At 72.9% G+C, this 224281-nt stretch carries 198 protein-coding genes and 1 tRNA gene (2 of these 199 only partly in view); 74 read left to right on the plus strand and 125 right to left on the minus strand.

All coding sequences use genetic code 11. The features are described from left to right. The 7 genes from pheT to infC all read right to left on the minus strand — a co-directional run. Positions 1–2380, minus strand: the 5' portion of a protein-coding gene (gene pheT, locus AC4BDD_RS04745; protein ID WP_490689700.1) for a phenylalanine--tRNA ligase subunit beta. The gene continues 134 nt to the left of window position 1, outside the view; only the first 2380 of its 2514 coding nucleotides appear in the window; it begins with the start codon at positions 2378–2380; the stop codon falls past the left edge of the window. Next, positions 2380–3501: a phenylalanine--tRNA ligase subunit alpha gene (pheS, locus tag AC4BDD_RS04750; protein WP_490689701.1), complete on the minus strand. Its 1122-nt coding sequence runs from the start codon at positions 3499–3501 to the stop codon at positions 2380–2382. Before pheS ends, pheT begins: the two co-directional genes overlap by 1 nt. 181 nt (positions 3502–3682) lie before the next feature. Next, positions 3683–4831, minus strand: a complete 1149-nt coding sequence (locus AC4BDD_RS04755; RefSeq protein ID WP_490691658.1) for a sensor histidine kinase — start codon at positions 4829–4831, stop codon at positions 3683–3685. Between the two features lie 65 nt (positions 4832–4896). Further along, complete coding sequence (locus AC4BDD_RS04760) at positions 4897–5730, minus strand: TrmH family RNA methyltransferase (RefSeq protein WP_490689702.1); 834 nt, start codon at positions 5728–5730, stop codon at positions 4897–4899. Between the two features lie 140 nt (positions 5731–5870). Then, positions 5871–6263, minus strand: coding sequence for a 50S ribosomal protein L20 (gene rplT / locus AC4BDD_RS04765; RefSeq protein ID WP_490689703.1), 393 nt, complete (start codon positions 6261–6263; stop codon positions 5871–5873). A gap of 100 nt (positions 6264–6363) precedes the next feature. Continuing rightward, on the minus strand, positions 6364–6558 hold the full coding sequence (gene rpmI / locus AC4BDD_RS04770; protein WP_197991099.1) for a 50S ribosomal protein L35: 195 nt from the start codon (positions 6556–6558) through the stop codon (positions 6364–6366). A gap of 135 nt (positions 6559–6693) precedes the next feature. Then, positions 6694–7326 carry a translation initiation factor IF-3 gene (gene infC, locus AC4BDD_RS04775; RefSeq protein WP_490689704.1) on the minus strand — a complete coding sequence of 211 codons (633 nt, stop codon included), beginning with the start codon at positions 7324–7326 and terminating at the stop codon, positions 6694–6696. A gap of 366 nt (positions 7327–7692) precedes the next feature. Between infC and AC4BDD_RS04780 the strand changes: the two genes are divergently transcribed. After that, positions 7693–8067, plus strand: a complete 375-nt coding sequence (locus AC4BDD_RS04780) for a DUF1844 domain-containing protein (RefSeq protein ID WP_490689705.1) — start codon at positions 7693–7695, stop codon at positions 8065–8067. Positions 8068–8093: 26 nt separating this feature from the next. On the opposite strand, the gene AC4BDD_RS04785 is transcribed toward AC4BDD_RS04780, so the two are convergent. The 4 genes from AC4BDD_RS04785 to AC4BDD_RS04800 form a co-directional block, all read right to left on the minus strand. Further along, on the minus strand, positions 8094–8954 hold the full coding sequence (locus AC4BDD_RS04785) for an MIP family channel protein (RefSeq protein ID WP_490691659.1): 861 nt from the start codon (positions 8952–8954) through the stop codon (positions 8094–8096). Positions 8955–9069: 115 nt separating this feature from the next. Then, the gene (locus AC4BDD_RS04790) at positions 9070–9804 is read right to left on the minus strand and encodes an SseB family protein (protein ID WP_490689706.1); all 735 of its coding nucleotides are present in this window, start codon (positions 9802–9804) and stop codon (positions 9070–9072) included. A 96-nt stretch (positions 9805–9900) separates the two neighbouring features. After that, a complete protein-coding gene (gene mycP / locus AC4BDD_RS04795) occupies positions 9901–11076 on the minus strand; it encodes a type VII secretion-associated serine protease mycosin (protein ID WP_490691660.1) in 1176 nt (391 codons plus the stop codon). A gap of 197 nt (positions 11077–11273) precedes the next feature. Next, positions 11274–12533, minus strand: coding sequence for a hypothetical protein (locus AC4BDD_RS04800; RefSeq protein WP_490689707.1), 1260 nt, complete (start codon positions 12531–12533; stop codon positions 11274–11276). Between the two features lie 413 nt (positions 12534–12946). Here AC4BDD_RS04800 and AC4BDD_RS04805 point away from each other — a divergent pair, with 413 nt between their 5' ends. Beyond that, positions 12947–14146: an amino acid deaminase/aldolase gene (locus AC4BDD_RS04805; protein WP_490689708.1), complete on the plus strand. Its 1200-nt coding sequence runs from the start codon at positions 12947–12949 to the stop codon at positions 14144–14146. A gap of 73 nt (positions 14147–14219) precedes the next feature. Here the strand turns inward: AC4BDD_RS04805 and AC4BDD_RS04810 are convergent, their stop codons facing one another. From AC4BDD_RS04810 to AC4BDD_RS04825, 4 genes are all read right to left on the minus strand, one after another. Further along, on the minus strand, positions 14220–15272 hold the full coding sequence (locus AC4BDD_RS04810) for a DUF2510 domain-containing protein (RefSeq protein ID WP_490691661.1): 1053 nt from the start codon (positions 15270–15272) through the stop codon (positions 14220–14222). A gap of 182 nt (positions 15273–15454) precedes the next feature. Then, on the minus strand, positions 15455–16240 hold the full coding sequence (locus tag AC4BDD_RS04815; RefSeq protein WP_490689709.1) for a 3-oxoacyl-ACP reductase: 786 nt from the start codon (positions 16238–16240) through the stop codon (positions 15455–15457). After that, on the minus strand, positions 16237–17604 hold the full coding sequence (locus tag AC4BDD_RS04820) for an aldehyde dehydrogenase family protein (RefSeq protein ID WP_490689710.1): 1368 nt from the start codon (positions 17602–17604) through the stop codon (positions 16237–16239). The genes AC4BDD_RS04815 and AC4BDD_RS04820 overlap by 4 nt, the downstream gene beginning before the upstream one ends. Before the next feature lie 157 nt (positions 17605–17761). Then, entirely contained in the window at positions 17762–19129 is a 1368-nt protein-coding gene (locus AC4BDD_RS04825; protein ID WP_490689711.1) for a glutamine synthetase family protein, read from the minus strand. 82 nt (positions 19130–19211) lie between these two features. On the opposite strand from AC4BDD_RS04825, the gene AC4BDD_RS04830 reads away from it, so the two are divergent. The 3 genes from AC4BDD_RS04830 to AC4BDD_RS04840 all read left to right on the plus strand — a co-directional run bounded on the left by AC4BDD_RS04830 (position 19212) and on the right by AC4BDD_RS04840 (position 22388). Continuing rightward, complete coding sequence (locus tag AC4BDD_RS04830) at positions 19212–19952, plus strand: FadR/GntR family transcriptional regulator (RefSeq protein ID WP_490689712.1); 741 nt, start codon at positions 19212–19214, stop codon at positions 19950–19952. 181 nt (positions 19953–20133) lie between these two features. After that, on the plus strand, positions 20134–21585 hold the full coding sequence (gene eat / locus AC4BDD_RS04835) for an ethanolamine permease (protein WP_490689713.1): 1452 nt from the start codon (positions 20134–20136) through the stop codon (positions 21583–21585). A 119-nt stretch (positions 21586–21704) separates the two neighbouring features. Further along, on the plus strand, positions 21705–22388 hold the full coding sequence (locus AC4BDD_RS04840) for a gamma-glutamyl-gamma-aminobutyrate hydrolase family protein (protein ID WP_490689714.1): 684 nt from the start codon (positions 21705–21707) through the stop codon (positions 22386–22388). A gap of 106 nt (positions 22389–22494) precedes the next feature. On the opposite strand, the gene AC4BDD_RS04845 is transcribed toward AC4BDD_RS04840, so the two are convergent. The 5 genes from AC4BDD_RS04845 to AC4BDD_RS04865 form a co-directional block, all read right to left on the minus strand. Then, positions 22495–23361: a chitosanase gene (locus AC4BDD_RS04845; RefSeq protein WP_490689715.1), complete on the minus strand. Its 867-nt coding sequence runs from the start codon at positions 23359–23361 to the stop codon at positions 22495–22497. A gap of 115 nt (positions 23362–23476) precedes the next feature. Then, positions 23477–24670: an MBL fold metallo-hydrolase gene (locus AC4BDD_RS04850; protein ID WP_490691662.1), complete on the minus strand. Its 1194-nt coding sequence runs from the start codon at positions 24668–24670 to the stop codon at positions 23477–23479. Positions 24671–24819: 149 nt separating this feature from the next. Beyond that, complete coding sequence (locus AC4BDD_RS04855) at positions 24820–25626, minus strand: SAM-dependent methyltransferase (protein WP_490689716.1); 807 nt, start codon at positions 25624–25626, stop codon at positions 24820–24822. Between the two features lie 33 nt (positions 25627–25659). Further along, positions 25660–25917: a DUF397 domain-containing protein gene (locus AC4BDD_RS04860; RefSeq protein ID WP_490689717.1), complete on the minus strand. Its 258-nt coding sequence runs from the start codon at positions 25915–25917 to the stop codon at positions 25660–25662. A 3-nt stretch (positions 25918–25920) separates the two neighbouring features. Further along, positions 25921–26787, minus strand: coding sequence for a Sco1979 family transcriptional regulator (locus AC4BDD_RS04865; protein ID WP_490689718.1), 867 nt, complete (start codon positions 26785–26787; stop codon positions 25921–25923). A 138-nt stretch (positions 26788–26925) separates the two neighbouring features. Between AC4BDD_RS04865 and AC4BDD_RS04870 the strand changes: the two genes are divergently transcribed. Next, entirely contained in the window at positions 26926–27366 is a 441-nt protein-coding gene (locus AC4BDD_RS04870; RefSeq protein ID WP_490689719.1) for an ATP-binding protein, read from the plus strand. A gap of 98 nt (positions 27367–27464) precedes the next feature. On the opposite strand, the gene AC4BDD_RS04875 is transcribed toward AC4BDD_RS04870, so the two are convergent. Beyond that, entirely contained in the window at positions 27465–28322 is an 858-nt protein-coding gene (locus AC4BDD_RS04875) for an SGNH/GDSL hydrolase family protein (protein WP_490689720.1), read from the minus strand. Between the two features lie 215 nt (positions 28323–28537). Between AC4BDD_RS04875 and AC4BDD_RS04880 the strand changes: the two genes are divergently transcribed. After that, positions 28538–29347, plus strand: coding sequence for a tyrosine-protein phosphatase (locus AC4BDD_RS04880; RefSeq protein WP_490689721.1), 810 nt, complete (start codon positions 28538–28540; stop codon positions 29345–29347). 72 nt (positions 29348–29419) lie between these two features. Here AC4BDD_RS04880 and AC4BDD_RS04885 read toward each other — a convergent pair whose 3' ends face one another. The 17 genes from AC4BDD_RS04885 to AC4BDD_RS04965 form a co-directional block, all read right to left on the minus strand. Further along, positions 29420–30820: an aspartate aminotransferase family protein gene (locus tag AC4BDD_RS04885; protein ID WP_490689722.1), complete on the minus strand. Its 1401-nt coding sequence runs from the start codon at positions 30818–30820 to the stop codon at positions 29420–29422. Next, on the minus strand, positions 30817–32781 hold the full coding sequence (dxs, locus tag AC4BDD_RS04890; RefSeq protein WP_490689723.1) for a 1-deoxy-D-xylulose-5-phosphate synthase: 1965 nt from the start codon (positions 32779–32781) through the stop codon (positions 30817–30819). Before dxs ends, AC4BDD_RS04885 begins: the two co-directional genes overlap by 4 nt. A 24-nt stretch (positions 32782–32805) precedes the next feature. Beyond that, positions 32806–33972, minus strand: coding sequence for a flavodoxin-dependent (E)-4-hydroxy-3-methylbut-2-enyl-diphosphate synthase (ispG, locus tag AC4BDD_RS04895; protein ID WP_490689724.1), 1167 nt, complete (start codon positions 33970–33972; stop codon positions 32806–32808). A 4-nt stretch (positions 33973–33976) separates the two neighbouring features. Then, positions 33977–35002, minus strand: a complete 1026-nt coding sequence (gene hpnH, locus AC4BDD_RS04900) for an adenosyl-hopene transferase HpnH (protein ID WP_490689725.1) — start codon at positions 35000–35002, stop codon at positions 33977–33979. Between the two features lie 5 nt (positions 35003–35007). Beyond that, entirely contained in the window at positions 35008–35691 is a 684-nt protein-coding gene (locus tag AC4BDD_RS04905) for a phosphorylase family protein (RefSeq protein ID WP_490689726.1), read from the minus strand. After that, entirely contained in the window at positions 35691–37676 is a 1986-nt protein-coding gene (shc, locus tag AC4BDD_RS04910; RefSeq protein WP_490689727.1) for a squalene--hopene cyclase, read from the minus strand. Before shc ends, AC4BDD_RS04905 begins: the two co-directional genes overlap by 1 nt. 125 nt (positions 37677–37801) lie before the next feature. Continuing rightward, the gene (locus tag AC4BDD_RS04915; protein WP_490689728.1) at positions 37802–38899 is read right to left on the minus strand and encodes a polyprenyl synthetase family protein; all 1098 of its coding nucleotides are present in this window, start codon (positions 38897–38899) and stop codon (positions 37802–37804) included. Beyond that, positions 38896–40389, minus strand: a complete 1494-nt coding sequence (gene hpnE, locus AC4BDD_RS04920) for a hydroxysqualene dehydroxylase HpnE (protein ID WP_490689729.1) — start codon at positions 40387–40389, stop codon at positions 38896–38898. The genes AC4BDD_RS04915 and hpnE overlap by 4 nt, the downstream gene beginning before the upstream one ends. Before the next feature lie 76 nt (positions 40390–40465). Beyond that, positions 40466–41419: a presqualene diphosphate synthase HpnD gene (gene hpnD / locus AC4BDD_RS04925; RefSeq protein WP_490689730.1), complete on the minus strand. Its 954-nt coding sequence runs from the start codon at positions 41417–41419 to the stop codon at positions 40466–40468. Then, entirely contained in the window at positions 41416–42282 is an 867-nt protein-coding gene (gene hpnC, locus AC4BDD_RS04930; RefSeq protein WP_490689731.1) for a squalene synthase HpnC, read from the minus strand. The genes hpnD and hpnC overlap by 4 nt, the downstream gene beginning before the upstream one ends. Positions 42283–42775: 493 nt before the next feature. Continuing rightward, positions 42776–43582 carry an ABC transporter ATP-binding protein gene (locus AC4BDD_RS04935; RefSeq protein WP_490689732.1) on the minus strand — a complete coding sequence of 269 codons (807 nt, stop codon included), beginning with the start codon at positions 43580–43582 and terminating at the stop codon, positions 42776–42778. Then, a complete protein-coding gene (locus AC4BDD_RS04940; protein ID WP_490689733.1) occupies positions 43575–44507 on the minus strand; it encodes an ABC transporter permease in 933 nt (310 codons plus the stop codon). Before AC4BDD_RS04940 ends, AC4BDD_RS04935 begins: the two co-directional genes overlap by 8 nt. Before the next feature lie 78 nt (positions 44508–44585). After that, entirely contained in the window at positions 44586–45440 is an 855-nt protein-coding gene (locus tag AC4BDD_RS04945; protein ID WP_490691663.1) for a glycosyltransferase family 2 protein, read from the minus strand. A 38-nt stretch (positions 45441–45478) separates the two neighbouring features. Further along, a complete protein-coding gene (locus tag AC4BDD_RS04950) occupies positions 45479–46270 on the minus strand; it encodes a CDP-alcohol phosphatidyltransferase family protein (RefSeq protein WP_490689734.1) in 792 nt (263 codons plus the stop codon). Continuing rightward, positions 46236–47309, minus strand: coding sequence for an iron-containing alcohol dehydrogenase family protein (locus tag AC4BDD_RS04955; protein ID WP_490689735.1), 1074 nt, complete (start codon positions 47307–47309; stop codon positions 46236–46238). The genes AC4BDD_RS04950 and AC4BDD_RS04955 overlap by 35 nt, the downstream gene beginning before the upstream one ends. Beyond that, on the minus strand, positions 47297–48049 hold the full coding sequence (locus AC4BDD_RS04960; RefSeq protein ID WP_490689736.1) for a phosphocholine cytidylyltransferase family protein: 753 nt from the start codon (positions 48047–48049) through the stop codon (positions 47297–47299). The genes AC4BDD_RS04955 and AC4BDD_RS04960 overlap by 13 nt, the downstream gene beginning before the upstream one ends. Then, positions 48046–49953 carry a DUF5941 domain-containing protein gene (locus AC4BDD_RS04965; RefSeq protein ID WP_490691664.1) on the minus strand — a complete coding sequence of 636 codons (1908 nt, stop codon included), beginning with the start codon at positions 49951–49953 and terminating at the stop codon, positions 48046–48048. The genes AC4BDD_RS04960 and AC4BDD_RS04965 overlap by 4 nt, the downstream gene beginning before the upstream one ends. Positions 49954–50219: 266 nt before the next feature. Between AC4BDD_RS04965 and galE the strand changes: the two genes are divergently transcribed. From galE to idi, 3 genes are all read left to right on the plus strand, one after another. Beyond that, positions 50220–51206 (plus strand): UDP-glucose 4-epimerase GalE, encoded by a 987-nt coding sequence (gene galE, locus AC4BDD_RS04970; RefSeq protein WP_490689737.1) that lies wholly within the window; start codon positions 50220–50222, stop codon positions 51204–51206. A 57-nt stretch (positions 51207–51263) separates the two neighbouring features. Next, positions 51264–52181 carry a cation diffusion facilitator family transporter gene (locus AC4BDD_RS04975; RefSeq protein WP_490689738.1) on the plus strand — a complete coding sequence of 306 codons (918 nt, stop codon included), beginning with the start codon at positions 51264–51266 and terminating at the stop codon, positions 52179–52181. A gap of 101 nt (positions 52182–52282) precedes the next feature. Beyond that, positions 52283–52900 carry an isopentenyl-diphosphate Delta-isomerase gene (gene idi, locus AC4BDD_RS04980; RefSeq protein ID WP_490689739.1) on the plus strand — a complete coding sequence of 206 codons (618 nt, stop codon included), beginning with the start codon at positions 52283–52285 and terminating at the stop codon, positions 52898–52900. Here the strand turns inward: idi and AC4BDD_RS04985 are convergent. Continuing rightward, complete coding sequence (locus AC4BDD_RS04985; protein WP_490689740.1) at positions 52875–53495, minus strand: ATP-binding protein; 621 nt, start codon at positions 53493–53495, stop codon at positions 52875–52877. The two genes, idi and AC4BDD_RS04985, sit on opposite strands and share 26 nt — an antisense overlap. 324 nt (positions 53496–53819) lie before the next feature. On the opposite strand from AC4BDD_RS04985, the gene AC4BDD_RS04990 reads away from it, so the two are divergent. The 4 genes from AC4BDD_RS04990 (at position 53820) to AC4BDD_RS05005 (ending at position 58240) form a co-directional block, all read left to right on the plus strand. Beyond that, positions 53820–54575, plus strand: a complete 756-nt coding sequence (locus tag AC4BDD_RS04990) for an enoyl-CoA hydratase/isomerase family protein (protein WP_490691665.1) — start codon at positions 53820–53822, stop codon at positions 54573–54575. 69 nt (positions 54576–54644) lie between these two features. Next, the gene (locus AC4BDD_RS04995; RefSeq protein ID WP_490689741.1) at positions 54645–55508 is read left to right on the plus strand and encodes an SCO6745 family protein; all 864 of its coding nucleotides are present in this window, start codon (positions 54645–54647) and stop codon (positions 55506–55508) included. 117 nt (positions 55509–55625) lie between these two features. After that, on the plus strand, positions 55626–55766 hold the full coding sequence (locus AC4BDD_RS05000) for an LPFR motif small protein (protein WP_490689742.1): 141 nt from the start codon (positions 55626–55628) through the stop codon (positions 55764–55766). Between the two features lie 83 nt (positions 55767–55849). Then, the gene (locus AC4BDD_RS05005; protein ID WP_490691666.1) at positions 55850–58240 is read left to right on the plus strand and encodes a Tex family protein; all 2391 of its coding nucleotides are present in this window, start codon (positions 55850–55852) and stop codon (positions 58238–58240) included. Positions 58241–58399: 159 nt separating this feature from the next. On the opposite strand, the gene AC4BDD_RS05010 is transcribed toward AC4BDD_RS05005, so the two are convergent. From AC4BDD_RS05010 to AC4BDD_RS05020, 3 genes are all read right to left on the minus strand, one after another. Continuing rightward, positions 58400–60040: an ABC-F family ATP-binding cassette domain-containing protein gene (locus AC4BDD_RS05010; protein WP_490689743.1), complete on the minus strand. Its 1641-nt coding sequence runs from the start codon at positions 60038–60040 to the stop codon at positions 58400–58402. A 115-nt stretch (positions 60041–60155) separates the two neighbouring features. Further along, positions 60156–61817: a BCCT family transporter gene (locus AC4BDD_RS05015; RefSeq protein ID WP_490691667.1), complete on the minus strand. Its 1662-nt coding sequence runs from the start codon at positions 61815–61817 to the stop codon at positions 60156–60158. Between the two features lie 155 nt (positions 61818–61972). Next, positions 61973–63259 (minus strand): M14 family metallopeptidase, encoded by a 1287-nt coding sequence (locus AC4BDD_RS05020; RefSeq protein WP_490691668.1) that lies wholly within the window; start codon positions 63257–63259, stop codon positions 61973–61975. Positions 63260–63520: 261 nt separating this feature from the next. On the opposite strand from AC4BDD_RS05020, the gene AC4BDD_RS05025 reads away from it, so the two are divergent. Then, on the plus strand, positions 63521–65020 hold the full coding sequence (locus AC4BDD_RS05025; protein WP_490689744.1) for a M1 family metallopeptidase: 1500 nt from the start codon (positions 63521–63523) through the stop codon (positions 65018–65020). A gap of 194 nt (positions 65021–65214) precedes the next feature. Here AC4BDD_RS05025 and AC4BDD_RS05030 read toward each other — a convergent pair whose 3' ends face one another. After that, entirely contained in the window at positions 65215–66084 is an 870-nt protein-coding gene (locus AC4BDD_RS05030; protein ID WP_490689745.1) for an oxygenase MpaB family protein, read from the minus strand. Between the two features lie 108 nt (positions 66085–66192). Here AC4BDD_RS05030 and AC4BDD_RS05035 point away from each other — a divergent pair, with 108 nt between their 5' ends. Continuing rightward, positions 66193–66912: a MerR family transcriptional regulator gene (locus AC4BDD_RS05035; RefSeq protein WP_490689746.1), complete on the plus strand. Its 720-nt coding sequence runs from the start codon at positions 66193–66195 to the stop codon at positions 66910–66912. A gap of 61 nt (positions 66913–66973) precedes the next feature. Here the strand turns inward: AC4BDD_RS05035 and AC4BDD_RS05040 are convergent, their stop codons facing one another. The 7 genes from AC4BDD_RS05040 to AC4BDD_RS05070 form a co-directional block, all read right to left on the minus strand. Then, positions 66974–69166: a 3-hydroxyacyl-CoA dehydrogenase NAD-binding domain-containing protein gene (locus AC4BDD_RS05040; protein WP_490689747.1), complete on the minus strand. Its 2193-nt coding sequence runs from the start codon at positions 69164–69166 to the stop codon at positions 66974–66976. A gap of 118 nt (positions 69167–69284) precedes the next feature. After that, complete coding sequence (locus tag AC4BDD_RS05045; RefSeq protein ID WP_490689748.1) at positions 69285–70499, minus strand: acetyl-CoA C-acetyltransferase; 1215 nt, start codon at positions 70497–70499, stop codon at positions 69285–69287. A gap of 17 nt (positions 70500–70516) precedes the next feature. Beyond that, positions 70517–71659, minus strand: a complete 1143-nt coding sequence (locus AC4BDD_RS05050) for an acyl-CoA dehydrogenase family protein (RefSeq protein ID WP_490689749.1) — start codon at positions 71657–71659, stop codon at positions 70517–70519. Further along, the gene (locus tag AC4BDD_RS05055) at positions 71656–72840 is read right to left on the minus strand and encodes a CaiB/BaiF CoA transferase family protein (protein WP_490689750.1); all 1185 of its coding nucleotides are present in this window, start codon (positions 72838–72840) and stop codon (positions 71656–71658) included. The genes AC4BDD_RS05050 and AC4BDD_RS05055 overlap by 4 nt, the downstream gene beginning before the upstream one ends. A 164-nt stretch (positions 72841–73004) precedes the next feature. Continuing rightward, positions 73005–73382 (minus strand): MmcQ/YjbR family DNA-binding protein, encoded by a 378-nt coding sequence (locus AC4BDD_RS05060; protein ID WP_490689751.1) that lies wholly within the window; start codon positions 73380–73382, stop codon positions 73005–73007. A 29-nt stretch (positions 73383–73411) separates the two neighbouring features. After that, positions 73412–74950, minus strand: coding sequence for a sialate:H+ symport family MFS transporter (locus AC4BDD_RS05065; protein WP_490689752.1), 1539 nt, complete (start codon positions 74948–74950; stop codon positions 73412–73414). Continuing rightward, positions 74947–75885 (minus strand): dihydrodipicolinate synthase family protein, encoded by a 939-nt coding sequence (locus AC4BDD_RS05070; protein ID WP_490689753.1) that lies wholly within the window; start codon positions 75883–75885, stop codon positions 74947–74949. The genes AC4BDD_RS05065 and AC4BDD_RS05070 overlap by 4 nt, the downstream gene beginning before the upstream one ends. A 179-nt stretch (positions 75886–76064) precedes the next feature. Between AC4BDD_RS05070 and AC4BDD_RS05075 the strand changes: the two genes are divergently transcribed. After that, the gene (locus AC4BDD_RS05075) at positions 76065–77285 is read left to right on the plus strand and encodes a saccharopine dehydrogenase family protein (RefSeq protein WP_490689754.1); all 1221 of its coding nucleotides are present in this window, start codon (positions 76065–76067) and stop codon (positions 77283–77285) included. A 43-nt stretch (positions 77286–77328) separates the two neighbouring features. On the opposite strand, the gene AC4BDD_RS05080 is transcribed toward AC4BDD_RS05075, so the two are convergent. Next, a complete protein-coding gene (locus tag AC4BDD_RS05080; protein ID WP_490689755.1) occupies positions 77329–78036 on the minus strand; it encodes an endonuclease V in 708 nt (235 codons plus the stop codon). 44 nt (positions 78037–78080) lie between these two features. On the opposite strand from AC4BDD_RS05080, the gene AC4BDD_RS05085 reads away from it, so the two are divergent. Next, positions 78081–78380, plus strand: coding sequence for a YciI family protein (locus tag AC4BDD_RS05085; protein ID WP_490689756.1), 300 nt, complete (start codon positions 78081–78083; stop codon positions 78378–78380). Between the two features lie 64 nt (positions 78381–78444). Here AC4BDD_RS05085 and AC4BDD_RS05090 read toward each other — a convergent pair whose 3' ends face one another. Continuing rightward, positions 78445–79590 (minus strand): WD40/YVTN/BNR-like repeat-containing protein, encoded by a 1146-nt coding sequence (locus AC4BDD_RS05090; protein ID WP_490689757.1) that lies wholly within the window; start codon positions 79588–79590, stop codon positions 78445–78447. A gap of 134 nt (positions 79591–79724) precedes the next feature. Here AC4BDD_RS05090 and AC4BDD_RS05095 point away from each other — a divergent pair, with 134 nt between their 5' ends. After that, a complete protein-coding gene (locus tag AC4BDD_RS05095) occupies positions 79725–80027 on the plus strand; it encodes a GNAT family N-acetyltransferase (protein WP_490689758.1) in 303 nt (100 codons plus the stop codon). Between the two features lie 47 nt (positions 80028–80074). On the opposite strand, the gene AC4BDD_RS05100 is transcribed toward AC4BDD_RS05095, so the two are convergent. Further along, positions 80075–81679 (minus strand): RNA polymerase sigma factor, encoded by a 1605-nt coding sequence (locus AC4BDD_RS05100; RefSeq protein WP_490689759.1) that lies wholly within the window; start codon positions 81677–81679, stop codon positions 80075–80077. A gap of 174 nt (positions 81680–81853) precedes the next feature. On the opposite strand from AC4BDD_RS05100, the gene ssgD reads away from it, so the two are divergent. Continuing rightward, complete coding sequence (gene ssgD, locus AC4BDD_RS05105) at positions 81854–82267, plus strand: spore wall synthesis regulator SsgD (RefSeq protein WP_490689760.1); 414 nt, start codon at positions 81854–81856, stop codon at positions 82265–82267. A gap of 104 nt (positions 82268–82371) precedes the next feature. Here the strand turns inward: ssgD and AC4BDD_RS05110 are convergent, their stop codons facing one another. Together AC4BDD_RS05110 and AC4BDD_RS05115 are read right to left on the minus strand one after the other, a co-directional pair. Continuing rightward, positions 82372–83115 (minus strand): GOLPH3/VPS74 family protein, encoded by a 744-nt coding sequence (locus AC4BDD_RS05110; protein WP_490689761.1) that lies wholly within the window; start codon positions 83113–83115, stop codon positions 82372–82374. A gap of 164 nt (positions 83116–83279) precedes the next feature. Beyond that, positions 83280–85196, minus strand: a complete 1917-nt coding sequence (locus AC4BDD_RS05115; protein ID WP_490689762.1) for a protein-arginine deiminase domain-containing protein — start codon at positions 85194–85196, stop codon at positions 83280–83282. Between the two features lie 342 nt (positions 85197–85538). On the opposite strand from AC4BDD_RS05115, the gene AC4BDD_RS05120 reads away from it, so the two are divergent. Further along, complete coding sequence (locus AC4BDD_RS05120) at positions 85539–87008, plus strand: aldehyde dehydrogenase family protein (RefSeq protein ID WP_490689763.1); 1470 nt, start codon at positions 85539–85541, stop codon at positions 87006–87008. 16 nt (positions 87009–87024) lie between these two features. On the opposite strand, the gene AC4BDD_RS05125 is transcribed toward AC4BDD_RS05120, so the two are convergent. From AC4BDD_RS05125 to AC4BDD_RS05155, 7 genes are all read right to left on the minus strand, one after another. Next, positions 87025–89115: a transglycosylase domain-containing protein gene (locus tag AC4BDD_RS05125; protein ID WP_490689764.1), complete on the minus strand. Its 2091-nt coding sequence runs from the start codon at positions 89113–89115 to the stop codon at positions 87025–87027. Positions 89116–89207: 92 nt separating this feature from the next. Beyond that, entirely contained in the window at positions 89208–90473 is a 1266-nt protein-coding gene (locus AC4BDD_RS05130; protein WP_490689765.1) for a sensor histidine kinase, read from the minus strand. Between the two features lie 2 nt (positions 90474–90475). Beyond that, the gene (gene cseB / locus AC4BDD_RS05135; RefSeq protein WP_490689766.1) at positions 90476–91243 is read right to left on the minus strand and encodes a two-component system response regulator CseB; all 768 of its coding nucleotides are present in this window, start codon (positions 91241–91243) and stop codon (positions 90476–90478) included. Beyond that, positions 91240–91959, minus strand: coding sequence for a hypothetical protein (locus tag AC4BDD_RS05140; protein WP_490689767.1), 720 nt, complete (start codon positions 91957–91959; stop codon positions 91240–91242). The genes cseB and AC4BDD_RS05140 overlap by 4 nt, the downstream gene beginning before the upstream one ends. A gap of 48 nt (positions 91960–92007) precedes the next feature. After that, complete coding sequence (locus tag AC4BDD_RS05145) at positions 92008–92508, minus strand: peptidylprolyl isomerase (RefSeq protein ID WP_490689768.1); 501 nt, start codon at positions 92506–92508, stop codon at positions 92008–92010. A 120-nt stretch (positions 92509–92628) separates the two neighbouring features. Then, a tRNA-Leu gene (locus AC4BDD_RS05150) sits at positions 92629–92716 on the minus strand. Positions 92717–92875: 159 nt separating this feature from the next. Beyond that, on the minus strand, positions 92876–94420 hold the full coding sequence (locus AC4BDD_RS05155) for an aldehyde dehydrogenase family protein (protein ID WP_490689769.1): 1545 nt from the start codon (positions 94418–94420) through the stop codon (positions 92876–92878). A gap of 239 nt (positions 94421–94659) precedes the next feature. Between AC4BDD_RS05155 and fdhD the strand changes: the two genes are divergently transcribed. Next, the gene (gene fdhD, locus AC4BDD_RS05160) at positions 94660–95502 is read left to right on the plus strand and encodes a formate dehydrogenase accessory sulfurtransferase FdhD (protein WP_490689770.1); all 843 of its coding nucleotides are present in this window, start codon (positions 94660–94662) and stop codon (positions 95500–95502) included. 104 nt (positions 95503–95606) lie between these two features. Then, positions 95607–95972 (plus strand): MerR family transcriptional regulator, encoded by a 366-nt coding sequence (locus tag AC4BDD_RS05165; protein WP_490689771.1) that lies wholly within the window; start codon positions 95607–95609, stop codon positions 95970–95972. Positions 95973–96058: 86 nt separating this feature from the next. Here AC4BDD_RS05165 and AC4BDD_RS05170 read toward each other — a convergent pair whose 3' ends face one another. Next, a complete protein-coding gene (locus AC4BDD_RS05170; protein ID WP_490689772.1) occupies positions 96059–96538 on the minus strand; it encodes a MarR family winged helix-turn-helix transcriptional regulator in 480 nt (159 codons plus the stop codon). Between the two features lie 109 nt (positions 96539–96647). Between AC4BDD_RS05170 and AC4BDD_RS05175 the strand changes: the two genes are divergently transcribed. Then, positions 96648–97577, plus strand: a complete 930-nt coding sequence (locus tag AC4BDD_RS05175) for a quinone oxidoreductase family protein (protein WP_490689773.1) — start codon at positions 96648–96650, stop codon at positions 97575–97577. A gap of 181 nt (positions 97578–97758) precedes the next feature. Beyond that, positions 97759–99699, plus strand: coding sequence for an exo-alpha-sialidase (locus AC4BDD_RS05180; protein ID WP_490689774.1), 1941 nt, complete (start codon positions 97759–97761; stop codon positions 99697–99699). Here the strand turns inward: AC4BDD_RS05180 and AC4BDD_RS05185 are convergent. Then, entirely contained in the window at positions 99681–100817 is a 1137-nt protein-coding gene (locus AC4BDD_RS05185; RefSeq protein ID WP_490689775.1) for a bile acid:sodium symporter family protein, read from the minus strand. The two genes, AC4BDD_RS05180 and AC4BDD_RS05185, sit on opposite strands and share 19 nt — an antisense overlap. A gap of 93 nt (positions 100818–100910) precedes the next feature. On the opposite strand from AC4BDD_RS05185, the gene AC4BDD_RS05190 reads away from it, so the two are divergent. The 3 genes from AC4BDD_RS05190 to AC4BDD_RS05200 all read left to right on the plus strand — a co-directional run bounded on the left by AC4BDD_RS05190 (position 100911) and on the right by AC4BDD_RS05200 (position 105043). Further along, a complete protein-coding gene (locus AC4BDD_RS05190; protein ID WP_490689776.1) occupies positions 100911–101792 on the plus strand; it encodes a LysR substrate-binding domain-containing protein in 882 nt (293 codons plus the stop codon). Between the two features lie 314 nt (positions 101793–102106). Continuing rightward, positions 102107–103933 (plus strand): AMP-dependent synthetase/ligase, encoded by a 1827-nt coding sequence (locus AC4BDD_RS05195; RefSeq protein ID WP_490689777.1) that lies wholly within the window; start codon positions 102107–102109, stop codon positions 103931–103933. 129 nt (positions 103934–104062) lie between these two features. After that, positions 104063–105043, plus strand: a complete 981-nt coding sequence (locus AC4BDD_RS05200) for a LysR family transcriptional regulator (RefSeq protein ID WP_490689778.1) — start codon at positions 104063–104065, stop codon at positions 105041–105043. A 304-nt stretch (positions 105044–105347) separates the two neighbouring features. Here AC4BDD_RS05200 and AC4BDD_RS05205 read toward each other — a convergent pair whose 3' ends face one another. Then, on the minus strand, positions 105348–105659 hold the full coding sequence (locus tag AC4BDD_RS05205; RefSeq protein ID WP_490689779.1) for a 4a-hydroxytetrahydrobiopterin dehydratase: 312 nt from the start codon (positions 105657–105659) through the stop codon (positions 105348–105350). Between the two features lie 146 nt (positions 105660–105805). On the opposite strand from AC4BDD_RS05205, the gene AC4BDD_RS05210 reads away from it, so the two are divergent. Then, on the plus strand, positions 105806–106672 hold the full coding sequence (locus AC4BDD_RS05210) for a helix-turn-helix domain-containing protein (protein WP_490689780.1): 867 nt from the start codon (positions 105806–105808) through the stop codon (positions 106670–106672). Here AC4BDD_RS05210 and AC4BDD_RS05215 read toward each other — a convergent pair. From AC4BDD_RS05215 to AC4BDD_RS05225, 3 genes are all read right to left on the minus strand, one after another. Continuing rightward, a complete protein-coding gene (locus tag AC4BDD_RS05215; RefSeq protein WP_490689781.1) occupies positions 106605–106982 on the minus strand; it encodes a nuclear transport factor 2 family protein in 378 nt (125 codons plus the stop codon). The genes AC4BDD_RS05210 and AC4BDD_RS05215 overlap by 68 nt on opposite strands. 161 nt (positions 106983–107143) lie before the next feature. Beyond that, positions 107144–108574 carry an amino acid permease gene (locus AC4BDD_RS05220; protein ID WP_490689782.1) on the minus strand — a complete coding sequence of 477 codons (1431 nt, stop codon included), beginning with the start codon at positions 108572–108574 and terminating at the stop codon, positions 107144–107146. A gap of 94 nt (positions 108575–108668) precedes the next feature. Continuing rightward, complete coding sequence (locus AC4BDD_RS05225) at positions 108669–110780, minus strand: phage holin family protein (RefSeq protein WP_490689783.1); 2112 nt, start codon at positions 110778–110780, stop codon at positions 108669–108671. A gap of 268 nt (positions 110781–111048) precedes the next feature. On the opposite strand from AC4BDD_RS05225, the gene AC4BDD_RS05230 reads away from it, so the two are divergent. Continuing rightward, positions 111049–111831: an MBL fold metallo-hydrolase gene (locus AC4BDD_RS05230; RefSeq protein ID WP_490689784.1), complete on the plus strand. Its 783-nt coding sequence runs from the start codon at positions 111049–111051 to the stop codon at positions 111829–111831. Then, positions 111828–112451, plus strand: a complete 624-nt coding sequence (locus tag AC4BDD_RS05235; protein WP_490689785.1) for a DedA family protein — start codon at positions 111828–111830, stop codon at positions 112449–112451. Before AC4BDD_RS05230 ends, AC4BDD_RS05235 begins: the two co-directional genes overlap by 4 nt. Positions 112452–112587: 136 nt before the next feature. Here AC4BDD_RS05235 and AC4BDD_RS05240 read toward each other — a convergent pair whose 3' ends face one another. Further along, positions 112588–114324 (minus strand): FAD-dependent oxidoreductase, encoded by a 1737-nt coding sequence (locus tag AC4BDD_RS05240; RefSeq protein ID WP_490689786.1) that lies wholly within the window; start codon positions 114322–114324, stop codon positions 112588–112590. Between the two features lie 167 nt (positions 114325–114491). On the opposite strand from AC4BDD_RS05240, the gene AC4BDD_RS05245 reads away from it, so the two are divergent. From AC4BDD_RS05245 to AC4BDD_RS05285, 9 genes are all read left to right on the plus strand, one after another. Then, positions 114492–115649, plus strand: a complete 1158-nt coding sequence (locus AC4BDD_RS05245; RefSeq protein ID WP_490689787.1) for a SchA/CurD-like domain-containing protein — start codon at positions 114492–114494, stop codon at positions 115647–115649. A gap of 104 nt (positions 115650–115753) precedes the next feature. Beyond that, a complete protein-coding gene (locus tag AC4BDD_RS05250) occupies positions 115754–116188 on the plus strand; it encodes a cupin domain-containing protein (RefSeq protein ID WP_490689788.1) in 435 nt (144 codons plus the stop codon). Beyond that, positions 116185–117453 (plus strand): beta-ketoacyl-[acyl-carrier-protein] synthase family protein, encoded by a 1269-nt coding sequence (locus tag AC4BDD_RS05255; protein ID WP_490689789.1) that lies wholly within the window; start codon positions 116185–116187, stop codon positions 117451–117453. The genes AC4BDD_RS05250 and AC4BDD_RS05255 overlap by 4 nt, the downstream gene beginning before the upstream one ends. After that, a complete protein-coding gene (locus AC4BDD_RS05260) occupies positions 117450–118691 on the plus strand; it encodes a beta-ketoacyl synthase N-terminal-like domain-containing protein (protein WP_490689790.1) in 1242 nt (413 codons plus the stop codon). The genes AC4BDD_RS05255 and AC4BDD_RS05260 overlap by 4 nt, the downstream gene beginning before the upstream one ends. Beyond that, the gene (locus AC4BDD_RS05265) at positions 118691–118939 is read left to right on the plus strand and encodes an acyl carrier protein (protein ID WP_490689791.1); all 249 of its coding nucleotides are present in this window, start codon (positions 118691–118693) and stop codon (positions 118937–118939) included. The genes AC4BDD_RS05260 and AC4BDD_RS05265 overlap by 1 nt, the downstream gene beginning before the upstream one ends. Before the next feature lie 91 nt (positions 118940–119030). Continuing rightward, positions 119031–119495, plus strand: a complete 465-nt coding sequence (locus AC4BDD_RS05270; protein ID WP_490689792.1) for an SRPBCC family protein — start codon at positions 119031–119033, stop codon at positions 119493–119495. A 1-nt stretch (position 119496) separates the two neighbouring features. After that, complete coding sequence (locus AC4BDD_RS05275) at positions 119497–119820, plus strand: TcmI family type II polyketide cyclase (RefSeq protein ID WP_490689793.1); 324 nt, start codon at positions 119497–119499, stop codon at positions 119818–119820. Positions 119821–120239: 419 nt separating this feature from the next. Then, a complete protein-coding gene (locus AC4BDD_RS05280) occupies positions 120240–120788 on the plus strand; it encodes a hypothetical protein (protein WP_490689794.1) in 549 nt (182 codons plus the stop codon). Positions 120789–120906: 118 nt separating this feature from the next. After that, complete coding sequence (locus AC4BDD_RS05285) at positions 120907–121587, plus strand: class F sortase (RefSeq protein WP_490689795.1); 681 nt, start codon at positions 120907–120909, stop codon at positions 121585–121587. A gap of 104 nt (positions 121588–121691) precedes the next feature. Here AC4BDD_RS05285 and AC4BDD_RS05290 read toward each other — a convergent pair whose 3' ends face one another. Genes AC4BDD_RS05290 through AC4BDD_RS05300 form a run of 3 tightly spaced genes read right to left on the minus strand, consistent with a single transcriptional unit; the run spans position 121692 to position 125211 of the window. Continuing rightward, entirely contained in the window at positions 121692–122681 is a 990-nt protein-coding gene (locus AC4BDD_RS05290; protein WP_490691669.1) for a methyltransferase, read from the minus strand. Positions 122682–122730: 49 nt separating this feature from the next. Further along, a complete protein-coding gene (locus tag AC4BDD_RS05295) occupies positions 122731–123954 on the minus strand; it encodes a right-handed parallel beta-helix repeat-containing protein (protein WP_490689796.1) in 1224 nt (407 codons plus the stop codon). A 36-nt stretch (positions 123955–123990) separates the two neighbouring features. Then, entirely contained in the window at positions 123991–125211 is a 1221-nt protein-coding gene (locus tag AC4BDD_RS05300; protein WP_490689797.1) for an aminotransferase class I/II-fold pyridoxal phosphate-dependent enzyme, read from the minus strand. Between the two features lie 274 nt (positions 125212–125485). Here AC4BDD_RS05300 and AC4BDD_RS05305 point away from each other — a divergent pair, with 274 nt between their 5' ends. Further along, positions 125486–126046: a type 1 glutamine amidotransferase domain-containing protein gene (locus tag AC4BDD_RS05305; protein WP_490691670.1), complete on the plus strand. Its 561-nt coding sequence runs from the start codon at positions 125486–125488 to the stop codon at positions 126044–126046. A 111-nt stretch (positions 126047–126157) separates the two neighbouring features. Here AC4BDD_RS05305 and AC4BDD_RS05310 read toward each other — a convergent pair whose 3' ends face one another. Continuing rightward, positions 126158–126742 carry a TIGR03086 family metal-binding protein gene (locus AC4BDD_RS05310; protein ID WP_490689798.1) on the minus strand — a complete coding sequence of 195 codons (585 nt, stop codon included), beginning with the start codon at positions 126740–126742 and terminating at the stop codon, positions 126158–126160. 152 nt (positions 126743–126894) lie between these two features. Here AC4BDD_RS05310 and AC4BDD_RS05315 point away from each other — a divergent pair, with 152 nt between their 5' ends. The 3 genes from AC4BDD_RS05315 (at position 126895) to AC4BDD_RS05325 (ending at position 128746) form a co-directional block, all read left to right on the plus strand. Continuing rightward, positions 126895–127275 (plus strand): DUF2795 domain-containing protein, encoded by a 381-nt coding sequence (locus tag AC4BDD_RS05315; protein WP_490689799.1) that lies wholly within the window; start codon positions 126895–126897, stop codon positions 127273–127275. A 190-nt stretch (positions 127276–127465) separates the two neighbouring features. After that, positions 127466–128338 carry a class I SAM-dependent methyltransferase gene (locus tag AC4BDD_RS05320; RefSeq protein WP_490689800.1) on the plus strand — a complete coding sequence of 291 codons (873 nt, stop codon included), beginning with the start codon at positions 127466–127468 and terminating at the stop codon, positions 128336–128338. Positions 128339–128395: 57 nt separating this feature from the next. Then, positions 128396–128746 (plus strand): VOC family protein, encoded by a 351-nt coding sequence (locus AC4BDD_RS05325; protein ID WP_490689801.1) that lies wholly within the window; start codon positions 128396–128398, stop codon positions 128744–128746. A gap of 159 nt (positions 128747–128905) precedes the next feature. Here AC4BDD_RS05325 and AC4BDD_RS05330 read toward each other — a convergent pair whose 3' ends face one another. From AC4BDD_RS05330 to AC4BDD_RS05370, 9 genes are all read right to left on the minus strand, one after another. Beyond that, entirely contained in the window at positions 128906–131062 is a 2157-nt protein-coding gene (locus AC4BDD_RS05330) for a DUF5107 domain-containing protein (protein WP_490689802.1), read from the minus strand. 125 nt (positions 131063–131187) lie between these two features. Beyond that, the gene (locus tag AC4BDD_RS05335; protein ID WP_490689803.1) at positions 131188–131742 is read right to left on the minus strand and encodes a GNAT family N-acetyltransferase; all 555 of its coding nucleotides are present in this window, start codon (positions 131740–131742) and stop codon (positions 131188–131190) included. A gap of 22 nt (positions 131743–131764) precedes the next feature. Next, on the minus strand, positions 131765–132010 hold the full coding sequence (locus AC4BDD_RS05340; protein ID WP_490689804.1) for a LapA family protein: 246 nt from the start codon (positions 132008–132010) through the stop codon (positions 131765–131767). A 116-nt stretch (positions 132011–132126) separates the two neighbouring features. Then, positions 132127–132846, minus strand: a complete 720-nt coding sequence (locus AC4BDD_RS05345; RefSeq protein WP_490689805.1) for a 4'-phosphopantetheinyl transferase family protein — start codon at positions 132844–132846, stop codon at positions 132127–132129. Between the two features lie 155 nt (positions 132847–133001). Then, a complete protein-coding gene (locus AC4BDD_RS05350) occupies positions 133002–135032 on the minus strand; it encodes a S9 family peptidase (protein ID WP_490689806.1) in 2031 nt (676 codons plus the stop codon). A 3-nt stretch (positions 135033–135035) separates the two neighbouring features. Then, a complete protein-coding gene (locus AC4BDD_RS05355) occupies positions 135036–136370 on the minus strand; it encodes a M20/M25/M40 family metallo-hydrolase (RefSeq protein ID WP_490689807.1) in 1335 nt (444 codons plus the stop codon). Then, entirely contained in the window at positions 136363–137196 is an 834-nt protein-coding gene (locus tag AC4BDD_RS05360) for a M55 family metallopeptidase (RefSeq protein ID WP_490689808.1), read from the minus strand. The genes AC4BDD_RS05355 and AC4BDD_RS05360 overlap by 8 nt, the downstream gene beginning before the upstream one ends. Before the next feature lie 273 nt (positions 137197–137469). Beyond that, positions 137470–140310 (minus strand): MFS transporter, encoded by a 2841-nt coding sequence (locus AC4BDD_RS05365; protein ID WP_490691671.1) that lies wholly within the window; start codon positions 140308–140310, stop codon positions 137470–137472. Between the two features lie 402 nt (positions 140311–140712). After that, positions 140713–141156 carry an SRPBCC family protein gene (locus tag AC4BDD_RS05370; protein ID WP_490689809.1) on the minus strand — a complete coding sequence of 148 codons (444 nt, stop codon included), beginning with the start codon at positions 141154–141156 and terminating at the stop codon, positions 140713–140715. A 177-nt stretch (positions 141157–141333) separates the two neighbouring features. On the opposite strand from AC4BDD_RS05370, the gene AC4BDD_RS05375 reads away from it, so the two are divergent. After that, a complete protein-coding gene (locus AC4BDD_RS05375) occupies positions 141334–142374 on the plus strand; it encodes an Rv2578c family radical SAM protein (protein WP_490689810.1) in 1041 nt (346 codons plus the stop codon). 161 nt (positions 142375–142535) lie between these two features. Here the strand turns inward: AC4BDD_RS05375 and AC4BDD_RS05380 are convergent, their stop codons facing one another. Further along, on the minus strand, positions 142536–143255 hold the full coding sequence (locus tag AC4BDD_RS05380) for a HEAT repeat domain-containing protein (RefSeq protein WP_490689811.1): 720 nt from the start codon (positions 143253–143255) through the stop codon (positions 142536–142538). Between the two features lie 464 nt (positions 143256–143719). On the opposite strand from AC4BDD_RS05380, the gene AC4BDD_RS05385 reads away from it, so the two are divergent. From AC4BDD_RS05385 to pssA, 9 genes are all read left to right on the plus strand, one after another. Next, positions 143720–145456, plus strand: coding sequence for a 3-hydroxyacyl-CoA dehydrogenase family protein (locus AC4BDD_RS05385; protein ID WP_490691672.1), 1737 nt, complete (start codon positions 143720–143722; stop codon positions 145454–145456). Positions 145457–145541: 85 nt separating this feature from the next. Then, positions 145542–146351, plus strand: a complete 810-nt coding sequence (locus AC4BDD_RS05390) for a TetR family transcriptional regulator (RefSeq protein ID WP_490689812.1) — start codon at positions 145542–145544, stop codon at positions 146349–146351. A 368-nt stretch (positions 146352–146719) separates the two neighbouring features. Beyond that, complete coding sequence (gene ccrA, locus AC4BDD_RS05395) at positions 146720–148057, plus strand: crotonyl-CoA carboxylase/reductase (protein WP_490689813.1); 1338 nt, start codon at positions 146720–146722, stop codon at positions 148055–148057. Positions 148058–148077: 20 nt separating this feature from the next. Continuing rightward, a complete protein-coding gene (locus AC4BDD_RS05400; protein ID WP_490689814.1) occupies positions 148078–150090 on the plus strand; it encodes a protein meaA in 2013 nt (670 codons plus the stop codon). After that, the gene (locus AC4BDD_RS05405; protein WP_490689815.1) at positions 150087–151064 is read left to right on the plus strand and encodes an HpcH/HpaI aldolase/citrate lyase family protein; all 978 of its coding nucleotides are present in this window, start codon (positions 150087–150089) and stop codon (positions 151062–151064) included. The genes AC4BDD_RS05400 and AC4BDD_RS05405 overlap by 4 nt, the downstream gene beginning before the upstream one ends. 88 nt (positions 151065–151152) lie before the next feature. Next, complete coding sequence (locus AC4BDD_RS05410; protein WP_490689816.1) at positions 151153–151665, plus strand: MaoC family dehydratase; 513 nt, start codon at positions 151153–151155, stop codon at positions 151663–151665. A gap of 1 nt (position 151666) precedes the next feature. Then, positions 151667–152881 (plus strand): acyl-CoA dehydrogenase family protein, encoded by a 1215-nt coding sequence (locus AC4BDD_RS05415; protein WP_490689817.1) that lies wholly within the window; start codon positions 151667–151669, stop codon positions 152879–152881. Between the two features lie 168 nt (positions 152882–153049). After that, positions 153050–153712 (plus strand): phosphatidylserine decarboxylase, encoded by a 663-nt coding sequence (locus AC4BDD_RS05420; RefSeq protein WP_490691673.1) that lies wholly within the window; start codon positions 153050–153052, stop codon positions 153710–153712. After that, entirely contained in the window at positions 153699–154559 is an 861-nt protein-coding gene (gene pssA / locus AC4BDD_RS05425) for a CDP-diacylglycerol--serine O-phosphatidyltransferase (RefSeq protein ID WP_490689818.1), read from the plus strand. Before AC4BDD_RS05420 ends, pssA begins: the two co-directional genes overlap by 14 nt. A gap of 123 nt (positions 154560–154682) precedes the next feature. Here pssA and AC4BDD_RS05430 read toward each other — a convergent pair whose 3' ends face one another. The 3 genes from AC4BDD_RS05430 to AC4BDD_RS05440 all read right to left on the minus strand — a co-directional run bounded on the left by AC4BDD_RS05430 (position 154683) and on the right by AC4BDD_RS05440 (position 158046). Further along, positions 154683–155807: a glycerate kinase family protein gene (locus AC4BDD_RS05430; protein WP_490691674.1), complete on the minus strand. Its 1125-nt coding sequence runs from the start codon at positions 155805–155807 to the stop codon at positions 154683–154685. A 104-nt stretch (positions 155808–155911) separates the two neighbouring features. Further along, positions 155912–156412: a methylated-DNA--[protein]-cysteine S-methyltransferase gene (locus AC4BDD_RS05435; RefSeq protein WP_490689819.1), complete on the minus strand. Its 501-nt coding sequence runs from the start codon at positions 156410–156412 to the stop codon at positions 155912–155914. An 89-nt stretch (positions 156413–156501) separates the two neighbouring features. Further along, positions 156502–158046: an AlkA N-terminal domain-containing protein gene (locus AC4BDD_RS05440; protein ID WP_490689820.1), complete on the minus strand. Its 1545-nt coding sequence runs from the start codon at positions 158044–158046 to the stop codon at positions 156502–156504. Between the two features lie 184 nt (positions 158047–158230). Between AC4BDD_RS05440 and hemC the strand changes: the two genes are divergently transcribed. Next, positions 158231–159181 carry a hydroxymethylbilane synthase gene (gene hemC, locus AC4BDD_RS05445; protein ID WP_490689821.1) on the plus strand — a complete coding sequence of 317 codons (951 nt, stop codon included), beginning with the start codon at positions 158231–158233 and terminating at the stop codon, positions 159179–159181. A gap of 42 nt (positions 159182–159223) precedes the next feature. Here hemC and AC4BDD_RS05450 read toward each other — a convergent pair whose 3' ends face one another. Both AC4BDD_RS05450 and AC4BDD_RS05455 read right to left on the minus strand, forming a co-directional pair. Next, on the minus strand, positions 159224–160642 hold the full coding sequence (locus AC4BDD_RS05450; protein WP_490689822.1) for a phytoene desaturase family protein: 1419 nt from the start codon (positions 160640–160642) through the stop codon (positions 159224–159226). Between the two features lie 56 nt (positions 160643–160698). Next, positions 160699–161526 (minus strand): inositol monophosphatase family protein, encoded by an 828-nt coding sequence (locus AC4BDD_RS05455; protein ID WP_490689823.1) that lies wholly within the window; start codon positions 161524–161526, stop codon positions 160699–160701. A 220-nt stretch (positions 161527–161746) separates the two neighbouring features. Here AC4BDD_RS05455 and AC4BDD_RS05460 point away from each other — a divergent pair, with 220 nt between their 5' ends. Both AC4BDD_RS05460 and AC4BDD_RS05465 read left to right on the plus strand, forming a co-directional pair. Then, on the plus strand, positions 161747–162565 hold the full coding sequence (locus tag AC4BDD_RS05460; RefSeq protein ID WP_490691675.1) for a PP2C family protein-serine/threonine phosphatase: 819 nt from the start codon (positions 161747–161749) through the stop codon (positions 162563–162565). A gap of 12 nt (positions 162566–162577) precedes the next feature. Continuing rightward, complete coding sequence (locus tag AC4BDD_RS05465; RefSeq protein WP_490691676.1) at positions 162578–163594, plus strand: MASE1 domain-containing protein; 1017 nt, start codon at positions 162578–162580, stop codon at positions 163592–163594. Here AC4BDD_RS05465 and AC4BDD_RS05470 read toward each other — a convergent pair. The 6 genes from AC4BDD_RS05470 to ggt all read right to left on the minus strand — a co-directional run bounded on the left by AC4BDD_RS05470 (position 163515) and on the right by ggt (position 172319). Beyond that, positions 163515–164573 carry a TIGR03842 family LLM class F420-dependent oxidoreductase gene (locus AC4BDD_RS05470; RefSeq protein WP_490689824.1) on the minus strand — a complete coding sequence of 353 codons (1059 nt, stop codon included), beginning with the start codon at positions 164571–164573 and terminating at the stop codon, positions 163515–163517. The genes AC4BDD_RS05465 and AC4BDD_RS05470 overlap by 80 nt on opposite strands. A gap of 14 nt (positions 164574–164587) precedes the next feature. Further along, complete coding sequence (hydA, locus tag AC4BDD_RS05475; protein ID WP_490689825.1) at positions 164588–165988, minus strand: dihydropyrimidinase; 1401 nt, start codon at positions 165986–165988, stop codon at positions 164588–164590. Beyond that, the gene (locus AC4BDD_RS05480; protein ID WP_490689826.1) at positions 165988–167343 is read right to left on the minus strand and encodes an aspartate aminotransferase family protein; all 1356 of its coding nucleotides are present in this window, start codon (positions 167341–167343) and stop codon (positions 165988–165990) included. Before AC4BDD_RS05480 ends, hydA begins: the two co-directional genes overlap by 1 nt. A 103-nt stretch (positions 167344–167446) precedes the next feature. Continuing rightward, on the minus strand, positions 167447–168289 hold the full coding sequence (locus tag AC4BDD_RS05485; RefSeq protein ID WP_490689827.1) for a nitrilase-related carbon-nitrogen hydrolase: 843 nt from the start codon (positions 168287–168289) through the stop codon (positions 167447–167449). A gap of 194 nt (positions 168290–168483) precedes the next feature. Further along, the gene (locus tag AC4BDD_RS05490; protein ID WP_490689828.1) at positions 168484–170184 is read right to left on the minus strand and encodes a hypothetical protein; all 1701 of its coding nucleotides are present in this window, start codon (positions 170182–170184) and stop codon (positions 168484–168486) included. 212 nt (positions 170185–170396) lie between these two features. Beyond that, positions 170397–172319: a gamma-glutamyltransferase gene (ggt, locus tag AC4BDD_RS05495; RefSeq protein WP_490689829.1), complete on the minus strand. Its 1923-nt coding sequence runs from the start codon at positions 172317–172319 to the stop codon at positions 170397–170399. Between the two features lie 142 nt (positions 172320–172461). Between ggt and AC4BDD_RS05500 the strand changes: the two genes are divergently transcribed. Continuing rightward, positions 172462–173229: a hypothetical protein gene (locus tag AC4BDD_RS05500; RefSeq protein ID WP_490689830.1), complete on the plus strand. Its 768-nt coding sequence runs from the start codon at positions 172462–172464 to the stop codon at positions 173227–173229. Between the two features lie 194 nt (positions 173230–173423). Next, positions 173424–175040 (plus strand): CocE/NonD family hydrolase, encoded by a 1617-nt coding sequence (locus tag AC4BDD_RS05505; protein WP_490689831.1) that lies wholly within the window; start codon positions 173424–173426, stop codon positions 175038–175040. Between the two features lie 8 nt (positions 175041–175048). Here AC4BDD_RS05505 and AC4BDD_RS05510 read toward each other — a convergent pair whose 3' ends face one another. The 5 genes from AC4BDD_RS05510 to AC4BDD_RS05530 form a co-directional block, all read right to left on the minus strand. After that, positions 175049–175915 (minus strand): amino acid ABC transporter permease, encoded by an 867-nt coding sequence (locus AC4BDD_RS05510; protein WP_490689832.1) that lies wholly within the window; start codon positions 175913–175915, stop codon positions 175049–175051. Next, on the minus strand, positions 175912–176556 hold the full coding sequence (locus AC4BDD_RS05515) for an amino acid ABC transporter permease (protein ID WP_490689833.1): 645 nt from the start codon (positions 176554–176556) through the stop codon (positions 175912–175914). The genes AC4BDD_RS05510 and AC4BDD_RS05515 overlap by 4 nt, the downstream gene beginning before the upstream one ends. Before the next feature lie 17 nt (positions 176557–176573). Then, entirely contained in the window at positions 176574–177488 is a 915-nt protein-coding gene (locus tag AC4BDD_RS05520) for a glutamate ABC transporter substrate-binding protein (protein WP_490691677.1), read from the minus strand. A 16-nt stretch (positions 177489–177504) separates the two neighbouring features. Next, positions 177505–178248: an amino acid ABC transporter ATP-binding protein gene (locus tag AC4BDD_RS05525; RefSeq protein ID WP_490689834.1), complete on the minus strand. Its 744-nt coding sequence runs from the start codon at positions 178246–178248 to the stop codon at positions 177505–177507. Between the two features lie 179 nt (positions 178249–178427). After that, positions 178428–178868 carry a DUF6278 family protein gene (locus tag AC4BDD_RS05530; RefSeq protein WP_490689835.1) on the minus strand — a complete coding sequence of 147 codons (441 nt, stop codon included), beginning with the start codon at positions 178866–178868 and terminating at the stop codon, positions 178428–178430. Between the two features lie 203 nt (positions 178869–179071). Here AC4BDD_RS05530 and AC4BDD_RS05535 point away from each other — a divergent pair, with 203 nt between their 5' ends. Further along, a complete protein-coding gene (locus tag AC4BDD_RS05535; RefSeq protein ID WP_490689836.1) occupies positions 179072–180868 on the plus strand; it encodes an SGNH/GDSL hydrolase family protein in 1797 nt (598 codons plus the stop codon). Between the two features lie 43 nt (positions 180869–180911). Here the strand turns inward: AC4BDD_RS05535 and AC4BDD_RS05540 are convergent, their stop codons facing one another. The 10 genes from AC4BDD_RS05540 to AC4BDD_RS05585 all read right to left on the minus strand — a co-directional run bounded on the left by AC4BDD_RS05540 (position 180912) and on the right by AC4BDD_RS05585 (position 190342). Next, positions 180912–181706: an exodeoxyribonuclease III gene (locus tag AC4BDD_RS05540; protein WP_490689837.1), complete on the minus strand. Its 795-nt coding sequence runs from the start codon at positions 181704–181706 to the stop codon at positions 180912–180914. Between the two features lie 36 nt (positions 181707–181742). Continuing rightward, the gene (locus AC4BDD_RS05545; RefSeq protein ID WP_490689838.1) at positions 181743–182381 is read right to left on the minus strand and encodes an MBL fold metallo-hydrolase; all 639 of its coding nucleotides are present in this window, start codon (positions 182379–182381) and stop codon (positions 181743–181745) included. 64 nt (positions 182382–182445) lie between these two features. Further along, a complete protein-coding gene (pcaDC, locus tag AC4BDD_RS05550) occupies positions 182446–183720 on the minus strand; it encodes a bifunctional 3-oxoadipate enol-lactonase/4-carboxymuconolactone decarboxylase PcaDC (RefSeq protein ID WP_490691678.1) in 1275 nt (424 codons plus the stop codon). A 60-nt stretch (positions 183721–183780) separates the two neighbouring features. Continuing rightward, positions 183781–184344, minus strand: coding sequence for a hypothetical protein (locus AC4BDD_RS05555; protein ID WP_490689839.1), 564 nt, complete (start codon positions 184342–184344; stop codon positions 183781–183783). Next, entirely contained in the window at positions 184344–185489 is a 1146-nt protein-coding gene (locus AC4BDD_RS05560) for an ROK family glucokinase (RefSeq protein WP_490689840.1), read from the minus strand. Before AC4BDD_RS05560 ends, AC4BDD_RS05555 begins: the two co-directional genes overlap by 1 nt. A 326-nt stretch (positions 185490–185815) precedes the next feature. Further along, positions 185816–186577 (minus strand): ATP-binding cassette domain-containing protein, encoded by a 762-nt coding sequence (locus tag AC4BDD_RS05565; RefSeq protein WP_490691679.1) that lies wholly within the window; start codon positions 186575–186577, stop codon positions 185816–185818. A gap of 107 nt (positions 186578–186684) precedes the next feature. Continuing rightward, on the minus strand, positions 186685–187743 hold the full coding sequence (locus tag AC4BDD_RS05570; protein WP_490689841.1) for an ABC transporter permease: 1059 nt from the start codon (positions 187741–187743) through the stop codon (positions 186685–186687). After that, positions 187740–188720, minus strand: coding sequence for a sugar ABC transporter substrate-binding protein (locus AC4BDD_RS05575; protein WP_490689842.1), 981 nt, complete (start codon positions 188718–188720; stop codon positions 187740–187742). The genes AC4BDD_RS05570 and AC4BDD_RS05575 overlap by 4 nt, the downstream gene beginning before the upstream one ends. A gap of 220 nt (positions 188721–188940) precedes the next feature. Beyond that, positions 188941–189660 carry a GntR family transcriptional regulator gene (locus AC4BDD_RS05580; RefSeq protein ID WP_490691680.1) on the minus strand — a complete coding sequence of 240 codons (720 nt, stop codon included), beginning with the start codon at positions 189658–189660 and terminating at the stop codon, positions 188941–188943. A 244-nt stretch (positions 189661–189904) separates the two neighbouring features. Further along, entirely contained in the window at positions 189905–190342 is a 438-nt protein-coding gene (locus AC4BDD_RS05585) for a guanyl-specific ribonuclease (RefSeq protein ID WP_490689843.1), read from the minus strand. A gap of 176 nt (positions 190343–190518) precedes the next feature. On the opposite strand from AC4BDD_RS05585, the gene AC4BDD_RS05590 reads away from it, so the two are divergent. Further along, on the plus strand, positions 190519–191379 hold the full coding sequence (locus AC4BDD_RS05590; RefSeq protein WP_490689844.1) for an SCO6745 family protein: 861 nt from the start codon (positions 190519–190521) through the stop codon (positions 191377–191379). 365 nt (positions 191380–191744) lie between these two features. Here the strand turns inward: AC4BDD_RS05590 and alc are convergent, their stop codons facing one another. Both alc and allB read right to left on the minus strand, forming a co-directional pair. Further along, on the minus strand, positions 191745–192890 hold the full coding sequence (gene alc / locus AC4BDD_RS05595; RefSeq protein WP_490689845.1) for an allantoicase: 1146 nt from the start codon (positions 192888–192890) through the stop codon (positions 191745–191747). Then, positions 192887–194230: an allantoinase AllB gene (gene allB, locus AC4BDD_RS05600; protein ID WP_490691681.1), complete on the minus strand. Its 1344-nt coding sequence runs from the start codon at positions 194228–194230 to the stop codon at positions 192887–192889. The genes alc and allB overlap by 4 nt, the downstream gene beginning before the upstream one ends. Positions 194231–194512: 282 nt before the next feature. Between allB and AC4BDD_RS05605 the strand changes: the two genes are divergently transcribed. Next, positions 194513–195301 (plus strand): IclR family transcriptional regulator, encoded by a 789-nt coding sequence (locus AC4BDD_RS05605; RefSeq protein WP_490689846.1) that lies wholly within the window; start codon positions 194513–194515, stop codon positions 195299–195301. Between the two features lie 46 nt (positions 195302–195347). Here the strand turns inward: AC4BDD_RS05605 and AC4BDD_RS05610 are convergent, their stop codons facing one another. After that, positions 195348–195707 carry a DUF5955 family protein gene (locus AC4BDD_RS05610; protein ID WP_490691682.1) on the minus strand — a complete coding sequence of 120 codons (360 nt, stop codon included), beginning with the start codon at positions 195705–195707 and terminating at the stop codon, positions 195348–195350. Positions 195708–195956: 249 nt separating this feature from the next. On the opposite strand from AC4BDD_RS05610, the gene AC4BDD_RS05615 reads away from it, so the two are divergent. Together AC4BDD_RS05615 and aceB are read left to right on the plus strand one after the other, a co-directional pair. Then, positions 195957–196619: a nucleotidyltransferase family protein gene (locus tag AC4BDD_RS05615; protein ID WP_490689847.1), complete on the plus strand. Its 663-nt coding sequence runs from the start codon at positions 195957–195959 to the stop codon at positions 196617–196619. A gap of 194 nt (positions 196620–196813) precedes the next feature. Further along, the gene (aceB, locus tag AC4BDD_RS05620) at positions 196814–198439 is read left to right on the plus strand and encodes a malate synthase A (protein ID WP_490689848.1); all 1626 of its coding nucleotides are present in this window, start codon (positions 196814–196816) and stop codon (positions 198437–198439) included. 59 nt (positions 198440–198498) lie between these two features. Here aceB and AC4BDD_RS05625 read toward each other — a convergent pair whose 3' ends face one another. From AC4BDD_RS05625 to AC4BDD_RS05655, 7 genes are all read right to left on the minus strand, one after another. Beyond that, entirely contained in the window at positions 198499–199896 is a 1398-nt protein-coding gene (locus AC4BDD_RS05625) for a nucleobase:cation symporter-2 family protein (RefSeq protein ID WP_490689849.1), read from the minus strand. Between the two features lie 291 nt (positions 199897–200187). Next, positions 200188–201564, minus strand: a complete 1377-nt coding sequence (locus tag AC4BDD_RS05630) for an 8-oxoguanine deaminase (RefSeq protein WP_490689850.1) — start codon at positions 201562–201564, stop codon at positions 200188–200190. 174 nt (positions 201565–201738) lie between these two features. Next, a complete protein-coding gene (gene pucL, locus AC4BDD_RS05635) occupies positions 201739–202662 on the minus strand; it encodes a factor-independent urate hydroxylase (RefSeq protein WP_490689851.1) in 924 nt (307 codons plus the stop codon). A gap of 5 nt (positions 202663–202667) precedes the next feature. Further along, positions 202668–203057, minus strand: a complete 390-nt coding sequence (gene uraH / locus AC4BDD_RS05640; RefSeq protein ID WP_490689852.1) for a hydroxyisourate hydrolase — start codon at positions 203055–203057, stop codon at positions 202668–202670. Then, positions 203054–203557, minus strand: coding sequence for a 2-oxo-4-hydroxy-4-carboxy-5-ureidoimidazoline decarboxylase (uraD, locus tag AC4BDD_RS05645; protein ID WP_490689853.1), 504 nt, complete (start codon positions 203555–203557; stop codon positions 203054–203056). Before uraD ends, uraH begins: the two co-directional genes overlap by 4 nt. A gap of 93 nt (positions 203558–203650) precedes the next feature. Continuing rightward, on the minus strand, positions 203651–204055 hold the full coding sequence (locus AC4BDD_RS05650; protein WP_490689854.1) for a helix-turn-helix domain-containing protein: 405 nt from the start codon (positions 204053–204055) through the stop codon (positions 203651–203653). Beyond that, positions 204052–204303 (minus strand): YkoF family thiamine-binding protein, encoded by a 252-nt coding sequence (locus tag AC4BDD_RS05655; RefSeq protein ID WP_490689855.1) that lies wholly within the window; start codon positions 204301–204303, stop codon positions 204052–204054. The genes AC4BDD_RS05650 and AC4BDD_RS05655 overlap by 4 nt, the downstream gene beginning before the upstream one ends. 119 nt (positions 204304–204422) lie before the next feature. On the opposite strand from AC4BDD_RS05655, the gene AC4BDD_RS05660 reads away from it, so the two are divergent. The 9 genes from AC4BDD_RS05660 (at position 204423) to AC4BDD_RS05700 (ending at position 217584) form a co-directional block, all read left to right on the plus strand. After that, a complete protein-coding gene (locus tag AC4BDD_RS05660; RefSeq protein ID WP_490689856.1) occupies positions 204423–205238 on the plus strand; it encodes a TIM barrel protein in 816 nt (271 codons plus the stop codon). Between the two features lie 13 nt (positions 205239–205251). Then, positions 205252–206181, plus strand: coding sequence for a 2-hydroxy-3-oxopropionate reductase (locus AC4BDD_RS05665; protein WP_490689857.1), 930 nt, complete (start codon positions 205252–205254; stop codon positions 206179–206181). 3 nt (positions 206182–206184) lie between these two features. After that, positions 206185–207906, plus strand: coding sequence for a glyoxylate carboligase (gene gcl, locus AC4BDD_RS05670; protein ID WP_490689858.1), 1722 nt, complete (start codon positions 206185–206187; stop codon positions 207904–207906). 271 nt (positions 207907–208177) lie between these two features. Continuing rightward, on the plus strand, positions 208178–209635 hold the full coding sequence (locus tag AC4BDD_RS05675) for a catalase (protein WP_490689859.1): 1458 nt from the start codon (positions 208178–208180) through the stop codon (positions 209633–209635). A gap of 273 nt (positions 209636–209908) precedes the next feature. Continuing rightward, positions 209909–210655: a hypothetical protein gene (locus AC4BDD_RS05680; RefSeq protein ID WP_490689860.1), complete on the plus strand. Its 747-nt coding sequence runs from the start codon at positions 209909–209911 to the stop codon at positions 210653–210655. 126 nt (positions 210656–210781) lie between these two features. After that, on the plus strand, positions 210782–211528 hold the full coding sequence (locus tag AC4BDD_RS05685) for a neutral zinc metallopeptidase (RefSeq protein ID WP_490689861.1): 747 nt from the start codon (positions 210782–210784) through the stop codon (positions 211526–211528). A gap of 79 nt (positions 211529–211607) precedes the next feature. After that, positions 211608–216602, plus strand: a complete 4995-nt coding sequence (locus AC4BDD_RS05690) for an HD domain-containing protein (RefSeq protein ID WP_490689862.1) — start codon at positions 211608–211610, stop codon at positions 216600–216602. Continuing rightward, positions 216599–216976, plus strand: a complete 378-nt coding sequence (locus AC4BDD_RS05695; protein ID WP_490689863.1) for a hypothetical protein — start codon at positions 216599–216601, stop codon at positions 216974–216976. The genes AC4BDD_RS05690 and AC4BDD_RS05695 overlap by 4 nt, the downstream gene beginning before the upstream one ends. After that, positions 216973–217584, plus strand: coding sequence for a hypothetical protein (locus tag AC4BDD_RS05700; protein WP_490689864.1), 612 nt, complete (start codon positions 216973–216975; stop codon positions 217582–217584). The genes AC4BDD_RS05695 and AC4BDD_RS05700 overlap by 4 nt, the downstream gene beginning before the upstream one ends. 55 nt (positions 217585–217639) lie before the next feature. Here the strand turns inward: AC4BDD_RS05700 and AC4BDD_RS05705 are convergent, their stop codons facing one another. Together AC4BDD_RS05705 and AC4BDD_RS05710 are read right to left on the minus strand one after the other, a co-directional pair. After that, positions 217640–219292, minus strand: a complete 1653-nt coding sequence (locus AC4BDD_RS05705) for an AMP-binding protein (protein ID WP_490689865.1) — start codon at positions 219290–219292, stop codon at positions 217640–217642. Continuing rightward, the gene (locus AC4BDD_RS05710) at positions 219289–220959 is read right to left on the minus strand and encodes an AMP-binding protein (RefSeq protein WP_490689866.1); all 1671 of its coding nucleotides are present in this window, start codon (positions 220957–220959) and stop codon (positions 219289–219291) included. Before AC4BDD_RS05710 ends, AC4BDD_RS05705 begins: the two co-directional genes overlap by 4 nt. 101 nt (positions 220960–221060) lie before the next feature. Here AC4BDD_RS05710 and AC4BDD_RS05715 point away from each other — a divergent pair, with 101 nt between their 5' ends. Beyond that, the gene (locus tag AC4BDD_RS05715) at positions 221061–221909 is read left to right on the plus strand and encodes a helix-turn-helix transcriptional regulator (RefSeq protein WP_490689867.1); all 849 of its coding nucleotides are present in this window, start codon (positions 221061–221063) and stop codon (positions 221907–221909) included. 99 nt (positions 221910–222008) lie between these two features. On the opposite strand, the gene AC4BDD_RS05720 is transcribed toward AC4BDD_RS05715, so the two are convergent. From AC4BDD_RS05720 to AC4BDD_RS05735, 4 genes are all read right to left on the minus strand, one after another. Next, positions 222009–223118: a winged helix DNA-binding domain-containing protein gene (locus AC4BDD_RS05720; protein WP_490689868.1), complete on the minus strand. Its 1110-nt coding sequence runs from the start codon at positions 223116–223118 to the stop codon at positions 222009–222011. Between the two features lie 20 nt (positions 223119–223138). Continuing rightward, the gene (locus AC4BDD_RS05725) at positions 223139–223465 is read right to left on the minus strand and encodes a nuclear transport factor 2 family protein (protein ID WP_490689869.1); all 327 of its coding nucleotides are present in this window, start codon (positions 223463–223465) and stop codon (positions 223139–223141) included. 89 nt (positions 223466–223554) lie between these two features. Beyond that, positions 223555–223824 carry a hypothetical protein gene (locus AC4BDD_RS05730; protein WP_490689870.1) on the minus strand — a complete coding sequence of 90 codons (270 nt, stop codon included), beginning with the start codon at positions 223822–223824 and terminating at the stop codon, positions 223555–223557. Further along, positions 223821–224281: the 3' end of a glycoside hydrolase family 6 protein gene (locus tag AC4BDD_RS05735; RefSeq protein ID WP_490689871.1), read on the minus strand. The gene runs 1597 nt beyond the window's last position; 461 of the gene's 2058 nt are visible here — the last part of the coding sequence; its start codon lies beyond the right edge, outside the window — the gene reads right to left on this strand; the stop codon is at positions 223821–223823. Before AC4BDD_RS05735 ends, AC4BDD_RS05730 begins: the two co-directional genes overlap by 4 nt.

The following is a 224281-nucleotide window of genomic DNA, read 5'->3' on the forward strand; positions in this document are numbered from 1 at the left end:
TGCCCTCGCCGAGCTGCTCGCCGGTGAAGACGTCGAACAGGCGCAGCGATTCGAGGAGTTCACCGGCGCCGGCGCGCAGCGCCGCCTCGACGTCGCCCGCGGCGACCGAGGTGTCGACGACGAGCGCGACGTCCTGGGTGGCCACCGGGAAGGAGGAGACGTGCGGTGCCTGGACGACCCCGGTGCCGGCCCGCTCCAGGCGGTCCAGCTCGATCTCCATGGCGCAGGTGCGCTCCGGCAGGCCGAGGGCCTTGATGACCCGCGGGTGGAGTTCACCGGCGTTGCCGACGAGGATCTCCTCGCCGTCGGCGACGGCGAGGAGCGCGGCGCACCGTCCCGGGTGGAGCGGCGCGTGCTGGTCCTGGCGGACGATCAGCTCCAGGCCTGCCTCGCGGGCCACGGTGCGGCCCGCCTCGATGACGTCGGCCCAGGTCGCGGCGCGGCCCTCGCCCCACCAGCCGTCCTGCTCCCGGGCGCCGGCGAGCACCACCGCGACGCGGCGCGGCTGCTGCGGCAGCGCGGCGTTGAGCGAGGCGATCTCCTCGTCGCTGGGGCGGCGGTCGACGGGCAGCCGCACGGCGGCGGTCTCGCCGCCGGTGGAGCGGAAGACCAGGCCGGTCTCGAAGAGGGCGAGGTTGTGCTCGCCGCGGCCGTGGTTGCGGCGCAGCGCGCCGAGCAGCCCGGGCAGCAGCGTGGTGCGCAGCGCGGGCTCGGTGTCGGAGAGCGGGTTGACCAGGTGCACCAGGCAGCGGCGCGGGTCGTCGGGCTCCAGGCCGAACTGGTCGAGGATCTCCTCGCCGATGAACGGGTAGTTCAGCGCCTCGACGTAGCCGGCGCCGGCGAGGGCGCGGCCGACCCGGCGGTGCAGGCGCTGCCGGGCGGTGAGGCCGCGGCCGGCGGGCGGCTGCGGGAGGGTGGCGGGGAGGTTCTCGTAGCCCTCCAGGCGGATGACCTCTTCGGCGAGGTCGTTGGGGTCGGTCAGGTCGGGCCGCCAGCTGGGCACGGTGACCGTGAGGTCGTCGGATCCGTAGACGTCGCAGCCGATCTCCTGGAGGCGGCGTACGACGGTCTCGCGGCCGTAGGCGACACCGGCCACGCGGTCGGGGTGGTCGGCGCGGATGGTGATGGTGCGCGGGCCGCGCGGGGAGACGATCTCGGTGACCCCGGCCTCCGCGGTGCCGCCGGCGAGCAGTACCAGCAGGTCGACGGTGCGCTGGGCGGCCGCCGAGGTGGCGCCCGGGTCGACGCCGCGCTCGAAGCGCCGGGACGCCTCGGAGGAGAGCTTGTGGCGGCGGGCGGTGCGGGCGATGGCGACCGGGTCGAAGTGCGCGGCCTCGATGACGACCTCGGTGGTGCCGGCCTCGCCCGCGGCGACGTCGGCGATCTCACTGTTGGCGCCGCCCATCACACCGGCCAGCCCGATGGGGCCGGCGTTGTCGGTGATGACGAGGTCCTCGGCGTCGAGTGCGCGGTGGGCGCCGTCGAGGGTGGTGAACTTCTCGCCGGGGATGGCGCGGCGCACGCCGATCGGCCCGTCGATGCGGGTCCGGTCGTAGGCGTGCAGCGGCTGGCCCAGTTCGAGCATCACGTAGTTGGTGACGTCGACGGTGAGCGAGACGGGCCGCATGCCGGCCTTCTGGAGGCGGCGGCGCAGCCAGATCGGGGAGACGGCGTGCGGGTCGAGGCCGGTCACGGTGCGGGCGGTGAAGCGGTCGCAGCCGATCGGGTCGGCGACGGTCACGGCGTGCCCGTAGGAGTTGGGCGCGGGGACGTCGAGCAGGGCGGGGTCGCGCAGCGGCAGCCCGTAGGCGGTGGCGAGCTCGCGGGCGACACCGCGCATCGACAGGCAGTAGCCGCGGTCGGGGGTGACCGCGATGTCCAGCACCTCGTCGAGGAGTTCGAGCAGCTCGATGGCGTCGGTGCCGGGCTCGTACTGCGGGGGCAGCACGATGATGCCGCCACTGCCGTCGTCGCCCATGCCGAGCTCGTCGCCGGAGCAGATCATGCCGTGCGAGACCCTGCCGTAGGTCTTGCGCGCGGCGATCTTGAAGTCGCCGGGGAGCACGGCGCCGGGCAGCACCACGACGACCTTGTCGCCGACGGTGAAGTTGCGGGCGCCGCAGACGATCTCCTGCGGTTCGCCGGTGCCGTTGGCCTGGCCGACGTCGACGGTGCAGAAGCGGATGGGCTTCTTGAAGCCCTCCAGCTCCTCGATGGTGAGGACCTGGCCGACGACCAGGGGGCCGGAAAGGCCGGCGCCGAGCTGCTCGACGGTCTCGACCTCAAGACCGGCGCTGATGAGTTTGGCCTGGACGTCGCGGCCGGTCTCACCGGCCGGCAGGTCGACGTATTCCCGCAGCCACGAAAGCGGGACCCGCATCAGATCTCCATCCCGAACGGCCGGGTGAAGCGCACGTCACCCTCGACCATGTCTCGCATGTCTTCCACGTTGTGCCGGAACATCAGCATCCGTTCGATGCCGAAGCCGAAGGCGAAGCCGCTGTACTTCTGCGGGTCCACGCCGCAGGCGGTCAGCACCCGGGGGTTGACCATGCCGCAGCCGCCCAGCTCGATCCAGCCCTCGCTGGAGCAGGTACGACAGGGGCGGGCGGGGTTGCCGACCGACTCGCCACGGCAGGCGAAGCAGAGCATGTCCATCTCGGCGGACGGCTCGGTGAACGGGAAGTAGTTCGGCCGCAGCCGGGTGGTCATGTCCTCGCCGAACAGGGCGCGCACCATGTGGTCCAGCGTGCCCTTGAGGTCGGCCATGGTCAGGCCCTCGTCGACGGCGAGCAGCTCGACCTGGTGGAAGACCGGGGTGTGGGTGGCGTCCAGCTCGTCGGTGCGGAACGTCCGGCCCGGGCAGATCACGTAGATGGGCGGCTCGCGGTCGATCATCGAGCGGATCTGCACCGGCGAGGTGTGGGTGCGCAGGACGACGCCGGATTCGGCGCCTTCCTTGCGGCCCTGGACGAAGAAGGTGTCCTGCATCTCCCGGGCCGGGTGGTCCGGGGGGAAGTTCAGGGCGTCGAAGTTGAACCACTCGGCCTCGACCTCGGGGCCCTCGGCGACCTCGTAGCCCATGGCGACGAAGACGTCCTCGATGCGCTCGGAGAGCGTGGTGATCGGGTGCCGGGCGCCGGCGGGCACGCGGTCGTAGGGCAGTGAGACGTCCACCGCCTCCTCGACCAGCACGCGGGCGTCGCGCTCGGCCTCCAGCTCCTCCTGCCGGGCCTTGAGTGCCTGGTTCACCGCGCCGCGGGCCTGGCCGACGCGCTTGCCGGCGTCCGCCTTGGCGTGCGGCGGCAGGGCGCCGATCTCGCGGTTGGCCAGCGCGAGCGGCGAGGCGGGGCCGGTGTGCGCGACCTTCGCCTCGTGCAGCGCCTCGAGGTCGGCGGCCGCGGCGATGGCGGCGGCCGCCTCGTCGCGCATCCGCTCGATCTCTTCCGGTTTCAGTGCCTCGACCTCGACAGGGTCGTACGACTTATTGGGTGCCGACATCTCTTCCCGTGCTTCCGATAGCTGGCTGCTGCGTCTTTCCCCGGGCCTCGTCCCGCATCGGCGCGGCCATGGGCCCGGACCCCCGCGGGCCCCGCCCGACGACAAGGACGCAAAGGTGCCAAAGGTCGAGTCTACGGGGCGGCGGGGTGCTGAAGAGCCCGCGGGGCGCTCGTCCCGGTACCTACTTCAGGTAAGCCGGCGTGCCCACGGGCAGGGTAAATCGGAACCTGGCGCCGCCGCCGCGGGCCCGGTCGACGGTGATCGCCCCGCCGTGCGCCTCGACGATGCCCTTGACGATGTACAGGCCCAGGCCGGTGCCGCCGCGCTTGCTGCCCCGCCAGAAGCGGGTGAAGACGCGGGCCATCGACTCCTCCGGGATGCCGGGGCCCTCATCGCTCACGGTGACGGCCGTTCCTTCCGCGTGGTTCTTGGTGGGGGCGGGTGCCACCTCGATGGTGACGGTTCCCTCGCCGTGGCGCACCGCGTTTTCCAGCAGGTTGCCCAGCACCTGGTCGATCTTGTCCGGGTCGGCCCACAGGCCGGGCAGCGGCTCCCGTACCCGGATGTGGAAGCGCTCCGGGCGCTGGCCGGCGGCGGTGTGGGCCTGGACGTGCCGGCGGATGGCGGCGGTGAGGTCGACCGGCTGGCGGCGCACCTCCAGCCGGCCGGAGTCGATCCGGGAGATGTCCAGCAGTTCGGCGATGAGGCGGGTGACGCGGTTGGCGTCGGCGTCGACGGTCTCCAGCATCAGCCGCTTCTGGTCGTCGGTGAACCGCTCCCATTTGGCGAGCAGGGTCGCGGTGAAGCCCTTGACCGAGGTGAGCGGCGAGCGCAGCTCATGGGCGACGGTGGCGATCAGCTCGGCGTGGCTGAGCTCGGTGCGGCGCCGGGCCTCGGTGCCGCGCAGTGAGACGACCAGGCGGCGGACCGGCCCGGTGGGGTGTTCGCGGACGTAGCGGGCGGAGACGAGGACCTCGCGGCCGCCGGGCAGGAGCAGGTTCCGCTCCGGCTGGCCCGCGCGGATGGCGAGGCCGCCGTAGGGGTCGGTGAGGGTCCACCAGCGGCGTCCTTCGAGGTCCTCCAGCGGGAGGGCGCGCTCCACCGGCAGACCGATGGCGTCGGCGGGGCGGATCGCGGTGAGCCGGGCGGCGGCGGCGTTGAAGCAGGTGACGCGGCCGGTCTCGTCGGCGACCACCAGGCCGTCGGGCAGGTCGTCGGGGTCCAGCCCGAGGCCGGTCAGGCCGGATTCCCAGGGGCCGTACGGTATGGCGGGCGGCGTCTGCGGCCGGCCCGCGGCGGCCGGGCGCGTGCCGGACGCGCGGGTGTCCATGCCGGTGTGGGAGGTCGTGATGTCCACCCCGCACCCCCTCTCAGGCCCCGAGGGTGGCAACCCTACTAGCTGGACGTCACGGAGCGGCACCCTCCGGGCGCGCGCTGCGCACGAGCGGAGGCGTACAGGCACACGGCGGCGGCGGTCGCCAGGTTGAGGCTCTCGGCCTTGCCGTGGATGGGGACGCGTACCACCGCGTCGGCCAGCGCCCGGGTCTCCTCGGGCAGGCCCCATGCCTCGTTGCCGAAGATCCAGGCGGTGGGGCCGCCCATGCGGGCCCCGTCCAGCTCGGCGTCCAGGTCGCGGTCGCCCGCGCCGTCGGCGGCCAGCAGCCGCAGCCCCGCGCCGCGCAGCGCGCGCGCCGCCTCCTCGACGGGTACGCCGACGGCGACCGGGAGGTGGAACAGGGAGCCGACCGAGGCGCGCACCGCCTTGGGGTTGTACAGGTCGACGGAGGCGTCGGTGAGGACCACCGCGTCGGCGCCGGCCGCGTCGGCGCAGCGCAGCACGGTGCCGGCGTTGCCGGGGTCGCGGACGTTCGCCAGGACGGCGACCAGCCGGGGACGGGCGGCGACGATCTCCTCGAAGGGGGAGTCCAGGAAGCGGCAGAGGCCGACGATGCCCTGCGGGGTGACGGTGTCGGACATGGCGGCGATGACCTCGTCCGTCGCGGTGAGCACCGGCACCCGGGCGGCGTGTACCAGCTCCACGATGTCCTGGTGGCGCTCGGCGGCCTCGGGGGTGAGGTACACCTCGACCAGGTGGGCGACCGCCTCGCGCACGGCCTGGGGGCCTTCGGCGAGGAAGCGGCGCTCCTTGCCGCGGAAGCTGCGCTTGGCCAGGCGGCGGGCGGCGACCACACGCGGCGATCGCAGGGAGGTCAGCTCGGGGGCCGCCATGTTCGGTGCACTCGCTTCCGTGGGTGGGGGTTTTGGGGCGGGGTTTTGGGGCGGGACGCGCGCGGACCCGCAGGCGAGCAGTTCGCCTGCGGGTCCGGCGTTGTCCGGTGATCCGGTCGACGCTAGTGCGGTGACGGCCGTCAGGCCGCTTCCGCCGCCTTGGGGGCGTTGACGTCGGTCGGCAGAGCCTTCTGGGCCACCTCGACCAGCGCGGCGAACGCGCCCGCGTCGTTGACCGCGAGGTCGGCAAGGATCTTGCGGTCGACCTCGACGTTGGCGGCCTTCAGACCCTGGATGAAGCGGTTGTAGGTCATGCCGTTGGCGCGGGCAGCGGCGTTGATGCGCTGGATCCACAGCTGACGGAAGTCGCCCTTGCGCTTCTTGCGGTCGTTGTAGTTGTAGACCAGGGAGTGGGTGACCTGCTCCTTGGCCTTGCGGTACAGGCGGGAGCGCTGGCCCCGGTAGCCGCTGGCCTGCTCCAGGATCGCCCGGCGCTTCTTGTGGGCGTTGACTGCGCGCTTGACGCGTGCCACTTGTTAACTCCTTGTACGGGGCCGTGGGTTATTCACACGACCCGGAAACGATTGAGGTCCCGATCGGAAGTCGCCACCCGCCGGAGCGGGGGCGGGGGCGTCACTTGCCGAGAAGCTTCTTGATCTTCTTGGCGTCGGCCGGGGCCATCTCGGCGGTGCCGCTGAGGCGACGCGTCAGGGTCGACGGCTTGTGCTCGAGCAGGTGGCGCTTGCCGGCGCGCTGCCGCAGCACCTTACCGGAGCCGGTGATCTTGAAGCGCTTGCTGGCACCGCTGTGCGTCTTGTTCTTCGGCATGGCGCCGTACTCTCCTCGTCGGTGGCGCTCCCGGTACGAACATGCCGGCTGAGCCGGCATGCGGAAGCGTCATCTGTTTCGGTGGTCTCCCGGGGCGCTGAGCGCCCCGGGCTGTCGGGACTCAGCGCCCCGAAGTCACGCCTCGGCGGTCTCCTCGGCGGGGGCACTGCCCTGCTGGCGCTCGGCCTTGCGGGCGGCCTGCGCCTCGCGGGCTTCGGCCATCGCCTCGGTCTTCTTCTTGTGCGGACCGAGAACCATGATCATGTTCCGGCCGTCCTGCTTCGGGTTCGACTCGACGAAACCGAGGTCCTGGACGTCCTCCGCGAGCCGCTGCAGCAGCCGGTAGCCGAGCTCCGGACGGGACTGCTCACGGCCACGGAACATGATCGTGATCTTGACCTTGTCGCCCTGCTTGAGGAACCGGACGACGTGACCCTTTTTGGTGTCGTAGTCGTGCGGGTCGATCTTCGGCCGGAGCTTCATCTCCTTGATGACCGTGTGCGCCTGGTTCTTGCGCGCCTCACGGGCCTTCATGGCCGACTCGTACTTGAACTTTCCGTAGTCCATGAGCTTGCAGACCGGCGGACGGGCGTTCGCCGCCACCTCGACGAGGTCGAGGTCGTACTCCTGCGCAAGCTCCAGGGCCTTGGCAAGCGGCACAATGCCGACCTGCTCGCCACTGGGACCGACGAGTCGCACCTCGGGGACGCGAATCCGGTCGTTGATGCGGGGCTCGGCGCTGATGGATCCTCCTCGGTTGCACCACACGACCGCCTGGGGGACAGCCGCGCAACGTCTGTTCGTTGACCGCCTGCCCTGAGACGCACAAAGCGCCCCGGACGGGACACAGGCGGGGCTCCATACAACCGGGAGCACCACCGCGTCTATTCCGCGGGGCGCGACAGGACCGGTGACCCGCCGACCCGAGGGTCGACTGGGTGGGAGATCGGAGCCTCCACTTGCGGGCTGGGCACATGGGACCAGCCGGTCGGACTCCAGGTTACACCACTTTCGGCCGCGGGCCCGCCCGGAGCACGCGCGGGAGCCGGGCCCCGGGGTCGCGGCGCGCCGGTATCAGCCGGTACTAGGCTGAGGGCCGCACGGACCAGAGCATCGCACGACAGATCGAGAGCCATGAGCGACTCCACCCCCCAGCAGCCGGCGCCCGACTCCCCCGACTTCGAATCGCTCACCCGCGACATCGCGGATGTGCCCGCCGTCGAGGTGATCACCACGGTCGCGGTCCATCTGATGAGCGCGGCCGCGGTGAACCTGGGCCTGGCCGAGGACGGCGGGGAGCACAAGGACCTGGACGAGGCGCGGAAGCTGATCAACGCGCTGGCCGGTCTGGTGACGGCGAGCGCCACCGAGATCAGCTCCTTCCACGCGGCGCCGCTGCGGGATGGCCTGAAGTCGCTCCAGCTGGCCTTCCGCGAGGCGTCGGTGGTTCCGGACGAGCCGGGGCAGGGGCCGGGCGAGAAGTACACCGGCCCGGTGTTCGGCGGCTGACGGACGCGGATCCCGTAGGGGTCGGGTCAGGTACCGGGCTCGGTCGGCCTTTCGGGCCGGTCGGGCCCGTTCTGCTTCCCGGCGCCCCCGCCGGTGGCGCGGGCCGGTCCGGCGGCCCCGCCCGCCCCTTCGGCGCCGTTCCCCCACGGGTGCGGGGCGGCCTCCAGCAGACGGGCGTGGGTGAACCGGTGCACCACGGCGGCGAGCGCGCCGCCGACCAGTGGGGCCACCAGGAACAGCCAGTACTGCTCCATCGCGTCGCCGCCCGCGAAGACGCCGGGGCCCAGGCTGCGCGCCGGGTTCACCGACGCGCCGGTGAGCGGCACTCCGACCAGGGTCACCACGGTCAGGGTGAGGCCGATGGGGAGCGGCTCGAGGCCGCCCACGGCCAGCGTGCGGGTCACCGACAGGTAGACGTACACCAGCAGGAAGGTGAGCATCACCTCGGCGAGGAACGCGCCGCCCGCCTCCATCTGGACCGCCGACCGGTCCCCGTAGCCGTTGCTGGCGAAGGCCCCGGTCGTCTTCAGGCCGGGCACCTGGTCGGCGAGGAGCAGCAGGAGGGCGCCGCCTGCGATGGCGCCGACGAGCTGGGCGACCCAGTACTCCAGGGCGTTGCGCAGCTCCATCCGCCCGGCCAGCAGCACACCGAGGGTGACCGCCGGGTTGACATGGCATCCGGAGACCGGGCCCAGCGCGTAGGTCAGCGCGATCAGCGTGAAGCCGAAGGCGAGGGCGATGCCGACGGTGCCGATGTACTCGGCGCCCAGGACGGCGGAGCCGACGGCGAAGAACACCAGCAGGAAGGTGCCGACGAACTCGGACACCACCGTGGAGGTCTCGACCCTGGTGTCGACCGTGGGGTTCCCGACCGGCGTTGTGCTCATCATGGCTCTCCTCGACCGGGTCGCGAGTTGTACCTGCATTCTGGGACAACCCGGGAGGTTTCGCCTGCCGAAGATCGCGATGGGGGCGGAGCGGTCCGGCGGCTGCCGGAGCGGTTCAGCGACTGAAGAGGGGCTCGGAGCGCACGGCGGCCCCGGGCGGCAGGAGTGCCAGGTTCAGCCCGCGCACCAGCCGGGCGCGCAGCACCTCGTGGGTGGCGAGCGCGCCCGCCACCCGCTGTGCCGTCTCGCGCGCGTCGGTGCCGGGGGCCAGGGCCAGCGCCAGGGTGCCGTCGGAGTCGGGGGCCGCGGCCAGGTAGCCGCGCAGCACTCCGGGTTCGGCGGCCAGCACTCCGCGCAGCGCCTCCGCGACGGCCGGGTCGGCGAGCGGGTCGGTACTGGTCCGGCCTTCGGCGAGGGCCAGCAGCGCGGGTCCGGTCAGCTGGTACGTCACCGGCCCGGCGAGGTCCAGGACGAGGGTGTCGGCCTGCTCGTGCGCCACGGCCTGAAGTGCCTGGCCCAGCGGCACCGCCACCGGCCGGGCGTCCGGTCGCCACCGGGCCAGCGCGTCGGTCGAGGTGAAGGCGGGCAGGGCCCGGCGGCCCCCGGGTGCCTGGAGGGTCGGCACCGCCATGTCGCTGGTCTTCTCGCGGCGCAGACCGTCCGGCCCTTCCTCGACCTCGCCGAGTACGGCGACCACCGGGACCAGCAGTCGTGCCCCGGGGAGGGCTGCCAGTACCTCGGGCTCGGCCGACCGATCGGCCGCCCAGGCGGCCAGCGCCGCGGTCAGCCGGGGGTCGGCGGAGCCGTCGTCGTCGGAGAAGCCGGGGTCGGGAATGTTCTTGAGCGCCACCCGACGAGGGTATCCGGCGGCTGCCCGGGCCGAGCCGAGGGGCTGCCCGACCGGGCGGCGGCATCGGGGTGCGGGACGGCGGCCCGGTGCGCGGGTTCAGCGGGCTGTGGGGCGCCCGGCCTTGGGCCGGCGCGGGGGTCCGGCGCCTCGCCAGACGGCCACCGCGGCGGCCAGCAGACCGGCTCCGGCCACCCCGGCGATGAGGGCCAGGTGGTTCGGTCCGCCGTCGTCCTCGGGATCGCGGCCGTGGGCCGGGCCGGGGCCGAAGTAGCGCTGGGCGTAGGCGGCCGCGGCGGGCCGCTGCGGCTGCGCCTTCAGCTTCGCCCCGGCCTTGATGGCCGCGGCGGGGTCCACCAGGCCGGCGCCCAGTGCGTCGCTGTGCCCGCCCTCCGGGGTGTCCTGCGCGGTCTGCGCCAGCAGGCGCTTGATCTGGGCCGGGCTCAGTCCGGGGTGGGCGGAGCGGACCAGCGCGGCGGCACCGGAGACGAACGCGGCGGCGGCGCTGGTCCCCCAGCCCTGGTAGTAGCGCCGGTCGGGGTCGGCGATGACGACGTTGACACCGGGGGCGCAGACCGTGGCGTACCAGCGGCGGGTGGAGAAGGCGGCGCGGCCTCCGTACCGGTCGACCGCGGTCACCGCGATCACTCCGGGGTAGGCGGCCGGGTAGGAGACGTGGTCGCCCTTCTCGCCCGCGTTGCCCGCCGAGGCGACCACGACCACGCCCTTGGCCAGCGCGTACTGCACGGCCGCGTCCTCGGCGGCTTCCGGGCGGGCGGACTCGCTGTCGTCGCCCAGGGACAGGTTGATCACGTCGGCGCCGTGGTCGGCGGCCCACCGGATGCCCTTGGCCAGCGCACCGCCGCGGACGCCGCTGGCCCGCTTGCGGGCCGGGTCGGCGTCCTCCAGGATCACCCGCACCGGAAGGATCTTCGCCTCGGGCGCGACGCCGAGCACGCCGGCGTCGTTCCCTGCTCCGTGGCCCCGGCCGGCGATGATGCCGGCCATCGCCGTGCCGTGCCGGGCCCAGGCCCGGTCGCCGCGCCCCGCGCCGAAGCCGATCAGGTCGGTGCCCTCCAGAACCTGGCCCTTGAGGTCCGGGTGCCGGTCGTCGACGCCGGTGTCGAGCACCGCGACGGTGACGCCCTCGCCTTTGGTGGTCTGCCAGGCGTCCCGGGCGTGGATGGCGTCGAGGGCCCATTCCTGGGCGCGTATGCCGTCCGCGTGCGCGGGGGTCGCGGGAGCCGGGGGCAGCACCAGCAGACCGGTGGCCATGGCCAGTGCGGCGAGGGCGCGGGCGCCGCCCCGGCGGCCGGGGCGGCGGAGGCCGCGCCGGGGGCGGGCCGCCGCCCTGCCCCGTGGTGTCGTCCGGCCCTGCGGCATCGTCCGGCCGTGCGTTGTCGATTGCTCTCGCGACGTCGATTGGCCTTGGGTCGTCGATCGGCCGTGCGGTGTCGATGGGGGTTGGGGCGTCATGAGGGGTCCTCCCGCACGGCGTCCGAGACGGCGGCCCGGAAGGCTCGGGTGACGCCGGCGGCCACGCCCCGCGCGTCGTAGGCGAGACCGGACAGCTCGGCCGCGCCGGTGGCGTCGCTCGCCGTCGTGCCGCCCGCGGGCCGCGGTTCGGTGGCCTGCCGCCCGTCGGCGAAGCCGGTCACCGAGTAGACGACGGCGGGGGCGTCGGTCAGCACCTGGATCCGCCAGGTGACGCGCTGCTCGTCGCCGAACTCCGCGGCCTCGGTGTCCTTCGCGGGATAGGGGCGGGGCATCAGGTCGGCGCGCCGGTCCAGCTTCTCGCCGGTGAACCGCTTGTTCAGGGCGCGCATACCGGCCGGGTCCGCCTTGGTCACCAGGACGCCGACGGTGGTCACGCTGGTGCGCGTCGCGTCGGTGTAGGTGGCACGCAGCAGCCGCTTGCAGCCCACCGGGGAGAGCGCCTTGTCGAGCAGCGGGTCGAAGGCGCCCCCGCAGCTGCTGTCCGGGGCGACCGCGATCCGGGTCCAGGTGCGGTCGGCGCCGCCCGGGCCCGCGCCGGTGCCGCGCAGGGTGCGCGGGAAGAGGTCGTCGACCGGGGCGCTGCGCCAGATGCCCCGCGCTTGGGCGTAACGGGCCTCGGGCGACGGCGGTTCGTCGGAGTCCCCGGTGAGCCAGGCTCCGGCGGCGGCGCCGCCGAGCAGGCCGACGCCGAGGACCAGGCAGGCCCCGGCGGTGGCGATCCGGGCGGCACTGCGCCGGAGCCGTTGAGGGCCGGGTGTGCCGGACGGACGAGGCGGGTGAGCCGGGGGCGGCCCGGCGGGGCCCGCCGGGGCCTCGGCCACCGCGGCGGACTGGTACCAGGGCATCGTGTCGGGCTCCCCGGATCCGGCCGGGGATCCGGGCCGGGTGCTGTCGGACCGGGTGCCGTCGAGCTGGGCCGCGCTGGACCGGGCGGCGTCGGGCCGGGCGGCGTCGAGTGGGGCCCCGCCGGACCTCGCATCCACCTGCGGCGCCGGGGCGGCGGTGGGTGGCGGGGGTATGGACCGGCCCGGCGCGATGCCAGGAGCCGGGGGCGCGGTCGGGGCCGAGGTCCGGGCCGCTGGTTCCGCGGGTTCCGGCCGTCCGGCGGCCGTCTGTCCGTCGCGAGCCTTGGGCCCGGTGGATGCCGCGGCGCCGCCGGGGCGGTCGGTGGACGTGGTGCGGGGCCGGGTGGCGCGGCGGGGCAGGATCGGGGTGGGGTCGTCGGCGACCGGCACGCTCCGACGGGTCTGGGCAGCCGGCGCGGGAGGTACGCGGGGCGAGTGGGCGGGGGCCGGGTGCGGCGGGTGGGCGGGAGCCGGGTGCGACGGGTGGGCTGGGGCCGGGTGCGGCGGATGAGTGGGAGCCGGCTGGGGCGGGAGTGGCGTGGGGCGGGGCGCGTTGGCGTACTCCGCGTCGGTGCTCACCTGCACCCCTCTCGCACCTTCCGGACCCTCCAGTGATGCCGCGCCGCGCGGTTCGCCGTTCCTCCCCCGTTGCCGGGCGGCTTCCAGGCAATTCGCGGCGCATGCGGACATCACGCCGCTGACCTGCCGGTCGCGGCGTGCGCGACACTCTACGGGGCGGTGGCCGCCGCGTGCACCGGACCTTCCCCTACCCCCGGGTCACCACCTTCTGACAAGCTGCCGTCATGTCCGCCGCCGCAGCTGCCGACCGGGTCCGTTACAACCGGGCCACCGCCCACCTCGACGCCCCGCTGGCCATCGTCGACCTGCGGGCGTTCGACGCCAACGCACGCGATCTGGCGCGCCGCGCCGGGGGCAAGCCGCTGCGGGTCGCGAGCAAGTCGGTGCGCTGCCGGGCGCTGTTGGAGCGCGCGCTGTCGCTGGACGGGTTCACCGGGGTGATGGCCTTCACCCTGGCCGAGTCGCTGTGGCTGGCGGAGGCGGGCTTCTCGGACGTGCTGCTGGCGTATCCGTCCACCGACCGGGAGGGATTCGCCCGGCTGACCGCCGATCCCAAGCTCGCGTCCGCGGTGACCGTGATGGTCGACGACCCGGCGCAGCTGGGGCTGATCGACGCCGCGCGGGGTGGCGGGGAGGAGGTCCGGGTCTGCCTGGAGCTGGACACCTCGCTGCGGCTGCTGGGCGGCCGGGTGCGGATCGGCGCGCTGCGTTCACCGCTGCGCGAGCCGGCGCAGCTGGTGGAGCTGGCCCGGGCGATCGGCCGCCGTCCGGGTTTCCGGCTGGTCGGGCTGATGGCGTACGAGGGGCATGTGGCGGGTGTCGGCGACGCGCCGGCCGGGCAGCCGGTGCGGGCGCGGGCGATACGGCTGATGCAGGCCGCGGCGCGGCGGGAGCTGGCGGCACGGCGGGCCGAGGCGGTGCGCGCGGTCCGTGCGGTGGCGGAGCTGGAGTTCGTCAACGGCGGCGGCACGGGGAGTGTGCAGCACACCGCGGCGGAGGACTCGGTCACCGAGGTCGCCGCGGGCTCGGGGTTCTTCCAGCCGCGGCTGTTCGACGACTACACCTCGTTCCAGGGCCGTCCGGCCGCGCTCTTCGCGCAGCCGGTGGTGCGCAAGCCGGGTGCCGGAGTGGTCACGGTGCTGGGCGGCGGATACCCGGCGTCCGGGGCGGCGGGCCAGGACCGGCTGCCGGTGCCCTATCTGCCGCGGGGGCTGCGCTACGACCGGATGGAGGGGCCCGGCGAAGTGCAGACGCCGCTGCTCGGGGCGCCCGCCGAGGACCTGCTGGTCGGCGACAAGGTGTGGTTCCGGCATGCGAAGGCCGGTGAGCTGTGCGAGCGCTTCGACGAGTTGCACCTGGTGGACGGCGACCGGGTGGTGGGGGCGGTCCCGACGTACCGGGGCGAGGGCCGCACCTTCCTGTAGCCGGGACCTTCCTGTAGCCGGGACCTTCCTGCGGCCGTAGGCCTTGCGTCCCCTGGCCGGTCCCGGCCCGGTGTCACACCGTTTCGCTGTCCTCGGATCCGCCGAGCGGCTTGATGCCCTTGACGATCTTGTCCATGTCCGCGAGGCTCGGCGCCTTGTCGCTCACGTCGAAGCCGAACCGCACCACGACCATCGCCTCGGACACGATGGGCGACGGGAAGGCGAGGGACTGGACGTAGCCGTCGTCGCCCTTCTTGGTGGCGACCTTCCAGCGGACCAGGTAGCCCTTCTGCCCGGCGACGGTGACCGCCTGCGCCTTGAGCTGCTTGTGCGAGGTGATCCCGCCGTAGGGCTTCTGCTTGGTGCGGGAGTCCGTGCCGTAGGCGTTCTCGGCGTTCTCGGCGATGTCCTCCTTGGCTATCCCCTCGGCGGTGCTCGCCTTGTAACCGGTCGCGGTGTAGGAGAAGGCGCCGCCGCGTACGCAGTTGATCTCGGGCGCGCCGGGGCAGGGGTAGGAGCTCGTGACGACGCTGGCGCCGCCGGTGCTGTTGCTCCCCGCCCGCCAGCCGTCGAGCACCGGCAGGCTGATGCCGCTGACGATGTCCTCGGCGGCGCGCGGATCGTCGGTGGGCGGAATGCCGGGAGGCGTGGTGGGAGGAACGCTGGGCGGGGTGGTCGGGCTCGCGCCGCCGGTGCCGCCGTCGCCCCGCCCGCCGCCGTCGTCCTGGCCGGTGCTCGGGCCGGGCGCCGGCACGGTGGCCGATGTCTTCGGCTTGGCCTCTCCCTTGTCGTCGTCATCGTCCTGGAGCAGGACGAAGCCGCCGACGATGGCCGCGACGAGGACGCCGGCCGCGACGACGAGCGCGGCGATCTTCGGCCCGCGGCCGCGCGGGGCGTCGCCCGAGCCCGGCGGATAGGTCGGGAAACCGCCGGGCAGGTGGCCGGGCGGCGGCGGGGAGAAGGAGGGGTCGGCCGGCCCGGGCGCGCCGAACGGGGGCGCCGGCTGCTGCCCGGCCGACGCATCCCGGCGGTAGTCGGTCCAGGCGGCTCCGTCCCACCAGCGTTCCGGCGCGGGACCGGGGCCCTGGTGAGTCGGATCGGGGTACCAGCCGGGCGGCGTCGTCATGCTCACGGCGACAGACTATGGCCCGGGACCGGGCGCGTACACACCTGGTCCCGGGCCTGTCTCACGGCTCTGCCTCACCGGGTCTGGCTCACCGGCCCCGGCCGCCCCGGCGCCCGTACGGCTCGCCGGTTCGCGGCGCCCGCCTGGCGGCCCGGCGCCCCGACGGCCTGGCGCCCCGGTGCCTACAGGGGCGTGACGTACGCGCCCGCGATGCCGCCGTCGACGAGGAATTCCGCGGCGTTCACGAACGAGGAGTCGTCGCTGGCCAGGAAGGCGACCGCGGCGGCGATCTCCTCGGGCTCGGCGAAGCGGCCCACCGGCACGTGGACCAGCCGGCGCGCGGCGCGCTCCGGGTCCTTGGCGAACAGCTCCTTGAGCAGCGGCGTGTTGACCGGTCCGGGGCACAGGGCGTTGACCCGGATGCCCTCACGGGCGAACTGCACGCCCAGCTCGCGGGACATGGCGAGCACGCCGCCCTTGGAGGCGGTGTAGCTGATCTGCGAGGTGGCGGCACCCATCTTGGCCACGAAGGAGGCGGTGTTGATGATGGAGCCCTTGCCCTGCCGCTGCATGTAGGGGATGGCGGCCTTGCAGCACAGGTAGACGGAGGTCAGATTGACCTCCTGGACGCGCTTCCAGGCGTCCAGGCCGGTGGTGAGGATGGAGTCGTCGTCGGGGGGCGAGATGCCCGCGTTGTTGAAGGCGATGTCGACCGAGCCGTAGGTGTCGTACGCGGTCTGGAAGAGCGCCTCGACCTGCTCGGCGTCGGTGACGTCCACCTGGACGAAGATCCCGCCGACCTCCTCGGCGGCGGCCTTGCCCGCGGTCTCGTCGATGTCGGCGCAGACGACGCGGGCGCCCTCGGAGGCCATCCGGCGGGCGGTGGCCAGGCCGATGCCGCTGCCCGCTCCGGTGATGACGGCGGTGCGGTCCACGAGGCGACGGCACACTGCGGTCTGGTCGGTCACTTGCTCTCCTCCGTGCTGATGAAGACGTTCTTGGTTTCGGTGAAGGCGGTGAGTGCGTCCGGACCGAGCTCCCGGCCGAGGCCGGACTGCTTGAAGCCGCCGAAGGGGGTCCAGTAGCGGACGCTGCTGTGCGAGTTGACGGAGAGGTTTCCGGCGGCGACGGCCCGGGAGACGCGGATGGCGCGGCCGACGTCGCGGGTCCAGATGGACCCGGACAGGCCGTACTCGGTGGCGTTGGCGATCCGGACGGCGTCCGCCTCGTCGGTGAAGGGGATGACGACGGCGACCGGCCCGAAGATCTCCTCGACGGCGGTGCGGTCCTCGGGCCGGCCCTCCAGGACGGTGGCCGGGTACCAGAAGCCCTTGCCGGCGGGGGCCTCGCCGCGGATGGCGGCGGGGGCGGACTCGGGCACGAAGGACCGTACGCGCTCCCGCTGGGCGGCGGAGATCAGCGGGCCCATCTGGGTGGCGGGGTCGGCCGGGTCGCCGACGGTGAAGGAGCGCACGGCCGGCTCCAGGAGTTCGAGGAAACGGTCGTACACCGACGCCTGGACCAGGATGCGGCTGCGGGCGCAGCAGTCCTGGCCGGTGTTGTCGAGGAAGGAGCCGGGTGCGGCGGCCGCGGCGGCCTCGACGTCGGCGTCGGCGAAGACGATGTTGGGGCTCTTGCCGCCGAGTTCGAGGGTCACCCGCTTCACGCCGTCCGCGCACTTGGCCATGATCTGCTTGCCGACCGCGGTGGAGCCGGTGAAGACGACCTTGGCCACGCCGGGGTGCTCCACCAGGGCGTTGCCCGCGACCGGGCCCTCGCCGGGCAGGACCTGGAAGAGCCCTTCCGGGAGCCCGGCCTCCAGGGCGAGTTCGGCCAGCCGCAGCGCGGTGAGCGGGGTGGTCTCGGCGGGTTTGAGGACGACGGCGTTGCCCGCGGCGAGGGCGGGGGCGGTGCCCCAGGCGGCGATCGGCATGGGGAAGTTCCACGGGGCGATGACCGCGACCACGCCGAGCGGCTCATGGAAGGTGATGTTCAGGCCGCCGGGGACGGGGATCTGGTGGCCTGCCAGCCGCTCCACTCCCCCGGCGGCGTAGTCGAGCAGGTCGCGGGCGTTGCCCGCCTCCCAGCGGGCGTTGCCGATCGGGTGACCGGCCTCGCGGACCTCCAGTTCGGCGAGTTCGTCCAGGTGGGTGTCGATGGTGGCGGCGAAGCGGCGGAGGTGGCGGGCGCGGTCGCCGGGCGGCAGGGCCGCCCATGCGGTTTGCGCCTTGGCGGCGCGGGCCACCGCGTTCTCGACGTCCTGCGGCGTCGCCGCCGGGACGGTGGCGATGACCTCCTCGGTCGCCGGGTTGAGGACATGAAGCTCTTGCAAGGTCTCTCCCTGCGGGGGTTGCCGTTTCGTACGTGGCTGCACGCCGGTGGTCGGTTGTGGCCACCCTCCCCCGAGCTCTCGGCTGCGCTCGAGCAGGGGACCCCCATCGCCTGCGGAACGAATGCCCACAACAGGGGGCAGGATGACCACAACGTGGCTACATGCGCTCGAAGGAGCGGTAGCGCTCCCAGTCGGTGATGGCGGTGTCGAAGGCCTCCTGCTCGACGCGCGCCATGTTGAGGTAGTGCTCGACGACCTCGTCCCCGAAGGCGGCGCGCGCTATCGGGCTGTCGGCCCACAGTCCGGCGGCGTCGCGCAGGGTGGTGGGGACGTGCTGGGCGTCGCCGGCGTAGGCGTTGCCGGTGCACGGGTCGGGGAGTTCGAGCTGCTGCTCGATGCCGTGGAGGCCGGCGGCGATCATGCCGGCGACGGCGAGGTAGGGGTTGACGTCGCCGCCGGGCAGCCGGTTCTCCAGCCGGTGGGCGTGGCCGTGGCCGATGACGCGCAGCGCGCAGGTGCGGTTGTCCGGCCCCCAGGCGACGGCGGTCGGGGCGAAGGATCCGGGCCGGAACCGCTTGTAGGAGTTGATGTTGGGCGCGTAGAGGAGGGTGAAGTCGCGCATCGCGGCGAGCTGACCGGCCAGGAAGTGCCGCATCAGCTTCGACATGCCGTACTCGCCGGTGTCGTCGGCGAGCACCGGGTGGCCGTCCTCGTCACGCAGCGAGAGGTGGATGTGACAGGAGTTGCCCTCGCGCTGGTCGTACTTGGCCATGAAGGTGAGCGCCATGCCCTCCTGGGCGGCGATCTCCTTGGCGCCGGTCTTGTAGATGGCGTGCTGGTCGCAGGTGGTGAGGGCGTCGTCGTAGCGGAAGGCGATCTCGTGCTGGCCGAGGTTGCACTCGCCCTTGGCGGACTCCACGGTCATCCCGGCGGCGCCCATCTCGTTGCGGATGCGGCGCAGCAGCGGCTCGACGCGGCCGGTGCCGAGGACGGAGTAGTCGACGTTGTACTGGTTGGCGGGGTTCATGTCCCGGTAGCCGCGCGACCAGGCGTCCTCGTAGCTGTCCTTGAAGACCATGAACTCCAGCTCGGTGCCCGCGTACGCGGTCCAGCCGTGTTCGGCCAGCCGGTCCAGCTGGCGGCGCAGGATCTGGCGGGGGGAGGCGAGGACGGGTGAGCCGTCGTGCCAGGCCAGATCCGCGGTGATCATGGCGGTGCCGGGGTTCCAGGGGGTGAGGCGCAAGGTGGCGGCGTCGCCGTGCATGGCGAAGTCGCCGTAGCCGCGTTCCCAGGAGGACATGGCGTAGCCGTCGACGGTGTTCATGTCCGCGTCCACGGCGAGCAGGTAGTTGCACCCTTCGGTGCCGTGCTCCAGGACGTCGTCGAGGAAGAAGCGGGCGGCGAACCGCTTGCCCGCCAGCCTGCCCTGCATGTCGGTGAAGGCGAGGACGACGGTGTCGATCTCTCCGGAGTCGACGAGCCTTCTCAACTCCCCTACGGAGAGCGGGGACGTGCGGTCTGACACGGTGATGCCTCCCTGTGGCCCTGAGCGGAGTCATAAGGTAGGCACAGAGACCATTGATTGGGAAGTAGTGACGGAGGGATTCATGAACGACGAGGCGGTCGGGGATCTCGCCGACGACCGGCTGGCACCGGTGCTGCGCCCGGTGCGCGCGGGCAACGGTTTCGAGGAGGCGCTGGAGCAGATACTCCAGATCGTCCGGCTGGGGCTGGTCCCGGTCGGCGAGCGGCTGCCGGCCGAGCGGGAGCTGGCCGACCGGCTGCAGATCAGCCGGGTCACGCTGCGCGAGGTGCTGAAGGTGCTCCAGGACCAGGGCCTGGTGGTCAGCCGGCGCGGCCGGTACGGCGGCACCTTCGTACTGCCCCGCCCGGAGCCGGCGCACGCCGAGGACGAGCTGCGCCGCCGGGTGGCCGCCGTGGACGTGGAGGACGTGCTGCGCTTCCGCGAGGTGCTGGAGGTGGGCGCGGCCGGGCTGTGCGCGACGCACGGCCTCGACCGGCGGCAGGCGGCGCGGTTGCGGGCCGCGCTGGAGGCGACCGGGGAGGCGCCGCTGCCGGAGTACCGCCGCCAGGACACGCTGCTCCATCTGACGCTGGCCGAGCTGTCCGGCTCGGCCACTCTGGCGGCCCAGTACGCCGCGGTGCGGGCCACCGTGAACGACCTGCTGGACTGCATCCCGTTGCTGGTGCGGAATCTGGAGCACTCGCAAGCCCAGCACGCCGCGCTGGTCGAGGCGGTACTGGAGGGCGATCCGGACGGCGCGCGCGAGGTGATGCGCGAGCACTGCGCGGGCACCGCGGCGCTGCTGCGCGGCTTCCTGAGCTGACGCGGCCGGCTCGCGCCGGACGGGAGGCTGTGAGGTCCGCGTTACCTCGGTTTTACGCAAGGGTCTTGCGCGGCGACACCAGGGAAGGCAAAGGTATGGCCCCGCACCATTGCCGCGCTTGCCGCACCTTGCCACCCCCCTCTCGTCCCCTTTTCGCCTCGCGTTCAGCCAGGAGCACCGCATGGCAGACGGAACCCTTCCCCGAACGGACCCCTCCCCCGGCGCGGGGGACGACTATCTGGAACGGCGCACGCTCCGCCGCGGCAGCGCCGGGCCGCTGCTGCTGACCGGACTGGGGGTGGCCTATGTCGTCTCCGGTGACTTCTCCGGCTGGGACGCCGGCCTGACCGAGGGCGGCTTCGGCGGACTGGCCATCGCCGCCGTCCTGATGGGCCTGATGTACACCTGTCTGGTCTTCGCGCTGGCCGAGCTCTCGGCCATCCTGCCGACGGCCGGCGGCGGTTACGGCTTCGCGCGCCGCGCGCTGGGCACCTGGGGCGGCTTCCTCACCGGCACCGCCATCCTCATCGAGTACGTCCTGGCGCCCGCCGCGATCTCGCTCTTCATCGGGGAGTACGTCGAATCCCTGAACCTCTTCGGGCTGGAGTCGGGCTGGCCGGTCTACCTCGCCTGCTTCGCGCTCTTCATCGGCATCCACCTGTGGGGGGTCGGCGAGGCGCTGCGCTTCAGCCTGGTGGTGACCGCCGTCGCCGTCGTCGCGCTGGTCATCTTCGCCTTCGCCGCGCTCACCGAGTTCGACGGCGGCTCGCTCAACGACATCCCCGTCGACCGGGACGCGCTCGGCGCCAACTCCTGGCTGCCGTTCGGGATCCTGGGCATCTGGGCCGCCTTCCCGTTCGGCATGTGGTTCTTCCTGGGCGTCGAGGGGGTGCCGCTGGCGGCCGAGGAGACCCGCGACCCGGCCCGTACGCTGCCTCGGGCCATGGCCGCGGCGATGGGCATCCTGCTGTTGCTCGCGCTGGTCACCTTCGTCGCGGCCTGCGGGGCGCGCGGCTCGGCCGCGGTCGCCTCGACGGGCGATCCGCTGGTGGAGGCGCTGCAGCCGAACGGCAAGGCGACTGTCTTGTCCCGCATCGTGAACTACGCGGGGCTGGCCGGACTGGTCGCCTCCTTCTTCTCCCTCATCTACGCCGGATCGCGCCAGCTCTTCGCGCTCTCCCGCGCCGGGTACCTGCCCCGCTTCCTCTCCCTGACCAGCCGCCGCAAGGCTCCCTACCTGGGCCTGCTGGTGCCCGGCGCGCTCGGTTTCGGGCTGGCCGCCTGGTCCGGCGACGGTCCCCGGATGCTGAACGTCGCCGTCTTCGGCGCCACCATCTCCTATGCCCTGATGGCGCTCTCGCACATCGTGCTGCGCCGCCGCGAGCCGGGGCTGGACCGCCCGTACCGCACCCCTGGCGGCGTGCTGACCTCCTCGATCGCCTTCGTGCTGGCCTGCTCGGCGCTGGTGGCCACCTTCCTGGTCGACAAGGACGCGGCGTTCATCGCGCTGGGCGTCTACGCCGTGGCGCTGGCCTACTTCGCCTTCTACAGCCGTCACCGGCTGGTCGCCGCCGCGCCCGAGGAGGAGTTCGCGGCGCTGGCGGCGGCCGAGGCGGAGCTCTCCCGGGACTGACCCGTCACGGCACTCCAGCGACGACTTCACCCACGACCTCACCCACGACTTCACCACGACTGACGTCCCCCGGGCACACTCCCGGACGTCACGTCCGCACAGCGAGACCGGAGCATCTGTTGTCCACACCTCTGATCGGCATCAGCACCTATCTGGAGTCCTCGGCCCGGTGGGGCGTCTGGGATCTGCCGGCCGCGCTGCTGCCCGCCGGATACCACCGCATGGTGCAGGGCGCGGGCGGGCTGGCGGCGCAGCTGCCGCCGGACGATCCGGACCGGGCGGCCGCGGTCGTCGCCCGGCTGGACGGGCTGGTGATCGCGGGCGGTCCGGACGTGGAGCCGGTGCGGTACGGCGCCCGGCCGCATCCCCGCACCGGCCCGCCCGCCCGGGAGCGGGACGCCTGGGAGCTGGCGCTGATCGACGCGGCGCTGGCAGCCGGGGTGCCGCTGCTCGGCGTCTGCCGGGGCATGCAGCTGCTGAACATCGCCCTGGGCGGCACCCTCGTCCAGCATCTGGAGGCGCACGGCGGCCCGCCGGGGGTCTTCGCCGAGCACGAGATCAAGCCGCTGCCGGGGACGCTGCTGGCCCGGGTGCTGCCGGAGCCGGTCAGCGTCCCCACCTACCACCACCAGGCGGTGGACCGGATCGGCGACGGCCTGGTCGGCAGTGCCGTCGCCGACGACGGGACAGTGGAGGCTCTGGAGCTGCCCGGCGCGGCGGGGTTCGTGCTGGGGGTGCAGTGGCACCCCGAGGCCGGGGACGATCCGCGGGTCATGACGGCGCTGGTGGCGGCCGCGCGCTGACCGGGGCGTCCCGGTCGCGGCCGCTCGCTGACCGGGGCGCCCGCCACGGCAGCCGTCGCGGCCCGGCAGGTGCGGGGCCCCCAGCAGCCGTCGCGGCCGGGGCGAGCTAGGAGAGGATCTCGTACGGGTCGCCGTAGACCTTCCAGCGCAGCGGGGGTTCCAGGCCGAGATTGCCCTCGTTCAGGAACTTCCGCTGCGCGGTGTCGACGCGGCTGGTGTCGCTGTGCGCCTCCTCGCTCCGCATCGCCTTCTTGCGCGCGTCCAGGAAGGCGTTGAGGTAGGTCTTCTCACTGCCGCCCTGCGCCGGGGGCCTGGCCTGGGCCAGGGCGGCGCCGCGGATGCCGCCGAAGCTGTCCGGGCCGCTGCCGGGGCCGTGCATCACGATGGCGTCGTAGTAGACGAACTGGCCGAGCGCGCCGAGGCCGTCCTGCTTGGCCCGCTTGACGGCGGGGTCGAAGTAGACGCGGTCCCGCTCGTGCTCCTGGGCGTCCCGGAACGCCGTGTCCCGGGCAGCCTTCTTCCAGTCGCGCTCGAAGGGCGCGCCGAGGCCGTCGTGCGAGTCGGTGCCGTCGACCGCGCGCAGCGCGGGGAGGTACTTCGCCAGGACGTTGTCCGGCTTCTGCCGGGTGTAGTACTCGACGAGGTCGAGCATGTCGCCGGTCCCGGAGCAGAAGCCGATGATTCCCGCCGTGTAGCCGCGACCGTCCTCGATGTCCTCGATGTAGGCGAACTGGGCGCGCCAGTCCAGCGAGGAGTTCTCGGCACTGGACACCAGCCGCATGGCGATGTCCTTCTTGTGCGGGTCGTCCAGGTCGCCGGCGGCCGCCGCCCGCCGCGCGGCAGCGGCCGGCCGGGACTCCTCGCCGGACGCCTGCCCGGACGGCTGTCCGACGACGGTGACGATGAGCGTGGCCGGCAGGGCGACGGCCAGGGCTGCCAGGCCGATCCTCGTGGTGCGCCGGGTCGCGGGCATGGGGGTCTCCGCTTCTGTGGGCGAGGAGGCTTTCCGTCAGGAAGCTTTCCTGTTCATTGAAGCGAGCATGCCACCGCCGCCGCAATCCCCCCGACGTGCCGTCGGGCCGCGGTCGCTACACCTGTGCCTGTGCCTTCTTCCGGGGGACGGCGACGGCCGCGGCCCGGACACCGGCGCCCAGCGCCGCCTCGGTGGTGCCATGCTGCGGACGCGCGGCGACCTCCCGCCACCAGGTCTCCAGCGGGAGTCCCGCAGCCGGCTCGAAGGGCTGCCCGGGCCGCGGCATCGCCACCTGCGCGCCGGCTGCCGCGGCGGCGGTGACCGTGCCCTCGGCGGGCTCCTCCCAGGCGTGCGGGGCCAGGTTGAAGGTGCCCCAGTGAATGGGCAGCATCAGCCCGCCGGGGGTGCCGCCCTGGAGGTCCACATGGGCCCGCAGCCCCTCCTGCGGCGTCATGTGGATGTCCGGCCACAGCTCGCTGTACGCCCCGATCTGGATCATCGTCGCGTCGAACGGCCCGTGCTCGGCGCCGATCTCGGCGAAGCCGGGGAAGTAGCCGGTGTCGCCGCTGTGGAAGATCCGGTGCTGCGGCCCGGCCACCACCCAGGAGGCCCACAGGGTGTGCTGGGCGTTGCGCAGCCGTCGTCCGCAGAAGTGCCGGGCGGGGGTGGCGGTGAGGGTCACCCCGGCGACCTTGGCGGACTCCTGCCAGTCCAGCTCGGTCACCCGGTCGGCGGGCACCCCCCAGTGCTCCAGATGGGCGCCCACGCCGAGCGGGACGACGAACTCCGCGCCGGTGCGCAGGAGCGCGCGGATGCTCGGCATGTCCAGGTGGTCGTAGTGGTCGTGCGAGATCACCACGGCGTCCAGCGGGCCCAGCTCGGCCAGCGGCGCCGGCACCGGATGGAGGCGCTTGGGTCCGACGAAGGTGAAGGGCGAGCAGCGCTCCCCCCACACCGGGTCGAAGAGCACCCGGTTCCCGTCGATCTCCGCCAGCACGCTGGAATGGCCCATCCAGGTCAGCCGCAGCCCGGACGAGGGCGGCGCGGACAGGTCGGCGATGGTGGTCGGGTGGACGGGCACCGGGCCGGCCGGCGCCCGGCGGACCCGGTCCTCCTTGCGGAAGTACGTGGACAGGAACGTGAGTATGGAGCCGGACGGGGTGATCCGGGCGGCCATCGGATTGACGAATGCGCCGTTCGCGAAGTGCGGCGATCGCCGGATGCGCTCCAGCCGCTCCCCGGCCGGGTCCGCCCCGAAGGCCGCGGGGCGCAGCCCGGCGAGTCGCGAGCGCTGCGTCCTGCGGCTGATCTGCGGCGACGACGCTGGTGATCCGGTCACGGCACCTCCAGGTGAGCGGCGGGTCATCTCATTATCCGATGCTTCAACTCGCACGGCTGCTGATCTTGTTCCCGCCGGCCGCCGGCTCCGGGGGCGGCCCTGCGTGCCGGCCCACCGTTTCAGTCCTTGCGGCCCACTCCCCCGTAGAAGCCGATCCGGGCCAGCTCGGCGGCGTCCGGAAGCTCGCCGTCCGGGCGCCACAGCGGCAGCTGGACGACGCCGGGGTCGAGCAGGCGGAAGCCGTCGAAGAGCCGGACGAGCTCGGCGTGCGGGCGTACGTTCATGGTGGCCGTCGCGGTCCGGTAGGTCCGCACGGTGTCCGGGAAGCCTCCGGGGTGGAAGTCGGCCGTGGCGTGCGAGAGGACCAGCAGGCTGCCGCTGGGCAGGGCGTCCCGCAGCGTGGCGACGATGGCGCGCGGGTCCTCCTCGTCGGTGACGAAGTGCAGCACGGCGACGAGCAGCAGGGCGACCGGCTGGTCGAAGTCGATCATCTCCCGGATCACCGGGTTGTCCAGGAGTTCCTTGGGCTGCCGCACGTCGCCCAGCGCGAAGCCGGTGTTCGGGGCGCTGGTCAGGCGCGCTCCGGCGTGGGCGGCGACAATGGGGTCGTTGTCGACGTAGGCGACCCGCACCGCCGGGTCCTGCTGGTGCGCCACCTCGTGGGTGTTGGGCGAGGTGGGGATGCCGGTGCCGATGTCGATGATCTGGCGGATGCCGCCGCGCACCGCGTGGCGGATGGCCCGGCCGAGAAAGGCCCGGTTGGCTCTGGCGGTGGGGCGTATGTCGGGCACTTCGGCGAGCACCCGCTCGGCGGCCGCCCGGTCGACTTCGTAGTTGTCCCGGCCGCCGAGGTAGTAGTCGTACATGCGGGCCGGGTGGGCCTTGCTGGTGTCGATCTCCTGTGGGGAGAAGCTCTGGTCGGTCACACCGTTCTCCTCGTTCTGCTGTGGGGGGTGCTCTCAGGCGAGCAGGAAGTCGGCTTCGCCGGCCTTGGCGCCCTGGATGAAGCTCTGCATCTCGTGACGCGTGTAGATCAAGGCGGGCCCGTCCGGGTCGGTCGACTGGCGCAGCGCCACCCTGCCGTCCCCGAGCTTCATGGCCTCGACGCAACTTCCCCCGTTGCCGCCGCTCCACGGCTTCTGCCAGCCCTCGTTGCCGAGTTCCCTGGCGGGCATGCCGTTGTAGATGCGTTTGCGGTTCCTGCGTATGCGATCCATGGTTCAGATCTCCTTGCGAATGCCACCCAGAACGGCCTGGGTGGTCTGCGCAGGCGCTGCCTGCGCGCACATCCGGTCCAGGGCCTCCAGGAACACGGACACGTCATCGCGTTGGTCGATGTACACGGCGCCGACGAGGCTCTCCGAGTACGCGATGTCCGGGAGTTCCGGGATCGGGAACCGGAAGATATGGAACGGGCCGTACATCGCGGGGTGTGGCCCTGCGGCGAACGGCATGATCTGCAGCCTGACGTTGGCCTGCTCGGTGGCCTCGGCGAGCCGGTCGATCTGACCGCGCATGATCTCCGGCCCGCCGATGGGCCGGCGCAGCACGGTCTCGTCCATCACGACCCACAGCAGCGGCGCGTCCGGGCGGGTGAGCAGACCCTGCCGCTCGATACGGAGCGCGACCAGCCGGTCGATCTCGGCGGCCGCGGCGTGCGGCATGCCGGCCCGCAGCACGGCGCGGGCGTACTCCTCGGTCTGCAGCAGTCCGGGCACATAGTGCGGTTCGTAGGCGCGGATGATGCTGGCCGCGCCCTCCAGGCTGACGAACGCGCTGAACCACTCGGGCAGCACATCGCGGAACCGGTGCCACCAGCCGCGCTGGTTGGCCTCGCGCGCCAGGGTGACGAAGGTCTCGATCTCGCCGTGGTCGGTGACGCCGTAGACGGACAGCAACTTCTCGACGTACGGGATCTTCAGGCCGACCTCGGCCTTCTCCATCCGCCGTATCGTGGCATGGGTGACGTCCAGGGCGGCGCCGGCCTGTTCGTAGGAGAGCCCGGCCTTCTCCCGGAGATCCTGCAGCCGCTTGCCGAGTACGACCCGCAGGACGGTCGGGGCCCCGCCCGGCCGGATGTCCGCCACTACCGCTCCCTCCAACTCGCCTTGTCGCAGAGCAGTCTGGCATGCGTTCAGTTTCACCGGAACAGACTGTGACTTGCGATTCTGTAATTTACAGATTGATCCTTGCCATCAGTAAGCGACGCGGAGCATAGTGTCGACGTGGCTCCTTCCTATGAGGCTCTCCGGTTAGGGCGCTCGGGCAGTTCCCTCGCCCAGCGCCTCCAGGACGCGTTTCATCTCCCGGCGCTGAGCACGTCCGCCGCGGAGGCCAGACGGCTCGTCCTGGCCCGGCTGCGTGAGTGGGGAGTCGACGAAGAGATCCGCGACAACGCGGAGTTGGTCGTCTCGGAGCTGTTCACCAACGCGGTGCGGCACACCTCCAGCGAGGACGTCCGCTGCGAACTGCGCCTGGTGGGCTCGCGGCTGCGGATCGAGGTCGCGGACCAGGGCTGCGCCCGCACCGAGCCGCAGGCCCGGGTGGTCGACGCCGACCAGGAGGGCGGGCGCGGACTGATGCTGGTCGAGGCGCTGTCCCAGGCATGGGGTGTGCGGCCGAACGACAGCGGCCGCGGCCGCACCGTGTGGGCCTATCTGACCTGAGCGCCCGAGCGCGAGACGGACCCGCCCGGACCGGCCCCCGCCTTCGAGGCGGGCGGGCCGGCGCGGGCGGGTCCGTCGTTCGCGGGCCCGGGGCGGGCCTAGCGCAGGGGCAGCAGGTCGGGCCGCTTTGGCTCGACGTGGTCTCCGGAGGACTCGCCGCGCAGCCGTCGCCCGATCCAGGGCACCAGGTGCTCGCGCGCCCAGTGGATGTTGTCCCGGCGCACCTCGGCGGGGGTCCGCGTGCCCTCCTGCGGCCATGGCTGGTCGGGGTCGGCCGGCACCGACAGGCCCAGCACCTGGGCGGCGCGCAGGGCGACCCGGGTGTGGCCGTCCGGCGACAGGTGCAGCCGGTCGTCGCTCCAGGCTCGCCGGTCCTGCACGGACCGCAGCGACCACAGGTCCAGGACCGGGCAGCCGTGCCGGTCGGCGATGGCCCGCACATGCGCCGTGTAGGTGGCGATCTTGCCGCGCAGATGGCGGAGTACGGGGACGCCGCGGGTGTCGAAGCCGGTGCACACCAGCACCGTGCCCACGGACGCGGCGAGGTCGGCCACCGCCGCCTCGTAGCGCTCGGCGATGGCGTCGGGGTCGCTGCCCGGGCGCAGGATGTCGTTGCCGCCCGCGCAGAAGCTCACCAGATCGGGGGCGAGTTCCTTCGCGCGGGGCACCTGCTCCGCGACGATCTGGTCGAGCAGCCGTCCCCGCACGGCCAGGTTGGCGTAGCGGAAGTCGACGGCGGCCGGCTGGTGACCGGAGCCGCCGGCGGGGTCGGGGGTCGGGTGGGTCGCTGTCTCGGAGTCGGAGCACCGGTCGGAGAGGAGCACGGCGAGCCGGTCCGCCCAGCCGACGAACAGGCCGTCGGGACCGGGATCGCCGACGCCTTCGGTGAAGCTGTCCCCGACGGCTGCGTACGACCCGATCGCGTCTGTGATGAATCTCTTCGAATCGTCTGCCACGTCGGCACATCCTCCTCTCTCGGAAGTGACTTACGCCACCGTAACCGGGGGTTGACGAGGGGTGATCTATCCCACCCAGCCGATTTCACGAAGACGGAATACAGCACCTTCCGCAGGCCGCGTCCACCATCCGGACCTGCGGCGGAAGGTGTCGTATGGTCGACACAGCCGTGCTCGTCGGCGGCCGCGCCGACGAACGACCCCGAGGAGCGCTCGTGACGCAGCAGATACCGCAGGTCCCGTCGGTCGAGCCAGAGCTGGCCGGCGTCCGCAACTTCCGGGACGTGGGCGGTCTGCCCACCGTCGACGGACAGCGGGTGCGGCCCGGGGTGCTGTTCCGCAGCGGTCATCTGGCGCACGCCACCGAGCAGGACGCGGCGTTCCTCGACACCCTCGGCCTGCACACGATCTTCGATTTCCGCAATGCCGCGGACATCAAGCTCGAGGGGCCGGACGTGGCCCTCACCGGCGTGCGGAACGTGAACATCCCGCTGAGCGACCCGGCCGACGGCGCGGGCTTTTGGACCATGGTCCGCGAGGGAGACCTGAACACCCTCCGCGATCTGCTGGGGGACGGGAAGGCCGCGGGCCGCATGATCGCCGCGTACCGCGAGATCATCCGCACCCGCACCCCGGAGCACCGCCGGATGCTCCAGGAGCTGGCGGACGACAGCTCCCCCGCCCTGCTGCACTGTTCGGCGGGGAAGGACCGAGCCGGTCTGTCCATCGCGGTCATCCTGCTCGCGCTCGGCGTCGAGCGGGAGGCCATCGAGGCCGACTACCTGGAATCGGCCGCCGCGCACCGCCGCTACAAGGTGTGGCGTACCTCCGACTCCGCGGACGCCATGTCGCCGGAGGTGATGGAGCTGCTCAGCCCGCTCTTCGACGCCAGGGTGGAGTACCTGGCCGCGGCGTACGCGGCGATCGAGGAGTTCTGGGGCGGCACCGAGAGCTACCTCGCCGAGGGGCTCGGCCTGGACGCCGCCAAGCGTGAGCGGATCCGGGCCCGGCTGCTCGCCGGCTGATCCGCACGGCCGGGCCCTGACCGGGCCCGGCCCACCGGAGTCGGCCCGCCGGAGCCGTCCCGCCGCCCGCGGTCAGCGGCCGCTCACCGCCTGCTTGACCAGCGTGCGGCCGAACTCCCACATCAGGCCGCCGCCCGCGTGCGCGTCGTCCATCACCGCGGTGAACGCCTCGACGAAGCGGTCCACTTCCGGCTCGCCGATGATCAGCGGCGGAAGCAGCTTGATCACCTCCAGGTGGTCGCCGGAGACCTGGGTGAGGATGCGGTGCCGCTGGAAGAGCGGCACCACCACCATCTGCGCGAACAGGCCCTTGCGCGCCGCCTGGAGCATCGTCCAGCGGCTGCGCAGCCCCAGCGACCGTGGCCTGCCGAACTCGATGCCGATCATCAGCCCGCGCCCGCGCACCTCGTGCAGCAGCTCGTACCGGTCCACCAGGGCGGCCAGCCGGGTGCGCAGGCGCTCGCCGGTCCGCCAGGCGTTGGCGATGATCCGCTCGTCCTCCATCACCGCCAGGACCGCCAGACCGGCGGCCATGGCCTGCGCGTTGGAGCCGAAGCTCGCGGAGTGCACCAGCACCCGGTCCATCGAGGAGTACACCGACCGGAAGATCCAGTCCTTGCCGAGGGTGGCGCCGACCGGGATGTACCCGCCGGAGAGGGCCTTGGCGACACAGACCAGGTCGGGCTCGACGTCGTCGTGCTGATAGGCGAAGAAGGTGCCGGTGCGGCCCATGCCGGTCTGCACCTCGTCGGCGATGAGCAGCGCCTTGTGGCGGTGGAGCAGCTCCTGGGCGGCGCGCAGGAAGCCCGGCGGGGCGCAGTGCACCCCCTTGCCCTGGATCGGCTCGACGATGAGCGCCGCCACATCGCCGCGCTTCAGCTCCCGCTCCAGGGCCGCCAGATCGCCCAGGGCGATGGGGGTGTCGGGGAGCAGCGGGGCGAAGCCGTCGCGGAATCCCTCCTCGCCGTTGACCGAGAGCGAGCCGGTGGTCAGGCCGTGGAAGGCGTGCGAGCAGTACAGCACGCGGGGCCGCCCGGTGGCGCGGCGGGCGAACTTCAGCGCGGTCTCCACCGCCTCGGTGCCGCTGTTTCCGAAGAAGACCCGGTCCAGGTGGGGCGCGTGCCGCAGCAGCCGCTCGGCGAGGAGGCCGGGCAGCGGCGGGCAGTCGAAGCGGGTGAGGTCCGGGAGCGAGGCGTCCAGGACGTCGTGGAGCGCCTGCCGTACGACGGGGTGGTGCCGGCCCAGGCCCATCACCCCGAAGCCGGCCAGCATGTCGAGGTAGTCCTGGCCGTCGGTGTCCCAGAAGTACGCGCCCTCGGCCCGCTCGTAGACCTTGTCGAAGCCGATGGTGTGCAGCATACGCGGGAGTTGGTGGTTGAGGTGGCGGGCGTGCAGCTCGTACCGCTCCGCTCCGCGCTCCGCGAGGAGTTTGCCGAGGTCGAACCCGGAGCCCGGCTGCCCGGCGGATGTCATGGGCGCATCTCCTTCGTGGCCAGGGTGGCGCTGATCCGGCCCGCGATCTCCGCGGGGGTCAGCCCGATGTCGGCGAGGACCTCATCGCGCTTGGCGTGGGCGAGGAACTGCTCGGGGATGCCGAAGGTCCGCAGCGGCCGGTCGACCTCGGCGTCGCGCAGCGCCTGGCCGATCGCCGAACCGACGCCTGAGCTGCGGACGTTGTCCTCGATCACGGCCACCATGCGGTGGGCGGCGGCCAGTGGGGGCAGGGCCGGGTCGACCGGCTTGACCCAGCGCGGGTCGACGACGGTGCAGCCGATGCCGCGCTCGGCCAGCAGCGCCGCCGCGGCGAGCGCGACGGTGGCCATCACTCCGACCGCGACCAGCAGCACATCGCCGGTGTGCGGCGTGCCGGGCCGGTCGCCGCGGGCGCCGTCACCGTCGCGGTCGCCGTTCTCACCGGCCCCCATCTCGCGGTCGCCGTCGGCGCGGCGCAGGATGTCCATGCCGCCGACCCGGTCCACCGCCGGCAGCGGATCGCCGACCGAGTCCTTGGGGAAGCGGATGACCGTCGGCGCGTCGTCCACGTCGACGGCCTCGCGCAGCTGGAGGCGGAGTTGGCCGGCGTCGCGCGGGGCGGCGATCCGCAGGCCGGGGACGACCTGGAGGATGGACATGTCCCACATGCCGTTGTGCGAGGCGCCGTCGGTGCCGGTGATCCCGGCCCGATCGAGGACGAAGGTCACGCCGCACTTGTGCAGGGCCACGTCCATCAGCACCTGGTCGAAGGCGCGGTTGAGGAAAGTGGCGTACACGGCGACGACCGGATGCAGCCCGCCGCTGGCCAGCCCGGCGGCGGAGACGGCGGCGTGCTGCTCGGCGATGCCCACGTCCCAGACCCGGTCCGGGAACTTCTCGGCGAATCCGGTGAGCCCGACCGGCTGCAGCATCGCTGCGGCGATCGCGACCACCTCCGGCCGCTCGTCCCCGATGCGGATCATCTCCTCGCCGAAGACGGAGGTCCAGGACCGGGCCGCGGAGGGCTTGAGCGGCTCGCAGGTGACCGGGTCCATCGCACCCACCGCGTGGAAGTGGTCGGCCTCGTCCTCCAGCGCCGGCGGGTAGCCGCGTCCCTTGGCGGTGATGCAGTGGACGAGCACCGGCCCGCGGAAACGCCTGGCGCGCACCAGGGCGGCCTCGACGGCCGCGGTGTCATGGCCGTCGATCGGGCCGAGGTACTTCAGCCCCAGGTCCTCGAACATCCCCTGGGGGGCGAAGGCGTCCTTGAAGCCCTTCTTGGCTCCGTGCAGCGATTCGTACAGCGGCTGTCCGACCATCGGGGTGCGCCGCAGGACGTCCTTGCCCCAGGCGAGGAAGCGCTCGTAGCCGTCGGTGGTGCGCAGGGTGGCGAGGTGGTTGGCGAGGCCGCCGATGGTCGGGGCGTAGGAGCGTTCGTTGTCGTTGACCACGATGATCAGCGGGCGTTCCCGGGCGGCGGCGATGTTGTTCAGCGCCTCCCAGGCCATGCCGCCGGTCAGCGCGCCGTCCCCGATGACCGCCACCACATGGCGGCCGGTGCGGCCGAGCAGTTCGTTGGCCTTGGCCAGGCCGTCGGCCCAGCCCAGCACCGTGGAGGCGTGGCTGTTCTCGATGACGTCGTGCTCGGACTCGGCGCGGCTGGGGTAGCCCGACAGGCCGCCCTTGCCGCGCAGCTTGGAGAAGTCCTGACGCCCGGTCAGCAGCTTGTGGACGTAGGACTGGTGGCCGGTGTCCCACAGGATGCGGTCGGCGGGCGAGTCGAAGACCCGGTGGAGGGCGATCGACAGCTCGACGACACCGAGGTTGGGGCCCAGGTGGCCGCCGGTTCTGGCGACGGCGTGGATGAGGAAGTCGCGGATCTCCTCGGCGAGTTGATCCAACTGTTCTTCGGGCAGCGCTTTGAGGTCGCGCGGGCCGCGGACGTTCTCCAGGATCGACATGCTTGAAGTCCCCCTCTGGGCGGCTCAGCTCACGGTGACATCCGGTGTCCCAGACCGGACTCCTTCCTCCGCCATCCGTTCGGCGATCTTCAGGGCCTCCTCGATGAGGGTCTCGACGATCTTCGACTCCGGAACCGTCTTGATCACCTCACCCTTCACGAAGATCTGCCCCTTGCCGTTACCCGAAGCGACACCGAGATCCGCCTCGCGGGCCTCGCCGGGACCGTTGACCACACAGCCCATCACCGCCACCCGCAGCGGCACCTCCATACCCTCCAGACCGGCCGTCACCTGATCCGCGAGCTTGTACACATCCACCTGCGCACGACCACACGACGGACACGAGACGATCTCCAGCCGACGCTGGCGCAGGTTCAGCGACTCCAGAATCTGGATACCGACCTTCACCTCCTCCGCCGGCGGCGCCGAGAGCGAAACCCGGATGGTGTCGCCGATGCCCTCACTGAGCAGCGCGCCGAACGCCACGGCCGACTTGATCGTGCCCTGGAACGCCGGCCCCGCCTCCGTCACCCCCAGGTGCAGCGGGTAGTCACATTGCGCGGCCAGCTGCCGGTACGCCTGGACCATCACCACCGGATCGTTGTGCTTCACCGAGATCTTGATGTCCCGGAACCCGTGCTCCTCGAACAGCGAGCACTCCCACAACGCCGACTCCACCAGCGCCTCGGGCGTGGCCTTGCCGTACTTCTCCAGCAGCCGCTTGTCCAGCGACCCGGCGTTCACCCCGATCCGGATCGGCACCCCCGCGTCCGAGGCCGCCTTCGCGATCTCCTTGACCTTGTCATCGAACTGCCGGATGTTCCCCGGGTTCACCCGCACCGCCGCACACCCAGCGTCGATCGCCGCGAACACGTACTTCGGCTGGAAGTGGATATCGGCGATCACCGGAATCTGCGACTTCTTCGCGATGACCGGCAGCGCCTCGGCATCGTCCTGGGAAGGGCACGCCACCCGCACGATCTGGCAGCCCGACGCCGTCAGCTCCGCGATCTGCTGCAACGTCGCACCGACATCCGCCGTCACCGTCGTCGTCATCGACTGCACCGACACCGGCGCGTCCCCACCCACCGCGACCGACCCCACCTGGATCCTCCGGCTCACCCGGCGTTCGGCCACCGGCCGCGGCGCGCGTCCGGGGATGCCCAGATCGACCGGCTTCACTGCGCTCATCGGGTCACCCGTCGTTTCCGCGGATGGTCTCCCGGGCCGCGCGCAGCGACTCCTTGAGCGAGCCCATGGTGGCCAGCACGGCGGTCGGCTCGTATCCGCAGTGCGCCATGCAGTTGTCGCACCGGGGGTCCTTGCCGCGCCCGTACTTGTCCCAGTCGGTCTCCTCGACCAGCTGGCGGTAGGTGGGGACATAGCCGTCGGCCATCAGATAGCAGGGGCGCTGCCAGCCGAACAGCGAGTAATTGGGGATTCCCCAGGCCGTGCACGGAAAATCTGTCTTGCCCTCCAGGAAGTCCAGGAAGAGCGGGCTGTGATTGAGCCGCCAGCGTCGGCGGTTGCCACCGGCGAAGGACTTGCGGAACAGCTCGCGGGTCTGCTCGACGCCGAGGAAGTGGTCCTGGTCGGGCGCCTTCTCATAGGCATAGGCGGGCGAGATCATCATCTCGTCGACGCGAAGGTCGTCATTGAGGAAATTGAGCACTTCGATGACGGTCTGCGGTGTGTCGGTGTTGAAGAAGGTCGAGTTGGTGGTGACCCGGAAACCACGCCGCTTGGCCTCCTTGATCGCGGCCACCGCCTCGTCGAACACTCCCTCCTTCGCGACCGACTCGTCGTGCCGCTCCCGCAGGCCGTCGATGTGCACGGCGAAAGCGAAATAGGGAGAGGGGGTGAACCGGTCGATCTTCTTCCGCAGCTGCATGGCGTTGGTGCACAGGAAGACGTAGCGCCGCCTGGCCACCAGCTGCCGTACGATCTCGTCGATCTGGGGGTGCATCAGTGGCTCGCCACCGGCGATGGAGACCATCGGGGCACCGGATTCGAGCACCGCGCCGACCGCCTGGGCGACCGGCATACGCTGCTTGAGCACGCCTGCCGGGTGCTGGATCTTGCCGCATCCCTCACATTTCAGATTGCAGGCGAAGAGGGGTTCGAGCTCCACGATGAGGGGGAACTTCTCGCGCCGCCGCAGCACCTTCTGCTCGAAGAGATACGTCGCGACCCTGATGGACTGACGAAGTGGCATGGCCATCTTGCTCACCTCCGGGGGAGCGGCAGAGAACGCTGCCATTCAAAGAACGCCGGGAACACTGTGCGTAGTACGCGGAAAGCCGATATTCCACCGCGCAAGGTGCCGATACGGACGAGTTCATGTTCTGGAGCGTCCACGACCACTCGGACGGCCGCAACCGGACGCGGGCCGTGGCGGGTCGCGGTGCGCAGGGTCGCGGCGGACTCCATGTCCACCGCGATGGCCCCGGTCGCTCGCAGCTCGGCGCGCTCCGCGCCGCGCACCACATGCCCGGAGCCGACCACCGGCCCGGTGTGGACGGTGCGCCGGGGGCCGGGGCCGGCACCCTCGGGCACGGTGGACAAGGCGGTCAGCGCCGCCACCAGGGTGTCACCGCCGATGCAGGGGGTGCGGCCATAGGCGTCGCGGGTCTCGTCCGCGACGACCAGATCCCCCGGGTGCATTCCGGGGGCCAGGCCAGCGCAGAAGCCGGTGGCGATCACCGCCGCCCCGGAGCCGGCCGCACCGTCGCCGAGCGCGCGGATCAGCGCCCGCTCGGCCGCCTGCGGACCCATGCCGGTGCGGAGCAGCGCGGCGGCGCCGGGCGGGGCTGCCCGGTGGCCCGCGCGCAGCGCGAGCCGTTCGATGGACAGCGCGCAGGCGATCAGCAGCGGGACGGCGGCGGCCGGCGGGGCTGGGTCCGAGGACATCAGGATCTCCGCGGCCCGCTGGGGCCGGGCTCGCCATGCAGGTAGCGGCCGAGCGCGGTGACCGGGAAGACCAGGCGGTAGAGGTGGTAGTTGATGGAGAAGTCCCAGGGGAAGCCGGTGCCGGTGAACTGCGGCTCGTCCCAGGTGCCGTCCTCGGTCTGGGTGTCCGCCAGCCAGGTCACCGCCCGCTCGACGGCCTTGCTCTCCCGCTCGCCGGCCGACAGCAGGGCCAGCAGCGCCCAGGCCGTCTGGGAGGCGGTGGAGGCGCCGCGGCCGCGCCAGCCGACCGGGTCCTGGTAGGAGCGCTGGTCCTCGCCCCAGCCGCCGTCGTCGTTCTGCACCCGCTCCAGCCAGGCCACGGCCCGCCGCACGGCGGGGTGCGAGGCTGGAAGGCCGGCGGCGACCAGGGCCGGGACGACGGATCCGGTGCCGTAGACGTAGTTGGTGCCCCAACGCCCGAACCAGGAACCGTCGCTCTCCTGTTCGGCGAGCAGCCATGCGATACCGCGGCGGGTACGCGGGTCCTGGGCCAGCCCCTCCCACGCCAGCATCTCCACGACATGGGCGGTGACGTCCGCCGACGGCGGGTCGATGACCTCCCCGAAGTCGCAGAACGGCAACCGGTTGGGGAACGGGCTGGTGTTGTCCACGTCGAACGCGCCCCAGGCGCCGTTCCGTGACTGCATGCCCAGGTTCCACCGGGTGGCCCGCCGGATGGCGTCCTCGACCCGCTGGGGGTCGGGGTGCTGGACCCGGCGCAGCGCCAGCACCACCTCGGCGGTGTCGTCGATGTCGGGGTAGGCGTCGTTGTGGAATTCGAAGGCCCAGCCGCCGGAGGGCAGCTCCGGACGCCGCACCGCCCAGTCGCCCGGCCGGGTGATCTGCTCCTCCAGCATCCAGTCGGCGGCCCTGACCAGCGCCGGGTGGTCGGCGGGGACGCCCGCGTCGGCGAGCGCGATGGTGGCCAGGCAGGTGTCCCACACCGGGGACTGGCATGCCTCGATCATGCGGACCGGGACGCGCTCGCCCTGGCCGTCCGGCCCGTCGGCCGGCTCCTCGCGCCAGACCGCGAAGCGGTCCAGCGACTCCAGTCCGGCGCGGAGCACCGGGTGGTCGAGGTCGTAGCCCATCAGGTGGAGGGCGATGACGGAGTAGACGGCGGGCGGCTGGATGCCGCCCCAACAGCCGTCGTTCTCCTGGCGCTCGATGATCCAGCGGGTCGCCGAGCGCAGCGCCGCCCGGCGCAATGGGCGGATGGCGACCTTGTGGTAGGCGTGCAGCGCCCGGTCCAGCCGCTGGAAGAAGCCCTCCCAGCTGGTGGCGGCGGCGCGGGGGCGCGGCGGCACGGGCCGCCCGGCGTCCGCGTGCAGCTCGTCGAGGGGGAACGGCGCCGGGCGCACCGGTCGCTTCGCGGAGACGATGGTGAGCGGCACGATGGTCTGCCGGGCCCAGCAGCCGAAGTCGTAGATGTTGAGCGGGACCCAGGGGGGCAAGTAGATGAGCTCGGGCGGGAGTTCGGGCAGGTCCTCCCAGCGCCACCAGCCGAAGAGCGCCAGCCAGACGCGGGTGAAGACCCGGCTGCCGGCGATGCCCCCGGACTCGCGCACCCAGGCGGAGGCGGCGGTCATGTGGGGGGCGTCGGGCGGGTCCCCGGCAAGCCGCAGGGCCACATACGCCTCGATGGTGGCGGAGAGCTCTCCGGGGCCGCCGTGGAAGGTGGCCCACGGGCCGTCCGGGCGCTGCCGGGAGCGGATGTGCCGGGCGGCGGCGTCCAGGGTCGCGCGGTCCTGGATGCCGAGGAACTGGCGGAGCATCAGGTCTTCGGCGTCCATGGTGACGTTGGTCTCCAGGTCGCCCTTCCACCACCCTGCCCGGTCCTGGCGCGCCAGCAGATGCTTGACGGCGCGGGCCGTGGCGTCCCGGGCGGCGGTGAGCGCCGCGGGCTCGGACGGTGTCTCGGAGGGTTCGACGGTGGTCGCTGTCATGGCATCCCCTTGCAGGTGAGGTCTCTGCTGTGCTGGGGCTTCCGTCGGCCGGCACCCGGGCTCCGTGCGGAGCGCCTCGGGCGGGTGCCGGCCGGCGACTGCGAGCTATATGCGGTTGATGGCGATCATCTCTCCCGTACGACGACGAAGTCGGCGAGCGCGGTGAGCTGCGCCCGGACCGTGGCGGGCAGTTCCACTTCATCCAGGGCCGCGACAGCGGTGGCGTGCTGCCTGCGGGCCTCCTGGGAGGTCCAGTCGCGTCCGCCCGCCTGCTCGATCAGCGCCGCGCGGGTGGCGAACTCCTCCTCGTCGAAGTCCGTGAACTCCGCGTCGGACTTCTTGGCGTCGGCGGCCAGCAGGTCGGCCAGTCGCTGGGAGGCGGAGCCGCCGGCCGCCAGAGCGGCCACCACCGGCAGCGACTTCTTGCGCTGGCGCAGGTCGCTCCAGGTCTGCTTGCCGGTGGTGACCGGGTCGCCCCAGATGCCGAGCAGGTCGTCGATCGCCTGGAAGGCCAGCCCCAGGTGGAGGCCGTACCGCTCCAGGGTGTCGGCGGTGCGGTCGTCCGCCCCGCCGAGCACCGCGCCGATGGAGGCGGCGCAGGCCAGCAGCGCGCCGGTCTTGTTGCCCTCCATCTCCAGGCACTCCTCCACCGAGACCCGCTCCCGGTGCTCGTAGGAGATGTCCTGCGCCTGGCCGTCGATGAGCTTGCGGGTCGCGGTGGTCAGCCGACGGGTGGCCCGGCCGGCCTCCGCGGTGCCCAGTTCCAGCAGTATCTCGTTGGCCAGGGCGAAGAGCGCGTCCCCGACCAGGATGGCCTGCGCCGGTCCGTGCACCTTCCACACGGTGTCCCGGTGGCGCCGCTGCTCGTCGCCGTCCATCAGGTCGTCGTGGAGCAGCGAGAAGTTGTGCACGAGCTCGACGGCGACCGCGCCGGGGATGCCGGCCTCGGCGGGGGCGCCGGCTCCCTCCGCGGAGATCAGCGCGAGCGCGGGGCGCACCGCCTTGCCGCTGTCGCCCTCGGCCGGATGGCCGTCGATGTCGATCCATCCGAAGTGATAGGCGGCGACGGCGTCCATGGGCGGCGCGAGCCGGGCCACAGCGGCGCGCAACACCGGCGTGGCGAGCGTGCGTCCGCGCTCCAGCAGCGCGGCGACGCCCGCGGTGTCGACAGCTGGGGTCACCGGGGTCACGGGCTCTCCTCTGTTCTCTGTGATGGTGCTCATACCGCCTCCTGCGGAGTCCGTCCGCCGACGGGGGGCGGAGGGTCGGGGTGCGGGCGGCCGAGATCGGCAAGGGCCGTGCGGGCGGCCTCCAGGCCGCTGCGGACAGCGCTTTCCATGGTCGCCGGCCAGCCGGTGGCGGTCCACGCGCCGGCCAGGTGGAGGCCGGGCGCGTTGGTGGCGGCGTGCGGCCGCAGCCGTCCCACGCCGGGAGCGGGGGCGAACGTGGCGGTGCGTTCGCGGGTGACGAAGAAGTCGCGGACGACGGCCTGCCGGGCGGCCGGCAGCAGCCGCGCCAGCTCGGGCAGGTAGCGCTCGCGCAGCTCGCCGACCGGGCGGTCGATGTCATCCTGCGCGGCCGACTGGGAGATGGCCAGGTACTGGCTGTCCGCGCCGCCGGGCAGCCGGCTGAGCCCGGAGGAGTCGGTGCGGTCGAAGACCCACTGGACGGGGCTGCCGACGGCCGCGAAGAAGGGGCGGCGCAGCACCTTGCGGTCGTAGACGACGTGCAGGTTGAGGATGGGGGCGGTGCCGATGCGCAGCAGCCGGCCGGGGTCGTCGAGGGCGCCGTCCGGCAGCAGCCCGTGGGCCTCCCGCGGGGGCACGGCGAGCACCACGGCGTCGGCTGCCGGCAGCGCGCCGCCGCGCGGGCCCCTCCCGGTGCTGACGCACCAGCGTCCTTCGTCGGTGCGGGTGATGGCGGTGACCCGGGTGCGCAGCTCGACCCGGACGCCGGCGGCGTCGAGGGCGGCGCGGGCCAGGGTGTCGTGCAGCTCGCCGAGCGGGGCGTGCGCCCAGCCGATGTCGGCGGCGCCGACCGCGCTGAGCAGGCCGGTCTTGAAGACCATCGCGGCCAGCGCCAGGGAGGCGTCCGCGGCGGTGGCGTTGAGCGTGGCGACGCCGACCAGGTCCCACAACGCCTCGATGGCGCGCGGCGATTGGCCGTACCGGCGCAGCCAGCCGGCGAAGTCCAGGTCGTCCAGGGCCGGGTCCAGGGGGTCGAGCCCCTTGAGGGCGAGGGCGGCGCGGCCTGCCTTGAGGCGCTCGACGGGCGACAGGTGAGGGTAGGAGGCGAGGCTGGCGGCCAGGTGCAGCGGCACTGGCAGCCCGGTGCGCCGGATGCGCCCGAGCCGCGGTTTCCCGCGGTGGCTCGGGTCGAGTACGGGGACGTCCAACGCGCCCTGGAGCGGGGCGAGTCGGGCCGCGCCGATCCGCTCGAGGAATCCCTGGTAGGCGGTGCAGCAGCGCAGGTAGACGTGCTGGCCGTTGTCGACGGTCAGCTCGCCGGCCGGGGAGGGGCGGCGGAAGGAGAAGGCGAGGCCGCCGAGCCGGGGCCGGCTCTCCAGCAGGGTGACGAAGATCCCGGCGTCGGCCAGCGCGAGCGCCGTGGCGGTGCCGGCCAGTCCGCCGCCGACAACCACGGCGGCCGCCCCGCCGGGGCGGCCTGCCGGGTGCGTGCCGCACCGGTCCCGCTGGGGGCTGCGGGACGTCATGCGCTCACCTCCTGGAGGGCGGTCCGGACGGCCTGGCCGGGTCCGCCGGCGTGCCGCTCGCTCATGTATGCCCGGATCATCGCGGCTGTCCCCTCCCATTGCGCCGGGCGACGCTCCGGGCATCCAGTCCGGCCAGACCGCGCAGCGCGACATAGCCCTTCTCGTGGACGGGCAGCGCGACGCGCCCGCGCAGCACGGCCGCCGGATCGCGGTCGATGCGCCGAAGCAGTCTGCGGTAGATGCCGGCCATCGCGGCGACGCAGGCGCCGCTGCGCCGGTCGAGCATCGGCAGCAACTGCATCCCCTCGCTGAACAGGGCTTTCGCCCGCCTCACCTCGAACTGCACCAGCCCGGTGAAGTCGGCCTCGGGTGGGGCGGTGGCGGTGGAGAGGATCGGCGGACAGCCGAACTTGGCGAGGTCCTCGGCGGGCAGATAGGTGCGGCCGTTCCTGGCGTCCTCGCGAACGTCCCTGAGAATATTGGTGAGTTGGAGAGCGAGGCCGAGGGTATCGGCGTACTCGGGGGCGCGAACGGCATCCCTCGCGCTCCCCTTGGTACCGAACACGCCGAGCGAGAGCCGCCCGATGGCGCCGGCCACGCACCGGCAGTAGACCGAGAGGTCCTCCCAGGTCTCGTAGGTCTGGCCGGCGACGTCCATCAGCACCCCGTCGATCAGCTCGTCGAGGCCGTTCAGCGGGATCGGGAAGCGGCGGGAGGAGTGCGCGAGCGCGACGGCGACCGGGTCGGTGTGGTCCTCGGCGACGGAGCCGTCCCGGATCCGGCCGAGCAGCGCGCGCGTCTCGGCGAGCCGGTCGATCTTGGCGTCCAGCGGCAGCTCGCCGTCGCCGATGTCGTCGACCCGGCGGGAGAAGGCGTACAGCGCGGACATGGCGAACCGTTTCTCGGTCGGGAGCAGCCTGATGCCGTAGGCGAAGTTGCGGGCTTGCTGTCCGGTCACGGCTTCGCAGTAACGGTACGCCGCCAGCACCGGCGGAGACGCGTACCCAGATCCGTCCACGGTCCGGTTCACCCCTCTCTTCGCAGTGTGGCCCCCACCTCGCGCAGCAGGCTGAGCTTGGTGGGCTTGGGCGGTCCTGGGAGGACGTCGTGTCCCGCGGCCGCGATCGCGCCCAGCGCGGCCCGCCCGCCGGCCACGAATCCGGCGAGCAGCAGCCTGAGCCTGCCGTGGACGCTTCCGACCAGCGCGGCCCCTTCGTCCAGCAGGGCTCCCGCGCGCTCCGCCTCGAAGGCGATCAGCGCGCGGACACCGGGTGCGGCGGTCCGCGCGGCCAGGTCGCTTGTCGTGACGCCGAAGCGCTTGAGGTCCTCGGCGGGCAGGTAGATCCGGTCCCGCCGGAGGTCCTCGGCGACGTCCTGCAGATGCTCGACGATCTGCAGCGCCGTGCAGATCCGGTCCGAGTGGCGCACCCGCTCGGGGCTGACGGATCCGGTGACGGCCAGGACCAGCCGGCCCACCGGGTTGGCGGACAGCTCGCAGTAGTCGAGGAGGTCGGCGTATCCGGCGTAGCGGCGGACCCGCTGGTCCTGCCGGTTGGCCTCGATCAGCCCCAGGAAGGGGGCCGGGGTCAGCGCGCAGCGGCGCACCATGGGCACCAGGGCGCGCAGCAGCGGGTGGCGCGGCTCCTCCCGGCCCGCGGTGAAGACCCTCCGCAGGTCCGCTTCGAAGGCGTCCAGCATCGCCGACGGGTCCTCGGCCCGCTCCCGGTCGAGGCCGAGGAGCTCGGCGTCGATGCCGCCCGGGGCCAGGTCGCCGTCGCCGATGTCGTCCACCAGACGGGCGTAGCCGTAGATGGCCATGAGGTCGGCGCGCCAGGCGCGGGGGACGAAGAAGGGGGCGACCGGGAAGTTCTCGTGCGCGGATTTGTCGAGCACGGTCTGTGGGTGCGCCTGCCGCTCGGAGCGGCTGTGCGACGTGAGAGGGGGCCCGCTGTGCTCGTCCTCCACGGTCACCGTGGACAGCCAGGCATAGGGGTGAGGACCGCGCCTGAGCACGGGACCCGGCGACCGGGCCCTGCGGGAGTGCTGGAGGTGGGCCGTCTAGCCAAAGCCGTCACATCCCCCGTTCTACACCGGTAAGCAGGATCGGGACGATCCGGACACGCCGCGCCGCCCGGTCAGCGGCGGGTGACCACTCACCCCCGGACGGGCGACTGGGACATGCGTCCGGCAAGGTCCGGATGGACACCGGGCCAGCTTACGCCTACGACAGCACGTACGTACGGAAGGTCGCCCGGGCGTGCTGTCTTCGCGGGGCCGTGCGCACGGCCCCGTGAAAGGCTCAAGGCCCCGCCGGAGTGCCGGTCGGGGCCTTGGGGAAAGCCGTCCACGATGCGGACGCGTCGGGACGGCCGGGGCGGTGGGCCGGCTACTTGCCGGTCTCCTTCTCGTACGCCTTGATGACCTCGTCGGTCGGGCCGTCCATCAGCAGCTCGCCCTTCTCCAGCCACAGCACCCGGTCACAGGTGTCCCGGATCGACTTGTTGTTGTGGCTGACCAGGAAGACGGTGCCCGCCTCCTTGCGCAGCTCGCGGATGCGGGCCTCGGAGCGCTTCTGGAACTTCCGGTCACCGGTGGCCAGCGCCTCGTCGATCATCAGCACGTCGTGGTCCTTGGCCGCGGCGATCGAGAAGCGGAGCCGGGCCGCCATGCCGGAGGAGTAGGTGCGCATCGGCAGCGTGATGAAGTCGCCCTTCTCGTTGATCCCGGAGAAGTCGACGATCTGCTGGTAGCGCTCGCGGATCTGCTCCCGCGACATGCCCATGGCCAGGCCGCCGAGCATGACGTTCCGCTCGCCGGTCAGATCGTTCATCAGCGCCGCGTTGACGCCCAGCAGCGAGGGCTGCCCGTCGGTGTAGACCTTGCCGCTGTGCGTGGGCAGCAGTCCGGCCACCGCCTTGAGCAGGGTGGACTTGCCCGATCCGTTGGAGCCGATCAGCCCGATCGACTCGCCCCGGTAGGCGACGAAGGTGACACCGCGGACGGCGTGCACCTCGCGCATGCCCGGCGCGTCCTTGCGGCGGACGATCCGGTTCAGCGCCGCGGTGGCGCTGCCCTTGCCGCGGGCGCCGCCGTTGACCTTGTAGACGATGTGCACATCGTCGGCGATCACGGTGGGGATGCGGCCGCCGTCGGCGGCCCTGCTCCGGTTCGCTTCGGGGGTCTGCTCAGCCACGGCCGTACTGCTCCTCTGCCTTCCAGAAGTACACGAAGCCGCCGGCGCCGAAGAGGACCGCCCAGCCGAGTGCCACCGCCCAGACGTGCGGCGGCAGGTTCGAGGAACTGTAGTCGTCGATCAGCGCGAACCGCATCAGGTCCATGAAGATCGCGGCCGGGTTCCACTGGAGGGCGTCGGCGATCCAGCCCGGCTTGTCCTTGAGCATGTGCGGGATGGAGAACATCACGCCCGAGGCGTACATCCACGTCCGCAGGATGAACGGCATCAGCTGCGCGAGGTCCGGCGTCTTGGAACCCAGCCGGGCCATGATCAGCGCGAGACCGGTGTTGAACACGAACTGCAGCGCCAGCGCCGGGATGATCAGCAGCCAGGACAGGCTCGGGTAGCTGCCGAAGCTCACCGAGACGATGACCAGCACGATCATCGAGAACAGCAGCTGCTGGAGCTGCTGGAGGGAGAAGGAGATCGGCAGTGCGGCACGGGGGAAGTGCAGGGCCCGCACCAGGCCGAGGTTCCCCGAGATCGCGCGGACGCCCGCCATCACCGAGCTCTGGGTGAAGGTGAAGACGAAGACACCCGTCACCAGGAAGGGGATGTAGGTGTTCTTGTCCATGCCCCGGCTGGCGTTCAGGATCAGCCCGAAGATCAGGTAGTACACCAGCGCGTTCAGCAGCGGGGTGGCCACCTGCCACAGCTGGCCGAGCTTGGCCTGGCTGTACTGCGCGGTGAGCTTGGCCTGCGAGAAGGCCAGGATGAAGTGGCGCCGGCCCCACAGCTCCCGGACGTAGTCGCGCAGGCCCACCCGCGCGCCGCTGACGTTCAGCCCGTACTTCTGCGCCAGCTGGGCGGGGGTCAGCCCGTCGTCGGGTGATGGCGGGGCACTCATGGCCGCGACCGCACTGTCGTGCGTAGTCTCGCTCACAGTTGACACTTTCGTCCTCGTCGGGGCGGTGCCGGGGCCTCGCCCCGGGTGCTCCCGATGCTCGTCGATCAGAGCTTGTCAGATGACAGGAGGTCGACCCAGTCGGGTCAGGCGCCACACCGTACGCCACTTCATGGGACGGCGGGGACCGCAGGGAGTCTTCCACCCTTCCCGGAATCCGCCGAACCATGCCCGCAGGGCGTCCTTGGACGGCTTGCGGAGCAGGGTGAGCAGCATCCAGACGCCCAGGTAGACCGGGACCAGCACGGCGGGCAGGTTGCGGCGGGCGAGCCAGACCCGGTTCCGGGCGACCATCCGGTGGTAGACCGCGTGCCGGCTCGGTGCCGTGGCCGGGTGGTGCAGCACCATGTCCGACCGGTAGTCGATCATCCAGCCGGCGTCCAGCGCCCGCCAGGCGAGGTCGGTCTCCTCGTGGGCGTAGAAGAAGTCGTCCGGCAACCCGCCGACCTGGGTGAAGACCGTGGTGCGGACCGCGTTGGCGCCGCCGAGGAAGGTGGTGACGCGGGAGGAGCGCATCGGGTCGGAGGCGCGCAGCCGCGGCACATGGCGGCGCTGGGTGGTGCCGGTCAGCGGATCGGCGATCCGGAAGGTGATGATGCCCAGCTTCGGGTCGGCGGCGAACGCCTGCCGGCACAGCTCGGCGGTGTCCTTCTCGGGCAGCAGTCCGTCGTCGTCGAGGAAGAGCAGCACGTCGACGTCGCGGCCGCCGGGGCCGAAGGCCTCTATGCCGACATTGCGGCCGGCCGGGATGCCGACGTTCTCCGGCAGCTCGACGGTCCGCACGGTCAGGCCCGGGACGTCGTACGCGGGCAGCGGCGAGCCGTTGCCGACGACGACGACCTCGATCGGCTCGCCCTCCTGCGCGGCGACCGAGTCGAGCAGGGCGCGCACGTCGTCGGGGCGGTTGCCCATGGTGAGGACAACCGCGCCGACCTTCAGGGTGCCCGCGCTCACTTGAGCCTGCTCGAGGCGAGGATGGACACCAGGTGCAGCACGGTCTGCAGCAGTGCGATACCGGCCAGCACCGCGACGCCGAGCCGGGAGAAGAACAGATCGCCGCGAGCCTGGTCGACGATGGCCAGCACCAGGATCAGCAGGGACGCCTCGATGCCGAGGATCAGGCGGTGGAACTTGAAGGCGGCGGCGGCCTTGCGGGCCAGCGCCATGCCGGAGGAGCGCATCTCGGACGCGGCTTCCTTCACCGGCGGCAGGCCGCCCTGGTGGCGGGCGACACCGACGAGGTCGGTCTCGGCCTTGATCAGGATGGCGCCGAGGGCGGCGAGGGTGCCCAGGAACGCCCACAGCCAGTCGATGCGGCCGCTGCCCCACAGGTCGGCGGCGCGCAGGCCGAAGCCGACGAGCACGGCGGCGTCGGTCAGGTAGGCGCCCACGCGATCCAGGTAGACACCGCCCAGCGAGTACTGCTTCCGCCAGCGGGCGATCTCGCCGTCGACGCAGTCCAGCAGCAGGTAGAGCTGGACCATGACGACGCCGAGCACCGCCCCCGGTATCCCCGGCACCAGCAGCGCCGGGGCAGCGAGGACACCGCAGACGGTCATCAGGTACGTGAGCTGGTTGGGCGTGATCCTGGTGTTCACCAGGTGGCGGTCGACCCGCAGGGACACCTCACGCATGTAGAGGCGTCCCATCCAGTGCTCACCGCTCCGCCGGTCCTTCACGCCCTCGGGGTGAACGACCGGGCGGAGTTCAGCCACGGATGGCTTGACTGACAGCTTTGGCATAGTCGGCGTATGCGTCCCTGATCTGGTCGGTGGACAGGTCCAGGTGCTCCAGGATGGTGTAGCGCCCGGGGCGGGTCTGCGGCGCGAACTCCACCACCTGGACGAACTCGTCCGCGGTGAAGCCGATCTCCTCCGGCAGCACGGGCAGCCCGTGCCGGTGCAGCACCTCGGCCATCAGCGCGGACTCCTCGCGGGCACCCCGCAGGTGCATCGCGAAGGCCGCGCCGAGGCCGCACTGCTCGCCGTGGCTGGCGGCGCGCTTGGGGAAGAGCAGGTCGAAGGCGTGGTTGATCTCGTGGCAGGCGCCGGAGGCCGGACGGCTGTCCCCGGCGACCGACATCGAGATGCCGGTGAGCACCAGGCCCTCGGCGAGCACGGTCAGGAAGCCGTCGTCGCCGACCCCGCCGGGGTGCCGCAGCACGGCCTCGCCGGCCTGGCGCGCTATCGCGGCGGCCAGTCCGTCGATCTGCTCGCCGGTCTCGCGGTGGGAGAGCTCCCAGTCCGCGACGGCGGAGATGTTGGAGAGCGCGTCGCCGATGCCGGATCGGACGAACCGGACCGGGGCCTCGCGGATGACGTCGAGGTCGATGACGACCGCGATCGGGTTCGGGACGCCGTACGAGCCGCGGCCCGCGTCGTTGTCCAGCGTGGCGACCGGCGAGCACAGACCGTCGTGCGAGAGGTTCGTCGCGACGGCGACCAGCGGCAGGCCGATCCGGGCCGCGGCGAACTTCGCACAGTCGATGATCTTGCCGCCGCCCAGGCCCACGACCGCGTCGTAGTGCCCGGACTTCATCGCGTCGGCGAGCTTGATCGCGTCGTCCAGCGTGCCGCCGCCGACCTCGTACCAGGAGGCGCCGGGCAGCGCCGGGGCGAGCCGCTCGCGCAGCACCGCCCCGGAACCGCCGCTGATGGCGATGGCCAGCTTCCCCGAGGCGGAGATGCGCTGGTCGGCCAGGACCCCCGCGAGGTCATCCAGGGCCCCGGCACGGATGTCGACGACGACCGGGGAGGGGATGAGTCGGGTCAGTACTGGCACGCGATCTCACGGCCCTTCGCGAGGTCGTCGTGGTTGTCGATCTCGACCCACTTGACGTCGCCGATCGGGGCCACGTCGACCTTGAAGCCGCGGTTGACCAGCTCCTGGTAGCCGTCCTCGTAGTAGAGGTCGGGGTCGCGCTCGAAGGTCACCTTCAGGGCGTCGGCCAGGTCGGCGGCGGCCTCGCCCTCGATGAGGGTGACGCCGATGTACTCGCCGGTGGCCTCGGCCGGGTCCATCAGCTTGGTGATGCGCTGGACGCCCTTCTCGGGGTCCACGATGACCTTCATCTCCTCGTCGGCGAGCTGCTTCACCGTGTCGAGGGCGAGGATGATCTTCTGGCCGTTGCCGCGGGCGGCGAGCAGGGTCTTCTCGACGGAGACCGGGTGCACGGTGTCGCCGTTGGCGAGGATCACGCTGTGCTGGATGGCGTCACGGGCGCACCACAGGGAGTAGGCGTTGTTCCACTCCTCGGCCTTGTCGTTGTCGATCAGGGTGATCTTGAGGCCGTACTTCGCCTCAAGGGCCTCCTTGCGCGCGTACACGGCCTCCTTGCGGTAGCCGACGACGATCGCGACCTCGGTCAGACCGACCTCCGCGAAGTTGCCCAGGGTCAGGTCGAGGACGGTGAGGCTGTCCTCCTGCCCCTCCGGGCCGACCGGCACCAGGGCCTTGGGAAGGGTGTCGGTGTAGGGACGCAGACGCCGTCCGGCGCCGGCGGCCAGCACGAGGCCGATCATGCGGGTTCTCCTGTTTCGTCGTGTACTGCGGGTGCTCCGGAGGACACCCAGAAGCGGATGCTCTCGATGAGCACTGCCAGCGCCAGGGCCCCCGCGAGGGCCGTCAGCGCGATGGTGAAGCCTTGGTCCTGCCAGAGGGCTGCGGCGGCCGTGACGGCCAGGGTCCGCCCCTCGTGCCCGCCGATCAGCCGCACCAGTCGGCGCGGCGGCGCACCGGTGCCACCGCGGATGCGGTACACCGTGTCGTAGTGATGGTAGGCGACGGCCGCCACGAGGCCGAAAGCCGCAGGCAATGCCCCGTTCACCCCGGATCGGGCCGCAAGCACCAGTACGGTGCAGTATTCCGCCGCCCGGAAGAAGGGCGGTACCAGCCAGTCCAGCGGGCCTTTCAGCGGCCGGGCGACGGCGAGGCCCGAGGCGAGCGCGTAGCCGAGGGCGGCGATCAGCGGCCAGGGTCCGCCGAAGGATGTGGTACCCGCCACGGTGACGACGGCCACCGCGCCGAGCAGCGCCACGGCCGGGGCCGCGAAGCCGGGCAGCGCGCGGGCGGGGTTCTTGAAGGCGGCGGCGAAGCCTTCGGCGAGCGGCCCGGAGTCGGCCAGGTCGGCCAGCGCCTCCGCCGCCCGGTCGGTGCGGCGGGCCTTGCGGGTGAGCGAGCGCAGCACCCGGCCGGCGGTGGTGTAGCAGGCGGCGAGCGCACAGCCGATGAGCAGCACTGTCAGGGTGACGCGCGGGGTGGTGACGGCGGTGAGGACGGCGATCATCGCCCAGCGCTCGCCGATCGGCAGCACGATCATGCGGCGCGCCCAGACCGTCCAGCCCACGCTGTCGAGCCGGTCGGAGAGGGCGGCGGTGGGGCTGGTGTTGCCGGTGGCGTCGTGGTTCGCCTCGTTGAAGGAGAAGTCGACGACATGGCGGCAGGTCTGCAGCACCATGGCGCCGAGCGCGAGGGCCCAGACGTCGTCGCCGCCGTCGCTGTTCGCCGCGCCCAGCGCCAGGCCCGCGTAGTAGGCGTACTCCTTGGCCCGGTCGAAGGTGGCGTCCAGCCAGGCCCCGAGCGTGGAGTACTGCAGCGAGTAGCGGGCCAGCTGGCCGTCGGCGCAGTCCAGCACGAAGGAGGCGATCAGCAGCACGCCGGCCGCGACGAAGCCGGGCCGGGTGCCGGTGGCCGCGCAGCCGGCCGCGATGAGCGCGGTGAGCAGCGAGGCGGTGGTGACGTGGTTGGGGGTGAGGCCGCGGCGGGCGCACCAGCGGGCGACGTAGCGGGAGTACGGGCTGATGAAGAAGGTGGTGAAGAACCCGTCGCGGGACTTCACGGCGCTGCGCAGCCGTACCTCTTCGTCGTCGACCGCGGCGATGTCGGCCCGCGTCCTGGCGCGGGCTTCCGGCTCGGTGGGGACGACGGCGACGAGGACGCCGAGCTCGGGCCGGTGCACGCTGACGCCTGCGGCGTCCAGGCCGGCTGCCAGCTGATCCGGCGATGTGCCCGCAGCCGGCGACGCGCCATCGCCATTGCCCAGCCCGTCTCGTGCGAGGCTGCCGGCCGGTGGCCGGGTTGTGCCCACCCTCCCCCAGCTACCGCTGGGAGGTGCCCCCATCGCCCCTGCGGAACGACTGCCCACAACGGTGGTCAGCGTGGCGCGTGCTTCGGGTTGGACCGTCAGCGCACCCGGGATCGCCGCCGCGGGGAAGCGGGGGTCGGTGAGGCCCAGGCGCAGGCTGTGGACGTGGCCGAGGAAGCGGGGGTCCACCAGGGCGACGCGCTCGCCGGCAGGCACCGCGGCCAGCTCGGTCGCGATACCGGCGGCGTCAGCCGCCATACGCACGTCGAACCCCAGCGACCGGAGGTCGTCCGCGAGGGACGAGCCGACGACCGGTGGACCGGTGAGAATGGCGGTCGACAGACGAACTCACTCCTTGGCATCTGGCATGGCGGCGACGCCGGGCCACGGCTGTCCCCAGCACGCGGGCAGCGGGCGGCGCACGCCTGAAGCCCTGCGCGGGGCGGGCGGCACGTCGGCAGAGGCTATCGGATGGATAGAAGCACCCGTTCACCGCACATTCACTCCGCGATCGGGTGACTGACGGTTGCGCCTGCCGCGATCATCATGGTGGATCCGCGCTCCCCCGACAAACGCCCGCCCCCGGCCCCGGTGGATAGGGTGCCGTCATGACATGGCTGATCACCGGTGGTGCCGGATATATCGGGGCGCATGTAGTGCGGGTCATGGCGGAGGCCGGCGAGCGGGTCGCCGTGCTGGACGATCTGTCCAGCGGCATCCCGGGGCGGCTGCCGGCCGGCGTTCCGCTGGTGACCGGGTCCACGCTCGACCGTGAGCTGCTGGACGCGACCTTCGCCGACCTCGGCGTGACCGGGGTGGTGCACCTGGCGGCGCGCAAGCAGGTCGCGGAGTCCGTGGAGCAGCCGCTGCGCTACTACCGGGAGAACGTGCACGGGCTGACCGTGCTGCTGGAGGCGGTCGTCGCGGCCGGGATCGGCAACTTCGTCTTCTCCTCCTCCGCCGCCGTCTACGGCATGCCGGATGTGGACCTGGTCACCGAGGACCTGCCCTGCGCGCCGGTGAACCCCTACGGCGAGACCAAGCTGGCGGGCGAGTGGCTGGTGCGGGCCACCGGCGCGGCGCACGGCATCTCCACGGCCTGCCTGCGCTACTTCAACGTGGCCGGGGCGGCACGGCCCGAGCTGGCGGACACCGGGATCTTCAACATCGTGCCGATGATGTTCGACCGGATCACCCGCGGCGAGGCGCCGCGGATCTTCGGCGCCGACTACCCCACACCGGACGGCACCTGCGTCCGTGACTACATCCATATCGAGGACCTGGCCGAGGCCCATCTCGCGGTGGCCCGCCGGCTCGCCGGGCAGGACGTCGCCGGGGATCTGACCGTGAACATCGGCACCGGCCAGGGCGTCTCGGTGCGCGAGATGGCCGATCTCATCGGCGAGGTCACCGGCCGCACGGGGCTTCGGCCGCTGGTCGAGCCGCGCCGGGCGGGTGACCCGGCGCGCGTGGTGGGGTCCGCCGAGCTGATCGGCAAGGAGCTGGGCTGGCACGCCCGGCACGATGTGCGGTCGATGGTCGAGTCGGCGTGGGAAGGGTGGTGCCTGCACCATCCGGAGGCGCGGCGCGGCTGACCCGGCCTGCCGCCGTAGTTCACTGGGAGCACCGGTGAGCTGAGCGGGAGGAGCATCATGGGCGCTGGCCACGGCCACGGTCACGGCACCGCCGCGGCCGCGCACCGGTGGCGGCTGCGGTGCGCGCTGGCCATCACGCTGCTGGTGATGGCCGTGGAGATCGTCGGTGGGCTGGTGGCCGGTTCGCTGGCGCTGCTGGCGGACGCCGGCCATATGGCGACCGACGCGGTGGGGCTGGCCATGGCGCTGCTGGCGATCCACGTCGCGGGCCGGCCGCCGAGCGCCCAGCGGACCTACGGCTGGGCGCGGGCGGAGATCCTGGCCGCGCTGGGGAACTGCCTGCTGCTGTTCGGGGTGGGCGGCTACGTCCTGATCGAGGCGGTGCGCCGGCTGGTGTCCCCGGCGGGCACCGAGGGCGGGCTGACGATCGTCTTCGGCGCGATCGGCCTGGCCGCGAACGCGGTGTCGCTGGCTCTGCTGCTGCCCGGCCAGCAGGAGAGCCTGAACGTGCGGGGCGCCTTCCTGGAGGTGCTGGCGGACGCGCTGGGCTCGGTGGCGGTCATCGTCTCGGCCGTGGTCATCGTGGCGACGGGCTGGCAGGCGGCGGACCCGGTGGCCTCGCTGGTGATCGCGCTGATGATCGTGCCGCGCACCTGGAAGCTGCTGCGGGAGACGCTGGACGTGCTGCTGGAGGCGGCGCCCCGGGATGTCGACATGGCCGAGGTGCGCAGTCACATCCTGGCCGTAGCGGGCGTCGAGGACCTGCACGACCTCCACGTTTGGACCATCACCTCGGGGCTGCGGGTGCTGTCCGCACATGTCGTGATCAGCCCGGACGTACTGGACGCGAGGGGCCACGAGCGGATGCTCCACGATCTTCAGGGCTGCCTCGGCGAACATTTCGATGTCAGGCATTGCACGTTCCAACTGGAGCCTGGTGGACATGCTGAGCACGAGGCCCGGCCGTGCCTGTAGACAACCGTCTCGACAACCGTTCCCGCGACCTGTGAGAACCCGCCGTCAAGCGGGCGAGATTTGCCAGACTTGAAGGCTCCCGACCGACAATGAGGATGGTCATGCCGATCACACGCGCACATGGGCGTACCGCCGACACCGCCGCCGGTGCGGCCACCGCACCGACCGGATCCACGGACCCGATCATGCTCGAACTGGTCGACGAGACGGGTGTGACCATCGGCACCGCGGAGAAGCTCTCCGCCCATCTGCCGCCGGGCCGCCTGCACCGCGCCTTCTCGGTCTTCCTCTTCGACGACGAGGGGCGGCTGCTGCTCCAGCGCCGGGCACCGGGCAAGTACCACTCCCCCGGTGTCTGGTCGAACACCTGCTGCGGCCACCCCTACCCCGGGGAGCCGCCGTTCGTGGCGGCGGCCCGGCGCACCGGCGAGGAGCTGGGGGTGGCGCCCGCGCTGCTGCGGGAGGCGGGCACGGTCCGCTACAACCACCCGGATCCGGCCTCCGGACTGGTCGAGCAGGAGTACAACCACCTGTTCGCGGGGGTGCTGCGGGCGACGCCGCGGCCGGATCCGGAGGAGGTCGGCGAGACGGCCTTCGTGACCCCGGACGAGCTGCGCGCGCTGCGCGAGAGAGGTCCGTTCTCGGCGTGGTTCATGACCGTGCTCGACGCGGCGCGGCCGGTGATCCGGGAGATCACCGGGCCCGGCGCGGGTTGGTGACCGGCGCCACGACGGGAGCGACCGGCGTAACGGGGGCGGCCGGCGCGACGGGGGTGGCGGGCGTGACGGGCGCGACCGGAGTGGCCGCCACGCCGGGTGCGGTGTGTGCGGCGGCCGAGCGCCCCGGGACGAGCGGCAGGGCGGCCCACACCGCCTTGCCGCCGCCGGCGGTGTGCTCGACGTCGTAGACCCCTCCCGCCTCGCTGGTGATGGCCTGGACGAGCAGCAGCCCGCGCCCGCCGGTCCCGCAGTGGTCCGCCGCCAGCGGAGTGGGCCGGTAGGGGTGGTTGTCCTCCACCGCGACGCGCACCCAGTCGGGGCCGATGGACACCTCGATCGCGATCTGCGGGGAGAGCAGCGCCGCGTGCCGGACGGCGTTGGTCACCAGCTCGGAGACGATCAGCAGCAGGTTGGGCAGCAGATCGCCGCCGGTCGGCACCCGCTGGTGGAGCAGCAGGTCGCGCACCGCGTGCCGGGCCTGCGGCACGGAGGAGTCCAGCGCGGGGGCGGTGAAGCGCCAGGCCCCCTCGTACGTCATCGGCGCGCGGGGCGCCGTCCGTCCATGGTCCGGAGGGACGCTCCCCAGGATCTCCATGTCCGATACCCACCCTCCCCCTGGGGACGCCGCCCGGGCCGCCAGGCCCTGGGGCCCGCCGCTGGGCGGTACCCCCAGCCGCAGCCCGACCGCTCACGTCGAGTGTTGGGAATCACCGGGCATGGCCTGGGCCACTGAACACAAGTCAGCGGGTATCGATGGCATCTGACCGATTTCGCGCCCATCAGCCAGACCTCTGACAGCTCCCGATCGACTACTTCCGGCTCCGGGAGCGCTCGCCTGCGCCCCCGGTGACCGCCCGTGATCCCGGGTACCGGCGCCGTCCGGCCGAGGGGGCCGGATACGATCCGCCGCATGGAGCCCATGGAGCCCGGCCTGGAGCACGCGAGCGCGGACGGCGTCGCGACCGTCGTCATCCGCAACCCCGCCAAGCGCAACGCGATGACGGCCGGCATGTGGCGCGAGCTGCCCGCCCTGCTGGCGCACTACGCCGCCGACCCGGCCGTGCGGGCCCTGGTCCTCACCGGCGCCGGGGACACCTTCTGCGCGGGCGCGGACATCTCGGGGCTGGCCGGGTCGAGCGAGGCCAAGGGGCTGGCGGTGGCCGCCGAGGAGGCGCTCGCCGCCTTCCCCAAGCCGACCCTCGCCGCGATCCGGGGCTTCTGCGTGGGCGGCGGCTGCCAGCTGGCGGCCGCTTGCGACCTGCGGTTCGCCGAGGAGGGCAGCCGGTTCGGGATCACCCCGGCGCGGCTCGGCATCGTCTACGGGGCGTCCTCGACCCGGCGACTGGTGGAGCTGGTAGGCCCGGCCACCGCCAAATACCTGCTCTTTTCGGCCGAGTTGATCGACGCGGACCGGGCGCTGCGCACCGGACTGGTGGACGAGGTGCTGCCGGCGGGCGCGCTGGACAAGCGGGTCACCGAGTTCGCCGCGGTACTGGCCTCCCGTTCGCAGCTGACGCAGGCGGCGGCCAAGGAGTTCGCCGCGGGCCCGGCCGACCCGGCCCGCATCGCGTACTGGGCCGAGCAGGCGCGCGGCAGCGACGACGAGAGGGAGGGCGTGAGCGCCTTCCTGGAACGCCGGACGCCGCGCTTCACCTGGACACCACCCCGGCACTGACGCCTCCGGGCTCCGCGCCGGACCGCGGAGGGGCTGGTCGTTCCCGATACCCGCGAGTAACGTGCGGGCATGACTTCACTGCCCGACCGCGCCGGCCGCCGCTGTCACCACGTCATCAACCCCCTGCACTCCGCCGTCTACTTCGCCCCCGACTACCACCGGGAGCTCTCGGCGCTCGGCCTTCCGGAGCGCTCCGCCGCCTACTTCGTCGCCCGCTCGGCGGCGCTGGGTCCAGTCGGCCCGGGCACCGTGACCGCGACCTTCCACAACTTCAAGTACGAGCTCGTGGCACGGCACCTGCCCGCCGCCTGGGAGGTCGTCTCCCCGCAGGCGGCGCTCGACATCCGGCTGCGCGCCGTCGACGCGGTGCTGGGGCGGCTGCTCGGCGAGGAGGTGATCGCCTCCAAGGAGATGGCGGAGGCCGCCGAGCTGGCGCTGCGCGCCACCGAGGCGTGCTCGCGCGCGGCCCGTCCGCTCTACTCGGCCCACGCCGACCTGCCCGTCCCCGACGCCCCTCACCTGGCGTTGTGGCACGCCGCGACGCTGCTGCGCGAGCACCGTGGCGACGGGCATCTGATGGCCCTGGTGGCCGCCGGGCTGGACCCCGTCGAAGCACTGGCCAGCCACACCGCCAGCGGCCACGGCCCGTCGCGCAAATGGCTCCAGGCCACCCGCGGCTGGACGGACGAGGAGTGGCAGGCGGCGGAGGACCGGCTGCGCGAGCGGGGACTGATGGACGCCGCGGGCCGGCTGACCGATGCGGGCACTCAGCTGCGCAAGGCGCTGGAGAACGAGACGGACCGGCTGGACCGGGCGCCGTACGAGCACCTGGGCGCCCCCGGGGTCGAACGGCTCACCGAGCTGGCCGGCGCGTTCACCACCACGGCGGTCGCGGCGGGGGCCTTCCCGGCCGACCTCCGCAGCGCCGGCTGACGCGCGCCCGCGGGACCCGTGGCCCACCCGGGCGGGCGGGGTTTACCGAACGGGTGGGCGGTTACCCGACCGGCATCCGCGCCTCCGCACGGAGGCGACTCGCTGCCGGGAGGAATCATGTTCCGCGCCATCGCCGATGTGCTGCGTGCCATCGGCTCGACCCTCGCCGACGTCGTCACGCTGCCCTTCCGCGCTCTCGCCCGACTCTTCGGCGGGGGTTCCCGTGGCGGCGGCGGGGCGCGCCGTCGGCATGTCTGACCCGCCTCGATCGCCCCGCCTCCGTCACCTGCCACAATGCAGACCGCTAAGTGGACGGGATGACAAGGAAGCCGAGCGTGATCGTGACGACGTCCATCGAAGGCAGGATCGCCGAGGAGATCGGCGTAAGGGAGCGGCAGGTCAAGGCCGCTGTCGAGCTGCTCGACAGCGGCTCGACCGTGCCGTTCATCGCGCGCTACCGCAAGGAAGCGACCGAGATGCTCGACGACGCCCAGTTGCGGACGATCGAGGAGCGGCTCCGCTATCTGCGGGAGCTGGAGGATCGCCGGGCCGCGATCCTCGACTCGGTCCAGTCGCAGGGCAAGCTCGACGAGGCGCTCAAGCGGCAGATCCTGGCCGCCGACTCCAAGGCCCGGCTGGAGGACATCTACCTGCCCTTCAAGCCGAAGCGGCGTACCAAGGCGCAGATCGCGCGCGAAGCGGGCCTCGCGCCGCTCGCCGACGGGCTGCTCGGGGACCCGTCGGTGGAGCCGCTCGCCGCCGCGGCCGCGTTCGTCGACGCGGACAAGGGCGTCGCGGATCCGGCAGCCGCGCTGGAGGGCGCGCGGGCCATCCTCACCGAGCGCTTCGCGGAGGACGCGGACCTCATCGGCGAGCTGCGTGAGCGGATGTGGGGCCGGGGCCGGCTGGCGACCAGGGTGCGGGAGGGCAAGGAGGAGGCAGGCGCGAAGTTCGCCGACTACTTCGACTTCGCCGAGCCGTTCACCCAGCTGCCCTCCCACCGGGTGCTGGCCATGCTGCGCGGCGAGAAGGAGGAGGTCCTCGACCTCACCCTGGAGCCGGAGGAGCCCGCCGCGGAGCCCGGCCCCTCCTCGTACGAGCCGATCATCGCCCGGCGCTTCGGCATCGCCGACCGCGGCCGGCCCGCCGACAAGTGGCTGGCGGACACCGTGCGCTGGGCCTGGCGCACCCGCATCCTGGTCCACCTCGGCATCGACCTGCGGCTGCGGCTGCGCACCGCCGCGGAGGACGAGGCGGTGCGCGTCTTCGCCGCCAATCTGCGGGACCTGCTGCTGGCCGCCCCGGCGGGCACCCGCGCCACCCTGGGCCTGGACCCCGGTTTCCGTACCGGGGTGAAGGTCGCCGTGGTGGACGCCACCGGCAAGGTCGTGGCCACCGACACCGTCTATCCGCATGTGCCGCAGAACAAGTGGGACGACTCGCTGGCCAGGCTCGCCCGGCTGGCCAAGGAGCACGCCGTCGAACTGGTCGCCATCGGCAACGGCACCGCCTCCCGGGAGACCGACAAGCTCGCCGGTGAACTGATCAGCCGGCACCCGGAGCTGAAGCTGACGAAGGTGATGGTCTCGGAGGCCGGCGCGTCGGTGTACTCCGCCTCCGCGTTCGCCTCGCAGGAGCTGCCGGGTCTCGATGTGTCGCTGCGCGGCGCGGTCTCCATCGCCCGACGCCTCCAGGACCCGCTGGCCGAACTGGTCAAGATCGACCCGAAGTCGATCGGAGTCGGCCAGTACCAGCACGATCTGTCCGAGGTGAAGCTCTCGCGTTCGCTGGACGCGGTCGTCGAGGACTGCGTCAACGGCGTGGGGGTGGACGTGAACACCGCGTCCGCTCCGCTGCTCGCCCGGGTCTCGGGCATCGGCGCGGGCCTGGCCGAGAACATCGTGGCGCACCGTGACGCGAACGGGCCGTTCCGGTCCCGCAAGGCGCTCAAGGACGTGGCCCGGCTGGGCCCGAAGGCGTACGAGCAGTGCGCGGGCTTCCTGCGGATCCGCGGCGGGGACGACCCGCTGGACGCCTCCAGCGTGCACCCGGAGTCCTATCCGGTGGTGCGGGCCATGGTGAAGTCGGTGGGCGGGGAGGTCGCCGCGCTGGTCGGCGACTCCACCGTGCTGCGCTCGCTGAGGCCGGCCGACTTCGTCAACGAGAAGTTCGGTCTGCCGACGGTGACCGACATCCTGCGCGAGCTGGAGAAGCCGGGCCGCGACCCGCGCCCGGCGTTCAAGACCGCGACCTTCAAGGAGGGCGTCGAGAAGCTCGGCGACCTGGCGCCCGGAATGGTCCTGGAGGGCGTGGTCACCAATGTGGCGGCCTTCGGGGCCTTCGTCGACATCGGCGTCCACCAGGATGGTCTGGTGCACGTCTCGGCGATGTCCAAGACGTTCGTCAAGGACCCGCGGGACGTGGTGAAGCCGGGCGACATCGTGAAGGTGAAGGTCCTGGACGTCGACATCCCGCGCAAGCGGATCTCGCTGACGCTCCGGCTGGACGACGACGCGGCCGCGCAGGCCGGTGCCGGTGCCGGCGCTGGCGCCGGCCGGGACCGCGGTGAGCGGGGCGAGCGCGGTGGCCCCCGGCGCGGCGCGCCGCAGCAGCGGCGGGGCAGCGGGCGGGAGTCGCGCGGCGGCGGTGGCGGCGGTGGCGGTAACCGGGACGCGGCGGCTCCGGCGAACGGGGCGATGGCGGACGCGCTGCGGCGGGCCGGCCTGCTGTAGCTCTTTTTCCGGGGCTCCGCCCCGTACCCCGCTCCTCAATCGCCGGAGAGGCTTGTTCTTCCGCCCGTCGCAGGCAGAAATTCAAGCCCGACCGGGGTATTTCAAGCCCGTCCGGCGATTGAGGACTGGGGGTCCGGGGGCTAGCCCCCGGCGACGGCCTCAGCGGCCCTCGGAGACGCGGCCCCCCGACACCCTCAGCTGCCGCGTCGTGCGCACAGCGTCAAGCATCCGCCGGTCGTGCGTCACCAGCAGCAGCGTTCCCGGGTAGGAGGCCAGCGCGGACTCCAGCTGCTCGATGGCGGGCAGGTCGAGGTGGTTGGTGGGCTCGTCCAGGACCAGCAGGTTCACGCCGCGGGCCTGGAGCAGGGCGAGCGCGGCACGGGTGCGCTCGCCGGGCGAGAGGGTCGCCGCGGAACGCAGCACATGGTCGGCCTTGAGGCCGAACTTCGCCAGCAGTGTCCGCACCGCGGCGGGATCCAGCTCCGGCACGGCCGCCCCGAAGGCGTCCAGCAGCGACTCGCCGCCGAAGAACAGGGCGCGGGCCTGGTCGACCTCGCCGACCACCACCCCGCTGCCCAGCGAGGCCGCGCCGCGGTCCAGCGGGAGGCGGCCGAGGAGGGCCGCGAGCAGGGTCGACTTGCCGGAGCCGTTGGCGCCGGTGATGGCCACCCGGTCCGCCCAGTCGATCTGGAGGTCCACCGGCCCGAGGTGGAAGTCACCGCGCCGCACCTCGGCGCCGCGCAGGGTGGCCACCACCGAGCCGGAGCGGGGCGCGGCGGCGATCTCCATGCGCAGCTCCCACTCCTTGCGCGGTTCCTCGACCACCTCCATCCGCTCGATGAGCCGGTCGGTCTGCCGGGCCTTGGCGGCCTGCTTCTCGGTGGTCTCGACGCGGGCGTTGCGGCCGATCTTGTCGTTGTCGGAAGCCTTGCGGCGGGCGTTCTTCACGCCCTTCTCCATCCAGGCGCGCTGGGTGCGGGCGCGGGCCTCCAGCGCCGCCCGGGTGTCGGCGTACTCCTCGTACCGCTCGCGGGCGTGCCGCCGGGCGGTCTCGCGCTCTTCGAGATAGGCGGTGTAGCCGCCGCCGAAGAGGGTCACCTGCGCTTGCGCGAGGTCCAGTTCGAGGACCTTGTGGACGGTACGGGCGAGGAACTCGCGGTCGTGGCTGACCAGCACGGTGCCGGCCCGCAGGCCGGTGACGAAGTCCTCCAGCCGGCGCAGTCCGTCCAGGTCGAGGTCGTTGGTCGGCTCGTCCAGCAGGAAGATGTCGTAGCGGCTGAGCAGCAGCGAGGCCAGCGAGGCGCGGGCGGCCTGGCCGCCGGAGAGCGCGGTCATGGGCCGGTCCAGGCCGGTGTCCAGGCCGAGCGAGGCGGTGACCTCCTCGGCGCGCTCGTCGAGGTCGGCGGCGCCCAGGTCGAGCCAGCGCTCCAGGGCGATGGCGTAGGCGTCGTCGGCGCCGGGCGCTCCGTCGGCGAGGGCCTGGGTGGTGGCGTCCAGCTCTGCCTGGGCGGCGGCCACGCCGGTGCGCCGGGCCAGGAAGCCGCGCACCGTCTCACCGGGGCGGCGGTCGGGCTCCTGCGGGAGGTGCCCGACGGTGGCGTGCGGCGGGCTGAGGCTGACCGCGCCCTGCTCCGGGCCGGCCAGCCCGGCGAGCAGTCGCAGCAGCGTGGACTTGCCGGCGCCGTTCGCGCCGACCAGGCCGATGACGTCGCCGGGGGCGACGACGAGGTCCAGGCCGGAGAAGAGGGTGCGGTCGCCGTGCCCGGCGGCGAGATCCTTGGCTACGAGGGTGGCAGTCATCAGACCGTCGATCCTACGGGGTGTCCGCCCGGCCCCACCTGTGGTTTTCACTCCGGCCGGGGCGAAGGGGGCGGCCGCGCGGGTACCGGGAGCGCGGCGCCCGGCCGGCTCCTCGTCAGGGCCCGCCCTCCGGTGGGCGGTTGCCGGCGCTGCCCGGGCCGATGCGGATCTCGAAGTCGCCCGCGTACTTCTCGTGCCCGGCGATGACGGCCATGGAGACCGCCTCCTCGCCCTTCTCGCCGCGCACGATCAGCGGGTCGCGCCGCAGGTCGCGCATGAGGGCCACGCACATCGCCACCATCACCAGGGTGAAGGGGGCCGCGACCAGGATGGTCAGGTTCTGCAGCCCGGTGAGGGCCTCGCCTCCGCCGCCGCCGATCAGCAGCATGACGGCCGCGACGGCGCCGGTGACCACGCCCCAGAAGACGACGACGAGGCGGGCCGGTTCGAAGGAGCCCTTCTGCGAGAGGGTGCCCATCACGATGGAGGCGGCGTCGGCGCCGGAGACGAAGAAGATCCCGACGAGGATCATCACCAGCACGCTCATGGCGGTGGCGACCGGGTACTCCTGGAGCACTCCGAACAGCTGGGCCTCGGGGGTGATGTCGCCCTTGAGGTGGCCCTTCTCGCGGAGCTTGATCGCGGTGCCGCCGAAGATGGCGAACCACATCAGGCTGACCGTGCTGGGCACCAGGATGACACCGCCGACGAACTGCCGGATGGTGCGGCCGCGGCTGATGCGGGCGATGAACATGCCGACGAACGGGGTCCAGGAGATCCACCACGCCCAGTAGAAGACCGTCCAGCTGCCCAGCCATTCGGCGACCCGGCGGCCGCCGGACGCCTCGGTGCGGCCGACCAGCTGCGGCAGGTCGCCGAAGTAGGCGCCGATGGTGGTGGGCAGCAGGTCGAGGATGACGACGGTGGGCCCGACGACGAACACGAACACGGCCAGGCAGAGCGCCAGCACCATGTTGATGTTGGAGAGCCACTGGATGCCCTTCTCCACCCCGGAGACCGCGGAGGCGACGAACGCCACGGTGAGGACCGCGATCACCGCGACCAGCAGCCCGGTGCCGACGTGGCTCATCCAGCCCAGCTCCTCCAGGCCGCTGCCGATCTGGAGGGCGCCCAGGCCCAGCGAGGCGGCCGAGCCGAAGAGGGTGGCGAAGATCGCGAGGATGTCGATGAGCCGGCCGGCCCAGCCGTGGGCGCGCTCGGTCCCCAGCAGCGGGGTGAAGACGGCGCTGATGGTCTGCCGGCGGCCGCGCCGGAAGCTGCCGTAGGCGATGGCCATGCCGACCACGGCGTAGATCGCCCACGGGTGCAGGGCCCAGTGGAAGAGGGTGGTGGCCATCGCCTCCTGGGTCCGCTCGGCGGCGTTCTGCGGGTGGGTGCCCGGGGGCGGCTCGACGAAGTGGGCCAGCGGCTCGCTCACGCCGTAGAACATCAGACCGATGCCCATGCCGGCGCTGAACATCATCGCGACCCAGGAGACGGTGCGGAATTCCGGTTCCTCGCCCTCGGCGCCGAGCGTGATCCGGCCGTAGCGGCTGACGGCCAGCCAGAGGGCGAAGAGGACGAAGCCGGAGGCGGCCAGCATGAAGGCCCAGCCGCCGTTGTGGATCAGCCGGGACAGCGCGCTGTTCGACACGTCCTCCAGCGTGTCGGAGGCCAGCGCGCCCCACAGGACGAACGCCACGGTGAGTCCGGCGGTGACACCGAAGACCACCCGGTCGGTGTGCGGGACGTGCGTGCCGTGGGGGCTGCCGGGCATGTCCGGTGTCACCTGGGGCTCGCCCCAGTCGTCCTCCTCGCCTTCGTGGGTCTCGGGCACGCCTCGGCCTTTCGCTGGGATTGACCGGAATGTCCGGCCATCCCGTACCCCCTACCACATGCGCCGGCGTCCCAAGGCCCGACGCGGCCACGGACTCAGCAGGCGTTCTCCGGCCGGCCCACGGTCAGGTGGTAGGCGGCGCGGCCGTCCAGGAGCAGCGGGACGAGCGCGCGCAGCGACTGCCGCAGCGGCACCAGGTAGCCGCCGCCGTCCCGGCGCACGACCACGCCGTGCAGCGCCAGCTCGTCCCGCACCTCGGCGTACTGCCCGGCGTCCAGGCGGTAGCCGCACGGCGGGTCGGCGAGGACCTCGCTCGCCGCGGGCGGGTCGTTGTCCGCGCCGCCGAGGTACACCGGTCCGCGGTCGGCGAGGCCGGCGAGCCGCGCGCCGGTGGTGGCCGCCTCGATCCGGCCGCGCCGCTCCCGGTCGAAGTCCAGCAGTCCGGCGAGCGCGGCCTGCTGGGAGTCCACCCGGCGGCGGTTGTTGACGGCCGGATCGGCCTTCTCGGCGTCGGTGAGGGCGTCCACCCGGGTCTCCACCAGCAGTCCGACCGCGTGCTTGGTCCCGGCGGTGTTGCGCAGGATGCGCTCCTGGCCGTCGCCCGCGACCTGCTTGACCGGCTCACCGGTGACCGGGTCTGTCCAGATGCCGTAGACCCCGGTGGAGTACCCGGCCCGCTGCGCCTCGGGCCGGACGTAGGTGTCGGCGAGGGTCCGGGCCTCGGCGTGCACCGCCCCCGCGGTGTTGAGGTTACGCGGCCACAGGGTCAGCAGGTCCTTGACGTAGTACGGGGCGGTGGATCCGTACTCGTGCAGGTCGTAGACGACATCGGGGCGGTGGTCGCGGATCACGCCCGCGATGGCCCGCGCCTCCGGGGTGCGCAGCGCGATGTGGTCGCGGTTGATGTCGACGCCGTCGGCGTTCTCGCGGGTGTCGGCGGCCCGGCCGTCCGGGTTGGCGGTGGGCACCACCAGCACGGTCGTACGGTCCAGGAAGGCCCGTGTGCGCTCGTCGGTGGCGAGGGCGAGGTCACGGATGGTGGACAGGCATGCCTCGCGGCCGGAGGGCTCGTCGCCGTGCTGGGAGCAGATGAGCAGCACGGTGTGGGCGGTGGGCCGGCTGCCGCCGACGCGGACCAGCCGCAGCGGGCGATCCTGCGTGGTGGTGCCGATGCGCCGGACGGTGACCCGGTCGCCGGCCGCCGCCACGGCGGCGAGGAAGTCCCGCTCCTCGGGCTGGGTGGTCCAGCGGGCGCCGTGGCTGGTCTCGAAGCCGGTGCGGGGCGCCTGGGGCTCGGCCAGCGCGGGCGAGGTGAGGGCTGAGGCGGCCAGGACCACGCCGACGATGCCGCACAGGGCGGTCCGGACCCGGGATGCGCTCACTCTCACTGAAGGTGCCTCCTTGGCGTGGCGGCCGGGCCGCGGTGGGGGTCACGACACGCCCGGACGGTAGCGCGAGGGACGCCCGCACAGAAGGGGGCCAGGTCCGAACGCGCCGCCGCAAACGGGCAGATGGGGCGTCTCGTGTCAACGAAGTGTCGACCATATGACAGATAAGGCCATGGACATGCCGTTGGGGCTGATGAGTACATAGAGTCCCGAGTGATCGTTTCTGATCGTTCTCCCCTACGAGTTGGAGGACTCGTGCGTCACAGACTCCTCGTCCCGACAGCGGCCGCAGCCTGCATGGTGCTGGCGATCCCGGCATCGGCGGCCGAGCCCTCGCCGGGCGCCCCCGGCCTCGGGGACTCCTACTACCCCACCAGCGGCAACGGCGGGTACGACGTATCCCATTACGACCTGCGTCTGAAGTACCAGCCGACGACGGACCGGCTGGAGGGCACGGCGACCATCCTCGCCTCCGCCAAGCAGGACCTGTCGCGCTTCAACCTCGACTTCGCCCTCGATGTCGACTCGGTGCTGGTGGGCGGAAGGAAGGCGAAGTTCAAGGCGACCGGCGACCACGAGCTGGAGATCACACCGGCTCAGGTGCTGGACTCCGGCAAGCCGTTCACCGTGGTGGTGCGCTACCACGGCACGCCGTCCGAGGTCCAGGTCGGCGGCTACTCCGCCTGGCTGCGCACCCCGGACGGCGGGGTGGCGGCCAACGAGCCGGATTCCGCCTCGTGGTGGTTCCCCAGCAACGACCACCCGCTGGACAAGGCCACCTACGACATCTCGGTGGCGGTGCCGGACGGCAACCAGGCGATCAGCAACGGCACGCTGCAGTCGACCCGTTCGACCGCCGGCTGGACGCGCTACAACTGGCGCTCCAGCAAGCCGCAGGCCAGCTACCTGGCCACGCTGGCGGTCGGCAAGTTCGACGTCACCACGGACACCACCCCGGGCGGGCTGCCGGTCGTCAACGCCTACAGCAAGGACCTGGGCGAGAACGCGGGCGCCGCGCGGGCCAGCATCGAGCGGACCGCCGAGGTCGCCGACTGGCTGACCGAGGTGTTCGGCCCGTACCCCTTCACCGCGCTCGGCGGCTATGTGCCGAACGTCAAGACCGGGTACGCCCTGGAGACCCAGACCCGGCCGTTCTACAGCCCCCGGCAGTTCGGAGGCGGCTCCAACGTCTCCGTCGTCGTACACGAGCTGGCGCACCAGTGGTACGGCGACAGCGTGTCGGTGAAGGACTGGCGGGACATCTGGGTGAACGAGGGCTTCGCCCGCTACTCCCAGTGGCTGTGGTCGGAGAAGGAGGGCGAGGGCACCGCGCAGGAGCTGGCGGACTTCGTCTACGCCCAGCACCCGGCCGACGACGCCTTCTGGACCGTCAAGCCGGGAGACCCCGGTCCGGAGAACCAGTTCCACCTCGCGGTGTACGACCGGGGCGCGCTGGCCCTCCAGGCCCTGCGCAACGAGATAGGTGACAAGGCGTTCTTCGCGCTGCTGAAGGACTGGCCGACGGCCAAGCGCTACGGCAACGCCTCGGTCCAGGACTTCGTGACCTTCGCCGAGAAGGCCACCGGCAAGCCGCTCGCGGAGCTCTTCGACACCTGGCTGTTCACCCCGTCGAAGCCCACGGCCCCGGCGGCCCGGCAGGCCTCGTTCACGGCCAAGGCCAAGCCGGCCAAGCCGAAGTCGTGGAAGAAGATCGCGGCCACCAACACGATCCACGATCACCACGACGGCCACTGATCGGCGACCGCTGATCGGCACTGCTGAGGGTCAGCGCCCAAGCGGTGGTTCTCGCGGCGCCCGCCGATGACCGGACCTCGTCCCGGTCACCGGCGGGCGCCTGGGGGCACCTCCTGGGGGTACCCCCGGACGGAGTCCGGGGGAGTTAGCTGGGGGAGCGTCGCGGCCGACGGCCGGCGCCTGGCCGCCCGGGGTCAGGCCGGCGGGTGGCGGGTGTGCCGGCGGGCCAGCATCCGGGGCAGCGCGGTGCGCAGCGGCGGCGGGGTCAGCGCGAAGGCGACGCGGACCACCGCGGCGAAGCGGCGCAGGGCGCGGGCCCGGCGCGGCGACCAGTCCAGGCCGAAGCGCGTCCGCAGCACCGGCGGCAGCGCGCCCGTGGTGACCAGCAGGATGCCGCGGCCCAGCACGTCGGCGACCGGCCGCCACAGCGGCGGCGGCAGCCACCACACCGCCGGGCGGGCCGGGTGCCGGAACATCTCCAGGAGGGCGCCGACCGCCGGGTTGGCTGCCAGCCGCTGTTCGACCATCGTGTCGTAGTACGCGCGGAACGCGGGCCAGTCGGGCGGCAGCTGCTGGTCCGTCATGCCCCAGATCCGGCCGAGGTCGCGCATCTCGCGGTAGTACGCCTCGGTGAGCGGGTCGGGCAGCGGGGTGCCGTAGAGGCGGTGGGCGTCGACGGCGCCCTGCACCAGGGTCGCGTGCACCCAGTGCCAGGGTTCCGGGTCCAGGGCCCGGTAGCGGCGGCCCTCGGCGTCCAGGCCGGTGATGGCCGTGTGCAGCTCGCGCAGGCGCGCGGCCTCCGCGACGGCCGCGGACCGCCCGCCGTAGACCATGGTGCTGAGCGAGAGCATGGTGTGCCACAGACGCGGCCACGGCGAGCTCCGGTAGGCGGAGTGCTGGTCGACGCCGGTGCCGACCACCGGATGGGCGACCTGGAGCAGCAGCAGTTCCGGGGCCACCAGCAGGCATCGGGAGTCGCCGAAGTACCGCTGAGCCGGGCCTCCGGGGCGGGGCACCCGGGCGGGCGGGACGGACCCGACGCCCGGGGCGTGCTCGGTCCCCATGGCTCCATTGTCCCGCCCGCCGGGCGCCGCCGGGGTTTCACAGTGCCGCTGAGACAGCAATACTGTTGAACCTGAAGGAGCGCGGTTCGAAAGAGTGAGGCACGGCCGATGACCAGCGAGACCGGGGATCCGACGCTCACCGTCGACGAACTCGCCGCACGTGCCGGCGTGACCGTCCGCACGGTGCGTTTCTACAGCACCCGCGGCCTGCTGCCGCCGCCGGAGATCGGCCCCCGCCGGGTGGGCCGCTACGGGCCGGAGCATCTGTCCCGGCTGGCGCTGATCGAGGAGTTGCAGCACCACGGCATGACGCTGGCCGCCATCGAGCGCTATCTGGAGCAGCTGCCCGAGGGCCTGAGCGCCACCGAGCTCGCCCTGCACCGCGCCCTGGTGGCCTCCTGGGCGCCGGACGCGCCGGAGGAGATCACCCGCGCCCAGCTGGGCCGCCGGGCCGGGCGGGAGCTGTCGGACCAGGACATCGACGGGCTGGCGGCGATGTCGGTGCTGCGCCGCACCGAGGATCCGGATGTCTTCCGCACCGACCCGGCCATTCTCCACCTGGGGCTGCGGCTGCTCGATGTGCCGATCGCCATGGACTCCGTCCTGGCCGCCCACGCCGTCGTCACCGAGCACACCAGATCGGCCGCCCGGGAGCTCACCCGGCTCTTCCGCAACGAGGTGGGCGGCGAGGAGCCGGCCGCGATCAAGTCGCTGTCGGCGCATATGCAGCCGCTGGTGGTGCAGGCTCTGGTGATCGCCTTCCAGCGGTCGATGAAGGAGGAGCTGCGGGCCTGGTTCGGCGAGGGCGGCCCCGACCGCGAGGCCTGACCGGACCGCGAGGCCTGGCCCGACCGCCAGGGGCTGACCGGGCCCGCAGCTCCCCGCGGGATCACTCGTCGCTGAACGTACTGCCCGCGGCGGCCTTGTCGAGCAGCAGCCTCGGCGGCGCGAACCGGTCGCCGTAGGCGGCCTGGAGCTCGCGGGCGCGGGCCACGAAGCCGGGCAGCCCGTTGTCGTAGCCGTTGATGTACTGCAGGACGCCGCCGGTCCAGCCGGGGAAGCCGATGCCCATGATGGAGCCGATGTTGGCGTCCGCGACCGAGGTCAGCACGCCCTCCTCCAGCAGCCGGACGGTGTCGATGGCCTCGGCGAACAGCATCCGTTCCTGCATGTCCCGGAAGGGGATGGTGGTGCCCTCCCTGGTGAAGTGCTCCCGCAGCCCGGGCCAGAGCGCGGTCCGCTTGCCGGTCGCCTCGTCGTAGTCGTAGAAGCCGGCGCCTCCGCTGCGCCCGGGGCGGCCGAACTCGTCGACCATCCGGTCGATGACCGCGTCCCCGGGGTGCGGGGTCCAGGTGCCGCCCGCCGCCTCGACGGCCTGGCGGGACTCCTCGCGGATCTTGCGCGGCAGGGTGAGGGTCAGCTCGTCCAGCAGCGAGAGCACCTTGGCGGGGTAACCGGCCTGGGCGGCGGCCTGCTCGATGGAGACGGGGTCGATCCCCTCCCCCACCATCGCCACGCCCTCGTTGATGAACTGGCCGATCACGCGCGAGGTGAAGAAGCCGCGCGAGTCGTTCACCACGATCGGGGTCTTGCGGATCTGGCGGACCAGGTCGAAGGCGCGGGCCAGCGCCTCCTCGCCGGTCGCCACGCCCTTGATGATCTCCACCAGCGGCATCTTGTCGACGGGCGAGAAGAAGTGCAGCCCGATGAAGTCCGCCTGCCGCTCGACCCCTTCGGCCAGCAGGCTGATCGGCAGGGTGGAGGTGTTGGAGCACAGCAGCGCGTCCGGCGCCACGATGCCCTGGATCTCCTGGAACACCTTCTGCTTGAGCGCCGGATCCTCGAAGACCGCCTCGATGACGGCGTCGCAGCCGGCCAGGTCCTGCGGGTCGGCGGTCGGGGTGATCCGGGCCAGCAGCGCGTCCCGCTCCGCCTCGGTCGTACGGCCCTTGGCCAGCGCCTTGGCGAGCAGCCGCGCGGAGTACTCCCTGCCCTTGGCGGCGGCTTCCTCGGACACGTCCTTGAGGACGACCTCGATGCCGGCCCGGGCGCAGGAGTAGGCGATGCCCGCGCCCATCATCCCGGCGCCCAGCACGGCGACCTTGCGGACGCGGCGCGGCTCGATGCCACGGGGCCGGTTGGCGCCGGAGTTGACCGCCTGGAGGTCGAAGAAGAACGCCTGGATCATGTTCTTCGCGGTCTGGCCGGTGACCAGCTCGGTGAAGTAGCGGGCCTCGATGGCCTGCGCGGTCTCGAAGTCGACCTGGGAGCTCTCCACGGCGGCGGCCAGGATGTTGCGCGGCGCCGGGTAGGGGGCGCCGGCCAGCTGCTTGCGCAGGTTGGCGGGGAAGGCGGGGAGGTTGGCGGCGAACTTGGGGTGCGCGGGGGTGCCGCCGGGGATCTTGTAGCCCTTGACGTCCCAGGGCTGCCGGGATTCGGGGTGGGCGTCGATGAAGGCGCGGGCCTTGGCCAGCAGCTCCTCCTCGGTGGCCGCGACCTCGTGCACCAGGCCCTCGGCGAGGGCGCGTTGCGGGGCGTACTGGCGGCCCTGGAGCAGCACCTTGAGCAGGGCGTCGGTGATGCCCAGCAGACGCACGGTGCGCACCACTCCGCCGCCGGCCGGCAGCAGACCGAGGCTGACCTCGGGCAGGCCGATCTTGGAGTGCGGGGCATCGAGGGCGACGCGGTGGTGGCAGGCGAGCGCGATCTCGTAACCGCCGCCCAGCGCCGCGCCGTTGATCGCGGCGACCACGGGCTTGCCGAGGGTCTCGATGCGGCGCAGGTCGCGCTTGACGCCCATGCCCGCGTCGAAGGCGAGCTGGGCCTCGTCCGGGCCGATCCTGATCATGTCGCGCAGGTCGCCGCCCGCGAAGAAGGTCTTCTTGGCGGAGGTGACGATGATGCCGCGGATGGTGTCCCGCTCGGCCTCGGCCCGGTCGGCCACGGCTTCCAGGGACGCCATGAAGTCGGCGTTCATGGTGTTGGCGGACTGGTTCGGGTCGTCCAGGACGAGGGTGACCACTCCGGTCTCGTCCTGCTCCCAGCGGATGGTCGAAGCCGCGCTGGCGGGGGTCTCGCTCATGTGAAGTCTCCAAAATCAAGCCTGTCCTGGGGTCCCCTCACGCCCGCAGGGCGTAGGGGGAGCTTGAGGACGAACGGGCTGCCGGGTGTGCCGGAGGTGACGGTGCGGGGGCACCTGCTTACAGGCGCTCGACCACCGTCGCGATGCCCATGCCGCCGCCCACGCACAGCGTCACCAGGCCGAAGCGCTTGTCCTGGCGCTCCAGCTCGTCGACGAGCGTGCCGAGGATCATGGCGCCGGTGGCGCCCAGCGGGTGGCCCATGGCGATCGCGCCGCCATTGACGTTGATCTTGTCCAGGCTCAGGCCCATGTCCCGGGCGAAGCGCAGCACCACGGCGGCGAACGCCTCGTTGATCTCGACCAGGTCGATGTCGTCGATGGTCAGTCCGGCCTTGGCGAGCGCCTTGCGGCAGGCCGGGGCGGGGCCGGTGAGCATGATGGTGGGCTCCGAGCCGGTGACCGCGGCGGAGACGATCCGGGCGCGCGGGGTGAGCCCGAAGCGCTCGCCGGTCTCCGCGCTGCCGATGGCGACCAGCGCCGCGCCGTCCACCAGGCCGGAGGAGTTGCCGGCGTGGTGGACGTGGTCGATGGCCTCGACCCAGTGGTACTTCTGCAGCGCCACGGCGTCGAAGCCGCCGGCCTCGCCGATCGCCGCGAAGGACGGCTTGAGGCCGGCCAGGGTCTCCACGGTGGTGCCCGGCCGGATGTGCTCGTCGCGGTCGAGGACGACCAGGCCGGAGCGGTCGCGGACCGGGACGATCGACCGGTCGAAGCGGCCGTCCTTCCAGGCGTGGGCGGCGCGCTCCTGGGAGAGGGCGGCGTAGGCGTCGACGTCGTGCCGGGAGAAGCCCTCGATGGTGGCGATCAGGTCGGCGCCGATGCCCTGCGGGACGAACCCGGTCTCGTAGGCGGTCATCGGGTCGGCGAACCAGGCGCCGCCGTCGGACCCCATCGGCACCCGCGACATCGACTCCACGCCGCCCGCCAGCACCAGGTCCTCCCAGCCGGAACGGACCTTGGCGGCGGCGAGGTTGACCGCCTCCAGGCCGGAGGCGCAGAAGCGGTTCTCCTGGACCCCGGCGACCGAGTCGGGCAGCCCGGCGGCGAGTGCGGCGATCTTGGCGATGTCCGAGCCCTGGTCGCCGATGGGGCTGACGACGCCGAGCACGATGTCGTCGATGGCGGCCGGGTCGACCGACGGCAGGCGGTCACGCAGCTCGTGGATGAGGCCCACCACCAGGTCGATGGGCTTGGTGCCGTGCAGCGAGCCGCCTGCCTTGCCGCGCCCGCGCGGGGTGCGGATGGCGTCGTACACATACGCTTCGGTGGTCACTTGGAGAGCCCTTCACGTCAGGACAGCAGGGAACGGCCGATGATCTCCTTCATGATCTCGGTGGTCCCGCCGTAGATGGTCTGGATGCGGCCGTCGGTGAAAGCCTTGGCCACCGGGTATTCGGACATGTAGCCGTAGCCGCCGTGGAGTTGCAGGCAGCGGTCGGCGACCCGCTTCTGCAGCTCGGTCGCCCACCACTTGGCCATCGAGGCGTGCACCGCGTCCAGTCCGCCGGCCGCGTGCTCGGCGATGCAGCGGTCCACGAAGGTGCGGGTCACCGCGCACTCGGTGGCCATCTCGGCGATCTCGAAGCGGATGTGCTGGAGCTTGGCGAGCGGCCGGCCGAACGCCTCGCGCTCCTTCACATAACCGGTTGTGATCTCCAGTAGGCGCGTCGCGGCGGCCGCCGCGACGGTCGCGATGCTCAGCCGCTCCTGGGCGAGGTTGTTCATCAGGTGGACGAAGCCGCCGTCGAGCTCGCCGAGCAGGTTCTCCTTGGGCACCTTCACGTCGTGGAAGAACAACTCGGCGGTGTCCTGGGCCTTCTGGCCGATCTTGTCGAGGTTCCGGCCGCGCTCGAAGCCCGCCATGGAGCGCTCCACGACGAGCAGGCTCAGGCCGCGCGCCCCGCCCTCGGGGGTGGTCCTGGCGACGACGATGACGAGGTCGGCGAGGATGCCGTTGGAGATGAAGGTCTTGGACCCGTTGAGCAGCCAGTGGTCGCCCTGGTCCTCGGCGGTGGTGCGGATGCCCTGCAGATCGGAGCCGGCGCCCGGCTCGGTCATCGCTATCGCGGTGATGATCTCGCCGGAGCAGAAGCCGGGTAGCCAGCGGCGCTTCTGCTCGTCGGTGGCGAGCGAGGTGAGGTAGGGGCCGATGACGTCGTTGTGCAGCGGGACGGCGAGCCCGGAGACACCGGCTCGGGCGAACTCCTCGGCGATCACCGCGTTCCACCGGAAGTCGTCGGCCCCGCCGCCGCCGTACTCCTCGGGCACAGCCGGGCCGAGCAGGCCCTGGCGGCCGGCCGCCAGCCAGGCGGCGCGGTCCACGATCCCCTCCCGCTCCCACCGCTCGTGGTGCGGCAGCACCTCCTTCTCCAGGAAGGTGCGGACGGCCTGCCGGAAGGCATCGTGCTCGGCGGTGAACAGGTCGCGCTTCACGCTTCGGTCTCCCCGGTGTCCGTGTGGCTGTCCGTATGGGTGTCCGTGCCGGTGTGCGGCTGGGTGGTCAGCCCGGGTACGCCCCAGTCGGCGGCGATCGCGGCGGCGTCCGCGCCGGGGCGGGCCGGCGGCCGGTGGACCCCGGTGGGGGTGGCGCTGAAGCGCGGGGCGGGCGCGGGCTGGGTGATCCCGGCGTGGTCGACAAAGGTCGACCGGGCGGCCAGGTGGGGGTGGCCGGGGGCCTCGCGCAGCGAGAGCACCGGGGAGACACAGGCGTCCGAGCCGTCGAAGACGGCCGTCCACTCGTCCCGGGTGCGCGTCAGGAAGCGGGCCGCGACCGCGGCGCGCAGCTCGCCCCAGCGGTCGAAGTCCTCCCGGGCCGGCACCGCGTCCTCGATGCCCAGCAGCCGGATGAACTCGGCGTAGAACTTCCGCTCCAGGGCGCCGACCGCCATATAGCCGCCGTCCGCGGTCCGGTATGTGCCGTAGAAGGGGGCGCCGCCGTCGAGGAGGTTGGCGCCGCGCCGGTCCTGCCAGCCGCCGGCCGCCATCATGCCGTGGATCATCGCGGTCAGATGCGCGGTGCCGTCCACGATGGCGGCGTCCACGACCTGCCCGGCCCCGGTGGCCCGGGCGTGCTGGAGGGCGGCGAGGACGCCGATGACCAGATAGAGCGAGCCGCCGGCGTAGTCGCCGAGGAGATTGGCCGGGACGGCGGGCGGCTCCTGCGCCGATGAGCCGATCATGGACAGGGCGCCGGTGATCGCGATGTACCCGATGTCGTGTCCGGCGGTGCCGGCCAGCGGGCCGTCCTGGCCCCAGCCGGTCATCCGGCCGTAGACCAGCGCGGGGTTGCGCGCCAGAGCCTCCCGCGGGCCGACGCCGAGCCGCTCGGCGACCCCGGGGCGGTTGCCTTCGATGAGGATGTCGGCGCGCTCGATCAGGTCGAGCACGGCGGCGACCCCGTCCGGCGACTTCAGGTCCAGCAGCACCGAGCGCTTGTTGCGGTTGGTGAGGTCGCGGTCCGGGTCGATCCGCAGCCCGGCACCGCCGGGCCGGTCGACGCGGACGACATCCGCCCCGAGGTCGGCCAGCAGCATCGCGGCGAACGGGCCCGGCCCGATCCCCGCCAGCTCCACCACCCGCACCCCGGCCAGCGGGCCGTGTCCTGTCGCCGCCATCCAGCCCCCAGCCCTTGTGACAGTAATGCTGTAACACCACGGATGCTAAGAACGTGTTCCACTTTGCACAAGCCCCCGATGGGGGCAGGCCGGCAGCGACGTCCGCTGACCGCCGGCGGTCCGGCGGCCGAACCGCGGGGAGCCAGGGGCGGCGGGGCGTCGGATCAGCCGGCGTCGAGCCGGGCTATCAGCTTCTTCGGAGCGATCACCCGGTAGCTCTCCTCGACCCAGTCGCAGAGCAGGTCGGCCGGGGGCGCGCCCTCGCCCAGCGGCACCGACACCCAGCCGGCCCTGCCCAGCCCGTACCCGGTGGGGCGGGCGCCGGGGGCGGCCATGGCGTGCGCGTGCGCCGCCTCGTCCGTGAGCTTCATGGTGACGCCGGGCGGATCGGTGCCCTCCTCGGCGCCCAGGAAGACGAAGATCTTCTTGTTGACCTTGACGACGCTCTGGCCCCAGGGGAACTCCTCGACGGCTCCCGGCAGGCTCAGCGCGAAGGCGCGCACCCTCTCCCGCACGGCGAGCGGGTCTGACGTCGCGGTCATCGGTCCTCCGGGGGCGTGCGCCTGCCCGGTCAGGGGCGGCCTTCGGTCACTGATCGGTCTTCCACGCTATCCCCGGGCACTGACAACGGCCGCCCGGCGGAGCCCGGATGGCCGTCCGGCAGCAGGCGGTCGGCCGCCGCCGCGGGGTCGGCCAGCCGGGCGAGCCGGCGCGGCACGTCCGCTCCGACCAGGACGGCCACCACCAGGGTGAGCCCGAAGGTGAGCACCGCCAGCGCCCGCCCCAGCGACATGGTCTCGGCCATTTCGGCACCGAGCACCGGGGCGACGGCACCACCCAGCGCCCCGGTGTTGTAGACGAAGCCGAGCGAGGCGGCCCGGTGCTCGGTCGGGAAATGCCCCGCGAGGTACCTCGGCAGGATGCCCGAGACGCCCTGCCCCAGCGCGAGCAGGAAGAACAGCAGCACCCCGAGGCCCACCAGCGAGTCCTGGACGGCGAAGACGGGGAAGACGAAGGCGAGCGAGGACAGCAGGGCGAAGGCGTACGCGCGCCGGGTGCCGATCCGGTCGCCGGCGAACCCGGCGAGCCAGCAGCCGGCCATCGTCCCGAAGCCGGCGTAGGTCATCGCATCGGTGACCTCGGAGGGCTGGTAGCCCAGTTCGGTCTTGAGGTAGGTGGGCAGCAGCGCCTGGATCGGCCAGCTGGCGAGGAAGGCGCAGAAGACGGTGGATATCAGCGCGACGTACAGCACCCAGCCGCGGCGGCCGCCCAGTTGCGCGGCGAAGGCGAGGAGCGCGCCGGCGGCCAGCAGCGCCAGCGGCCGGCGCAGCCCCTCGCCCAGCGGGGTGAACACGCAGAACAGCGCGGTGCTCGCCGCCGCGGCGAGCACCGTGTTGACGCAGCCGCGGACCCGGCCGGCGAACAGCCGCCGCGTGAGCCCCTCGGATCGGGGGCGGGCCTGCCGGGCGGCCGCCTCGGCGCTCCACTCCCCGGCCTCCGGCAGCGCCCGGCGCGCCCAGAGAGCGACCAGCACCGGGGCCACGCCGATCCAGAACATCCAGCGCCAGCCCCAGTGGGGGACGACCCACTTGTAGAGCTCGGCGGCGAGGATGGTGCCGCCCGCGTAACCGGAGATCAGGAAGCCGGAGGCGCGATTGCGCAGCCGGACCGGCCAGCTCTCCAGGACGTAGGTGGCGCTGGCGCTGTACTCCCCCGCCATCCCCATGCCCACCAGCAGCCGGGCCGCGAAGAGGCTGGTGTGGTTCCACGCGCAGCCGCAGGCGAAGGTGCCCAGCGAGTAGAGGAGGATGCTGGCGATCATGGCGGGCTTGCGGCCGTACCGGTCGCCCAGCGCGCCCAGCAGCCCGCCGCCCAGCCAACGGGTGATGAAGGCTCCGGAGACCAGGCTCGCGGCCGCTGCCGTGCTGAGGTCGAACTCCTCGGCGATCTCGGTCAGCACCAGCGTGATCAGCACGAAGTCGAAGCCGTCGAGCAGATAGCCGACCCAGGCGGCGAACATCGCCTTCCACTGGCTGCCCGACACCTGCCGGTACCAGCGGATCGTCGCGCCGGTTGCGACAGGTGCCTCGGTCGCGTCGGATCCGGTCATGCCGGCAGGCCCGCTTCGCGCAGCAACCGCCGTACCGACGCGCGCGCGGACTCATCGAGCGGTCGCTGCGGGGCGGCGGTGGCCGGGCAGTCGATGACGCCGAGCAGGTGCAGCGCGGCCTTGAACCCGCCGAGCGCCGAGGAGCTGCCGCCCATGGTGGCCGGATCGCCGGTCTCGGTGAGCGCGAAGAGGGCGGCGAGCCGGTCCTGCTCGGCGGCGGCCTGGCGCCAGCGGCCGGCCCGGGCGTGCCGGTAGAGCCGCACATAGCCCTCCGGATCGACGTTGCCCAGGCCGGGCACGACGCCGTGCACCCCGGCCAGCAGCGCGCCGTCGACGGCGAGTTCGGAGCCGGTCAGCACCGAGAAGCCGTCGCTCGCGGGCAGCCGGCGCAGGGCCACCAGCAGGCGGCGCAGCGATCCGTCGTCGCCGCTGCTGTCCTTGAGCCCGGCCAGCGTGCCGTCCTCGATCAGGGGCAGCAGCACCTGGGGCCCGAGCTTGCTGTGTACCGAGGCGGGCATGTCGTAGGCGAGGAGCGGCAGGTCCACACCGCCCCGGACGCGCCGGAAGTGGTCGGCGATCTCGGCGGGGTGGGTGCGGGTGTAGAAGGGGGCGGTGGCCACCAGGGCGTCCACACCGGCCCGGACCGCGGCGCGGGCATGGTCCAGGACCCGTGCCGTCGTCATGTCGATCACTCCGGCGAGCACCGGTACGCGGCCCGCGGCCACCTGACAGACCGTCGCCAGCACGGCCTGCCGCCGGCCGTCGTCGAGGTAGGCGGCCTCACCGGTGGAGCCGAGCGCGAACAGGCCGCTGACGCCCGCGGCGATCAGCCGTTCCACCAGCGCGGTCAGGGAGCGGGTGTCGATGTCGCCCGAGGGGGTCAGCGGGGTGCACACCGGCGGGACGACCCCGGTGAGGGGAGCCGGAAGACGCATCGGATACCCCGCTTTCGGCGGTCAAATCAGACATGGGACATCCTATGTGTGGCGCAATCTGTCGCAGTGTCAGCAGCCTGTCAAGGGCGCCTGGCCGGCACGTGTCGCATTGACCGGCGAAACTACCGATGAGTACGCTCGCCCGACCCCTGGCGGCGACCCTGCGGAAGGGACCTGGCATGCGACGGCGGGACGAGCGGGCGCAACGCACCTACGACATCGTGCTCTTCGGCGCGACCGGCTTCGCGGGCGCGCTGACCGCCCGCTACCTGGCACGGAACGCCCCCGCCGAGGCCCTCCCCCAGACTCCGTCCGGGAGGTACCCCCTGGCGCTGGCCGGCCGCAGCCGGGAGAAGCTGGAGCGGCTGCGCGGGCAGCTGGCCGAGGTGCGCCCGGAGCTCGCCGGTCTCCCGCTGCTGCACGCGGACGCCGCCGACCCCGCCTCGCTGCGCGCGATCGCCGCCTCCACGCATGTGGTGGCCACCACCGTGGGGCCGTATCTGCGCTATGGCGAGCCGCTGGTCGCCGCCTGCGCCGAGGCCGGCACCGACTACGCCGATCTGACCGGGGAGCCGGAGTTCGTCGACCGGATGTATCTGCGGCACCACGCGCTGGCCCGTGGCACCGGTGCCCGGCTGGTGCACGCCTGCGGTTTCGACTCGGTGCCGCACGACCTCGGGGTGCGCTACACCGTCGAGCGGCTCCCGGAGGGGGTGCCGCTGCGCGTCCAGGGCTTCGTCCGCACCGACGCCGCCGTCTCCGGCGGCACGTTCGCCTCCGCCCTCACCGCGTTCTCCCGCCCGGCGGGCATGGCCCGCGCCGCCCGGGACCGGCGCCGCGCCGAACCCTCGCCCGCCGACCGGACCGTGACCGCCGGGGCGGGCACCCCGCACCACCGCCGTGAGCTGGGCGCCTGGGCGGTGCCGCTGCCGACCATCGACCCGCGGATCGTCGCCCGGTCCGCCGCCGCGCAGAGCCGCTACGGGCCGGACTTCCGCTATCAGCACCATCTGCTGGTCAAGCGGCTGCCGATGGTCGCCGGCGGCGCCGCCGGTCTGACCGCCCTCTTCGCGCTGGCACAGCTGCCGCCCGCCCGCCGGTGGCTGTCGGACCGGCTGAAGCCCGGCGAGGGCCCCGACGAGGCGCGGCGCGCCCGGAGCTGGTTCACGGTCCGGTTCATCGGCGAGGGCGGCGGCCGCAGGGTGGTCACCGAGGTCGCGGGCGGCGACCCGGGGTACGACGAGACCGCCACCATGCTCGCCGAATCCGCGCTCTGCCTCGCCTTCGACGACCTGCCCGAGACCTCCGGTCAGGTCACCACGGCCACCGCCATGGGCGAGGCCCTCACCCAGCGGCTGATCAGGGCGGGAATCACCTTCCGGACCGTCGCGGAGGCCTGACGGCCGGGGCGCCCGGATCGGGTGGCCGGGCGGGCCGGCCGGGTCAGCTGTCCAGCAGGGCGCGGCGGCAGAGCGAGTCGGCGCGCCGGGTGGTCTCCGGCAGCCGGTAGTCGCGCGCCAGGTGGAGCGTGTGCGCGCAGGCGTCCGGGAGGCTGATCCGGTGGCCGACCGAGACGAAGACCGGCTTCACCCCGTCCTGGGTGCGCAGCGCGCGGCCCACCTCCTCGGCGCCGTCGAGCAGCGGAGACCAGTCGCCGCGCCGCGCGCCGGGCGCCTCGAAGCGGAAGGTGAAGGGGTTCTTGGCGACCCCGATGGTGGGCAGCCCGGTCAGCACCCCGAGGTGGCTGGCCAACCCGAAGCGGCGCGGGTGGGCGATCCCGTAGCCGTCGCAGACCACCAGGTCGGGGGTGCGCTCCAGGCGTTCCAGGGCGCCGAGGACGGCCGGGATCTCACGGAACGCCAGCAGCCCCGGCACGTAGGGGAAGGAGACCCGGCCGACCGCGGTGGCCGTCCCGGTGACCTCGAGGGTGCGGCCGTCCAGGGCGACGGCGGCGGCCGCCACCACGTCCCGCTCGTCGTCGTACGCCACGTCCACCCCGACCACGGTGCCGCTGCCCGGGGCGGGCGGCCCGCCGGACGCCCCGCCGTCCCGCTCGACGAGGACGCGCAACCGGTCCTGGACGGCCCTCGCTTCCGCCTCGGTGGTGGGCCAGTCGGCGAGCGGTTCGGTTCCGGCAGGGTGTTCGATCATGGTGGGCCCACGGTACTCGAACCCCGGGGCGTAACGTGGCGGCCATGTTCATACTCGAGCTGACCTACACCGCACCGATCGAGCGCGTCGATGCCGCCCTCGCCGACCATGTCGAGTGGCTGGAGGAGCAGTACGCCGCCGGCCATTTCCTCGCCTCCGGCCGCAAGGAGCCGCGCGACGGCGGGGTGATCATCGCGGTGGCCGAGGACCGTGCCGCGATCGAGAAGATCACGGACACGGACCCCTTCGTCACCGCGGGCGTCTGCGCCTATCGCATCGTCGAGTTCATCGCCACCAAGACGGTCACGGCGCTCGCCGACTACCGGGAGCAGCTTCCGGCGTAAGTCCCGCGACGCAGCCCGGCCTTCAGCGCACGGCCGTCAGCCACGGGTTCGAGGCGGGCGACCGTCAGCGGGCAGCTTCCAGGCGGGCGGCCCGGCCCTTCTCGCCCGCGGCCCAGCAGCCGAAGTCGGGCGCGCAGTCGACCGTGTCGTACGAGCCGTCGTCGAACGGGCGCCAGGTGCGCCCGCCGTCGGTGGTCAGGTCCGTGCCGGTGGGACCCACGGCCAGGGCGGCCGAGCGGTGCCACGGCAGCCAGCTCACCCCCGAGCGGTAGCCGGCCGGCGGCTGCTCGGCCGTCGACCAGGTGGTTCCGCCGTCACGGCTGACGGCGGCGGCGAGCGGTGAGGGCTGCCCGGTCCGGTAGTCGCCGCCGACCGCGATGCCGTGGCCGGCGGCACCGCCCGAGCCACGGAAGGCCAGCCCGAAGATCCCGCGCGCCGGGTCACCCGCCGGGACCGGCGCCTCGGTCACCGTCCAGGTGCGGCCCCGGTCGGCGGAGTGCAGCACCCGGGCGGTCGTGGCGCCGCCGGTGGCGATCCACGCGTGCCGGCCGCCGGAGCTGACCAGGCACTGGCCGCTGGCGGCGAACGCGGCCTCGCCCGGCTGGGCGGCCGGCATGCCGTCCGGGGGCAGCACCCGCCAGCTGCGGCCGCCGTCCCCGGTGGCCAGGATGCGGTACCTGCCGTCCACCGGGTCACTGAGCGCGATGCCGCTGCGGGCGTCGAAGAAGGTCATGCAGTCGTAGAAGGCTCGCGGATCGGTGTTGCGGAAGGTCTCCGTCCAGGTGCGGCCTCCGTCTTCGGTACGGAAGACCCGGGACGCCTCGCCCTCGCCGATGGCCAGCACCACGGCCCGCCGGGCGCCGAACGCCTCGACGTCCCGGAACTCCAGCCCTTCGGCGCCCGGCGGCGAGACGTTTCGCCAACTCCGTCCGCCGTCCACGGTGCGCAGCACGGTGCCCTTCGATCCGGCCAGCCACGCCGTCGAACGGCTGACCGCGGCCAGCCCCCGGAAGCGGACGTCGGCGCCGGTGTCCTTCAGCCGCCAGTCCAGCCGCGCCGACTGCCCGGCCGGCTCGGCGGCCGGCGGCGGCCGGTCCGCCCCGCCCGGCTCGGCGGTCCGCGCGCCGGCCGGTACGGCCAGCGCGACGGCCAGCGCGGTGCCCAGAACCCCCACGGACAGCACTCGTCTCACGTTCCCCATGCCCCTCATGGGCGAGGAAGCTAGCTCATGGGAGGGTCGCCGTCCATGGAGCCGCCCGGACCCGTCGGGCACCTGCGGGTGCCGAATCGCGGGAGCCCCGGGGGCTTCCTATCGTGGGCAGGGGGAGCGAGGAGATCCGCCCCATGACAGTCATGGTCAGCGATGTGCCGAGGGCCCAGCGCTTCGAGGCTCGCGTCGACGGGGTTCTGGCGGGATTCGTCCGCTATATGCGCGCCTCCGATCTCATCGCCTTCGTCCACACCGAGGTGGAACCCGCCTTCGAGGGGCAGGGCATCGGTTCCGCGCTGGCCCGTGGCGCGCTGGACGCGGCGCGGGCCCATCAGCTGAAGGTGCTCGCGCCGTGTCCGTTCATCTCCGGCTGGATGGCGCGGCATCCCGACTATCTGAGCCTGGCGTACAAGAACCGCAGCCGGGTCACGGACTGACCGTCACGCCGGGCCACGGGCTGACGCTCACGGTGCCCGGGTGGCGCTCACGGCGCCGGGTCGGCGGCCGGAGCCGTCTCGGCGGGGGCCGGAGCCGTGCCGGTGGGGGTCGGCGTCGGCGCGGGCGTCGCGGTGGGACTCGCGGTGGGGGTGGGCTGGGTGGGGCTCGGCGTGGGCGACTGCTCCGTCGGTGACGGAGTGGGGGTGGGGGTAGGGCTGGGTGTGCGGGTGGGCGTGGGGGTCGGGGTGTGCGAGGGGGTCCGGGTGGGGGTCGGGGTCGGCTTGGGCCGCGGGGCGGTGGGCCGGGCGGTGGGTCCCGTCGTGGACGCGCTCGCCGTCGAGGTCGCCCACGGCGTCGGCGCGGCGGTCGTCGCCCGGGTCGGGTCCACCGGCCCGGGTATCTGGCCGCCGGAGAGGATGACCGGCGGCAGCGCCGACGGGGACCGCCACTCCCCCAGGGTCGGGGTGCCCGGCGCCGCGATGGCCAGCGGCGGCCTGGTCAGGACGGTGCTCGCCGGTCCGGTGGCCGGGCGCGTCGCCGATGCGACGGCGGACGGCGTCCCACTCATCGTCCCGGGCCAGGTCCCGGCCCAGGGGTCGCCTCCGGTGTCCGGTGGCGCGACCGCCACCGCCCGCTGCCCGGGCTCGGCGGAGACCGCCGTGCCACCGCCGCCGACCAGCGCCAGCCCGGTGGCGGCCACCGCGCCCGCGAGGGCCAGCACGCCGACCCCGGCCGCGACGGCCGCGACCGGTCCGGCCTGGGCGATGTGCCCGCGCCGCAACAGACGCATCGAGTGCCGGACGCCGCCTGCCATGCCGCCCGGTCCGGCCGCCGCGACGGCCGCCGCCAGCGGCGTCAGGAAGTCCCCGGGCTGCCCGGTGCTCTCGCTGCGCAGCAGGAGCAGCGCGGGGCCCACCAGGGCGGGCAGCCGCTCGTCCGCGTGGGCCAGCAGCGCGCCGCGGCCCCGGCAGTCCGGGCAACGCTGGTGATGCCGGGCCGACCCGTCGGGGCGGGGCGCGGCGGCGGAGCCGGGCGTCCGCTCCGGCATCCGGTCCCAGTAGGTGCGGCAGACGGGGTTCGCGGGGGCGCCGGGCTGGGCGCGCAGGAACGATTCGCGCATGACCTCGCGGGCCCGGTGCAGCAGTGCCGCCGTGGCGCTCCTGCCGGTGCCGATCCACCGGCCGATCTCCTCCAGCGGCTGTGCCTCGGCCTCGGCCAGCCAGAGCGCCTTCACCCAGCGCTGCGGCAGCTGCTCCAAGACCCCGGCGAGCACGTCGGTCTGCGCCACGCAGACGGGCGGCTCGGTGCTCCAGGACGGCCCACCGGCCCAGCCGCCCTCCCCGGCCCAGCCGTGGTCGGCGGCCCAGCCGTGGTCGCGGTCCAGGCCACCGGGGACCTCCCGGGCGGCGGCGCCCTGGACGGCCTTGGCCAGGCTCCGGACCGTGGTGGTCAGACAGGCCGGGACGTTTCCGATGACCTCGCCGGCGCGCAGCCTGCGCCAGATCCGGAAGTGCGCCTCGGCGGCCAGGTCCTCCGCACGCCAGGGATCGCCGGTCAGCGTCCTGGCGTACGCGACAAGGCGCGGGCGCTCGCGTTCGTACAGCCGGACGCAGGCGTCGGCGTCAGCGGTGGGGGCGGAGCGGTCGGTCATGGAACGAGCCCTCGGTGTGGTGCGTGGATCCGGCCCAGGGTACGGGGCGCTTCTCCCGCCACCGCTGCGTCGTGACGCACGTCACGCGACTCCCCGATGCACGGCCGCGACGCCCTGGGCGTCTAACCGGTCGAAGAGAGAGCTGGATCCGTACCGATCGCATGGGAGTCGGCGATGCCCCCCGTTATCGACCAAGCCGTGCAGGCCCGTCTCATCGCCTCCACCCCCGAGGCTCGTGCCATCCCGGCGAGTCTGCGCTACACCCGCAGCGACCCGTTCGCCGTCAGCATCTCCTTCCCCGCGACCGCGTCGCTGGACGGCTCGGAGGTGGAGTGGACGTTCGGGCGGGAGCTGCTCGCAGCGGGCCTGCGGGCTCCGGCGGGCAGCGGCGATGTGCAGGTGTGGCCCTGCGGCCAGGAGCGGACGGTGCTGGAGTTCCACGCTCTGGAGGGCGTGGCGATGGTCCAGTTCCACACCGCTGACCTGCGGCGCTTCCTGCGACGCTCGTACGAGCTGGTCACCGAGGGCGGCGAGGTGGCCCACATCGATCTGGACGACGGCCTGGCCACGCTGCTGCGCGACGCCTGAGCCCGAAGGCGGACGCACCGGACACGGAGGCGCCGAACGCGTACGCGCCGGACGCGGACGTACCGGACGCGGACGTACCGGCCCCGGACGCGCCTGACGCCGGGTCAGCCGCTGGAGGCCGCGGCGATGGCGGCCATCACCACGGCGGAGGCCACCGCGATGGCGGTGGCCTTCCGCACCTCGGCGATCGCCTTCTCCAGGCCCGGCGCGGCGTGTCCGCTGCGCTCCGCGAGCGCGGCGATCCGTGGCTCGTGGACCTCGGCGTCCTCCGCGGTGACGACGGTGCGCAGTTCGCCGGCGGCGGCCAGGGCCACCAGCGCCGCGTCCTCCACCGCCACCTCCCCCACCGGCTGCCGGCCGCGCAGCAGCCGCCGCGCGTCGTCCCGCATCCCGGCGACCACATCGGGCCGCTCCAAGGCGTACTCCCTGCCCAGCGGCAGCCCGAGCACCCTTCTCCGCCGCGCCCGCAGAAACCCGGCGGCCAGCTGCTGGTCACGGATCCCGGTCAGGGTCGTCCGGGCGTGGTACGTCACCCAGGTCTGCCAGTCGCGTGGCCGGGACTCGCCGATGAGTTCCAGCAGTCCGTCCAGCACCGGATCGCCGGTGACGGCGTCCGCCAGCGGCTTGGCCCGGCCCCGCGCATCGATCAGCAGCCCGCGCTGGGCCAGCTCGGTGAGCGCCCCGGCCCGCACCAGGGCGGCGAGCTGGGCGCCGTGCGCGACCGCGCCGGAGCCGGTGCCGAAGCCCGCGCCGGAGCCGGTGCCGGTACCCGGCGCGGTGCTTCGGTCCCCGGTGTCCCAGGCGAGGAGGTAGAGCTTGGCGGGCAGCGAGAGCGAACCGTTCGGCACGAGGACCTCCGGTGGGACGGCTGAAACCGACCCTAACCGGGACACGCCGGGGTTGACGCGCCGCGCGCGGGCCGGTGCCGCCGGACGCGCGCCCCCCGTTCCGCCACGCGCGCGTTCCGGCTCCACCGGATGCCGGGCCGATGCCGGTCAGACCGGCTGTCTGATCAGGCTCGCGGCTTCCACCACGGCGCGGAGATGTCCCGCAGCGTGTTGGTGCCGCAGTGCACCTCGCCCATGCCCAGGTGGTAGGTGGCGTAGTCGTCGATGTACGACACCTTGACTCCCGCCGTCCGGTAGGCGGCGTTGACGGCCTCGGTGAAGATGTCCTTGCCGCGGATCACCGGCCCCCACTGCCTAGGAGCGAGGTAGCGGTCCTTGCCGAGCACGATGCCGTTGACCGCGCCGGGCACATAGGCGCTGGTCATCGTGGTCTCCCGGGCCGGCTTCAGCTCGCGCTGCTGGCCGTGCTCGCGCACCGCGTCCGGCACCCGGACGGTGCCGCCGAGCCGCTTCAGCCGGGGCATCCGGTCGCCGTCCTCGCCCGCCTCGACGCCGCGGGTGAACAGCGCGGGCACCTTCACCACCTCGGCGTCGGTGATGCCCGTCTCGCGCTTGAGGGTCTCCAGGTTGGCGGCGATCCGCCGGGCGGCGAGGGCGTTGTCGGCGCGCAGCGTCGGGCTGGCGAGGGCCTGGGCGATGGTCTCCCGCGGCACCGGCGCGCCGGCCGAGTCCGGTACGGAGAACATCCGGGTGCCGCCGTGGCCCTGGGCCTTCGCGTCGCGCAGCAGCCGCATTCCGGCCTCCGGGTCGGCGATACCGATCCGCCAGCCGCGCGGCGTGTCGGCGGGCAGGAACTGTACGAACTCGTCGACATGGCCGACGTGCAGCCAGGAGGTGTCCAGCAGCAGCGGGTCCTGGAGGCCCTGGGAGGCGAGCAGGGTGCGCATGGCGCGGGCGGGCTTGGAGCCGGTGTCCTTGCGCTCGCCCATGATGATGCGGCCGGCCGGGTAGGCGCGGCCGCCGTGCTCGTACGGCGGGATGGTCTCCAGGTTTCCCATGGAGTTGAGCGTCCACTCCTCGCCGGGGCGGACCCCGGAGACCTGGACCACGCCGATGTCGCGGCCGCGCAGCTTCTCGAACAGCTCGCGGCCCGCGTCGCGGTCCGGCTGGGCCGAGCGCAGCATGACCCGCATGCCGTGCGGGGTGCCGCCGGGGCCGGCCATGGTCACATAGGCCGGTTCCACGAAGTCCTGCGCCCAGACGTCGTCGTACTTGGTGAACTTCACCAGCGGGGTGGTGATGCCCGCCCGCTCGGCCTCGGTGGCCAGGGTCCGGACGAACTTCCGCTGGGCGCGGGCGTAGGCGTCGTCGCCCTTCACCTGGGTGACCATCAGCTGGCGGGCCTGCTGGAGGTGGTGGTGGGTGAGCAGCGGGGCGGCGTGCAGGGTGACCCGGTCGGTGGTGGCCGCCCCTCCGTCGCCCGGGTCCACGGTGAACGCCACCACGGCGGTGCCGTCCCAGACGGCGCGGTCGCGCACCACATCGGTGCCCTCGATGCCCAGCTCCACCCCGGCGCGCAGTTCGGCGGCGGTCAGCCGGGTGGCGGGCTTCACCGCCGTCCAGCCGCCGGGGCGCTTGACGAACAGCCGGGCGTGCTTGGCGCCGGCGCCGGTGAGGGCGACCTTGCCGGCGGCGCCGTCCGGCAGCGCGGGCATCGGCACGGTGCGGAGGCGGGCCAGGTCCGCGACGTCGGCGCTGCCGTTGACCTTGTCGTCCGCGGCGTCGTTGCACTTGGCGAGCTTGGCGTCGGGCAGCGGCCTGCCGTCGGGGCCGGTGGCGCGGCACCGCTTGGCGTCGTCGTCGATGTTGGGCAGGAAGACCGCTCCCCGCCCGGTGGTCCAGCCGTTCTCGCCGGCGGTGTCCGTGCTGCCGTCGACGTCCACACGGCCGTCGCGGTTCACGTCCGCCCGCAGGTCTGCCCGCTGCGGCGGGTCCGCGGCGAACGCGGGTATGGGTGCCAGGGCGGCCCCCGCCAGGGTGATGGCGAGGACGGTGCGGCCCGGGAGACTCACACGCACCATGGAGTCCTTTCTCGTTCCGTGTCGAAGTTCGGTGTCGGGGTTCCGTGTCGAAAATCCGTGTCGAAGTCGGGTCGTCCACGGAGGGAGAGGGGACTTGAGGCGGCCGGCGTTGTGCGGCGGCGGGAAGTGGCGACCGCGGAGGTACATCCGGCGCCCGGCGACGGGGGCGGGCCCACCCCAGCAGGGGGGCCGTGGCCCGCGGAATGTCCTCCGCCCGGCTGTTGACAGACGCTGCGGGGGGCCAGGGGGTGCGCGGCGGAGTAGCACGCCATGCGGGTGCGCGGCGGCCCGCTTAGGCTCGCCGTGTGGATCAGCCGTCTCACGGGAAGCCCGGAGGCCCCCATGCCGGAGCTGTTCATCGGCGGCCAGTGGACCGCCGCCGCCGACGGACGGGTGCGGGAGATCCGCTGCCCGGCGGACGGCGCCCTGGTGGCTGCCGTCGACGAGGCGGACCGCGAGGACGCGGCGGCCGCCGTGGAGGCTGCTCGTGATGCCTTCGACCGCGGTCCGTGGCCGGGTACTCCGGCCGCCGACCGGGGGGAGCTGCTCCTGCGCGTCGCCGATCTGCTGGTCCGGGACAAGGCGGAGCTGGCCCGTGCCGAGTCCCTGGACACCGGCAAGCGCTATGTGGAGAGCCAGTACGACCTCGACGACGTCGCGAACTGCTTCCGCTACTTCGGCGGGCTGGCCTGCGCGGGCGGCACGGACCGGGTGGTGAACACCGGCGACCGGAGGATCGACAGCCGGGTGGTGCACGAGCCGGTCGGGGTGTGTGCCCTGATCACCCCGTGGAACTATCCGCTGCTGCAGACCGCGTGGAAGGTCGCGCCCGCGCTCGCCGCCGGCAACACCTTCGTCCTCAAGCCCAGCGAGCTGACCCCGCACACCGCGATCGGCCTGATGCGGCTGCTGGCCGAGGCCGGGCTGCCGGACGGGGCGGCCAATCTGGTGCTGGGTGCCGGTCCGGTGGCGGGCGAGCCGCTGGTCACCGACGCACGTGTGGACATGGTCTCGTTCACCGGCGGGCTGACCACCGGGCGGCACATCATGGCGGCGGCCGCGCCCACGGTGAAGAAGATCGCCCTGGAGCTGGGCGGCAAGAACCCCAACATCGTCTTCGCCGACGCGGATTTCGACACCGCCGTGGACTACGCGCTGACCGCGGTCTTCCTCCACTCCGGCCAGGTGTGCTCGGCCGGCGCGCGGCTGCTGATCGAGAACTCGCTGCATGACGCGTTCGTCGACGAACTGGTGGCCCGGGCCCGGCGGATCCGGCTCGGCGGGCCCTTCGACGAGAAGGCGCGGACCGGTCCGCTGATCTCCGCCGAGCACCGCGAGAAGGTCGAGGCTTACGTCTCGGCCGGGCTGGACGAGGGGGCGGTGCTGCGCTGCGGCGGGTCGCCGCCGCCCGACCCGGAGCTGAAGAACGGCTTCTACTATCTGCCGACCGTGCTGGACGACTGCACCCCGGGCATGTCGGTGGTGCGGGACGAGTCCTTCGGCCCGGTGCTGACGGTCGAGCGGTTCCGCGGCGAGGCCGAGGCGGTCGCGATGGCCAACGACACCATGTACGGACTGGCCGGGGCGGTGTGGACGCAGGACGCCGAACGCGCCCACCGGGTGGCCGGCAAGCTGCGCGCCGGCACGGTGTGGATCAACGACTTCCACCCGTACGTACCCCAGGCCGAATGGGGCGGCATGAAGCAGTCCGGGGTGGGCCGGGAGCTCGGCCCGGCGGGGCTGGCCGAATACCAGGAGGCCAAGCACGTCTGGCGCAACACCGCGCCCCGCCCGCAGCGGTGGTTCGACTGACCGGCGCCGGCTTAGGTCACCCGGGCCGTACCGCCCCGGTGACGCCGCCGCTCTCCACCGATCCGGTCTCCGCCGGTCCGGTCCCCACCGGTTCGCTCTCCACCGGCCCGCCGTCCACCGGGGAGGACCATCCGTCACCGATACGCAGATCGAATCCGGCCGGGCGGGCGTCGCGCAGCGCCTCCTCGGTGTAGGCGGACCAGATCGCGGCGGCGCGGCCGCGGCCGGCGCCGCCGAGGGTCACCTGCTTACGGGTCCGGGGGTCCTCGCCGAACAGTCCGATCGCCGTGACCAGTTGAGGCGTGTAGCCGACGAACCAGGCGGCCTTCCTGTCGTCGGAGGTGCCGGACCTCCCCGCCACGGCCTGCGTGCCGGTGCGGATCCAGGCCGGGCTGTCCGCGTCCTCGCCAAGGACCCCGGCCAGGGCGGCGGTGACCTGGTCCGCGGTCTCCCGGCTGACCACCTGGCCGCCGATCGCGTCCCGCACCCGGATCGTCTCGTCACCGCGCCGCGCGGAGTCCACGATCGTCGGGATGACCTTCCGCCCGTGGTTGTCGAAGGTGGCGTAGACCCCGGCGAGGTCCAGCGGGCTGGCACCCATCAGACCGAGCTCCATGGTGGTCGGCCGGGGCTCGAAGCCGCTGGCGTCCACGTTCATGCCCAGCGCCACCGCGGTCTCCTTGATCTCCGCCGGGCCGGTCTCCTTGCCGGCGTCTTTCTGCTCCAACCGGGCGGCCAGCGCCATCGGTTCGAAGGCCGCGCCCGCCTGGTAGTCGCCGCGGGTGGCGTTGCTCAGGTAGTGGTCGGTGTAGTTCCGTCCGCCGTAGAAGGCCAGGACGCGGCCGGTGCGCGGGTCCACCGAGACCGCCCCGGCCTGGGTGTTCGCCCGCGCGGCGCGGTCCTTGGCGCCCATGGCACCCTGGGTGCCCTTTCCGCTCGCGTCGAGCTGTCGCTGGACCGCCTGTTCCAGAGCGCGCTGCCGGGCGCGGTCGATGTTCAGGGTGATGGTCCAGCCGCCGGCGGCGAGTTCCTGTTCGCTGACCCCGGAGGCGATGAGCTCCCGCCTGGCCGCCTCCATCAGATAGCCGGCCTGGCCGTCGAGTCCGGGCAGGGGCCTGGGGTCGATCGGCCGGGGGAAGCGCATCCCGCGCCGTTCGTCCTTGTCCAGCCAGCCTGCCTCGACCATGTTGTTCAGCACGTAGTTCCAGCGCTGCTCGACGCGGCGCTTGCCGGCCGGGCTCGCCACCACCCAGTCGTACTGGCTGGGGGCCTGGAGCAGCGCGGCCAGGTACGCGCCTTCGGCGACGTCGAGTTCGTCGACCTGCTTGCCGTAGTACGCCCGGGCCGCGGCCTGGATGCCGTAGGCGAACCGCCCGAAGTAGCTGGTGTTCAGATAGCCGGCCAGGATCTCGTCCTTGGAGCTGCGCTGGTCGACCTTCAGGGAGATGATCAGCTCCTTCACCTTGCGGCTGATGGTCTGCTCCTGGTTGAGGTAGTAGTTCTTGACGTACTGCTGGGTGATGGTGGAGCCGCCCTGAGTGCCCTGGCCGGTCAGGGTGTTGATCAGGCCGCGACCGATGCCCACCGGGTCCACCCCCGCGTCCTGGTAGAAGGACTTGTTCTCCGCCGCGACGAACGCGTGCTGCACGGGCCCCGGCACCCGCTCGATGGGCACCGACTCACGGTTGACGTCCCCGGTGCGGGCGGCGACGCTCCCGTCGCTGTAGAGGTAGACGTTGCTCTCCGCCTTCGCCAGGGCGTTGGCCTCGGGGATGTCGATGGCGTAGTAGAGGGCGGCGAAGGTGCCGATCAGCAGCAGCCACAGGGACAGCACGTAGACGAGCAGCTTCCGCCAGGTGAAGAAGCGGCGTATCCCGGTCCGCCGTTCCCGGGTCTTCCTCCTCCGGCCACCGGCCGCCTTCCGCGGGGCGCCGCCCGGCTCCTGCGGGGCACTGGCCATCGACTCGGGTTCACCGGCCGTCGCATCCGCGTCACCGGCCGTCGGATCCGCATCACCGGCAGTCTGTTGCCGGTCGCCGGCCGTCTGCTGCGGATCACTCGCCGCCTGCCGCCCAGCCGTACGGTCCGGCCTCCACCTGATACGCATGCCGGCCATCCTGGGCGGCGAAGATCTTGAAACAGCCAACGCCCGGTATCGGCCGGTGCTCGGCCATGGCTCGACAACCCCTCGACGGTGTATCAGTCGTGTATCGGCCCGCGTTCCGGCCCCGGCCCCGCGCCGTTCGGAAGCCGCAGGGTGGCGATCGCTCCCCCGTCCGGCGCGTTGCCGAACTCCAGCTCGGCGCCGAGCACATGGGCCTGGCCCAGCGCGATGGTCAGTCCCAGCCCATGGCCCCGGCCCCGCTCCCGGGCGCCGGTGCGGAACCGCTGCGGGCCGTCCGTCAGCAGGGCGTCCGGGAAACCGGGGCCGTGGTCCCGCACGGTCACGGTGTGGCCGGTCCCGTCTCCGTCCACCGTGACGACCACTTCGGGCCGGCCGTGCCGGTGGGCGTTGACCACCAGATTGGCCACGATCCGGTCCAGCCGGCGCGGGTCCGTCCACACCGTCGCGGTCCGCGCCGCGTCCCCGGTGCACAGGCGCGCCGACAGTCCGGTGCGGGCGACGGCCTCCTCGACCAGCGGCCCCACGGCGCACGGGGAGAGGTCGGCGGTCTCGGCGCCGGCGTCCAGCCGGGAGATCTCCAGCAGCTCCTCCACCAGGGTGCTCAGCACCCGCACCCGGTCACGGACGTAACCGGCCGCCTCGTCGTCCGGCGGCAGCAGTTCGGCCGCGGTGACCAGCCCCATCAGCGGGGTCCGCAGCTCGTGCGCCACATCGGCGGTGAACCTCTGCTCGCTGCGCAGCCGCTCCTGGAGGGCCCCGGCCATCGAGTCGACGGCGCCGGAGATCTCCGCGATCTCGTCCTGGTGGCGGTCCTTGGCGGAGATGCGGGCGTCCAGGTCGCCGGCCGCGATCCGGCGGGCGGTCCCGGCGGCGGTGCGCAGCCGCCGGCTCATCCGCTGCGCGGTCACCACACCCAGTGGCAGCACGACGGCGGTGGTGGACAGCCCGGCGATGACGATGCTGGTGTCCAGGGCGCTGATGTCCCGCATGGTCGTCGTCATGTCGACCCGCACCGACAGCACTCTCTCCCCGGCGGGCCGGGCGGCCCACATGGCCGGGCCGCCGTCCCCGGTGGTGAACTCCGTCCCCTGGTGTCCCCTGCGTACCAGGGAGCGCAGTTCGTCGGGGAGTCCGGGGGCGTCGAGCCTCGCCCCGGAGCCCTGGACGGTGCCGGTCCGGGAGTAGGTGGCGGCGGCCCGGTCGAGTGTGGTGCGGGCGGCGTCCCGGGCCTGCGACAGCTCCCGGTCGCGGGAGGCGTGGTGGACGATGACGCCGACCGCCGAGGCGGCGGCGCAGGTCGCCGCGGCCACCAGCGCGGCGATTCGCCAGCGGAGCGTCATGGTCAGCGCCGCAGCTTGTAGCCGAAGCCGCGGACGGTCTCGATCCGCTCCGCGCCGATCTTGGCGCGCAGCCGCTGGACGTGCAGATCGACCACCCGGGTGTCGCCCTGCCAGGCGTGGTCCCACACCCGGCTGAGCAGCGTCCTGCGTTCGAGGACGACCCCGGGGGACGCGGCGAACTCCAGCAGCATGCGCAGCTCGGTGGGGGTCAGCGCCAGGGGCCGGCCGCCGCGGCAGACCTCCATGCCGCGCGGGTCGATCGTCAGGTCCCCGAACGTCAGGGTCGCGGGCTGCTGGTGCGCCCCGTCGGCTGCCACGCGCTCCGCCGGCGGACCCCCGGCCGACGGATTCTCCATCGGCGGGAACGAGGCCCGGCGCAGCAGCGATCGGATCCGGGCGACCAGCACCGCGCTCTCGCACGGCTTGACCACATAGTCGTCCGCCCCCGCCTCCAGGCCGGAGATCACATCCAGGGCGTCCCCGCGCGCGGACATCATCAGGATCGGCGCCAGGCTCAGCTCCCGCACCCGGCGGCACAGTCCGATGCCGTCCAGCTCGGGCAGCATGACGTCGAGGAGCAGCAGGTCGGGGCGGCGCTCCCGGAAGACCTCCAGGCCGGTGAGCCCGTCGGCGGCGGCGGAGACGGTGAAGCCGTACCGCTCCAGGGCCATCCGTACGGTGTTGCGGATGACCTCGTCGTCCTCGACGAGCAGCAGATGCGCCTCGGACGGGGAGGCGGCGGCCGGTGCGGGGGTGAAGGGGCTGGTCATGGCAGGGTCCTCGGGGCCGGGCCGACGGGGGTGGGCGAGTCGCCGGACGCGGCACCACCTGGTGAGACGAGTGCCATGCGCTCGCCGTTCCACCGGTAGCGGGTGGTGATCTGCCCGTCCCGGCCGGGCTCGGTGAGGACCAGGTCACGGCCGTAGGTCTCGCCGGTGAGCCCGAGCGCCCCCCACGAGACCAGGACGGGCCGGACGGTGTCGCCGAAGGCCCGGTAGACCTGGAGCATGGTGAGCTTGAATCCCTCTTCGTCCACCGCCACCACCAGCTCCTCCCGGCCGTCGCCGGTCAGGTCGCGGTAGACGGGCTTCCGCAGCGAGCAGTGCGAGCCGGGGCACTGGCCGCCGGCGGCCTTGCTCACCATCTCCGGCAGATTGGGGTCCCGCTCCAGGAGCCTGCGTACCGAGACCTTCCGCAGCCCGCCGTCCTTCGGCACGGTGACGCCCTCGACCGGCAGGTAGGGCTTGCGATCGGGGCTGGGCGCTACCGTCTCCGCCGGCACCGGCGGCGTGTAGTCCGGCCACAGCGGCGAGGCGCTCGTCGGGGCCGTCAGCTGCGGCGCACTCCCCCCGTCCCGCGCCCCGCCCCCGCCCGCACACCCGGCGAGCACCGCCCCGGCCACCAGCGCCACGGCCCCCGCGAGGGCGCGCCGGGCACCGGCGGATCGGGGGCGGCGGCTGGGGCGGCAGGGGCGGGAGGAACACATGATCCCGTCAGCGTACTGGCGTACGCCCCTTGGCGATCAGCGCTCTTGTCAGAGCGTGCCCGACTCCTTGATGGCGATCTTGGCGGCGGTCGCGCCATTGCGGGAGCCCAGGGCCTCGACCTGCTTGACGATCTCCTGGCCCTCGACGACCTCACCGAAGACGACGTGCTTGCCGTCCAGCCAGTCGGTGACGATGGTGGTGATGAAGAACTGCGAACCGTTGGTGTTCCGGCCGGCGTTGGCCATGCTCAGCAGGAACGGACGGTCGTGCTTGAGGGTGAAGTTCTCATCCGCGAACTTCTCGCCGTAGATGCTCTTGCCGCCGGTGCCGTTGTGGTTGGTGAAGTCACCGCCCTGGAGCATGAACGCGGGGATGACCCGGTGGAACGTGGACCCCGCGTAGCCGAACCCGTTCTCCCCCGTGGCCAGCTCGCGGAAGTTCCGCGCCGTCTTCGGCACGACGTCGTCGAACAGCTTGAAGACGATCCGGCCGATGGGCTCGTCGTTGACGGTGATGTCGAAGTAGACGTTGGCCCCGGTCTCAGCCATGACGGTGCTCCTTGCAAATAGGTAGGAAAAACGGGTTGATGACCCGGGAGAGCTTAACGTCCGGGCCTGCGCGTTCCGTCACGGGAAACAGAAAAACCCCAGCTCAGCTGGGGTTTCCGGTGGTGTCCGAGGGGGGACTTGAACCCCCACGCCCGATAAAGGGCACTAGCACCTCAAGCTAGCGCGTCTGCCATTCCGCCACCCGGACAGGGTGTGTCCCGCAGGTTTCCCTGCGGCGACGTGGATAACGATACCAAGGTTTTGGAGTGCGTTTCACCTGCTCATCCGTCCGGTGGCAGGGCATAAGCGCCGTTTATGCCCGGGCGTCCGCCGGCGGGGCGGGCGCCCGGGTGCCGAGGCGTGCGGGTCAGTCCGGCATGAGGTGGTAGTCGGGGAAGTTGCCGGGGAGGCGCTCACCGGCGGGGCCTTCGGTGACGGCCCGGACGAGCAGCTCGCCGCCGACGAAGGCGCCGCGCCAGGAGGCTCCGAAGCCGCCGAACAGCTCGTCCCGGTCGCCGCGTGAGCGCGGCTTGCCGTGGCCGACCTTGAAGGCGCGGATCTGCGGGGCGAGGCGGTCGAAGGTGGCCTGGTCGTCGCAGGAGAGGGTGGCCACCAGGGCGCCGTTGCTGGCGTTCATCGCGGCCAGCAGCTCGGCCTCGGTGTCGACCAGCACGATGGTGTCGACCGGGCCGAAGGGCTCCGCGTGGTGCAGGGGGGAGGTGGAGGGCGGGCCCAGCAGGGTGACGGGGGCGACGTACGCGGACAGGTCCTGGCCGGGGAGGAAGGGGCCGGTGGACAGGTCGGCCCGGTGCAGCGGCACGGCGCCACGGTCGATGGCCTCGGTCACCTGGTCGGTGAGCTCCTTGGCCTTGGCGGCGTTGATCAGCGGGCCGAAGTCGAGCTCGGGGAGGTCGTCGGCGGGGTCGGCGACGGCGAGCGGGTGGCCGACCGTCACGGACCGGACGGCGGGCAGGTAGGCCGCGAGGAAGGCGTCGAACGCGGAGCGCTGGACGACGAAGCGCGGGTAGGCGGTGCAGCGCTGCTTGCCGTAGTCGAAGGTCTTGCGGATCTGCGCGGCCAGGCCGTCCCAGTCGGTGGAGTTCCACACGCCCCAGGTGTTGAGGCCCTCCTGTTCGAGGATGTGCCGTTTGCCGAGGTCGGCGACGGCGGTGGCCACCCGGGCTCCGGTGTAGCGGCCGCCGACGAAGGAGACGCAGCCCACCTCCGGGGAGCGGACCAGGGCCTCGGAGAGCTCGCCGCCGCTGCCGCTGACCAGGGTGACCGGCAGGCCCTCGCGGGCGGCGAGCGCGGAGGCGAGGGTGAGGCAGGCCACGCCGCCGTCGGTGGGGGTCTTGGCGATGACGGCGTTCCCGGCGAGCGCCTGCACCAGCATGGCGTGGACCAGGACGCTCATCGGGTAGTTCCAGCTGGCGATGTTGGAGACCGGTCCGGGGAGCGGGCCGCGCCCGTCCAGCATGCGGTCGATCTCCGCGACGTACCAGCGCACGCCGTCGATGGCGCGGTCCACGTCCGCCTGGGCGAGCCGCCAGGGCTTGCCGATCTCCCAGACGAGAAGCAGGGCGAGGAGTTCGCGGTGCTCGGTGAGGGCGTCCAGGGCCGCGCCGACCCGGGCCTTGCGCTCCGGCAGGGCGAGCTGCCGCCAGGCGCGGTGCTGGTCGAGGGAGGCGCGCACCGCCTGGCGGGCGGTGTCGGCGTTCAGCCGTGGCGGGCCGGCGATCGGGGTGCCGTCGACGGGGCTGGTGGCGGGCAGGGCGCGTCCGTCGGCCTGCCAGGCGCCGTTCCAGTGGTTGAGGACTCGGTCGTCCCGGAACGCCTCGGGGGCGGCGGCCAGGCAGCGCTGCCAGGCGTCGACCCAGGCGGTGCCGGGCTTGAGGATCAGGTTGGGTGCCATCAGTGTCTCCGCTCTCGATATACGGGCGGGGCGGGAGGTGGCGCTTGGATCTGGGACGGTAGCCGCCCGGACCTGGGGCGGTCCTCGAATCCGGTCGGCTATGGCTCACATCACTCGGGCCGGTGGGGTGAGACGGGGCCCTTCGGGCGTGCAGGACAATGTGATCGAAAAGAAGGCCGCCGCACCACGGGAGAAACCCCTCGTGGCCCGTGGGCGGGGATGCGCGCACGAGGAGTGAGATGGGACGGGTCACCGAGCGACGGCGGGTCATCCGGGTCCGGGACGGCCAGGTCAGCGCGCGTCCGGACACCCTGGTCGCCGAGGAGCCGCTGGAGATCCGGCTGAACGGCCGGCCGCTGGCGATCACCATGCGGACCCCGGGCGACGACTTCGCGCTGGCCGCCGGTTTCCTGGTCAGCGAGGGCGTGCTGGGGCGGGCCGAGGAGCTGGCGAACATCGTCTACTGCGCGGGGGCGACGGACGAGGGGGCCAACACCTACAACGTGGTGGACGTGCGCCTGGCGGACGGCGTCCCGGTCCCCGACATCACCTTGGAGCGCAACGTCTACACCACCTCGTCGTGCGGGCTGTGCGGCAAGGCGAGCCTGGAGGCGGTGCGCACCACGGCCCGCTGGCCGGTCGGTGACGAGGAGGGTGCCCCGGTACGGGTCTCCCCGGCGACGCTGTCCGCGCTGCCCGACCGGCTCCGCGCCGCCCAGCGGGTGTTCGACCGGACCGGTGGTCTGCACGCCGCCGCGCTCTTCACCCCGGAGGGGGAGCTGCTCGACGTCCGGGAGGACGTGGGCCGGCACAACGCGGTGGACAAGCTGATCGGGCGGGCCCTCCAGCAGGGGCTGCTGCCGCTGTCCGAGGCAGTGCTACTGGTCTCCGGCCGGGCCTCCTTCGAGCTGGCGCAGAAGGCGGTGATGGCGGGCATCCCGTTCCTCGCGGCGGTCTCCGCGCCGTCCTCGCTGGCCGTGGATCTGGCCGCCGAGACCGGTCTGACGCTGGTCGGCTTCCTGCGCGGCGCGGACATGAACGTCTACGCCGGCGAGCACCGGATCGCACTCGCGAGCCGCTGACCGCACCCGCCGGGCGCCCGGTTCCGGTGAGCGCGACGGTCCGGCAGTAGACTCCGACGCCGGACTCTGACATCCGCTGGAAGGTCGAAGGGCGGGAAGACCGTATGCGCATCGGGGAGCTGTCCCGGCGGACCGGAGTGAGCGAGCGGCTGCTGCGCTACTACGAGGAGCAGGGGCTGCTGGAGCCGGAACGGCTGCCCAGCGGGTACCGCGACTACCGCGAGTCCGACGTCGGCACGGTGCACCGCGTCCGCGCCCTGCTCGCCGCCGGGCTCTCCACGGCCACCATCGCCCAGGTCCTGCCGTGTCTGCGGGAGGACGGGGAGCGCCTGGTGCCCACCTGCCCGGATCTGATCGCCGAACTGCTCCGCGAGCGGGACCGGATGACCTCCGCCATCGAGGAGTTGCAGACCTCCCGCTCGCTGCTCGACACCGTCATCTCGGCGGGCCGGAAGAAGCTCGTCGGCTGATCGGCAAGCCCGTCCGCCGACCACGGCCACGGCAACCGAAGGCAGCCCGTCCGGTGACCGTGGCTCCGGCGGGCCGGGGAACCCCGTCAGCTGTCGGCGGCGCCGGCGGGCCGGTCCTCGCAGCCCGCCTCGGGGCCGACGATACGGGCGAGCAGCGCCACCAGTTGGGCGCGCTCCTCGGCGGTGAGCGGCGCGGTCAGCTCGTCGTTGGCCTCGTCACCCAGCTTCTCGGTGCGGCGCAGCCGCCGCTTCCCGGCGGCGGAGACGGTGATGGCGTACCTGCGCCGGTCCTGGGGGTCGGGGCTGCGGGTGACCAGCCCCTCCGCCACCAGATCCGCCACGATGCCGACCATGTCCTTGGGGTCGATCCGCAGAGCGCGCCCGAGCTCCGCCTGGGAGACGGGCCCGAGTTCGGCGACCGCGGAGAGCACGGCGTGATGCATCATCCGCATGCCCTCGCGGGCCAGCGCCTCGGCGACGAGCCGGTGACCGCGGGCGGCGGCGCGGCCCAGCAGCCAGCTGGGCAGGGCACGGATCCGGGTGGGCGCGAAGGGGGTGTCGGCCATGCGCCCAGCCTACCCGGACCGTGGGTGTCCCCCACGATCCAGGAAACCGTTGGACTTCCCAACGATCTATCACTTAACGTTGGTACTCCCAACGATTTCGGAGGTGCTGATGCGTCGCGTTCGGTTTCACGAGTACGGCGGTCCCGAAGTGCTGCGCGTCGAGGAGGCGGAGGTCCCCGAGCCCGGCCCCGGTGAGCTGCTGGTGCGCACCGAGGCGATCGGGGTCACCCTGCCGATGGTCCGCAAGGTGCGCGACGGCGGGGTGCCGCTGCCCGGGGTGCTCGGCGGCGAGGTGGCCGGGGAGGTGACCGCGCTCGGCGCGGGGGTCACCGGCTTCGCCGTCGGCGACCGCGTCACCGGCCTGTGCTTTCGCGACGCCTACGCCGAACAGGCCGTCATCGCCGCGGCGATGGCCACCCCGATCCCCGAGGGCGCGCGCGCCGCCGATGCGGTCGCCCTGGTCCGCGGCGGCCTGGTGGCCCTCGGCGCGTACACCGCGGCCCGCCCCGAGCCGGGGGAATCGGTCCTGATCACGGCCGCGGCCAGCGGCGTGGGTCATCTCGCCGTGCAGCTCGCCAGGGCGCGCGGCGCCTCGCGGGTGGTCGCCGCCGCCGGCTCCCCGGCGAAGGCGGAGTTCCTGCGCGGCCTGGGCGCCGACGAGGTGGTCGGCTACGCGGACGCGTCCTGGGGCGAGCCGGTGGACATCGTGCTGGACGCGGTCGGCGGCGACCTCCTCGCCCCCGCGGTGGCCGCGCTCGCCCCCGGCGGCCGGCTGGTCGCCTACAGCTCCGGCGGCGGCACCATCTCGGCGTACGACCTGCTGGTGGGCGGCAAGACGGTCACCGGCTTCCAGATGGCCCTCGTCGCCAGGGAGCGGCCCGAGCTGACGGAGCGTTGGCGTCAGGAGCTGTGGGCGCTGTGGGCGGACGGACGGCTGCGGGCGGCCGTCCACGCCGAGATCCCCCTGGAGCAGGCCGCCACCGCGCACGCCATCATCGAATCACGGGCCAATACCGGGAAGGTCGTGCTCGTTCCCTGAGTCGCCACGCGTCGGCGGTGGCGTCAGCACCGCGACCACCGGCTCACCCAACCGGCCCATTTCTATGGAAATGTGACGCACGGTCCTTGTAGGGCGGTGGGGTAGACGGGACACTTCGGAGCAGCGCAGTCGGGACGTGGGATGTCTTGATGTCCAGATGTCGTTGAAGGGTCGGTCGACCATGGCGTCAGATCTTCGTGCTCGCTCCAGAAGCCCATGGCTCCACCGCGCGTGGGTGATACTCGCCGCCGCGCTACTCGCCCTCCTTCCCCTTCCGGTACGGGCCGTGGACGCCGATGATTCGGCATCCGCGGCCCGTACCGGCTTCGAGCAGCAGGTCCTGTTCAAGTCTTCCCTGGAACACGGCTATTCCTGCTTCCGCATTCCGGCGATCGTGAAGTCGACCGACGGCACCCTGCTCGCCTTCGCCGAGGGCCGGGTCGACAACTGCGGCGACGCCGGCGACGTCGACCTGGTGCTCAAGCGCTCCACCGACGGCGGCCGCACCTGGGGTCCGCTCCAGGTGATCGACGAGGGAGGGGGCGACACCCACGGGAACCCGGCGCCCATCGTGGACACCCGCACCGGGCGGATCGTGCTCGCCAGCACCTACAACACCGGACGCGACGACGCGCAGAGCTGCGACATCCCCTGCGACCGCTCCCCGCACCTCCAGTACAGCGACGACGACGGACGCACCTGGTCCCGGCCGACCGACCTGAGCGACTCGATCATGCCGCCGCACTGGAACTCCTGGTACGCCACCGGCCCGGTGCACGGCATCCAGCTCACCCACGGCAAGTACCGCGGGCGCCTGGTCTTCAGCGTCAACACCGAGACCCACGACGGCGTCCGGGTCACCCACAACCACGCCGCCCTGATCTACAGCGACGACGGCGGCGCGCGCTGGCGGATCGGCGCGGTCGACACCTGGCCGATCGCCCCCGACGGGACCTTCCGTCAGAAGCCCTCCGAGATGACCCTGGTGGAACGCGCGGACGGCTCCATCTACGTCAACGGGCGCGAGCAGGACGGCACCGACCTCGGCCACCGCGACTTCGCGATCAGCCGGGACGGTGGCGCCAGCTTCGCCGCGCCCTTCCGCACCATCCCCGACCTCTACACCCCGCAGGTGCAGGCGTCCCTGCTGCGGCTGCGCAGCGAGGCCGAGGACGGCTACAGCCGGCTGCTGTTCGCCGCCCCCGGCGACCCGGACCGGCGCCGGACCATGATGATCCGCTCCTCCTGGGATGAGGCGGCCACCTGGGACGGCGCCGACCGCGGCAAGGTGGTGACCACCGACTGGTCGGGCTACTCCGACATGGTGGCCATCTCCCATGACGAGGTCGGCCTGGTCTACGAGGGCGGCGCGGTCGACGCGCGGGACGAGATCCGCTTCGCCCGCTTCACCGAGGACTGGCTCGGCGCGCGCCGCGGCCCGGACCCGAAGACCCGGGACCGGGCGCCGGGTGCCCGCCCGGCCACGGTGCTCGGCGGCGCGCGGGAGACCGAGGGCCGGTTCGGCGGGGCGCAGGACTTCGACGGCCAGGACGACGCCGTCCGCCTCCCCTACCGGTCGGCGCTGCCGCTGGGCACCCGGGACTTCAGCGTGAGCCTGTGGTTCCGCTACTCCGCCACCTCGGGGCAGCATCCGTTCCTGTGGATGGGCGGCATCGGCAACCGGCAGCCGCAGGTGTGGCTGCGCGGGGAGCCCGGCGCGGGCCGGATCCGGGCGCTGATCACCACGGTGAACGGCAGCGTACCGCCCACCAGCGCGTCGGTGAGCACCGGGCAGGCGTACAACGACGGGCAGTGGCACCATCTGGCGCTGCGCCGCACCGGCGGCCGGCTGAGCGTCGAGGTGGACGGCGAGGCGGCGATATCCGCGCCGGACGTGCCCGGCACCGTCAGCCGCACCTCCCCCTTCGGCGTCCATCTCGGGCAGGCCGTCGACGGTCGGTCCCACCTCACCGGCGCCCTGGACGAGGTCCGGGTCTACGGCCGGGCGCTGACCGACACCGAGCTGCGGTGGATACGCGAGTTCAACGCCCCGCTGGACGACCGGGGCAGCGGTGTGGTGCTGCGGCTGCCGCTGAACGGGATTCAGCGGGCCGATGGCTGACCGGCACGGGCGCCGCCCCCGCTTCCGGTCTCGCGTGCGGCCTCGTTTCCGGTCTCGCCTGCGGCCCCGGCTGGCGGCTCGGCCTGAATCCCACCTCGGGCCTCGGCTTCGGCGGCGAGGCGTCTGGCCAGCACCGCGCAGACCATCAGCTGCAGCTGGTGGAAGAGCATCAGCGGCAGCACCGCCAGGCTCGCGTCCGGCCCGAAGAGCACACTCGCCATCGGCAGACCGGCCGCCAGGCTCTTCTTCGAACCGGCGAACGCGATCGCGATCCGGTCCGGACGGGCGAAGCCCAGTCGCTGCGAGCCGTACCAGGTCAGCGTCAGCATCACGGCCAGCAGCACCGCCTCCACCCCGAGCAGCGCGGCCAGCCGGGGCGGCGAGACCTGCTGCCAGACTCCCGCGGCCATGCCCTCGCTGAACGCGGCGTACACCACGAGCAGGATCGAGCCCCGGTCGGCGTAGCCGAGGGGCTTGCGGTGCCGGGCGAGGAACGGGCCGACCCAGCGGCGCAGCAGCTGCCCGGCCAGGAAGGGCGCGAGCAGCTGGAGCGCTATGCGCAGCAGCGCGTCGGCCGAGAAGCCGCCGCCCTGGCCACTGCCCAGCAGGGCGGCGGCCAGCAGCGGGGTGATCACGATGCCGACCAGGCTGGAGAAGGAGCCCGCGCAGATCGCGGCCGGCACATTGCCACGGGCGATGGAGGTGAAGGCGATCGAGGACTGGATGGTGGACGGCACCAGGCACAGGAACAGCAGTCCGCGGGCGAGCTGATCGGTCAGCAGCTGCGGCGGCAGCGCGCCGGCGGCCAGGCCGAGTGCTGGGAAGACCACGAACGTGCAGGTCAGGACGGTCAGGTGGAGCCGCCAGTGGCGCAGGCCGGCCAGCATCTCGGCGGCCTGGAGCCGGGCGCCGTAGAGGAAGAACAGGGCGGCGACGGCGACGGTGGCCGAGGAGTCGGCGACCGGCGCGGCACCGCCGGTGGCGGGCAGCAGCGCGGCCAGCCCGACGGTGCCGAGCAGCGCGAGGACGTATCCGTCCACCGGCAACCGGAACCCGAGCCAGGACCGGGACCGGAACCGGGACGGGGGCGGGGGCGGGGAGGACGCGCGGCGGGTCATGGGCCCAGCCTCCCGCCCCTGCCGGCCATCGGGAATCCCGCTCACCGCTCTGACTGTCATCACGGTGCGCGATGACCGGCCTAGACTGGGCATATGTTCGACCCCGTGCTGCTGCGCACCTTCCGCACCGTGGCGCAGACGCTGAGCTTCACCCGCGCCGCGCAGCGCCTGGGGCTGCGGCAGTCCACGGTCAGCCAGCAGATCCGCAGGCTGGAGGCGGTGGCCGGGCGCCGGCTGTTCAACCGCGACACGCACGGCGTGGAGCTGACGGAGGACGGCGAGGCGATGCTCGGCTTCGCCCGCACCATCCTGGAGGCGAACGAGCGGGCCGCGAGCTGGTTCACCGGCACCCGGCTGCGCGGACGGCTGCGGTTCGGCGCGTCCGAGGACTTCGTGCTGACCCGGCTGCCGGAGATCCTGGAGGGCTTCCGCCGCGACCATCCCGAGGTCGACCTGGAGCTGACCGTCGAGCTCTCCGGCACGCTGCTGAAGCGGCTACGGGCCGGGCAGCTGGACCTGGTGCTGGCCAAGCGGTCCGAGGACGGGCCGCAGGGGCAGCTGGTGTGGCGGGACAAGCTGGTGTGGATCGCCGGCGAGCGGCTGCGGATCGACCCCGACCGCCCGCTTCCGCTGATCGTCTTCCCACCACCCGGTCTGACCCGCGCCCGGGCCCTGGAGGTCCTGGAGCGGCACGGCCGGCCCTGGCGCATCGTCTGCACCAGCGGCAGCCTCAACGGTCTGGTGGCCGCGGCCCGGGCCGGGCTGGGCGTGATGGCGCACACCGGTGGCTTGATTCCACCGGGTCTGGCGCGGGTGCCGGAGCGGGCCGGACTGCCGGATCTCGGCCCGGTGGACTTCGTCCTGCTGCACGGGGAGCGCGGCCGGCGGGACGCGGCGGTGCAGGAGGCGGCGGACGCGCTCGCCGCGGCGGTACTGGCGGGCGGCGACCGGCTGCACCGGACGCCGCCCGGATAGCCGCCACCGCCGCGCCCCGCCCGCGCCGCTCCACGCGCGGCGCGGACCCGGGCTCCTGACCGTGCCGGGCAGGCGGCTTGAATTCGACGGTCATGTGCCGTGTCCGGGAAGATTCGGTGCAGAAATCCCGGCCGAGAACAGCCGTCCTGGGCTCTCTTCCCGCCGGCGGACGCCCGGCGTTCCCCGAAGTCGCCCGGTTTACCCCACTGACCAGGGCATATGCACGTACGTTCCGGGTATGGACATCCCTCCCGCCACCGCTCACTATCGGGTACGGTCACGGCGCTGTGCGGAGCGCTTCGAGGAGCACGTCATTGCACGAGATCACCGTCCCTGCGTTGGTGACGGCCCCCCACGTCGGAGGGCTGGCGGACGCCGTCTTCGATCATGCCGCCGAGCAGCCCGACCGGGTCGCCCTCGCCCGCAAGACGGCCGACGGCCGGTGGCGGAACGTGACGGCCGCCGAATTCCGCGACGAGGTGCTCGCGCTCGCCAAGGGGCTGCTGGCGCAGGGGGTGCGGTTCGGCGACCGGGTGGCGATCATGTCCCGCACCCGCTACGAGTGGACCCTCTTCGACTTCGCGATCTGGTCGATCGGCGCCCAGAGCGTGCCGCTGTATCCGACTTCCTCCGCCGAGCAGGTCTTCTGGGCGCTGCATGACTCCGGGGTCTCGGCGTGCCTGGTCGAGCACGAGGACCACGCCATGACGGTCGGCTCGGTGATCGACCGGCTGCCCCGCCTGGCCAGCCTGTGGCAGCTGGACGCGGACGCGCTGACGGAGCTGGTCGGGTCAGGCAGCCATCTGGATGACGAGGTCGTGGAGCGACACCGGCGGGCACTCACCCCGGACACGGTCGCGACCATCATCTACACCTCGGGCACCACCGGCCGGCCCAAGGGCTGCGTGATCACCCATGCCAATCTGATGGCGGAGTGCGACAACATCGTCGCCCGCTACGAGGACGTCTTCCACACCAAGCCGGGTGACGAGGCCGCCACCCTCCTCTTCCTGCCGCTGGCCCACGTCTTCGGCCGCATGGTGCAGGTGGCCGCCATCCGCGGCCGGGTCAAACTCGCCCACCAGCCGGATCTCAGCGCCACCGCGCTCCTGCCCGACCTGCGGAGCTTCCGGCCGACCTTCATCCTGGCCGTGCCGTACATCTTCGAGAAGGTGTTCGCGGCGGCCCGGCGCAGGGCCGAGGCCGAGGGCAAGGTCGGCCCGTTCGACAAGGCGGTCGAGGTGGCGGTGCGGTACGCCGAGGCGCTGGAGGCCAAGGCGTTCGGCACCGGACCGGGGCCGGGCACCGCGCTCCGCGTCCAGCACCAGGTGTTCGACAAGCTGGTGTACGGCAAGGTGCGGGAGGCGATGGGCGGCCGGGTCCGGCACGCGATGTCCGGCGGCTCGGCCATGGAGCGGCGGCTCGGCCTGTTCTTCGCGGGCGCGGGGGTCATCATCTACGAGGGCTACGGCCTCACCGAGTCCACCGCCGCCGCCACCGCCAACCCCCCGGAGCAGACCCGCTTCGGCACGGTAGGCAAGCCGATCCCCGGCACCACGGTGCACATCGCCGAGGACGGTGAGATCTGGGTGCGCGGCGGGCAGATCTTCGCCGGCTACCTCGGCGACCCGAAGGCGACCGACGGGGTACTCAGAGACGGCTGGCTGGCCACCGGGGACCTGGGCGCCCTGGACGAGGACGGCTACCTCACCATCACCGGCCGGAAGAAGGAGGTGCTGGTGACCTCCGGCGGCAAGACCGTCTCCCCGATCGGGCTGGAGGAGCGGGTCCGCGCCCACCCGCTGGTGTCCCAGTGCATCGTGGTGGGCAACGACCGCCCGTTCATCGCCGCCCTGGTCACCCTCGATCCGGAGGCCGTCGAGCACTGGCTGCGGATGCGCGGCAAGCCTTCCATGGCGCCGGGCGAGCTGGTCCGCGACCCCGATCTGGAGACCGAGATCCGGCGTGCGGTGGTCGCCGCCAACACCCTGGTCTCGCAGGCGGAGTCGATCCGCACCTTCCGGATCCTCGCCGCGCAGTTCACCGAGGACCACGGTCTGCTGACACCGTCGCTGAAGCTGAAGCGCAAGGCGATCGAGCAGGCGTACGCCGTCGAGGTCGAGGCGCTTTACCACGGCTGACCGACGCGGCCCCGCCCGCGGCGGCCGGTGTCCGCCGCGCCGGCGGCCCCGCGCGGCCGGCGGAAAACCGGACCGCTGCCGGACGGCACGTGTATTGCCCGCCCACCCCGGCGGCCATAACTTTCCGCCATGGAACTGGAGCTGCGGCACCTGAGGGCGATCCGGGCGATAGCGGATGCGGGGAGCCTCACCAAGGCGGCCACCGCCCTCGGCTTCGCGCAGCCCGCGCTCAGCACGCAGCTCAAGCGGATCGAGCGCGCCCTCGGCGGCCCCCTCTTCCACCGCGACCGCAACGGTGCCCGCCCCACGCCGCTGGGCGAACTGGTGCTGGAACGGGCGCGGGTGCTGCTGCCCGCCGCCGCCGAACTCCAGCAGGAGGCCGTCCGGTTCGCCAACGCCTGTGCGCAGGTGGAGCGTTTCCGGCTCGGCGCCAGCCACGGCCCGCTGCTCGGCGGGTTGGTCGACCGGCTGGCGACCGCTCATCCCGCCGTGCCGGTCACCACCCACACCTCCTGGTCGGCGAGCGAGATCAGCACCATGGTGATCGAGGGCCGGCTGGACTTCGCGCTGCTGGGCACCTGCGGGCTGAGCGCCCCGCCCGCCGCCGAGGAACTGATCTGGCAGCCGGTGGGCACCGACCCGGTGTTCGTGATGCTCAGCGAGACGCATCCGCTCGCCGGCCGGGCTGAGCTGGAGCTGAGCGAGCTGGCCGGCGAGTCCTGGTCCGACGTGCCGGGCGAGGGCTGCTTCGCCGACTGCTTCGCCGCCGCCTGCGCCCGCGCGGGATTCACCCCGCTGTCCGTCTTCGAGACCGACACCGCCGCCTGTGTCCATCTGGCCCAGGTGGGGCGGGCGGTGGGGCTGTGCCGGGCGACCTTTCCACCGACCCCCGGTGTGGTGATCCGGCCACTGGCCGGCGCCCCGCTCAGCTGGCGCCATCTGCTCGGCTGGCACCCGGGCGCGCCCGCCGCCGGCACCGCGCCCGCGGTGGTCGGTCAGGCGCGGGCCGCCCACGCGGACGCGGTGCGGCGCAGCCCGGTGTACGAGGGGTGGCTGGCCGCCCGGTCGCGGCACGAGCTGTTCGGCACCGCCGCGCCCGCGGCACCGTGAGCTCCACCGGCGGTGGGGCGGCGGTGGCGGCACCCGGAAGCAGTGGCGGAGGCGGCGCCCGGAAGCGGCGGAGGCGCGGCCATAACGCCGTGACATGGGTGAGGTGACAGGTCCGCGACGATGCGGACCGCACTACGGTGGCGCCTGCCACCCCCCAGCCGGGGTCCGCCCGCGCACCGCCCGCACACCCGCCACCGCCTGCCCCGCGCGGAGGTCGACAACCGGTGCGTACACCCCTGGCCGACCCGGTCCCGGCGCCGCCGCCCCTCCCCGGGTGGCGGCGCCTCTCAGCGCGCCGCGCGGGTCACGACCGGTGGGCGCCGTGCGCGGGGGCGATCTCCTCGATCCGGCGGGCCAGTTCGACGTCGAGATCGGTGACCTTCCCACCCGCGCTGTGCGTGTTCATCGAGACGGCGACCGTGTTGTAGCCCAGCGTCAGATCGGAGTGGTGGTTCAGCTCGTCCTGGATCCGGGCGATCTGGCCGACCAGGGAGGCCGCCGCGAGATGGCCGTCGAAGGCGTAACTGCGGGTGAGCCGGTCGTCCTCGGCCGACCAGCCCGGCAGATCCCCCAGCCGTTCCTCGATCTCCTGCTGCGAGAGCGGTGCGACTGCCATGGCGCGTCCATTCCCTTCCTCACGGCTTCGGGTTCCACGGCCGCACGGGGCCTGCCGGCCGCTTAAGCTCACCGATGGCTCCAGCCTGCCATGCCGCTCCCGGCTCCGCGCGCGGACTCCGACAGGAGTTCGGTTACCGTCTGGCCATGACGACTCTCGCGGTCGCCCCCGGTGTGGGCACCATGCTGCGTGAATGGCGGGACCGGCGCCGGATCAGCCAGCTGGAGCTGGCGCTGCGCGCCGACTCCTCCGCACGCCACATCAGTTTCATCGAGACCGGCCGGTCGCGGCCGAGCCAGGAGATGGTGCTGAGACTGGCGGACCACCTGGACGTGCCGGTCCGGGAGCGGAACGCGCTGCTGGTCGCGGCCGGTTACGCCCCTCACTACCCCGAGACGGCCCTGGACGCGCCCGAGATGGGCACCTTGCGCGCGAACCTGGAGCGGCTGCTGGCCGGTTTCGAGCCGTATCCGGCGCTCGTCGTCGACGCCACGTACACCGTCATCGCGGCCAACCGGGGCATCTCACTGCTCCTGGACGGCGTCGCGGAGCATCTGCTCCAGCCGCCGCTGAACGCGATGCGCCTCACCCTGCACCCCCAGGGCCTCGCGCCGCGCATCCGCAACCTGCGGGAGTGGCGCGGCCATCTGCTCCACCAGATGGAGCGGCAGCTGGCGCTGCTCCGGTCGGCGCCGCTGCGCGCGCTGTTCGAGGAGGTCAGCGCGTACCCGCTGCCCCGGTCCGGGGGCGAGATGGCGGCCGGCGGCGGGGAGGACGCTCCGTTCGCGCTGCCGATGGTGATCGAGTACGAGGGACAGGTGCTGTCCTTCATCTCGACGATCGCCACCTTCAACACCCCGATGGACGTCACCGTCTCCGAGCTGGCCATCGAGACCTTCCTGCCGGCGGACCCGGAGACGGCGGCCTTCCTTCAGCTGCTGCCGCTCACGCTTGAGGAACCCGGTCCAGGAAACCCAGGACCGAGCGGATCCGGCCGTCCTCGGCCAGCGTGATCACATCGAACCCGGCGACCGGCGCCACCGACTCGTCCGCCACCGACACCAGCTCCCAGCTGAAGCGGGCGATGTCGTGGTGCCCGTCGATGGTGCCGGTCTGCCGGAAGGCGAAGCCGGGGAACTGCTCGTGGGCCCCGGCTATCACGGCGGCCACCTGCGCGTGTCCGCGCACATCGGCGAGCGGGTCGGTGTAGGAGCCGTCCTCGGTCCAGGCGGCGGCGACCGCCTTCGCGCGGACCTGCGGGTCGGTCGCGTTCCACGCCTCGAAGTAGCGGGCGACGGCGGCGGCGTACGGCGACTGGGTCATGGCGGTATCTCCTCCACGAGGCAACGGCACTGGTCTTCGGCCGGGTTCCGGACCGGAGTGCGCCGGCCCGAACCCGATGCCTTCACTGTGCCGTGGGCCGCCGGAGGGGTCGATTACCGCTGAGGTAATGCCGGTGCCGTCGGTGTAATGCCGGGCTCGCCTCAGCTCGCGGAGGCGGCGGCCTCGGCCCGGACCGGTTCGGCGGCCTCGGCCGGGACCGGCTCGGCGGTCTCGACCGGGGTGACCGCGGCCACCTCGGCCTCCGCCTCCGCCTCGGCCGCGCGGGCGCGTCCGCGGGCGGCGATGACGGCGTAGACGAGGACGCCGGCGAAGAGGAACAGCGCGCCCTGGTAGACGGCGGCGTAGCCCGCCCCCGACACCAGCCAGAAGGAGAAACCGAAGCCGGTGAGGGCGAGCACGATGTCCCACGCCAGGCGGCCCCGGCTGATCTCCGAGCGGCGGCCGGAGAGCAGGAAGTACAGCTGCGCCCCGCAGGCCAGCAGATACGGCACCGTCGCGGAGAAGGTGGTGATCAGGACCAGGGTCTCGAAGACCTTGTCGGAGTTGGAGGTGTAGTTGAGGACGGTCAGCGCCGAGGCCAGCACCACGCCCACGAGGACGCCGTAGGTCGGCACACCGCGCCGCTTGACGGCGAACATGGCGGGGAACAGCCCGTCCTTCGCCGCGGCGTACGGGGCCTGGGCGCTCATCAGCGTCCAGCCGTTGAGCGAGCCGACGATGGAGATCACCGCGGCGGCGGCGATGAGGGTGCCGCCCCACGAAACGCCGAACATGGCGGAGACGGCGTCGGAGAACGGGGCGTCGGAGGCGACCAGCTTGTCGTGCGAGACGGTGCCGAAGACCGCCACGGTGCCCAGGAGGTAGACGAGCGCGGCGGCGATGGTGCCCAGCACGCTGGCGCGGCCGACGTTCCGCTTCGGGTCGCGGACCTCGCCCGCGCTCATCGCCGCGGACTCCACGCCGACGTAGGAGTAGAGGAGCAGGGCGGCCGCGGCCGACAGACCACCGATGGCGCTGCCGCCGCCGGCGTTGAACTCGCCGAGGTTGTCCGGGTCGAAGTAGAACAGCCCGACCACGGCGACGAAGAGCAGCGGCAGGTACTTCAGCACCGTGGAGACCATCTGCACCGCGCCCACCCAGCGGGTGCCGGCGAAGTTGACCAGCGCCGGCAGCCACAGGGCCAGCAGCGCGGCGGTCAGCTTCACGGGCTTGGACATCTCGCCGGGGAGGAGGACGTCGATGTAGCCGACCGCTCCGAAGGCGAGGGCGGCGTTGCTGACCCAGGCCATCGTCCAGAACGACCAGGCCGAGAGGAATCCGGCGAAGTCGCCGAACGCCTCGCGGGCGTAGACGTACGGGCCGCCGGTGCGCGGGTTGCGCCTGGCCAGCCGGCCGAAGACCAGGGCGAGCGCGATGGCACCGACGGTCAGGACGGCGAAGGCCAGCAGGCTGACCGTGCCGTACGGGGCGACCGAGGAGGGCAGCAGGAAGATCCCGCCCCCGATGATGTTCCCCGTCACGAGTGCGGTGGCCGTAGGCAGCCCGAAGCGGCGGGTGGAGCTGTCGTGCATGGGGGTGGTGCGCCTTCCAATGTGCCGATCACTCGGTCAAGGTGCGAGATGCCGAGCGACAGACATGGTCACCGACGGCGCTGACCGTACCAAATCACTGACTTTCCTCCGGAGTGAATTGGGTCACCACGGGAAATGGTGCGGCCAGGTGCCGAGTCGGCGGGAATTCCTCCGCGGGGACCTCGGGACCGTGGGTCTCGTGGAGCCAGCGCCGCAGCACCGTGTGCACCTGTTCCGCACCCACCGGTTCCGCTCCGTCGGCGGTGGGCGGGGTGAGGTCGTTCGGCCACATCAGGAAGGCGCGGCTCTGGGCGCCGCCCAGCCCGCCGTGCGAGCCGATCTGCTCCTCGAAGGCGTGCACCGTCCCGGTCGCCGGGTCGTGGGCGGAGTTGACCATGATGTCGGCGGCGTGCGGGAAGCCGGCGGTGCGCCGTACGGCCTCCACGGCGCCCGGCCCGAAGCCGGCGAGCGGGCTCCGCCCGATGATCCGCCCGGTGGCCAGGTGGTGCTCGGCGCCCGCCGGGCCGAGCACCACCGCGCCGTGCTCCTCGGAGTGCACCAGCAGGAAGCCCACCCCCGGGTGGCCGGCGAGGGTGCGCAGCAGGGCGGGATGGCGCTTGTCGATCTGCTCGCGGCTCATCCGGCCGGGCACGTCGGGGAAGGACACCAGGCCCAGGTTGCCGGAGGCCAGGACCACCGGGTCGGAGCCGCGATGGCTCTCGCCGTCCTTCTCCGGGCGGTGCAGCGCGGCGCGGGCCGCGGTGCGCGCCTCGGCACCACTGGGGGTGCGCTCGGCCCTCCGGGAAACCGGGAGTCCGCATCCGGCGCGCACCAGATCCTCCAGGGTGAGGCCGAAGCGCCCGGCGAAGGTCTCGCCGGGGCTCTGGCCGTGGTCGGAGAGGAGCACGATGCGGTAGTCGCGCGGGGCGTGCTCGGTGACCTTGGCGATCAGGGCGATGGCCCGGTCCAGGCGGCGCAGCACCTGGTGGGTGTCGCGGCTGCGCGGCCCGGAGTGGTGGGCGACCTCGTCGTAGGCGACCAGGTCGGCGTAGACGGCGGTGCGCCCGGAGAGGATGTCGCCGATCACCGCGGCGACCACCACGTCGCGCTCCACGACGGTGGCGAAGGCGCGGATGAAGGGGTAGAGGCCGCCGCGCCGCAGCCGGGGAGTCTCGCGCCGCAGCTTGGCCCGGGTGGACTGGGCGATCTCCCGGAACACCTCGGCGATGAAGGAGCCGGCGGTGCGGGTGGCGTTGGCGGGGTCGGAGAAGTAGGGCCAGTAGCCGGAGCGGGAACGGTTGTACCGGCCGCGCCGGGCCGCCACGGAGAGCACCAGCGCCGATTCGTCGGCGCCGCCGGTGAAGAGGTTGCCGCGGCTGGCCCCGTCAACGGTCAGCAGCCCGCCGTCGCCGGTGCGTGCGGTGGCGCGGCGCTGGAGTTCGGCGGCGGAGGTGGGCCGGTTGCTGACCATCACCTCCCCGGTCTCCTTCTCGTACCAGCGGAAGGCGGGCACGTCGTGGTTGGAGCCGTGCAGGATGCCGAGCTGGCTGGCGCCGGTCTGGCTGGACCAGTCGGTCCGCCAGCCGGTGAGCGTGTGGCTGGTGTTGTGCCAGCGGGCCACGGTCTCCATCAGCGGGCGTCTGCCGCCCAGCGCGTGGAGCAGCACGTCGTGGCCGACGCCGTCCAGCTGGAGGAAGACGGTGCCCGGGGGCCGGCGCCGGGCGTCCTCGCCGAGCCGGCGCCGTCTGCGGTCGGCCATCCGCGCCAGCCGCCGCCGGTAGGCGCCGTCGTCGCGGACGGTGAGGAAGGTGCTGGTGGCGGAGGAGGCGGCGGACATCACCGCGGCGACCACCACCGCGGTCTCCGGTTCGGCGGTGCCCCGGCCGTCCGGCACCAGGCTGAGGGCGAGCAGCAGCAGCGAGCCGTTGAGGACGAAGACCAGCAGGCCCAGGACGAAAGCGGGCATCAGCAGCAGCGCGCGGACCAGCAGCGGCCACACCAGGGCGCTGAGCAGGCCGAAGGCGCCGGCGCCGGAGGCGGCGGTGATCCCGATGCGGGTGGCGCTGTCGCCGTCGGCGGACTGCAGCCGGAAGTCGGGGAGCGCGGCCGCCAGCACGAGCATGGTGAGGGTGCTCACCCCCCAGACGGCGGTCACCCTGACCAGGGCACGGCCCGCGCTTCTCCATCCGGGCAGTTGCACCCTCATCCCACCTCGCTCCCGTGCACTCGATCTCCAGCCTGACACAGCCGGCCGCCCGGCCTCGCGGAGCGGCGACGGGTCTCGGCGGGTGCCCGGGGTGGCGGCGGGGCGGGGCGACCGGGTCCGGGCGGAGCGAAGATCGCGGTACGGGTCCCCGGGCGCGGCCGAGGAACTAGTCTCGAAGGGCGTGCGCGGTCGGGCGCCCGGCGGCTCGGCCGGGCGGGGGGTGCGGGGCGTGCTCGGTCGGGCGAGGGTCGGGCGACGGGAGGTTGCGGTGCCGGTGGAGGTCACCTGGTGGGGTCACGCCACCGCGACGGTGCACGACTCGGATGTGCGGGTGCTGACCGATCCGCTGTTCGTACGGCGGCTGGCGCATCTGCGGCGGCGCCGGGGCCAGGTCCCGCCGCCCGCCGCGGCGCTCGCGGACGTCGCGGTGGTCTCGCATCTGCACGCCGACCACCTCCACCTCCCCTCCCTGGCCAGGCTCGCCCCCGGCACGCGGCTGGTGGTGCCCTGGGGTGCGGGCCGGGCCGTGCCGGGGCTGCGGCGGGTGGCCGGGGCGCGCGGGCTGCGGGTCACCGAGATGCGGCCCGGGGACGAGATCACCGTCGGGGAGCTGCGGATACGGGCGGTGCCCGCCGCGCACGACGGCCGCCGGCTGCCGTACGGGCCGCGCCGGGTGCCCGCGCTGGGCTATGTGCTGCGCGGGGAGGCCAGCACGTACTTCGCCGGGGACACCGGGCTGTTCGACCGGATGGCGGAGGCCGTCGGCCCCTGCGATGTGGCGCTGCTGCCGGTCGGCGGCTGGGGGCCGTACCTGGGCCACGGGCATCTGGACGCCGGACGCGCGGCGCAGGCACTGGCCCGGCTGGAGGCCCGCAGCGCGGTGCCGGTGCACTACGGCACGTACTGGCCGATCGGGATGGACGCGGTGCGGCCGCACGAGTTCCACTCCCCCGGCGAGGAGTTCGTCCGGCACGCGGAGCTGCTGACCCCGCAGGCGACGGTGCACCGGCTGGGACACGGGGAGAGTGTGCGGCTGGAGGCCGCCCGGTGATCGACGACCTCGCCGAGCTGGCCCGCAGTGTGCCACCGGAGTCCACCCAGCAGGCGGTCGGCTACCCGTCGCTGTTCCTGCTGGTGGTCCTGGGGGCGCTGGTGCCGGTGGTGCCGACCGGCGCGGTGGTGAGTTCGGCGGCGGTGGTGGCGTTCCATCAGACGTCGCCGTTCTCCCTGCTGATCGTTTTCGCGGTGGCCTCGCTCGCGGCGTTCCTGGGAGACCTGGGGCTGTACTGGCTCGGCGGGCGCGGGGTGCGGTCGAGGAACGGCTCCCGGTGGCTGGAGCGGATCCGTGACCGGGCCGCGCCGGAGCGGCTGGCGCAGGCCCAGGCGCGGCTGGACGAGCACGGGGTGACGGTGCTGGTGCTGTCCCGGCTGGTCCCGGCCGGGCGGATCCCGGTGATGCTGGCCTGCCTGCTGGCCGGTATGCCGATCCGCCGGTTCGCGCGCGGGGCGCTGCCCGCGGCGCTGGCCTGGGCGGGCACCTACCAGCTGATCGGCATCCTGGGCGGGTCGCTCTTCGCGGAGCCGTGGGAGGGCGTGCTGGCGGCGGTCGCGCTGACGCTGGCGGTGGGCGGCACGCCGGCGATGTGGCGCAGGCTGCGCGGTGCGTCCTAAGGACCCGGCGGGCTGATCCTGCGGGATGTCTTCCCCACCCCGCCCTTCCCGTTTTCGTCCTCAGTCGCCGGACGGGCTGGAAAAACCAGCCCGTCCGGCGTTTGAGGACCGGGGTCTGGGACGGAGCCCCGGATACTCAAGGCAGGCTCAGCACCGCCCGCAGCACTTCACTCAGCTCCCGCTCCGGCTCGGCGACAGCCCCCTCCGCACGCCAGGCCACGAACCCGTCCGGGCGCACCAGCACCGCCCCGTCCGGGCCGGTGCCGTGGACGTCGGCCCAGTCGGCGCCGGGCTCGGGGGCCAGCTCGTGGTCCGGGCCGGTGCCGATCCGGTAGCAGTCGAGCGGTACGGACAGCCGGCCGGCGACCCTGCGGCCGGCGTCCAGCCAGGCGGCGCCGTCCGGGCCGGTGAGCAGCGTGCAGGAGCGTTCGTACAGGTCGAGTGTGGAGAGCCGGACGCCCGCCCGCAGCAGCCACATGTGCGGCGCGCGGCTGCCGGGCCGGCCGTCCGCCGTGAAGCGCTCGGGGATGGTCGGCTGGTCCGGGTCGGCGCCGACCACCGCGCCGACCGGGTAGCGGTACCCCATGGCCACCGCGAGGACGTCGCTCTGCCGGCCGGTGGCCGGGGGCGCGGCGTAGCCGGGGTGACGGTGCTCCGCCGAGCGGGCCGCGGCGCGGGCGCTGGTGGCCCGGGCGACCGGCTGCCGTTCGGTGTCGTAGGTCTCCAGCAGGCCGGGGCCCGCCCAGCCGGCGAGGACGGCCGCCAGTTTCCAGGCGAGGTTGTGGGCGTCCTGGATGCCGGTGTTGGAGCCGAAGGCCCCGGTCGGTGACATCTCGTGGGCGGAGTCCCCGGCGAGGAAGACGCGGCCGTGTGCGTAGGCCTCGGCGACGCGCTGGGCGGCGTGCCAGGGCGCCTTGCCGGTGATCTCGATCTCCAGGTCCGCCACGCCGGTGGCGGTCCGGATGTGATCCACGCACCGCTCGTCGGTAAAGGCGTCCAGGGACTCGCCGCGCTCCGGGTGCCAGGGGGCGTGGAAGACCCACTGCTCGGCGTTGTCGACGGGCAGCAGCGCGCCGTCGGCCTGGGGGTTCGTCAGGTAGCAGGCGATGAAGCGGCGGTCGCCGACCACCTCGGCCAGCCGCTTGGCGCGGAAGGTGATGCTGACGTTGTGGAAGAGGTCGCCCGGCCCGGTCTGGCCGATGCCGAGCCGTTCGCGGACCGGGCTGCGCGGGCCGTCCGCGGCGACCAGGTAGCCGGCGCGCACGGTGCGGCGCCGGCCGGTGGTGCGGTCCAGGAGTTCGGCGGTGACGTGGTCCGGGCCCTGCTCGAAGGAGCGCAGTTCGGTGTTGAAGCGCAGGTCGCCGCCGAGGTCGCGGGCGGTGCGGACGAGCACCGGCTCCAGGTCGTTCTGGCTGCACAGGCACCAGCCGGCCGGGCTGATGCGGGACAGCGCGCCGCCTGGGTCGATCTCCTTGAACAACCATTCCTGATCGGCCCCGGTGAGGGATTCGGCCTGGAGGATGCCGTGGTTGCCGGCGAGGACGGAGGCCGCCTCCCGGATGGCCGCCGCGACGCCCGCGGTGCGGAACAGCTCCATCGTGCGCACGTTGTTGCCGCGCCCCCGCGGATGGCTCGAGGTGCCCGGGTGCTTCTCGACCAGCAGGTGATCGACGCCCAGGCGGCCCAGGAAGAGGGAGGTCGACAGGCCGACCAGTGAGCCGCCGACGATCAGGACGGGCACCTCGGCGTCGGCCGGGGGGGCATCGGTCCGCGGGGCGTCGAAGACATCGGCGGAGGCGTGCGCGGAGGCACCGGCGGAGGCGTCCACAGGGGCTTCGGCAGAGGCTTCGGCAGGGGGCACACGGGGAGTCATTGTGCTGCTATGCCCGGCTTCGTATGGCGATCCGGTCGGCCGGGCCGCTCGTTCCCTCGAATGGATCACACGTCTCGCGCCATCCGTGGGAGCGCTCCACGATCGGGAGCGGGCGGCGCACCCGGCCGAGGAGGTCGGCGCACCCCGCGAAGGAGATGTGGAAGAAGATGAGCACCCTGTCGGAAACTCCGCGGACTCCGCGGTCCTCGCCCGTCACACGGACCGCGCGCACCGGCTCGTCCGCCCCCGGCGACTCGCGGCTGCGGGTCGTGCTGCTGCTGGAGGTGCGCAACGGTGCGCAAGCGCGCTTCCTGGCCGCCTATGACCAGCTCTGCCACCAGGTGGCCGAGGTGCCGGGCCATGTGAGCGACCAGCTGTGCCAGTCGATCGAGAACCCCTCCCAGTGGCTGATCACCAGCGAGTGGGAGAGCGCCGGGCCGTTCCTGGCCTGGGTGGACAGCGAGGCGCACCGCGAGATGGTCAAGCCGCTGCACGGCTGCGTCAACGACACCCGGTCGCTGCGGTTCAGCATCATGCGGGAGACCAACCACGGCCCGCGGGGCCCGGTCACCACCGATGGGCTGCTGGCCGAGCCGCGGGTCGGCGACGGGGTGGTGCGGCATGCGCTGACCTTCACCGTCCGGCCCGGCAGCGAGCAGGCGGTAGCCGAGCTGCTGGCCGGCTACGAGTCGCCGGAAGCCCAGGCGGACCCCTCCACCCGGCTGCTGCGCACCTCGCTGTTCATGCACGGCAACCGGGTCGTGCGGGCCGTGGAGATCAAGGGCGACCTGGTGACGGCGCTGCGGCACGTGGCCCGGCAGCCGCAGGTGCGCGCGCTGGAGGAGGCCATCAATCCGCATCTGGAGGTGGACCGCGACCTGGACGACCCGGAGTCGGCGCGCGCGTTCTTCATGCGCGCCGCGCTGCCCGCGGTCCAGCACCGGGCGACGGCCGGACTGCTCCCCGCCGGGGTGCGGCGGCACGCGCTGCTCTACCCGGTGCGCACCGGGTCCGGGGCGGCCGTCGCCACGCTGCTGACGCGGCAGGACGAGCTGGCCGCCGAGGACCCGGCCAATCCGGTGCTGGCCAGCACGATCTTCCAGCGGGACGACCACGTCATGCGGCTGATCGACGTGGCCGGCCCGCTGGAGCGGCACGCCGCGGTGGTCACCGGAGTGGGCGGTCGGCGCGCGGCGGCCGTCCTCAGCCGCCTGGTCGACCTGGGCCCGGACGGTGATCTGTCGGACGAGGCCGGGCTGCGCCGCTTCCTCTCCCGGTGCCTGATGACGCCGATCACCGACCGTCAGGCGGCCGACCGGCCCTAGCGGGTGTCCGGTGGGTCTCCGCGGCGTCGCGGCGACCCACCGGCCGGCACTGACCCCCGGCCCGCTCCCGCCCACCCGTCAGCTCCCCTCCGGAAGGCAGCGACATGACCAGTCAGCCCGCTTCCACCCCCTCTCCCGCCGGTTCCCCGCGCATCGTGACCCTCGAAGAGATCGCCCCCAACCGCCGTCGCGGCGGCGAGCTGCGCGCCATGCTCACCCCGACCATGGTGGGCGCCACCAGCGGCTTCATGGGGCTGGCCATCGTGCGGCCGGGCGAGCGCATCGGTGAGCACTACCACCCGTACTCGGAGGAGTTCGTGTACGTGGTGTGCGGCGAGCTGGAGGTCGATCTGGACGGGCGGCCGCACCCGCTCCGCGCAGAGCAGGGCCTGATGATCCCGGCGTTCATGCGGCACCGGTTCCGCAACGTGGGGGACGCCGAGGCCCGGATGGTCTTCCATCTGAGCCCGCTGGCCCCGCGGCCGGACCTTGGTCACGTGGACACCGAGGACACCGATACCGCCCAGGTCCCGTCATGACCAGGCGAGTGGCGGTCACCGGGGCCGGGGTCGTCGCGCCGGGCGGCGTGGGGATCCCCGCCTTCTGGGAGCTGCTGACCTCGGGCCGTACGGCGACGCGCGGCATCACGCTCTTCGACCCCGCGGGCTACCGCTCGCGGATAGCCGCCGAGTGCGATTTCGACGCCTCGGCGTGCGGGCTGGACCCCGGGGAGGTGGTGCGCGCCGACCGGTACGTGCAGTTCGCGATGGTGGCGGCCGATGAGGCGGTGCGCGACTCCGGGCTGGATCTGGACGCCGAGGACCCGTGGCGGATCGGGGTGTCGCTGGGCACGGCGGTCGGCGGCACGACCCGGCTGGAGCACGACTACGCGCGGGTCAGCGGGGCGGGCGCGCGGTGGGACGTGGACCACCGGCTGGCCGGGCCGTTCCTGCACCACGCCTTCTCGCCGAGCGCGCTGGCGGCCGGGGTGGCGGCGCGGTTCGGCGCGCACGGCCCGGTGCAGACGGTGTCCACCGGCTGCACCTCGGGGCTGGACGCGATCGGCTACGCCTTCCAGGCCATCGAGGAGGACCTGGCAGACGTGTTCGTCGCCGGCGCCTCGGACTCGCCGATCTCGCCGATCACCGTGGCCTGCTTCGACGCGATCAAGGCGACCTCGCCGAACAACGGCGATCCGCGAGCCGCCTCGCGGCCGTTCGACGCCCTGCGGGACGGCTTCGTGCTGGGCGAGGGCGGGGCGGTGCTCGTCCTGGAGGAGCTGGAGCACGCCCGCCGGCGGGACGCCCGGGTGCACTGCGAGATCAAGGGCTTCGCGACCTTCGGCAACGCCTACCACATGACGGGCCTGACCCGGGAGGGCCTGGAGATGTCCCGCGCCATCGACACCGCGCTCGCCCACGCCCGCCTCGACGGCTCGGACATCGACTACGTCAACGCGCACGGCTCGGGCACCAAGCAGAACGACCGGCATGAGACGGCGGCCGTCAAGCGGTCGCTGGGCTCCCATGCCTTCCGGACGCCGATGAGCTCGATCAAGTCCATGATCGGGCACTCGCTGGGCGCGATAGGCGCGATAGAGGTCGTCGCCTGCACCCTGGCCCTGGCCCACGGCGTCATCCCGCCGACCGCCAACTACGAGCACCGCGACCCCGAATGCGACCTTGACTACGTGCCGAAGACGGCCCGTGAGGCGCGGCTGCGCCGGGTGCTGTCGGTGGGCAGCGGCTTCGGCGGCTTCCAGTCCGCGGTGGTGCTGGACCGGGCTGCCGGGGGGTCGCGATGAACGGGCCCGACGGACGCGGTGCGGTCATCACCGGGATCGGAGTGATCGCGCCCAACGGCATCGGCACCGACGCCTACTGGAAGGCGGCCCGCGAGGGTGTGGTGGTGCTGGACCGGGTCTCCCGTGACGGCTGCGCGGGCTATCCGATGCGGGTCGCGGGTGAGGTGCGGGCCTTCGAACCGAGGGCGGCCGTCGAGGAGCGCTTCTTGGTGCAGACCGACCGGTTCAGCCACTTCGCGATGGCGGCGGCCGACCTGGCCCTGTCGGACGCGCGGCTGGCCGGCGCGGAGCAGCCACCGTACTCGGTGGGGGTGGTGACCGCCGCGGGCTCCGGCGGCGGCGAGTTCGGCCAGCGCGAACTCCAGCGGCTGTGGGGCCGCGGCCCCAAGCACGTCGGCCCGTACCAGTCCATCGCCTGGTTCTACGCGGCCAGCACCGGCCAGATCTCCATCCGCGGCGGCTTCAAGGGCCCCTGCGGGGTGGTGGCCAGTGACGAGGCGGGCGGTCTGGACGCCCTCGCGCTCGCCGCCCGCTCCCTGCGGAACGGCACGGACACCGTGGTGGTGGGAGCCACCGAGGCGCCCATCGCCCCGTACTCGGTGGTCTGCCAGCTCGGCTATCGGGAGCTGAGCCGCTCCGACGACCCCGAACGCGCCTATCTGCCGTTCACCGCGGAGGCGTCCGGGTTCGTGCCCGCCGAGGGCGGCGCGATGCTGGTGATCGAGGCGGCGGAGGCGGCCCGCGCCCGGGGAGCGCAGGTGCGCGCCCAGGTCGCCGGCCACGGCGCGACGTTCACCGACCGCTCGCGGTGGGAGGACTCGCGGGAGGGCCTGGCGCAGGCGATCCGCGGCGCGCTGGCCCAGGCGCACTGCTCCCCCGGCGAGGTCGACGTGGTCTTCGCCGACGCGCTGGGCACCGTGGCCGCCGACCGGGCCGAGGCCCAGGCGTTGGCCGACGCGCTGGGCGCGCACGCCGGCCGGGTGCCGGTGACCGCGCCGAAGACCGGCTTCGGCCGCGCCTACTGCGGGGCGCCCGCGCTGGACGTGGCCGCCGCGGTGCTCGCCCTGGAGCACCAGATCGTGCCACCGACCCCCGGCGTCAGCGAGATCTGCCAGGACCTCGACCTGGTGACCGGTCGCGCCCGCGGCGCCGAACTGCGTACGGCGCTGGTGCTCAGCCGGGGGCTCATGGGATCGAACGCGGCGCTGGTACTGCGCCATGCGGAAGGAGAACGCTGATGCCTCGTCAACTCACGCACGAGGAACTGGCCTCGCTGATGAAGAGCTGTGTGGGCCTGACCGTCGACCCGGAGCAGCTGCGCGACGGCCACCGGTCCCCGCTGGCCGACTTCGGTCTCGACTCGCTCGGACTGCTCGCCATCGTCGGCGAGTTGGAGAACCGCTACGGCATCCAGATCGACTCGCGGGCCGAGGCGTGCAAGACCCCGGGCGACTTCGTCGAGGTCGTCAACGAATCCATGAACTGAATTCCCCGCATTCTCCTGGGATACGGCGGATTCCCTTCGGACTCCCCGGCTTCCCCGGATTTCGCAGAATTCCCCACCGTAGGAGCATGAGATGGCCGGACACACCGACAACAAGATCCTGATCGCCGCTCCCCTGGACCTGGTCTGGGACATCACCAACGACCTGGAAAGCTGGCCGCGGCTGTTCAGCGAGTACGAGTCCGTCGAAGTGCTCAAGCGTGAGGGCGACACCACGACCTTCCGTCTGACGATGCACCCGGACGAGAACGGCACCGTGTGGAGCTGGGTCTCGGAGCGGGAGGCGGACCGGGACGCCCGCACCGTCTGGGCGCGCCGGGTGGAGACCGGCCCCTTCGCCTACATGAACATCCGGTGGGAGTACGACGAGGCCGCCGAGGGGACCGTGATGCGGTGGACCCAGGACTTCGAGATGAAGCCCGAGGCGCCGATCGACGACGCCGGGATGGCCTCGTTCATCGACCGCAACTCCAAGATCCAGATGGAGCTGATCCGGGACAAGGTCGAGCAGCGCGCCCGGGCGCGGATCGGGGCCTGAGGTGCATCGGACGCTCATCGTCGCCCGGATGAAACCGGACTCGGCCCAGGACATCGCCACCGTCTTCGCGGACTCGGACCGCGGTGAACTGCCCGGCCTGATCGGGGTGACCGGCCGCAGCCTCTTCCAGTTCGGTGAGGTGTATCTGCATCTGATCGAGGCGGACCGGCCGCCCGACGTCGCGCAACACGCCGATCATCCGGAGTTCCGCGACGTCAGCCGGCGTCTGGCCCGCTATGTGGACGCCTACGACCCGGTGACCTGGCGCGGCCCCATGGACGCCATGGCCAAGGAGTTCTACCGCTGGGAGCTGGACCGCGACTGACACCCCGACCCCTTGGCCCCCCGCCACCACCGCCCTTTCCGGCCCGACCGGAACGGCGTTGCCCCGGCTTCTCCACCCCCGTACCGGATCAGGTAGCGGTGCGGCGGAGCCCGGGGCATCGCCGTTTCCGCACAAGCGTTTTCGCGCCCCCGATCGGTGAATTGAGCGCACCGGCGGTCGAATTCCGGAAATGACTCGGCCAAATCACGGGCACGGCGCCGGCATTACCGATCCGCACATCGGGGGTCTCCGCCGCCGACACGCCGCCGCGGTCACCCGAAGGGCGCACAATTCCACCCGAATGCCCCGGCGTCCGGTGGCGGGGCCGCCCGATGTGGCCGACGGTGAAGAAAGTGACTCCACGATTACGCGCGCTGACAGTGAGTCAGCGGTCGGTCGGAGCACCGGAAGGACCAACCATGCGTTCCACTCGCGCACTTGTCACCGGCGCGGTGCTCGGCGCCGCCCTGACTCTGGGTGCCCCCGCCGCGTACGCCGAAGACGCGGACCCCGCAGGCAGCAACAACGGTTACGCCACGACACAGGATTCGCAGGACCCCTCGGCCACCGGCGCCCAGCAGGAGAGGTCGGCCATCGCCCCCCGGGAGAACTCCGTTCCCCAGGAGAACGCCGTGCCGCAGGAGAACTCCGCCGGCCGGCAGGACTCCGCGCCGGCCACGAACCACCATGATCCTGGCCGTAACGCGTGGCACGACCACGGCAAGGACGGGGCCGGCGGGCACCAATGGCAGGGCAAGGGCAAGGAGGGCCACGAGGGTGGCGGCCACCATGAGGGTGGCAACTGGGGCGGCCACCACAGGCCGCACGGTGGAGTGCACACCGGTGGCGGCGGCATGGCGGTGGACAGCGGCGGCGGCATGGCCGCCGGTGCGGTCCTGCTCGTGGGCGGCCTGGGCGCCGGCGCTTACGCGCTGCGCCGCCGTTCCGCCGCGAGCAAGGCCGTCTGAGGCGACGCGTCGCGGTGACACGCACTGCCGTGGTCATCGCCGCTCGGCGGCGCCGGCCACGGCAGTGCCACGGTGATCACCGCTGCGTCACGGACGGACCGAAGGAAGGGCAAGGCCCATGGTCGAAGAAGACCCGACGTGGGGCGCCGCCGCTCCACGGGACCGAGACAACAGCACCCGCATCCTGCGCTGGGCCGCGGTGGCGACCCTGGCCGGCGCGTTCCTGGTCTACGACTCCGTCGACGCGTCCCCCCGGCAGAGCGTGTCGCAGCCACGGCCGGCCGTCTCCTCGCCGGCGCCCTCGCCACCCACCCAGGTGCGCGGACCCGCGCTGCCCAGGTCGGAACCGGTCCACCTGGCGATCCCCGCACTCGGGGTGGAGGCGCCCTTCACCGAGCTCACGCTGAACGAGAACGGGCAGCTCAACGCGCCGCCCCGGGACCACAACAACCTGGTCGGCTGGTTCCGCGACGGGGCCTCCCCCGGCGAGCGGGGCAACGCGATCGTCGCGGGCCATGTGGACACCACCACCGGCCCGGCGGTCTTCTGGCCGCTCAGCGCGCTGAGCGCCGGGCAGCAGGTCGTCATCACCCGGACCGACGGCATCGTGGCGTCCTTCGTCGTGGACGAGGTGTCCACCTACCCCAAGGACGACTTCCCCGATGACCGGGTCTACGGCGAGACGGCCAACGCCCAGTTGCGGCTGATCACCTGCGGGGGCAGCTATGACCGGGAGGCGAACGACTACACCGCCAATGTCGTGGTCTTCGCCCATCTCGAATCGTTCCACTGGACCTGAGGTCCGGGCTGCCGACCTGTCACGAGTGCCACGGGCCCCCGGCGCGGTTGCCGGGGGCCCGTGGCCGCTCCGCCTCAGACGGTGCCGTGGAAGGCGTGGAAACCTCAGACGGTGCCGTGGAAGGCGTGCAGATACGCGTTGACGGGCTCGATGGCGCCGACCGTCAGCCCGGCCTCGGCCATCCTGGCGACCAGGCTCTCCTTGGTGTGCTTGCGTCCTCCGACGTTGAGGAGGAGCAGCAGGTCCATGGCGGTGGTGAACGTCATCGACGGACTGTCGTCGACCAGGTTCTCGATGACCACGACCCGGGCACCGGGCCGGGCGGCGGCGACCACGTTCCGCAGCGTGCGCCGCGTGCTGTCGTCGTCCCACTCCAGGATGTTCTTGATGATGTAGAGATCGGCCTCGACGGGGATCCGGTGGCGGGCGTCGCCGGGCAGCAGCTCGGCGCGGTCGGCGAGCGCGCCGCCCTCGCGCAGCCGGGGGTCGGCGCCCGCCACGACCTGGGGCAGGTCGAGCAGGGTGCCGCGCAGCGCGGGGTCCTTCTCCAGCAGGCCGGCGAGCACATGGCCCTGACCGCCGCCGATGTCCGCGACGTGCCGGACCCCGGTGAGGTCGAGCAACGCGGCGACATCGGCGGCGGACTGCCGGCTGGAGGTGGTCATGGCCTTGTCGAAGACCTCGGCGGACTCCCCCGCGTCGTCGTGCAGGTAGCTGAAGAAGTCCTTGCCGTACAGGCTGTCGAAGACGTGGCCGCCGGAGCGGACCGCCTGGTCCAGCAGCGGCCATGCCTGCCAGGTCCACGGCTCGGTGCACCACAGCGCGATGTAGCGCAGGCTGCCCGGCGCGTCGTCGCGCAGCAGCCGGGACATGTCGGTGTGGGTGAACCGGCCGTCCGGGGTCTCGGCGAAGATCCCGGCGCAGGCAAGGGCGCGCAACAGCCGGCGCAGCGGCTGGGGTTCGGTGCCCAGGGCCGCGGCCAGTTCCTCGGCGGTGGCGGGGGTGTCGTCCAGCGCGTCCGCCACGCCCAGCCGGGCCGCGGCGCGCACGGCGGCGGACCGTGCCGCGCCGAACACGATCTCCCGCAGCCGCATCGCGGTCTGCGGTGGGGACGTGGCCTCCCGGCTGGGCGTGGCCGTCACCTCAGCACCGCCCGTCGGGATCGGACCGCCGGCACCAGTTGCCGCGGAAGGTGTTGCCGGGGCCGTGGTCGTGGTCGGCGAGGTCGGCGGGCCGGTTGCCCAGGACCTCGTTGCCGCTGATGGTGTTCCGGGTGTTGATGGCGCCCACCTCGCTGGTGTGCAGCACGATCCCGCCGGACATCGGCGAGGTGCCGGCGTTGTCCCGCACCCGGTTGCCGGTCACCTGGGTGTCCTCGGCTCCGGTGAGCAGGATGCCGGTGCCCTGGATGAAGGCGAGGCGGGGGTTGGGCGGGCAGTAGCGGTTGTTCTTGTGGACGTTGTTGTTCCGGATGCTCAGGGCTCCGGCGCGGGGCTTGGACTCGTCGCTGACCACGAAGACGCCACCGCAGTTGTCGGTGACCTCGTTCCGCTGGACGGTCAGCGAGCGGACCCGTCGCAGGACCACTCCGATGCGGTTGCCGGTCAGCATGTTGTCGCTGATGACGGCTCCCCGGGTGTCGAGCGCGCCGCCCTCGTGCTGGATGTCGTTGGCGAGGAAGACGCCCGACTGGGCGTTGTTCCGCGACATGTTGTAGCGCACGTCACCGCGGGTGGACCGCTCCTGGCTGATGCCCTGCCGGCCGTTCTTCTCCACCCGTACGCCACGGACGCTCATCCGGTCGGTCCGGCTGCCGGCGATGCCGTCGCCCCGGAAGCCGGAGACCGTCAGCGTCCGGATCCGCACGCCGGTGACCGGGCGCCCGGTCCGCCCGGTGACGCAGATGCCGTGCCCGGCGGCCGCGCAGGCGTGCGCCCTGCCCTTGCCCCTGGTGTGCGCGGTGCCCGCGGCGTGCGCGGGGCTCTGGGCGTGCGCCGCGCCGTTGGCATGGGCCTTTCTCCCGTCCTGGCCCGCGCCGTTGCCATGGGCCTTTCTCCCGTCCTGGCCGGGCTGGGTTCTGGGCGGCTTGCTCTTGGCCGGCGGGGTGAACACGGTGGCCGGGCCGAATCCGCGCAGGGTCAGCCGGGAGGTGGTGATCTGAACGCTCTCCCGGTAGACGCCCGGGAGCACCAGCACGGTGTCACCCGGCCGGGCGGCGTCCACCGCGGCCTGGACGGATTGGCCGGGCCGGACGATGCGCGGGAAGGGGCTGGGTGCGGGGGCGGCGGCGTACGCGGCCGGAACGGAGGCTTCCAGGACGGCGAGGGTGGCGAGGGGCGCGAGGTAGCGCAGCTTTCGTACGTGCATGCCTGGAAACTAAGAGTGATTGTCAGCATTCGCCACTTATGTCCGCTCGGCCAGCTCCGCGAAGGCGGCCGCCACCGACCGCACCGCGTCCGCCACGTGGGTGAGCCGCAGCGGGTCGGTGGCGTCCAGGGCGCGCAGCAGTCGCTCGTCGTCGCCCCCGAGCAGCGGCAGCAGCGGCAGCCGCACCCGCAGGTCGTCGGGCGCGTCGCCGAAGAGGTGTCCGCCGGCCACCGGGAGCGCCAGCCGCCCGGAGAGGTGGCCGGCCAGCTCCACGGAGTCGCTGATGCCCCGGTCGCCGAGCACCTCGCGCAGTTCGGAGAGGTCGGCATAGAGCTGACGGCCGGCCTGCGGCGGGAGGCAGAGCACGCCGATGGCGGTGAGCGCGTCGTGCACGGCCGCGCCGACCGCGCCGTGGGCGCGGGCCGAGGCGGCGACCCTGGCCCGGACCGGCCCGGGCTCGCCGAGCGCCACCGTCGCGGCCGCGGCGACGGGGGCGGGGAGTTCGCCGCGCACCGCGGCGAGCGTGGACAAGGCGCGGACCCGCAGCTCGACGCCGGTCTCGTCGGCCGGGAAGCGGGCCACCGCGACCGGCCAGCCGGGCGGGGTGAACGCGCCCGCGAGATCGGCGAACACGATCACCTGCCCGGGCAGCATCTCGGCGGGGCTGAGCAGCACCGTGCCGTGCGGCTGGTGCACCGTGTCGCGCCAGGTCTCGTCGCTCACGATCAGCAGCCCCTCCCCCACCGCCGCCTCGCACACCTCGTGCATCAGCTCGGGCGGCGCCACGGTGCCGGTCGGGTCGTCGGCGACCGACAGCACCAGCACCCGCGGCGCGCCGCCCTCGGCCCGTACCCGCCGGACGGTCTCCAGCAGGGCGAACGGGTCCGGCAGGCCACCGCACTCGGCCGGCGCCGGGGCGTGGTAGGCGGGCCGTCCGGCCAGCCGGGCCAGCGGCGCGTACCAGGCGGCGCACGGCCTGCTCAGCAGCACGTCACCGCCGATCGCGGCGAGCAGCGCCAGCAGCAGCGGCTGACCGCCGGGCGCCGCGAGGACCTGGTCCGGCCGGGTCGGCAGCCCGCGCCGGATCCAGTAGCCGCAGGCCGCCTCGCGCAGCTCCGCGCCGCCGCCACCCGGCTCCGGCGCGGTACGGGCCGCGGCCGCGGCGAAGCGCTCGACCAGCTCGGGCAGCACCGGCAGACCGCCGTCCGGATCCACCGGGGCCGGGTCGAGGGCCGGGGTCGGTCGCTGCCGGTGCATGCGTACATCCCTTGCGACTGCGGGTGCGGGCCCGTCAACCTTCGCAGATCGGCCGGGTCGGCGGCGGGGACGACACGTGCGGCCGGCGCGACCCCTGCGGTGCCCCGGCGGCGCGGCGTTTCGGATACCTCCGGCGGGCAACCCGCCTCGCGTGGCGCCGTGACGGGCGTGACCCGGGCATGGCCCCGGCCCTGTCACTCCGCACGGAGCCCTGGCATTCGGCAAGGATCTTCGGCGTGGATCTTCGGCATGGATCCGAGAGGACGTGAGACCCATGAAGGTCGCCTTTCTCGTCGCGCCCGAGGGCGCGGAGCAGATCGAGCTGACCGACCCCTGGGAGGCCGTCCAGGCCGGGGGCGGCAATCCCGTGCTGGTCTCCACCCGGCCCGGCACGGTCCAGGCGTTCAAGCACCTCGAGAAGGGCGACACCTTCCCGGTGGACGCGGTGGTCGGCGACACCGACGTCCGGCTGTACGACGGGCTGGTGCTGCCCGGCGGGCTCGCCAACCCGGACGCGCTGCGCATGGACAAGCGGGCCGTCGCCTTCGTCCGGTACTTCTTCGACCAGGGCAAACCGGTCGCGTCGATCTGTCACGCCGCGTGGATGCTGGTCGAGGCGGACGTGGTGCGCGGCCGCACCCTGACCTCGTGGCCCAGCCTGCGCACGGACGTCCGCAACGCCGGCGGGAAGTGGGTCAACGAGCCGGTCAGGGTCTGCGAGAACGGCCCGAACACGCTGATCACCAGCCGCAAGCCGGCGGATCTGCGGATGTTCCACCAGACCTTCATGCCGTTCTTCGCGCATGCCGCGCAGTGGGCGCCGTCCGGCCTGTGAAGCCGGCCGGGCGATGCCGGGCGCTCCGGGCAGCCCTGGACAGCGCCGGGCAGTGCGGCTCAGGCGCAGGCGCGGGGCAGCGCGGCTCAGGCGCGGCGGCCGAGCAGGGCCTCAGGCGCGGCGGCCGAGCAGGGCGAGGAGCTTGGTCTGCACATCGGCTCCGGACGGCGGCTCCACGGGGGCGGCGAACAGACCGCTCTTCTCCAGGTCCGCGGCGTACGGAGTGACCTCCCGCACCGAGAAGGCCACCAGGTCGTCGGGGATCCGCTCGTCCGCGCCGATGCCGCGCGACAGGTCCCAGCCGTGCACCGCCGCGTCCGCGATCATCTGGGCGCAGTAGTGCCCGGCGGGGGTGTCACCGAAGGAGAGGTGCACGGTCCGGTCGAGGGCGCCGGGAGCACGGAACGCCTCGCGGGCCTCGGCCGCCGCCCGGTCCCACGTCCCGACCGGGTCATCGCCCAGCACATCGCCGTCGAACGCCGTGCCCAGCTCCTCGATGGACGAGCCGGCCAGCATCGGCGGCACCCACAGCTGCTCCGCGGTCAGATGGTTCACCAGGTCCCGGACGGACCATTCGGTGCACGGGGTCGGGGCGTCCCACTGGTCGGGGCGGATCGCGTGCACCCGCTCGGAGAAGAAGTCGAGGGCCTCGCCATGCCTGGTCAGCAGGCGGTTCTGCGCGGTGCGGTCAGCCATGGCACCCATTCTCCCCGCGCCACCGGGACCCGGCGAGCGGGCGAGCGGGCCAGGAGCGGTCGGGCGAGGGGCGGTCGGCAGGTGTGATCGGGGGCCGATCGGGTACCCGGCCCGGACCGAAATGGCCGAGCGCCGAGCACCAGGAGGACGGTATGCAGCGAGGCAGCGACCGACTGAGCCCCCGCCGGGACGACGAGATGAAGCACGAACTGCACGGGCTGCTGCATTCGGGCCACCCCACGCGGGTCGCGGAGTGGCACGATCCCGAGCCGGCCGCGGACGACGACCCCCAGGTGGGAACCGGCCCGGTGGCGACGCAGCCGGGCACCAGCGGCGGATACGAGGCGATGCGCTTCGAGCTGGCCCGCCAGCTGGGGCGGACCACCTTTCCGGCGAAGCGGGCGGCCCTGCTGCGCACCCTGCATGAGCGGCACGCGCCCGACCGTGTGATCGAGCTGGTGGAGTCGCTGCCGCCGGACCACACCTACCGCAATGTGGAGGACCTCGCGGCCGAGGTGCGGGGCCGGAGGTAGCAGCCCTCCCCGCCCGCATCCTTGTCCGCACTGCGCGGGTTCGCGGTTCGCGGGCTTACGGGTTTCACATCATGAGACGCCACTCTCGGGATGCGAGACGTCGGCGTACCGTGGGGGCACGACGGCCGCCCTCCGTCGTGCCCCCTTCGGGCTCCCGACTGCCGCCCCGCGGACAAGGAATTGCGTCGCCATGCCGAAAAACACCCCCGACACCCCCGACACCGCTGACACCGCCGACGCCGGCGACACCGCCGTCTACACCCACGGACACCACGAGTCGGTGCTGCGCTCGCACACCTGGCGCACCGCCGCCAACTCGGCCGGCTATCTCCTCGGCGAGCTGCGGCCCGGCCTGTCGGTGCTGGACGTCGGCTGCGGTCCGGGCACGATCACCGCCGACCTCGCGGAGCTGGTGGCACCCGGCCCGGTCACCGCGGTCGACGCGGCGGCCTCGGTGCTGGAGCGGGCGCGCGCCACAGCCGAGGCCCGGGGGCTGGACGGCATCCGCTTCGCCGTCGCCGATGTCCACCGACTCGACTTCCCCGACGACTCGTTCGACGTGGTCCATGCCCATCAGGTGCTCCAGCACGTCGGAGATCCGGTGCGGGCGCTGCGCGAGATGCGCCGGGTGTGCCGGCCGGGCGGGGTGGTCGCGGCCCGTGACGCCGACTTCGCCGCGATGACCTGGTATCCCGCCGCGCCGGGGCTGGACCGGTGGCGGGAGCTGTACGGACGGGTGGCGCGCGGCAACGGCGGTGAGCCCGACGCCGGCCGGCGCCTGCTCGCCTGGGCCCGGCAGGCCGGTTTCACCGACGTCACCGCCACCGCCGGCACTTGGTGCTACAGCGCGCCCGAGGAGCGCTCCTGGTGGAGTGGGCTGTGGGCGGACCGCACCGTCGCCTCCGACTACGCGCGGATCGCGGTGGGTGGCGGGCATGCCACCGAGGCGGAGCTGGCCCGGATCGCGGACGCCTGGCGGGAGTGGGGGGCGTGTGAGGACGGCTGGTTCGCCGTGCTGCACGGCGAGATCCTGTGTCGCAAGACGGCTCCGTCCGCCGTCTGAGGACCAAGGTCGTCAACCCCGCGAATCGCGCCGAGCACAGCAACTAGGCTCGTCCGTATGGACATTCTGGGGACTTCACTGCGGGTGTGCGTCGACGACCTGGACCACGCGGTCCGGGTCTATGAGCGGCTGACCGGGGCCGAGGCGGTCCGTTTCCAGCGGGGTGGTGTCGCGGTCGCGGCGGTCGGCTGCTTCTTCCTGATGAGCGGGCCGGAGGCGGAGCTCTCCATCCTGCGGAAGATCACCGCGACCATCGCGGTGAAGGACGTGGACGTGGCGGTGGCCGATCTGACCGCGGTCGGCGCGCAGATCATCGCCGGCCCGCTGCCCACGCCCATCGGCCGGAACCTGGTGGCCCGTCACCCCGACGGCTCGGTCTTCGAGTACGTCGACCGGAACGCCGCCTGAGGACGCCGCCTGAGGACGCCGCTGACAAGGCCGTCTGACGAGGCCGCTGAAGGCAGCCGCTGAGGCCACGCTCCCGGGCCGGGGCCCGGGGCCGGAACGGCCGCGCCCCGGCCCCGGGGTGGCGAGGGGCATCCGTCCCCGGGCGGCAGGACGTCCGTCTCAGCAGGGGCGCATCCGGTACTCGTAGTGCTCCGGCAGCGGGTGCTCGGCGCGGGCCCGGGCGCGCACCTCCTCGGTCACCGCGCCGCCCTCGCCCGCGACCAGCCGCTCGGCGATCGCGTACCAGGTGTCGCCGAGCGTCTCGTCGCCTTCCCGCAGGTCGTCCACCTCGAAGTTCCGGTCGAAGACGGCGCGGGCCGCCGGGGCGTCCGCCTGCGCCAACAGCACCTGGGCCAGCAGCAGCTGGAACCGGCCACGGGCGAGGAGGGCGGGGCGGAGCGCGTCGAGCACGGCGCGCGCCTGGTCGGCGCGGCCGGCGGCGAGCAGGGCGGTCACCGCCTCCCGCCCCAGCGCCGCCTCGGCCGCCTCGGCCGCCTCAAGCCTCTCAGCGGCCTCGGCGCCCTCCGCCGTCTCGATTCCCTCAGCCGTCCCGCCGCCCTCAGCCGCCTCGGGCTGCTTCGCGGTCCTGGTGGCGACGTCGGCCGGGTCAGCGGCCGGCAGCAACCGCACCGCGCGCAGCAGCCGGTCAGCCGCCCGCCCCAGGTCGCCGGAGGCGGCGTCGGCGACCGCCAGGCAGCGCAGCGCCCACGGCGTCTCGGCGTGCCGCAGCGACCGTTCCCAGCTGCGCGCGGCCTGCGCCCGGTCGCCGGCGTGCCACTGGGCCACGCCCAGGTGGTAGTCGGCCGCGGCGCCGGAAGGGGCGGTCTCCAGGTGTTCGCGCCAGGCCGGACCCACCAGCGAGACCCCCGGATCGACCGCGCCCGGGGCCCACTCGGGGAGCGTGCCGGTGCGCAACAGGGCGCGCCACGGCCGCTGTTCGGCGCCCAGGGCCTCAGGCGCGAAGGGAGTGCCCGGCAGCTCGTACCCGGCGCGCTCCACCTCCAGCGCGCCCCAGCCGGAGCCGGTCGCCAGCATCTCCTTGGGCGCGCTGTCGGCGCGGCGCAGCCAGGCGGCGTACGCGGCCTCCACCCGCGCGGGCGGCAGGGCCTCGGCCAGCCGCGCCTCGGCCGCCGCCCGGGCCGCCGCCCAGTCGGCGCCGTGCACGGTGGCGGGGTCGGCGGTCAGCGGCCCGTACGCCTCCAGCCAGCTGAACTCCTCCCCGGCCTCCAGCGGGACGTGCTCCAGCTGGGTGCGGGCGAGGCCGGCCTGGATCTCGGCGTAGCCGTCGGTGCCGGGCTCGGTGAGCCAGCGCTGCCAGCGGCGTCCGCCCGGCCCCGCGCCCCACAGGAAGAGCTTGCGGCCGCGCAGGGTCGCGGTGGAGGTCTGCACCAGGCCGGTGCCGTCTCCGTCCAGCGCGGCGATCCAGCGGCGGGCGGAGTCGGGCAGTGCGTAGAAGTAGTCCGCGGGGTGCTCGCCGTGCAGCGGGTAGCTGCGGTCCGCGCCGTCCCACTCCGGCACCGGGACGCGGCTCAGGCCGCCGGTGTAGCCGAACCGCCATGCCTCGTCGGCGGGGACCAGCACCCGGGTGCGCCCGGTCTCCGGGACGGCGGTGTTGGACCACCAGTAGACCGGCACCCGGTGGTCGTGCGGGTTGCGGACGCGGATGCCGGCGTAGAGGAAGTCGGAGCCGTCCGGGAGCCACAGGTCGACCTGGAAGGGCACGCCGCGCAGCCGCTCCCACTCCCACAGCCGGAGCATCTCTCCCCCAGCTACGGCTGGCGGCGCCCCCACGTCTCCGTCCGGGGCCGCGACCCGGGCCGCGTGCAGCGGGGCGCAGCTGAGGGTGGTGTGGCCGGTCGCGCCGATGTTCCACTCGATGCCGCCGGAGAACCAGGCGCCGTTGAGCGCGAAGTCGGCGGGCTGGAACACCGGGTTGCGGTAGAGGAGTTCACGGCGCGTCGGCTTGTGGTACAGGGAGTAGACGCGGCCGCCGAGGCCGGGCAGTACGGTGGCGCGCAGCCGGTCGTTCTCGATCACGATGGCGTCGAGGTCCATGGGTCCGCGCTGCCGCCGGTATCCGTCGCGCCGCCGCACCGGCAGCACCGAGCGCAGCGGCGCGTAGCCCATCTGCCGGGCCATGTCGGCGGGCAGCGTGGCCCGCGGCGCCTCGTCGGTCCGGTGCGGCTGGTCGGGGGGCAGCAGGTCGGGCAGCGGGTTCTCCGGGCCGAGGGGGGCGCCGGGGAGGCTCAGCACGGTACGTCGCACTCGGGTGGCCACAGCAGCGTCACTCAACCCTTCGGCCGGGGCCGCCCTCGGCTGCGGCGGCCCTGAGATGACCATGGAACAACGCCAGGGCCTCCGCTGAACAGGGCGGCTGCCGCGATCGGTTGCCGAAGGCGGATCTACCGGGGGCCGTCCTCGGCGGGCAGCATCTCGCTGGTCATCGCCCAGCGCTGGTGGTCGCGCCAGGCGCCGTCGAGGAAGAGGAAGTCGGGCGAGAAGCCCTCGAGCCGGAAGCCGTGCCGCTTCACCAGCGCGCTGGACGCCTCGTTCCCGGGCTGGATGTTGGCCTCCAGCCGGTGCAGCCCGAGCGGGCCGAAGGCGTGCCTGAGCAGCAGTCCGAACCCCTCGCTCATATAGCCCTGCCCGGCGTGCGGCACGAACGATCCGTAGCCCACCGCCCCGCACTGGAACACGCCGCGCACGATGTTGTTGATGTTGACGAACCCGGCGATCTCCCCGGTGTCGGCGACGCAGATCAGGTAGCCCAGCCGGTCCGGGCCGCGCAGCAAGGAGAGGTAGCTCTCGAAGTCCGCCTCGGTGTCCGGCAGGAACAGCCAGGGCCGGTGCAGTGCGACGCTGTCCCGGGTCCGTCGGGTCAGCTCCGCCGCGTCCCGGAGTTCGACGGGACGGATGGCCGCGCGGGCGCCGGTGGCGAGGTACGGCGAGTCAGGCATCGGGCCATCGTACGGCCGGCGCTCAGCGGCGGCGATGGAAGAGGAACGCCCCGCACAGCATCCCCACCAACCCCACCGCCAGCAGTGCCAGCCACAGCGGCATGGTGACCTCGGGGATGAGAAGCCGGATCTCCACCTGGCGGGTGTTCTCGAAGATGAAGACGAGCGCCAGGACGCCGACCACGAGCGCGCCGATCCTGGCCGGGGTGGCCAGCTCCCGCCAGCTCGTCGCACCGGCTCGGCCGGTCTTCTCTGTTCTGGGGCTCATCGCCGGACCCTCCGTGGGAGCGGAGGGCGGCGGCCGCGCCGGAAGCCGGGCCGCTCGCTGCCTCCTGGCTCCAGGATCGTCGGCCCGGCGCGCCGTGCATCCCCGCAGCCGGTCCGCTACTCCGAACGGGTGGGGTCGAGGGTGGCGCACGCCGCCGCGTAGCCGGAGCCGATGGGCCCCAGCGGCAGATCGGTCAGCGTCCAGGCGCCGACCGGCACCGGCTGCGTTCCGGTGCCCAGGTAGTCGAGCCCCGGGTCCCGGGACAGGCCCGTGCCCAGCCCCTTGAGATACGCCTCCTTACGCGTCCAGCAGCGGGCGAAGGCGGCGGGCCGGTCCGCCGGTGGCAGGGCGGACAGCTCGGCGCGCTCCCGGGGGTGCAGGCTCGGGGCTATCTGGTCGACGACCTCGACCGGCTGCAGCTTCTCCACGTCCGCGCCGATGGGCGTGGCGGCGAAGGCGAAGAGCACCAGGTCGGCGGCGTGCGAGAGGTTGAAGTGGAGCGGGGCGCCGGGGACCGCGGGGCGGCCGTGCGGCTCGCCGCAACCGGGGCAGGGCTCGCGGATGAAGGGCACCGCCGCGGGCTCCAGGTCCAGGTACGCGCCGAGCAGCTGCCGCAGCCCGGCGTGGGCGACGCGGTACCGCCGCCGGTCCTCCTCCCGGACGAACCGGGCGGCCCGCGCCCGCTCCTCGGCGTCGAGGATCTTCTCGGCCGCCTCCTCGCCGTGCTCCGCCAGGAACGCGGGGACGCTGAGCACCCAGGCTCGCGGGCCTCCCGGCCAGCCGTCGGTGACGGCGGTGGGCGGCGCGTCGCTGCCCAGCACATGGACGTCGGTCATCTGTCGCTCTCCCCCACTGAGTTGCCCTGCCGGTTGCCCTGCTGAGTCGCTCGTGCCGAGTCCCTCATGCTGTCGCGGTTGATCACGCTACCGCCCGCGGTGGCGGCGCCGGACGGCGGCCCGGTGACCGCCGCCACCGGGGCCGCGCGCGTGCGCTAGACGGTGAGGTGCAGCGCCGGGACGTCGGTGCGGCCGAGTCCGAAGATCTGGTCGTAGAGGGAGAGTTCCGCCTCCAGGGCGCGCACCATGGTCTCGGCCCGCCGGAAGCCGTGGCCCTCACCGGGGAAGGTGAGGTAGGCGTGCCGGACCCCGCGCCCCGCGATCGCGGCCAGCAGCCGCTCGCACTGCTCCGGCGGGCAGACCGGGTCCTCCACCCCCTGGAGCAGCAGGAACGGCGCGGTGACGCGGTCGGCGCGGTGCACCGGGGCCCGGTCGCGGTAGCGCTCGGGCACCTCGGCGATCGGGCCGATCAGACTCTCCAGGTAGTGCGACTCGAAGTCGTGCGTGCCGCCCATCGCCCAGCCGGTCAGGTCCAGCACCGGGTAGCTGACCGTGCCGCAGGCGTACAGCGTGGTGGAGGTGAGGGAGACCATGCTGGTCCAGCCGCCCGCGCTGCCGCCCCGGATGGCCAGCCGGGCGCGGTCCGCGGAACCTTCCTCGACCAGGGCCTCGGCGACGGCCGCGCAGTCCTCGACGTCCACCACCCCCCAGTTCTCCCGCAGCCGCTCCCGGTAGGCGCGGCCGTACCCGGTGGAGCCGCCGTAGTTGACCTCGGCGACACCGATGCCGCGTGAGGTGAAGTAGGCGATCTCCAGGTCGAGGACGAGCGGGGAGCGGTCGGTCGGGCCGCCGTGCGCCCGGACCACGAACGGCGGCGCCTCACCCTCCGGCGCGGTGTGGCCGGGGTGGTGCGGCGGATGGATGTGGGCGTGGACCTCCTGGCCGTCCTTGCCCTTGAAGACCCTCGCCTGCGGCCTGGGGTAGTAGGCCGGATCGACGGCGTCCCGGTGCTCGGCGCCGATCACCCGGGCGCGGCCGGTGCGGGTGTCCAGCTCGACGACCTCGAAGTCGGTGTGCGGGCTCGCCGCGATCCCCGTCACCCGCGTGCCGTGGGCCGCCAGCGTCGGCCACCATTCCGTCCACGGGCCCGGGACGTCGGCGAGCTCCCCGGTCTCCGGGTCGAGTATCCCCAAGGTGGTGGTGCCCAGCCCGTGGATGACCGCGATCGGGCCGCTGGCCAGTGGCAGGAACCAGCGCTGCCCGGGCCGCCACAGCGGCCCGCCGAACTCCTCGGCGCGCGGACACAGCGGGGTCCGGGGGACGGGTCCGGTGGCCGGGGCCGCGTCGGGGTCGACCCGCTGGAGGTTCCACCAGCCGCTGATGTCGGAGACGAACAGCAGGGTGCCGTCGGCCGCCCATTCGACCTGCGCCACCGCCTCCCGCGCCCGGCCCTCCTCTGGCGAGCCGGGGCCCGGGTCGCCCAGCAGCGGGCGCGCCCCGGTGAAGGCGCCGCCGGGGGTGACCTCGGCGAGCATCACCACGGTGCCGTCCCACGGCATGCGCGGGTGGTCCCAGGCGATCCAGGCCGCCCGCCGCCCGTCCGGGGAGAGCCGCGGGCCGGTCACGAACCGGTGTGCGCCGTCGGAGAGTTCGCGCACCGCGGTACGGTCGTTCGCCGCCGAACCGTCCAGCGGCACGGCGGCCACCACGCGCCGCACGTCGGACGCCGACTCGCCGGTGAACTCCTCCAGCACGCCCCATACTTCGCCCCGGTCCGGGTGGAGCGTGAGGTCCGCCCAGCGCAGCCCGCCGCCCACCGGGGAGAGGGGGGTCAGCGGCCGGGGCGCGGCGCCGCTGTCCGGCTGGTAGGCGTAGAGCCGCTGGTCGGCGAAGTGGGTGAAGACGATCAGCGGGCCCGCGCCGGCCCGCGCCGCCCCGGCCCAGGGGGCGCCGCCGTACTCCATCACGCGGCTGCGCACGTTCCACGGCGCGGGCAGCGCGGACTCCTCGGTGCCGTCGGCGCGCCGCCGGATCAGGGTGCGCCGCCCCGCCTCGGCGGGCCGCGGCGCGGTCCACCACACCTCGTCGCCGACCACTCCCACGAACTCCGGCCGGCCGTCGTGCGAGGCGGCCAGCGCGGCGTCGATCGGGGAGCTCCAGGTCCCGTAAGGGGCCGTGGACACCATCTCTCATGCCTCCTGCAGGAAGTGGTCGAGGACGCGGACGCCGAAGTGCAGCGCGTCCACCGGAACCCGCTCGTCCACGCCGTGGAAGAGCGCCGGGTAGTCGAAGCCGGGGGGGAGCTTCAGCGGCGAGAAGCCGTAGCCGAGGATGCCGAGCCGGGAGAACTGCTTGGCGTCCGTGCCGCCCGGCATGCAGTACGGGACGGGGTGGCCGTCGGGGTCGAAGCGCTGAACGGCCGCGCGCATCGCCCGGAACGTCGGGGCGTCCACCGGGGCCTGGAGCGGGACCTCCCGGTGGTGGAACTCCCACTCCACATCGGGGCCGGTCAGCCGGTCGAGGGTGGTGCGGAACTCCTCCTCGCCGCCGGGCAGCACCCGTCCGTCGACGTAGGCCGTGGCGCTGCCCGGGATGACGTTGACCTTGTAACCGGCCTCCAGCACCGTCGGGTTGGCGCTGTTGCGCACGGTCGGCTCGATGAGCGCCGCGGCCGGGCCGAGCTTGCGCAGCAGGTCGTCGACGTCGAAGCCGGGTGCGTCCGGGTCGGCCTGGAGGCCGTGCAGCGCGGCGAGTTCGGTGAGGGCGGCCCGCACCACCGGGGTCAGTCGGACGGGCCAGGAGTGCTCGCCGATCCGGGCGACGGCCGCGGCCAGGCGGCTGACCGCGTTGGCGCGGTTGACCTTGGAGCCGTGGCCCGCGGTGCCGCGGGCGGTGAGTCTGAGCCAGGCCGTGCCGCGCTCGCCGGCCCCGATCGGGTAGATCCGGCGGCCGTCGTCGGCGTGGAAGGTGAAGGCGCCCGCCTCGCTGATCCCCTCGGTGCAGCCCTCGAAGAGTCCGGCGTGCCGGTCGGCCAGGAAGCCGGAGCCGACGACCGCGCTGTCCTCCTCGTCCGCGGTGAAGGCGAGGACGATGTCCCGGCGGGGCCGCACCCCGGCCCGCGCCCAGGCACGGACCACCGCCAGGACCATCGCGTCCATGTTCTTCATGTCGACCGCGCCCCGGCCCCACACCACGCCGTCGCGGATCTCCCCGGAGAAGGGGTGCACCGCCCAGTCGGCGGGCTCGGCCGGGACCACGTCCAGGTGGCCGTGGACCAGCAGCGCGCCGGCGCCCGGATCGCTGCCCTCCAGGCGGGCCACCACATTGGTCCGGCCAGGCTCGCACTCCAGCAGGGTGGGGGCGATGTCCACCTCGCTCAGCAGCCCGGCGACGTACTCGGCGGCCGGGCGCTCCCGGCAGTCCCCGCCGCCCCGGTTGCTGGTGTCGATGCGGATCAGCTCGGAGGTGAAGCGCACCACCTCCTCCAGCGCCCGGTCGTCGATCGCGTCGTACCGGTCAGCCATACTGCTCCTCCACCGCGGCCGAGACGACGGTGGTGACGGCCTTGAAGCAGCGGATGCCCTCGTACATGGTCGGTGAGGTGTAGGCGACCCGGCGCTCCCCGCTGCGCTCCACGCCGGGCACGACGGTCGCCGCCCCCGCCAGATGCTCGGCGTCGAACTCCATCTCCACCGCGAACGGGCCGGTGTGCGCGGGCTCGTGGCGCACCGCGAGCGCCGCGGCCTCCTTGGCGGCGATCCGGATGTCGGCCGCGGTGCGGGCCGGTGGCCGGCAGATGGCCGCATACCGCGAGACGTACTCCTTGACGGCCACATGGCGGGCCCGGGGCGCGTAGCCCTCGGCGTCCCGGCAGGTGCGGTCGTCGCCCGTCACCAGCACCACCGGCACGCCGTACTCGGCGACCACCAGCGAATTGAGCAGCCCCTCACTGGCCCGCACGCCCCCGACCCACACCCCGGTGAGGGAGTTGGCGAGGTAGGTGTGCGCCAGCACGCCCTCGGTGCCGGCGCCGGTGTGGTAGCCGACGAACGCGATGCCGTCCACGTCGCCGTGTTGCACGCCCTCGACCATGCTCAGGCTCTTGTGCCGGCCGGTGAGCATCCGGGCTCTGTCGTCCAGATCCTCCAGCAGCAGATTGCGCATGTCCCAGTGCGCTTCGTTGACGACCACGTCGTCGGCGCCGCCGTCGAAGAACCCGGCGATCGCCGCGTTGACGTCGGAGGTGAACATCCGGCGGCAGCGCTCCCACTGCGGGGTACCGGGCAGTACGTCGGCCGGCCAGGTCACCCCGGTGGCGCCCTCCATGTCCGCGCTGATGAGGATCTTCATGCGCGTCACGTTACGCGCTGCGGGACCACCCGACCAGGGTTGTGGACAACCGCGGGGGCTCGTCGCATTACCGGTCAACTCGGACGGCCCACGCCGTCCCACGAATGGCCCACCATCCGCCCCGCCCGCGCGCCGTCCCGCTCCTGCCTGCCCTTCCGCCGGCCGGTCCCGCGCCCCCGCCCGGCTGTCGCTACCGACCCCGCCCCGTTGTCCCGTGTCCCGTCCTTGCGCGTCCCCGCCCGTCCAGCCCGTCCCGCCCGTCCCGCCGCCGCGTCAGATGGTCCGCGGGCTCCGGTGCGGCACGGACCGGTCCTCGTGGCCGAGTTGCAGGTCGCGCTCGGTGCGGCCGCCACCGGCGACCTGGAGCACGGTGGCCACCGGCGGATAGCCCGCCGCGATCACGGTGTACTCGCCGCCGGACAGGTCGATGAAGCGGAACGCCCCGTCCTCGGCGGTGGTCACGGTGTCCACCACGTTCCCCGCCGCGTCCAGCAGGGTGACCCGCGCGTCCGCCACCGGCCGGCCGCCACCGGCCCGTACGACACCGCGCAGCACCGCGCCGCCCGCCAGCTCGATGTCCTGCCGGGTCTCCCGGGCGGCCTGCACGGTCACCGGCAGCGCGGCGGGCCGGAAGGCGGGCGCGCTGGCGGCCAGGGTGTACTCCCCCGCCACCAACTCGGTGATGACATAGCCACCTTCACGTCCGCTGCGGGTGGAGGCCACCACCTCGCCGCGCACGTCAGTGAGGGTCACCAGGGCGTCGCGGACCGGGGTGCCGTCGGCGGTGGAGACCGCCCCGGCGAGCCGGCCCGCCCCGCCGAGCACCACGTCCAGCTCCACCGGCCGTTCGCCGACGGTCACCGTGACGGCCTGCGGCTGATGCCCGCCGGCCGCCGCGATCAGCACATACGATCCGGCGCCGGGGGTGGCCATCGCGTACCGCCCGTCCTCGCCGGTGGCTCCGCGTCCGACCTGACGGCCCATGACGTCGATCAGGGTGAGCGCCGCGCGCGGCACGGTGCTGCCGTCATGGTGGGCGACCGTGCCGCAGACCGGGGTGCCTCCGGTGACGGTAGCGGTGGCTGTGGCGGTGCCCGGCCGGTCGGCGGGCCCGTGCTCGGCGAGGCGCGGGCCGGGGACGGACTGGTCGGCGGCGGGAGCGTGTTCGGCAGGGGACACCAAGGGAATCTCCTTGAGGAGGAAGGCGAGCAGGAACCCCAGGCCGAGCACCGGCACCAGGTAGAGGAAGATCCGCGGCATGGCGTCGGCGTACGCGGCCAGATAGCCGTCGCGGAGCGCGGCGGGCAGTGCCCGCACCATCTCCGGGGTGATCGACTCGGGGTCGGGGAGCCGCCGGTCGGCGGGGAGCTCGGCCGCCAGCCGGTCGGCGAGACGGTCGGCGAGGAGGGTGCCGAAGACGGCGGCGCCGACGCTGCCGCCGATCTGCCGGAAGTAGTTGCCGGCGCTGGTGGCCACGCCCAGGTCGGCGGGGTCCGCGGAATTCTGCACGGCGAGCATCAGCACCGGCATGACCAGGCCGACGCCGGCGCCGAGGAGCGCCATCCAGAGGCTGTAGACCGGCCGCGAGGTGTCCGCTTCCAGCAGGGAGAGCAGCCCCATGCCGACCACGGCGACCGCGAAGCCCACCGGCGGGAGGAACGCGTAGCGGCCGGTCCGGCTGATCAGCGTGCCGGAGACGAGCGAGGCCAGCACGATGCCGCCCATCAACGGGAGCATCAGCAGCCCGGAGTCGGTGGCGCTGACACCGTCCACCATCTGCAGGAAGGTCGGCAGGTAGGTGGCGGCGCCGAAGAGCGCGACACCGATCACCAGCCCGATGAGGGAGGTGACGGTGAAGACGGAGTCGCGGAACAGCCGCAGCGGAATGAGGGGTTCGGCGGCGAAGGTCTCGACGACCAGGAAGAGCAGTACGCCGCCGAGGGCGCCACCGCCCAGCCCCAGGATGACCTCGGAGGTCCACGCGTACTCCGTACCGCCCCAACTGGTCAGCAGCACCAGGCAGGTGGACGCCCCGGTGAGGAACAGCGCGCCGAGGACGTCGAACCGGGCCCGCCGGGTGGGCCTGGGCAGCTTGAGGGCGACGGCGACCACGGCGAGGGTGACCAGTCCGAAGGGAACGTTGACCAGGAAGCACCAGCGCCAGGAGGCGTGATCGGTGAAGTAGCCGCCGAGCAGCGGCCCGGCGACGGAGGCGAGACCGAAGGCAGCGCTGATCAGTCCCATGTAGCGGCCGCGCCGGTGGGGCGGCACGATGTCCGCGATGATCGCCTGCACGCCGATCATCAGCCCGCCGCCGCCCACGCCCTGGATCGCGCGGGCGGTGATCAGCTGGTCCATGGTCCGCGCCCAGCCCGCGAAGGCGGAGCCGGCGACGAAGACGACGATCGCGAAGACGAAGACGCTCTTGCGGCCGATCATGTCGCCCGCCTTGCCGTAGATCGGCAGCACCACGGTCGAGGCGAGGAGGTAGGAGGTGACGGCCCACGACATCTTGTCCACGCCGTGCAGATCCCCGACCACCTCGGGAAGCGCGGTGGCGACGATGGTCTGGTCGAGGGCGGCGAGCAGCAGGGACAGCATCAGGCCGAAGAAGATCATCCGCACCCGCGCCGGGCTGAGCGGGGCCCGCGCCGCGCCGTGCCCCGAGTCCGCCTCGCCGCCCGGCCGCCGGCCCGACGCCGCGGCGCCACCCGGCTGGTCCTTGGGCTCCGCCTGACCGCCCGGCCGGTGCTGGGCCCACGCCTGGTTGTCCGGCTGGCGCTGGGACGCCGCCTGGCTGTCGGGCCAGCTCTCAGGCGCCCCCTGGCCACCCGGCAGGTATTCAGGCGCCTCCTGGCCGCCGGATCGCCGGCCTGACGCCGCGTCGCCACCCGGCCAGTGCTCGGGCGCCGCCTGGTCGTTCCCCGGCTCGGCGGGTGCCGTCCTCGGCCGCGGTGCGCCGGGCGTCCGCCGGGCCTCCGGGTGCCTGCCGCCGGCCGTCGCGGCGCGCGGGCCCGGCACCGCCGCGGCCTCCGGGCCGCCCGCCGGTCCGTGTCGTTCCGACCCGCCCGCCGGTCCGCCCCGATCCGAGCCCGTCGCCGTGCGCGCGTCCATGGCCGCACCCGGCCCGGTTGCCACCTTCCGGCCGGCCGACTCACCGCCGGTGGCCGTGCCCAGACCGGCTGGATCGGATCCGGTTGCCGTCGTCGGGCCGGCCGGCTCCGCATCGGCGGCCGTCTCCAGGACGACCTCGAGGAACCCCCCGTTGCCGACCGCGACGGGCGTGCCCGGACCGTCCTCGTCCCTGAGCAAGGTGCCCCCGCCCACGTGCCTCTCCCCTCGTCGCGCCTGCGCCGCCGCCCATTTCTCGCATTACGCGACAACCACGAGCAAGCACGACGATTCGGAGGAGAGAGGCACACAAAGCACCTTCTCCCCGGTCGGAGTGGCTACGCCGCACCCTCGCCCCGCGAGGGAAACCACCCGATCCGGTGATGTGAGAGGTTCCTCTCCGACCTACTTCTCCACCTCGGCCGCGAGCCGGTCGAGCACCTCGTCGTAGATCCGGCTCAGTCCCTTGGGCGCGAAGGTCCGCTCGAAGAAGCCGCCGACGCCGCTCGCACCGGTCCAGGTGCTGGTGACGGTGACCCGCGCCTTGCCCTCGCCGGCCGGAGTGACGGTCCAGGTGGTCACCATCGAGGAGTTGCGGTCCTTCTCGACGAGCCGGCCGTCGCTCGGCTCGGTGACCTCCAGCAGGCAGTCACGGACCCGCTTCTTCGTCGCCTGGAGCTTCCAGTGCACCAGCGTGCCCGCTCCGTCGCCGCCCTCGCGCACCTCGTACTCGCTGAATTGCCCGGGCAGCAGCTTGGCGCGGGTGCCGCGGTAGTCGGCGAGGGCGTCGAACACGTCCTCCGGCTGTCCGCTGACGATCCGCTCCGTGGTGGCCTCGACCTGCCCCATAGCTCTCCTCCTGGCTGGTGCGCCGACCGCTGAGACGACTGGGTTGGAGCGGCGGCGTCTTCGACTCGCGGCAACCCAATCACCCTCACGCTCGGCCGCCCAAATCCAGGGTTGACGCCACCTGCATTGAACATATGTTCTATTCTCGAACGTGGTCGACCACGAAAGGGGTGTGCCATGCGCTGGGACAACCTGAGCCACCGGGAGGGGGCCGCTGCCGCATCCGCCCTCTTCGGGGCGGACGAGGTCACCACCCGCACCTTCGACACCCCCGAGTTCCGGGGGATCACCTTCCACGAGGTCCGGGCGCGGTCGATCGTCAACCGGGTGCCCGGCGCCTCCCGGATGCCCTACGAGTGGACGGTGAATCCCTACCGGGGCTGCACCCACGCCTGCGTCTACTGCTTCGCCCGCAAGACGCACAGCTACCTCGACCTCGACACCGGACTCGGCTTCGACTCCCAGATCGTGGTGAAGGTCAACGCCCCGGAGCTGCTCCGCCGCGAGCTGGCCGCTCCCCGGTGGCGCGGCGAGCACATCGCGATGGGTACCAACGTCGACTGCTACCAGCGCGCCGAGGGGCGGTACCGGCTGATGCCGGGGATCCTCTCGGCGCTGACCGAGTACCGCAATCCCTTCTCGATCCTGACCAAGGGGACCCTGATCCTGCGCGATCTGGAGCTGCTGCGGACGGCGGCGCGGCGGACCGAGATCGGCGTCTCGGTGTCCGTCGGCTTCACCGACGGGGAGCTGTGGCGCACCGTCGAGCCGGGCACCCCCTCCCCCGAGCGGCGGCTGGACGTCGTGCGCACCCTCACCGACCACGGCATCCCGTGCGGTGTGCTGATGGCCCCGGTCATTCCGTATCTGGGCGACGATCCGGCCCAGTTGCGGGCCACCGTCCGGGCCATCGCCGCGGCCGGCGCCACCTCGGTGACCCCGCTGGTGCTGCACCTGCGGCCGGGCGCCCGGGAGTGGTTCATGACCTGGCTGGCCCGCCGCCATCCGCGTCTGGTGCGCCGGTTCGAGGCGCTGTACGCGGACGGCGCGTACGCCCCGAAGGGGTATCAGCGGCGCATCACCCGGCAGGTACACGAGCTCGCCGCCGAGTACGGCATCGGCCCCGCGCGGGCCGGGGCCGCCCGGGGCATCCCCGAGCACCGGCCCGAGCCCGAGGCCGCCCAGCCCACCCAGCCCACCCAGCTGACGCTGCTGTGAGCGGCCAGGGCCGGTGACCGGCCCGCGGAGGCTCTCCCCCAGTCGGGCGCCTGGCCAAGCCCACGCCACAGCAGCGGGGCCCGGTGCCTGACTGAGGCCGGTATCCCTCGAACCGGGTGCCTGGCCAAGGCCGCGCCGGCGCGCCGGCGCCGGGTGCCCGGCTAGGGCCGGGTGCCCGGTCGGGGGCGCAGGCCGGGGCGGCCGTGGGAGGCCGGGGCCCCGGCGCGCGCTCCGCGCTGCGGTGGCGGGCCGGGCCGGCCGGGCGGCTCCCGCTTGATCTCCGTCCCGGACTCGGCGCGGGCCAGCGCCGCGGACGCCGCGGCGGTCAGCTGGGGATAGGAGCTGGCCACGGTGAGCACCGGGATGGCCCGCGGGTCGCCGAGCGCCCCCAGCCCCTCCACACAGGCCCGGGCGATCGGCCAGTGGTGGTCCCGTGCGGACAGCAGCCGCTCCAGGGTGGCGATCAGCGCGGGCACCGCCTCGGGGGCGCGCAGCTCGACCAGCAGCCGGATGGGGTGCAGGGCGTAGTGCGTGCGCACCGGATTGGTGGCGAGGGCGGCGGCGGCGCGGGCGGTGCGCGGGTCGCCGAGCCGGGCGAGGGCGCGGGCGGCGGTCACGCAGCGCACCGGGTCGCGGTAGTTGAGCATCAGTACCAGGGTTTCGAAGGCGCGCCGGTCCCCCGCGCTGCCCAGCACGTAGGCGGCGGTCTCCCTCGCCCACAGCGGCTGTTCGGGCGCGACCAGGACACGGGCGAGCTTCTCGCGCGCGGCCGGGGTGCGGTCCCGCACGAGAGCCAGCAGCGCGGCGTACGCGGCGGTCTCCTCAGGGGACGTGAGCGATGCTCGCACCCTGTCGGCCAGTGCGCGGAAGTCGTCTTCCATGACCCGATCCCTCCCCGGTGCTGTGCGTTGTGGCGCGTGCCACAACGCAAGAGTCGTAACGAGCTCTGGCGTTGCTGGTTACCCGCGAGTTAAGCTCCCGGCCACGAGCAGCACTCGTGCTCGGGCGGCCTGGTGACGCAGCCGCCGAGAGTGACGTCGGTTCGGCACTCGATCACGCACACGGCACGGCCCCGGGACAGGGCCCGCCGCAAGCCTTCTTCGCGGGTTTCTACGACCAGTGGTGCCCGCCCAGAAGCGCCTGACTCCCTTTCCGGCGAACGCCCGTGGCGGTTTCGCCGGATCCGGAGCCCTCCTCAGCCGTCACCTTTCCCCATGTCCGGGGAACACCCTTACGGAGTCACGTGATGGGCACGTCGTCCACCCCTGAATCCCCCTCCACCCCCGAACCCTCCGCCTCCTCGGCCGCCGGCCTGCACACCGTGGCCGTCGTCGGTCTCGGCACCATGGGCGCCGGCATCGCCGAAGTGCTGGCCCGCTCCGGCCGCCAGGTGATCGGCATCGACATCAGCGCCGCCGCGGCCGGGCAGGCCGTCGCCGCGCTGGAGACGTCCACCGCCCGCTCGGTGAGCCGGGAGCGCATCACCGAGCAGGAGCGGAAGGAGATCCTGGCCCGCTTCCGCACCTCGGGCGAGCTCGCGGCCGCCGCCGACGCCGACCTGGTCATCGAGGTGGTGCCGGAGGACTACGACCTCAAGCACGCGGTGTTCACCGGCCTGGACGCGGTGGTGCGCCCGGAGACGATCCTGGCCACCGGCACCAACGCGCTGTCGGTGACCCGGCTGGCCGCCGACTCCGCCCGCCCCGAGCGGGTGCTGGGTCTGCACTTCTTCAACCCGGCGCCGGCGATGAAGCTGGTCGAGGTGGTGTCCTCGGTGCTCACCGCGCCGGCCGCGGTCGCGGCGGTCACCGAGCTCGCCCGCGAGCTGGGCAAGGAGCCGGTGGCGGTGGGCGACCGGCCGGGGTTCGTGGCCGACGGGCTGCTCTTCGGCTACCTCAACCAGGCCGCGGCGATGTACGAGTCGAAGTACGCCACCCGTGAGGACATCGACGCCGCGATGCGGCTGGGCTGCGGCCTGCCCATGGGCCCGCTCGCCCTGCTGGACCTGATCGGCGTCGACACCGCCCGTACCGTCCTGGAGGCGATGTACGCCGAGTCCGGCGACCGGCTGCACGCCCCGGCGCCCATCCTCGGCCACCTCAGCGAGGCGGGCCTGACCGGCCGCAAGGCGGGCCGCGGCTTCTACAGCTACCAGGAGCCGGGCAGCGCGGAGGTCGTGCCGGACGCCCTGACGCCGGCCGGCGCCGACGCGCTCGGCGCGGGCCGCGCCGTGCGCAGCGTGGGTGTCGCGGGCTCGGGCACCATGGCCAGCGGTATCGCCGAGGTCTTCGCCAAGGCGGGCTACGCGGTGGTGCTGGCGGCGCGCAGCGACGAGAAGGCCGAGGTGGCCAAGGCCCGGATCGCCAAGTCGCTCCAGCGCTCGGTGACCAAGGGGCGGATGACGGCCGAGGCCCGGGAGGAGACGCTGGCCCGGATCACCCCGGCCGGGTCGCTGGACGCCTTCGCCGAGGTGGATCTGGCCGTGGAGGCGGTCGCGGAGGACCTCGCCGTCAAGCAGCAGCTGTTCGCGACGCTGGACACGATCTGCAAGCCCGGCGCGGTGCTGGCCACCACCACCTCCTCGCTGCCGGTGATCGCCTGCGCGCGGGCGACCTCGCGGCCGCAGGACGTGATCGGGATGCACTTCTTCAACCCGGCGCCGGCGATGAAGCTGGTCGAGGTGGTGCGGACCGTCCTGACCTCCGACGAGGTGCACGCCACGGTGCGCGCGGTGTGCGCCCAGGTCCGCAAGCACCCGGTGGACTGCGGGGACCGGGCCGGGTTCATCGTGAACGCGCTGCTGTTCCCGTACCTGAACAACGCGGTGAAGATGGTCCAGGAGCACTACGCCTCGCTGGACGAGATCGACGCGGCGATGAAGCTGGGCGGCGGCTACCCGATGGGTCCGTTCGAGCTGCTGGACGTGGTCGGGCTGGACGTGTCGCTCGCCATCGAGCAGGTGCTGCACCGGGAGTTCCGGGAGCCGGGCCTGGCGCCGGCCCCGCTGCTGGAGCACCTGGTCGCGGCGGGGTGCCTGGGGCGGAAGACCGGCCGCGGCTTCCGCGAGTATGCGAAGGTCTGACCCGGGTCCGGGATGGGGCGGGCTGCTGGAGCCCGACGGCGGTCCGCCCCCGCACACACACTCACCGGCGTGTTACGTTCCCCACATGTCCCAGCCCGTGAAATCCGCCCGTCCGAACCGGACGTCCTCCGACGGCACCGAGAGCGCAGGTTCCCGCCGCGCCGCCGCCCAGCGGCTCAGCATGCGCCGCAAACTGGCCGCCGCCGCGATGGAGTTGTTCGCGACGAAGGGATACGAGGCGACGACGGTCGACGAGATCGCGGCGGCCGCCGGGGTCGCCCGGCGCACCTTCTTCCGGCACTTCCGCTCCAAGGAAGAGGCGATCTTCCCCGATCACGACGACACCCTGGTGCGGGCGGAGGCGGTGCTGGAGGCCGCTCCGCCGCACGAGAACCCGCTGGACACGGTGTGCCGGGGCATCAAGGAGGTCATGAAGATGTACGCGGCCTCCCCGGCGGCCTCCGTGGAGCGCTACCGGCTGACCCGGGAGGTACCCGCCCTGCGGGAGGCCGAGATCGCCTCCGTGGCGCGCTACGAGCGGTTGTTCACCCGCTATCTGCTGGGCCACTTCGACGAGGGGGCGCACCAGGCCGGGGACGACGATCCGCTGCTGGCCGAGGTCGCGGCGTCCGCGGTGGTCACCGCGCACAACCACGTGCTGCGGCGCTGGCTGCGCGCGGGCGGGCAGGGCGATGTGGAGGCCCAGCTCGACCACGCCTTCGCGATCGTCCGGGAGACCTTCGGGACCGGCATCGGGGCCGGCCGGACGGAGACCGAGCGGAAGCCGGCCGCCACCACCTCCACCGACGGCGAGGTGTTGGTCGCGGTGGCGCGCACGGACGCGCCGCTGGACGAGGTCATGCGGACCATCGAACGGGCCTTGAAGAAGAGCTGAGCGCACACGACTGAACACTTTGCGGCGGTTGCCCCTGTTTGGGGCGGCCGCCGCCGCTCGTATGTGCACGGCGTGCGACAACTGTTTGAAACTGCTGGCACCCAGTGTCTTGAACCATGGCACGCCGTGCCATACCTTGAAGGTGTCCGGGCGGCCGGCGCACTGACCCGAGCGTCGTGCGTCGGCTGTCCCCGCAACACCCGCGTTGCGCGCCCGGACGCCTGCGTCACAGGCACCCTCAAGCGCCCCACCCCGCGCACGCCGAGCATCACCTCCGCCGAACCGACGGCACACACCCAGCACCACCCACACCGTCATCGACCCCAGCGTTCCCTCAAGCGTTCCCCACGCTTCGCCGGAGGCCCCAAGTGAACGAGATCCTGGACGCGATCCTCGCGACCGACAGCACGCCAGCGGACATCGCGGCCCTTCCCCTGCCCGAGTCGTACCGCGCGATCACCGTGCACAAGGACGAGGCCGAGATGTTCGCCGGCCTCTCCTCGCGGGAGAAGGACCCCCGCAAGTCCCTGCACCTGGACGAGGTCCCCGTCCCCGAGCTCGGCCCCGGCGAGGCGCTCGTCGCCGTGATGGCCAGCTCGGTCAACTACAACTCGGTGTGGACCTCGATCTTCGAGCCGGTGTCGACCTTCGCCTTCCTGGAGCGGTACGGCAAGCTCTCCCCGCTCACCAAGCGGCACGACCTGCCGTACCACGTCATCGGCTCGGACCTGGCGGGCGTGGTGCTGCGCACCGGCCCCGGCGTCAACGCCTGGCAGGCCGGCGACGAGGTCGTCGCGCACTGCCTGAGCGTCGAGCTTGAGTCGCCCGACGGCCACGACGACACCATGCTCGACCCCGAGCAGCGGATCTGGGGCTTCGAGACCAACTTCGGCGGCCTCGCGGAGATCGCGCTGGTCAAGACGAACCAGCTGATGCCGAAGCCGAGGCACCTCACCTGGGAGGAGGCCGCGGCCCCGGGCCTGGTGAACTCCACCGCCTACCGCCAGCTGGTCTCCCGCAACGGTGCCGCCATGAAGCAGGGCGACAACGTCCTGATCTGGGGCGCCAGCGGCGGACTCGGCTCCTACGCCACGCAGTTCGCGCTGGCCGGCGGCGCCAACCCGATCTGTGTCGTCTCCTCGCCCCAGAAGGCGGAGATCTGCCGTTCGATGGGTGCCGAGGCGATCATCGACCGCAACGCCGAGGGCTACAAGTTCTGGAAGGACGAGCACACCCAGGACCCCAAGGAGTGGAAGCGCTTCGGCAAGCGCATCCGCGAACTCACCGGCGGCGAGGACATCGACATCGTCTTCGAGCACCCCGGCCGCGAGACCTTCGGCGCCTCCGTGTACGTCACCCGCAAGGGCGGCACCATCACCACCTGCGCCTCGACCTCGGGCTACATGCACGAGTACGACAACCGGTACCTGTGGATGTCGCTGAAGCGGATCATCGGCTCGCACTTCGCCAACTACCGCGAGGCGTACGAGGCCAACCGCCTGATCGCCAAGGGCAAGATCCACCCGACCCTCTCCAAGACGTACACCCTGGAGGAGACCGGGCAGGCCGCCTTCGACGTCCACCGCAACCTCCACCAGGGCAAGGTCGGCGTGCTCTGCCTGGCCCCCGAGGAGGGCATGGGCGTGCGCGACCCGGAGTTCCGCGCCCAGCACATCGACGCCATCAACCGCTTCCGGAACATCTGAGCCCGAGGAACGACACCCAGATGACTGAGCGTCAGAAGGATCGTCCGTGGCTGATGCGGACGTACGCCGGGCACTCCACGGCCGAGGCGTCCAACGAGCTGTACCGGCGCAACCTCGCCAAGGGCCAGACCGGTCTGTCGGTCGCGTTCGACCTCCCGACGCAGACCGGCTACGACCCCGACCACATCCTCGCCCGCGGCGAGGTCGGCCGGGTCGGGGTCCCGGTCGCCCATCTGGGCGACATGCGGCGGCTGTTCCAGGACATCCCCCTGGAGCAGATGAACACCTCGATGACCATCAACGCGACCGCCATGTGGCTGCTCGCGCTGTACCAGGTCGTCGCGGAGGAGCAGGGCGCCGACGTCCGCCTGCTCCAGGGCACCACGCAGAACGACATCGTCAAGGAGTACCTGTCGCGCGGGACGCACGTCTTCCCGCCCGGCCCCTCGCTGCGGCTGACCACCGACATGATCACGTACACGGTCAACAACATCCCCAAGTGGAACCCGATCAACATCTGCAGCTACCACCTGCAGGAGGCCGGGGCCACGCCGGTGCAGGAGATCTCCTACGCGATGTCCACCGCGATCGCCGTGCTCGACGCGGTGTTCGCCTCCGGGCAGGTGCCCGAGGACCGCAAGGGCGACGTCGTCGCCCGGATCTCCTTCTTCGTGAACGCGGGCGTCCGGTTCATCGAGGAGATGTGCAAGATGCGGGCCTTCGGCCGCATCTGGGACCAGATCACGCGTGAGCGGTACGGCATCGAGAACCCCAAGCAGCGCCGCTTCCGGTACGGCGTCCAGGTCAACTCGCTCGGCCTGACCGAGGCGCAGCCGGAGAACAACGTCCAGCGCATCGTGCTGGAGATGCTGGCCGTCACCCTCTCCAAGGACGCCCGCGCCCGGGCCGTCCAGCTGCCCGCCTGGAACGAGGCGCTGGGCCTGCCCCGCCCCTGGGACCAGCAGTGGTCGCTGCGCATCCAGCAGGTGCTCGCGCACGAGAGCGACCTGCTGGAGTACGAGGACATCTTCGCCGGAAGCCACGTCATCGAGGCCAAGGTCGATTCGCTGGTCGCCGACTGCCTGGCCGAGATCGACCGGATCCAGCAGATGGGCGGCGCGATGGCGGCCGTCGAGTCCGGCTACCTCAAGTCCGAGCTGGTCTCCTCGCACGCCGAGCGCCGGGCCCGCATCGAGGCCGGCGAGGAGAAGATCGTCGGCGTCAACTGCTACGCGTCCACCGAGCCCAACCCGCTCACCGCCGACCTGGACACCGCCATCATGACGGTCGACCCGGCCAATGAGGCGCGGGTCGTCGCGGCCCTGGACCGGTGGCGGGACGACCGGGACGAGGCTCGTGCCCAGGAGGCGCTGTCGGCGCTGAAGAAGGCCGCGGCGGGCGAGACGAACCTCTTCGCCGCCACCCTGGAATGCGCCCGCGCCGGGGTGACCACCGGCGAGTGGTCCTGGGCGCTGCGCGACGTCTTCGGCGAGTTCCGCGCGCCGACCGGGGTCAGCAGCGCCCCGGTCGCCGTCACCGCCGAGCCCGGCACCCCGCTCGCCGCGGTGCGCGAGAAGGTCGAGCGGACCGCCGCCGACCTCGGTTCGGGCCGGCTGCGGCTGCTGGTCGGCAAGCCCGGCCTGGACGGGCACAGCAACGGTGCCGAGCAGATCGCGGTGCGCGCCCGCGACGCCGGCTTCGAGGTGATCTACCAGGGGATCCGGCTCACCCCCGAGCAGATCGTCTCGGCGGCCGTCGCGGAGGACGTGCACTGCGTCGGCCTGTCCATCCTCTCCGGCTCGCACGACGCCCTGGTACCGGACGTGCTGCACCGGATGCGCGACGCCGGCGCCGGTGAGGTGCCGGTCATCGCGGGCGGGATCATCCCCGCCGCCGATGCCGCGGCGCTGCGCGAGGCCGGAGTCGCCGCCGTCTTCACCCCGAAGGACTTCGGCATCACTGAGATCATCGGCCGTATCGTCGACGAGATCCGGAAAGCGAACAAGCTCGACCCCCTGGAGGTCCCCGCATGACTGAGATTGCCGCAGGCCCGGTGAACCGGCTGCGTCCGCGCCGCTCCTGCCTCGCCGTTCCGGGCAGCAATCCGCGCTTCCTGGAGAAGGCCCAGGGCCTCCCCGCCGACCAGGTCTTCCTGGACCTGGAGGACGCCTGCGCGCCGCTCGCCAAGGAGGGCGCCCGGCACACCATCGTGGACTTCCTGAACAAGGGTGACTGGACCGGCAAGACCCGGGTGGTGCGGGTCAACGACTGGACCACCCACTGGACCTACCGGGACGTGATCACGGTCGTCGAGGGCGCCGGCCAGAACCTCGACTGCATCATGCTGCCGAAGGTCCAGGACGCCCAGCAGATCGTGGCGCTGGACCTGCTGCTGACCCAGATCGAGAAGACGATGGGCTTCGAGGTCGGCAGGATCGGCATCGAGGCGCAGATCGAGAACGCCCAGGGGCTGAACAACGTCAACGCGATCGCCCAGGCGTCCCCGCGTCTGGAGACGATCATCTTCGGCCCGGCGGACTTCATGGCCTCCATCAACATGAAGTCGCTGGTCGTCGGCGAGCAGCCGCCCGGCTACCCGGCCGACGCCTACCACTACATCCTGATGAAGATCCTGATGGCCGCCCGCGCCAACGACCTCCAGGCGATCGACGGCCCGTACCTCCAGATCAAGAACGTCGACGGGTACCGCGAGGTGGCCGGCCGCGCCGCGGCGCTGGGCTTCGACGGCAAGTGGGTGCTCCACCCCGGTCAGGTCGAGGCGGCCAACGAGGTCTTCTCCCCCTCCCAGGAGGACTACGACCACGCCGAGCTGATCCTGGACGCCTACGAGTGGTGCACCTCCGAGGCGGGCGGCAAGAAGGGCTCGGCGATGCTCGGCGACGAGATGATCGACGAGGCCAGCCGGAAGATGGCGCTGGTGATCGCGGGCAAGGGCCGCGCCGCCGGCATGACCCGGACCAGCAAGTTCGAGGCGCCTTCCGCCTGACGGCGGATCCGCAGGTCGGGCCGCGACGCTACACCCCCATCCCAGGCCCCGCAGGGGCCTGGGATAGCACCCCGGAGGGACGCATCACATGCAATTTGGTCGCACTTACGAAGAGTTCACCGTCGGTGACGTCTACAAGCACTGGCCGGGGAAGACGGTCACCGAGTACGACGACCACCTCTTCTGTCTGCTCACCATGAACCACCACCCGCTCCACATGGACACCAACTACGCCGAGAAGACCACGGACTTCGGCAAGAACGTGGTGGTGGGCAACTACATCTACTCGCTGCTGCTGGGTATGTCCGTGCCGGACGTGTCCGGGAAGGCGATCGCCAACCTGGAGATCGAGTCGCTGCGGCACGTGGCGCCGACCTTCCACGGCGACACCATCTACGGCGAGACCACCGTGCTGGACAAGACGCCGTCGAAGTCCAAGTCGGACCGCGGCATCGTCTACGTCGAGACCAAGGGCTACAAGCAGGACGGAACCCTGGTCTGTGTGTTCCGGCGCAAGGTCATGGTGCCGACCGCCACGTACATCAAGGAGCGCGGCGGGGAGCAGCCCGGCCGGCCCCAGCTGCAGGAACGGGAGAAGTGAGATGGGGCGTCTCGCGCAGACCGAGGGCCTGACGGACATCCAGCAGGAGATCCTGCGCACGGTCCGTGACTTCGTCGACAAGGAGATCCTGCCGGTCGCCACCGAGCTGGAGCACCGCGACGAGTACCCGACGCAGATCGTCGAGGGCCTCAAGGAACTCGGGGTCTTCGGGCTGATGATCCCCGAGGAGTACGGCGGGCTCGGTGAGTCTCTTCTCACATACGCGCTGTGCGTGGAGGAGATCGCCCGCGGCTGGATGAGCGTCTCGGGGATCATCAACACCCACTTCATCGTCGCCTACATGCTCAAGCAGCACGGCACGCAGGAGCAGAAGGACTACTTCCTGCCGAAGATGGCGCTGGGCGAGATCCGCGGCGCGTTCTCGATGTCGGAGCCGGCGCTGGGCTCGGACGTCTCGGCGATCAGCACCAAGGGCGAGCGGGACGGCGACGAGTTCGTCCTCACCGGCCAGAAGATGTGGCTGACCAACGGCGGCACCTCGTCGCTGGTGGCCGTGTTGTGCCGGACCGACGAGGGGCTGTCCCCCGAGGAGGCCGCCGCCAAGCCGCACAAGTCGATGACCACCTTCCTGATCGAGAAGGAGCCGGGCTTCGGCGAGGTCAGGCCGGGACTCACCGTCCCCGGCAAGATCGACAAGATGGGCTACAAGGGCGTCGACACCACCGAGCTGATTCTGGACGGAGTGCGCATTCCGGCCGATCGGGTGCTCGGCGGGACCACCGGGCGCGGTTTTTACCAAATGATGGACGGCGTAGAGGTCGGCAGGGTCAACGTGGCCGCTCGTGGCTGCGGCGTCGCGCAGCGTGCCTTCGAGCTGGGCGTTGCATACGCACAGCAGCGAACCACCTTCGGGAAGCCGATCGCCCAGCACCAAGCCATCCAGTTCAAACTGGCCGAAATGGCGACAAAGGTCGAGGCCGCCCACGCGATGATGGTCAACGCTGCCCGGAAAAAGGACTCAGGCCAGCGCAATGACCTCGAAGCGGGCATGGCCAAGTACCTGGCCTCGGAGTACTGCAAAGAGGTCGTGGAAGACGCCTTCCGCATCCACGGCGGCTACGGATTCTCCAAGGAGTACGAGATCGAGCGCCTCTACCGCGAGGCCCCGATGCTTCTCATCGGCGAAGGCACCGCCGAGATTCAGAAAATGATCATCGGACGACGGCTACTGGAGGAGTACCGCCTCCAGGGTTAAATGTCCCATTCGGGATGGTATCGGCGAGAACAAGATCACACCCCGCAAGCGGATGTGAGCCACCGACTGGCCTTGGCGCTTGCCCAGTTACCGCTCGCAACCGATACCATCCCGGAAAGCCGCCGTCCCCATTTTCGCTACGCGGCATCCTCCGCACGAAGGTCATCCATGCCCCACAGCCATTCCTCTGCACAACGCGACAGCCTCCTTGGCGTACGCCTCGCGCGCGGAGCATCGCCGTGGCTCCTCCCGACCGTCGCCACGGCGGCGGTCAGCCTCACGGCCGCTCGTGCCCGTCGCTCCGGGCGCTGGGCCGCCCTCGCCGTGCCCACCACCGCGCTCGCGGCGGGCATGCTGTGGTTCTTCCGCGACCCTGAGCGAGAGATCGCCGAAGGACGCGTCATCTCTCCGGCCGACGGCGTGGTGCAGAGCATCATGCCGTGGAAGGACGGGCGCACCCGCGTCGCGATCTTCATGAGCCCGCTGAACGTCCACGTCAACCGCGCGCCGCTGGCCGGCACGGTGACCTCCGTCGAGCACATCCCCGGCGGGTTCGTTCCGGCGTTCAACAAGGAGAGCGAGAACAACGAGCGGGTGGTCTGGCACTTCGACACCGAGCTCGGTGACATCGAGATGATCCAGATCGCCGGTGCCGTGGCCCGCCGCATCGTGCCGTACATCCCGCAGGGCACCAAGGTGGAGCAGGGCGAGCGCGTCGGGCTGATCCGTTTCGGCTCGCGCGTCGACATCTACCTCCCGGAGGGGATCGAGGTCGCGGTCGAGGTGGGTCAGCCCACTGTGGCGGGGGTGACTCGTCTTGACCGTGCTTGATCCCGACACCCAGGCCACGACCTGGGTCCCGGAGGCCGAGGTCGACGCCGATGACACGGACGAGATGCCGCTGTCCACGCGGCTGTCGATAGCGGACACCCTCACGCTCGGTAACGCCACGTGCGGGTTCATGGCGGTGTACTTCACCACCACCGGCGTCCTCATCCCGCACCTCACGGGCAACGAGGACGGCGGCATGACCCGGCACAGCGCCGCCACCGCGGTCATGCTCATGCTGCTGGCCTCGGTCTTCGACCTCTTCGACGGACTGGTGGCACGGAAGCTGCGCAGTTCGGCGATGGGGGCCGAGCTGGACAACCTCTCCGACCTGATCAGCTTCGGGCTCGCCCCGGCGTACTTCGTGCTGGTCTGGGGCATGGTCACCGACGGCGCGCATCAGCGGGTGTCGGCGCTGGCGGGGATCGTGGTGCTGCTCGCGGTCGTCCTCAGACTTGCCAGATTCTCCTGCGTGACGATGAAGGACGGCATGTTCCAGGGCATGCCGAGCCCGTTCGGCGCGCTGACCGTGGTCTCCGTGGTCCTCCTGGGCCTGCCGTTCGTGCCGACGCTGCTGGCGATCGTGGGCGTGGCGTGGCTGATGGTGAGCCGCGTGGAGTACCCCAAGCCGCGGGGTCGGCTGGCGGTGGCCATGCTCAGCTGGATCGTCACCAGCATGGGACTGCTGGCGGCCTGGGCGTTCGAGGCGCCGGGCGGTGAGCTGCTGCTCCAGACGGCGTGCTCGCTGCAGCTGGTGATGGGCGCGGTCATCCCGCTCTTCGCCACCGCGCGGCGGGTGAACACCTTCCGCGACAACCGGCGCGAAGCGCGAGCCGCGCAGCTGCCGTAAGGGACGGTACGGCGGGCCGGATACATCCGGTGGGCCAGGGCGATCGAGATCGATCACCCTGGCCCACCGCGTTTTCCGGGCCTGCGGGGTTTCTCAGGGCCCCGGCGTGCTTCGGCCCAGACCTCAGGCCAGGTGGTCCGCCGCCAGGCGCTCCGCCGCGCGTTCCAGCAGGGCTCCCGCCTCCGCCATACAGCGCTCCGGGTCGGGCTCCAGCTCCAGCAGGGCGTAGGCCCGCTCGATGCCCGCCGCGGTGAGCGCGGGCTGCTCGATGGCCAGCCTGCCGCAGACGGCCAGCACCCGCTTCCCCTTGGCGCGCGCGGCGGCCGCCACGCCGGCCGGGGCCTTGCCGTGCAGCGTCTGCTCGTCCAGCGAGCCCTCGCCGGTGATCACCAGATCCGCCCGCTCCAGCGCCGGGCCGAAGCCGAGGACGTCGAGCATCACCTCGATGCCGGGGCGGAAGGACGCGCCGAGGCCGACCAGGGCGCCGTAGCCGATCCCGCCGGCCGCGCCCGCTCCGGGGGCCTGGGCGTGGGCCGCGGCCTGCGGGCCGGCGGTCTCCTCCAGGATGTGGGCGTAGTGCGCCAGGGCGGCGTCCAGGGCGGCCACATCCGCGGGTGAGGCGCCCTTCTGCGGGCCGTACACCGCGGGGGCGCCCTTGGGCCCGGTCAGCGGGTTGTCCACGTCGCTGGCGAGGATGATCTCTGTGCCGGCGAGCCGCGGATCCAGAGCGGACAGGTCGGCGGTGGCCAGCTCGCGCAGCGGGCCGCCGCCGGGCCCGACCGGTTCCCCGGAGGCGGTCAGGAAGCGGGCGCCCAGAGCGCTGAGCATGCCCGCGCCGCCGTCGGTGGTGGCGCTGCCGCCGACACCGAAGACGATGGTGCGGGCGCCCGCGTCGAGGGCGGCGCGCAGCAGCTCGCCGGTGCCGTAGGTGGTGGCGCTCAGCGGGGCGAAGACGCCCGGCGGCAGATGGCGCAGGCCGGACGCCTCGGCCATCTCGACCACGGCCGTGGTCCCGCGCAGCGCGTACGCCGCCGTCACCGGTTCGCCGAGCGGGCCGGTGACCCGCGCCTCGGCGCGCCGGAAACCGGCCGCCACGGCCGCGTCGACCGTGCCGTCGCCGCCGTCGGCGACGGGCAGCGCCTCGACCCGCAGCGAGCGGGTCGCGCCACGCCGCAGCCCGGCGGTGACATGCTCCGCGACCTCGACGGCCGTGAGCGAGCCTTTGAACTTGTCCGCGGCGATGAGCACACGCGTGTCCGTCACCTTTGCTACCCCTTGCTGTTTCACAGGAGTCGCGCCGCTGCGAGCCTATACGGCCCGCCCCTCACCCACCACCACCCGCGACGGAAGCCTTACAGCCGGAAGAGCTGGTCGGGGGCGGCCGCGCCGCTTTCGAAGTCCAGCAGCCGGCGCTTGCGCTCCAGGCCGCCGCCGTAGCCGGTGAGGCTGCCGGAGGCGCCGACGACGCGGTGGCAGGGGACGATGATGCCGATCGGGTTCTTGCCGTTGGCCAGGCCCACCGCGCGGGAGGCGGTCGGCCGGCCCAGCCGTTCGGCGAGCGTGCCGTAGGAGATCGTCTCGCCGTACGGGATGTTCCGCAGCTCGTTCCACACCCGCTGCTGGAAGGGTGTGCCGGCCAGGTGGAGCGGCAGGTCGAAGTCGGTCAGCTCGCCCGCGAAGTAGGCCCGCAGCTGGCGGATGGCCTCGGCGAACGGGGTGTCGTCCGGCGGGCCGAAGGTCTCCTCGGCCGGGCGGTGGCGCTGGTCGGTCATGTAGAGCCCGCTGAGGACGGAGTCGGTGGCGACCAGGGTGAGGAGGCCGTAGGGGCTGTCGATGACGGTGTGGACGCGCATGGTCCCTTCCGGGTGCTCTGCCGGCCGGCGTGCCGCCGGCCGGCGTGCTGCTGGGTGTGGGCCGCTCGATGGGGCGCCGGGGGACGCGGTCACCCGGGCAGGTGGTTGATCGGGTGGTCGGCGGTGGCCCAGAGGTACTGGACAGCGTAGGCGCGCCAGGGGCGCCAGGACGCGGAGTGGCGGGTGAGCGCGGCGGGGGTGGCGGGCAGGCCCAGCTCCCGGGCGGCCCGGCGCACTCCGAGGTCGGTGGCGGTGAAGGCGTCCGGGTCGCCGAGCGCCCGCATCGCGATGATCTCCACCGTCCAGGGGCCCAGTCCCGGCAGCGCGGCCAGCCGGCGGCGCGACTCCGCCCAGTCGCTGCCGACGCCGAGGGTGAGCGCCCCGGTGGCGAGTTCGCGGACCAGTCCGGTGAGGGTGGTGCGCCGGGCGACGGGCATGGCGAGTATCGGAGGGGCCGCGGAGCGACCGTCAAGGGTGGTGGTGGGCTGGGGGCACCTCCCAGCGGTAGCTGGGGGAGGGAGGGCGGGGTCCAGATCCGCCAGGGTGTGTGCGGTCGGGAAGAGGTGGGTCAGTCCGCCTTCCGGGTCGTCCACCGGGTCGCCGTGCGCGGTCACCAGCCGGGCCGCCAGGGTACGGGCGGCCGCGATGGACACCTGCTGGCCCAGCACGGCCCGTACCGCGAACTCCTCGGCGTCCACCGTGCGCGGTACCCGGCGCCCCGGCGCCTTGGCCACCAGCGGCGCGAGGACCGGGTCGGCGCCGAGCGCCTCGTCGACGGCCTCCGGGTCGGCGTCCAGGTCGAGCAGGCGCCGGCACCGGCTGATCGCCCCGGCCAGGTCCCGCAGATCGGTGAGGAAGAGCCGGCAGGCGATGTGGTCGGGGTGCGGGCGCAGCGCGGCCACGCCCCGGCCGTAGGGCAGGCGCAGGGTGCGGCGGTACGCGCCGTCGCGCCACTCCTCCACGCCGGGGACGGCGGTGGCGGCGAGGTGGCCGAAGAGGTTGTCCGGGCACAGCGGCGCGCGGTACGGCAGGCGCAGGCTGAGCACGCCGGGCGCGGCGGCCGCGGCCTTGCCGCCTGCGCGGGCGCGCAGCTCGGTCGGGGAGAGGGCGAAGACCTCGCGCACGGTCTCGTTGAAGGCCCGGACGCTGGCGAAGCCGGCGGCGAAGGCGATGTCCGTCATGGGCAGCGCGCTGGTCTCGATCAGCAGCCGGGCGGTCTGGGCGCGCTGCGCGCGGGCCAGGGCCAGTGGGCCGGCGCCCAGTTCGGCGCGGAGCTGGCGCTCGATCTGCCGGGTGCTGTAGCCGAGGCGGCCGGCGAGACCGGGGACGCCCTCCCGGTCGACGACGCCGTCGGCGATCAGCCGCATGGCGCGGGCGACGGCGTCGGCGCGTTCGTTCCAGCGCGGCGAGCCGGGTGTGGCGTCCGGGCGGCAGCGCTTGCAGGCGCGGAACCCGGCCTGCTGGGCGGCGGCCGCGCTGGGGTAGAAGGTCATGTTCTCGACCTTGGGCGGGACGACCGGGCAGCTGGGGCGGCAGTAGATGCGGGTGGTGAGGACGGCGGTGAAGAACCAGCCGTCGAAGCGGGCGTCCTTGGACCGCACGGCCCGGACACAGCGGTCGTGGTCGGTGTGCATGGCTTAAGCATCGGGCACGGACGGGGCGGGGACTGGCGGAAATCCGACATGGCCGTGGCGGGACCGAGCGCTCGGCCGAGGACCTGGAAAGCCGTGACTGCCAGCGGGAAAAGGGCTCGACGGCGGGCGCGCGCGGCATCGGCGGTGAGCTCGGCGACCCGTCACACGCCCTATGGTGGACGCCATGGCTTCAGCGTCCGGCCCCGCCGCCTCCACGATCCGCATCGTCTCCCGGTCCTCCCCCATGGCCCTGGCCCAGGTCGAGCGGGTGCGCGCCGAACTGACCGCGCTGCACCCGGGAATCCGCACCGAGGTGGTGCCGGTGACGACCTCCGGCGACCGGTGGATGGGTGACCTCGCCGCGCTCGGCGGGAAGGGGGCGTTCACCAAGGAGGTGGACGCGGCGCTGGTGGCGGGCGAGGCCGATCTCGCGGTGCACTGCGTGAAGGACGTGCCCGCCGACCGGCCGCTGCCGGCCGGCACGGTCTTCGCCGCGTACCTCAAGCGCGACGACATCCGTGACGCGCTGGTGCACCCGGGCGGGCTGACCCTGGACGAGCTGCCCGCGGGCTCCCGGATCGGCACCTCCTCGGTGCGCCGCAGCGCCCAACTGGCCATCTCCCACCCGCATCTGGAGTGCGTGCCGATGCGCGGCAACGCCAACCGGCGGCTGGCGAAGCTGGACGCGGGCGAGTGCGACGCGCTGCTGCTGGCGGCCTCCGGGCTGGAGCGGATCGGGGAGACCGGCCGGATCAGCGAGGTGCTGTCGGTGGACGTCATGTGCCCGCCGATCGGTGCCGGGGTGCTGGCGTTGCAGTGCCGGGAGGACGACTCCGCGACCATCGAGGCGGTGTCCGGGCTCGGGGACGCGGACGCCTGGCGCGAGATCACCGCGGAGCGGATGCTGCTCCACGTGCTCCAAGGACACTGCAACTCGCCGATCGCGGGCTTCGCGCGGGCCGAGCGGGACGGCCGGCTCTCCCTGCGGGCCCGGGTCTTCACCCCGGACGGCAAGACCGTGCTGGACGCCCACGAGTGGGCCGGGCCGCTGGACCCGGCGACGCTGGGCACCTCGGTGGCGGTGGCGCTGCTGCGCCAGGGCGCGCGGGAGTTGATCGACCGCATCCCGCACTGAGCGGACCTGGCCCGCGGTTCGGTGGGGCGGGGTGGTCCCCGGTCAGCGTGTCGTGCGCAGCCGGCGCCAGACCGCGCGGGCCGCGTGGTGCCCGGACATGCCGTGCACCCCGGGGCCCGGCGGGGTCGCCGAGGAGCAGAGGAAGACGGCGGGGCGGGCGGTGGCGTACGGGACCCGGGCGAGCTTGGGGCGCAGCACGGTCTGCAGCCCCGCGAAGGCGCCGCACGCGGTGTCGCCGCCGACGTAGTTGGCGTTGCGGGCGGCCAGTTCCGCGGGGCCGGCGACGGCGCGGGCGAGCACCAGGTCGCGGAAGCCGGGAGCGAACCGCTCGATCTGACGCTCGATCACTTCGGTGGCGTCGCCGGTCCAGCCACGCGGCACATGGCCGTACGCCCAGAAGGTGTGCTTGCCGGCCGGGGCCCGGGTGGAGTCGATCAGGCTGGGCTGAGCGGTGATCAGGAAGGGCACGGACGGGTCGGCGCCGCCGACCGCCGCGCGCAGGGCGGTCTCGATCTCGCCGCTGGTGGGGCCGATGTGGACGGTGCCGGCGCGGCGGGCCTGGGCCGCGGTCCACGGCACCGGCCCGTCCAGGGCGTAGTCGATCTTGAAGACGGCGGCGCCGTAGCGATAGCCGCGGTAGGCGTCGCCGAGGCCGGCGATCCGGGCCAGGGCGGTGGGCGAGGTGTCGAAGACATAGGCGCGGGCCGGCGGCAGGTCGTCCAGCCTCTTGACCTCGAATCCGGTGTGCACCGCGCCACCGTGGTCGCGCAGGCAGCCGCCGAGGGCGTCGGAGATGGCCTGCGATCCGCCGCGCGGCACCGGCCAGCCGACCTCGTGCGCGGCGAGCGCGAACATCAGGGCGATGCCACCGGTGGCCAGGCCGGTGGTCGGCGCGATGGCGTGCGCGGCGAGGCCGGCCATCATGGCGCGCGCCTTCTCGTCCCGGAAGCGGCGGGCGAGCCAGGTCAGCGGCTGCGCGGCCAGCAGGCCGAAGCGGGCCCAGGTGACCGGGTCGCGCGGCAGGCCCAGCCAGGGGGCGCGCAGGATGTCGGGGGCCAGGGTGGGCCAGCGGCCGAGGAAGGGCGCCAGCAGCCGGCGGTAGTGTCCCGCGTCGTGCGCGCCCAGCGAGGAGGCAGTCTCCCCCACCGAGCGGGCCAGGACGGCGGCGGTGCCGTCCGGGAAGGGGTGCGCCATCGGGAGTTCCGGGTGCAGCCACTCCAGGCCGTGCCGGGCCAGCGGCAGGTCGGCGAAGGCGGGTGATCCCACGCCGAGCGGGTGCACCGCGGAGCAGGGGTCGTGCCGGAATCCGGGGAGGGTCAGCTCCTGGGTGCGCGCACCCCCGCCGATCGTGTCCTCGGCTTCGAAGACCTCCACCGCCAGGCCGCGCCGGGCGAGTTCGACGGCGGCGGTCAGGCCGTTCGGTCCGGCTCCCACCACCACCGCGTCGAGCATCGCCGCCACTTCGGTCCTCCTCGCCGTCGTGGATCGGCCCCGGTGTCCGAGATCCTGAGGGCCGATCAGCCGGCCTGTGCCAGCAGGCCCAGAATATGCGTTGCGGTCGCCGCGTCCCGCGCCGCGGTGAAGGGCAGGGCGTTGCCGCCCTCGATCCGGAAGGGCTCGCCCGCGATCGTCGAGGCGGTGCCGCCCGCCTCCGCGACCAGCAGCAGACCGGCCGCGTGGTCCCAGGCGTTCTCCCAGGTGAAGGCGGTCGCGTCGACCAGGCCGCGGGCGACCGCCAGGTACTCCAGACCGGCCGAGCCGCAGGGGCGCGGGGCGACGCCTTCGGTCCGCAGCCCGGCCAGCGACTGCTTCTCCGCCACGGTGGTGAAGTCGAAGTGCGATATGGCGACCTCCAGCACCTTGCCGGGCTCCGGGGAGCCGGCGGTCAGCCGCTCGCCGTTCAGCCATGCCCCGCCGCCCCGGCGGGCGACGGCCAGCTGGTCCAGGGCCGGCGCATAGGTCCAGGAGGCGAGCAGTTCGCCGCGGTGCGCGAGGGCGACCAGGGTGGCGAAGCCCGGCTCGCCGCGGACGAACTGCCGGGTGCCGTCCACCGGGTCGACGATCCACACCGGCGCGTCGCCGCCCAGCCGAGCCAGGACCGAGGGGTCGGCGTGCGCCGCTTCCTCGCCGACCACGGTGGAGCCCGGCAGCAGCGCGGTGAGCGAGGCGGTGAGGTGCTCCTCGGCCTTCTGGTCGGCGACGGTCACCAGGTCGTACGGGCCGCTCTTCTCGACGATCTCGTGGGCGGCGAGTTGCCGGAAGCGGGGCAGGATCTCGGCCGCGGCCGCCTTGCGGACCGCCTCCTCGACCTCGGACAGGTCCCCGGCGAGAAAGTGCTCGATCATGCCCCCATCGAACCATGCCCGCGCGACGACCGGTTTCGGGCCGGCGTCCGCCAGGTGCACACCACGTTAAGGAGCCGTGCGGGCGGCGTCCGGCACCCCGGCCGGAGGCAGCATTCCGGATCTTTCACCGCAAGACGCCGAGCCCCGCCGCCCGGGCATGGGCGTAACGTGGCGTAGAGACGTTACGTCCGAGCAGCCGGAGCGTGCGCCGATGAGCAGACTGCGCTTCACCCGGCCCCCTCCACCGCCCAGCGGCGAGGAGCTGCTGTCCACGCTGGTCCAGCTCACCGGCGAGGTACTCGACGGGATCAAGCTCCAGCAGGCCCGGGTGGAGCTGGCCGGGGCGTTGCAGCGGCTGATGCTGCCGTCACGGCTGCCGGAGGTGGCGGGGCTGCGGACCGCCGCACGTTATGTGCCCGCCCGGCGTGGGCTGGACATCGGCGGGGACTGGTACGACGCCTTCGTCATGGCGGACGGGGCGCTCGGCATCGCCATCGGCGATGTGCAGGGCCACGACGCGGAGGCCGCGGCCTTCGTCGGGCAGGTCCGCACCGGGCTGCGCGCGGTCGCCGCCGGCGCGACCACCGATCCGGGCCAGGTCCTGGCCCAGGTCAACGACCTGCTGGTGTCGATGGACTCCAGCCTCTTCGTGACCTGCTCGTTCCTGCGTTTCGACGCCGCTGCCGGCGAGCTTGCCGATGCCCGCGCAGGCCATGTGCCCGCCGTCTGGGCCACGGCCGACGGCCGCTCCGGGATCGTCTGGGACGCGGGCGGTCTGCCGCTGGGGATGTTCCCCGGCGAGAGGTATCCGGTGACCCGGCATCTGCTGACCCCGCCGGCCGCCTTCGTGCTCTTCACCGACGGGGTGGTCGAGGGTCCGCGGTTCCCGATCGACCGGGGCCTGGAGATGGTCGCCCGACTGGTCGGCAGCGGGTTCGACGCCGACCCGGAGCTGCTGGCCTCCGAAGTCGTCGAGGTGTCGGACCGGACCGGCCATGACGACGACGCGGCCGTGGTCGTGCTCCGCTACGACGGATGAGTGCGGGCCACGATGGACGGCACGGCGCTTCGCAGGCGGCTCCCCGGGCAGGCGGCCGAGGTCCTGCGGGGCTGCCTGATCGCCGGCGCCTACTACGGGTCCGCCCGGCTCGGGCTCATGCAGGAACTGGTCCGCGAGCAGGTGACGCCGCTGTGGCCGCCGACCGGCATCGCCCTGGTGTGCCTGCTGTGGTGGGGTGCGCGGGTGTGGCCGGCCATCGCCGTCGGAGCGTTCCTGGTCAATGTCGAGATCGGGCCGGGCACCGCCGCCGTGCTGGGTATCGCCGTGGGCAACACCCTGGCCCCGGTCTGCTCCTGGCTGCTGCTGCGCCGCGCCGGGTTCCGCCCCGCGCTGGACCGGCTGCGGGACGCGCTGGCGCTGGTCTTCCTCGGCGCCCTGGTCGGCATGGTGGTCAGCGCCACCGTGGGCACGAGTGTGCTGGTGCTCTCCGGCGCGGTGCCGGCCGGTGACTTCCTCGCGACCTGGTCGGTGTGGTGGACCGGGGACGCCATGGGCGTGCTCGTCGTCGCGCCCTTCCTGCTCACCCTGCGGGCCGTCCGCGTCCCGGAGCTGAGTCCCTGGTACCGGTGGGCCGAGGCGGCGGCCCTGCTGGGCGGCACCGCGGCGGTCACGCTGGTGGCGACCCGATCCACGGTCAACCTGCTCTTCCTGATCTTCCCCTTCCTCATCTGGGCGGCCTTCCGCTTCCGGCTGCCCGGGGCGGCCGCCTGCTCGCTGATCGTGTGCCTGATGGTCATCGGGGCGGCGGCGGACGCCGCCGGGCCGTTTCAGGACCACGGTCTGGCGGCGCAGATGTTCATCCTCCAGGCGTTCAACGGCTCGGTGGCCATGACCGCGCTGCTGCTGTCCGCGGTCGTCACCGAACGCAACCAGACCCATCAGGAGATCGCCCATGTCTGCCGCCTGCTGGCGGGCGCGGTGAACCGGCTCAGCTCCGGTGAGGGCCCGCCGGACGCGCCGGCCCAGACGGACGGCCGGCCCCCGGAGAGTCGCCCAGGGCCGGGATGACGTGGCTGCCGTAGGCGTCGATGGTGCTCTCCTTCGCGTCGTGCATGGCGTACACCGCGAACTGGTCGACGCCCAGCTCCCGCAGGTGGCGCAGCTTGTCGAGGTGCGCCTGGACCGGCCCCAGCAGGCAGAAGCGGTCCACGATCTCGTCGGGTACGAAGGCGGTGTCCGGGTTCCCGGCCCGGCCGTGGTGGCTGTAGTCGTAGCCGTGCCGGTCCTTGATGTAGGCGGTGAGCGCCTCCGGCACCGCCGCGGAGTGCTCGCCGTACCGGGCGACGAGGTCGGCGACGTGGTTGCCGACCATGCCGCCGAACCACCGGCACTGCTCCCGCGCGTGCGCCAGGTCGTCGCCGACGTAGGCGGGGGCGGCGACGCAGATGGTCAGGGCGTCCGGGTCGCGGCCCGCCTCGGCCGCGGCGGTGCGGACGGCCCTGACCATCCACTCGGTCAGGTAGGGGTCGGCGAGCTGGAGGATGAAGCCGTCGGCCCGCTGCCCGGCCAGCGCCAGGGCCTTGGGCCCGTACGCCGCCATCCACACCGGCAGCCTGCCGTCCCGGACCCAGGGGAAGCGGACCGGGGTACCGTCGACGACCGCCTCCCGGCCCTCCGCGAGATCACGGATGACGCCGATGGCCTCGCCGAGCCGGGCCAGGGTGTTCGGCTTGCGGCCCGCCACCCGCATCGCCGAGTCGCCCCGCCCGATCCCGCAGACGGTGCGGTTGCCGTACATGTCGTTGAGGGTGGCGAACGTCGACGCGGTGACCTCCCAGGTGCGGGTACCGGGGTTGGTGACCATCGGGCCGACGATCAGGCGCTCGGTGTGCTCCAGGATGCGGCTGTAGATGACGAAGGGCTCCTGCCACAGCACGGTGGAGTCGAAGGTCCAGCCGTAGCGGAAGCCGTTGCGCTCGGCGCGCCGCATCAGGCTGATGACCGCCGAGGCCGGCGGGTCGGTCTGCAGCACGAGTCCGAAGTCCATCTCACTCCCTCGGGTCAGGCGAGGTATTGGCAGGTGTCGCGCCGGACGAAGCGGCCGTGGCCGGCCCGGCCGGTGAACCGCCGCTGATCGATCACGGTCGTGCCGCGCGAGAGCACGGTGACCACCTGTCCGGTGATCCGCTTCCCTTCGTACGCCGAGTAGTCGACGTTCATGTGGTGGGTGGCGGCGGAGAGGGTCTGCTCGGCCAGCGGGTCGTAGATGACGATGTCGGCGTCCGCGCCCGGGGCGATGGTGCCCTTCTTCGGATACAGGCCGAACATCCGGGCGGGGGTGGCGCAGGCGATCTCGATCCACCGGCGCCGCGAGATGTGCCCGTCGACGACGGCCTGATGGAGCAGGTCCATCCGGTTCTCCACCCCGGGCAGCCCGTTGGGGATCTTGGAGAAGTCGCCGCGGCCCAGCTCCTTCTGGCCCGCGAAGCAGAACGGGCAGTGGTCGGTGGAGACCACCTGGAGATCGTTGGTGCGCAGGCCCTGCCAGAGCGCGGCCTGGTGGTCGCGCGGCCTCAGCGGCGTGGAACACACGTATTTGGCGCCCTCGAAACCGGGCTCGGCGAGGTTGTCGGTGGACAGGAAGAGGTACTGGGGGCAGGTCTCGCCGAAGACCGGCAGCCCCAGGTCGCGGGCGGCGGCCAGCTCCGCCACGGCCTCCCGCGCCGACACGTGCACCACGTACAGCGGGGCGCCGGCCACCCGGGCCAGCTGGATGGCCCGGTGGGTGGCCTCGGCCTCCAACAGGGCCTTGCGCACCTCGCCGTGGTGGCGCGGATCGGTCCGGCCCGCGGCGAGGGCCTGCTCGACGAGGACGTCGATGGCGATGCCGTTCTCCGCGTGCATCATGATCAGCCCGCCGTTGCCCGCGGAGCGCTGCATGGCGCGCAGGATCTGCCCGTCGTCGCTGTAGAAGACGCCCGGGTAGGCCATGAAGAGCTTGAAGGAGGTGACGCCCTCGTCGACGAGGTGGTCCATCTCCTTCAGCGAGCCCTCGTCGACGTCGGAGAGGATCATGTGGAAGGCGTAGTCGATGGCGCAGTTGCCGTCCGCCTTGGCCTGCCAGGCGTCCAGCCCCTCACGCAGCGCGCGGCCCACCGACTGGACGGCGAAGTCCACGATGGTGGTCGTCCCGCCCCAGGCGGCGGCGCGGGTCCCGGTCTCGAAGGTGTCGGAGGCGAAGGTGCCGCCGAAGGGCAGCTCCATGTGGGTGTGCGCGTCGACCCCGCCCGGTATGACGTAGTGGCCGGTGGCGTCGATGGTGACGTCGGCGGCCCAGCCTTCGGCGCAGCGGCTGCCGTGCGCGGCCAGGGCGGCGATCGTGCCGTCCTCGATCAGCACGTCGGCGGGGGTCTCGTCGGCCGCGGTGATGACGAGCCCGCCGCGGATGAGGGTGCGGGACATCAGGCTCCGCTCCTTCCCAGCCGGGCCGGTGCCGCGCGCAGCGCGGCTTCGAGCACGGCCGCGCCCTCCTCCGCCTCGGCGACGGTGAGGCTGAGCGGCGGGGCGATGCGCAGCACGCTGCTGTTGTGGCCGCCGCCCTTTCCGATGAGCAGTCCGCCCTCCCGGGCGGCTTCCAGGACGGCGGCGGCCGCCTCGGGCCAGGCGCGGTCGCTGCCTGGGCCCCTCCTCCCCGAAGGGGGGCGAGGAGGGAGCTCGACCAGCTCGATACCGATCATCAGGCCGCGGCCGCGTACCTCGCGGACCATGTCCAGGCCCGCTGTGGCGGCCCGCAGCCGCTCGATGAGCAGGCCGCCGACGCGGCGGGCGTTGCCCTGGAGGTCGTGTTCCAGGAGGTAGCCGAGGTTGGCCAGACCGGCGGCCATCGTGACCGGGCTGCCGCCGAAGGTGGAGATGGAGTTGGCGCCCAGGCTGTTCATGATCTCCGCGCGGGCGACCACCCCGCCGATGGACATGCCGTTGCCGATGCCCTTGGCGAAGGTGAGGACGTCCGGCGGTCCGGCGGCGGCGTGCGCCTGCCAGCCCCAGAAGAACTCGCCGGTCCTCCCCCAGCCGGTCTGCACCTCGTCGGTGACCCACAGGATGCCGTGCCGGTCCAGCACCTCCCGGAAGGCCGCGTACAGCCCGTCGGGCGGTGCGGTGAAGCCGCCGACGCCCTGGATGGGTTCCGCGATGAGCGCCGCGACATTGCCGTGCGCCTGCCCGAGGACGTCTTCCAGGTCGGCGACGCAGGCCGCGATGAACTCCCCGTCCGACAGCGCCGCGAACGGGCCGCGGCCGCGCACCCCGCCGTGTACGTACAGCGTCTGCAGCGGGGAGAGGCTGGTCGGCGACCAGCCGCGGTTGCCGGTGATGCCCACCGCCGAGAAGGACCGGCCGTGGTAGCTGTTGCGCATGGCCAGGATCTGGTTGGAGCGGCGGTGGGTGGTGGCCAGCAGCAGCGCGGTGTCGTTGGCCTCGGTGCCGGAGGTGGTGAAGAAGACCCGGGCGTCGGGGATCCCGGAGAGCCGGGCGATGCGCTCGGCGAGGTCGATCATCGGGCGGTCGAGGTAGAGCGTGGAGGAGTGGATGATGCGGCCGGCCTGCTCGCTGACCGCCTTGGTGACCTCGGGCAGCGCGTGCGCGGTCATGGTGGTGAGGATGCCGCCGAAGAAGTCCAGGTAGCGCTTGCCGTCGGCGTCCCAGACGTGGCGGCCCTCGCCGTGCGTGATCTCGATCGGCTGCTCGTAGTAGAGGGCCAGCCACTCGGGCAGGACGGCCCGGTGCCGGGCGTACAGCGCGGCGTGCGTGTCGCTCACTGTGCCTCCTCGCGGTGCAGGTGTGCGTGGCGGAGTGGGCCGCGGTGCGGGTCCCGGTGGGCGGGGCCGTGTGGGTCGCTCTGTACGCCGCGGTGCGGGTCGCTCATGGCCGCACCAGCCCGTCGTAGGCGTCCGGCCGCCGGTCCCGGTAGAACGCCCACTGCTGCCGCACCTCGTCGATCAGGCCGAAGTCGAGGTCCCGGACGACCAGCTCCTCCTCCTTGTCGCTGGCGACCTCGCCGACGAACTGTCCGCGCGGGTCGACGAAGTAGGAGGTGCCGTAGAAGTCGTTGTCTCCGTACTCCTCCTGGCCCACCCGGTTGATCGCGGCGATGAAGTACTCGTTGGCGACGGCGGCGGCGGGCTGCTCCAGCTGCCACAGGTAGGCGGAGAGGCCGCGGGAGGTGGCGGAGGGGTTGTAGACCAGCTGGGCGCCGCCGAGGCCCAGCTGCCGCCAGCCCTCGGGGAAGTGCCGGTCGTAGCAGATGTAGACGCCGACCTTGCCGACCGCGGTGTCGAAGACCGGCCAGCCCGCGTTCCCCGGTTTGAAGTAGTACTTCTCCCAGAAGCCCTTCACCTGCGGGATGTGGTGCTTGCGGTACTTGCCGAGATAGCTGCCGTCGGCGTCGATGACGGCCGCGGTGTTGTAGTAGAAGCCGGACTGCTCGACCTCGAAGACCGGCACCACGAGGACCATCCCGGTCTCCCGGGCCAGCTCCCGCATCCGCCGCACCGTCGGGCCGTCCGGGACGGGCTCCGCCCAGCGGTAGTGCTCGGGCTCCTGCACCTGGCAGAAGTACGGAGCGTTGAAGACCTCTTGGAAGCCGAGCACCTCGGCCCCTTGGGCGGCCGCCGCGCGGGCATGCTCCTCATGCTTCGCGATCATCGACTCGGTATCACCCGTCCAGGTGGCCTGGACCAGTGCTGCACGGACAATCTTGGCCATGATTGGCTCCTTTGACTGCACGTCAGACCCGTCTACGCACGTAGACACCGGGTGTAGTCGGAAAACGTACGACCCGCTTCCCACGGTGACAAGAGTGCCGACGTTAAGCAACGAGGCCGATCACCTTTCCGGCGCGCGTCCCGGAGCGCGCGAGTCCCCGCGCGCCGCCAGGGGGCGGCCGGTGGGGGCCGGCCCTAGGAGAGGCCCGGCACCCCGGGCAGGCCGGCGAGGCGCAGGGCGTGGGCCAGGTCCAGGCGCCGGCCGGTGGAGACGTCCTGGGCAGCGTCCAGCAGCAGTGGGACCAGTTCGGCGGGTGCGTCGGTCGCCGCGCCCGCCGCCTCCTCGGGCGTCCGGGCCCGCACCAGCGCGGTCAGCAGGAAGGACGCCTCCGTACCGTGGCCGGTACCGCGCAGCGCGAGTGCCGCGTCCCCGACCTCGGCGGCGGGGCGGGCGACGCTCTGCCGCAACAGCCGCGCGCAGTCGCCGGTACGGCCCGCCTCCGCCAGAGCGGCAGCGGCGGCGGCCAGGGCCTCGGACGGCAGGCAGGCGACCTCCCACAGCAGGGTGGGGACGTCGGCGTCGAGGCCGGCGCGTTCCAGCTCGGTGGCGAGTAAGGGAAGCCAGTCGGCCGGCCAGCCGGCGGTCTCGCAGAGCAGGGCGTGCGCCTCGCCGCCCCGGCCCAGGGCCCGCAGCCGGGCGAGCTCCGCGACCGCCCCGGCGGCAGTCTGCCGTGCGGTGGCGAGCCGCTCCCCGGCGAGCCGCTCGGCTTCCGCCGCGGTGTCGGGCGCGATGCCGGCCGCGGTGGCGGTGCCCTTGCCGCGCCGTCGCCGCCGGACGCCGGTCGCGTCCCCGTACGCCCCGGCGAACCGTGCGCCGCGCGGCGCGGCTGTGGGGGCGGGGGTGGGCGCGGGGGCGGGCGGCGACGCGGTCCCGGCCTCGGTGACGGCCTCGGTCCCAGTCTCGGTGACGGTCCCGATGACGGCCCGCATCGGGTCCGCGGCCGGCCCGCTCCCCGCCTCCGGCCGGAGCGCGAGTGCCGGCTCCTCCACCTCCACCACTTCCTCCACCTCCTCGACCTCGATCCCCGCGAACCGGGCCCCCCGCGGCCGAGGCCGCGCAACCCGCGCCGCAGGCCCCCCGCTCGCCCCCGCGGCAGGCACCGCACCGGCCGCCTCGCCGGGAAGCCCGGCGACCGCGAGATCGGGTTCGAGGCGCCCCGGGGCGGGATGGGCCGGTTCGGGGCGCCCCGGGGCGGGGTCGACCGGGGCGGGATGGGCCGGCGCGGGGTCGCCCGGTCCGGAGAGGCCGACGGCCGGGACGCCCGGCCCGGGGCGGGCGTGGGTGGGCCGGGGCCCCGGGGCGGGCGACGCGGCGGGCCGGGGCGTCTGCCGGGCGGTCAACGCGGTCAGCCGGGCGGTGAGCTCTTCGCAGCGGGCCATGGCGCGCTGCCGGTCGTCGCGGGCCCAGGCGAGCTCCGCGTCCAGGCGGTCCCGCGTGGCCGGGTCCCCGGCGGTGCGGAGCGCGCCCTCCAGGTCCCGTTCGCGCTGCGTCGCGTACTCCTGCTCGCGGAGCATCAGGTCCAGGCGGCGGCGGAGTGCGGCGGAGCCGCCGGGGCGCGCGTCATGGGCGAGGATCGAGGCGCGGTAGAGGTCGGCGGCGCGTGTGCCCGCCTGCCGGGCGGCGTCCGGGCCGCTGCGGACGGACAGGTCCTGGAGCAGCGCCTGCACCACGTCCCAGGGCGGTACCTCCTGGCCGCGCAGGCAGGCGCGCATCCCCTCCGGGTCCCGCTGCGCGAAGACGCCGTACCAGCCGGCGGCCCGGTCCAGCCGGCCTGTCAGCTCGCGCAGATAGCGAGCGAACGCCACCACCTCATCCGGGAGTTGGCCGTGCGACATCTCCACCCCTCTCCCCAGCGGACATCTCGACACCGGTGCGCGGATCATTCGACACCCTGCGGGTTACGGATCCGGTTACGGGGTTGCTACGGGGAGTTTTCGGGCCACGCACAGCCGGCGCCCCCGCACACGGCGGCGCCCCCGCACACGGCGGCGCCCCTGGGCGGGCGGGGCCTCCCCGCCCGCCCAGGGCGGGACCGCGCAGGGTGCGTCTATCGTGTGGCCGGCGTGGCCGGCGGGCCGGCCGGGTGGACGACCATCGCTGATCCGCCGCCGCGTCGCTCGCGCTCGGCGGCGGCCAGCCAGCGGCCGTCCGGCAGGCGCTGTACCCCGGTGGCCGCGCCGATCTCCGGGTTCTGCTTGAAGACGTGGCCGAGCGCCTCCAGCCGCGGGCGCAGCGGGCTGTTCCACAGGCCCGGTTCCAGCTCCGTGGTGGCCGCGTTGCGCTGGCTGGCGCGTGGCGCGGCGATCGCGTCGACCAGCGGCATCCCCCGGTCGAGGTGGTTGAGCAGGGTCTGCAGCACGGTGGTGATGATCGTCGAGCCGCCAGGCGAGCCGAGGGCGAGGACAGGCCGCCCGTGGTCGAGGACGATCGTGGGGGACATCGAGGAGCGCGGGCGCTTGCCCGGTCCGGGCAGGTTGGGGTCGTGGACCGCCGGGTTGGCGGGCGCGAAGGAGAAGTCGGTCAGCTCGTTGTTGAGCAGGAAGCCGCGGCCGGGCACGGTGATGCCGCTGCCGCCGGTCTGCTCGATGGTGAGGGTGTACGCGACGACGTTGCCCCACTTGTCGGCGACCGTCAGGTGCGTGGTGTTCTCGCCTTCGTAGGTGGTGGGCGCGGCGGTGCCGCCGCTTGCGCAGCCGGCGCCGGGACGCGACGGATCGCCGGGCGCGAGCGGGCTGGTGAGCACCGCGTCATCCTTGATCAGGCATTCCCGGGAGTCCGCGAAGGCTTGAGAGAGCAGACCTCGGGTGGGGACGTCCTCGAACGACGGGTCGCCGACCCAGCGCCCCCGGTCGGCGAACGCGATCCGGGCGGCTTCGATGTAGCGGTGGAGGAACCGCGGCTCGCTGAGGTCGGCCAGGTCGGTCCGCTCCAGGATGTTCAGCGCCTCGGCGACGGTGGTGCCGCCGGAGGAGGAGGGCGCCATTCCGTATACATCGAGGCCGCGGTAGGACGTACGGGTCGGCGCCTGCCGCTTGGTCCGGTACGCCCGCAGGTCTCCCGCCGTCAGGTCACCGGGGCGGACCACCCGGGAGGCGCCGGACCGGACCGGGGGCTGCCGCACGGTCCGGACGATGTCGCGGCCCAGCTCGCCGCGGTAGAGCGCGTCCGCTCCGCCCTTCGCCAGCAGGGCGTAGGTGCGGGCCAGGTCGGGGTTGGTGAAGGTCGAGCCGACGACGGGGAGTTCACCGCCGGGCAGGAAGAGCTTCGCCGAGTCGGGGAAGTCGGCGAACCGCTCCTGGTTGTCGGCGGTCTGCTTGCGGAAGGTGGGGTCGACGGTGAAGCCGTCCCGGGCGAGCCGCTCGGCGGGCCGCAGCACCTCGGCCAGTGAGCGGGTGCCCCAGCTGTCGAGCGCCGCGTCCCAGGTGGCCGGGGTGCCGGGGGTACCGATGCCGAGTCCGCTGGTGACGGCCTCGGCGAACGGGATCGGCTTGCCGTCCGTGCCGAGGAACAGGTCTTCGTCCGCGCTGAGCGGGGCGGTCTCGCGGCCGTCGATGGTGAACACCCGGTGCTGCTTGGCGCTGTAGTAGACGAAGTAGCCGCCTCCGCCGACACCGGCCGAGTACGGCTCGGTGACGCCGAGCGCGGCGGCCGTGGCCACCGCCGCGTCCACCGCGTTGCCGCCGCGCCGCAGCACCTGGATGCCGGCCGCCGAGGCGTCGGGGTCGACGCTGGAGACCGCGCCGCCGTAGCCGGTGGCCACCGGGGTCTTGGCGGGGACGCCGGGCCCGGCGGCGGGCGCGCTGTGCGAGGTGGTGGGCGCGCTGCCCTGGGCGGTGGCGGGCACGGCCCCGAGGGTGACGGTGAGCGCGGCCGCGGCGCCGAGGGCGGACAGGCGCCGCCGGGTCGGTGAGGGTGCGGACCGGGGAGATGAGGGTGCGGATGGTGCGGTTGCTCTCGCGGCGAGCGCCATGCATACCTCCATATGAACGCAGGGGCCGGAGAATACTCGTCACGCGGCGCGCGCCGACAGGGGCGCGCGGACCGCGGCCCCCGGTCCGCCCTCCCACAGCCGCCTCGAACAGACGGCCGTGCCCCCGCTACGATGCCCGGCCATGACGGACACCGTGCAGGACTTGATCGCCGGGGCGGCGGCCCTGATCGTCGGCCTGGCCCTCGGCTGGGTGGCACACACGGCCGCCGCACGCCGCGGCCGCAGCCGCGAACAACGGTTCTTCGGTCTGCCGGAGGGGTCGGAGTGCGTGCTGGTCACGCACCGGGACAGCGCCTCGGCGCACTGGAGCATCCCCCGCCATGACGCGCTGGCACTGCTGGGGCTCGCGGCCGTGGTGGAGAACTGCGGCGCGCACCCGGAGATCGCCCCGCACGACACCGGGCTGCAAGGCTTCGGCGCCCGGACGGAGTTCTGCGTCGGCGACCCGACCGCGCACCGCAGGCTCGCCGCGCACCTGGCGAACCTGCTCCCGGGCGTGACGGTGCACCCGGGAGACGAGACCGGCGCCGACCGGGCCACGCTGACCATCGGCGGCACCGCCTACCGGGCGGAGCCCGGCGCGGTCGAGTATGTGCTGCTCGCCCGGCTGACCGGCGGCGAGGGCGGCCGGCCGGTGTTCCTGGCGGCGGGGCAGCGTCCGGTCACCCACCGCGCCGCCATTCGCCACCTGGTGCGCAACCGGTCCCGGCTGGCCCGCAAGTACGGCGCGGACGGGGCGTTCTGCCTGCTGCTGAAGGTCGTCAACTCGCAGGCGTACGGGCCGGACGTGGTGGAGGTGGTCGCGGATGTGACCAAGTCCGCGCTGTCGACCGCCCCGGTTTCGCGCCCGTCCTCCCGGCGGGCGGGGAAGGGCGACCGGTCGGCCTGAGCGCGGTCCGCCGAGGGCCGCTCCGGGGGCCGCTTGAGGGCCGTTTCGGGGGCCGTTGGAGGCTCAACATCGTTACCCACGCGTAACTTACGCGGGTATTACCGGCGGTAAGTCGCTGAGGTTACCGTCGGGTTACCTGGCACCGGTGCCCCCACACCCGCCCCCCACGGCATCCTCCCCCCTCAGGAGCGACAGTGACCCATGCCCGGAAACCCCTGCTGCGCGCCACGGCGGCAGCCACCCTCTCGGCGAGTCTGCTGACCGGCGCGGCCCTCGGCCTGGCCCCCGCCACCCACGCCGCACCCGCCCGCGCGACGACCGAGGCAACGACCGGCACGGCGGCCCGTACCGGCTCCGCCACCGTCCGGTTCGTGGACATACCCGGCCACGGCGGCACCAAGCTGGCCGCCAACGTCTTCACCCCAAGCGACGCGGACGGCGCCCGGCGCTACCCCCTCATCGTGCTGCCCACCAGCTGGGGCATGCCGCAGATCGAATACATCGCTCAGGCGAAGAAGCTCGCCGACTCCGGCTATGTCGTGGTCGGTTACAACGCGCGCGGGTTCTGGCAGTCCGGCGGCGAGATCGAGACCGCCGGGCCGCCGGACGTCGCGGACGCCGCCAAGGTCATCGACTGGGCACTCGCCCACACCCCCGCCGACCCCGACCGGATCGGTATGGGCGGGGTCTCCTACGGCGCCGGGATCAGCCTGCTGAGCGCCGGGTCCGATCCCCGGGTCAAGGCCGTGGTGGCGATGAGCGGCTGGGCCGACCTGATCGACTCGATATACAGCGGACGCACCCAGCACCTCCAGGCCGGCGCCCTGCTCGGCGCGCTGGGCGGGCTGACCGGCCGCCCGAGCGCGGAACTCCAGCAGATCCTGCGCGCCTTCCTCACCTCCGACCTGTCGAAGGAGGCGGAGATGCTCGCATGGGGGAAGAAGCGCTCCCCCGCCACCTACCTGGACCGGATCAACCGCAACGGCGCGGCCGTCATGCTGGGCAACGCCTGGGGGGACTCGCTCTTCCCGCCCAACCAGTACGCGGACTTCTTCGAGAAGCTGACCGGTCCCAAGCGGCTGGAGTTCCGGCCCGGCGACCACGCCACCGCCGAGGGCACCGGGCTGCTCGGGCTGCCCAATGACGTCTGGGACAACGCCCAGCGCTGGTTCGACCGCTACCTCAAGGGCGAGCACAACGGCATCGACCGCGAGCAGCCGGTGCAGCTGAAGTCCCGCTCGACCGGGGAGTACGAGGGATATTCCAGCTGGTCGGCGGTGACCTCCGCGCACCTGCGGATACCGCTCGCCGAGAGCCGCCGGATCGCCGGAGGCGTCGACTCCGGCGCGGACGGCGGCGTGATCTTCCTCTCCAGCATGCTGGACCAGTTCCTCAAGCTGCCGCCGATGGCCTCGATCCCGCTGCTGCCGCGCGCGTTCGCCGGGGTCTGGCAGACCGGGCCGTACGCCACCGCGCAGCACATCCGGGGCACCGCGAAGCTGCACACCACGGTCACCAGCGACAAGGCGCAGGGCACGGTGTTCGCCTACCTCTACGACGTGGGTCCGCTGGGCACCGGCAGGCTGGTCAGCCACGCACCGGTCACCTTCCGGGACCGGACGCCCGGCACGCCCTTCACCCTGGACCTGGAGCTGTTCTCCACGGCGTACGACGTCCCGGCCGGGCACCGGCTGGCGGTGGTCGTCGACACCGTCGACCCGCTGTACGCCGAGCACAACCCGGCCGGCGCCCACCTCACCTTCTCCTCGCCGCGGGACGACCGCTCGTACCTCTCCGTCCCGCTGCGCTAGGCGGGTCCCTAACCGCGCGGGCCGGTGCCCGGCAGCAGCGTGCCCGGTTCGGGGCGGGCCACCTCCACCGCCTCGGTCTTCACGCTGCGCCGCTGCCGCCGGGCCACCCAGTGGGCGAACCACGACAGCAGCATGCACATCCCGATGTAGATCGGTGAGATGACCAGGACGACCGGGATGAAGGGCAGGTCGTAGTCGAGGTTGCCGGCGATCAGCTTCCCCGCGTGCAGGAACTCCTCGTAGGTGATGAGGAAGCCGAGCGAGGTGTCCTTCAGCGCCACCACCAGCTGGCTGATGATCGTCGGGAGCATCGCCCGTACGCCCTGCGGCACCAGGATGTACGTCATCACCTGCGTCTTGCGCAGGCCGAGCGAGTACGCCGCCTCCCGCTGCCCGCGCTCCACCGAGTTGACGCCCGCGCGGAACACCTCGGCCAGCACCGAGCCGTTGTAGAGGGTCAGCCCGGCGACGAGCGCGGGCAGCGGTTTGACCTCCAGCGCCACGAAGACGAAGAAGATCATCACCAGCACCGGCATGGCCCGGAAGAACTCCACCACCAGCGTGGAGACCCAGCGCACCAGGCGGAAGTCCGAGAGCCGGCCGGCGGCCAGCACCGCGCCGAGCGCGAGGGCCAGCGCGGCGGCGATGGCGAACGCCTTGAGGGTGTTCCCGAGCCCCTCCAGCAGCAGCTCCTGGATGCCCTCGTAGGTGAAGGGCCGCCACTTGACCGCCTCGAACTGGCCGGTGTCCACGAGGCGGTAGACGATCCAGGCGAGCAGGCCGAGGATCACCGCGGTGGACGCCAGGCCGTAGAGGAGGTGGCGGCGCCGGGTCCGCGGGCCGGGGATGTCGTACAGGGCGGTGGCGGTGGTCATCGGGCGACTCCCCAGTACTTCTCCAGGAGGTTGAAGATCAGGCTGATGGTCAGGGTGACGATCAGATACCCGGCGGCGATCCAGACGAAGGTCCAGATGATGCTGTAGCCCAGCTCGTTGAGCGGCCGGTAGACGCCCAGCAGTTCGGTGACGCTGAAGGAGCCGGCGATCGCGGAGTTCTTGGCCAGCGCGATCAGGGTGGAGCCGATGGGTGGGATGACGGAGCGGAACGCCTGCGGCAGTACGACCGTGCCCAGGGTCTGTTCGAAGGTCATGCCCAGGCTGCGGGCCGCCTCCCCCTGCCCGACCGGCACCGTGTTGATGCCCGAGCGCACCGCCTCGCAGATGAACGCGGAGGTGTAGCAGCCCAGGGCCAGGACGGCGAAGGTGGTGAAGGACAGCTGGACGCCGAAGCGCGGCATGCCCAGCAGCACCGCGAAGAACAGCAGTGTCAGCGGGGTGTTGCGCAGCACGTTGACCCAGGTGGCGCCGATGACCCGCAGCGAGCCGACCGGGGCGACCCGGAAGGCGGCCATCAGGATGCCGAGCCCCAGCGCCAGCAGGGAGGCGTAGGCGGTCAGCTCCACGGTGCCCAGCAGGCCGTCGCCGTAGAGCGACCAGTTCTCGGTGAGTACGTCCATGGGGGTGGGTCTCCTCCTCAGCCGGCCGGGTAGCGGTCGATGGGCGGCGGCTTGGGGGCGGGCGCTCCGGAGAGGCCGAGGGTGGCGTCGTACGCCCGCTTCCAGTCGCCGTTCTTCTCGTGGGCCTCAAGGGCGTCGTCCAGCGCGAAGCGCAACGTGGTGTCGCCCTTGGGCACGCCGATGCCGTACGGCTCCTTGGAGAAGGGCTTGCCGACGACCTTCAGCTCGTCGGGGACCTTGGCCGCGTAGCCGAGGAGGATGGTGTCGTCGGTGGTGACCGCGTCGACCTGGAGGCTGAGGAGGTTGTCGACGCAGATCGAGTAGGTGTCGTAGGCGACGGCATCGGCGTCGGGGTAGTCGGACTCGATGCGCTGCAGCGGGGTCGAACCGGCCGCGGAGCAGACCTGTCTGCCGGCCAGGTCGTCGGGGCCGTGGATGTCCTTCTCATCGTCCCGCACCAGCAGGGACTGGCCCGCCATGAAGTACGGGCCGGCGAAACCGACCTGCCGTTTGCGCAGGTCGTTGATGGTGTAGGTGCCGACGTAGAAGTCGATCTGGCCGTTCTGCAGCGCGGTCTCGCGGTTGGCGGAGGCGATCGTGCGGAAGCTGACGGACTTCGGGTCGAAGCCGAGGGAGGCCGACATCATCCTGGCGATCTCGATGTCGAAGCCGGCGTAGCGGCCGGTGGCGGGGTCCTTCTCGCCCAGGTAGGGCTGGTCCTCCTTGGCGCCGACGACGAGGTGGCCGCGGCTTCTGGCCTTGCGCCAGGTGCCGGATTCCGGCAGCCGGAAGCCGGTGTCGACCCGGTAGACGGGGAGCTTGTCGATCTCGGGGCCCTTGACCGGGGGGCTGCCCTGCCTGCCGCAGGCGGCGGCGGGCAGGCCGAGCAGGAGCACGCCGAGGGCGGCGATCGTGCGGCGGATGCGGGTCATCGCTGTCACCGGCCGCTCAGTGCTTGAGGATCTTGGACAGGAAGTCCTTGGCGCGTTCGCTGCGTGGCGCGGTGAAGAACTCCTCCGGGGGCCGGTCCTCCACGATCGCGCCGTCGGCCATGAAGACGACCCGGTTGGCGGACGCGCGGGCGAAGCCCATCTCGTGGGTGACGACGACCATCGTCATGCCCTCCCCGGCGAGTTGCCGCATGACCTCCAGCACCTCGTTGATCATCTCCGGGTCGAGCGCGGAGGTCGGCTCGTCGAAGAGCATCACCTTGGGATCCATCGCCAGCGCCCGGGCGATCGCCACACGCTGCTGCTGGCCGCCGGAGAGCTGCGCGGGGTACTTGGGGGCCTGGGTTGCGAGGCCGACGCGGTCCAGCAGCTCGCGGGAGCGCCGCTCGGCCTCCTCCTTCTTGCGCTTGCGCACCTTGAGCTGGGCGAGCATCACGTTGTCCAGCACGGTCTTGTGCGCGAAGAGGTTGAAGGACTGGAAGACCATGCCGACGTCCGAGCGGAGCGCCGCCAGCGCGCGTCCTTCCGACGGCAGTGGCTTGCCGTCGACCTCGATGGTGCCGGACTCGACGGTCTCCAGCCGGTTGATCGCCCGGCACAGCGTCGACTTCCCCGACCCCGAGGGGCCGATGACCACCACCACCTCGCCGCGGTCGACGGTGAGGTTGATGTCCCGCAGGACGTGCAGCGGTCCGAAGTACTTGTTGACGTCTCGCAGCTCGATCAACGGATCGACGGCCATACGCAGCCCTACCCACCTGTCGCTGTGATCGCGGTCTGCGCAAACTATCCACAGCAAAGCGGGACACTCCGGGCGACACGCATCCAGCGCTGGATATCCACCACGACGGGCGGTCCAGGACGGTCAGGGTGGGTCCGGCGGGTCGCCGAGACTTTCGGCGGAGACCCGTCGGACACCGCCTAGCCCTCGGACACCTCGGCGTACCGCTGCGAGAGTTCGGGGGCGCCGACCGCCGCCCACTGGCTGCCCGCCTCCACCACGTCGATCTCCCGGCCGGAGGCCAGCCTGACCACCGGCCGGCCGCTGGGCCACACCTGCCAGACGGCGCCGGGGACGGTGCGGACGATGACGGTGCCCAGGTACAGGCCGGCGTCGTTGCCGAGCCAGGACAGCTCCTCGGGGTCATCGCGCCAGCGCGGCTTGATCTGGTCCAGGGCTTCCAAGGAGGCGGCGGTGTCGTCGAGTTCGACCCCGTCCGCGGCGGCCCGGGCCCGCAGCAGCTCGCACTCCGACAGCAGCTGGGCCACGCCTTCGGGGTCGGTCTCCCGGGCCGCCGCGAGGGCCACGTTCCGTGCCTGACCGTGCCGCTTGCGCCAGTTGCCCAGGAAATGGATATTCATACGCTTCAGGGTCGCACCGTGGCGACGCCCGCACCACAGGGCGCGCTCGACGGCGCGCGTCCACGCCAGGCGACGCCGCGCCCGGGCACGCCGGTGCCGGGCAGGACGCCGCGCTCCTTGACGACCGCCGGGCTCCTTCCTACGTTCGACGCGAACCTGCCCACACGTTCGAGCACACGGTGGTCACGAGAGGGGACGCGCCGATGCGCGCTGGCAGACGGTGGACGGCCGGAATCCTGGCTACCGGCGCGGTGCTGACGCTCACCGCGGCGCCCCCCATCCAGGCCGCGCCGTCCGGCACACCGCCGGCCAGGCCGCTGCCGCTGGCACGGCACTTCGACTCCACCGCGATCAGCGAGGACGCCCGGCCCGGGGCCGCCGACTTCGACGGCGACGGCAACTCGCTGTCCGCGAGCGACCTGGCCGCGGCGGGCTGGACGCCGGGCACCACCCTCACCCTGGCCGGCGCCCGGCTGCGATTACCCCGGTCCCGCCCGGGCGAGCCGGACAACGTAGTGGCGAACGGGCAGAGCGTGCTGCTCTCCGGCCGCGGCGACGCGCTCACCTTCCTGGTGGCGGGCACCGGCGCCGAGGCCACCGGAACCGGCGCGGTCCGCTACCGCGACGGATCCACCGGCACCTTCCGGCTCACCGCCCCGGACTGGCGGCGCGGCCCGCTGTCCACCAAGGCCGTCGCCCTGCCCCGCCTCAACTCACCCCAGGGCCCGCTGCCGGAGAAGGCCCGGCTGTACGCGGTCACCGTGCCGGTCGCCGCGGACCGGGCGATCGCCTCGGTGGTGCTGCCCCGGGACCCGGGCCCGGCCGCCGATCTCCATGTCTTCGCGGTCTCGGTGCGCACCCCGGCCCGGGGCTGGACCGGCAGCTGGTCGGCGAGCACCTCCGGATACGGCGCGGTCGGCCCGTGGACGGACCGGACGCTGCGGCTGGTGGCGCACACCAGCGCGGGCGGACCGCGGATCAGGGTGCGGCTCGCCAACACCTTCGCGGCGACACCGGCCGCCATCGGGCGCGCCTCGGTGGCGGTGCAGGGGTCGGGCGCGGCGGCGGCCGGGCCGCCGGTGCCGCTGACCTTCGGCGGGCGGGCCGGGGTCCGGATCCCGGCCGGGGCCGAGGTGTTCAGCGATCCGCTGGCCTTCGCCGTGCCGGCCGACACCAACCTGCTGGTCAGTCTCCACCTGCCGGGAACGGTGACGGCGGTGCCGCTGCATCACCGGGCCTATCAGCGGTCGTTCCTGAGCACACCGGGCAGCGGGGACCGCACCGCCGACACCGGCGGCGACGCCTACACCGCGACGCTCACCAGCTGGCCGTTCCTCACCGGGATCGACGTGGGAGGCGGAACCGGGTCGGTGGTGGCGCTGGGCGATTCCATCACCGACGGCGACAAATCGACGGTGGACGGAAACCGGCGCTGGCCCGACGTGCTGGCGCGGCGGCTGCTGGGCCAGTCGCAGGTGCCCCGTCTCGGCGTGCTCAACCACGGGATCTCCGCCAACCGCGTGGTCAGCGACCGCTATCCGGGCGACGGGGTGAGCACCGACATCGGCGGGGTGAGCGCGCTGGCCCGGCTGGACCGGGACGTGCTGGCGCAGACCGGGATCCGCACGGTGGTGGTCCTGGAGGGGATCAACGACGTGCTCGCGGGCACCGCGCCGGATCAGGTGATCACCGGGCTGCGGACGGTGGCCAAGCGGGCGCGGGCGCGGGGGCTGCGCGTCGTCGCGGCCACGGTGGCGCCCTGCGAGGGCTGGCGGGGCTGCGGCCCGGAGGCCGACGCGCGGCGGAGCGCGGTCAACGCCTTCCTCCGGTCGCACGACGGCACCTTCGACGCCGTGCTGGACTTCGACGCCGTCGTCCGCGACCCGGACCGGCCGCAGCGGATCCTGCCGGTGTACGACAGCGGGGACCACCTGCACCCCGGCGACGCGGGGCTGGCGGCGCTCGCCGACTCCGTCGACCTGCGCCTGCTGATGCCCTGAGCGGCGCCGCCCCGGCCCACGGAGACCGGGGCGCGGCGACGGTTCAGAACTGCTGTGTCTCCAGCGCCAGGTCGACCACGACCGGCGCGTGGTCGGAGGCACCCTTGCCCTTGCGCTCCTCACGGTCGACGTAGGAGTCGGTGACCGCCTTGGCGAAGGAGCTGTTGCCGTAGACCAGGTCGATGCGCATGCCGCGGTTCTTGGGGAAGCACAGCTGGCGGTAGTCCCAGTAGGTGAAGGGCTGGTCGTACTTGAGCGGGCGCGGGACGACGTCGGAGAGCCCGGCCTCGCGGAGGGCGGCGAGCGCGGCGCGCTCGGCGTCGGTGACATGGGTGGAGCCCTCGAAGAACTCGCGGTCCCACACGTCCTCGTCGGCGGGGGCGATGTTGTAGTCGCCGAGCACCGCGAAGGGGCGCTCCGAGGCCGCGTCCTCGGCGACCGCCGCGCGCAGCGCCTGGAGCCAGCCGAGCTTGTAGGCGTAGTGCGGGTGGTCGACCTCCCGGCCGTTGGGCACGTAGACGGACCAGACGCGGACCGGGCCGCAGGTGGCGCTGATCGCCCGCGGCTCCTGCACACCCTCGTATTCCGGTCCGCCGGGCAGGCCGGTGACCACGTCCTCAAGGCCGGCCTTGGAGACGACCGCCACGCCGTTCCACCGGCCGTCGGCGTTGACCGCGGCCTCGTAGCCGAGCTCGCGCAGCGGCTCGTAGGGGAAGGCGTCGTCGCCGCACTTGGTCTCCTGGATGCACAGCACGTCCGTGCCGGAGGTCTCCAGCCAGGACAGCAGCCGCGGCAGCCGGGCGGTGATCGAGTTGACGTTCCAGGTCGCGATGCGCATGACGTCCAACCTACCGCCCGGGTCCGACAGCGGCCGTCAGGGTGCCAGGCGGACGCTCTCGCCGGAGGCCAGCCGGGCGTGGTCGGCGCCGCCCAGGTTGCCCAGATGGGTGTCGTAGATGGGCCGGGCGACATCGGTGAGCAGGGCGTCGTGGATGTCGTAGGCGCGCCGCGGCCCGACCTCGCGCACGTAGTCGATGACTTCGGAGATCTTGCTCCAGGGCGCCTGCACCGGCAGCAGCAGCGTGTCGACGGGCCGGCCGGGGACGGTGAGCGCGTCACCGGGGTGGAAGAGCGAGCCGTCCACCAGGTAGCCGACGTTGGTGATGCGCGGCAGGTCGGGGTGGATGACCGCGTGCAGCTGCCCGTGCACCTCGATGTCGAACCCGGCGGCGGTGAAGGTGTCGCCGTCGCCGACGGTGTGCACCCGGCCGGGGAAGGCGGCGGAGAGCTGTTCGGCGACGCTGCGCAGGGTCCAGATCTCGGTGGCCGGAGCGGCCTGGAGCGCGGCCCGCAGCCGTCCCTCGTCGAAGTGATCGGGGTGCTCGTGGGTCACCAGCAGCGCGTCGGCGCCCGCGACGGCGTCCGGTTCGGTGAAGGTGCCCGGGTCGATGACGAGCACCCGCCCGTCCTTCTCGACGCGGACGCAGGCATGGCCCTTCTTGGTCAGCAACATGCCCCCATCCTGCCGCGCCGTGCCCGGCGCGTGGCCGGTCAGCCTGGTGGGAACACCACCTGGCTCACCCTTCCGGGCGGGTCTCCTCCCGGATCACCCGCTGGGCCACCGCGAAGGCGGAGTTGGCCGCGGGCACCCCGCAGTACACGCCGGTGTGCAGCAGCACCTCGCCGATCTCGGCGGGGGTGAGGCCGTTGCGCAGCGCGGCGCGGGTGTGGAAGGCCAGTTCGTCGAGGTGGCCGCGGGCGGCGAGCGCGGTGAGGGTGATGACGCTGCGGGTGCGCCGGTCGATGCCCGGCCGGGTCCACACCTCGCCCCAGGCGTAGCGGGTGATGAAGTCCTGGAAGTCCTCGGTGAACTCGTCGGTGGTGGCCTGGGCGCGGTCCACGTGGGCGTCGCCCAGCACCTCGCGGCGCACCTTGATGCCCTGGTCGTAGGCGTCGGCGCGGGCATCGGCGAGGGGGTCGGGCCGGCCGGCGGTGATCTCCGCGACCGGCGCGGCCGCCGGCGGGGGTCCGAGCTGCGGCCGGACCGCCGGGGCGGGGATCGCGGTCATCCCGGTCGTCTGGTCCGGGGACTGCCAGGAGCCGGAGAAGTGACGGACCAGCAGATCGGTGGCGGCGGCCGGTTGCTCCACCGGGGTCAGGTGGGAGCTGCCGGGGACCAGTGCCAGCCGCGCGTCCGGGATGCCGGCCACCAGCACCCGGGCGTCGGCGGCGGGCGCGGTCTGGTCCTCGGAGCCGACCAGGACGAGCGTGGGCACACCGATCCGGCCCAGCTCGGCGCGGACGTCGAAGGCGGCCAGGGCTTCGCAGGCGGCTATGTAGCAGCCCGGGTCGACGGTCCGGACCATCTGGACGGCCCAGTCGACGATTGCCGGCTGGGCGGCGGCGAAGTCGGCGGTGAACCAGCGCTCCGGTGTGCTGCGGGCGATCGGGTCCAGGCCGTTGGTGCGGATGACCACGCCGCGCTGCCGCCAGCCGTCGGCGGTACCGAAGCGCGCGGAGGCGGAGACCAGGGCGAGGGAGCCGAGCCGCTGCGGGTGGCGCAGCGCGATGTCGGCGCCGATGGCAGCGCCCAGGGAGCAGCCCGCGTAGCCGAAGCGGTCCACGCCGATCTCGTCGAGGGTGGCGAGCAGCCGGTCGGCGAGGTCATGGACGGAGCTGGCCGGGTGGGCCGGTGAGCCGCCGTGCCCGGGCAGGTCGAAGCGGATCACCCGCCAGTGGCGGGACAGCTCGGGGATCTGCCGGTCCCACATGTGCCAGGTGGTGCCCAGCGACGGGCCGAGGACCAGGACCGGCCCGTCCTCGGGCCCGTCCGTCCGGTACTGCAGGGTCATCGTCTCAGTCACGCCGTCACGCTCTTCGTCACGCTGTCGTCTTCGTCCCGCCGCCCGGTCTCAGGGGGTGACGGTGGAGACCACGTACACCTCGGGGTGCCGTGGATTGCCGAGGTCGACGGTGACGTCGAGCGTCGGCTCCGGGTCCTTCTGGTCGACGGTCAAACCGGACCAGTCCTGCCCGGGCCCCAGCCGCCAGCCCACCGCCCCGGCGTCCTTGGCGCTGACGGTGATCTTTCCCTGGTCGAGGGAGTCGCGGCTGGTGTGGATCGTGCCGAGGAACCGGTCGAGCCCTTCGGCGGAGGTGATGAACTGTACGTGCATCACGCTCTTGCCCCAGCTGTTGGTCTCGTAGAAGGCCACATCGGCGGAGTACGGCGGGATCCACACGTCGTAGATGCGCCGCTGCACCTTGCTGGGCCAGCCCGGGGTGAGTCCGGTGGCGGAGGCGTTCTCCTCCTTGTTCTCGCCGCCCTCACGGCTCTGCAGCGCGGAGATGACGAGGTAGCCGGCCGGGATGGTGATCAGCAGGAAGATCGCCAGGGCGGCCAGCCAGGGGCGTTTGGGGCGGCGGGGTCCCTCGTCCTGGGGGGCGGGGCGCTCCTGCTCGGTGTCGTCGCTCATCAGCGCCCCGCCTCGCCTCGCGGGGCCACCCGCACGGTGATCCCGGCGCGCTCGTACCGCTCGACGCGACGCCGGTTGGCGCGGCGGAAGCGGCGGGCGACCAGCCGGGCCAGGTCGGCGGCGCCGACCATGCCCGCCTCGGGGCCCAGCTGCGCCTTGACGATCTTGGCCTCCGGGCGGTAGCCGCGGCCGGTGAGGTGGCGGCGGAAGGCGTTGCGCGCCGGGCCGATCAGCAGGTCGTCGGCGGCGCTGACGCCGCCGCCGATCACGAAGCAGGAGGGGTCCAGGGCGGCGGCCAGATTGGCGATGCCGACGCCCAGCCACTCGCCGATGTCCTCCAGCAGCTCCACGCACATGGCGTCGCCCTGGCGGGCCAGCTCGGTGATGAGCGGTCCGGTGATCTCGCGGACCTGCCCGCCGACGCGGTCGATGATGCCGTAGGCCACCGGCGACTCGGCGGCGGCCAGCTCGCGGGCCTCGCGGACCAGGGCGTTCCCGGAGCTGTACTGCTCCCAGCAGCCGCGGTTGCCGCACGGGCAGCGGTGCCCGCCGGGCACCACCTGCATATGGCCGAACTCGCCGGCGACTCCGAACTTGCCCCGCTTGACCTGGCCGTCCTCCAGGATGGCGCCGCCGATGCCGGTACCGAGCGTGATCATGACGAGGTGGTCCTCGCCGCGCCCGGCGCCGAACCGCCACTCGGCCCAGGCGGCGGTGTTGGCGTCGTTGTCGACCATGACCGGGACGGCGAGCCGCTGGGCGATGCGGTCGCGCAGCGGCTCGTTCCGCCAGGACAGGTGCGGGGCGAAGAGGATGCGGTTGCGCTCGGCGTCCACCCAGCCTGCCGCGCCGATGCCGACGGCGTGCACATCGTGCCGGTCGGACAGATCCAGCACCAGGTCGACGATGACGTCCTCGACGATCTTGGGGCTCTTGGACTTGTCCGGCGTCTCGGTGCGCAGCGTCTCCAGGATGTTGCCGTCGGCGTCGACGACACCGGCGGCGACCTTGGTGCCGCCGATGTCGATGCCGACGGTCGGCACCCGGGGCGCGGTCAGGTGCGAGCGGCGCTCGCGCGTGCTGACGGTGCGCAGCACGGTGGCCCGGGCCGAGCCCCGGTGGACCCGTTCGCGGTACAGGCTCATCGCGCCGCCCTCCCGGCCGGGGCGGTGGCCGCCACCGGGGCCGCCGCAGCCGCGGTGCCGTCTGGCGGCGCCGCCGGTCGCGCGTGGGGGGTGCGGTCGCTGCGGGTGGGTACTCGCAAGAGTCGTCGTCCCTGCGGGGGTCTCGGGAGGCCCGGGGCCTCGGCGTGCGTGGGCTCGCGGGTGCGGGCCCGCCGTGCGATTGTGCCTCACCGGCGGGGGGCGGCGCATATGGCGCTGTGTTTCCGGGGCTCGGCCCCGGGCGCTGTGTCCTGAAACGCCGGACGGGCTGGAAAATCCAGCCCGTCCGGCATTCGAGAACGAAAGGTCTAGCGGGCCAGCTCGTGGCTGAGCTGCTCCAGCTCGCTGCCGCCGGCCATCTGCCGGGTCAGCTCCTCGAGGGCGATCTCCGACTTGGCGTGGCTGCCCGCCATCGCTCCGCGCTTGAGCAGGACGAACCGGTCGCCGACCAGGTACGCGTGGTGCGGGTTGTGGGTGATCAGCACCACACCGAGCCCCGCGTCCCGGGCGGCGGCCACGTACTTCAGCACCACCCCGGACTGCTTGACGCCGAGCGCGGCGGTGGGCTCGTCCAGGACCAGGACCTTGGCGCCGAAGTAGACGGCGCGCGCGATGGCCACGCACTGCCGCTCGCCCCCGGAGAGGGTGCCGATGGGCTGGTCCACGTCGCGCAGGTCGATGCCCATCCGCAGCAGCTCGGTGCGGGTGGTCTCGCGCATCCTGGCGACGTCCAGGCGGCGGAGGGGGCCGCGCCCCTTGGTGGGCTCGGAACCGAGGAAGAAGTTGCGCCACACCGGCATCAGCGGGACGACGGCCAGGTCCTGGTAGACGGTGGCGATGCCGCGGTCCAGGGCTTCGCGCGGCGAGCCGAGCCGGGTCTCCTCGCCCTCGATGTCGAGGGTTCCGGCGTCGTGCTGGTGCAGCCCGGAGATGATCTTGATGAGGGTGGACTTGCCCGCGCCGTTGTCACCGAGCACGCAGGTGATCTCCCCGGCGTGCACCTCCAGGGAGACGCCCTCCAGGGCCTTGATGCTGCCGTAGAACTTCCCCACGCCGTCCAGCCGGATCAGCGGGGTTCCCGGGGCCGGCCGCTCCGACTGGTCTGATTGCTCCGGCTGCTCGGGCCGCGCCGACTGCTCGGGCCGCTCCGGCCGCTGGTCGGGTCGCTTCTCGGTGCTCACTTGCTGGCCTCCGCCCGCTTACGGACCCACACGTTGAGCAGCGCGGCGAGCAGCAGCATCGCCCCGAGGAACAGCTTGAACCAGTCGGCGTTCCACTGCGCGTACACGATGCCCTTGTTCGTCATGCCGAAGATGAAGGCGCCGACGGCCGCCCCGATGGCCGAGCCGTAGCCGCCGGTCATCAGACAGCCGCCGATGACGGCCGCGATGATGTAGAGGAGCTCGTTTCCGACGCCCTCGCCGGACTGCACCACGTCGTACGACATCAGCAGGTGCTGGCCGGAGACCCAGGCGCCGAACGCCACACCCATGTACAGCGCGATCTTGGTGCGGTTGACCGGGACGCCGACCGCGCGGGCCGCGTCCGCGCCGCCGCCGGCCGCGAAGATCCAGTTCCCGGCGCGGGTGCGCAGCAGGATCCAGGTGGCGAGGGCGACCATGCCCAGCCACCACAGGATCGTCACGTTCAGCTCCAGCTCGCCGATGGTCAGGTGGGAGGCGAAGACCTTCCGGGCGGAGGGGAAGCCCTCCATGTCCCCGATGGTCTTGGTGGAGACGGTCTCGCTGATCAGCTTGGTGAAGCCCAGGTTGGCGCCGGTGAGCATCAGGAAGGTGCTCAGCGTGATGATGAAGCTGGGCAGCTTGGTGCGGGTCAGGATGAAGCCGTTGAAGAAGCCGATGGCGAGGGTGGCGAGCAGCGAGACCCCGACGCCGACCCAGACGTTCGCCGTCATCTGGTACGAGAACATCGACGAGATCAGCGCGGACGAGGTGACCATGACGCCCGCGGAGAGGTCGAACTCGCCGCCGATCATCAGCAGCGCCACCGGCACCGCCATGATCCCGATGGTCGAGGAGGCGTACAGCACGGTGCCGAAGCTGGACCACTGGAGGAAGGATTCGGCGGCGACCGAGAAGAAGGCGAAGACGGCGATGGCGCCGACGACGGAGCCGAGCTCCGGGCGGCTGAGGAGGCGGCGCGGCGCGGAGCGGGGCATCAGCCGCTCGTCACGGGTCTTCTCGCCCGCCGTCGCGGGGGGCGCGGTGGTGCTCATCGGGTACCCCGCTCGGTGTAGTCGGCGAGGTCGGCCGCGTCGTCCTTGGTGATGATCTGCGGGCCGGTGAGGACCGGGCGGCCGCCGCCGAGGACGTCGGCGTTGTAGCGGTAGAGCCACAGCAGGTCGACGGCCTCGTAGCCCTGGAGGTACGGCTGCTGGTCGACGGCGAAGCCGAGGGTGCCGTCCTGGAGGCCGGCGGCGACCTTGGCGTTGAGGTCGAAGGTGTCGATCTCCGCGTCGCTGCCGGCCTGGTCGGCGGCCTTGGCGGCGGTGTCGGCGAACGGCGCGCCGAGGGTGACGACGGCGTCGATGTCCTTGTCCGCCGAGAGCTTGGCCTCGATGGAGGACTGCACGTCGGGCATGTTGGTGCCCTCGACGTACAGCTTCTCCAGCTTGCCCTCGAAGGTGTCCTCGGTGCCGTCGCAGCGCTGCTCGTGGCCGACGTTCCCCTGCTCGTGGAGCACGCACAGGGCCTTCTTCTTGCCGCGCTTGTTCAGCTCCTCGCCGACCGCCTCGCCGGCGATGGTCTCGTCCTGGCCGATGTGGGTGAGGGCGCCGAAGTCCTTGGACTCCTTGGATCCGGAGTTCACGGTGACCACCGGGATGCCGGCCTTGCGCGCCTTGGCCAGCACGTCCTTCATGGCGTCGGGCTTGGCGAGGCTGACGATCAGCCCGTCGACGTCCTGGTCGATGTAGGACTGGACGAGCTGGGCCTGCTGCTGGCCCTCCTCGTGGTGGCCGTAGAGGAACTTGATGTTGTCCTTGACGGCCGCCTGCTTGGCTCCCTTCTGGACGATGTCCCAGAAGGTGTCGCCGTCGCCGGAGTGGGTGACCATGGCGATGGTCCAGCGGGGGGTGTTCACCGCGGCGCGGCCCTCGGCGGCGGCCTCCCGCCGCTCCTCGGCCCGCTTGCCGCCCGTGCTGCTGCACCCCGCCAGGGTCGCGCCGAGCACCGCTGCCAGCACGGCGGTCATCGCCCGTACACCTGTCCCAACCCTTGCCACGAAGTCTCGCCCTTCTCGCTGTCCGTCACGGGTGCGGCCGGCGCCGGCCTGCGGCGCGCGAACGTCCCAGTATCCCTGACCGTCCCTGACCGCCGACCGGCGGCTCCGGTCAGCTCAGGTACCTATGTGCCCAGCGTGGCCACGTCAAGAGATCGCGCAGAGATCCGTCGGCGGCCGGGGCCGGGCACCCCTAGGGGCGCACCAGCAGCTGGAACTCGAAGGCGTACCGGGAGGCGCGATAGATGTGCGCGCCGAACTCCACCGGACGGCCGGTGTCGTCGAAGGTGGTGCGCTCCATGGTCAGCAGCGGGGCGCCGACCACCTCGCCGAGCCGCTCGCTCTCCTCCGGCGTCGCGGCCCGCGCGCCGACCGTCTGCCGGGCGCTGTGCAGGGTGATCCCGGCGGCGCGCATCAGGCGATACAGCCCGGTCTCCTCCAGGGCGGCGGTGTCCAGGTCGAGCAGGCCGGCGGGGAGGTGGTTGCGCAGATGCGCCATCGGCTCGCCGTGCGCCAGGCGCAGCCGCTCGATCAGCACCACCTCGGTGCCCTCGGCCACCCCGAGGGCGGCCGCGACCTGGGCGGGCGCCGGTTCGGTGAGGTGCCGCAGCACCCGGGTGGCGGGGCGCTGGCCGGCGGCTTCCAGGTCGTCGTAGAGGCTGCTGAGCTCCAGCGGGCGCTTGACCTGGCTGTGCACCACCTGGGTGCCGACGCCGCGGCGGCGGACCAGCAGGCCCTTGTCGACCAGGGACTGGATGGCCTGGCGGACGGTGGGGCGGGACAGGCCGAGCCGTCCGGCGAGTTCGATCTCGTTGCCGAGCAGGCTGCCGGGGGCCAGCCGCCCCTGTTCGATGGCCGCCTCGAGCTGCTGGGACAGCTGGAAGTACAGCGGGACGGGGCTGGTGCGGTCCACGCTGAACTGGAGCGGTCCGGAACGCCCCGGCGAAGGTGCTTCCTGCGGTGCCACCCCGTGAGCGTAACCGGGTGAGTACACGGCGGGAAGTCGGGAAGTCCGATTGTCCGGACAAAGAGGGAACGAAGCCCGGTGGAGAACGGAGAAGGAACGGAAGGGGGACGGAGAAAGAGTGGGCGCGGCGGCGGCCGCCGCCCGGAGCCGGGCGGCGGCCGCGCTGGGTCGCCGGGTGTGTGGGGGTGGGTCAGCAGCCGCGGTCGACCAGGTCGAACGTGGCGTAGTGGTCGGCGGTGTAGTAGTCCTCGTCGGTGCGCTTCCCGGTGACGATGCGGCGCGCGCCGCGGTCGTCGGAGCCGGGCGTGATCACCGTGTACTCGTGGTAGTAGCCGCTGTTCTGCTGGGGCAGGACGCCTTCCCGGTTGGAGAAGACGGTGCCGTCCTGGGGGTACGGGAAGGGCCCCCCGGAGTCGATCAGGCGGAGGGTGTCGTGCGCCTGGGAGGGCAGGGCGGAGTAGCAGATCTCGCCGACTGCGGCGGCGCGCGGCGCGGCGACGGCGACAGTGGCCTTGGGACTCGGGTGAGGGGCGGCGGGGGTGGCCGCGACGGCGGGGCCGGCGAGCAGCAGGGCCGAGGCGAGGGCGCCGAGGGCACCGAGACGGGTCATCCGTGGGGGGATCTTCATGAGCAACAGCATGACGCGCGTAGACGGTGTCATGTCAACGCCAAACCCCGGATGTTCCCCGGGAGTTCACACGGTCCGCCCACACGTCACCGCCGAGTGAACGTCGCCCGGCGACATCCCCGGCCGGCCTGGATTCCGCCTTGGCCGCCCGGGCCGGCGCGTGGTGTACTCCGGCGGTGAACTCCCGTGTGCTGTGGACCCTGTTCGAGCCGATTCACGCCGTCACCTACTTCGCTCCGCAAGCCCATGCGGCCTTCGAGGAGGCCGGGCTGCGCGGCTTCTGGCGCGGCTACTTCGCCGGACGGGCGGCGCCGCTGGGCGCGGTGGGGCCGGAGCCGGTGGCGGCGGCGTTCTTCTCCTTCGCGCCCGCCATGGTGGCCCGCGCCCTGCCCGGGGTGTGGCGGGTGGCCGATCCCGGGCGGGCCCTGGACGCGCGACGGGCCGGGGCCGCCGACGCGCTGGGCCGGCTGCTCGCCGGGCGGGAGGCGGAGGCCGGGCGCGCCGCCGAGGCACTGCTGGAGGCGGCCGCCGGGCTGGACCACGCCGGGCGGGTGCTGTCCGCGGCGAACGCCGCGCTGCCGGTCCCCGCGGATCCGCTGGACCGGCTGTGGCACGCCGCCACACTGCTGCGCGAGCACCGCGGCGACGGCCACGTCGCGGCGCTGGTCGCCGCCGGGCTGGACGGCTGCGAGGCGCTGGTGCTACGCACCGGACTCCCCGTGCGCCTGCCCCGCGAGGAGTTGCAGCCGTACCGCGGCTGGAGTGACGAGGAGTGGGCCGCGGCCCGGGAGCGGCTTGCCGGGCGCGGCTGGCTGGCGCCGGACGGCACCGCGACCGCGCGCGGCCGGGAGGCCTTCGACGCGGTGGAGGAGGCCACCGACCGCGCCGCGGCGCGGCCCTGGCAGCGCCTCGGCGACTCGGGGGCGCGGCGGCTGGCCGACCTGCTGACGCCACTGGCGCGGGCCTGCGGCGCGGCGCTGCGCTTCCCCAACCCGATAGGGCTGCCGAAGCCCGCGCACGAGGGTTCGGACACCTAGAAGGTTGGCGGTGGGTCTCCGCGGCGACGCGGCGACCCACCGCCGAACCCCCTGACTGACGGAGCGCCACCGCGAGAGGCAGGCCGCCGGGTCGGGCGTGGACCGGCCCGGCGGCCTTTCCGTCAGCAGTCTCATCGGGCCCGGCCCGGGCGATCGCCGGGGTGGGGCCGCAGCCTTCGAGCGGGCGGTCGCCCCGGCGAGGCCGTCGCCATGGCCTCGCCGGGGCGTCGCCGGGTCGGCCCGTCCGGACGAGACCTTCGTCCGGCGTCGGACCGCCGCTCGGACGAGACCTTCGTCCGAGTGGGACCGGCGCCCGGACCGGTTGCGAGGGTCCAGGCGTCGCCCGGCGGATTCCGGGGGCCGTGTCAGGCTCCCCCGAGCTCCACGTGGCGCGCGGCGAGCCGCTTGGCGCCGTCCGCGGTGAGCGAACCGTGCAGCCTCAGCCGGGCGATGCCGCCGTCCGGGAAGATGTCGATCCGCACATGGGTGGCCGCCGGCGTCGCCTTCGGCACGAACCGGTGCACGGTGTCCGGCTGGAGCCGGGTCCGGGGCAGGATCTCCACCCAGCCGGTGGTGTGGTCGGCCGGGTCGGCGCCGGTGGTGGCGTCCAGGGCGTACAGCGCGGCCCAGCCGGCCGCGTTGCCCTTCAGGTAGCCGGTGTCGATCTCCACCGCGCGGATCTCCGCCTGCTCGGTGAGCCGGTAGCGCACCCAGTCGTTGCCCTTGTCCCGCCGCCGCCGGGTCTCCCAGCCGTCGTCCATCTTCCGGGAGCGGCCCGGCTGGATGGTGTTGGCGGGCGGCGAGTAGAAGCGGTCCGAGGCGTCCTCGACGGCGCCGCCCGTCTCCAGCGCGGCCAGGTCGAAGGTGCCCAGCACGGCGAGCCATTCGGGGTCCGGGGCGACCTCGCCGTAGACCCGCAGCCGGGCGACGCCACCGTCCGGGTGCTGGTTGAGCCGCAGGTGCGTGAAGCGGCGCGGGCTGTCGACGGTGAAGCCGTTGGCGGCGTGGCCGCCGACCGCGGTGCGCGGCACGAGGACCGTCCACTCGACGTCCTCGGCCAGCAGTTCCTCGGGTGAGGGGGAGCCGGGCAGCGAGGTGGCCTCGATGCTGACCGACTGCGGGTAGTTGCCGCGGAAGTGCGCGGTGTCGACGACGATGCCGTGGATGACGCCGGGTGCGCCGAGGCGGATCAGCGCCCAGTCGTGGTCCTCGTCGGTGGGGTGCGGGGTGTCGGCGCCGGCGCCGCGCCGCCGCCGGGTCTCCCAGCCGTCCATGATCTTGCCCTTGTGGCCGAACGCCTCGGGGTCGAAGTGCGCGGGCTCGGGCCTGAGGAGGTTCTCCCGCTCGGCGAAGAACTCGTCGTTGGCGGCGATCACCCCGGCGCCCAGCCGCCGGTCGGCGAGGTCGGCGTGGTGGGTGAACGGGAAGTCGGCGGTGCGGTAGTCGGCGTACGGGTCGCCGCCCGGGTAGGGGCTCGCGTCGCCGGTGAAGGACGGTATCGCGGCGGTCATCCTTGGGGCTGCCTTTCGAGGAGTCGTCCGGTGGGCTCGGTGGTGACGCCGTGGTCGGCGATCTTCCGGCCGCGCAGCCAGGTGGACCGTACGACGCCGTGCAGGGTCTTCCCGGCGTACGCGGTGACGGGGTTGCGGTGGTGGAGATCGGCGGCGTCGACGGTGAAGGTCTCGTCGGGGGCGAGGACGGCGAAGTCGGCGTCCCGGCCGGCTTCGATGGCGCCCTTGGAGCCGAGGCCGACCAGCTCGGCCGGGGCGGTGGCCATCCAGCGGGCCACCTCTTCCAGGGTGCGCCCGCGGCGCCGGGCCTCGGTCCACACGGCGGGCAGGCCCAGCTGGAGCGAGGCGATGCCGCCCCAGGCCTGGCCGAAGTCGGCGACCTTGAGGTCGGCGGTGCACGGCGAGTGGTCGGAGACGACGCAGTCGATGACGCCGTCGGCCAGGCCGTCCCACAGCGCGTCCTGGTTGGCCGCCTCCCGGATGGGCGGACAGCATTTGAACTCGGTGGCGCCGTCGGGGACCTCCTCCGCCGTCAGGGTGAGGAAGTGCGGGCAGGTCTCCACGGTGACCTTCACGCCCTCGCGCCGGGCCTCGGCGATGAGCGGCAGCGCGTCGCCGGAGGAGAGATGGAGGACGTGCACCCGGGCATCGAGCTTGCGGGCCAGGGCGACGAGTCCGGCGATGGCCTGGTCCTCGGCGGCGCGGGGCCGGGAGGCGAGGAAGTCGGCGTAGGCCGGGCCATCGGCCGCGGGGGCGCTGCCGATCAGCTGCGGGTCCTCGGCGTGCACGATGAGCAGTCCGCCGAAACCGGCGATCTCGGCGAGTGCCGCTTCGAGTTCGGCCGGGGAGAGCTGCGGGAACTCGTCCACACCCGAGTGGAGCAGGAAGCACTTGAAGCCGAAGACGCCCGCGTCGTGCAGGGGCCGGAGGTCGGCCACGTTGCCGGGCACCGCGCCGCCCCAGAAGCCGACGTCGATATGCGCCTGGTCACGGGCGACGGATCGTTTCACCTCCAGGGCGTCGACGGTGGTGGTCGGCGGGATGCTGTTGAGCGGCATGTCGACGAGGGTGGTGACGCCGCCGGCCGCCGCGGCGCGCGTGGCGGAGCCGAAGCCCTCCCACGCGGTGCGGCCCGGGTCGTTCACATGGACATGGGTGTCGACGAGCCCGGGGAGCAGGACGTCGTCGCCGAGCTCCTCCAGCCGGGCTCCGGCGGGGACGTCGGCCGCGTACGGCAGCACGGCGGCGATCTTGCCTCCGGCCACGGCGACGGACGCGGCACGCATCCCCTCCGGGGTGACGACCCGCGTCGAACGCAGCACCAGCTCCACGTCGGTCAACGGTCCCTCCACGATGTCGAGCGGAATCCAACGTTCTTCAACGTTCTGTTGAAGTCTTCACTCGGGCCCGGGCGGCGTCAAGACCCAACCGGAGTCACTGAAGCCCCGACCGAGCGACGGCCGGCCCCTTTGGAGGATTCCACAAGACGGAATCTTGATTCCGTAAAGTAGAATGATTTGGCCGCTGTGGAGATCGCCGGGGCCGGGTAGGCTGCCCGTTGCCGGTCGGTCGGACGCCAAGGGGGCACCGGTCGACCCCATCCGTCCCGAAAGGAACGCGTCGTGCCGCCGTCCGTCGAGCCCAAGACCGCCAGCAACAACACCGGCGGTGTCCAGTCCCTGGAGCGCGCCTTCGACCTCCTGGAGCGGATGGCCGACGCCGGGGGCGAGGTCGGGCTGAGCGAGCTCTCCGGCAGCAGCGGACTCCCCCTGCCCACCATCCATCGCCTGATGCGCACCCTGGTGGCCTGCGGATACGTGCGCCAGCAGCCCAATCGCCGGTACGCGCTGGGCCCCCGGCTGATCCGGCTCGGCGAGAGCGCGTCCCGGCTGCTGGGCACCTGGGCCCGCCCGTACCTGGCGCAGCTGGTGGAGGTGACCGGCGAGACCGCCAACATGGCGCTGCTCGACGGCGACGAGGTGGTGTACGTCGCACAGGTGCCCTCGCGCCACTCGATGCGGATGTTCACCGAGGTCGGGCGGCGGGTGCTGCCGCACTCCACGGGCGTGGGCAAGGCGCTGCTCGCGCACACCCCGCCCGAGGAGGTGCGGGCGCTGCTCGGCCGCACCGGGATGCCCGCCGCGACCCAGCGGACGATCACCTCGCCGGACGAGTTCCTGGCCGCGCTGGAGCAGGTGCGCGAGCTGGGCTACGCGGTGGACGACAACGAGCAGGAGATGGGCGTGCGCTGCCTCGCGGTGCCGGTTCCCGACTCCCCGACCTCGGCGGCCATCTCGATCTCGGGGCCCGCGGGACGGGTGACCGAGGAGGCGACGGAGGAGATCGTGCCGATCCTCAAGGAGGTGGCGGCGCAGCTGTCGCTGGCGCTCGCCGACACGAACTCAGGGTGAGCCGGGGCTGTGGTTTTTTCCGGGGCTCCGCCCCGGACCCCGCTCCTCAGACTCCCCCAGACTTCGTCCGGGGGGACCCCCAGGAGGGGCTTGACTTCTGCTCGCCGAAGAGATCGATGGCCTGGCGGAGCGTGCCGAGCGCGGCGGCCAGCGCGCTGACCGAGCCGAGCGCCCCCGCCACGAGCAGCAGCGAGCGGCGCAGCCGGGGCAGCTCGGGCGCGCCGGAGCAGGCCATCGCATGCAGGTCGGCCAGTTCGTCCTCGGCGATGACGCGGTCAGGTAAATCCGCCGGGTGGGCGGCGAGTTCGCGCCGCAGCTGAGCCACCGCCCGGAGCAGCTCCAGAGTTCGCGGGTCCTGGTCGGCACCGATCACGCGCGCCTGGTTCACGATGGTGGCGCCCTCCATGACCGGGACGCCGGGCCGCAGCCCGAGCCCCGCACAGTCGTCGGACAACACTCGCCTCTCCCCCTCGCGCGTCCTTGCGCGAGCCCTCGCCCGTTCCACCGCGGCCTCTCCCCCGGAGCCGGAAGCGAGCCCGCGGATCAGTTAACGCCACTCTCCGCACAGTGCGCCACACGGAGGGCGAAATTAGTTGCCGGTTTTACCTCTTCGCGACCCAGGCTCCCGCCGCCCGCGATGCGGTATGCAGGGCGTATGAAAGACGCGACCGATGACCGCACGCCACCCGGCGCGGCGCCCTCCGGTGGGCCGTCCGGCGGGCGGTCCGGCGCCGCCCCGGTGGCCGGCCTGCTGCTCGCGGCGGGCGGCGGGCGGCGGCTGGGCGGGCGGCCCAAGGCGCTCCTGACGCACCGGGGACGGCCGCTGGTGGAGCGGGCGGTGGCCGCGCTGCGGGCCGGCGGCTGCGATCCGGTCCAGGTGGTGCTGGGCGCGGCCGCGGACCAGGTGCGCCGGCGGGCCGAGCTGGCCGGCTGCCGGGTGGTGGAGAACCCGGACTGGGAGTCGGGCATGGGGTCCTCGCTCCGCGCCGGCCTGCTGGCGCTCGCCGGGACCGACGCCCCGGCGGCCCTGGTGATGCTGGTCGACCAGCCGCGGATCGGCCCGGAGGCGGTGGCCCGGCTGCTGACCGCGCACCGCGAGGGGGCGGATCTGGTGGCGGCCGGATACGACGGCCGGCGCGGCCATCCGGTGCTGTTCGGGCGGACGTTGTGGCCGCTGGTCGCCACCACGGCCACCGGCGACCGGGGGGCCCGCGACTTCCTGACGGCGCACCGGGAGCGGCTGCGGCTGGTCGAGTGCTCGGACATCGCGGCGCCCGACGACATCGACACACCGGAGGATCTGGCGATCCTGGAGTGAGGAGGGTGGCACTGTGCGCCACCGCCCCGGCCGGTCAGCGGCGGAAAAATATCTCGACATCAACAAACCATTGAACTTCCACCATGAGGAAATTATTCTCCACAGGTCAGAAGCGCCCTGAGCATCAGATGGCGCCGGCGACCGCGCCCCAGGAGCTGCGGCACCCCGTGCCATCACAGAAGGAGTGACAGCCCATGTCCGCACCAGCGCCGTCCCCGCTGGCCATCGTCGATGCCGAGCCACTGGAGCGTCAGGGCGAGGTGCTGGCCGATGAGGCCCTGGCCTTCCTCGCCGCTCTCCACCAGCGCTTCACCCCGCGCCGCGACGAGCTGCTCGCGCGCCGCGCGGAGCGCCGCGCCGAGATCGCCCGCACCAGCACCCTGGACTTCCTCCCCGAGACCGCGCACATCCGCGAGGACGACAGCTGGCGGGTGGCCCCGGCCCCCGCCGCGCTGAACGACCGCCGGGTGGAGATCACCGGGCCCACGGACCGCAAGATGACCATCAACGCCCTGAACTCGGGCGCCAGGGTCTGGCTCGCCGACTTCGAGGACGCCTCGGCTCCCACCTGGGAGAACGTCATCCTCGGCCAGCTCAACCTGACCGACGCCTATGAGCGCCGCATCGACTTCACCAGCCCGCAGGGCAAGACCTACGCACTGCGGCCCGCCCAGGAGCTGGCGACCGTGGTGATGCGCCCCCGCGGCTGGCACCTGGACGAGCGGCACATCCAGGCGGACGGCCGCCCGCTCCCCGGCGCGCTGGTCGACTTCGGCCTGTACTTCTTCCGCAACGCCCAGCGCCTGATCGACCAGGGCAAGGGCCCGTACTTCTACCTGCCCAAGACCGAGTCGCACCTCGAGGCGCGGCTGTGGAACGACATCTTCGTCTTCGCCCAGGACTACCTGGGCATCCCGCAGGGCACCGTCCGCGCCACCGTCCTGATCGAGACGATCACCGCGGCGTACGAGATGGAGGAGATCCTCTACGAGCTGCGCGACCACGCCGCCGGGCTCAACGCCGGCCGCTGGGACTACCTCTTCTCCATCGTGAAGAACTTCCGGGACGGCGGGCCGAAGTTCGTCCTGCCGGACCGCAACGCGGTGACCATGACGGCCCCGTTCATGCGCGCGTACACCGAGCTCCTGGTGCGCACCTGCCACAAGCGCGGCGCCCACGCCATCGGCGGCATGGCGGCCTTCATCCCCTCTCGCAAGGACCCGGAGGTCAACAAGGTGGCCTTCGACAAGGTCCGGGCGGACAAGGACCGGGAGGCCGCGGACGGCTTCGACGGCTCCTGGGTCGCCCACCCGGACCTGGTGCCGATCGCCATGGCCTCCTTCGACGCCGTGCTCGGCGACAAGCCGAACCAGAAGGACCGGCTGCGGGAGGACGTCCACGTCACCGGCGCCGAACTCATCGACATCGCCTCGCTGGACGCCGCCCCCACGTACGAGGGCCTGCGCAACGCGGTCCAGGTCGGCATCCGCTACATCGAGGCGTGGCTCGGCGGTCTGGGCGCGGTCGCCATCTTCAACCTCATGGAGGACGCCGCCACGGCCGAGATCTCCCGCTCGCAGATCTGGCAGTGGATCAACGCGGGCGTCGAGTTCGAGCACGAGGGGCGGACGGTGACCGCGACCGCGGAGCTGGCCCGCGAGGTGGCCGCGCGGGAACTGGCCGCCATCCGCGCGGAGATCGGCGAGGAGGCGTTCGCGGCGGGGCGGTGGCAGCAGGCCCACGATCTGCTGCTGAAGGTGTCGCTCGACGAGGACTACGCGGACTTCTTGACCCTGCCCGCGTACGAACTGCTGGGCTGAACGCGCCCCCAAGGAGCGGGGCTCCGCCCCGGACCCCGCTCCTCAATCGCCGGAGGGGCTTACTTTTCCGCCGGTTGTGGGCAGTCGTTCCGCAGGGCGGAACGGGTGGGCACAACCGGGGTCTGGGGCGGAGCCCCAGTACGCCCAACGTGGTTGAAGGCCAGGTTCAGCGCCACCGCGACGATGCAGCCCGTGCTGATCCCCGAGTCCAGCACGACCAGCAGATCGTCCGGGAAGGCGTGGTAGAAGTCCGGCGCGGCGATGGGGATCAGACCGATGCCCAGCGCGGCGGCCACGATCAGCCCGTTGTCGCCCTTCTCCAGCGCCGCCCCGGCCAGGGTCTGCACCCCGCTCGCGGCCACCGAGCCGAAGAGCACGATGCCCGCGCCGCCCAGCACCGGCAGCGGGACGAGCGAGATGACCGAGGCGGCGACCGGGCAGAGCCCGAGCACGACGAGGATCCCGCCGGCGGTCGCGACGACGAACCGGCTGCGCACCTTGGTCATCGCCACCAGGCCGATGTTCTGGGCGAAGGCGCTGGTGGCGAAGCCGTTGAACAGCGGGCTGATCGCGGTGCCCAGGGTGTCCGCGCGCAGGCCGCCCTCCAGGGTGCGTTCGTCCGCCGGGCGGTCGACGATCTGCCCCAGCGCGAGCATGTCCGCCGTCGACTCGGTCATGCAGACCAGCATCACCACGCACATGGAGATGATGGCCGCGAGGTCGAACTGCGGGGCGCCGAAGTGGAAGGGCGTCGGGAAGCCGACGATGTCGGCGTCGCGTATCGCGTCGGTGTGGGTGACGCCGAAGGGTATGGCGATCAGGGTGCCGCCGACGAGGCCGAGCAGGATCGCGATCTGCTGGAGGAAGCCACGCAGCAGCCGGCGGAGCACGAGCACCAGGAGCAGGGTGGCGGCGGCCAGGCCCAGGTTGGTCGGGTCCCCGTAGTCGTCGGCGCCGGAGTTGCCGCCCTGGGCCCAGTTGAAGGCGACGGGCAGCAGGGATATGCCTATCAGGGTGATGACGGTGCCTGTGACCAGCGGCGGGAAGTAGCGCACCAGTTTGCAGAACCAGGGCGCCAGGAGGAAGCCGAGGACTCCGGCGACGATGGTGGCGCCGAAGATCACCGGCAGCGCGTCGTGCTCCCCGGCGCCGTTGCCGATCGCGATCATCGGGGTGACGCCCGCGAACGAGACGCCGTTGACGAAGGGCAGCCGGGCGCCGACCTTCCAGAAGCCGAGGGTCTGCAGGAGCGTGGCGAGGCCGGCGGTGAACAGGCTGGCGCCCATGAGAAAGGTGGTCTCGGTCGCCGAGAGCCCGACGGCCGGGCCGATGATCATCGGCGGGGCCACCACGCCCGCGTACATCGCGGCCACGTGCTGCAGCCCGCTGGTGAACATCTTGAAGGGGGGAAGAGTCTGATCGACCGGATGCACGCCGATCCTCCTGTCGGGTAACACGCCACGGCGGACGCGGGTTTCAGGGAGGTGCTGTGGGGGGTGCGGGTGGTGCCAGACGCGTGCGGGTGCGCGTGACCGGGAGGCGCCCGGGTGCGGGTGCCCGTACGGAAGAAGGGAGCCCGGTGGGGCTCCCTCGCGGGTTTCGTCCGTGCCCGGGGAGAAGGGTTCAGGTCCCCCGTCCCCGGGCACGGCGCTCGTGGGCCCATGGGTCCACGAGCCCGGCCGGGAGCCGTCCCTCCCGGCCGGAGTCCTTGTGTGGTTGTGCCGGGCCTCGCGGTCGGCGCGCGGGGATCAGCCCGCGGCGGCGATGCGGGCGAGGCGCCGGGCCTGGTCCCGGGTGTCGCGGGCGATGGCGTCCTCGTCGGCCGTGGTGAGGCGGCCCGCCTCGACGACCGGCTCGCCGTTGACCAGGGAGAGGGTCACCGGGGCGGCCGCGCCGAAGACGAGCGCCGCGACCGGATCGGCGATCGACGCGTGGCCGATGCCGTCGAGCTTCCAGAGCACCAGGTCGGCGAGTTTCCCGGGCTCCAGGGAACCGATCTGGTCGGCCCGGCCGAGCACCTGGGCGCCGCCGTGGGTGCCCAGCCGCAGTGCCTGGCGGGCGCTCAGCGCGCGCTCCCGGTGGCCGCCGAGGCGGTTGATGAGGAGGGCGTTGCGCAGCTCGGTGTGGAGCTCGCCGGACTCGTTGGAGGCGGTGCCGTCCACGCCGAGGCCGACGGGGACGCCGGCGGCCAGCATGTCCGGGACCCGGGCGATGCCGGCGGCGAGCCGGGCGTTGGACGAGGGGCAGTGCGCGACACCGGTGCCGGTGCGGGCGAAGGCGGCGATGTCGGAGTCGTTCATGTGGACGCAGTGCGCCATCCACACGTCCTCACCGAGCCAGCCGGTGGACTCGAAGTAGTCGGTGGGGCCCATGCCGAACAGCTCGTGGCAGAACTTCTCCTCCTCCACCGTCTCCGAGCCGTGGGTGTGCAGGCGTACGCCCTTGGCGCGCGCCAGCTCGGCGCCCTGGCGCATCAGCTCGGTGGAGACGGAGAACGGCGAGCACGGCGCGACCGCGATCTGGGTCATCGAGTCGAAGGAGGCGTCGTGGTGCCGGTCGACGGTCTCCGCGGTGGCGGCCAGCGCGCCGTCCAGGGTCTCCACGGCGAAGTCCGGCGGCAGCCCGCCGTCGGACTCCCCGCGGTCCATGGAGCCTCGGGCGAGGGTGAAGCGCACGCCCATGTCGGCGGCGGCCGAGATGATGGTGCCGGACAGGTCGCCGGAGCCCTTGGGGAAGACGTAGTGGTGGTCCATGGCGGTGGTGACGCCGCCGCGGGCCATCATGGCCAGGGAGCCCTGCGCCGCGGCGTGCACCATCTGCTCGTCGATGCGCGCCCAGGTCGGGTAGAGGGTGACCAGCCAGTCGAAGAGGTTGCAGTCCTGGGCCAGCCCGCGGGTGATCCACTGGTAGAAGTGGTGGTGGGTGTTGACCAGGCCGGGGGTGGCCAGGTGGCCGGTGCCGTCGACACGGCGGAGGACGTTCTCGAGATTCTCAGGGGCCGCGCCCGCCCCCACCGATTCGATGCGGTTGTCGGCGACGACGACATGGCCCGAGGCGTACTCGGTGTCGTCTCCGTCCACGGTCGCGATGGCGCAGTTCTCGATGACGATGCGCGAAGCTGCCATGGTTTCCTCGTTCTTCCCTGTGGAATGCGCGGGCCCGGTTGGTCGAGCGGGGTGACGACCGGACCCGCGGTACTGCTCAGTGTGCGCAGATGCCCCCGCTCTCCCCCGGTGTTCGACGCCGGCGCGCGCGTCGGGGGCAGGCCGCCGGCCGCGGCCTGGGGCTAGGGCTGGTGGCTACAGATTGGTCAGGTCGACCGGGATCTGCGGCTCGACGCCGTCCCGCAGGATGGTGGCCTCGATGAGTCCGTAGGGGCGGTCGGCGGCGAAGTAGACCTCGTTGTCGTTCTTCAGGCCGAAGGGCTCGAGGTCCACCAGGAAGTGGTGCTTGTTCGGGAGCGAGAAGCGGATCTCGTCGATCTCGCTGCGGCTGTTGATGATCCGCGCGCCCATTTGGTACAGCGTCTGCTGGAGCGAGAGGGAGTAGCTCTCCGCGAATGCCTCCAGCATGTGCTTCTTGGCCAGCGCGTAGGACTTGTCCCAGTTCGGCATCCGCTCCTCGTCGCTGGACCAGCTGTACCGCCACTGGGACGACACCTGGGTGGCGAGGATGCGGTCGTACGCCTCCTTGAGGGTGGTGTACTTGTCCTTGACGTAGCCCCAGAACTCCGAGTTGGTGGAGTTCATCACCACCAGGTCCTTCAGCCCCGATATGACCTGCCAGCGCTCGCCGTCGAAGGTGATCTGGGTGGTGCGGATCTCCTGGCCCTTGCGGACGAAGGAGTGCTTGACCTCGTCGGCGCCGATGAAGCGGGAGTTGCCGTCGGAGGTCTCGATGCGCTCCCAGGCGTACTCCTCGATTCGGATCCGGGCCCGGTGGATCGGCTCCTGGCTGGTGACGAAGTGCCGGGCGAGGTGGATGCCGAACTGCTCGGCCGACTCGATGCCGTACTCCTTGGCGAACGCGTACACCGTGTTCTTGGTGGTGTCGGTCGGCAGGACGTTGGCGTTGGAGCCGGAGAGGTGGACCTCGTCCATGTCACCGGAGAGGGCGACCGATACGTTCAGGTCCTTTATGTGGTGGGTGTCGCCGTCCCGCGTGATCTTGACGACGCGGTTCTCAGCCTTGCCGTACTGGTTCTGTCCCAGAATCGTGGGCATGTCTGCTAGCTCCCTCGGTAAACGGAGTAGCCGAACGGGTTGAGCAGCAGCGGTACGTGGTAGTGCTCTCCGGCGGTGACGGCGAAGGTGATCGTCACCTCGGGGAAGAACGCGCCGCTGTCCCGATTCGCGGGGGCGTCCTGCTGCGCATCGGCTTGCTTGATCTCGAAGTACGGCTCGACGGCGAAGTCCAGCCGTACGTGGGTCGTCCCTTCCGGCAGGGCCGGCAGGTCCTTGCACCGTCCGTCCGCGTCGGTCGCGGAACCGCCCAGTGCCCGCCACTGCGCCTCGCGCCCGGAGCGGGCGGCGAGGTGGACGGCGACGCCCTCGGCGGGGCGTCCGACGCTGGTGTCCAGGATGTGGGTGGAGACGGAGGCGGTGGTCTGGGTGCTCATGCGCTCTCTCCCTCGGCGAGCCGGGTCAGCCGGATGCGGTTGATCTTCCCCAGTTCGGTGCGGACGATCTCGCGCTCGGTCTCGGTGTCGTTGCCGATCCGCTCCTTGAGCGCGGCGAGCATCTCGTCGCCGGTGCGTCCGGTGGCGCAGATCAGGAAGACATGGCCGTGCCGGTCCTGGTAGGCGAGGTTGAGTTCGAGCAGCTCGGCGCGGACCGAGTCCTGTACCCCGCTCTGCTCCCGCGCCGAGGTCGGGTCGCCGGGCTTGGGCCGCCCGATCGGCGGGTGGCCCGCCATCGCCTCGTCGAGGTCGGCGGGGGTGAGCGCCGCCATGGCGGCGTCGCTCGCGCGGAACAGGGCTTCGGGGTCGGCGTAGGGGCGGCCGCTCGCCACCGCCGCGGCCCACGACCGGCTGCTGCACACCTCGCGCAGCAGCCCGGCCGCCGTGGGTTCATCGGCCGTGTTGAGCCGGGCGAGGCCCGGCGATGCGCTGGAAGTCACACCCGCAAGCTAGGAGCCGCTCGTACAGCGCGTCAACACTTTGTTGAAAACTTCTGGTAACAGACGCCTGCCCCGGCCGGCCGGAGCAGGCGGTCACTCCGCGTTCTTCGCGGCGCTCTCCCGCCGGGCCCGCTTCTCCTCCTGGGCATTGATGTAGTTGTAAACGGTGAAGCGGGAGACGCCGAGCGCGCCGGCCACCGTCTCCACGCCGTGCCGCACCGAGAAGGCGCCGCGCTGCTCCAGGATGCGGACGACGGACTGCTTCGCCTTCCGGTCCAGCTTGGCCAGGGGCATGCCGTGGCGGCGCTCCAGCTCGGCCAGGATGTGGTCCAGCGAGTCGGACAGGTGCGGCAGCCGCACGGCCAGCAGCTCGCGCCCCTCCCAGGAGAGCACCACATCGTCGCCCTGGGCTCGGTCGGGCGCGATCATCTCGCCACCCATGGCATCGACCAGCGGCTTGACCGCGGTCACGAACGGGTGGTCGGCGGACTCGGTCACCCCTCACCCTCCTCCACGACGTTGACCTGGAGCGACACCCGGGTGGCGCCCGCGGCGAGGGACTTGCGCAGCAGCTCGTCCACGGCGCCGAGCACGGCGTCCGCCCGCCCTTCCGCGGTGTTGCCGAACGGCCCCACGTCGACGGCGTCCAGCTGGGCGGACTGCACCACCTCGCGGGCCACCAGCGCGTGCGGCGGCGCCTCGTCGAGGTCGAACGGCTCGGTCGTGAACTCAACCCTCAATCTCACGCCGCCAACCTAACGCCCCGCGCCGCGGATCGGGCAGCCCCTCTTGACAGGCCGCCGAGATCGCCTGCAATCTTCCATCAGACAGAAATTAACTTCCGCAATACGGAAGGAGCGCGCCAGTGGGATTCCAGGACCAGCGCTTCGATGTGAACCTCTCGATCCTCTTCACCGAGCTCCCGCTGCTGGAGCGCCCCGCCGCCGCGGCGGCCGCAGGCTTCGACGCGGTGGAGCTGTGGTGGCCGTGGGTCGAGACGCCCACCCCCGAGCAGGCCGAACTCGACGCCCTGCGGGACGCCCTGCACAAGGCCGGCACCCAGCTGGTCGGTCTGAACTTCTACGCCGGGCAGCTGCCGGGCCCGGACCGCGGCGCCCTGTCCCTCCCGGGCGAGGAGTCGGACCGCTTCCGGGCCAACATCGACGTCGCGGCGGACTTCGCCGCCTCGGTGGGCTGCAAGGCGCTGAACGCGCTCTACGGAAACCGGGTCGAGGGCGTGGACCCGCAGATCCAGGACTCACTCGCGCTGGAGAACCTGGTCCTGGCGGCCCGCGCCGCCGACCGGATCGGCGCGACCCTGCTGATCGAGGCGCTCAACGCGCCGGAGTCCCCGCGCTATCCGCTGGTGAGCGCCGACTCCGCGATCGCGGTCGTGGACACGGTGAACGCCGCCACCGGGCTGGGCAACGCCGCGTTCCTGATGGACCTCTACCACCTGTCGATGAACGGCGAGAACCTCGCCGAGGTCATCGACTCCCACGCCGCCAAGACCGGCCATGTGCAGATCGCGGACAACCCCGGCCGCGGGGCCCCGGGCACCGGCGCGCTCGACTTCACCGATCTCCTCGACCGCCTCACCAAGGCCGGTTACGACGGCTGGATCGGCCTCGAATACAAGCCCACCGGCCCCAGCGCCGACAACTTCCAGTGGCTGAGCTGAGAGAAGGCCAATGATGAGCACCACCCCACAGAGCAAGATCGCGTGGATCGGCCTCGGCATCATGGGCTCCCCCATGTCCGAGAACCTGATCAAGGCGGGCTACTCCGTCACCGGCTACACCCTCGAGCAGGAGAAGCTCGACCGGCTGGCGAAGGCCGGCGGCACCCCGGCCACCTCCATCGCCGAGGCCGTCCGGGACGCCGACGTCATCATCACCATGGTCCCGGCCTCCCCGCAGGTCGAGGCCATCGCCTACGGCGAAGACGGCATCCTGGCCAATGCCCGGCGCGGCGCGCTCCTGATCGACATGTCCTCGATCACCCCGCAGACCTCCGTCGACCTGGCCAAGGCCGCGGCCGACCAGGGCATCCGGGTGCTCGACGCCCCGGTCTCCGGCGGCGAGGCCGGCGCCATCGAGGCCGTGCTGTCCATCATGGTCGGCGGCGAGGCGGCCGACTTCGACGAGGCCGAGCCGATCTTCGAGGCGCTCGGCAAGACCATCGTGCTGTGCGGCCCGCACGGCTCCGGTCAGACCGTGAAGGCTGCCAACCAGCTGATCGTCGCGGTGAACATCCAGGCGTGTGCCGAGGCCGTGGTCTTCCTGGAGAAGTCCGGCGTGGACCTGGCCGCCGCGCTGGAAGTCCTGGGCGGCGGGCTGGCCGGCTCCACCGTCCTGACCCGCAAGAAGGACAACTTCCTCAACCGCGACTTCAAGCCCGGCTTCCGGATCGACCTGCACCACAAGGACATGGGCATCGTCACCGACGCCGCCCGCAACGTCGGCGCCGCCCTGCCGGTCGGCGCCGTGGTCGCGGGCCTGGTCGCCTCGCTGCGCGCCCAGGGCGACGGCGGCCTGGACCACTCCGGGCTGCTGCGCGGCGTCGAGCGGCTCTCGGGCCTGGAGACCCAGAGCACCGGGAACACCGAGAAGGCGGAGGGCTGAGCCATGGCACTGCGGAAGATGCCCGCCATGGAGGCGGTCGTCCACGTCCTGAAGTCCGAGGGTGTCGACATCGCGTACGGCTGCCCGGGGGCCGCGATCCTCCCGCTGTACAAGGCGATGGAGACGGTCGGCGGCATCGAGCACCTGACGGTCCGCCACGAAGAGGGCGCCACCCACATGGCGGACGGCTGGTCCCGGACCACCGGCAAGGTCGGCGTGGCCATCGGCACCTCCGGGCCGGCCGGCACCAACATGATCACCGGCCTCTACACCACGATCGCGGACTCCATCCCGATCATCTGCATCACCGGCCAGGCCGCCTCCACCAAGCTGCACCAGGAGGCGTTCCAGGCGGTCGACATCGTCGACATCGCCAAGCCGGTGACCAAGTGGGCGGTGCAGATCAAGGAGGCCGCGCAGGCTCCCTGGATCTTCCGCGAGGCGTTCCGGATCGCCCGCTCCGGCCGGCCGGGCCCGGTTCTGATCGACATCCCGGTCGACATCGCCCAGCAGGAGATCTGGTACGACCCGGAGATCGACGCCCCGCTGGCCGTGGAGGCCGTCCGTCCCCACCTGCCGCGTGTGGAGGCCGCCCTCGACCTGCTGCTGGCCGCCGAGAAGCCGCTGATCCTGGCCGGCGGCGGCGTGATCATCGCCGAGGCCGCCGAGGAGGTGCGCGAGCTCGCCGAGCTGCTGCGCGTCCCGGTCCAGGTCACCTTGATGGGCAAGGGCGCCATCGACGAGGACCACGAGCTGTACTCCGGGATGACCGGGGTGCAGACCTCGCAGCGGTACGGCAACCAGTCCTTCCTGGAGTCCGACACCGTGCTGGCGGTCGGCGCCCGCTTCGGCGACCGGCACACCGGCCGGCTGGACACCTACCGGGGCACGCGGAAGTTCATCCACGTCGACGTCGAGGCGACCCAGATCGGCAAGGTCTTCGAGCCGGACCTGGGCATCGTCTCGGACGCCAAGCTGTTCCTGCGCGCGCTGATCGACGCCGCCAGGGCGAGGAACCTCACCCGTGCGGACGGCGCTTGGGTGGCCCGGGTCCAGGAGCTGCGGCAGACCCTGACCCGGCGTGAGGACTTCGACGACATCCCGATCAAGGCCCCGCGCGCCTACAAGGAGATCAACGAGGTCTTCGACGAGGACACCTACTTCGTCACCGCGATCGGCCTCTACCAGATCTGGGGCGGCCAGCACCAGAAGGCGTACAAGCCGCGCCACTACCAGATCTGCGGCCAGGCCGGCCCGCTCGGCTGGGAGATCCCGGCGGCGATCGGCGTGAAGAAGGCCCTGGAGATGGCGGGCCAGGACAACGAGGTCGTCGGCATCGTCGGTGACTACGGCTTCCAGTACATGGTCGAGGAGCTGGCGGTCGCCGCCCAGTACCACGTCCCGTACGTCATCATCATGCTGAACAACGAGTACCTGGGCCTGATCCGCCAGGCGTCGATCCCGTTCGACATGAACTACCAGGTGGACATCCACTACGACGAGTACGGCTCCGACAACGTCAAGATCATGGAGGCGTACGGCTGCTCCGGCACCCGGGTCTTCGACCCCGCCGACATCCGGTCCAGCCTGGAGTGGGCCCGCAAGGAGGCCCAGACCACGCGGCGCCCGGTGCTCGTGGAGATCATGATCGAGCGTGAGGCGAACACTCCGCACGGCCCGGCCATCGACGCCGTCAAGGAGTTCGAGCCGCTGCCGGGGGCCTGACCTCCCCCGGCCGCTCCCCCCGGCTGCTCCCCCGGACTCCGTCCGGGAGGTGCCCCAGGGGTGTCCCCAGGGGGAGCTCCCAGGAGGTGCCCTCGCCCTGCGGCACGCTCCGCCCCAAGTTCCGCCCGGCGGCGCTGACCTGTCCTGTCGCGCCCAAAGTGCCGCCGGGCGGCACCCTCTCCCAACACCATTGACATTTTGTTGAAGCAATCCCTAGTGTCCGCGATACGGAAATGCGCTACCGCTGGGCAGTAGTCACGGAAGGTCCGCCATGCCAAAGCACACGCTGACAACTGAGTCGGGCGCCCCCGTCGCCGACAATCAGAACTCCGCCACCGCCGGCGTCGGCGGCCCGCTCCTCCTCCAGGACCAGCACCTCCTGGAGAAGCTCGCCCGGTTCAACCGCGAGCGCATCCCGGAGCGCGTCGTGCACGCCCGCGGCTCCGGCGCCTACGGCCACTTCGAAGTGACCGACGACGTCACCGACGTCACCCGCGCCGCCTTCCTCGGCACGGTCGGCAAGCGCACCGAGGTGTTCCTGCGCTTCTCCACCGTCGCGGACAACCTCGGCGGCGCCGACGCGGTGCGTGACCCGCGCGGCTTCGCGGTCAAGTTCTACACCGAAGAGGGCAATTACGACCTCGTCGGCAACAACACCCCGGTGTTCTTCATCAAGGACCCGATCAAGTTCCCGGACTTCATCCACTCGCAGAAGCGCGACCCGTTCACCGGCGTGCAGGAGCCGGACAACGTCTGGGACTTCTGGGCACACGCCCCCGAAGCCACCCACCAGATCACCTGGCTCATGGGCGACCGCGGCATCCCGGCCTCCTACCGCCACATGAACGGCTACGGCTCGCACACCTACCAGTGGACCAACGCCGACGGCGAGGCCTTCTTCGTCAAGTACCACTTCAAGACCAACCAGGGCATCCGCTGCCTGTCCGCCGAGCAGGCCGCCGAGACGGTCGGGCGGGACGCCAACAGCCACCAGCGCGACCTGGTGCAGTCCATCGAGCGCGGGGTCTACCCCTCGTGGACGCTGTACGTGCAGGTCATGCCGGCGGCCGACGCGGCCGGCTACCGCTTCAACCCGTTCGACCTGACCAAGGTGTGGCCGCACGCCGACTACCCGCTGCGCCGGGTGGGCCGGCTGGTACTGGACCGCAACCCGGACAACGTCTTCGCCGAGGTGGAGCAGTCCGCCTTCTCGCCGAACAACTTCGTGCCCGGCATAGGCCCCTCCCCGGACAAGATGCTCCAGGGCCGGCTGTTCGCCTACGCCGACGCGCACCGCTACCGGCTGGGCGTCAACCACACCCAGCTGCCGGTCAACGCGCCCAAGGCGACCAGCGCGCACAACTACGGCCGCGACGGCCTCATGGCCACCAACGGCCAGGGCCGGCACGCCAAGAACTACGAGCCCAACTCCTACGACGGGCCGGCCCAGACCGACCAGCCGCTGTCCGCCCCGCTCGCCGTCACCGGCTGGACCGGCACCCACGCCGCGCCCGCGCACACCAAGGACGACGACTTCTTCCAGGCCGGCGAGTTGTACCGGCTGATGTCCGAGGAGGAGAAGCGGCGGCTGGTCGCCAACATCGCGGGCGGCCTGTCCCAGGTCACCCGGGACGACGTGGTCGAGAAGAACCTCGCCCACTTCCACGCCGCCGACCCCGACTACGGCAAGCGGGTGGCGGAAGCCGTCCGCGAGCTGCGCGACAACTGACCGGGGCCGCAAGCCCCGGGAGACCCGGGCCGGCCTTCCCGGCCGGTCCCCACGAGATCCGTCCGGCGGCGCGAACGTCCTGCCTCACGCACGCAGCCTCGCGCCGTCGGACGGCCACCACATCCCGCACAGCACGACCGGCAGCACGATCCGACGCCACGGAAGGGACGATTCCCGCTCCGTGGTGTCGCCGCATCGGGGAGCATGGGCACAGCCCTGGGGCCCACGGGGAGCAGCCCCGCGGGCCCGCCGAACCCGTCGCTGGAGCCGCAGATGACCCACAGCGTGCCGGTGCGCTGCCCGGTGTGCCGCCACGAGCAGTCGTTCACCCCACCGGTCTTCCCCTGTGCGTGCGGCACCCCGGTCACCCTGCCCGTGCGCCCCGACGGCGCCCCGGAAGCGGTGCTCCACCGCACCTGGGAGGAGTGCTGGGTGGTGGTGGGCTGCTCCGGCTGCGGCCGCCGGGACCACTGGCCGCAGCCCGAGCTCGGCTGCCCCTGCGGCACCGTGATCCGGGTGCCGGTGGACCGCGCCCGGGCCGGCGAGGGCGATCCGGACGACACCGGCGAGGACGCCGCGGACGGTTCGCCACAGGCCCGCACCGGCCCGCCCCCCTGCTCCGGGCTGCTGCGGCCGGCCTTCCAGCCGGTGACCATCCGGACCGCGCGGGACGCGTTCGCCGCCGCCGCGCAGTATCTGAAGTGGCTGGGCTTCACCGGCCTGCGCCCCCCGCGGAGCCGGCCGGCGACCGGCGCGGAGCTGCGCGGAGAGGGACTCGTCGCCCAGGTCGACCCCACGACCCGCTCCACCACGGTGCGGGACGTCGAGTGCCTGTGGCTGACCGGACTCAACGACTCGGCCACCGCTGTCTTCTTCTCCCTGGCGGGCTACGCCCCCAGCGCCCGCAAGCGCGCGGACGACCTGCGGATACCGCTGTTCGTCATGGACCTCACCGGCACACCGCAGCCGGTCAACGACCCGGCGGACGAACTGATCCGCACCGGCCCACTGCCCTTGTAGACCCCCGTCCCTGCCCCGTTCCACTCACTTGTGCGCAACCTTCGCCGCCCGGTCTTGCGATCATGACCGCCGGACGGTTCTGTTGGGAGCACGTCGCCCCCGCGCCCGCGCCCGCCGGAGGCCCCAATGGCTGCTCCCTGGTACGTCCGGACGGCGACCGCACTGGTCGCCGTCCTCGCCCTGGTGACCGGCTGCGGCCTCGGCGACGACGACGCTCCCCCGGGCCGGGACCGGACCCCCTTCCCCACCGCCCCGCCGCCATCGGCCCCCTCGACCCCGCTCTCCCCGCCGGACGGCGGCGACGAGCCCGTGCTGGAGGACATCGACGCCGCCGTGCGGATCACCGACGGGTACTGGCAGACGCACTGGAACGAGCTGTTCACCGGCGCGTACCGCCCGCCGCAGGTGCTGGGCGCCTACGACGGCGCCTCGCCGGACGCACCCGGTTGCGCCGGGCAGCCACTCCCCGACGACAACGCCGTCTACTGCCCGGCCGGTGACTACATCGCCTGGGACATGGACCTGATGCGGGCCGGCCACCGGGCCGGCGACGCCTGGGTGTACCTGGTGATCGCCCACGAGTGGGGGCACGCCGTCCAACGCCGGCTCAACACCGAACTCGTCAGCCTCGCAGGGGAGTTGCAGGCGGACTGCCTCGCCGGGGCAGTCCTCTTCGGAGCCGAGCGGGACGGCACGCTGCGGTTCGAGGAGGGCGACACCGAGGAGCTGACCCAGGCGCTGACCGCACTGGCCGACGAGACCCCGTGGACCGACACCGCGGACCACGGGGACGCCTCGGAGCGCATCTCCTCCTTCAACAAGGGCGCCCGGTCCGGAGTCCGCGGCTGCCTCCCGGACGCCCTGATGCCCTGAACGCCCTGAACGCCCTGAGCAGCGTGAGTCCTTGTCGGTGACCGGTGCCATCATGGTCCCTCCACGGTGGGGAGGGACCATGGGGGAAGTCCGCAGGGCACTGCTGATCGGCGTGGCGCACGCGCCCGAGGCCGTAGTCGAGTTCGCGCCCCTGGACGAGACGGTCGCGGCGGATCTGACCGCGATGCGCGACGCGCTGGAAGAGTCCGGCTACGACGTGCAGACAGTGGCCGGGGACAGCCGCGCGGCCATCGAAATCCAGATCTACGAGGCCGCTCGTGGCATGCCCGAAGGCGGCACCCTGGTGTTGTACTTCACCGGACACGGGGTGCGGATCGACGATGTCGACTACCTCGTGCCGGCCGACGCCCGGGCGCCCCGCGACGGCGACTGGCGGCCGCCGTATGTCCACTCCCTCCTCCCGGCCGACATCGGCGAGGCGCTGCGCGAGTGCCGGGCGGGGACCGTGCTGTGGCTGATCGACGCCTGCCGCGACGGTCTCGGCGGCAAGGACGCCTTCGGCAGCCGCATCCGAGGGGGCCCGCCCGGCGGCCGGTTCGCCATGATGGTGGGCTGCTCCCCCGGTGAGCGGTCGGGCTGCTCCCCTGAAGGGAGTCTGTTCACCCGCGGGCTGGCCGAGGCGCTGGGCGCGATGTCCGCGCCGCGGACCGTGCACGAGGTCTTCGAGGCGGCTCGCACCCGCACCGCCGAACTCGCCCGTCGGCACGGGCTGGTGCAGCGCCCCCAGATCCGGTACGGCACGGACCACGAGGAACAGACCCGCCAGACGGAGGTCTGCCAGGGCCGTCATCTGCTGGAGGAGTGGCGCGAGGCGGTCCGCGACCAGGCCATGTGGCTTCCCGCGGCCGGCGGCGATGAGCGGCTCATCGCCCGACTCCAGGAGTGCCTGCTGTCGCTGGTCGAGGAGTGTGCCCGCGCGGTCCACCGGGCGCAGCGCAGGCTGCCCGACCCGTGGGCCGACGACGACTTCCCGGTCCGGTTGCTCCAGCTCGGGCTGGCCAGACTGCTGCCCCCGGACGCGGAGTTGTCCCCGCTGGAGGTGGCCGCGCTGATCGCGGCGCCATTCCTGCACGAGGCCGCGTGGGCGGACCGGCTGGCGCAGGCCGCGGAGGCCGATCCGCTCCGGGAGTCGCGGATACCCGGCGCGGGTGCGCACCGCAGGCATCTGGAGCAGGTCTTCGACCACCACGCGCACATCACCCGCAAGCTCGCCACCTGCCGCCGCCAGGGACGGACGGAGGACGAGCGGGCCGTCGCGCTGTGGCTGGTGCACCGCTGGATCTCCGAGCGGTTCGAGACCGACGAGGAAGCGGTGCCCGCGGCGCTCGCCGAGAGGTTCGCCCGGGATGTCCTCGGGGCACGGGCCGGTGACGACGGCCGGGTCGACGAACTCTCCCAGGCGCTGCGGCGGCTGGCCGCCGGCGTAGGGGTGGACGCCCCGCCGGACGATACGCCGGCCGGTCCGTGCCCGTCGATGGTGCGCCTGCCCGACGGCCGGCAGCTCTTCCGGGCCCGTCCGCTGGGCGCGCTGCTGCGTCTGGCGGCGGCCCTCGCCGCCGATGTGCGGACCTTTCCCGCCGTCATCGCCGAGCATCTGGCCGTCTCCGACCCGGTGCGCCCGGCCGACGTGGTCCGGGTGGTCCGCCGCCCGTCCCTGGACTGGCTGCCGGACGAGGGCGGCCGTGGCGAGCTGCACATGGACGTGCGCTGCCCGCATCAGGCCCTGCACTCCGCGCTGACCGAGCTGGCCGAGCGGGCGGACGCGCTGGCCGAGGCCACCCGGAAGTCAGCCGCCCGGATCCCGGAGAAGGAGGCCGCGCTGCTCGCCGCCGTCCCCACCCGGATCACCTCACGCGAGCTGCGGCCGGGCGCGGCAGCCGGCCGCCCGGCATACGAGGTCCCGCTGCTGCGGTTCCATCTGGCGCAGACCGAGGTGCGCTCACTGCTCATGGGCCAGCAGTTGTACGGAGACCCGGCGCTGGCCATCCGGGAGCTGTACCAGAACGCCATGGACGCCTGCCGCTACCGGGACATGCGGTGGCGCTATCTGCGCCGCAAGGGGCAGCGGCCCGCCGCCTGGTCCGGCAGGATCACGGTCGTCCAGGGCGAGGACTCCCGGGGCCGGTACGTCGAGTGCCGTGACAACGGCGTCGGCATGGGGCTGGAGCAGCTGCAGAACACCTTCATCCGGGCCGGCAGCCGCTTCGAGCAGTCCCGCACCTTCCGCCGCGAGCAGGCGAACTGGCTGCGCCTGGACCCCTCGCTGCGGCTCTACCCCAACAGCCGGTTCGGCATCGGCGTCCTCAGCTACTTCATGCTGGCCGACGAGATGACGCTGGTGACGCGTCAGGTGAGCCCTGAGGGCATCCCCGCGGAGCACGCGCTGCGGGTCGACATCCCCAGCAGCGGCAGCCTGTTCCGGGTGCAGCGCCAGCTGGACGACGGTGAGGACGGCCGCCCCGAGGGCGGGACCCGGGTGCGGCTCTATCTGCGCGACGACGACGAGCTGGCCGGGTTGTCGTGCGTCAGCACACTGCTGCGGCTGGTCCGCGTCAGCGAAGTCCGGCTGGAGGCGTCCGACGCGCCGGGCCGTTCGACGGTCTGGGAGCCGGGCGCGCTGCGGCATGGGCCATCGGCACGGGAGGCGGTTCCGGGGGTGCTGTGGTGGGTCAAGGGCGCGGGCGCCCTGCTGTGCGACGGCATCACCACGGACCGGTCGCCCTTCGGTTACGTGCTCAACCTGACCGGCGCCCACGCGGGGCGGCTGAGTGTGGACCGCAACAAGCTCCTGTCATACGACGGGACGTGGGCGCGCCGCACCTGGCGGGAGGGCGCCGACGCCATCCCGGAATGGCCCGAGCTCACCATGGAATGGCTGTGGCAGTTGGAGAGCCAGAGCCGGCCGGTGGCCCGCGCGGTCTGGCAGGCGCTGCGCGGCAAGGGGGTGAAGGCCCCGCTGACCGGCCGCCCGCCTGGCGGCGGAGAGGTGCGGGATCTGGACACCCTCGGATGGTTCCACCCGGACGCGGTGGTGCTGGGCGGCGAGCTGCGGCCCGACTACGACCTGCTGGGCCGGGTCCGGCCCTGGCGCTCGGCGGCCTTGGACCGACGGCACGCCGAGGGCGGGCAAGCGGCCCCCCTTTCCCTGGCCGGCCATCCCGTGCCCGACGCGGGGGACGCCGCGATCTGCACCAACGCCCAGCGGGACTGGCGCAAGGTGATCTCCCAGGCCGCCACGGATCGGGTGCCGGTCGGCGAGGTGCTGCGGGTGCTCCGGCGGATGCGCGTCGTCCACCCGGAACTGGCGCCACCGCCGATGTCCGCCCCCGATCCGGGCTGGATCCCCACGGCCGCGGAGAAGTCCATCACCGACGCCCTGTCGGGAGCGGTGGGGAAGAGGGAAAGGCTGAAGCTGGACGGCCCGCTGGACCTGGCGGGGCTGGTGTGGGCGTCGCGGGACCTGCGGCTGCCGCTCGGCGAGCTGATCCGCCGATGCGCTCGCTTCGCCCCGCTCCGCGGGGCTCCCTTCCCCGAGGTGCCTCCTCATCACGAGGACCATGTGTGCACCGACGCGGACCTCGCCCTGCTCTTCATGCAGGAGGAGAAGCACCAGTACTCCACGATGATGTGGCGGGTCAGGGAACCGTGGGAGGTGTGCGAGATCGCCCAGCAGACGTACACCGAGCCGGCTGAGGTCCTGGAGCGGCTCTCCGCCTTCGGCTGGCTCGGCTGGTCGACGCCCGCCGCCGAAGCGGTCGGGGCATGGACGGCGCTCGACGACGTTCTCCGCCTGCTGGTCCGGCGATACTGCCACAAGGAGCCGGACGGACGGTGGGTGCTGCGCTGGGCGGCCACGGTGGAGCTGGCCGCCGAGTGGGACGTGTCGCCGGCGGGGGCGCAGGAGGACCTGGCCGACCTGGCCCCGCGCCTGGGACTTGAGTACCTGCGACTTGACGGCGTCGCGCCCGACGACGAGCTGGTCCCCTACGCCGCCGCGGAGCTCGTCCCCCATATCGATGACACGGGCGGCCGCCTGGAGCGTGGCCTGACCCTGGAAGAGCTGGCCCTCTGCCGTCCCTACCAGATGGGGATGGACGCGTTCGCGGAATGTGTCGATGAGTTGAGGGAGATCGGCGTCGAACTCCCCACCGACATCAGTCTGATCGAGCACTGGGCCGAGCTGTCCGTGCCCACCCGCTTCGCCCTGTCGGGCAAGGACGTAACCTTCGACGAGGCCGACTACCCGGCCACGCGGCCCTCCGGCGATGTGCTGTTCTCCGCCGGCGTCCGGCTGGAGGTTCCGCTGGCGGCCGTGTGGGAGCTGGCCGGTGAGCAGGCCAAGCGCTTCGGCCTGACGCTGCCCCGGTTGCCCGGGGAACTGGCCGCGCTTCGCCCGACCTGGCGGGAGTCACAGGCGCTGCTGGACCACAGTGGGTCGGGGTCGGACGAAGACTTCCCCGCACCCGTGTGGAAGCCCCTGACCTGTCTGGAACTGGCGCGGTACGCGCGCGCGATCGGGACCGACGCCGCGACGGCGTACCAGCGGCTGGCACCGCTGCGCGCCATCGGCGCCCTGGTCCCGGAGCTCGCCTGCGAGACGGTGGAGGGCCTGCGCTCCGCGGAGCCCGATGGGCGCGATCTGATCGCGCTTGACGACGGGCATCGGGTCTCCGCGCCGGACGAGCCGCTGGTCCCGCTCGATCTGGTCAGTATCGCGGGGCGGCTTGGCGAGGAGGTGGCCCAGACCTGGCGACGGCTCGCGCCGTACCGGCCGCTGCTGCCCGAGACGGACATCCCCGACCCGCCGGAGGTGCTCCCGCTCTGGCAGGACCTGGTGATCCTCTCCGTCCGGCTGGACGGGATGCTGCCCGCGCTCAGCGGCCGGGTCGAACCCGCCCAGGTGGCCCTTGCCGCCCATGCGACCGGGGAGAGCGAGTCATGGGTGCGAGGCCGTCTGGCCCAGTACGCCGGCCTGTTCGCACTGGACCTCTCCGGCCTGCCCGGCGAACCGACCGACGCCGAGGGCGCCGACGCGGAAGGGGCGGACGCATGACCGGCACACCCCAGCCCGCGGCGCGCCAACACGACTTCGCCGTCGGCTACGTCGAGCGCGACCTCGGGGAGACCGGCGCCGCGTTCACCCAGCGGCTGGTCGAGGACGGCCGCACGGTGCGCGTCGAGGGGCACTGCCCCGGATGCGCGGGCCATATGGCTGTGGACTATCCGCGGGGCGCCCCCGGTAGCGGGACCAAGGGGCTGCTGCGCCGGATCGCGGGCGGCCGCGCCCCGGCACCGGTCCGGGTGCCCGATGTACTCGCCGCCGAGGTGCTGTTCTGCGAATGCGGCTACGCCCATCCCGGCCAGCCACCGGACGCCGTCTTCCTCGGCTGCGGAGCGAGCTGGCGGGTCCGCGGGACGTCGGCGTGAGCGCCCGGTCGGACCGCCGGTGGGCGGAACTGGCGCGGGAACTGGAGTTCCAGCAGCTCCCGGAGCTGCGCCGACAGGCCGAGGGGTGGCGCACCGGACTGACCGGGCTGACCGCGCTGCTGGCCGTTCTGGTCGTGCTCAAGGGCCGTGACAACCTGGCCGATCTGCCCGACGGCGCCCGCACCGCGGCGACAGCGCTGCTGGGCGGCTCCTTCCTGCTGCTGGTGGCGGGGTCACTGCTGGCCGTGCGGGCGTCGTACGGGCGGCCGGGTGAGGAGATCACGCTCGGCGGTCAGGCGCTGCGCCGCTGGACCGCGCGGGAGGTCCAGAGGGTCACCCGGTCGCTGCTGGCCGCCGCGGTGTGCTGCCTGACCGGGGTGGTGCTGGTCGCCGCCGCGGTGGCGGTGGCCTGGCTGACCACGCCCGGATCACCGGGCCATCTGGTCCGGGTCACCACGCGGACCTCGGTCTTCTGCGGCGAACTGGTGAGCGGCGGCCCGCAGGGCGTGTCGGTGTGGACCGGCAGCGGCGGGGACCGCGAACTGCGGAGCGTCCCCGCCGCACTGGTCGCGGCCGTGCGGCCGGCGGAGAACTGCGGCCAGGGCTAGACGCGGCCACGGCTGGACGTGGCCAGGCCAGAGCCGTCCGACGGGTCCGCGCCGGTCACCCCATGACGCCCCGCTCGCGCAGTTCGATCTTGCGTACCTTGCCGCTGACGGTCATCGGGAACTCCGTCATGATCCGTAGGTGGCGCGGGACCTTGAAGTGGGCGAGCCGGCCGTCGCAGTAGCGGGTGAGCTCCTCGAGGGTGAGGGCGTCGGAGGAGTCGCGGAGGATCACGCAGGCCAGGATCTCCTCGCCGTACTTCTCGTCCGGGACGCCCACCACCTGCACATCGGCGATCTTGGGATGGGCGTGCAGGAACTCCTCGATCTCCCGCGGGTAGACGTTCTCACCGCCGCGGATGATCATGTCCTTGATCCGGCCGACGATCTGGACGTAGCCGTCCTCGCGCATCACCGCCAGGTCGCCGGTGTGCATCCAGCGGGCCGGATCGATCGCCTCGGCGGTGCGCTCGGGCTGCTCCCAGTAGCCGAGCATCACCGAGTAGCCGCGGGTGCACAGCTCGCCGCTGGTGCCGCGGGGCACGGTCACGCCGGTCGCCGGGTCCACCACCTTGACCTCGATGTGCGGCAGTACCTGGCCGACCGTGCCGGTGCGGCGCTCCAGGTCGTCGTCGCGGCGGGTCTGGGTGGAGACCGGCGAGGTCTCGGTCATGCCGTAGCAGATGGACACCTCGGCCATGTGCATCTCGGCCACGACCCGCTTCATGACCTCCACCGGGCAGGGCGAGCCGGCCATGATCCCGGTGCGCAGCGAGGAGAGGTCGTAGGTGGCGAAGTCGGGGAGGTTGAGCTCGGCGATGAACATGGTGGGAACGCCGTAGAGCGAGGTGCAGCGCTCCCGTTCGACGGCGCTGAGGGTGGCCACCGGGTCGAAGGAGGGGGCCGGGATGACGACGCAGGCGCCGTGGCTGGTGGCGGCGAGATTGCCCATCACCATGCCGAAACAGTGGTAGAAGGGCACCGGCACGCACACCCGGTCCAGCTGGGTGTAGCCGATCATCTCCCCCACGAAGTAGCCGTTGTTGAGGATGTTGTGGTGGGAGAGGGTGGCGCCCTTGGGGAAGCCGGTGGTGCCGGAGGTGTACTGGATGTTGACCGGGTCGTCGCAGGAGAGCTGGGCCTCGCGCTCGGTGAGCCGCTCGGGGGCGATGTCCGCGCCGGCGGCGACCAGCTCGTCCCAGGTCGGGTCGCCGATGTGGACGACCTCGCGCAGGGCGGGGCAGTCGGCGCGGACCTGCTCGACCATGGCACGGTAGTCGCTGGTCTTGTGCGCGATCGAGGCGACGAGCACCGAGATCCCGGCCTGCCGCAGGACATAGCGCAGCTCGTCCAGGCGGTAGGCCGGGTTGATGTTGACCATGACGGCGCCGACGCGGGCGGTGGCGTACTGGATCAGCATCCACTCGGCGCAGTTGACGGCCCAGATGCCGACCCGGTCCCCCCGGTCGACGCCCTTGGCGAGCAGCCCCCGGGCCACCTCCTCGACCGCGTCGTCGAACTCCGCGTAGGTCCAGCGGCGGCCGCTGGGGATGTCCACCAGGGCCTCGCGGTCACCGAAGCGCGCCACCGTGCGGGCCAGATTGGCTCCGATGGTGTCACCGAGCAGCGGGGTCTCGGCGGGTCCGCTGGCGTAGGACAGCTGCGGGGCGGCCGGTGGAGCGGCGGAGTCGGTCGGGGCGGGGGCGGTCATGAGGTCTCCTCGCTGAACTCGTTGGAGCCATCCTGCGCGGTCCGCTCGCGCAGCTCGATGCGGCGGATCTTGCCGGACACGGTCTTGGGCAGTTCGGCGAACTCCAGTCGGCGGATGCGCTTGTAGGGGGCGAGGACGGCCCGGGAGTGGGCGAAGATCGCCTTTGCGGTGTCCGGGCCGGGCTCCCAGCCGTCGGCGAGCACCACGTACGCCTTGGGCACGGCGAGCCGGATGGGGTCGGGGGCGGGGACGACCGCGGCCTCGGCGACGGCCTCGTGCTCCAGCAGCGCGCTCTCCAGCTCGAAGGGCGAGATCTTGTAGTCGGAGGCCTTGAACACGTCGTCGGCGCGGCCGATGTAGGTGATGTAGCCGTCGGCGTCCCGGGCGCCGATGTCCCCGGTGCGGTAGTAGCCGTCCGCCATGGCCTCGGCGGTGCGCTCCGCGTCGCCTTCGTAGCCGGTCATCAGCCCGACGGGGCGCGCCGACAGGTCGAGGCTGATCTCGCCCTCGTCGGCGGGGCGGCCGGTGACCGGGTCGAGCAGGGCGACGGCGAAGCCGGGCGTCGGGCGGCCCATGGAGCCCGGCTTGAGCGGCTGGCCTGGGGTGTTGGCGACCTGGACGGCGGTCTCGGTCTGCCCGAAGCCGTCCCGGATGGTGACGCCCCAGGCCCGCCGGACGGTCTCGATCACCTCGGGGTTGAGCGGCTCGCCCGCCGCGACGGCCTCGCGGGGCGGGTTTCCCAGCTGGCTGAGGTCCGCCTGGATGAGCATGCGCCACACGGTGGGCGGGGCGCAGAAGGTGGTGACGCCGGCCCGGTCCATCTCGGCCATCAGGCGGCCGGCGTCGAAGCGGGTGTAGTTGTGGATGAAGACGGTGGCCTCGGCGTTCCACGGGGCGAAGAGGTTGGACCAGGCGTGCTTCGCCCAGCCGGGGGAGGAGATGTTGAGGTGGACGTCGCCCGGCTTCAGCCCGATCCAGTACATGGTGGCCAGGTGGCCGATGGGGTACGAGGTGTGGGTGTGCTGGACGAGCTTGGGCTGGGCGGTGGTGCCGGAGGTGAAGTACAGCATCAGCGGATCGGTGGCGCGGGTGGGGCCGTCCGGCGCGAACTCCGCGGGCGCCTGGTAGACGTCGTCGTACGCCAGCCAGCCGGCGACCTCCTCGCCGACCGCGATCCGGGTGTAGTCGCCTGGCACGTCCGCGAACTTGTCGGTGTCCGCGGACCGTACGACGACGTGGCGGGCGCGTCCCCGGTCGATCCGGTCGCGCAGGTCGGCCGGGCCGAGCAGCGGGGTGGCGGGGATGACGACGGCCCGCAGCTTCATCGCGGCCAGCGCGGTCTCCCACAGCTCGCGCTGATTGCCGAGCATGACGACGATCCGGTCGCCGGACCGTACGCCCTTCTCCCGCAGCCAGCGCGCCGCCTGGTCGGAGCGTACGGACATCTCGCCGAACGACACGCGGGTCTCGCGGCCGTCCTCCTCGACGATGTGGAGGGCGGTGCGGGCGTTGCCGTGCGCGATGTGGTCGAACCAGTCCAGGGCCCAGTTGAACGTCTCCGGGCGCGGCCAGCTGAATCCCTCGTACGCCGCCGTGTAGTCCTCGCGGTGCCGGAGCAGGAAGTCCCGCGCCGCCCGGAAGTCATCGGTCGGAACCGTTGCCGTCACATGTCCTCCTCGTTGCCGTACTGCTCGCTAGCATCGTGCGACGGGTGATCTGAGTCTCACCACCCCCGAACGGGGGGTACCGCTACCCAGGGGAGAAAGCCGTGGCGGAGCCGGACAGGGCCGTCGATGTGCGGACGGCGCTGCTGCGGATGCGGCGGCGCGGCGGTTTACCCGTGACGTTCGGTGGACTGTTCTCGGCGGAACGGGCGTTCCGCATCTCCGAGTTGCACGGGACGGTCACCCATTCGCTGCGGGGGCTCGCGGTGAGCCCGGGGAACGGTCTGGGCGGGAAGGCGATGACCCTGTCCCGCCCGGTCGCGGTGGCGGACTATCCGGTCTCGCGGGCGATCAGCCATGAGTATGACGCGGCCGTGGCCGCCGAGGGGCTGCGCTCGGTGCTGGCGGTGCCGGTGGTCGTCCGGCAGCGGGTGCGCGGGGTGCTGTACGGCGCGCTGCGGCAGCCGCTGGCCCTCGGCGACCGGCCGCTGACCGCGGCGGTGGAGGCGGCGCGCGAACTGGAGCAGTCGCTGGCGGTGTACGACGAGGCGCAGCGGCTGCTGTCGGTGACACGGCAGCCGGCGGACGCCGATCCCGCGGTGTGGGAGGAGGTCCGTGAGGCACACGGCGATCTGCGGGCGCTGGCCCGCCGGGTGGCCGACCCCCGGCTGCGGGAGGAGATGCTCGCGGCCTGCGGGCGGCTGGCCCGCGCCTGCTCGGGCACCGCCGACCCGGGCGGGCAGCCGGCCGGGCGGCGGGTGGAGCTGTCGCCGCGCGAGGTGGACGTGCTGGTGTGCGTGGCGTCGGGGGCGACGAACGCGGTGGCGGCCGAGCGTTTGGGGCTGCGGCCGGAGACGGTCAAGAGCTATCTGCGGTCCTCGATGCGGAAGCTGGGCGCGCACACCCGCCTGCAGGCCGTCGTCGAGGCCCGCCGCGCGGGCCTGCTGCCGTAAGCCGCGGGGCGGGCTTGCTGCCCGGGTCGGACGTCCGTGAGGGGCGGTCGGCGGGGCGGCTTGGGGGTGGGGCATCCGCCGGAGGCACTCGCGGGGTGCTCAGGGCTCCTGGAGGCGGATGTCGGGGGCGGCCTGCGGCGCGGTCATCGCCAGGACGCCCGCCGCCTCCGTCTCCAGTGCCGCCCGGTCCGGGCCGCTGAGCCGTTCGAAGGGGCGCACCAGGAGGGTGGCGGTGTCGGGGGCCGTCTCGATGCGCCAGGTGCCGGCGACGAATCCGTCCACCAGGAAGGAGCAGTACGCCTGGTTGCCCTGCCAGATCCGGCGGCGGCCGGCGTCGCTGACGATCCGGCGGCGGTCCGCGTGCGAGAGCAGGACGTTGTCGTACTCGGGCAGGAAGCGCGGCGGGGCCGGGGTGTCGGGCGCGGGCCGCGGGGCGTCCGGCAGGTCGAACAGCTCCACGCCCTGCTCGTCTCGGAAGGTCCGCAGCCTTGGCCTTAGTCCTTCGACCGTCTCGCGCAGCCGGGTCAGTCCGCACCAGGTCTGGATGTCGCGCACCGAGGCCGGACCGAAGGCGGCCAGATAGCGCAGCAGCACACCGGGCAGGTCGGGCCGCGGGTCGAGCCCGGCGCCCAGCCAGGTCTCGGCGGTGGTGTGCGCGATCGGCCCGCTCGCGCCCCACAGCCCGCGCGGGGTGACCTGGACCAGCGGCAGCACGGTGCGGGCCGCCATCGCCAGGTCCTGCCGGGCGCGGTCGGGCCAGTGGGGCAGCAGCGCCTCGCCCAGCGCCTTGAAGGTGAGCGGCTCTTCCTCGACCAGCTCACGGGCGAGCTCGGCCAGCCGCGCCAGGTCCACCCCGTCCAGCCGCTTGCCGTGGTTGGCCTGGAAGGCGCGGTCGTGCATCGGCTGGACCAGGGGCCGCAGCGTCCGGCAGTCCCGGGTGCTGACCAGGTGGATGGTCGACCGCATCAGGGAGATCCGCACGGCCTGGCGGGTGGCGAGCAGCTCCGAGAGCGCCTCGGGGCGGAACCCGGCCAGCCGGGCCGCCAGCGCGTGGTACGGCGGTTTGACGGACTGCGCTTGGAGCCCCACCAGGTGCTCCACCGCCTCAAGGGCCGTCAGCCGGGCCCGGCGCAGCAGCAACTGCCGCTCCAGGGTGGCGCGGTTGAGTTCCCGGCGGGTGAGTACGGGCTGGGGTCCGTTCTTCGTCATGGCTCCACGCTCCGAGGACGTCAGCCGAAGAACCGCACCGTGTCGATGCGGCCGTCGCGGACCCGGTAGGCGACGAGCACGCGCACCGGCTCCTCCGCGATCCCGTGCGCGATCTCATGGTCGATCACCCAGTCGCCCTCCGTCATCCGGGCGGCTATCTCGGCGCGGCAGCGCCCCTGCTCGAAGACCGGCCCGTACCTCTCGCGCAGCGCCTCACGGCCGGTCATCCGCGTCCCGTCGCGCAGGTCGATGGTCACGTCGCGGGCGTAGGTGTCGCTGAACGCCTCCAGGTCGTGGGCGTTGTAGGCGTCGAGCTGACGCTGGACCACGGTGATCGGCTCGCTCATGGGGGTGATCATGGCATGGCGGGCCGCGCGCGTGAATCGTCCCCGGGCAGGAGGATGGTTCCCGCCCGGGGACGAGGGGCGCCCGCGGATCAGGCGTGGCCGCGGGTCAGTGGGCCCGGCTGCGGCGAGGGGTCGGGGACCGGATCGGGTCCCGGCGGCTTCGGGATCGGGTCCGGCGACGGGCCGGGGGGCGGCTGCGGCTGGGGGCCCGGCGCCGGGCCGGGGGTCGGTCCGGGGGTCGGGCCGGGGCCGGGACCCGGTGGCGGTGTCGGGTTGGGCGGCACCGGGTCGGGGTGCGTGGGCGGCGAGGTCGCGGTCAGCCTGCCGCCGTCGCCGCAGGGCTGCCGGATGAGGGTCATGGGTGCACCTCCGAACGTGGTGAGCTGCTGGACCGCGGTCGCACACCTCCCGGTGTCTCCCGCGGCCCGGGCCTGTTCGGGTACCCGTCCTTTCCCCGGTCATACGTGGCCGGCTCCTCCGGCGACAGCGGGGCGGCCGGGAAGAGTCCGCGGGCGCCCTCCATCCCCACCCACACCGGGCGGATGGCCGGCTGCGCCCGCCGCACCAGCTCGATGGCCTGGGCCGCGAACCACTTCCCGGCGCGCGGGTTCACCGTGCCGCGCTCGGGGTCCCGGGGCCCGGCGGTGCCGCGCAGACACAGCCCGTCCGACTCCCCCGGCGTCTTCACCCACAGCATCGCGTCATGCAGCGGATGCCCGGTGCGCGTGGTGGGCCGGGCGCCCAGGCCGCGGCCGGGCGGGTTGCACCAGTCCTGCGGATCCGGGTGACGGTCGGGTCGCGGCTTCCAGGGCCCGC

Source organism: Streptomyces sp. JLBT605 (assembly GCF_058215555.1).

What these genes read in the sequence shown, in the direction of transcription:
- pheS (WP_490689701.1), bottom strand. Translation starts at nt 3,501, where the DNA reads ATGTCGGCACCCAATAAGTCGTACGACCCTGTCGAGGTCGAGGCACTG.
- AC4BDD_RS04755 (WP_490691658.1), bottom strand. Translation starts at nt 4,831, where the DNA reads ATGGACACCCGCGCGTCCGGCACGCGCCCGGCCGCCGCGGGCCGGCCG.
- AC4BDD_RS04760 (WP_490689702.1), bottom strand. Translation starts at nt 5,730, where the DNA reads ATGGCGGCCCCCGAGCTGACCTCCCTGCGATCGCCGCGTGTGGTCGCC.
- rpmI (WP_197991099.1), bottom strand. Translation starts at nt 6,558, where the DNA reads ATGCCGAAGAACAAGACGCACAGCGGTGCCAGCAAGCGCTTCAAGATC.
- AC4BDD_RS04780 (WP_490689705.1), top strand. Translation starts at nt 7,693, where the DNA reads ATGAGCGACTCCACCCCCCAGCAGCCGGCGCCCGACTCCCCCGACTTC.
- AC4BDD_RS04785 (WP_490691659.1), bottom strand. Translation starts at nt 8,954, where the DNA reads ATGAGCACAACGCCGGTCGGGAACCCCACGGTCGACACCAGGGTCGAG.
- mycP (WP_490691660.1), bottom strand. Translation starts at nt 11,076, where the DNA reads ATGGCCACCGGTCTGCTGGTGCTGCCCCCGGCTCCCGCGACCCCCGCG.
- AC4BDD_RS04805 (WP_490689708.1), top strand. Translation starts at nt 12,947, where the DNA reads ATGTCCGCCGCCGCAGCTGCCGACCGGGTCCGTTACAACCGGGCCACC.
- AC4BDD_RS04810 (WP_490691661.1), bottom strand. Translation starts at nt 15,272, where the DNA reads ATGACGACGCCGCCCGGCTGGTACCCCGATCCGACTCACCAGGGCCCC.
- AC4BDD_RS04830 (WP_490689712.1), top strand. Translation starts at nt 19,212, where the DNA reads ATGAACGACGAGGCGGTCGGGGATCTCGCCGACGACCGGCTGGCACCG.
- eat (WP_490689713.1), top strand. Translation starts at nt 20,134, where the DNA reads ATGGCAGACGGAACCCTTCCCCGAACGGACCCCTCCCCCGGCGCGGGG.
- AC4BDD_RS04845 (WP_490689715.1), bottom strand. Translation starts at nt 23,361, where the DNA reads ATGCCCGCGACCCGGCGCACCACGAGGATCGGCCTGGCAGCCCTGGCC.
- AC4BDD_RS04860 (WP_490689717.1), bottom strand. Translation starts at nt 25,917, where the DNA reads ATGGATCGCATACGCAGGAACCGCAAACGCATCTACAACGGCATGCCC.
- AC4BDD_RS04885 (WP_490689722.1), bottom strand. Translation starts at nt 30,820, where the DNA reads ATGACATCCGCCGGGCAGCCGGGCTCCGGGTTCGACCTCGGCAAACTC.
- dxs (WP_490689723.1), bottom strand. Translation starts at nt 32,781, where the DNA reads ATGTCGATCCTGGAGAACGTCCGCGGCCCGCGCGACCTCAAAGCGCTG.
- ispG (WP_490689724.1), bottom strand. Translation starts at nt 33,972, where the DNA reads ATGAGCGCAGTGAAGCCGGTCGATCTGGGCATCCCCGGACGCGCGCCG.
- hpnH (WP_490689725.1), bottom strand. Translation starts at nt 35,002, where the DNA reads ATGGCCATGCCACTTCGTCAGTCCATCAGGGTCGCGACGTATCTCTTC.
- AC4BDD_RS04905 (WP_490689726.1), bottom strand. Translation starts at nt 35,691, where the DNA reads ATGTCCTCGGACCCAGCCCCGCCGGCCGCCGCCGTCCCGCTGCTGATC.
- shc (WP_490689727.1), bottom strand. Translation starts at nt 37,676, where the DNA reads ATGACAGCGACCACCGTCGAACCCTCCGAGACACCGTCCGAGCCCGCG.
- AC4BDD_RS04915 (WP_490689728.1), bottom strand. Translation starts at nt 38,899, where the DNA reads ATGAGCACCATCACAGAGAACAGAGGAGAGCCCGTGACCCCGGTGACC.
- hpnE (WP_490689729.1), bottom strand. Translation starts at nt 40,389, where the DNA reads ATGACGTCCCGCAGCCCCCAGCGGGACCGGTGCGGCACGCACCCGGCA.
- AC4BDD_RS04945 (WP_490691663.1), bottom strand. Translation starts at nt 45,440, where the DNA reads ATGGGCAACCGCCCCGACGACGTGCGCGCCCTGCTCGACTCGGTCGCC.
- AC4BDD_RS04950 (WP_490689734.1), bottom strand. Translation starts at nt 46,270, where the DNA reads ATGCCAAAGCTGTCAGTCAAGCCATCCGTGGCTGAACTCCGCCCGGTC.
- AC4BDD_RS04960 (WP_490689736.1), bottom strand. Translation starts at nt 48,049, where the DNA reads ATGATCGGCCTCGTGCTGGCCGCCGGCGCCGGACGGCGTCTGCGTCCC.
- galE (WP_490689737.1), top strand. Translation starts at nt 50,220, where the DNA reads ATGACATGGCTGATCACCGGTGGTGCCGGATATATCGGGGCGCATGTA.
- AC4BDD_RS04975 (WP_490689738.1), top strand. Translation starts at nt 51,264, where the DNA reads ATGGGCGCTGGCCACGGCCACGGTCACGGCACCGCCGCGGCCGCGCAC.
- idi (WP_490689739.1), top strand. Translation starts at nt 52,283, where the DNA reads ATGCCGATCACACGCGCACATGGGCGTACCGCCGACACCGCCGCCGGT.
- AC4BDD_RS04985 (WP_490689740.1), bottom strand. Translation starts at nt 53,495, where the DNA reads ATGGAGATCCTGGGGAGCGTCCCTCCGGACCATGGACGGACGGCGCCC.
- AC4BDD_RS04990 (WP_490691665.1), top strand. Translation starts at nt 53,820, where the DNA reads ATGGAGCCCGGCCTGGAGCACGCGAGCGCGGACGGCGTCGCGACCGTC.
- AC4BDD_RS04995 (WP_490689741.1), top strand. Translation starts at nt 54,645, where the DNA reads ATGACTTCACTGCCCGACCGCGCCGGCCGCCGCTGTCACCACGTCATC.
- AC4BDD_RS05000 (WP_490689742.1), top strand. Translation starts at nt 55,626, where the DNA reads ATGTTCCGCGCCATCGCCGATGTGCTGCGTGCCATCGGCTCGACCCTC.
- AC4BDD_RS05010 (WP_490689743.1), bottom strand. Translation starts at nt 60,040, where the DNA reads ATGACTGCCACCCTCGTAGCCAAGGATCTCGCCGCCGGGCACGGCGAC.
- AC4BDD_RS05015 (WP_490691667.1), bottom strand. Translation starts at nt 61,817, where the DNA reads ATGCCCGGCAGCCCCCACGGCACGCACGTCCCGCACACCGACCGGGTG.
- AC4BDD_RS05030 (WP_490689745.1), bottom strand. Translation starts at nt 66,084, where the DNA reads ATGGGGACCGAGCACGCCCCGGGCGTCGGGTCCGTCCCGCCCGCCCGG.
- AC4BDD_RS05035 (WP_490689746.1), top strand. Translation starts at nt 66,193, where the DNA reads ATGACCAGCGAGACCGGGGATCCGACGCTCACCGTCGACGAACTCGCC.
- AC4BDD_RS05040 (WP_490689747.1), bottom strand. Translation starts at nt 69,166, where the DNA reads ATGAGCGAGACCCCCGCCAGCGCGGCTTCGACCATCCGCTGGGAGCAG.
- AC4BDD_RS05055 (WP_490689750.1), bottom strand. Translation starts at nt 72,840, where the DNA reads ATGGCGGCGACAGGACACGGCCCGCTGGCCGGGGTGCGGGTGGTGGAG.
- AC4BDD_RS05060 (WP_490689751.1), bottom strand. Translation starts at nt 73,382, where the DNA reads ATGACCGCGACGTCAGACCCGCTCGCCGTGCGGGAGAGGGTGCGCGCC.
- AC4BDD_RS05065 (WP_490689752.1), bottom strand. Translation starts at nt 74,950, where the DNA reads ATGACCGGATCCGACGCGACCGAGGCACCTGTCGCAACCGGCGCGACG.
- AC4BDD_RS05070 (WP_490689753.1), bottom strand. Translation starts at nt 75,885, where the DNA reads ATGCGTCTTCCGGCTCCCCTCACCGGGGTCGTCCCGCCGGTGTGCACC.
- AC4BDD_RS05075 (WP_490689754.1), top strand. Translation starts at nt 76,065, where the DNA reads ATGCGACGGCGGGACGAGCGGGCGCAACGCACCTACGACATCGTGCTC.
- AC4BDD_RS05080 (WP_490689755.1), bottom strand. Translation starts at nt 78,036, where the DNA reads ATGATCGAACACCCTGCCGGAACCGAACCGCTCGCCGACTGGCCCACC.
- AC4BDD_RS05085 (WP_490689756.1), top strand. Translation starts at nt 78,081, where the DNA reads ATGTTCATACTCGAGCTGACCTACACCGCACCGATCGAGCGCGTCGAT.
- AC4BDD_RS05090 (WP_490689757.1), bottom strand. Translation starts at nt 79,590, where the DNA reads ATGAGGGGCATGGGGAACGTGAGACGAGTGCTGTCCGTGGGGGTTCTG.
- AC4BDD_RS05095 (WP_490689758.1), top strand. Translation starts at nt 79,725, where the DNA reads ATGACAGTCATGGTCAGCGATGTGCCGAGGGCCCAGCGCTTCGAGGCT.
- AC4BDD_RS05100 (WP_490689759.1), bottom strand. Translation starts at nt 81,679, where the DNA reads ATGACCGACCGCTCCGCCCCCACCGCTGACGCCGACGCCTGCGTCCGG.
- ssgD (WP_490689760.1), top strand. Translation starts at nt 81,854, where the DNA reads ATGCCCCCCGTTATCGACCAAGCCGTGCAGGCCCGTCTCATCGCCTCC.
- AC4BDD_RS05115 (WP_490689762.1), bottom strand. Translation starts at nt 85,196, where the DNA reads ATGGTGCGTGTGAGTCTCCCGGGCCGCACCGTCCTCGCCATCACCCTG.
- AC4BDD_RS05120 (WP_490689763.1), top strand. Translation starts at nt 85,539, where the DNA reads ATGCCGGAGCTGTTCATCGGCGGCCAGTGGACCGCCGCCGCCGACGGA.
- AC4BDD_RS05125 (WP_490689764.1), bottom strand. Translation starts at nt 89,115, where the DNA reads ATGCGTATCAGGTGGAGGCCGGACCGTACGGCTGGGCGGCAGGCGGCG.
- AC4BDD_RS05130 (WP_490689765.1), bottom strand. Translation starts at nt 90,473, where the DNA reads ATGACGCTCCGCTGGCGAATCGCCGCGCTGGTGGCCGCGGCGACCTGC.
- cseB (WP_490689766.1), bottom strand. Translation starts at nt 91,243, where the DNA reads ATGACCAGCCCCTTCACCCCCGCACCGGCCGCCGCCTCCCCGTCCGAG.
- AC4BDD_RS05140 (WP_490689767.1), bottom strand. Translation starts at nt 91,959, where the DNA reads ATGTGTTCCTCCCGCCCCTGCCGCCCCAGCCGCCGCCCCCGATCCGCC.
- AC4BDD_RS05145 (WP_490689768.1), bottom strand. Translation starts at nt 92,508, where the DNA reads ATGGCTGAGACCGGGGCCAACGTCTACTTCGACATCACCGTCAACGAC.
- AC4BDD_RS05155 (WP_490689769.1), bottom strand. Translation starts at nt 94,420, where the DNA reads ATGGCACCCAACCTGATCCTCAAGCCCGGCACCGCCTGGGTCGACGCC.
- fdhD (WP_490689770.1), top strand. Translation starts at nt 94,660, where the DNA reads ATGGGACGGGTCACCGAGCGACGGCGGGTCATCCGGGTCCGGGACGGC.
- AC4BDD_RS05165 (WP_490689771.1), top strand. Translation starts at nt 95,607, where the DNA reads ATGCGCATCGGGGAGCTGTCCCGGCGGACCGGAGTGAGCGAGCGGCTG.
- AC4BDD_RS05170 (WP_490689772.1), bottom strand. Translation starts at nt 96,538, where the DNA reads ATGGCCGACACCCCCTTCGCGCCCACCCGGATCCGTGCCCTGCCCAGC.
- AC4BDD_RS05175 (WP_490689773.1), top strand. Translation starts at nt 96,648, where the DNA reads ATGCGTCGCGTTCGGTTTCACGAGTACGGCGGTCCCGAAGTGCTGCGC.
- AC4BDD_RS05180 (WP_490689774.1), top strand. Translation starts at nt 97,759, where the DNA reads ATGGCGTCAGATCTTCGTGCTCGCTCCAGAAGCCCATGGCTCCACCGC.
- AC4BDD_RS05185 (WP_490689775.1), bottom strand. Translation starts at nt 100,817, where the DNA reads ATGACCCGCCGCGCGTCCTCCCCGCCCCCGCCCCCGTCCCGGTTCCGG.
- AC4BDD_RS05190 (WP_490689776.1), top strand. Translation starts at nt 100,911, where the DNA reads ATGTTCGACCCCGTGCTGCTGCGCACCTTCCGCACCGTGGCGCAGACG.
- AC4BDD_RS05200 (WP_490689778.1), top strand. Translation starts at nt 104,063, where the DNA reads ATGGAACTGGAGCTGCGGCACCTGAGGGCGATCCGGGCGATAGCGGAT.
- AC4BDD_RS05205 (WP_490689779.1), bottom strand. Translation starts at nt 105,659, where the DNA reads ATGGCAGTCGCACCGCTCTCGCAGCAGGAGATCGAGGAACGGCTGGGG.
- AC4BDD_RS05210 (WP_490689780.1), top strand. Translation starts at nt 105,806, where the DNA reads ATGACGACTCTCGCGGTCGCCCCCGGTGTGGGCACCATGCTGCGTGAA.
- AC4BDD_RS05215 (WP_490689781.1), bottom strand. Translation starts at nt 106,982, where the DNA reads ATGACCCAGTCGCCGTACGCCGCCGCCGTCGCCCGCTACTTCGAGGCG.
- AC4BDD_RS05220 (WP_490689782.1), bottom strand. Translation starts at nt 108,574, where the DNA reads ATGCACGACAGCTCCACCCGCCGCTTCGGGCTGCCTACGGCCACCGCA.
- AC4BDD_RS05225 (WP_490689783.1), bottom strand. Translation starts at nt 110,780, where the DNA reads ATGAGGGTGCAACTGCCCGGATGGAGAAGCGCGGGCCGTGCCCTGGTC.
- AC4BDD_RS05240 (WP_490689786.1), bottom strand. Translation starts at nt 114,324, where the DNA reads ATGACTCCCCGTGTGCCCCCTGCCGAAGCCTCTGCCGAAGCCCCTGTG.
- AC4BDD_RS05245 (WP_490689787.1), top strand. Translation starts at nt 114,492, where the DNA reads ATGAGCACCCTGTCGGAAACTCCGCGGACTCCGCGGTCCTCGCCCGTC.
- AC4BDD_RS05250 (WP_490689788.1), top strand. Translation starts at nt 115,754, where the DNA reads ATGACCAGTCAGCCCGCTTCCACCCCCTCTCCCGCCGGTTCCCCGCGC.
- AC4BDD_RS05255 (WP_490689789.1), top strand. Translation starts at nt 116,185, where the DNA reads ATGACCAGGCGAGTGGCGGTCACCGGGGCCGGGGTCGTCGCGCCGGGC.
- AC4BDD_RS05260 (WP_490689790.1), top strand. Translation starts at nt 117,450, where the DNA reads ATGAACGGGCCCGACGGACGCGGTGCGGTCATCACCGGGATCGGAGTG.
- AC4BDD_RS05265 (WP_490689791.1), top strand. Translation starts at nt 118,691, where the DNA reads ATGCCTCGTCAACTCACGCACGAGGAACTGGCCTCGCTGATGAAGAGC.
- AC4BDD_RS05270 (WP_490689792.1), top strand. Translation starts at nt 119,031, where the DNA reads ATGGCCGGACACACCGACAACAAGATCCTGATCGCCGCTCCCCTGGAC.
- AC4BDD_RS05280 (WP_490689794.1), top strand. Translation starts at nt 120,240, where the DNA reads ATGCGTTCCACTCGCGCACTTGTCACCGGCGCGGTGCTCGGCGCCGCC.
- AC4BDD_RS05285 (WP_490689795.1), top strand. Translation starts at nt 120,907, where the DNA reads ATGGTCGAAGAAGACCCGACGTGGGGCGCCGCCGCTCCACGGGACCGA.
- AC4BDD_RS05290 (WP_490691669.1), bottom strand. Translation starts at nt 122,681, where the DNA reads ATGCGGCTGCGGGAGATCGTGTTCGGCGCGGCACGGTCCGCCGCCGTG.
- AC4BDD_RS05295 (WP_490689796.1), bottom strand. Translation starts at nt 123,954, where the DNA reads ATGCACGTACGAAAGCTGCGCTACCTCGCGCCCCTCGCCACCCTCGCC.
- AC4BDD_RS05300 (WP_490689797.1), bottom strand. Translation starts at nt 125,211, where the DNA reads ATGCACCGGCAGCGACCGACCCCGGCCCTCGACCCGGCCCCGGTGGAT.
- AC4BDD_RS05305 (WP_490691670.1), top strand. Translation starts at nt 125,486, where the DNA reads ATGAAGGTCGCCTTTCTCGTCGCGCCCGAGGGCGCGGAGCAGATCGAG.
- AC4BDD_RS05310 (WP_490689798.1), bottom strand. Translation starts at nt 126,742, where the DNA reads ATGGCTGACCGCACCGCGCAGAACCGCCTGCTGACCAGGCATGGCGAG.
- AC4BDD_RS05315 (WP_490689799.1), top strand. Translation starts at nt 126,895, where the DNA reads ATGCAGCGAGGCAGCGACCGACTGAGCCCCCGCCGGGACGACGAGATG.
- AC4BDD_RS05320 (WP_490689800.1), top strand. Translation starts at nt 127,466, where the DNA reads ATGCCGAAAAACACCCCCGACACCCCCGACACCGCTGACACCGCCGAC.
- AC4BDD_RS05325 (WP_490689801.1), top strand. Translation starts at nt 128,396, where the DNA reads ATGGACATTCTGGGGACTTCACTGCGGGTGTGCGTCGACGACCTGGAC.
- AC4BDD_RS05335 (WP_490689803.1), bottom strand. Translation starts at nt 131,742, where the DNA reads ATGCCTGACTCGCCGTACCTCGCCACCGGCGCCCGCGCGGCCATCCGT.
- AC4BDD_RS05340 (WP_490689804.1), bottom strand. Translation starts at nt 132,010, where the DNA reads ATGAGCCCCAGAACAGAGAAGACCGGCCGAGCCGGTGCGACGAGCTGG.
- AC4BDD_RS05345 (WP_490689805.1), bottom strand. Translation starts at nt 132,846, where the DNA reads ATGACCGACGTCCATGTGCTGGGCAGCGACGCGCCGCCCACCGCCGTC.
- AC4BDD_RS05350 (WP_490689806.1), bottom strand. Translation starts at nt 135,032, where the DNA reads ATGGTGTCCACGGCCCCTTACGGGACCTGGAGCTCCCCGATCGACGCC.
- AC4BDD_RS05355 (WP_490689807.1), bottom strand. Translation starts at nt 136,370, where the DNA reads ATGGCTGACCGGTACGACGCGATCGACGACCGGGCGCTGGAGGAGGTG.
- AC4BDD_RS05360 (WP_490689808.1), bottom strand. Translation starts at nt 137,196, where the DNA reads ATGAAGATCCTCATCAGCGCGGACATGGAGGGCGCCACCGGGGTGACC.
- AC4BDD_RS05365 (WP_490691671.1), bottom strand. Translation starts at nt 140,310, where the DNA reads ATGGACGCGCGCACGGCGACGGGCTCGGATCGGGGCGGACCGGCGGGC.
- AC4BDD_RS05370 (WP_490689809.1), bottom strand. Translation starts at nt 141,156, where the DNA reads ATGGGGCAGGTCGAGGCCACCACGGAGCGGATCGTCAGCGGACAGCCG.
- AC4BDD_RS05375 (WP_490689810.1), top strand. Translation starts at nt 141,334, where the DNA reads ATGCGCTGGGACAACCTGAGCCACCGGGAGGGGGCCGCTGCCGCATCC.
- AC4BDD_RS05380 (WP_490689811.1), bottom strand. Translation starts at nt 143,255, where the DNA reads ATGGAAGACGACTTCCGCGCACTGGCCGACAGGGTGCGAGCATCGCTC.
- AC4BDD_RS05385 (WP_490691672.1), top strand. Translation starts at nt 143,720, where the DNA reads ATGGGCGCCGGCATCGCCGAAGTGCTGGCCCGCTCCGGCCGCCAGGTG.
- AC4BDD_RS05390 (WP_490689812.1), top strand. Translation starts at nt 145,542, where the DNA reads ATGTCCCAGCCCGTGAAATCCGCCCGTCCGAACCGGACGTCCTCCGAC.
- AC4BDD_RS05400 (WP_490689814.1), top strand. Translation starts at nt 148,078, where the DNA reads ATGACTGAGCGTCAGAAGGATCGTCCGTGGCTGATGCGGACGTACGCC.
- AC4BDD_RS05405 (WP_490689815.1), top strand. Translation starts at nt 150,087, where the DNA reads ATGACTGAGATTGCCGCAGGCCCGGTGAACCGGCTGCGTCCGCGCCGC.
- AC4BDD_RS05410 (WP_490689816.1), top strand. Translation starts at nt 151,153, where the DNA reads ATGCAATTTGGTCGCACTTACGAAGAGTTCACCGTCGGTGACGTCTAC.
- AC4BDD_RS05415 (WP_490689817.1), top strand. Translation starts at nt 151,667, where the DNA reads ATGGGGCGTCTCGCGCAGACCGAGGGCCTGACGGACATCCAGCAGGAG.
- AC4BDD_RS05420 (WP_490691673.1), top strand. Translation starts at nt 153,050, where the DNA reads ATGCCCCACAGCCATTCCTCTGCACAACGCGACAGCCTCCTTGGCGTA.
- AC4BDD_RS05435 (WP_490689819.1), bottom strand. Translation starts at nt 156,412, where the DNA reads ATGCGCGTCCACACCGTCATCGACAGCCCCTACGGCCTCCTCACCCTG.
- AC4BDD_RS05440 (WP_490689820.1), bottom strand. Translation starts at nt 158,046, where the DNA reads ATGCACACCGACCACGACCGCTGTGTCCGGGCCGTGCGGTCCAAGGAC.
- hemC (WP_490689821.1), top strand. Translation starts at nt 158,231, where the DNA reads ATGGCTTCAGCGTCCGGCCCCGCCGCCTCCACGATCCGCATCGTCTCC.
- AC4BDD_RS05455 (WP_490689823.1), bottom strand. Translation starts at nt 161,526, where the DNA reads ATGATCGAGCACTTTCTCGCCGGGGACCTGTCCGAGGTCGAGGAGGCG.
- AC4BDD_RS05465 (WP_490691676.1), top strand. Translation starts at nt 162,578, where the DNA reads ATGGACGGCACGGCGCTTCGCAGGCGGCTCCCCGGGCAGGCGGCCGAG.
- AC4BDD_RS05470 (WP_490689824.1), bottom strand. Translation starts at nt 164,573, where the DNA reads ATGGACTTCGGACTCGTGCTGCAGACCGACCCGCCGGCCTCGGCGGTC.
- hydA (WP_490689825.1), bottom strand. Translation starts at nt 165,988, where the DNA reads ATGTCCCGCACCCTCATCCGCGGCGGGCTCGTCATCACCGCGGCCGAC.
- AC4BDD_RS05485 (WP_490689827.1), bottom strand. Translation starts at nt 168,289, where the DNA reads ATGGCCAAGATTGTCCGTGCAGCACTGGTCCAGGCCACCTGGACGGGT.
- AC4BDD_RS05490 (WP_490689828.1), bottom strand. Translation starts at nt 170,184, where the DNA reads ATGTCGCACGGCCAACTCCCGGATGAGGTGGTGGCGTTCGCTCGCTAT.
- ggt (WP_490689829.1), bottom strand. Translation starts at nt 172,319, where the DNA reads ATGGCGCTCGCCGCGAGAGCAACCGCACCATCCGCACCCTCATCTCCC.
- AC4BDD_RS05500 (WP_490689830.1), top strand. Translation starts at nt 172,462, where the DNA reads ATGACGGACACCGTGCAGGACTTGATCGCCGGGGCGGCGGCCCTGATC.
- AC4BDD_RS05510 (WP_490689832.1), bottom strand. Translation starts at nt 175,915, where the DNA reads ATGACCACCGCCACCGCCCTGTACGACATCCCCGGCCCGCGGACCCGG.
- AC4BDD_RS05515 (WP_490689833.1), bottom strand. Translation starts at nt 176,556, where the DNA reads ATGGACGTACTCACCGAGAACTGGTCGCTCTACGGCGACGGCCTGCTG.
- AC4BDD_RS05520 (WP_490691677.1), bottom strand. Translation starts at nt 177,488, where the DNA reads ATGACCCGCATCCGCCGCACGATCGCCGCCCTCGGCGTGCTCCTGCTC.
- AC4BDD_RS05525 (WP_490689834.1), bottom strand. Translation starts at nt 178,248, where the DNA reads ATGGCCGTCGATCCGTTGATCGAGCTGCGAGACGTCAACAAGTACTTC.
- AC4BDD_RS05530 (WP_490689835.1), bottom strand. Translation starts at nt 178,868, where the DNA reads ATGAATATCCATTTCCTGGGCAACTGGCGCAAGCGGCACGGTCAGGCA.
- AC4BDD_RS05535 (WP_490689836.1), top strand. Translation starts at nt 179,072, where the DNA reads ATGCGCGCTGGCAGACGGTGGACGGCCGGAATCCTGGCTACCGGCGCG.
- AC4BDD_RS05540 (WP_490689837.1), bottom strand. Translation starts at nt 181,706, where the DNA reads ATGCGCATCGCGACCTGGAACGTCAACTCGATCACCGCCCGGCTGCCG.
- AC4BDD_RS05545 (WP_490689838.1), bottom strand. Translation starts at nt 182,381, where the DNA reads ATGTTGCTGACCAAGAAGGGCCATGCCTGCGTCCGCGTCGAGAAGGAC.
- pcaDC (WP_490691678.1), bottom strand. Translation starts at nt 183,720, where the DNA reads ATGACCCTGCAGTACCGGACGGACGGGCCCGAGGACGGGCCGGTCCTG.
- AC4BDD_RS05555 (WP_490689839.1), bottom strand. Translation starts at nt 184,344, where the DNA reads ATGAGCGACGACACCGAGCAGGAGCGCCCCGCCCCCCAGGACGAGGGA.
- AC4BDD_RS05560 (WP_490689840.1), bottom strand. Translation starts at nt 185,489, where the DNA reads ATGAGCCTGTACCGCGAACGGGTCCACCGGGGCTCGGCCCGGGCCACC.
- AC4BDD_RS05570 (WP_490689841.1), bottom strand. Translation starts at nt 187,743, where the DNA reads ATGAGCACCACCGCGCCCCCCGCGACGGCGGGCGAGAAGACCCGTGAC.
- AC4BDD_RS05575 (WP_490689842.1), bottom strand. Translation starts at nt 188,720, where the DNA reads ATGACCGCCGTGCTGGCAGCGGTGCTCGGCGCGACCCTGGCGGGGTGC.
- AC4BDD_RS05585 (WP_490689843.1), bottom strand. Translation starts at nt 190,342, where the DNA reads ATGAAGATCCCCCCACGGATGACCCGTCTCGGTGCCCTCGGCGCCCTC.
- alc (WP_490689845.1), bottom strand. Translation starts at nt 192,890, where the DNA reads ATGACCGCCGCGATACCGTCCTTCACCGGCGACGCGAGCCCCTACCCG.
- AC4BDD_RS05610 (WP_490691682.1), bottom strand. Translation starts at nt 195,707, where the DNA reads ATGGAGGGCGCCACCATCGTGAACCAGGCGCGCGTGATCGGTGCCGAC.
- AC4BDD_RS05615 (WP_490689847.1), top strand. Translation starts at nt 195,957, where the DNA reads ATGAAAGACGCGACCGATGACCGCACGCCACCCGGCGCGGCGCCCTCC.
- aceB (WP_490689848.1), top strand. Translation starts at nt 196,814, where the DNA reads ATGTCCGCACCAGCGCCGTCCCCGCTGGCCATCGTCGATGCCGAGCCA.
- AC4BDD_RS05630 (WP_490689850.1), bottom strand. Translation starts at nt 201,564, where the DNA reads ATGGCAGCTTCGCGCATCGTCATCGAGAACTGCGCCATCGCGACCGTG.
- pucL (WP_490689851.1), bottom strand. Translation starts at nt 202,662, where the DNA reads ATGCCCACGATTCTGGGACAGAACCAGTACGGCAAGGCTGAGAACCGC.
- uraH (WP_490689852.1), bottom strand. Translation starts at nt 203,057, where the DNA reads ATGAGCACCCAGACCACCGCCTCCGTCTCCACCCACATCCTGGACACC.
- AC4BDD_RS05665 (WP_490689857.1), top strand. Translation starts at nt 205,252, where the DNA reads ATGAGCACCACCCCACAGAGCAAGATCGCGTGGATCGGCCTCGGCATC.
- gcl (WP_490689858.1), top strand. Translation starts at nt 206,185, where the DNA reads ATGGCACTGCGGAAGATGCCCGCCATGGAGGCGGTCGTCCACGTCCTG.
- AC4BDD_RS05675 (WP_490689859.1), top strand. Translation starts at nt 208,178, where the DNA reads ATGCCAAAGCACACGCTGACAACTGAGTCGGGCGCCCCCGTCGCCGAC.
- AC4BDD_RS05680 (WP_490689860.1), top strand. Translation starts at nt 209,909, where the DNA reads ATGACCCACAGCGTGCCGGTGCGCTGCCCGGTGTGCCGCCACGAGCAG.
- AC4BDD_RS05685 (WP_490689861.1), top strand. Translation starts at nt 210,782, where the DNA reads ATGGCTGCTCCCTGGTACGTCCGGACGGCGACCGCACTGGTCGCCGTC.
- AC4BDD_RS05690 (WP_490689862.1), top strand. Translation starts at nt 211,608, where the DNA reads ATGGGGGAAGTCCGCAGGGCACTGCTGATCGGCGTGGCGCACGCGCCC.
- AC4BDD_RS05695 (WP_490689863.1), top strand. Translation starts at nt 216,599, where the DNA reads ATGACCGGCACACCCCAGCCCGCGGCGCGCCAACACGACTTCGCCGTC.
- AC4BDD_RS05705 (WP_490689865.1), bottom strand. Translation starts at nt 219,292, where the DNA reads ATGACCGCCCCCGCCCCGACCGACTCCGCCGCTCCACCGGCCGCCCCG.
- AC4BDD_RS05720 (WP_490689868.1), bottom strand. Translation starts at nt 223,118, where the DNA reads ATGACGAAGAACGGACCCCAGCCCGTACTCACCCGCCGGGAACTCAAC.
- AC4BDD_RS05725 (WP_490689869.1), bottom strand. Translation starts at nt 223,465, where the DNA reads ATGAGCGAGCCGATCACCGTGGTCCAGCGTCAGCTCGACGCCTACAAC.
- AC4BDD_RS05730 (WP_490689870.1), bottom strand. Translation starts at nt 223,824, where the DNA reads ATGACCCTCATCCGGCAGCCCTGCGGCGACGGCGGCAGGCTGACCGCG.